The organism is Algoriphagus mannitolivorans DSM 15301 (assembly GCF_000429425.1).
Lineage (GTDB): Bacteria > Bacteroidota > Bacteroidia > Cytophagales > Cyclobacteriaceae > Algoriphagus > Algoriphagus mannitolivorans.
Genome location: NZ_AUBV01000001.1, coordinates 57,672 through 288,357 on the forward strand (window position 1 = coordinate 57,672; position 230,686 = coordinate 288,357).

182 protein-coding genes and 2 tRNA genes (2 of these 184 only partly in view) are annotated in these 230,686 nt (G+C 42.1%); 98 read left to right on the forward strand and 86 right to left on the reverse strand.

Translation table 11 applies throughout. The annotated features are described in order from the left end of the window. From G458_RS0100260 to G458_RS0100270, 3 genes are all read left to right on the forward strand, one after another. A protein-coding gene (locus G458_RS0100260) for an SDR family oxidoreductase (RefSeq protein WP_026950121.1) crosses the window boundary here: on the forward strand, nucleotides 1-111 show its 3' portion. It extends 675 nt beyond the left edge of the window; 111 of the gene's 786 nt are visible here — the last part of the coding sequence; its start codon lies off the left edge, out of view; it ends in the stop codon at nucleotides 109-111. A 12-nt stretch (nucleotides 112-123) separates the two neighbouring features. After that, nucleotides 124-1,380, forward strand: coding sequence for a competence/damage-inducible protein A (locus tag G458_RS0100265; RefSeq protein ID WP_026950122.1), 1,257 nt, complete (start codon nucleotides 124-126; stop codon nucleotides 1,378-1,380). A gap of 87 nt (nucleotides 1,381-1,467) precedes the next feature. Beyond that, the gene (locus tag G458_RS0100270) at nucleotides 1,468-2,769 is read left to right on the forward strand and encodes a dihydrolipoamide acetyltransferase family protein (protein ID WP_026950123.1); all 1,302 of its coding nucleotides are present in this window, start codon (nucleotides 1,468-1,470) and stop codon (nucleotides 2,767-2,769) included. Nucleotides 2,770-2,796: 27 nt separating this feature from the next. Here G458_RS0100270 and G458_RS19945 read toward each other — a convergent pair whose 3' ends face one another. The 5 genes from G458_RS19945 to G458_RS0100295 all read right to left on the reverse strand — a co-directional run bounded on the left by G458_RS19945 (nucleotide 2,797) and on the right by G458_RS0100295 (nucleotide 10,779). After that, nucleotides 2,797-5,655 (reverse strand): PAS domain-containing hybrid sensor histidine kinase/response regulator, encoded by a 2,859-nt coding sequence (locus G458_RS19945; RefSeq protein ID WP_051286926.1) that lies wholly within the window; start codon nucleotides 5,653-5,655, stop codon nucleotides 2,797-2,799. Then, the gene (locus G458_RS19950; protein WP_051286928.1) at nucleotides 5,655-6,659 is read right to left on the reverse strand and encodes a PDC sensor domain-containing protein; all 1,005 of its coding nucleotides are present in this window, start codon (nucleotides 6,657-6,659) and stop codon (nucleotides 5,655-5,657) included. Before G458_RS19950 ends, G458_RS19945 begins: the two co-directional genes overlap by 1 nt. A 24-nt stretch (nucleotides 6,660-6,683) precedes the next feature. After that, nucleotides 6,684-6,923, reverse strand: a complete 240-nt coding sequence (locus tag G458_RS0100285) for a hypothetical protein (protein WP_026950124.1) — start codon at nucleotides 6,921-6,923, stop codon at nucleotides 6,684-6,686. Beyond that, nucleotides 6,920-7,339, reverse strand: coding sequence for an OsmC family protein (locus G458_RS0100290; RefSeq protein WP_035467505.1), 420 nt, complete (start codon nucleotides 7,337-7,339; stop codon nucleotides 6,920-6,922). The genes G458_RS0100285 and G458_RS0100290 overlap by 4 nt, the downstream gene beginning before the upstream one ends. Nucleotides 7,340-7,401: 62 nt before the next feature. After that, complete coding sequence (locus tag G458_RS0100295) at nucleotides 7,402-10,779, reverse strand: methylmalonyl-CoA mutase family protein (protein WP_026950126.1); 3,378 nt, start codon at nucleotides 10,777-10,779, stop codon at nucleotides 7,402-7,404. A gap of 290 nt (nucleotides 10,780-11,069) precedes the next feature. Here G458_RS0100295 and G458_RS0100300 point away from each other — a divergent pair, with 290 nt between their 5' ends. Beyond that, nucleotides 11,070-12,413, forward strand: coding sequence for a sugar porter family MFS transporter (locus G458_RS0100300; RefSeq protein ID WP_026950127.1), 1,344 nt, complete (start codon nucleotides 11,070-11,072; stop codon nucleotides 12,411-12,413). After that, nucleotides 12,406-13,284 (forward strand): carbohydrate kinase family protein, encoded by an 879-nt coding sequence (locus tag G458_RS0100305; protein WP_026950128.1) that lies wholly within the window; start codon nucleotides 12,406-12,408, stop codon nucleotides 13,282-13,284. Before G458_RS0100300 ends, G458_RS0100305 begins: the two co-directional genes overlap by 8 nt. 3 nt (nucleotides 13,285-13,287) lie before the next feature. On the opposite strand, the gene sixA is transcribed toward G458_RS0100305, so the two are convergent. Next, complete coding sequence (sixA, locus tag G458_RS0100310) at nucleotides 13,288-13,755, reverse strand: phosphohistidine phosphatase SixA (RefSeq protein ID WP_035467506.1); 468 nt, start codon at nucleotides 13,753-13,755, stop codon at nucleotides 13,288-13,290. A gap of 155 nt (nucleotides 13,756-13,910) precedes the next feature. On the opposite strand from sixA, the gene topA reads away from it, so the two are divergent. The 6 genes from topA (at nucleotide 13,911) to G458_RS0100345 (ending at nucleotide 21,933) form a co-directional block, all read left to right on the forward strand. Then, nucleotides 13,911-16,238, forward strand: coding sequence for a type I DNA topoisomerase (topA, locus tag G458_RS0100315; protein WP_026950130.1), 2,328 nt, complete (start codon nucleotides 13,911-13,913; stop codon nucleotides 16,236-16,238). 169 nt (nucleotides 16,239-16,407) lie between these two features. After that, nucleotides 16,408-17,106: an SIR2 family NAD-dependent protein deacylase gene (locus G458_RS0100320; protein WP_026950131.1), complete on the forward strand. Its 699-nt coding sequence runs from the start codon at nucleotides 16,408-16,410 to the stop codon at nucleotides 17,104-17,106. Between the two features lie 147 nt (nucleotides 17,107-17,253). Then, nucleotides 17,254-18,363 (forward strand): serine hydrolase domain-containing protein, encoded by a 1,110-nt coding sequence (locus G458_RS0100330; protein ID WP_026950132.1) that lies wholly within the window; start codon nucleotides 17,254-17,256, stop codon nucleotides 18,361-18,363. Next, nucleotides 18,363-19,697, forward strand: coding sequence for a YfcC family protein (locus G458_RS0100335; RefSeq protein WP_026950133.1), 1,335 nt, complete (start codon nucleotides 18,363-18,365; stop codon nucleotides 19,695-19,697). Before G458_RS0100330 ends, G458_RS0100335 begins: the two co-directional genes overlap by 1 nt. 23 nt (nucleotides 19,698-19,720) lie before the next feature. Next, a complete protein-coding gene (gene mgrA / locus G458_RS0100340) occupies nucleotides 19,721-20,740 on the forward strand; it encodes an L-glyceraldehyde 3-phosphate reductase (protein WP_026950134.1) in 1,020 nt (339 codons plus the stop codon). Continuing rightward, nucleotides 20,740-21,933, forward strand: a complete 1,194-nt coding sequence (locus G458_RS0100345; protein WP_026950135.1) for an MFS transporter — start codon at nucleotides 20,740-20,742, stop codon at nucleotides 21,931-21,933. The genes mgrA and G458_RS0100345 overlap by 1 nt, the downstream gene beginning before the upstream one ends. Nucleotides 21,934-21,952: 19 nt before the next feature. Here G458_RS0100345 and G458_RS0100350 read toward each other — a convergent pair whose 3' ends face one another. Beyond that, nucleotides 21,953-22,744: a hypothetical protein gene (locus tag G458_RS0100350; RefSeq protein ID WP_026950136.1), complete on the reverse strand. Its 792-nt coding sequence runs from the start codon at nucleotides 22,742-22,744 to the stop codon at nucleotides 21,953-21,955. A gap of 195 nt (nucleotides 22,745-22,939) precedes the next feature. Between G458_RS0100350 and G458_RS0100355 the strand changes: the two genes are divergently transcribed. From G458_RS0100355 to G458_RS0100385, 5 genes are all read left to right on the forward strand, one after another. Next, nucleotides 22,940-24,067: a pyridoxal phosphate-dependent aminotransferase gene (locus G458_RS0100355; RefSeq protein ID WP_245579206.1), complete on the forward strand. Its 1,128-nt coding sequence runs from the start codon at nucleotides 22,940-22,942 to the stop codon at nucleotides 24,065-24,067. Further along, nucleotides 24,067-24,615 (forward strand): GNAT family N-acetyltransferase, encoded by a 549-nt coding sequence (locus tag G458_RS0100360; RefSeq protein WP_026950138.1) that lies wholly within the window; start codon nucleotides 24,067-24,069, stop codon nucleotides 24,613-24,615. The genes G458_RS0100355 and G458_RS0100360 overlap by 1 nt, the downstream gene beginning before the upstream one ends. A 110-nt stretch (nucleotides 24,616-24,725) precedes the next feature. Then, nucleotides 24,726-25,106 carry a methylglyoxal synthase gene (locus G458_RS0100365; protein ID WP_026950139.1) on the forward strand — a complete coding sequence of 127 codons (381 nt, stop codon included), beginning with the start codon at nucleotides 24,726-24,728 and terminating at the stop codon, nucleotides 25,104-25,106. Continuing rightward, the gene (gene pfkA / locus G458_RS0100370; RefSeq protein ID WP_026950140.1) at nucleotides 25,096-26,082 is read left to right on the forward strand and encodes a 6-phosphofructokinase; all 987 of its coding nucleotides are present in this window, start codon (nucleotides 25,096-25,098) and stop codon (nucleotides 26,080-26,082) included. The genes G458_RS0100365 and pfkA (G458_RS0100370) overlap by 11 nt, the downstream gene beginning before the upstream one ends. Nucleotides 26,083-26,453: 371 nt before the next feature. Beyond that, on the forward strand, nucleotides 26,454-27,071 hold the full coding sequence (locus G458_RS0100385) for a hypothetical protein (protein WP_157359639.1): 618 nt from the start codon (nucleotides 26,454-26,456) through the stop codon (nucleotides 27,069-27,071). A gap of 35 nt (nucleotides 27,072-27,106) precedes the next feature. Here the strand turns inward: G458_RS0100385 and G458_RS0100390 are convergent, their stop codons facing one another. From G458_RS0100390 to G458_RS19955, 3 genes are all read right to left on the reverse strand, one after another. Further along, on the reverse strand, nucleotides 27,107-28,654 hold the full coding sequence (locus G458_RS0100390) for an alpha-amylase family glycosyl hydrolase (RefSeq protein ID WP_026950142.1): 1,548 nt from the start codon (nucleotides 28,652-28,654) through the stop codon (nucleotides 27,107-27,109). Nucleotides 28,655-28,717: 63 nt separating this feature from the next. Beyond that, the gene (fbaA, locus tag G458_RS0100395) at nucleotides 28,718-29,779 is read right to left on the reverse strand and encodes a class II fructose-bisphosphate aldolase (RefSeq protein WP_026950143.1); all 1,062 of its coding nucleotides are present in this window, start codon (nucleotides 29,777-29,779) and stop codon (nucleotides 28,718-28,720) included. Between the two features lie 18 nt (nucleotides 29,780-29,797). Beyond that, nucleotides 29,798-32,590: an alpha-amylase family glycosyl hydrolase gene (locus G458_RS19955; RefSeq protein ID WP_084438791.1), complete on the reverse strand. Its 2,793-nt coding sequence runs from the start codon at nucleotides 32,588-32,590 to the stop codon at nucleotides 29,798-29,800. Nucleotides 32,591-32,926: 336 nt separating this feature from the next. Between G458_RS19955 and G458_RS0100405 the strand changes: the two genes are divergently transcribed. The 4 genes from G458_RS0100405 (at nucleotide 32,927) to G458_RS0100420 (ending at nucleotide 38,878) form a co-directional block, all read left to right on the forward strand. After that, complete coding sequence (locus G458_RS0100405; RefSeq protein WP_026950144.1) at nucleotides 32,927-33,958, forward strand: LacI family DNA-binding transcriptional regulator; 1,032 nt, start codon at nucleotides 32,927-32,929, stop codon at nucleotides 33,956-33,958. Between the two features lie 194 nt (nucleotides 33,959-34,152). Next, nucleotides 34,153-36,591, forward strand: a complete 2,439-nt coding sequence (locus G458_RS0100410) for a glycoside hydrolase family 31 protein (RefSeq protein ID WP_051286930.1) — start codon at nucleotides 34,153-34,155, stop codon at nucleotides 36,589-36,591. Nucleotides 36,592-36,608: 17 nt separating this feature from the next. After that, nucleotides 36,609-37,934 (forward strand): MFS transporter, encoded by a 1,326-nt coding sequence (locus G458_RS0100415; protein ID WP_026950146.1) that lies wholly within the window; start codon nucleotides 36,609-36,611, stop codon nucleotides 37,932-37,934. A gap of 71 nt (nucleotides 37,935-38,005) precedes the next feature. Beyond that, nucleotides 38,006-38,878 carry a type 2 periplasmic-binding domain-containing protein gene (locus G458_RS0100420; RefSeq protein WP_026950147.1) on the forward strand — a complete coding sequence of 291 codons (873 nt, stop codon included), beginning with the start codon at nucleotides 38,006-38,008 and terminating at the stop codon, nucleotides 38,876-38,878. Here the strand turns inward: G458_RS0100420 and G458_RS0100425 are convergent. The 5 genes from G458_RS0100425 to dnaG all read right to left on the reverse strand — a co-directional run bounded on the left by G458_RS0100425 (nucleotide 38,870) and on the right by dnaG (nucleotide 45,627). Beyond that, nucleotides 38,870-40,708: a tetratricopeptide repeat-containing sensor histidine kinase gene (locus tag G458_RS0100425; RefSeq protein ID WP_211234609.1), complete on the reverse strand. Its 1,839-nt coding sequence runs from the start codon at nucleotides 40,706-40,708 to the stop codon at nucleotides 38,870-38,872. The two genes, G458_RS0100420 and G458_RS0100425, sit on opposite strands and share 9 nt — an antisense overlap. Nucleotides 40,709-40,888: 180 nt before the next feature. Further along, entirely contained in the window at nucleotides 40,889-41,668 is a 780-nt protein-coding gene (surE, locus tag G458_RS0100430) for a 5'/3'-nucleotidase SurE (protein WP_026950149.1), read from the reverse strand. Further along, nucleotides 41,669-42,304 carry a hypothetical protein gene (locus G458_RS0100435; RefSeq protein ID WP_026950150.1) on the reverse strand — a complete coding sequence of 212 codons (636 nt, stop codon included), beginning with the start codon at nucleotides 42,302-42,304 and terminating at the stop codon, nucleotides 41,669-41,671. A gap of 91 nt (nucleotides 42,305-42,395) precedes the next feature. After that, nucleotides 42,396-43,607: a bifunctional 3,4-dihydroxy-2-butanone-4-phosphate synthase/GTP cyclohydrolase II gene (locus tag G458_RS0100440; protein ID WP_026950151.1), complete on the reverse strand. Its 1,212-nt coding sequence runs from the start codon at nucleotides 43,605-43,607 to the stop codon at nucleotides 42,396-42,398. 82 nt (nucleotides 43,608-43,689) lie between these two features. Beyond that, on the reverse strand, nucleotides 43,690-45,627 hold the full coding sequence (gene dnaG, locus G458_RS0100445) for a DNA primase (RefSeq protein ID WP_026950152.1): 1,938 nt from the start codon (nucleotides 45,625-45,627) through the stop codon (nucleotides 43,690-43,692). Nucleotides 45,628-45,781: 154 nt separating this feature from the next. Here dnaG and G458_RS0100450 point away from each other — a divergent pair, with 154 nt between their 5' ends. The 6 genes from G458_RS0100450 (at nucleotide 45,782) to G458_RS0100475 (ending at nucleotide 53,225) form a co-directional block, all read left to right on the forward strand. Then, a complete protein-coding gene (locus tag G458_RS0100450; protein WP_026950153.1) occupies nucleotides 45,782-46,876 on the forward strand; it encodes an Mrp/NBP35 family ATP-binding protein in 1,095 nt (364 codons plus the stop codon). 8 nt (nucleotides 46,877-46,884) lie between these two features. Beyond that, nucleotides 46,885-47,133: a NifU family protein gene (locus G458_RS0100455; protein ID WP_026950154.1), complete on the forward strand. Its 249-nt coding sequence runs from the start codon at nucleotides 46,885-46,887 to the stop codon at nucleotides 47,131-47,133. 15 nt (nucleotides 47,134-47,148) lie between these two features. Further along, entirely contained in the window at nucleotides 47,149-50,211 is a 3,063-nt protein-coding gene (locus tag G458_RS0100460) for a T9SS-dependent choice-of-anchor J family protein (protein WP_026950155.1), read from the forward strand. A gap of 120 nt (nucleotides 50,212-50,331) precedes the next feature. Further along, the gene (locus G458_RS0100465) at nucleotides 50,332-51,087 is read left to right on the forward strand and encodes a PASTA domain-containing protein (protein WP_026950156.1); all 756 of its coding nucleotides are present in this window, start codon (nucleotides 50,332-50,334) and stop codon (nucleotides 51,085-51,087) included. Between the two features lie 4 nt (nucleotides 51,088-51,091). Next, nucleotides 51,092-52,927: a T9SS type A sorting domain-containing protein gene (locus tag G458_RS0100470; RefSeq protein ID WP_026950157.1), complete on the forward strand. Its 1,836-nt coding sequence runs from the start codon at nucleotides 51,092-51,094 to the stop codon at nucleotides 52,925-52,927. 1 nt (nucleotide 52,928) lies between these two features. After that, nucleotides 52,929-53,225: a rhodanese-like domain-containing protein gene (locus G458_RS0100475; protein WP_026950158.1), complete on the forward strand. Its 297-nt coding sequence runs from the start codon at nucleotides 52,929-52,931 to the stop codon at nucleotides 53,223-53,225. A 308-nt stretch (nucleotides 53,226-53,533) separates the two neighbouring features. Here the strand turns inward: G458_RS0100475 and G458_RS0100485 are convergent. After that, nucleotides 53,534-53,607 (reverse strand) — tRNA-Ile (locus G458_RS0100485). Between the two features lie 157 nt (nucleotides 53,608-53,764). Here G458_RS0100485 and G458_RS0100490 point away from each other — a divergent pair. Together G458_RS0100490 and G458_RS0100495 are read left to right on the forward strand one after the other, a co-directional pair. Further along, nucleotides 53,765-54,394, forward strand: coding sequence for an HAD family hydrolase (locus G458_RS0100490; protein ID WP_026950159.1), 630 nt, complete (start codon nucleotides 53,765-53,767; stop codon nucleotides 54,392-54,394). Next, on the forward strand, nucleotides 54,387-55,496 hold the full coding sequence (locus G458_RS0100495) for a site-2 protease family protein (RefSeq protein ID WP_026950160.1): 1,110 nt from the start codon (nucleotides 54,387-54,389) through the stop codon (nucleotides 55,494-55,496). The genes G458_RS0100490 and G458_RS0100495 overlap by 8 nt, the downstream gene beginning before the upstream one ends. 404 nt (nucleotides 55,497-55,900) lie before the next feature. Here the strand turns inward: G458_RS0100495 and ltrA are convergent, their stop codons facing one another. Then, nucleotides 55,901-57,181: a group II intron reverse transcriptase/maturase gene (gene ltrA, locus G458_RS0100500; protein WP_026950161.1), complete on the reverse strand. Its 1,281-nt coding sequence runs from the start codon at nucleotides 57,179-57,181 to the stop codon at nucleotides 55,901-55,903. Between the two features lie 767 nt (nucleotides 57,182-57,948). Between ltrA and G458_RS0100515 the strand changes: the two genes are divergently transcribed. Beyond that, nucleotides 57,949-58,266: an antibiotic biosynthesis monooxygenase family protein gene (locus tag G458_RS0100515; protein ID WP_026950162.1), complete on the forward strand. Its 318-nt coding sequence runs from the start codon at nucleotides 57,949-57,951 to the stop codon at nucleotides 58,264-58,266. Nucleotides 58,267-58,276: 10 nt separating this feature from the next. Here the strand turns inward: G458_RS0100515 and G458_RS0100520 are convergent, their stop codons facing one another. From G458_RS0100520 to G458_RS0100530, 3 genes are read right to left on the reverse strand one after another with little or no spacing between them, the layout of a single operon-like run. After that, a complete protein-coding gene (locus tag G458_RS0100520; protein ID WP_026950163.1) occupies nucleotides 58,277-58,795 on the reverse strand; it encodes an acyl-CoA thioesterase in 519 nt (172 codons plus the stop codon). Beyond that, nucleotides 58,795-59,427 carry a bifunctional nicotinamidase/pyrazinamidase gene (gene pncA, locus G458_RS0100525; protein WP_026950164.1) on the reverse strand — a complete coding sequence of 211 codons (633 nt, stop codon included), beginning with the start codon at nucleotides 59,425-59,427 and terminating at the stop codon, nucleotides 58,795-58,797. Before pncA ends, G458_RS0100520 begins: the two co-directional genes overlap by 1 nt. Beyond that, a complete protein-coding gene (locus G458_RS0100530) occupies nucleotides 59,408-60,901 on the reverse strand; it encodes a nicotinate phosphoribosyltransferase (protein ID WP_026950165.1) in 1,494 nt (497 codons plus the stop codon). The genes pncA and G458_RS0100530 overlap by 20 nt, the downstream gene beginning before the upstream one ends. Before the next feature lie 281 nt (nucleotides 60,902-61,182). Between G458_RS0100530 and G458_RS0100535 the strand changes: the two genes are divergently transcribed. Further along, on the forward strand, nucleotides 61,183-61,923 hold the full coding sequence (locus tag G458_RS0100535; RefSeq protein WP_026950166.1) for a hypothetical protein: 741 nt from the start codon (nucleotides 61,183-61,185) through the stop codon (nucleotides 61,921-61,923). A 59-nt stretch (nucleotides 61,924-61,982) separates the two neighbouring features. On the opposite strand, the gene G458_RS0100540 is transcribed toward G458_RS0100535, so the two are convergent. Next, nucleotides 61,983-62,789, reverse strand: a complete 807-nt coding sequence (locus tag G458_RS0100540) for a DMT family transporter (RefSeq protein WP_026950167.1) — start codon at nucleotides 62,787-62,789, stop codon at nucleotides 61,983-61,985. Between the two features lie 147 nt (nucleotides 62,790-62,936). Between G458_RS0100540 and G458_RS0100545 the strand changes: the two genes are divergently transcribed. Further along, nucleotides 62,937-63,383, forward strand: coding sequence for a peroxiredoxin (locus tag G458_RS0100545; RefSeq protein WP_026950168.1), 447 nt, complete (start codon nucleotides 62,937-62,939; stop codon nucleotides 63,381-63,383). On the opposite strand, the gene G458_RS0100550 is transcribed toward G458_RS0100545, so the two are convergent. Then, nucleotides 63,384-64,040: an ABC transporter ATP-binding protein gene (locus G458_RS0100550; RefSeq protein ID WP_026950169.1), complete on the reverse strand. Its 657-nt coding sequence runs from the start codon at nucleotides 64,038-64,040 to the stop codon at nucleotides 63,384-63,386. A 231-nt stretch (nucleotides 64,041-64,271) separates the two neighbouring features. Between G458_RS0100550 and sucC the strand changes: the two genes are divergently transcribed. Both sucC and G458_RS0100565 read left to right on the forward strand, forming a co-directional pair. Then, nucleotides 64,272-65,489 (forward strand): ADP-forming succinate--CoA ligase subunit beta, encoded by a 1,218-nt coding sequence (gene sucC, locus G458_RS0100560; protein ID WP_026950170.1) that lies wholly within the window; start codon nucleotides 64,272-64,274, stop codon nucleotides 65,487-65,489. A 9-nt stretch (nucleotides 65,490-65,498) separates the two neighbouring features. Further along, nucleotides 65,499-65,572 (forward strand) — tRNA-Arg (locus G458_RS0100565). A gap of 156 nt (nucleotides 65,573-65,728) precedes the next feature. Here G458_RS0100565 and G458_RS22065 read toward each other — a convergent pair. The 4 genes from G458_RS22065 to G458_RS0100590 all read right to left on the reverse strand — a co-directional run bounded on the left by G458_RS22065 (nucleotide 65,729) and on the right by G458_RS0100590 (nucleotide 70,087). After that, nucleotides 65,729-66,034: a type II toxin-antitoxin system RelE/ParE family toxin gene (locus G458_RS22065; RefSeq protein WP_035467508.1), complete on the reverse strand. Its 306-nt coding sequence runs from the start codon at nucleotides 66,032-66,034 to the stop codon at nucleotides 65,729-65,731. Next, a complete protein-coding gene (locus G458_RS0100575) occupies nucleotides 66,031-66,258 on the reverse strand; it encodes a hypothetical protein (RefSeq protein WP_026950171.1) in 228 nt (75 codons plus the stop codon). The genes G458_RS22065 and G458_RS0100575 overlap by 4 nt, the downstream gene beginning before the upstream one ends. Before the next feature lie 715 nt (nucleotides 66,259-66,973). Next, a complete protein-coding gene (locus G458_RS0100585) occupies nucleotides 66,974-69,136 on the reverse strand; it encodes an acylase (protein WP_026950173.1) in 2,163 nt (720 codons plus the stop codon). 63 nt (nucleotides 69,137-69,199) lie between these two features. Next, entirely contained in the window at nucleotides 69,200-70,087 is an 888-nt protein-coding gene (locus tag G458_RS0100590) for an aldo/keto reductase (RefSeq protein WP_026950174.1), read from the reverse strand. A 144-nt stretch (nucleotides 70,088-70,231) separates the two neighbouring features. On the opposite strand from G458_RS0100590, the gene pfkA (G458_RS0100595) reads away from it, so the two are divergent. Both pfkA (G458_RS0100595) and G458_RS0100600 read left to right on the forward strand, forming a co-directional pair. After that, a complete protein-coding gene (pfkA, locus tag G458_RS0100595; protein WP_026950175.1) occupies nucleotides 70,232-71,206 on the forward strand; it encodes a 6-phosphofructokinase in 975 nt (324 codons plus the stop codon). A 2-nt stretch (nucleotides 71,207-71,208) separates the two neighbouring features. Beyond that, nucleotides 71,209-71,544: a hypothetical protein gene (locus tag G458_RS0100600; protein ID WP_026950176.1), complete on the forward strand. Its 336-nt coding sequence runs from the start codon at nucleotides 71,209-71,211 to the stop codon at nucleotides 71,542-71,544. Here the strand turns inward: G458_RS0100600 and miaA are convergent. After that, nucleotides 71,532-72,440, reverse strand: a complete 909-nt coding sequence (gene miaA / locus G458_RS0100605) for a tRNA (adenosine(37)-N6)-dimethylallyltransferase MiaA (RefSeq protein ID WP_084438803.1) — start codon at nucleotides 72,438-72,440, stop codon at nucleotides 71,532-71,534. The two genes, G458_RS0100600 and miaA, sit on opposite strands and share 13 nt — an antisense overlap. Nucleotides 72,441-72,483: 43 nt before the next feature. On the opposite strand from miaA, the gene G458_RS19965 reads away from it, so the two are divergent. From G458_RS19965 to G458_RS0100630, 5 genes are read left to right on the forward strand one after another with little or no spacing between them, the layout of a single operon-like run. Beyond that, a complete protein-coding gene (locus G458_RS19965) occupies nucleotides 72,484-73,227 on the forward strand; it encodes a response regulator (RefSeq protein ID WP_035467510.1) in 744 nt (247 codons plus the stop codon). Continuing rightward, a complete protein-coding gene (locus G458_RS0100615) occupies nucleotides 73,221-73,598 on the forward strand; it encodes a response regulator (RefSeq protein ID WP_157359641.1) in 378 nt (125 codons plus the stop codon). The genes G458_RS19965 and G458_RS0100615 overlap by 7 nt, the downstream gene beginning before the upstream one ends. A 3-nt stretch (nucleotides 73,599-73,601) precedes the next feature. Further along, nucleotides 73,602-73,880, forward strand: a complete 279-nt coding sequence (locus G458_RS0100620; protein ID WP_026950179.1) for a hypothetical protein — start codon at nucleotides 73,602-73,604, stop codon at nucleotides 73,878-73,880. Then, nucleotides 73,877-74,641, forward strand: a complete 765-nt coding sequence (locus G458_RS0100625; protein ID WP_026950180.1) for an MBL fold metallo-hydrolase — start codon at nucleotides 73,877-73,879, stop codon at nucleotides 74,639-74,641. The genes G458_RS0100620 and G458_RS0100625 overlap by 4 nt, the downstream gene beginning before the upstream one ends. Further along, nucleotides 74,641-76,215, forward strand: coding sequence for an NFACT RNA binding domain-containing protein (locus tag G458_RS0100630; RefSeq protein WP_026950181.1), 1,575 nt, complete (start codon nucleotides 74,641-74,643; stop codon nucleotides 76,213-76,215). Before G458_RS0100625 ends, G458_RS0100630 begins: the two co-directional genes overlap by 1 nt. A gap of 9 nt (nucleotides 76,216-76,224) precedes the next feature. On the opposite strand, the gene G458_RS19970 is transcribed toward G458_RS0100630, so the two are convergent. From G458_RS19970 to G458_RS0100650, 4 genes are all read right to left on the reverse strand, one after another. Continuing rightward, nucleotides 76,225-76,950 (reverse strand): LytR/AlgR family response regulator transcription factor, encoded by a 726-nt coding sequence (locus tag G458_RS19970; RefSeq protein WP_051286932.1) that lies wholly within the window; start codon nucleotides 76,948-76,950, stop codon nucleotides 76,225-76,227. Between the two features lie 161 nt (nucleotides 76,951-77,111). Continuing rightward, nucleotides 77,112-78,974, reverse strand: a complete 1,863-nt coding sequence (locus tag G458_RS19975) for a fasciclin domain-containing protein (protein ID WP_084438792.1) — start codon at nucleotides 78,972-78,974, stop codon at nucleotides 77,112-77,114. A 124-nt stretch (nucleotides 78,975-79,098) separates the two neighbouring features. After that, a complete protein-coding gene (gene pyk, locus G458_RS0100645) occupies nucleotides 79,099-80,529 on the reverse strand; it encodes a pyruvate kinase (RefSeq protein ID WP_026950182.1) in 1,431 nt (476 codons plus the stop codon). Nucleotides 80,530-80,537: 8 nt separating this feature from the next. Then, the gene (locus tag G458_RS0100650; RefSeq protein WP_026950183.1) at nucleotides 80,538-80,966 is read right to left on the reverse strand and encodes an IPExxxVDY family protein; all 429 of its coding nucleotides are present in this window, start codon (nucleotides 80,964-80,966) and stop codon (nucleotides 80,538-80,540) included. A 152-nt stretch (nucleotides 80,967-81,118) separates the two neighbouring features. Between G458_RS0100650 and G458_RS0100655 the strand changes: the two genes are divergently transcribed. From G458_RS0100655 to G458_RS0100675, 5 genes are read left to right on the forward strand one after another with little or no spacing between them, the layout of a single operon-like run. Next, the gene (locus G458_RS0100655) at nucleotides 81,119-81,355 is read left to right on the forward strand and encodes an acyl carrier protein (protein ID WP_026950184.1); all 237 of its coding nucleotides are present in this window, start codon (nucleotides 81,119-81,121) and stop codon (nucleotides 81,353-81,355) included. Nucleotides 81,356-81,375: 20 nt separating this feature from the next. Then, the gene (gene fabF / locus G458_RS0100660; RefSeq protein ID WP_026950185.1) at nucleotides 81,376-82,629 is read left to right on the forward strand and encodes a beta-ketoacyl-ACP synthase II; all 1,254 of its coding nucleotides are present in this window, start codon (nucleotides 81,376-81,378) and stop codon (nucleotides 82,627-82,629) included. 2 nt (nucleotides 82,630-82,631) lie between these two features. Further along, nucleotides 82,632-83,372 (forward strand): ribonuclease III, encoded by a 741-nt coding sequence (gene rnc / locus G458_RS0100665; protein ID WP_026950186.1) that lies wholly within the window; start codon nucleotides 82,632-82,634, stop codon nucleotides 83,370-83,372. A gap of 5 nt (nucleotides 83,373-83,377) precedes the next feature. Beyond that, entirely contained in the window at nucleotides 83,378-85,216 is a 1,839-nt protein-coding gene (gene nadE, locus G458_RS0100670; RefSeq protein WP_026950187.1) for an NAD(+) synthase, read from the forward strand. A gap of 10 nt (nucleotides 85,217-85,226) precedes the next feature. Next, nucleotides 85,227-86,330 (forward strand): prolipoprotein diacylglyceryl transferase, encoded by a 1,104-nt coding sequence (locus G458_RS0100675; protein ID WP_026950188.1) that lies wholly within the window; start codon nucleotides 85,227-85,229, stop codon nucleotides 86,328-86,330. On the opposite strand, the gene yidD is transcribed toward G458_RS0100675, so the two are convergent. Further along, nucleotides 86,327-86,551 (reverse strand): membrane protein insertion efficiency factor YidD, encoded by a 225-nt coding sequence (yidD, locus tag G458_RS0100680; RefSeq protein WP_035467598.1) that lies wholly within the window; start codon nucleotides 86,549-86,551, stop codon nucleotides 86,327-86,329. The two genes, G458_RS0100675 and yidD, sit on opposite strands and share 4 nt — an antisense overlap. A 63-nt stretch (nucleotides 86,552-86,614) precedes the next feature. On the opposite strand from yidD, the gene G458_RS0100685 reads away from it, so the two are divergent. From G458_RS0100685 to G458_RS0100700, 4 genes are all read left to right on the forward strand, one after another. After that, nucleotides 86,615-88,060: a POTRA domain-containing protein gene (locus tag G458_RS0100685; RefSeq protein ID WP_322786234.1), complete on the forward strand. Its 1,446-nt coding sequence runs from the start codon at nucleotides 86,615-86,617 to the stop codon at nucleotides 88,058-88,060. Between the two features lie 60 nt (nucleotides 88,061-88,120). Continuing rightward, nucleotides 88,121-88,942, forward strand: a complete 822-nt coding sequence (locus tag G458_RS0100690) for a PorV/PorQ family protein (protein WP_026950191.1) — start codon at nucleotides 88,121-88,123, stop codon at nucleotides 88,940-88,942. Beyond that, nucleotides 88,939-91,029: a ComEA family DNA-binding protein gene (locus tag G458_RS0100695; protein ID WP_026950192.1), complete on the forward strand. Its 2,091-nt coding sequence runs from the start codon at nucleotides 88,939-88,941 to the stop codon at nucleotides 91,027-91,029. Before G458_RS0100690 ends, G458_RS0100695 begins: the two co-directional genes overlap by 4 nt. Before the next feature lie 68 nt (nucleotides 91,030-91,097). After that, a complete protein-coding gene (locus tag G458_RS0100700; protein ID WP_026950193.1) occupies nucleotides 91,098-93,515 on the forward strand; it encodes a zinc-dependent metalloprotease in 2,418 nt (805 codons plus the stop codon). Nucleotides 93,516-93,552: 37 nt separating this feature from the next. Here G458_RS0100700 and G458_RS0100705 read toward each other — a convergent pair whose 3' ends face one another. Both G458_RS0100705 and G458_RS0100710 read right to left on the reverse strand, forming a co-directional pair. Next, nucleotides 93,553-94,086: a hypothetical protein gene (locus G458_RS0100705; protein WP_026950194.1), complete on the reverse strand. Its 534-nt coding sequence runs from the start codon at nucleotides 94,084-94,086 to the stop codon at nucleotides 93,553-93,555. Beyond that, a complete protein-coding gene (locus G458_RS0100710) occupies nucleotides 94,083-94,763 on the reverse strand; it encodes a hypothetical protein (RefSeq protein WP_026950195.1) in 681 nt (226 codons plus the stop codon). The genes G458_RS0100705 and G458_RS0100710 overlap by 4 nt, the downstream gene beginning before the upstream one ends. Nucleotides 94,764-94,915: 152 nt before the next feature. Here G458_RS0100710 and G458_RS19980 point away from each other — a divergent pair, with 152 nt between their 5' ends. Genes G458_RS19980 through G458_RS0100735 form a run of 4 tightly spaced genes read left to right on the forward strand, consistent with a single transcriptional unit; the run spans nucleotide 94,916 to nucleotide 100,404 of the window. Further along, nucleotides 94,916-96,277, forward strand: a complete 1,362-nt coding sequence (locus G458_RS19980; RefSeq protein WP_035467605.1) for a tetratricopeptide repeat-containing protein — start codon at nucleotides 94,916-94,918, stop codon at nucleotides 96,275-96,277. A gap of 27 nt (nucleotides 96,278-96,304) precedes the next feature. Next, the gene (locus tag G458_RS0100725) at nucleotides 96,305-98,341 is read left to right on the forward strand and encodes a M3 family metallopeptidase (protein ID WP_026950196.1); all 2,037 of its coding nucleotides are present in this window, start codon (nucleotides 96,305-96,307) and stop codon (nucleotides 98,339-98,341) included. A gap of 49 nt (nucleotides 98,342-98,390) precedes the next feature. Next, nucleotides 98,391-99,485 (forward strand): AI-2E family transporter, encoded by a 1,095-nt coding sequence (locus tag G458_RS0100730; RefSeq protein WP_026950197.1) that lies wholly within the window; start codon nucleotides 98,391-98,393, stop codon nucleotides 99,483-99,485. After that, a complete protein-coding gene (locus tag G458_RS0100735) occupies nucleotides 99,469-100,404 on the forward strand; it encodes a tetratricopeptide repeat protein (RefSeq protein ID WP_026950198.1) in 936 nt (311 codons plus the stop codon). Before G458_RS0100730 ends, G458_RS0100735 begins: the two co-directional genes overlap by 17 nt. On the opposite strand, the gene G458_RS0100740 is transcribed toward G458_RS0100735, so the two are convergent. The 4 genes from G458_RS0100740 to G458_RS0100755 form a co-directional block, all read right to left on the reverse strand. Further along, the gene (locus G458_RS0100740; protein WP_026950199.1) at nucleotides 100,392-103,328 is read right to left on the reverse strand and encodes an ATP-binding protein; all 2,937 of its coding nucleotides are present in this window, start codon (nucleotides 103,326-103,328) and stop codon (nucleotides 100,392-100,394) included. The genes G458_RS0100735 and G458_RS0100740 overlap by 13 nt on opposite strands. Nucleotides 103,329-103,455: 127 nt before the next feature. Then, nucleotides 103,456-104,496, reverse strand: coding sequence for a porin (locus tag G458_RS0100745; RefSeq protein WP_245579208.1), 1,041 nt, complete (start codon nucleotides 104,494-104,496; stop codon nucleotides 103,456-103,458). Nucleotides 104,497-104,735: 239 nt separating this feature from the next. Continuing rightward, nucleotides 104,736-106,997, reverse strand: coding sequence for an aconitate hydratase (locus G458_RS0100750; protein WP_026950201.1), 2,262 nt, complete (start codon nucleotides 106,995-106,997; stop codon nucleotides 104,736-104,738). Between the two features lie 139 nt (nucleotides 106,998-107,136). Next, complete coding sequence (locus G458_RS0100755) at nucleotides 107,137-108,501, reverse strand: TIGR00366 family protein (RefSeq protein ID WP_026950202.1); 1,365 nt, start codon at nucleotides 108,499-108,501, stop codon at nucleotides 107,137-107,139. A 52-nt stretch (nucleotides 108,502-108,553) separates the two neighbouring features. On the opposite strand from G458_RS0100755, the gene G458_RS0100760 reads away from it, so the two are divergent. Further along, entirely contained in the window at nucleotides 108,554-110,302 is a 1,749-nt protein-coding gene (locus G458_RS0100760) for a sensor histidine kinase (RefSeq protein WP_169719242.1), read from the forward strand. Here the strand turns inward: G458_RS0100760 and G458_RS0100765 are convergent. Continuing rightward, entirely contained in the window at nucleotides 110,299-111,327 is a 1,029-nt protein-coding gene (locus tag G458_RS0100765) for an acyl-CoA reductase (RefSeq protein WP_245579209.1), read from the reverse strand. The genes G458_RS0100760 and G458_RS0100765 overlap by 4 nt on opposite strands. A gap of 122 nt (nucleotides 111,328-111,449) precedes the next feature. On the opposite strand from G458_RS0100765, the gene G458_RS0100770 reads away from it, so the two are divergent. From G458_RS0100770 to cas6, 5 genes are all read left to right on the forward strand, one after another. Continuing rightward, the gene (locus G458_RS0100770; RefSeq protein ID WP_026950205.1) at nucleotides 111,450-111,797 is read left to right on the forward strand and encodes a 4Fe-4S binding protein; all 348 of its coding nucleotides are present in this window, start codon (nucleotides 111,450-111,452) and stop codon (nucleotides 111,795-111,797) included. Nucleotides 111,798-111,978: 181 nt separating this feature from the next. Further along, nucleotides 111,979-112,308, forward strand: coding sequence for a DUF3276 family protein (locus G458_RS0100775; RefSeq protein ID WP_026950206.1), 330 nt, complete (start codon nucleotides 111,979-111,981; stop codon nucleotides 112,306-112,308). 69 nt (nucleotides 112,309-112,377) lie between these two features. Further along, entirely contained in the window at nucleotides 112,378-113,472 is a 1,095-nt protein-coding gene (locus G458_RS0100780; protein WP_026950207.1) for an AI-2E family transporter, read from the forward strand. Further along, the gene (gene ychF / locus G458_RS0100785) at nucleotides 113,472-114,569 is read left to right on the forward strand and encodes a redox-regulated ATPase YchF (RefSeq protein WP_026950208.1); all 1,098 of its coding nucleotides are present in this window, start codon (nucleotides 113,472-113,474) and stop codon (nucleotides 114,567-114,569) included. Before G458_RS0100780 ends, ychF begins: the two co-directional genes overlap by 1 nt. Nucleotides 114,570-114,668: 99 nt before the next feature. Further along, the gene (cas6, locus tag G458_RS0100790; RefSeq protein ID WP_026950209.1) at nucleotides 114,669-115,559 is read left to right on the forward strand and encodes a CRISPR-associated endoribonuclease Cas6; all 891 of its coding nucleotides are present in this window, start codon (nucleotides 114,669-114,671) and stop codon (nucleotides 115,557-115,559) included. A gap of 33 nt (nucleotides 115,560-115,592) precedes the next feature. Here the strand turns inward: cas6 and G458_RS0100795 are convergent, their stop codons facing one another. Next, nucleotides 115,593-116,861, reverse strand: a complete 1,269-nt coding sequence (locus tag G458_RS0100795; protein ID WP_026950210.1) for a type IX secretion system plug protein — start codon at nucleotides 116,859-116,861, stop codon at nucleotides 115,593-115,595. A gap of 35 nt (nucleotides 116,862-116,896) precedes the next feature. Further along, nucleotides 116,897-118,822, reverse strand: coding sequence for a ribosomal protection-like ABC-F family protein (abc-f, locus tag G458_RS0100800; RefSeq protein WP_026950211.1), 1,926 nt, complete (start codon nucleotides 118,820-118,822; stop codon nucleotides 116,897-116,899). A gap of 90 nt (nucleotides 118,823-118,912) precedes the next feature. Here abc-f and G458_RS0100805 point away from each other — a divergent pair, with 90 nt between their 5' ends. Beyond that, nucleotides 118,913-120,100: a PQQ-dependent sugar dehydrogenase gene (locus tag G458_RS0100805; RefSeq protein ID WP_026950212.1), complete on the forward strand. Its 1,188-nt coding sequence runs from the start codon at nucleotides 118,913-118,915 to the stop codon at nucleotides 120,098-120,100. A 25-nt stretch (nucleotides 120,101-120,125) separates the two neighbouring features. Here the strand turns inward: G458_RS0100805 and G458_RS0100810 are convergent, their stop codons facing one another. The 4 genes from G458_RS0100810 to G458_RS0100825 all read right to left on the reverse strand — a co-directional run bounded on the left by G458_RS0100810 (nucleotide 120,126) and on the right by G458_RS0100825 (nucleotide 124,582). After that, entirely contained in the window at nucleotides 120,126-121,445 is a 1,320-nt protein-coding gene (locus tag G458_RS0100810; RefSeq protein WP_026950213.1) for an ABC1 kinase family protein, read from the reverse strand. Nucleotides 121,446-121,448: 3 nt separating this feature from the next. Continuing rightward, nucleotides 121,449-122,114, reverse strand: a complete 666-nt coding sequence (locus G458_RS0100815; RefSeq protein ID WP_026950214.1) for a TetR/AcrR family transcriptional regulator — start codon at nucleotides 122,112-122,114, stop codon at nucleotides 121,449-121,451. A 110-nt stretch (nucleotides 122,115-122,224) separates the two neighbouring features. Then, the gene (gene hslV, locus G458_RS0100820; protein ID WP_026950215.1) at nucleotides 122,225-122,767 is read right to left on the reverse strand and encodes an ATP-dependent protease subunit HslV; all 543 of its coding nucleotides are present in this window, start codon (nucleotides 122,765-122,767) and stop codon (nucleotides 122,225-122,227) included. 168 nt (nucleotides 122,768-122,935) lie between these two features. Then, nucleotides 122,936-124,582, reverse strand: coding sequence for a pyruvate dehydrogenase complex dihydrolipoamide acetyltransferase (locus G458_RS0100825; protein ID WP_026950216.1), 1,647 nt, complete (start codon nucleotides 124,580-124,582; stop codon nucleotides 122,936-122,938). Nucleotides 124,583-124,694: 112 nt separating this feature from the next. Here G458_RS0100825 and G458_RS0100830 point away from each other — a divergent pair, with 112 nt between their 5' ends. The 10 genes from G458_RS0100830 to G458_RS19990 all read left to right on the forward strand — a co-directional run bounded on the left by G458_RS0100830 (nucleotide 124,695) and on the right by G458_RS19990 (nucleotide 137,576). After that, nucleotides 124,695-125,654 (forward strand): YheT family hydrolase, encoded by a 960-nt coding sequence (locus tag G458_RS0100830; RefSeq protein WP_026950217.1) that lies wholly within the window; start codon nucleotides 124,695-124,697, stop codon nucleotides 125,652-125,654. A 29-nt stretch (nucleotides 125,655-125,683) separates the two neighbouring features. Next, nucleotides 125,684-126,382 carry an SOS response-associated peptidase gene (locus G458_RS0100835; protein WP_026950218.1) on the forward strand — a complete coding sequence of 233 codons (699 nt, stop codon included), beginning with the start codon at nucleotides 125,684-125,686 and terminating at the stop codon, nucleotides 126,380-126,382. Nucleotides 126,383-126,474: 92 nt separating this feature from the next. Further along, nucleotides 126,475-127,473: a 3-oxoacyl-ACP synthase III family protein gene (locus tag G458_RS0100840; RefSeq protein ID WP_026950219.1), complete on the forward strand. Its 999-nt coding sequence runs from the start codon at nucleotides 126,475-126,477 to the stop codon at nucleotides 127,471-127,473. 91 nt (nucleotides 127,474-127,564) lie between these two features. Further along, nucleotides 127,565-128,035: a hypothetical protein gene (locus tag G458_RS0100845; RefSeq protein ID WP_157359645.1), complete on the forward strand. Its 471-nt coding sequence runs from the start codon at nucleotides 127,565-127,567 to the stop codon at nucleotides 128,033-128,035. Nucleotides 128,036-128,152: 117 nt separating this feature from the next. Beyond that, complete coding sequence (locus G458_RS0100850) at nucleotides 128,153-129,700, forward strand: toxin-antitoxin system YwqK family antitoxin (RefSeq protein WP_026950221.1); 1,548 nt, start codon at nucleotides 128,153-128,155, stop codon at nucleotides 129,698-129,700. Nucleotides 129,701-129,757: 57 nt separating this feature from the next. Then, nucleotides 129,758-129,922 carry a Lacal_2735 family protein gene (locus G458_RS21735; RefSeq protein ID WP_035467519.1) on the forward strand — a complete coding sequence of 55 codons (165 nt, stop codon included), beginning with the start codon at nucleotides 129,758-129,760 and terminating at the stop codon, nucleotides 129,920-129,922. 376 nt (nucleotides 129,923-130,298) lie between these two features. Continuing rightward, the gene (locus G458_RS0100860) at nucleotides 130,299-131,537 is read left to right on the forward strand and encodes an ROK family transcriptional regulator (protein WP_026950222.1); all 1,239 of its coding nucleotides are present in this window, start codon (nucleotides 130,299-130,301) and stop codon (nucleotides 131,535-131,537) included. A 29-nt stretch (nucleotides 131,538-131,566) separates the two neighbouring features. Next, nucleotides 131,567-134,845 carry a VCBS repeat-containing protein gene (locus G458_RS0100865; RefSeq protein ID WP_026950223.1) on the forward strand — a complete coding sequence of 1,093 codons (3,279 nt, stop codon included), beginning with the start codon at nucleotides 131,567-131,569 and terminating at the stop codon, nucleotides 134,843-134,845. Further along, nucleotides 134,842-136,158 (forward strand): vanadium-dependent haloperoxidase, encoded by a 1,317-nt coding sequence (locus G458_RS0100870; RefSeq protein WP_026950224.1) that lies wholly within the window; start codon nucleotides 134,842-134,844, stop codon nucleotides 136,156-136,158. Before G458_RS0100865 ends, G458_RS0100870 begins: the two co-directional genes overlap by 4 nt. Nucleotides 136,159-136,160: 2 nt before the next feature. Beyond that, nucleotides 136,161-137,576, forward strand: coding sequence for a sulfatase family protein (locus tag G458_RS19990; protein WP_035467524.1), 1,416 nt, complete (start codon nucleotides 136,161-136,163; stop codon nucleotides 137,574-137,576). Here G458_RS19990 and G458_RS0100880 read toward each other — a convergent pair. From G458_RS0100880 to G458_RS0100900, 5 genes are all read right to left on the reverse strand, one after another. Next, nucleotides 137,573-139,423 (reverse strand): FAD-dependent oxidoreductase, encoded by a 1,851-nt coding sequence (locus G458_RS0100880; protein ID WP_026950225.1) that lies wholly within the window; start codon nucleotides 139,421-139,423, stop codon nucleotides 137,573-137,575. The genes G458_RS19990 and G458_RS0100880 overlap by 4 nt on opposite strands. A 32-nt stretch (nucleotides 139,424-139,455) precedes the next feature. Then, a complete protein-coding gene (locus G458_RS19995; protein WP_084438794.1) occupies nucleotides 139,456-140,631 on the reverse strand; it encodes a glycoside hydrolase family 18 protein in 1,176 nt (391 codons plus the stop codon). 94 nt (nucleotides 140,632-140,725) lie between these two features. Continuing rightward, nucleotides 140,726-142,297 carry a SusD/RagB family nutrient-binding outer membrane lipoprotein gene (locus tag G458_RS0100890; RefSeq protein ID WP_084438795.1) on the reverse strand — a complete coding sequence of 524 codons (1,572 nt, stop codon included), beginning with the start codon at nucleotides 142,295-142,297 and terminating at the stop codon, nucleotides 140,726-140,728. 30 nt (nucleotides 142,298-142,327) lie between these two features. Then, nucleotides 142,328-145,453, reverse strand: coding sequence for a SusC/RagA family TonB-linked outer membrane protein (locus G458_RS0100895; RefSeq protein ID WP_026950227.1), 3,126 nt, complete (start codon nucleotides 145,451-145,453; stop codon nucleotides 142,328-142,330). Between the two features lie 543 nt (nucleotides 145,454-145,996). Further along, complete coding sequence (locus G458_RS0100900) at nucleotides 145,997-148,159, reverse strand: glutamine synthetase III family protein (RefSeq protein ID WP_026950228.1); 2,163 nt, start codon at nucleotides 148,157-148,159, stop codon at nucleotides 145,997-145,999. Nucleotides 148,160-148,392: 233 nt separating this feature from the next. On the opposite strand from G458_RS0100900, the gene mtaB reads away from it, so the two are divergent. From mtaB to G458_RS0100970, 9 genes are all read left to right on the forward strand, one after another. Continuing rightward, complete coding sequence (gene mtaB, locus G458_RS0100910; protein ID WP_026950229.1) at nucleotides 148,393-149,712, forward strand: tRNA (N(6)-L-threonylcarbamoyladenosine(37)-C(2))-methylthiotransferase MtaB; 1,320 nt, start codon at nucleotides 148,393-148,395, stop codon at nucleotides 149,710-149,712. Between the two features lie 95 nt (nucleotides 149,713-149,807). After that, nucleotides 149,808-151,820, forward strand: a complete 2,013-nt coding sequence (locus G458_RS0100915) for an alpha amylase C-terminal domain-containing protein (protein WP_026950230.1) — start codon at nucleotides 149,808-149,810, stop codon at nucleotides 151,818-151,820. A 112-nt stretch (nucleotides 151,821-151,932) separates the two neighbouring features. Continuing rightward, complete coding sequence (locus G458_RS0100920; RefSeq protein ID WP_026950231.1) at nucleotides 151,933-152,748, forward strand: hypothetical protein; 816 nt, start codon at nucleotides 151,933-151,935, stop codon at nucleotides 152,746-152,748. Between the two features lie 143 nt (nucleotides 152,749-152,891). After that, entirely contained in the window at nucleotides 152,892-154,610 is a 1,719-nt protein-coding gene (locus G458_RS0100925) for a purine-cytosine permease family protein (protein WP_026950232.1), read from the forward strand. Between the two features lie 17 nt (nucleotides 154,611-154,627). Continuing rightward, complete coding sequence (locus tag G458_RS0100930; protein ID WP_026950233.1) at nucleotides 154,628-156,097, forward strand: mannitol dehydrogenase family protein; 1,470 nt, start codon at nucleotides 154,628-154,630, stop codon at nucleotides 156,095-156,097. A 440-nt stretch (nucleotides 156,098-156,537) separates the two neighbouring features. Further along, nucleotides 156,538-157,047, forward strand: coding sequence for a lactoylglutathione lyase family protein (locus G458_RS0100940; RefSeq protein ID WP_026950235.1), 510 nt, complete (start codon nucleotides 156,538-156,540; stop codon nucleotides 157,045-157,047). Nucleotides 157,048-157,423: 376 nt separating this feature from the next. Then, nucleotides 157,424-157,804 carry a nuclear transport factor 2 family protein gene (locus G458_RS0100955; protein WP_026950236.1) on the forward strand — a complete coding sequence of 127 codons (381 nt, stop codon included), beginning with the start codon at nucleotides 157,424-157,426 and terminating at the stop codon, nucleotides 157,802-157,804. Nucleotides 157,805-157,960: 156 nt separating this feature from the next. Beyond that, nucleotides 157,961-158,848 carry an ATP-grasp domain-containing protein gene (locus tag G458_RS0100965; protein WP_026950237.1) on the forward strand — a complete coding sequence of 296 codons (888 nt, stop codon included), beginning with the start codon at nucleotides 157,961-157,963 and terminating at the stop codon, nucleotides 158,846-158,848. A 3-nt stretch (nucleotides 158,849-158,851) separates the two neighbouring features. Beyond that, nucleotides 158,852-159,208: a bleomycin resistance protein gene (locus G458_RS0100970; RefSeq protein ID WP_026950238.1), complete on the forward strand. Its 357-nt coding sequence runs from the start codon at nucleotides 158,852-158,854 to the stop codon at nucleotides 159,206-159,208. Here G458_RS0100970 and G458_RS0100975 read toward each other — a convergent pair whose 3' ends face one another. From G458_RS0100975 to G458_RS0101005, 7 genes are all read right to left on the reverse strand, one after another. Next, nucleotides 159,209-160,273: a PA0069 family radical SAM protein gene (locus G458_RS0100975; protein ID WP_026950239.1), complete on the reverse strand. Its 1,065-nt coding sequence runs from the start codon at nucleotides 160,271-160,273 to the stop codon at nucleotides 159,209-159,211. A gap of 296 nt (nucleotides 160,274-160,569) precedes the next feature. Further along, nucleotides 160,570-161,628: an acyl-CoA dehydrogenase family protein gene (locus G458_RS0100980; RefSeq protein WP_026950240.1), complete on the reverse strand. Its 1,059-nt coding sequence runs from the start codon at nucleotides 161,626-161,628 to the stop codon at nucleotides 160,570-160,572. Then, a complete protein-coding gene (gene pnuC / locus G458_RS0100985) occupies nucleotides 161,615-162,238 on the reverse strand; it encodes a nicotinamide riboside transporter PnuC (RefSeq protein ID WP_026950241.1) in 624 nt (207 codons plus the stop codon). The genes G458_RS0100980 and pnuC overlap by 14 nt, the downstream gene beginning before the upstream one ends. Nucleotides 162,239-162,427: 189 nt before the next feature. Beyond that, complete coding sequence (locus G458_RS0100990) at nucleotides 162,428-163,720, reverse strand: prolyl oligopeptidase family serine peptidase (protein WP_026950242.1); 1,293 nt, start codon at nucleotides 163,718-163,720, stop codon at nucleotides 162,428-162,430. Between the two features lie 117 nt (nucleotides 163,721-163,837). Then, a complete protein-coding gene (locus tag G458_RS0100995) occupies nucleotides 163,838-165,529 on the reverse strand; it encodes a GMC oxidoreductase (protein WP_026950243.1) in 1,692 nt (563 codons plus the stop codon). Nucleotides 165,530-165,580: 51 nt separating this feature from the next. Continuing rightward, nucleotides 165,581-165,949 carry a hypothetical protein gene (locus tag G458_RS0101000; protein ID WP_211234610.1) on the reverse strand — a complete coding sequence of 123 codons (369 nt, stop codon included), beginning with the start codon at nucleotides 165,947-165,949 and terminating at the stop codon, nucleotides 165,581-165,583. Between the two features lie 26 nt (nucleotides 165,950-165,975). After that, a complete protein-coding gene (locus tag G458_RS0101005) occupies nucleotides 165,976-166,572 on the reverse strand; it encodes a uracil-DNA glycosylase family protein (protein ID WP_026950245.1) in 597 nt (198 codons plus the stop codon). A 25-nt stretch (nucleotides 166,573-166,597) separates the two neighbouring features. Between G458_RS0101005 and G458_RS0101010 the strand changes: the two genes are divergently transcribed. The 3 genes from G458_RS0101010 (at nucleotide 166,598) to G458_RS0101025 (ending at nucleotide 169,084) form a co-directional block, all read left to right on the forward strand. Beyond that, nucleotides 166,598-167,284, forward strand: coding sequence for a DUF2490 domain-containing protein (locus tag G458_RS0101010; RefSeq protein WP_026950246.1), 687 nt, complete (start codon nucleotides 166,598-166,600; stop codon nucleotides 167,282-167,284). Between the two features lie 156 nt (nucleotides 167,285-167,440). Further along, nucleotides 167,441-168,028 carry a DUF4136 domain-containing protein gene (locus tag G458_RS0101015; RefSeq protein ID WP_026950247.1) on the forward strand — a complete coding sequence of 196 codons (588 nt, stop codon included), beginning with the start codon at nucleotides 167,441-167,443 and terminating at the stop codon, nucleotides 168,026-168,028. A gap of 210 nt (nucleotides 168,029-168,238) precedes the next feature. Beyond that, nucleotides 168,239-169,084, forward strand: coding sequence for an OmpA/MotB family protein (locus tag G458_RS0101025; protein ID WP_026950248.1), 846 nt, complete (start codon nucleotides 168,239-168,241; stop codon nucleotides 169,082-169,084). An 85-nt stretch (nucleotides 169,085-169,169) separates the two neighbouring features. Here G458_RS0101025 and G458_RS0101030 read toward each other — a convergent pair whose 3' ends face one another. From G458_RS0101030 to G458_RS0101055, 6 genes are all read right to left on the reverse strand, one after another. Continuing rightward, complete coding sequence (locus tag G458_RS0101030) at nucleotides 169,170-170,507, reverse strand: TolC family protein (RefSeq protein WP_026950249.1); 1,338 nt, start codon at nucleotides 170,505-170,507, stop codon at nucleotides 169,170-169,172. Beyond that, a complete protein-coding gene (locus G458_RS0101035; protein WP_026950250.1) occupies nucleotides 170,494-171,168 on the reverse strand; it encodes an ABC transporter ATP-binding protein in 675 nt (224 codons plus the stop codon). Before G458_RS0101035 ends, G458_RS0101030 begins: the two co-directional genes overlap by 14 nt. Nucleotides 171,169-171,183: 15 nt before the next feature. Then, complete coding sequence (locus G458_RS0101040) at nucleotides 171,184-173,583, reverse strand: ABC transporter permease (RefSeq protein WP_026950251.1); 2,400 nt, start codon at nucleotides 173,581-173,583, stop codon at nucleotides 171,184-171,186. Nucleotides 173,584-173,897: 314 nt separating this feature from the next. Beyond that, nucleotides 173,898-175,247, reverse strand: coding sequence for a Gfo/Idh/MocA family protein (locus tag G458_RS0101045; RefSeq protein WP_026950252.1), 1,350 nt, complete (start codon nucleotides 175,245-175,247; stop codon nucleotides 173,898-173,900). A 22-nt stretch (nucleotides 175,248-175,269) separates the two neighbouring features. Next, nucleotides 175,270-175,935 (reverse strand): 3-keto-disaccharide hydrolase, encoded by a 666-nt coding sequence (locus G458_RS0101050; RefSeq protein WP_026950253.1) that lies wholly within the window; start codon nucleotides 175,933-175,935, stop codon nucleotides 175,270-175,272. Nucleotides 175,936-176,236: 301 nt separating this feature from the next. Next, a complete protein-coding gene (locus G458_RS0101055; protein ID WP_026950254.1) occupies nucleotides 176,237-178,648 on the reverse strand; it encodes an ABC transporter permease in 2,412 nt (803 codons plus the stop codon). A 385-nt stretch (nucleotides 178,649-179,033) separates the two neighbouring features. Between G458_RS0101055 and G458_RS0101065 the strand changes: the two genes are divergently transcribed. Then, nucleotides 179,034-179,837 (forward strand): DUF481 domain-containing protein, encoded by an 804-nt coding sequence (locus tag G458_RS0101065; protein ID WP_026950255.1) that lies wholly within the window; start codon nucleotides 179,034-179,036, stop codon nucleotides 179,835-179,837. Nucleotides 179,838-179,883: 46 nt separating this feature from the next. Here the strand turns inward: G458_RS0101065 and G458_RS0101070 are convergent, their stop codons facing one another. Further along, a complete protein-coding gene (locus tag G458_RS0101070) occupies nucleotides 179,884-182,328 on the reverse strand; it encodes an ABC transporter permease (protein WP_026950256.1) in 2,445 nt (814 codons plus the stop codon). Nucleotides 182,329-182,350: 22 nt separating this feature from the next. Continuing rightward, a complete protein-coding gene (locus G458_RS0101075) occupies nucleotides 182,351-183,295 on the reverse strand; it encodes a DUF4097 family beta strand repeat-containing protein (RefSeq protein WP_026950257.1) in 945 nt (314 codons plus the stop codon). A 336-nt stretch (nucleotides 183,296-183,631) separates the two neighbouring features. Between G458_RS0101075 and G458_RS0101080 the strand changes: the two genes are divergently transcribed. The 6 genes from G458_RS0101080 to G458_RS0101115 all read left to right on the forward strand — a co-directional run bounded on the left by G458_RS0101080 (nucleotide 183,632) and on the right by G458_RS0101115 (nucleotide 195,347). Further along, the gene (locus G458_RS0101080) at nucleotides 183,632-185,512 is read left to right on the forward strand and encodes a 7TM diverse intracellular signaling domain-containing protein (RefSeq protein ID WP_084438796.1); all 1,881 of its coding nucleotides are present in this window, start codon (nucleotides 183,632-183,634) and stop codon (nucleotides 185,510-185,512) included. Between the two features lie 304 nt (nucleotides 185,513-185,816). Further along, nucleotides 185,817-188,912 (forward strand): SusC/RagA family TonB-linked outer membrane protein, encoded by a 3,096-nt coding sequence (locus G458_RS0101090; RefSeq protein WP_245579210.1) that lies wholly within the window; start codon nucleotides 185,817-185,819, stop codon nucleotides 188,910-188,912. A gap of 21 nt (nucleotides 188,913-188,933) precedes the next feature. Next, nucleotides 188,934-190,466: a RagB/SusD family nutrient uptake outer membrane protein gene (locus G458_RS0101095; protein ID WP_026950260.1), complete on the forward strand. Its 1,533-nt coding sequence runs from the start codon at nucleotides 188,934-188,936 to the stop codon at nucleotides 190,464-190,466. A 113-nt stretch (nucleotides 190,467-190,579) separates the two neighbouring features. Further along, nucleotides 190,580-191,674, forward strand: coding sequence for a LamG-like jellyroll fold domain-containing protein (locus G458_RS0101105; protein ID WP_026950261.1), 1,095 nt, complete (start codon nucleotides 190,580-190,582; stop codon nucleotides 191,672-191,674). An 85-nt stretch (nucleotides 191,675-191,759) separates the two neighbouring features. Beyond that, nucleotides 191,760-193,715 (forward strand): glucoamylase family protein, encoded by a 1,956-nt coding sequence (locus tag G458_RS0101110; protein WP_026950262.1) that lies wholly within the window; start codon nucleotides 191,760-191,762, stop codon nucleotides 193,713-193,715. Nucleotides 193,716-193,757: 42 nt separating this feature from the next. After that, the gene (locus G458_RS0101115; protein WP_026950263.1) at nucleotides 193,758-195,347 is read left to right on the forward strand and encodes a glucoamylase family protein; all 1,590 of its coding nucleotides are present in this window, start codon (nucleotides 193,758-193,760) and stop codon (nucleotides 195,345-195,347) included. 164 nt (nucleotides 195,348-195,511) lie between these two features. Here G458_RS0101115 and G458_RS0101120 read toward each other — a convergent pair whose 3' ends face one another. Next, on the reverse strand, nucleotides 195,512-197,965 hold the full coding sequence (locus G458_RS0101120; protein WP_026950264.1) for an ABC transporter permease: 2,454 nt from the start codon (nucleotides 197,963-197,965) through the stop codon (nucleotides 195,512-195,514). Between the two features lie 330 nt (nucleotides 197,966-198,295). Here G458_RS0101120 and G458_RS0101125 point away from each other — a divergent pair, with 330 nt between their 5' ends. Continuing rightward, on the forward strand, nucleotides 198,296-199,282 hold the full coding sequence (locus G458_RS0101125) for a bestrophin family protein (protein ID WP_026950265.1): 987 nt from the start codon (nucleotides 198,296-198,298) through the stop codon (nucleotides 199,280-199,282). A 256-nt stretch (nucleotides 199,283-199,538) separates the two neighbouring features. On the opposite strand, the gene G458_RS0101130 is transcribed toward G458_RS0101125, so the two are convergent. The 7 genes from G458_RS0101130 to G458_RS0101160 all read right to left on the reverse strand — a co-directional run bounded on the left by G458_RS0101130 (nucleotide 199,539) and on the right by G458_RS0101160 (nucleotide 210,654). Beyond that, on the reverse strand, nucleotides 199,539-201,965 hold the full coding sequence (locus G458_RS0101130) for an ABC transporter permease (protein ID WP_026950266.1): 2,427 nt from the start codon (nucleotides 201,963-201,965) through the stop codon (nucleotides 199,539-199,541). A 95-nt stretch (nucleotides 201,966-202,060) separates the two neighbouring features. After that, the gene (locus G458_RS21265) at nucleotides 202,061-202,753 is read right to left on the reverse strand and encodes a head GIN domain-containing protein (RefSeq protein ID WP_169719243.1); all 693 of its coding nucleotides are present in this window, start codon (nucleotides 202,751-202,753) and stop codon (nucleotides 202,061-202,063) included. A 177-nt stretch (nucleotides 202,754-202,930) separates the two neighbouring features. Further along, complete coding sequence (locus G458_RS0101140; protein WP_026950267.1) at nucleotides 202,931-205,354, reverse strand: ABC transporter permease; 2,424 nt, start codon at nucleotides 205,352-205,354, stop codon at nucleotides 202,931-202,933. Between the two features lie 196 nt (nucleotides 205,355-205,550). Then, entirely contained in the window at nucleotides 205,551-207,920 is a 2,370-nt protein-coding gene (locus G458_RS0101145) for an ABC transporter permease (protein ID WP_026950268.1), read from the reverse strand. Nucleotides 207,921-208,056: 136 nt separating this feature from the next. Continuing rightward, complete coding sequence (locus G458_RS0101150) at nucleotides 208,057-208,755, reverse strand: ABC transporter ATP-binding protein (protein WP_026950269.1); 699 nt, start codon at nucleotides 208,753-208,755, stop codon at nucleotides 208,057-208,059. A 181-nt stretch (nucleotides 208,756-208,936) separates the two neighbouring features. Beyond that, nucleotides 208,937-209,290: a four helix bundle protein gene (locus G458_RS0101155; protein WP_026950270.1), complete on the reverse strand. Its 354-nt coding sequence runs from the start codon at nucleotides 209,288-209,290 to the stop codon at nucleotides 208,937-208,939. A 113-nt stretch (nucleotides 209,291-209,403) separates the two neighbouring features. Continuing rightward, nucleotides 209,404-210,654, reverse strand: coding sequence for an efflux RND transporter periplasmic adaptor subunit (locus tag G458_RS0101160; protein WP_026950271.1), 1,251 nt, complete (start codon nucleotides 210,652-210,654; stop codon nucleotides 209,404-209,406). Between the two features lie 307 nt (nucleotides 210,655-210,961). On the opposite strand from G458_RS0101160, the gene G458_RS0101165 reads away from it, so the two are divergent. The 4 genes from G458_RS0101165 (at nucleotide 210,962) to G458_RS0101180 (ending at nucleotide 215,123) form a co-directional block, all read left to right on the forward strand. Then, nucleotides 210,962-212,350, forward strand: coding sequence for a sigma-54-dependent transcriptional regulator (locus tag G458_RS0101165; protein WP_026950272.1), 1,389 nt, complete (start codon nucleotides 210,962-210,964; stop codon nucleotides 212,348-212,350). Then, nucleotides 212,340-213,692, forward strand: a complete 1,353-nt coding sequence (locus tag G458_RS0101170) for a sensor histidine kinase (protein WP_026950273.1) — start codon at nucleotides 212,340-212,342, stop codon at nucleotides 213,690-213,692. The genes G458_RS0101165 and G458_RS0101170 overlap by 11 nt, the downstream gene beginning before the upstream one ends. A 185-nt stretch (nucleotides 213,693-213,877) precedes the next feature. Further along, nucleotides 213,878-214,393: a hypothetical protein gene (locus G458_RS0101175; RefSeq protein WP_026950274.1), complete on the forward strand. Its 516-nt coding sequence runs from the start codon at nucleotides 213,878-213,880 to the stop codon at nucleotides 214,391-214,393. 88 nt (nucleotides 214,394-214,481) lie between these two features. Next, nucleotides 214,482-215,123, forward strand: coding sequence for a hypothetical protein (locus G458_RS0101180; RefSeq protein WP_157359647.1), 642 nt, complete (start codon nucleotides 214,482-214,484; stop codon nucleotides 215,121-215,123). An 18-nt stretch (nucleotides 215,124-215,141) separates the two neighbouring features. On the opposite strand, the gene G458_RS0101185 is transcribed toward G458_RS0101180, so the two are convergent. Together G458_RS0101185 and G458_RS0101190 are read right to left on the reverse strand one after the other, a co-directional pair. After that, nucleotides 215,142-215,609, reverse strand: a complete 468-nt coding sequence (locus G458_RS0101185; RefSeq protein WP_211234611.1) for a hypothetical protein — start codon at nucleotides 215,607-215,609, stop codon at nucleotides 215,142-215,144. A 94-nt stretch (nucleotides 215,610-215,703) separates the two neighbouring features. Continuing rightward, nucleotides 215,704-216,303, reverse strand: coding sequence for an outer membrane beta-barrel protein (locus tag G458_RS0101190; RefSeq protein ID WP_026950277.1), 600 nt, complete (start codon nucleotides 216,301-216,303; stop codon nucleotides 215,704-215,706). 212 nt (nucleotides 216,304-216,515) lie between these two features. Here G458_RS0101190 and msrA point away from each other — a divergent pair, with 212 nt between their 5' ends. Beyond that, nucleotides 216,516-217,595 (forward strand): peptide-methionine (S)-S-oxide reductase MsrA, encoded by a 1,080-nt coding sequence (gene msrA / locus G458_RS0101195; RefSeq protein ID WP_026950278.1) that lies wholly within the window; start codon nucleotides 216,516-216,518, stop codon nucleotides 217,593-217,595. A 35-nt stretch (nucleotides 217,596-217,630) separates the two neighbouring features. Here msrA and G458_RS0101200 read toward each other — a convergent pair whose 3' ends face one another. After that, nucleotides 217,631-218,236, reverse strand: a complete 606-nt coding sequence (locus G458_RS0101200) for an alpha-ketoglutarate-dependent dioxygenase AlkB family protein (protein WP_026950279.1) — start codon at nucleotides 218,234-218,236, stop codon at nucleotides 217,631-217,633. Nucleotides 218,237-218,323: 87 nt separating this feature from the next. On the opposite strand from G458_RS0101200, the gene G458_RS0101205 reads away from it, so the two are divergent. Beyond that, nucleotides 218,324-218,731, forward strand: a complete 408-nt coding sequence (locus G458_RS0101205; protein WP_026950280.1) for a hypothetical protein — start codon at nucleotides 218,324-218,326, stop codon at nucleotides 218,729-218,731. Here G458_RS0101205 and G458_RS0101210 read toward each other — a convergent pair whose 3' ends face one another. Next, nucleotides 218,732-219,154 (reverse strand): Dabb family protein, encoded by a 423-nt coding sequence (locus G458_RS0101210; protein ID WP_026950281.1) that lies wholly within the window; start codon nucleotides 219,152-219,154, stop codon nucleotides 218,732-218,734. A 107-nt stretch (nucleotides 219,155-219,261) separates the two neighbouring features. Here G458_RS0101210 and G458_RS0101215 point away from each other — a divergent pair, with 107 nt between their 5' ends. Continuing rightward, nucleotides 219,262-220,260 carry a 2-hydroxyacid dehydrogenase gene (locus tag G458_RS0101215; RefSeq protein ID WP_026950282.1) on the forward strand — a complete coding sequence of 333 codons (999 nt, stop codon included), beginning with the start codon at nucleotides 219,262-219,264 and terminating at the stop codon, nucleotides 220,258-220,260. Nucleotides 220,261-220,263: 3 nt separating this feature from the next. Here G458_RS0101215 and G458_RS0101220 read toward each other — a convergent pair whose 3' ends face one another. From G458_RS0101220 to trxA, 9 genes are all read right to left on the reverse strand, one after another. Beyond that, on the reverse strand, nucleotides 220,264-221,619 hold the full coding sequence (locus tag G458_RS0101220) for a hypothetical protein (protein ID WP_051286940.1): 1,356 nt from the start codon (nucleotides 221,617-221,619) through the stop codon (nucleotides 220,264-220,266). Next, on the reverse strand, nucleotides 221,616-222,677 hold the full coding sequence (locus tag G458_RS0101225) for a c-type cytochrome (RefSeq protein WP_026950284.1): 1,062 nt from the start codon (nucleotides 222,675-222,677) through the stop codon (nucleotides 221,616-221,618). Before G458_RS0101225 ends, G458_RS0101220 begins: the two co-directional genes overlap by 4 nt. A gap of 69 nt (nucleotides 222,678-222,746) precedes the next feature. Further along, nucleotides 222,747-223,475: an acyl-[acyl-carrier-protein] thioesterase gene (locus G458_RS0101230; RefSeq protein ID WP_026950285.1), complete on the reverse strand. Its 729-nt coding sequence runs from the start codon at nucleotides 223,473-223,475 to the stop codon at nucleotides 222,747-222,749. Continuing rightward, a complete protein-coding gene (locus tag G458_RS0101235; RefSeq protein WP_026950286.1) occupies nucleotides 223,472-224,644 on the reverse strand; it encodes an MFS transporter in 1,173 nt (390 codons plus the stop codon). Before G458_RS0101235 ends, G458_RS0101230 begins: the two co-directional genes overlap by 4 nt. Before the next feature lie 253 nt (nucleotides 224,645-224,897). Next, the gene (locus G458_RS0101240) at nucleotides 224,898-225,392 is read right to left on the reverse strand and encodes a DUF6691 family protein (protein WP_026950287.1); all 495 of its coding nucleotides are present in this window, start codon (nucleotides 225,390-225,392) and stop codon (nucleotides 224,898-224,900) included. 12 nt (nucleotides 225,393-225,404) lie between these two features. Beyond that, nucleotides 225,405-225,986 (reverse strand): YeeE/YedE family protein, encoded by a 582-nt coding sequence (locus tag G458_RS0101245; RefSeq protein ID WP_026950288.1) that lies wholly within the window; start codon nucleotides 225,984-225,986, stop codon nucleotides 225,405-225,407. A 22-nt stretch (nucleotides 225,987-226,008) separates the two neighbouring features. Next, the gene (locus tag G458_RS0101250; protein WP_157359649.1) at nucleotides 226,009-227,421 is read right to left on the reverse strand and encodes a hypothetical protein; all 1,413 of its coding nucleotides are present in this window, start codon (nucleotides 227,419-227,421) and stop codon (nucleotides 226,009-226,011) included. Nucleotides 227,422-227,529: 108 nt separating this feature from the next. Further along, entirely contained in the window at nucleotides 227,530-228,951 is a 1,422-nt protein-coding gene (locus G458_RS0101255; RefSeq protein WP_026950290.1) for an MBL fold metallo-hydrolase, read from the reverse strand. A gap of 88 nt (nucleotides 228,952-229,039) precedes the next feature. Continuing rightward, nucleotides 229,040-229,360 carry a thioredoxin gene (trxA, locus tag G458_RS0101260; RefSeq protein WP_026950291.1) on the reverse strand — a complete coding sequence of 107 codons (321 nt, stop codon included), beginning with the start codon at nucleotides 229,358-229,360 and terminating at the stop codon, nucleotides 229,040-229,042. Nucleotides 229,361-229,527: 167 nt separating this feature from the next. Between trxA and G458_RS0101265 the strand changes: the two genes are divergently transcribed. Continuing rightward, nucleotides 229,528-230,686: the beginning of a glycosyltransferase family 117 protein gene (locus tag G458_RS0101265; RefSeq protein ID WP_026950292.1), read on the forward strand. 1,829 nt of this gene lie beyond the right edge of the window; the window shows 1,159 of its 2,988 coding nt (coding positions 1-1,159); its start codon is at nucleotides 229,528-229,530; its stop codon lies beyond the right edge, outside the window.

Here is a 230,686-nt window from a genome sequence, read left to right on the forward strand (position 1 = left end):
AAGAAAAAAGAGGAAGTCTATATCGGAGGAAAAGAAACCCTAGCTGTTTACCTAAAGCGCTTTCTCCCCGGAGTTTTTTCAAAACTTATTCAAAAAGCAAAAGTCAGATAATTACATCCCAACATGCCCTTACTAAAAGCCGAAATCATCGCGATCGGAGATGAACTTCTCTACGGACAAATCATGGACACCAATTCTCATTGGATCAGTCAACAGCTAGATTTGATGGGGGTAAAAGTGGCCCACAGAACCACGATCGGAGACAATCGGGAAGATATTCTGGAGGCATTTGCTACAGCTGAAAAAAGAGCCAAAATCATCCTAATCACCGGCGGTCTGGGACCTACGCAAGATGACCTTACCAAACCCTTACTCGCGGAATATTTTGGCTGTGAGGTGATAGAATTCCCTGAAGCGGTAAAAGCTGTTTCTGCCTATTTCACAAGAAGAGGTAGAGAAATGACCCCTTTGAACATTCTTCAAGGACATCTACCAGCTTGCTGCACTTATGTCCCAAACGAAGTCGGAACTGCTCCTGGGATGTGGTTTGAGCGAAATGGCACCTATTGGATGTCCATGCCTGGCGTACCGCATGAAATGAAAAAACTGATGCAGGATTTTGTACTCCCTAAGCTACCTGAGATTTTTGACCTGCCTGTGATTTACCACAAAGTCATCAAAACCGTAGGTATTGGCGAAAGCTGGCTTGCTGACCTGATAAGAGATTGGGAGAATGCTTTGCCTGATCACATCCGTCTGGCCTATTTGCCTTCATTGGGACATGTGAAATTGCGTTTGACGGCCTTTGGCACAGACAAAGAATCCCTTCAAGGGGAAGTTCAATCGCAAATAAACCAAGTCATGCCCCTGATAGACAAATATGTATATGGATATGATGAGGAAACCCTGGAAACAGCCATTGGCAAACTTTTGAAGAACGCCCAGAAAACTTTAGCTTTAGCTGAAAGTTGCAGCGGTGGATATGTCTCCCATATGATTACCTCAGTTCCCGGCAGCTCTAATTATCTTCGAGGGGCTGTGATCCCATATCACAATCAATTCAAGGAAGAAATCCTGGGCGTGAGGCCCGAAACCTTGAAATCCTTTGGAGCGGTGAGTGAGCAATGTGTGAGGGAGATGTCGCAAGGGGTAATGAAACTCTTTGGTTCAGACTACGGGATTGCTACCAGTGGCATAGCTGGACCAGACGGGGGCACGGAGGCCAAACCAGTGGGTACCGTTTGGATTGCCTGTGCCGGAAAGGGTTTTGTGGAGACAAAAAAGCTTCAACTCACCCAAGACAGAATGTTAAATATTCAACTAACTGCCGTTTCTGTGTTGAATTTGTTAAGAATTTGCATCAATAAGCAGAACGAATAAAATTTTATCTAGCGAGTTTGGGTAGATGTCTAATAAAATTTAATTTTAAATCTCGGAAATAAACCCAATTAAATTACTTAAAGTACTATGGCAAGTGTAGAAATGCTGATGCCCAAAATGGGCGAAAGTATCATAGAGGGAACCATCCTTACCTGGCTTAAAAAAGTGGGAGACTCCATCGACCAAGATGAATCTGTCTTAGAAGTGGCCACAGACAAGGTGGACACGGAGGTACCTGCTACCCATGCAGGCGTACTGAAAAAAATCCTTGCAAAGGAAGGTGATGTCGTGGCAGTGGGTGCTCCCATTGCGATCATTGAAACCTCAGCCGAAAATGGAGTTCAAAGTTCCTCAAAGGAAGAAAAAGCACCTGAATCACCGAAAGAAGAATTAGCAGCTATTGCTCCTGCACATACCAAAGAAATCCTGGACCAACCCAGCGCCCAAGAGGAATCTCTGGCTGAAGATGGAAGATTCTATTCCCCTTTGGTCAAAAGCATAGCCAAAGAAGAAGGAATTCCAGGTTCTGAATTATCCCAAATCCCCGGTTCGGGGAAAGAGGGCAGAGTCACCAAGCAGGACATGATGGATTATCTTAAAACAAGAGGATCCAAAGCTCAGCCAAGCCCTACCCCATCGGTTTCTATAGCAGAGCCGAAGGTACAGGTAAGCATTTCTGCCTCAGACGAAATCATGGAAATGGACCGCATGCGCAAGATGATTGCTCAAAGAATGGTCGATTCCAAGAGAATTTCTCCACATGTGACCTCATTTGTGGAGGCTGACATGACCAACATTGTACTGTGGAGAGAAAGAAATAAAGAGGCCTACAAAGCCAAATATGGAGAGTCCATCACCTTTACTCCGTTTTTCATTGATGCAATTGCCAAAGCAATCCGGGACTTTCCGATGATCAACATTTCTGTAGATGGAGATAAAATCATCAAAAAGAAAGATATCAACATTGGCATGGCTGTGGCCTTACCTTCCGGAAACCTCATTGTTCCAGTGATCAAAAACGCAGATCAACTGAATCTGGTAGGTGTATCCAAAAAAGTGAATGATCTCGCCAATAGAGCGCGAAACAATAAACTGACCGCTGATGATCTGGCCGGGGGTACTTACACCGTTTCAAACGTTGGATCTTTTGGAAACGTGATGGGAACTCCTATCATTATGCAACCACAAGTAGCCATCATGGCTGTGGGAGCAATCGTCAAAAAGCCAGCTGTGGTAGAAACTCCAACTGGAGATGTGATCGCCGTCAGACACAAAATGTTCCTATCTCACTCCTACGATCATAGAGTAGTAGATGGTTCCTTAGGAGGAATGTTTGTCCGAAAAGTGGCAGATTACCTTGAGTCATTCGATCTCAATACTGCATTCTAAGAGAAAGGCTCCAAATGGAGCCTTTTTTTATGCCTTTCTATCCCGGGTCTTTCGGAAGTAGTATTCCAGCTTATCCGCCAAGGCAGCCAATCGAATGGGCTTAGTCAAGTAATCGTTCATCCCTGCTTTAAGGGCAGAATTTTGATCTTCTTCAAAGACATTTGCCGAAAGCCCTATGATAATCAGCTCGTCACGATTGCCCAATTCCCTGATTTTCCGGGTTGTCTCAAGGCCATTCATCACTGGCATTTGGACATCCATAAGAACTACATCAAATTCATTCTCTTTCACCTTCTCCAGTGCCTCCAAACCATTTACAGCAATTTCAAACTGAAAACCTAATTGCTCAAACATCAATGTCATCAATTGCCGATTAAGCTCATTGTCTTCGGCCAGAAGGATTTTCAGCGGAAATTCGGCTCCCATCTCCTTCACATCTTTCCAAGAGAGAGGCACATGTTCTTGGGTTTCCTCTTGGGCTTCCACACGCCTCACCAATACCGTAAAACTGAACTCAGAGCCTTTTCCCAACTCACTTTCAATTCTCAACTCCCCTCCCATTAATTCGATGATTTTTTTAGCGATAGCCAAGCCCAATCCCGTTCCCTGAAAGTTTCTGGAATTTGAGCTGTCCACCTGATAAAAGGGCTTGGTGAGGTTTTGAATATTTTCGGGTGAAATCCCAATTCCGGTATCTTTGACTGAATAAGACAGGAACAAAAGATGAGAATCCAGTTCATCTAAATCCATTCTCACCTCCACAGAACCCTTTTCAGGAGTAAACTTCAAAGAATTACTTATCAGGTTGAGAAGGACCTGGTTGATTTTATCCTTATCCCCCTCCAGAAAAATCTGGGTATCCTGCTGATGGTGAATTATTAAATTGATTTTTTTCTTTTTGGCAAGTCCAGATAAGATTTCACCTTGAGCTTTTAGCTCTTTGACAGGATCAAAAATTCTGGCATTAATTTCCAGTTCTCCGGATTCAATTTTGGAATAGTCCAAAATATCCCGGATAATCGAAAGCAAAGAGTTTCCAGAGTTTTTGATAATCTCCACATACTGTTTTTGGATTTTATCAAGCTTCGTGCTCTCCAAAAGATCAATAATTCCCAACAATCCATTCATGGGAGTTCGGATCTCGTGGCTCATATTTGCCAAAAATTCAGACTTGGACTTGTTGGCTCTTTCAGCGGCATCTCTTGCCTCTATCAGTCCTTTTTCCCATATTTTTTGTCCAGTGATATCTTTTGAAATTGATACCATCTGGCTTTCATCCAATGGGAAAAATCTCATTTCAAAATGACTTTCTGTACCTAAAGGATTGAGCCAAAAAACATTTACCCCTTGAATAGAGCCAGTTTCCCGGGATTTTCTAAAAGCTTGGACGACATCTTCTGCCTGACCGTGAGGCACAAATTCTTCCAACTTTTTTCCTAAGGTTGAACTCGCCGCTTTTAGGAGAACCTCCTTATCCTGTACATGAAAATCCAAAACTCTCCCTTCATTATCATAGATAAAGATGTTGTCAGGGATATTTTGGATCAATGTCCTTAATCGATTTTCACTATGTATTATTTCTTCTCGGTCATGGTATTGTTTGGTGATATCGGTACAAAGACCCAGTCCACCCTCAAAGACCCCAGATTCACCATAAATTAGCTTCGAGAATATTTTCAGTCGAAGTTTTTGACCTGAAGGTTTGACGAAGTCATATTCAAAATCCAAATATTCCTTTTTGTCTTGAAGCGATTCAATCACCAAGGATTTGATTTTTAATATATCCGGATGAGAACTTTCTTTTTTAAAAGCTTGAATAAACTCTTCCTTAGAATGTCCAAGCACTTCTTCCACCTCATCGCTGACTCGGGTCATTTCTCCCTTTGAATCGTGAAAAAACACAAATCCTCTAAGTTCACCCATCAAGAGATTTTGCTGTTCAAAAAGTGTAGAAATCTCTTCCAAGTTCTCTTTTTGGATTTTCTCAGAATCCAGGTTGTTTTTCAAAGAAATTGTGAAAAAGACAGCTGTACCAATCAGCAAAAGTCCGATCACCAAGAATAGATACAAGAAGGTAGAAAAAACTCCCGAAGCAAGGCTCTGGGTAGGTACCACGAATACTAAGGCCGTTGGTTCTTGAGAAGGTGAAAAATTGAAGGGATACTGGACCAAAATCCCCGATTCTTCTTCTCTAAGTTCATTTTCCCATGAAATTTCATGAAGGCCTTTCAAGCCCATCGCTACCTCCTCTTGGACAGGCAAAAGCTGCTTTTCGGTTATTTTTATAGAATTTCCACTGGAACTTCTGCTTAGAGATATTAATCCCCCTTTGGCTAAAAGGAACTTCTCCCCGCCTTGATCCAAATAAAAGTTGGATACATATTCCCGACAGAATTCCGCCAAATCCAATCGATACAATATTTTAAAAGATCCAGTCTGAAGAGAAATAAAATTGAAATTCGGATCCATGTCAGGGATTCCTTGATCAGCTTTTTGTCTGATGAAATCATTCCGTTCCGTCAGAGAAAAAACTATTGTCGAATCTCCTAAACCAACCCAAACCTTATCAATCATTTTTGGAAATGCATTGAAAATCCTTCGGGTAAAACTGGTAAGCTCCCCATTTAGATCTTCCCCATCTTGTTTGGAATCTACCAGGTATTTCAAAAGGGAATTAGACTCTATCGTGAATCTCTCGACTTCGCCTTCAAGTCCCCTAGCCGCCAAGGCAGTTTGCTGAGTTAAAAAATCCTTCCGAGAGTCTATCTGCGTTTGAGAAATTGCATTAAAAAAGCCAATCCCAAGGATTACCACCAGGATCACCAAGACAGTTCCTACTAGAGTTATCCTCCAAAAATTATTTCTGAAAAATAGGTTTTTGAACATTATTTCGAAGGAATGATTTGAAACAATATCCAATCAATGCCTTTTACAGGTCTGCAAATGGCCTTATTTAAATTTTTCTCCTCTTCAAAATAGAATTCATCTTTTTTATTCAGCAAAAACTCCTGTGCCATTCTTCTTACCTCCCGACTTTTGCTATTAAAGAGATTAAAATCTGAAACCCTAAAAAACTCAGACTTCACGGTTTCCTGATAAACATGATTTTTCAAGGGAGGCATACTCAGCATCTCAATTGCTTTTGATTTTCCCGCGATAATATCTCCCTTGGTGTTTGCCAGAATGTATTCACCCTGATGAGTATCAAAATAATTATTGATGATATCATCTACGGTAAAATCAGCACCCAAAACTGCAAATAATTCATTTCCTCGGTAGATAGGATGAACCAAGGACAATATCCATCCTCTTCCGGCGGGATCTACATAAGTATCTTTGATCCAGACTATCCCCTTGGATGGGTTGTTAACTTCATTGGCAGCGTAGAAAAAATTAAACTCCCGAACATCGATGTTTGGATCTACGATGTTTTGGTGATCGTAGGCGGGATACACCCTACTTACTTGCTTCGAGGAATTGGAGTAGACCTGAGAGATCAATGCATTAGATTTCAAAAATCCCGCAAACATTTCATCCAAAAAATTGGTCACGGCCACTTCTTCCATAGCCATTTCCCAATTTGGAGTAGTATTCAGGATGATCACCGAACTTAATGAGGAATCCTGATTAGGCAGATTAGTGGAAAATGCCCCCTGAAATTGGTATTTCGAAAAATCAGCATTCGACTTTAGGGAATCCCAGTTTTGAATCTGATCTTGATAGAGATGGGCGAGTGAATCTAAGCGGTCGCCTAATATTTGGCCCTCATTTTCCAATTTTGAGACAAGACTTTCCAAAGTCGAAAATTCCTTGTCCCGCTTTTCCTTTTCAGAATCGCAGGAAAAAATTACCGTCAAAAACAAAAAAGCTATATACCTGAGTCTATTCATATATGGGAAAGCAGTTTAGGGAAATTATAAATTTTCCAACTGCCTTCGAAATGAATTTCCCATTTCTTCAAATCTGTTTTTTACTTTTTCAAAAAAATCACCTGATAGAAACACCTCCAAATCCTCTTCCTCCAATATATCCATTTCATTTAACTTGAAAGTTTGCTCCATAGGCCCTAGCTCAAACTTAAGGATGTATTTATTGTTCCAGGAGAAAATACTTACGCGTATTTCCTCCCGGACCAGTTCTTTCACCACTCTCATTCCGGTCTTTTGACTTCGGTGGTGTAGGTAATATTCGATTTCAAAGAGGAGGCAACGGAACAATATTTATCCACGGATAGCGCCACCACTTTTGCAAATTCCTCATCAGTGGCGTCAGACGAAACCAGAATAAACTTGAGTTCGATATCCGTGTAGAAAGCTGGAACACCCTCATTTCTGATTCCTTCTACTTCCACATAAAAATCCACGATCTCTTTTCGCTTCTTTTTCATCATCAACACTGCATCCACAGAAGCACAGCCTCCGAGCGCAGAAAGCAGCAAATCCATCGGAGATTGCGCATGCTTATGCTCAGGATCATACATGTCAATATTGACCAAGTTTCCTTGGGGATTTCTGGATTCATACTCCAAATCCGCCTTCATGCGGACGGTGACATTGCGCTTATTCGCCATTTGATTTAAGATTTTTGATTTCAGATTTCTGACTTCTTTCTTCCGTCTTTTGTCTTCTGTCTTTACATATTCCTTCTATACTGCCCTCCTACCTCATACAAAGCCCGTGTAATTTGTCCCAGAGAACAATATTTAGCGGCCTCCATCAACTGAGCAAAGACATTTTCATTATGCACGGCTGCCTTTTTCAAAGACATCAGTAGATCGTGTTCCAAACCAGCATAAGCTTGGTGTAAGTTCCTTAAAGTTTGGATTTGACTTTCTTTTTCCTCAAGGGTGGCTCTAATAACCTCTCCCGGAATGATCGTTGGAGAACCATCGGAAGAAAGGAAGGTGTTCACTCCAATGATTGGATATTCACCGGTATGCTTGAGCATTTCGTAGTGCAAGCTTTCCTCCTGAATCTTTCCGCGCTGATACATGGTCTCCATTGCCCCTAAAACTCCGCCTCTTTCTGTGATACGGTCAAATTCAGCATACACCGCCTCCTCAACCAAATCCGTCAGTTCCTCTATGATAAAGGATCCCTGTAGCGGATTTTCATTTTTAGCCAATCCCAATTCCTTATTGATGATCAACTGGATAGCCATAGCTCTTCGGACCGAAGCTTCGGTAGGAGTTGTGATCGCTTCGTCATAGGCATTGGTATGGAGGGAGTTGCAGTTGTCATAGATCGCGTACAGAGCCTGTAGTGTGGTACGGATATCGTTGAAGTCGATTTCCTGAGCATGAAGTGATCTTCCAGAAGTCTGAATATGATACTTCAGCATCTGAGAACGTTCGTTTGCACCATATTTAAGCTTCATAGCTTTGGCCCAAATTCTTCTCGCTACCCGACCGATCACCGCATACTCTGGATCAATACCGTTGGAAAAGAAGAAAGAAAGGTTTGGTGCAAATTCATTAACATCCATTCCTCGGGACACATAATATTCTACGTAAGTAAAGCCGTTGGAAAGTGTCAAAGCCAGTTGTGTAATCGGATTGGCGCCGGCTTCTGCGATATGATATCCAGATATGGAAACAGAATAGAAATTCCGAACCTTGTTTTGGATAAAATACTGTTGCACATCTCCCATTAGTCTCAAAGAAAACTCCGTTGAGAAAATACAAGTGTTCTGGGCCTGGTCCTCTTTCAAAATATCAGCCTGGACAGTGCCTCTCACTTTAGAGATAGTGTCAGCCTTGATATTTTCATATACTTCTTTAGGCAATACCTGGTCTCCCGTCACCCCCAAAAGCATCAAGCCCAAGCCATCATTTCCTTCAGGAATAGCTCCGTTATATATTGGTCTTGGCAAGCCCTTTTCGGAGTAAATGGCTTCGATTTTTTGATTGACTTCTTCTTCCAAGCCATTCGCTTTGATATAAACTTCGCATTGCTGATCGATGGCTGCATTCATAAAAAATGCAGTCATGGTGGCGGCAGGACCATTAATGGTCATAGAAACCGAAGTCATGGGATCCACCAGGTTAAACCCTGAATACAGCTTCTTGGCGTCATCCAAGCAACAAACATTCACACCAGAGTTTCCGATTTTCCCATAAATGTCAGGTCGGTAGTCCGGATCTTCTCCATAAAGAGTTACCGAATCAAAAGCAGTGGAAAGCCTTTTGGCCGGCATTGCCTTGGACACATAATGAAAACGCTTATTGGTACGTTCAGGACTTCCTTCTCCTGCAAACATCCGCGTAGGATCTTCCCCTTCTCTTTTGAAAGGAAAAACACCAGCCGTGTAAGGAAACTGCCCCGGGACATTTTCTCTCAAACCCCATTTGAGGAGTTCTCCCCAGGCTTCATATTTAGGAAGGGAAACCTTAGGAATTCGGGTATTCGCTAGAGAACTGCTATAGGTTTTTACCTTCAACTCCTTGTCTCTTACTTTAAATACATAGAAATCATCCGAATATCTGCCTACTTCTTCAGGCCATTCTTCAAGCCATTTTTTGTTTTTGGGATCTAGATTTAGCTCCACCTGCACATAGACCTCCTGAAGCTCTTTCAGCAAACGATCCTTATCCGCCACAGAAGTGGATTGGATCGCTTCCATAGATTTTTTGATCGAATAGAGTTGCTGTGCAATCTCCTTCTGCTCTTCCACCCAAGCATCATATTTTCGGTTTGTCTCCGTGATCTCACTAAGATATCGGGTACGTGCTGGAGGGATAATGTAAATCTTTTCCGAAACACCCGCAGTAAGTTCAAAAGAGCTTTCCCATCCCCCAAATTTCTCATTGACCTTTCCGATAATCGCTCGGTAAAGCTGATTCATGCCGGGATCATTAAACTGGGAAGCAATGGTTCCAAAAACAGGAATATCTTCATCCGGAGTATCCCAAAGGTTATGGTTACGCTTGAATTGCTTTTTTACATCTCTGATCGCATCCAAGGCTCCTCTTTTGTCAAACTTGTTTAGCGCGATGACATCGGCAAAATCAAGCATGTCGATTTTTTCCAATTGGGAGGCTGCACCGTATTCAGGCGTCATCACATAAAGAGAAAGATCCGAATGCTCGATAATCTCCGTATCCGATTGCCCAATTCCTGAAGTTTCCAAAATCACCAAATCAAACCCAGCAGCTTTGACGGTGTCAACGGCATCTTGGACATATTTAGAAAGGGCAAGATTAGACTGCCTCGTGGCCAGACTACGCATAAAGACCCTTGGATGATGAATAGAATTCATCCGGATTCGATCGCCAAGCAAAGCTCCTCCGGTTTTTCTTTTGGAAGGGTCTACTGAAATAATAGCAAGACTCTTATCCTCAAAGTCCATTAAAAATCTTCTGACTAATTCATCGACTAGGGATGACTTACCTGCTCCTCCCGTTCCGGTGATCCCCAATACTGGTGTGTTTATTTCAGCACTGGATTTTCTGACCTTTTCAAGGAGATCGGAGGATTTTTCGGGGAAATTTTCAAAAGCGGAAATAGCCCTTGCCACATCACCTTTGCGTTGGTTTTCGAGGGAAAAATCTTTGGGAAAACTATCTCCAACCGGGAAATCGCACTTTTGAACCAGATCATTGATCATTCCTTGTAATCCCAAAGCACGTCCATCGTCAGGAGAATAAATTCTGGTGATTCCATATCCATGAAGCTCTTCAATCTCTTCTGGAAGGATAGTTCCTCCACCTCCACCGAAAATACGGATATGGCTGGCACCTTTTTCCTGAAGTAAGTCAAACATATACTTGAAGAACTCCACATGTCCCCCTTGGTAAGAAGTAATGGCAATGGCCTGAACATCCTCCTGAATAGCACAATCCACAATTTCCTGAACGGATCGATTGTGTCCTAAATGAATCACTTCGCAACCTGTACTCTGGATGATACGGCGCATGATATTGATCGCAGCATCGTGCCCGTCAAACAAAGAAGCTGCCGTGACAATTCGAATGTGGTTTTTGGGTTTGTAAATCTCAATCGGAGAACTCATGCCTTTGGGTTTAATTTTCTGAAATAGCCTATTTCCGGCTCAAAACAAGTATTTTTTGTGCTTGCGAATATAAGAAAAATACCCGGTCGAGAGTCTAGATCTCATCCCTTTACGAAATTTTATTTGGTTATTAATCAATAATTTTACAATTCATTTAAACCATAAACAGTTACTTCTGAATTCTTCCAATTTCCAAAATTTTCGACTAGAAATCATGGAATTACCACATGGGGATTTTGAATTGCCGGCCTTCTCTTTAGTTTAGCGATTCAATAGACCTTTAATCCCCTATGAATTCAAAGAACTACGCATTTTTTGTTTCGATCACGGCCGCTTTAGGCGGTTTTCTCTTTGGCTTTGATACAGCTGTAATTTCTGGCGCAGAACGGGCCATTCAGGAAGTTTGGGCCTTGAGTGACTGGATTCATGGATTAGCTATTGCTTCTGCATTATACGGAACGGTCATCGGTGCCTTATTCGGAGGAATTCCAGCTGATAAATTCGGCCGAAAAAAGAGCTTGCTCTGGATCGGTTTGTTTTACTTCATCTCAGCCGTGGGTTCTGGAATGGCCTGGGATGTCACTTCCTTTACTTTTTTCAGATTTATAGGAGGACTTGGGGTAGGCGCTTCTTCGGTAGTAGCCCCCATGTACATCTCAGAAATCGCTCCTGCCAAAAACAGGGGTCTCTTAGTAGCACTTTATCAATTCAACATTGTATTTGGAATTGTAGTTGCCTACATATTCAATTACTTAATTGGCACAGCCGATTTTGCCGAGGATTGGAGATGGATGCTAGGCGTAGAGGGAATCCCAGCATTGATTTACAGTGTGATGATTTTCAGCATTCCTGAAAGTCCAAGATGGCTTATTGCAAAATTCAATGACCAGGTTGGTGCTAGGACAATTCTGACAAAAACTGACCCAGATGGGGTAGATGAAGCCATTCGATTGGCTATAGAAGAAGAAAAAAGCATGAAGCAGAAATCCGGATTTGGGGTTTTGTTTCAAAAAAGGTTTTTCTCTAGCACCCTTCTTGCCGTAATGATCGCATTCTTCAATCAAGTCTCCGGGATCAATGCCATTATCTATTTTGCTCCAAGGGTATTTGAAATGGCAGGGATTTCTACAGAAAATGCCTTGATCTCAACGATAGGAATCGGATTGGTTAATTTGTTTGCGACTTTCTTCGGTCTCTACCTTATTGACCGCTTAGGCCGGAAAAAGCTGATGTACATCGGTTCTGTTGGCTATATCATATCCCTTGGCTTGATGGCCTATAACTTCCTTGGACCTGGAATACCTACTTTTTGGCTTCCGATTTTCGTTTTTGGGTTTATTGCTTCTCATGCGGTAGGCCAAGGATCGGTAATTTGGGTGTTCATTTCTGAAATGTTTCCGAATGAACTTCGGGCTTATGGACAATCTTTGGGATCGTTTACCCACTGGATTTTAGCCGCACTTATTGCCAATGTTTTTCCTTTTTTCGCAAACAATTTTGGTCCGGGATATATCTTTGCCTTCTTCTGCCTGATGATGGTCTGGCAGCTGCTCTGGGTGAAATTTAGAATGCCAGAGACCAAAGGAAGATCCTTGGAAGAAATTCAAAAAGACTTGCAAAAAAACCATGCGTGATCACGTCGTTACTTTCGGAGAAATGCTTTGGGATTGCTTACCTACCGGCGCTGTACCGGGTGGAGCTCCTATGAATGTAGCTTTACATCTTCACCAATTGGGATTGAATGGCCGCTTGATATCTGCGGTCGGAAATGACCCGGATGGAAAAAAACTCCTGGATTTTCTCAATGAATTTGGGCTCCCTTTGGACTTCGTTCAAGTGCATGAGGATCATGAAACCTCCAAGGTATTGGTGGACAACACCGATCCGGAAAACATCAAATACAACATCCTCTCCCCAGTGGCATGGGACTTTATTCATTGGTCTGAAAAATTGGACAAAGCTGTGGAGGATGCGGATGCATTTGTCTTTGGGACACTTGGGGTAAGAAGTCCTGAGAGTATGAAAACCCTTCTCAAGCTATTGCACCATCCCACCCTTAGGATTTTTGATGCGAATTTACGTCCACCTTATTATGATTTCGAAGTAATTGAAACTCTCCTTGGGTTTACGGATATTCTGAAAATCAACGAGGACGAACTTGAAATTTTCGCAGACTATTTCAAGACAGAGCCAACCATTGAAGGATTATGTTTCTTTTTGGATCAACATTTCCCGATGGAAATCATTTGTATCACCCGAGGATCCAAAGGGGCCGTCATTTATCAAAAAGGAAAAATACTGGAGCATCCCGGCTACAAAGTTAAATTTCAGGACTCTATCGGGGCAGGAGATGCCTTTTTGAGCGGTTTTATTAAAACTTACTTGGAGGAAAAATCTCCAGAGGAAATATTAGACTTCGCTTGTAAACTGGGTGGGTTTGTAGCAACTCATCAAGGCGGTGCTCCCAAATATTCTGAAGAGGATGTATGGAGAGAAATCCAATAAAAATCAACGCAAGATTTCCTTCAGAGAAGCCGAATTGTGACCCACCAGGTACCAATGCGGCAATTGCATTTCCAAAATCCCCATCATCCCAGGTTGCAGTCCTACATAATTCTCATCTGTCAAATGTGCCAATAGAAGGCTGATGGTGGGATTATGTCCTATCAAAAGACAGGTATTGACTTCATCTGGAGTTTTTTCCAACATCTGAATCAGGGATTCTATGTTGGCGGTGTAGATTTCTTTTTCAAACACCTCCTCCTGAACGGGAACAAATTTTTTTATTATTTCTGCCGTCTCCTGAGTTCTTGTGGCAGAGGAACAATACATCAAATCCACGGCTAAGCCTCTTTCTTTCAGCGTCTCTCCAAGTCTTTCCAGACTTACTTTTCCCTTGTGAGTCAAAGGTCTCTGAAAATCAACACCATCCGAAAATCCAGCCTCTCCGTGTCGTAATAAAATTAACTGTTTCATATTCCTTGTCGATATAACGTAAGAATTACACTAATTTGGTTCAAAAATCCATCCAAGATTAAAAGTTACGGATATCCTGAATTTGGAGGAGAAAACAATGCCCTCTATTTTTAGCTTCTCAAATACGGCTAGCAATGCCGTTAATTTTGTTTTTTATGTCAAAAAATCTAGTAATCGTCGAATCCCCTGCCAAAGCCAAAACCATTGAAGGTTACCTGGGTAAAGATTTCAAGGTGGTCTCCAGCTATGGTCACGTCAGGGATCTCCCTAAAGGCGATAAAGCTATAGATGTCAAAAACCGCTTCAAACCTACCTACGAGGTCACAGCTGATAAAAAAGAAGTCATCAAATCTCTTAAAAGCCTTGCCAAAGACGCCGAAATGGTCTACTTAGCAAGTGACGATGACCGTGAAGGGGAAGCCATTTCTTGGCATTTGAAGGAGGTTTTGAATTTGGAAGATGACCGAACCAGAAGGATTGTATTTCGGGAAATCACCAAAAATGCCATCAATAAAGCCATCGAAAACCCAAGAGGAATTGACTATGACCTAGTCAATGCTCAGCAGGCTCGGAGGATTTTGGATCGATTGGTCGGATTTGAACTCTCCCCTATCCTTTGGAAAAAAATCAAAACAGGATTGTCCGCAGGCCGTGTTCAGTCGGTGGCAGTACGTCTGATTGTCGAAAGGGAAAGGGAAATTGAGGCTTTCAACACCAAGTCCAGCTACAGAATTACCGCACAGTTTGTGGTGGAAGGAAAAACCTTCCAAGCCGAACTTCCCAAAAAGTTCGAGACCAAAGCTGAGGCAGAAGAATTTCTAAAAAGCTGTCTGGAAGCGGATTTTTCAGTGGCAAATCTGGAGAAAAAACCGGCAAAAAAATCTCCTGCACCTCCATTCACTACCTCCACGCTTCAACAAGAGGCTTCCCGAAAATTATATTTCTCGGTTGCGCAAACCATGTCTGTGGCACAGAAACTCTATGAGGCAGGTAAAATCACCTACATGCGTACCGACAGCACCAACCTTTCGCAGGATGCTTTAGGCGCAGCAAAAAACGCAATCGAATCTAGCTTTGGTACCTCGTACCACAAGTCCAGACAATATTCCACGAAAAACGAAAGTGCACAAGAAGCTCACGAAGCCATCCGGCCTACTGACTTTTCTGCGAGCCAGATTTCCGGAGACAGAAATGAACAAAGACTCTATGAGTTGATCTGGAAAAGAGCCATTGCTTCTCAAATGGCGGATGCTGAATTGGAAAGAACCACCATCACCATTGGTATCTCCAATTCTCCGCTGAATCTGGTAGCAAATGGTGAGATCATCAAATTTGATGGTTTTTTGAAGGTTTATCTAGAAGATACCGACGACGAGCCGGAAGAAGATGAAGAGGGCGGTAAGTCACTGTTGCCTCCTTTGGCAATCGGTCAAGAACTGACATTAAAAGAAATGAAAGGCCGGGAATCCTTCACGAGACCTGCCCCAAGATATACAGAAGCCTCTTTGGTGAAGAAATTGGAAGAGCTTGGGATCGGAAGACCTTCTACCTATGCCCCGACCATTTCAACTATTCAAAAGCGGGACTATGTCATCAAAGAATCCAGAGATGGCACACCAAGAAATTATGTGGAAATGCTCATTTCCGCAGGAAAATTCAAAGAAGCTACCCAAACCGAAAATACCGGAGCAGAGAAGAATAAACTCTTCCCAACCAATATTGCCATGGTGGTGAATGATTTTCTAGTGGAGCATTTTCCCAACGTGATTGATTTCCACTTTACTGCCAAAGTAGAGAAGGAATTTGACGAAATCGCCTCCGGAGAGCAAGACTGGCAGGACATGATTGACAGCTTCTATGGCAATTTCCACCAGAGTGTGGAAGAAACCGAGCAGGTTTCCCGACAAGACATCAATTCCAGTAGATTGATCGGTCAGCATCCGGAAAACGGTAAGAACGTATATGCCCGCCTTGGAAGATTTGGGCCTTTGGTTCAAATCGGTGAAAACGAAGACGAGGACAAGCAATTTGCCAGCTTGAAAAAGGGACAGTTTATTGAGAACATCACCATGGATGATGCCTTGGAGCTGTTTAAATTGCCTAGAGAAGTGGGATATTTTGAAGACAAAAAAATGACCGCCGCGATTGGTCGTTTTGGTCCTTATATCCGTCATGACAATGCCTTCTTTTCACTGAAGAAAGAACAGGATCCCCTTTCGATCACTGAGGAAGAGGGTATCGAATTGATCAAAGCCAAGCGAGAAGCTGATGCGAACAAGCACATCAAGTCTTTTGATGAAAATCCTGAAATTCAGGTATTGAATGGCAGATGGGGACCATACATCAAGTTTGGAAAAAACAACTATAAAATTCCTAAAGGCAAAGAAGCCGAAAATCTCACTTACGCGGAAACTATAGAAATCATAGAGTCTCAACCTGAGGCGGGTAAGAAAAAAGGTCGATTTGCTTCCAAAAAGAAATAATCAAAGAATAGAAAATTCTAAGATTGGATCGATAGAAAAAGATTAGGTTCAAGCATCCGGGCTTGAACCTTTTTTATTTTTTAGCCTATTTTGAAAATAATTGACCCTGCAGTGGAGCATTATATTTCTCCCATTTTGAATCAAAATCTTTAAATTTTCAATTGCCAAGATGCCTCAAAAAAAGCTGATCGTCCTGTCTGGAGCCGGAGTTTCGGCAGAAAGCGGAATAAGTACTTTTCGCGATAGTAACGGTTTGTGGGAAAACCATGACGTCATGGAAGTCGCTACTCCTGAAGGTTGGCGAAAAAATCGAAGGTTGGTGCTGGATTTCTACAATCAAAGACGAAAACAAGCTTTGGAATGCCAACCTAATGATGCCCACAAACTTTTGGCAGATCTTGAGAGGTACATGGAAGTTCAGATTATCACCCAAAATGTAGATGACCTCCACGAACGCGCCGGATCCTCCAGAGTACTCCATTTGCATGGGGAACTTCGCAAGGCCCAAAGTAGCCTGGATCCTAAGTTGATTTACAATCTGGATCATTGGGAAATCCGAGAAGGCGACAAATGCGCAAAAGGAAGTCAACTCCGCCCCTTTATCGTTTGGTTTGGAGAGCAGGTACCCATGATGGTTCCGGCCATGGAACTGGTTCAGCAGGCAGATTTCCTATTGGTTTTAGGCACGTCCTTGCAGGTCTATCCCGCTGCAGGCTTGATTGATTTTGCACCAAAGGCTTCCAAAAAATTCCTGATCGATCCCAATCCTCCGAGCAATTCTCTTTCCAAAGATTTTCAAATCATTCCCAAATCAGCAACTGAAGGAATGCAAATATTTTCCCAACTCCTTCTTAAAGAGTTGATCTAAAGGGGAGAACTGTCAAATAAACTCCCAGAATTCGGGATTTTATCCTAGATTAAAGTTTTGATTTTAAAGGCAAACTTTTGGTTTTCCTGACAATAACCCCAAATCCAATCTAAAACCCAGCTACCCGCAGAGTTGCATTTGATGCCGATGAACCAAAAAATCAAATATTTAATCTATGGACTGGTGTTTTGGTTCCTGCTTTTTTTGATTTGGGAATGGTCTGTGAGTTATCCTAAAGTCCGATGGTCTCCAGTTCCCTTTCCTACTTCCGCTGAAGAAAAAATAGATTCCACGCTTACCCAAAGCCTTTCAGAATTTCTTATTCCCGGGATGGCTGTTGGAGTGGTTCAGGAGGGAAAAATAACCTATCTCAAAGCCATTGGATATCGAAATTTGGAGACTAAGGACACTTTCGAGCTTCAATCCACCATTCCGGTGGCTTCGGTTTCCAAGATTTTCACCTCCCTTTGCGCAGCAAATTATTTTCTAAATACCGACATATCCCTTTCCAGCTCCATACAAGAGGTTCTTCCCGGAAATACTGACATTCCTGAGTTTCTGTCCACGATTACTTTGGAACAGCTTCTCAGGCATCAATCCGGGTTGGAAGATCCCGGTTTTTTCAATCGCCTTTTCCAAAAAAAATCAAAACGGTCCCTTGAAAAGATCTACCAAAAAATCCATGCTCCCAATTCCAACCATGAGGGGGAACATTATGCTGACATAAATTTTGATCTATTAGGTTTTATCCTTCAGACTCATTCTCAAACCCCCTTTGACTCCTTGGCCAAAGAACATATTCTAAAAAAGTCAGGGATGCCATCCTCCTATTTTCTGAAAAAGTGGCCTGAGCCAGAAAATCCCATGATTGGCCATGGAAAAACCTTTTTTTGGAAAAGGATTGAACCCAAAATCATGGAATTGGAGCGACTCCCCTCTCCTTCGAGCGGATTACTGACCACACCTGAGGATCTTTCCATGGCATTGATTCACCTTAGCCGTGGAAATTTGAGTGACCTAAACCCTGCGCTAACCTGGCTAAAAGGAGATCAAGATACTCCCGCCGGATTTCAAAAATTCACCCTAAAAGGAATGGAGTTTTTGGGGCATTTTGGAGCTCAGGCAGGCTATAGTTCTTTATTTGCATTTTCTAAAAAAGATAATTCAGGTTTCTTTATCCTGACCAACGCCCGAGATTTCTCAGACCATCGAATAAAAATAGCCAGTACTATTCTTGAAATTCTTGATTCGAACTAATGAAACTATCCTTCCCTCACCCTTTGGTAATCCTAATAGGCTTCATTGTATTAGCCGCAATCGCCACCTACTTTATTCCATCTGGTCGTTTTGAGCGAGTTTTGGACGAACAAACAGGCCGGGAAGTAGTCGTTCCGGGAAGCTTTCATTCCATTGAGGACATCAACCCAAGTTTGGGTGAAATTTTGGTTGCAATTCCTGAAGGTGTGATAAATGGGGCTGAAATCCTCACGCTTATCCTTTTTATCGGAGGAGCATTTTTTGTAGTCGAAAAAACAGGTGCGCTTCAAGCAGGTATTGAAGCCCTGATTTACAGGTTTCGAAATTCCCGTTTTATCCTTTTCTATTTATTGGGAATTGTCTTTTCCATTGGAGGTGCCTCTATTTCGATGCAAGAGGAAATTATCCCTATGGTACCGATTCTGGTGATTTTGGCCAGAAAACTAAACTATGACCTCCGATCCATTATCGCAATCACCTTAGGATCCTCATTAATTGGGGCAGCCTTTTCCCCGATCAATCCCTTTGTAGGCTTATTGGCGCAAAAGATCGGAGAAGTAGAACCCTTTTCAGGGGCTCTATTTCGAGCCATGTTCTTCATCATCACTCTGTTTTCCTGGATCACCTATCACATGTATTCAGGAAGAAAATTGGCAATTGAACAGGCTGAATTAGAGATAAAACCAAATCCAATCTCCCTTCGGAATATGCTTATCCTTTTGATCTCTTTCGGGGGAATTGGAGTGATGGCCTATGGAATTACTGTTTGGGATTGGGAATTCAACCAAATGTCCGCCTTCTTTTTTGTGGTAGGGATGGTTTGTGGAATGATAGGAGGATTAGGGCTCAATGGAACCTCAAGGACATTTGTGCAAGGGTTCGGAGAAATGATTTTTGCCGGAATTATCGTTGGTCTGGCGCGGAGCATTTATTTGGTATTGGAAAAAGGAGCAGCTATAGACCCAATTATTCAGGGACTATTTGCCCCATTAGAGGATCTACCAAATTTCTTAGCTGTGGTGGGCATGTATTTTAGCCAGGCTTTGATCCATATTCCTGTACCAAGTACTTCTGGTCAGGCGGCATTGACCATTCCCATGGCTGCTCCATTGACAGACCTATTGGGAATCAGCAGACAGGTAGCTGTGCTGACTTATCAATACCCGGCTGCATTGATGGATGTCATTACTCCAACAAATGGGGGAATGATGGCCATTATCGCAGCTGGAGGAATAAGCTTTAAAGATTGGATAGCCTACATTTGGAAAAGTTGGGTTTTTGTAGCCATTTTCGGGCTTCTTATTTCCATTCTCGGAATCTTCTGGTTTGGCTAAACCCTTAATAATCTCTTAAACCTATGCGAATCAACGATCACAATCCCCTTCCCCCATTTATTGCAGCTTCTGACCGGTACGACACCATGAAATACCGCTTTTGTGGAAATTCCGGCCTACAGCTCCCCGAGATTAGTTTGGGACTTTGGCACAATTTCGGACACAATGCGGATTTAACCTTAGGTAGAAAAATCCTGAGAAGGGCTTTTGACCTTGGAATTTGTCATTTTGATTTAGCAAATAACTATGGACCTCCTTTTGGATCCGCTGAAGAAAATTTCGGCAGAATCCTCCAAAAGGATTTTCTTCCTTACCGAGATGAATTGCTAATTTCTTCCAAAGCCGGCTGGGACATGTGGCCCGGACCGTATGGGAATTTTGGCTCGAAAAAATACCTTATCGCAAGCTGTGACCAAAGCCTCAAGCGAATGGAAATTGACTATGTAGACATCTTCTACCATCACCGGCCGGATCCCAATACGCCTTTGGAAGAAACCATGGGAGCTTTGGCACAGCTTCATCGGCAAGGAAAGGCACTGTATGTTGGAATCTCCCAATATTCTGCAGAGGATACACTCAAAGCCCATTCGATTCTGAAGGATCTTGGAGTTCCACTTCTTATTCACCAGCCTCGCTATAGCATGTTGGATCGATGGGTAGAAAATGGATTAATGGATGTACTGGGAGAAAAAGGAATCGGAAGCATCGCTTTTTCACCTTTGGAACAGGGACTATTGACGGATAAATATCTGAAAGGGATCCCGGCAGATTCACGGGCTGCTAAAGACGGCAGGTATTTGAAGCCTGAGCAGATCGCACCTGAAAAATTGGCCATGATCAGTCAGCTAAATGAAATCGCAAACAAAAGAGGGCAGTCTTTAGCCCAAATGGCTATTGCTTGGCTTTTGAAGGATCCAAGAATCACCTCGGTGTTAATTGGCGTTTCTAAACCTGAGCAATTGGATGACAATGTAGAGGCTGTGAAAAATTCTAACTTCAGCCCAGAAGAGCAAGCTCAAATCAAAGCTATTATTTCTGCCTGATGCCGCAAGCCATCTCCCCGAGTAGTGCCCTTAGATTGATCGTTATTGCTCAATTTTTGGGCACTTCTCTTTGGTTTGCCGGAAATGCAGCTGCCCCGGAATGGGAGATCCTCCTTAACAAGGAAGGTATTACTCCTATGATAACCTCAGTGGTTCAGCTGGGATTTATTACCGGAACGCTACTTTATGCATTAGGCTCTATCCCAGATCGATATTCACCTTCTAAGGTTTTTTTAATCAGTGCAATTTTGGCCTCCTTCAGCAATATCTGTATTGTAATCCTCCCCTTGTCCTACCCTACTATTTTGATTTTCAGATTTTTGGTTGGATTCTTTCTGGCAGGAATTTACCCAGTCGGAATGAAGATCGCAGCTGATTATTTTGAAAAAGGGCTTGGCTCAGCCTTAGGCTATTTGGTCGGGGCTTTGGTTTTGGGAACAGCCTTACCCTTTTTATTAAAAGCTCTAGAGGTAAGCTTTTCATGGAAATACATCCTTGTTTCCACTTCAGCACTGGCGATTATCGGAGGTTTTTTGATTGGGATTAGGGTTCCTAATGGACCTTTTCGAAAAATAAACCCAAAACTCGACTTTGGATTATTCCCAAAATTCAGCCGCAACAATCAGCTTAAAGGTGCTGCCTCCGGATATTTTGGACATATGTGGGAGTTATATACGTTTTGGGCATTTCTTCCCGGTATTATTTTCTACCTAAACAACCAAAGTATTTCCTCCTCCCGGCAATCGTTATGGACATTTCTGATTATCGGAGCGGGTGGTCTTTCTTGTGCCATTGGGGGTATTATCGCGACGAAAACAAGCAGTCAAAAAGTAGCCATGGCTAGCTTGATAGGCTCAGGAATTTGTGGCTTGCTTTTTTTGACGGGAATTGAGTTTCCCAAAACTCTGATTTTCCCATTTCTCTTGATTTGGGGAATTATGGTCACCGCAGATTCTCCTCAATTTTCAACGCTGGTAGCTCAGAGTGTTCAACCTGAAAACCGCGGAACAGCCTTGACTTTGGTCAATTGCCTCGGGTTTGGATTGACCATTTTCAGTATCCAATTCACTCAATTCCTCAGCAAATTCCTCGATCCTTATCTTTATTTTGGTTTACTTTCGATTGGGCCGGTTGTAGGTGTTTTTCTTTTTAGATTTTTCAGAAATAAAAAAGCCCCTGACGGGGCCTTGTAGAGAAAGTCAAACCGGACTGTCATCTAACTACATTTTCTAATGTGGCAAGGTAAATCCATTTCTGATCCCTTGAGTTTAATCCTGCATTAACTGCGGCCCTTTGTTCCGCTGTCTGATTTAAATCCTCATAAGCTTGAGCATTAAAGAACTGCATATAATCCTTAAAAAGGTTTACCGTCAAATGAGTGCTTCCGGCTTCTGATCCTTGAGGCAATGCAGCCCTCAAGAATGACCAATGCCCCATCAAACCCTTATCAATTCTGCTTTGGTGAATCGGCTTAAACACTTCAATTTCAGCCTTTTCATATTCACCATATTTGCCCTCCACAGCCTTCATCAAATCAAAAGAAGCCAATACACCCGGTTTAAACTGAAAATTGTCCTCTGTGGCCGCTACTACTTTCATATATAATCTCATGGGAAGTTCGCGCATACTTAAGGATTGCTTAAATAAAGATCTCACCTGGACATCCGAAAGATGGGGATAGGCGATTTTGGTGTATTGGACAATGGCTTCATCGTCCAATCCATTCATCATTTTGACGGGATCATTGAAATAGGTGATCATGATGTACTGGAAGTTTCCTCCATCTGCTCCATTTTGGAGGGACCAAAAATCCCAGCCATTTATTTGTTTATCATTTAACGCTTGTCGGTAAACCTTTTCCAATAAATCTTTGAATTCGATGTAATCAAAAAGTTGATCCTTTTCTACTTTAATAAAATCGAATACCATGTATTGAGTTTGCTGGGCTTGAAGAATGCCTGACCACAGCAACCCGGCAACCAAGAGCAATAATAGCTTTTTCATATGATAAAGGGTTTAGGGTTATTTGTGTTACAGATAATTTAAAAATATATTTTGAATTAAAAGGATTTTCAGAATAAAAATTTCTATTTCATCCTTTTTGATTCAAAAACAGAATGCAAACAAAGTTTAAGGAAAAATGAAATTTTATTAACACTCTTGGCAATTGCTTAGTATTTTACCAATCAAAACGATAGTATGATGAAAGGAATATCAAGAAGAGAATGGCTGAAATCAGCTTCATTGGGAAGTGGTATGGCGTTTTTGGGCGCCAATGGCTTAGCTACTTCCCTCACTGCGGAAGAAATCCGAAAGTTTAACCCACGCCCATTGGCTGGTCCAATCCGATTGGGATCCAATGAAAATCCCTATGGTCCATCCGAGAAAATGCGTCAGGCCATGATTGCTGCTTTTGATGATGGGTGCCGTTACCCTTGGTCTTATAATTCGGCCTTGGTAAAAATGGTTGCTGAAAAAGAAGGAGTTCCTGAAGACCATATTGTCTTGGTGGCAGGATCTACTGAGGGACTCAAGGTAGCTGGAATTACCTTTGGAAAAGGTGGAGAAATAATCACCTGCGCACCGACATTTCTATCCATGATGGAATATGCCGAACTGTGGGGTACAGAAATCAATTGGGTTCCATTGACCAAAGATTTGGATTTTGATCTGGATGAAATCGAAAAACGGGTATCGCATGAGACGCGTTTGGTCTTCCTTTGCAATCCTAACAATCCAACCGGGAAATTATTGCCTGCTGATCGGGTCATGGACTTTTGCGAAACAGTAAGCAAACGTGCGGTGGTCTTCAGTGACGAGGCATATTACGATTACATCACTCAGCCTAATTACCCTTCCATGGTGGAACTGGTCAAAAAAGGGCATGATGTGGTGGTGTCCAGAACTTTTTCCAAGGTTTATGGATTGGCGGGCATCCGAATGGGCTACCTGATTGCTAAGCCAGAGCTTGCGAAAAAACTTCAGGAAAGAGTCGTCGCTAACACAAATATCATGGCCATAGAAGCGAGCAAAGCCGCTTTGAAGGACAATGAGTTTTACCAGTTTTCAATCAAAAAGGCTGAAGAAGCAAAAGCACTGCTTACTAAGACCTTAGACGACCTCAAGCTTCCCTACTTGGATTCTCACGCTAATTTTATCTTTTTTCATTCCGGAAAAGACATCCTAGAGCTCAATAAAACCATGGCTCAAAAAGGATTTATCATTGGAAGGCCATTCCCTCCTCTAAATGACTGGTGTAGGGTTTCGACCGGAACCATTGAAGAAGTGAACCTTTATAATCAGGCAATCCGAGAGGTCCTAGGTTAATGGTTGCAAGAGATTTAATTCTAAAAAATGAAAAAGTCCTGCTGAGGCCACTTACCCGGCAGGACTTTTCCATGCTTCAGGAACTAACTACAGATCCCAAGCTTTGGATTTATTTCACCCAAGATCTGAGTAAGCCCGAAGAATTTGAAGAATGGGCAGCGGGACACTTTTTGGGAGAAAGATTGCAGTTTGTGGTGATCGACCAAAGCTCAGGCAAAGTAGCCGGTTCCACGGCATTTGGAAGTTTTTCTGCTAGGGACCGAAGACTTGAAATAGGTTGGACTTGGATTGGTAAAGAATTTCAAGGCTCCGGAATAAACGGGCAAATGAAAAAAGTGATGCTCGACTACTGTTTTGAAACACTGAAATTGAAGCGCGTGGAGATTAAGACGGACGTATTAAATTTACCAGCCAGAAAGGCCTTATTGAAAATCGGAGCAGTAGAAGAAGGGATTCTCCGCAGTCATACTCAAATGACCCATGGAAGGCGAAGAGACACAATCTATTATAGTTTTCTTGAAGGAGAATGGCCCAAACCCTTCAAATAGTTTAGTATTATCATTTAGAAAAGGACTGAACAGGATACTTCACTGTTCCTTAAATACTATTGGAAAAGATATTTTCCCTAAATTTGACGCGTACCTATTAACACCTATTTATGAAAATCGCTTTAATCGCCCATGATGGCAAAAAGGCCGACATGGTTCATTTTTTAGGCGGATTTCGCGAAGCCCTTCAGCGAGCTGATGTTGAACTGGTTGCTACTGGCACTACGGGTTCCCACATCGAAAAATCAGGATTTGAAGTTCAAAGGTTGCTTTCCGGCCCACTGGGAGGAGATGCTCAGATTGCCGCAATGGCAGCTGAAAAACAATTATCCGCAGTTATTTTCTTCAGAGATCCTTTAGACAAACACCCACACGAACCTGACGTTCAGATGCTCATGAGAATATGTGATGTCCACAATATTCCCTTGGCTACCAACCCAGCATCTGCAGAACTCATGTTCAAAGCCTTAACACAAACCTATGGAACCTAAGAATATCAAAAAAATCGGTGTGCTCACTTCAGGTGGGGATGCCCCCGGCATGAATGCAGCAATCCGTGCTGCCGTGAGAGCGGGTTTTTATTACGGACTGGAAATGTATGGGATCTACCGAGGCTACGAGGGTATGATCCAAAACGACATCAAAAAGCTTGACTCCAAAAACATCACGCATGTGTTGGAACGAGGAGGTACTTTCTTGAAATCTGCAAGAAGTGATGAGTTCAGAACGGCAGAGGGAAGAAAGAAAGCTTATGAAAACCTCAAATCCCACGGAATCGATGCTTTGGTAGTGATCGGTGGTGATGGATCCTTGACGGGAGCTCACCTATTCTATCAAGAATATGGAATTCCCGCAGTGGGACTTCCCGGCACGATCGACAATGACCTATCGGGAACAGACTCCACGATTGGATTTGATACTGCCTGCAACACCGCTATTGAAGCCATTGATAAAATCCGAGACACTGCCACCTCGCACGACCGATTGTTTTTCGTAGAGGTGATGGGACGTGACGCTGGATTTATAGCCATCAATGCCGGAATTGGAAGTGCTTCTGCTGCGATTTTGATTCCAGAAAGAAAAACCCAAATCGAGACTTTGGTCGAAAAACTGAAGTCCCGTTCAAAAGCGAAAAAGACTTCCAACATTGTGATAGTTGCTGAAGGCGGAAAAAGTGGTTCAGCTCAAGAAATTGCAGACAAAGTCAAGAAACACCTTCCCTACTACGACATCAAAGTCACTATCCTTGGCCATTTGCAGCGAGGAGGGGCGCCGACATCCTTTGACCGCCTACTTGCTTCCAAACTTGGAGTAGCGGCCGTAGAAGGCCTTATGCAGGGCAAATACGATGTGATGGCAGGCTTGATCAACAACAAAGTAGTCTATACCCCAATAGTTAAAGCCATTGTAGGTGACAAAGAAGTTGACGACGAGGATTTAAGAGTGGCCAACATCCTATCCACTTAAGTCCAAAGCCAGTTCTTTTTCTTTTGAACTGGCTTTTTTGTTACTTCTAAATCCAAAAGTCAGGAGTTTCATTTTTTGATATTCTCCAAAATATTCTCAAAGAAGAATTCATTTTGAGTTTTTTGCGCTTTTCATTAGCCAATGAGAATTCAGATCTCAAATTTTCTCAATAATACCAGAGCCTCTTTGTTTTATTACTTCCGGGCACCAAAGATATTTTTCTAGAATTACCGAGAATTCAAGTGGCCGAAGGCGATTTTGAATTTCATTTTTCCATGAATTTTTAACCAAACCCGTGCGGTGTCAGCACGAAAAACTCTGACAAATTCATCATGAAAAATCAAAACTTATTCCCAAAACTAAGGATTTTAATGATCCTTTTTTTCCTTCCGGTCTTGAAAGGAAATGCGCAATTTGGTAACTCTTTTCTCAGTGGAGAGGCTATTGGAAAAGGGGCTTGGGAATTTTCCGGGCTTTACTCCTCCTTGAGCATAGGGAGCGATGGAGAAAGCGAAGGTATTTTCAACAATTATGGGCTGCTGCTCGGAGCCGGAATCTCAGAAAAAACAGAAATCAGAATCCGATACGACAGATTCAGTTCTAAAGAAGGCGGAGATTTTGGCTTCAACACAATTTATCTGGGTCCAAAATTCTCCACCGAATCCGGAAGATTTGCACTCTATTTTCCAGTTGGAGTCAATTTCGGAGATGAGTTTGATTCTTGGATGATGGAGCCTTCCTTCATTTTCAGTTTCCCTTTGGGAAAAAACTTGCAGATAAATGCTACTCCGAGCTTTTTAATTCCACTCGAGGAAGAAACAGGTCCAGAAGATGGCCTGTTAAAACTGAATCTAGGCTTAGGAATCACCGCTCCCGGAAATTGGATTTTCCGGCCTGAAGCATCTCTTCAGTATTCTGTTCAGGAAATTGGGGATGGCCATTTTCTAGCGTTAGGAATTGGTGTTTCTAAAAGGCTGGGGACTCAGTAAAGAAAAGGGCCGGTTAATAAAACCGGCCCTTTTCTTTACTTTTCGAAGACTCTTGTGGCATTTCCACTAAGCTTCAAAGTCCCAGAGACATTCAATCCATCTCCAAGTCCAAATATCACTTTTTCAAAACCTTCTGGAATTTGAACTTCTACCTCGGCTTTGCCCACATTATGAATGACGAAAATTTCCTGATTCCCACTTTTTCTCAAGTAAGCCATGATAGATTTGGGGTATTCAGTTTTGGGTAATTCCAATGTGCCGATAGCTAAGGCAGGAAAGGAATTTCGAAGCTTGATCAAAGACTTATAATGATTGAAATAACTTTTAGGATCATTTTTTTGTAGTGCCAAAGGAGTCACTGTTTTATCAGTACTGTATTTGGCGTCTATCCAGGTAGGTCTTCCTGTATCTTTTTCCTTTACATCCCATAGAAACGGTTCGCGAATATTCTCATCTGGTTTGAGTCCTAGCATTCCGATTTCCTCTCCATAATACAAATACGGAGCGCCCGGCATAGTCAATAGTACCGCAATGGCCTGTTTGTACTTATCAGGATCAGAGCCAAGTTCATTGAGCAAACGGGGCTGGTCATGGTTAGAAGAGATGGTCGCGTCAATGAAATTTGGTGTAATTCCTTGGTAAAAATCGATTATGTCTTTTTGCTTCTTGGCTAAAAGCATTCCGTCTTCGGTGTTCATGGTTTCCAACAAGGTGTAATGGAAATCAAAATTGAACAGCGCAGGCAAACCCGGGAGATAAGGAGCAACAATTTCCTTTTTGTCATACACCTCTCCCACCAAATAAATATCGGGCTTGATGGCTTCCATTTTGGCCCGAAACTCCTTCCAAAATGCATGATTATCCAATGGTCGGTCATCAGGAAAAATATGCTTCGCAGCATCCAGACGGAACCCATCTACCCCGACTTCTTCCAGCCAAAACCTACCTATTTCATAAATTTCTTCTCTGACTTTTGGATTGTCAAAATTCAGATCCGGCATTCCACCCCAGAAAAAGCCATAGTAATAATCCTCTCCCTGACCCGGATCATGCCATTGGCGGATATTATCTGAATCCAAGGTGATAGTCTTTTTATTCAAAAAATCAGCAATGGTGTCTTTTTGAGCCCATACATAATAATCCCGATAAGGATTATCTCTGCCAGATTTGGACTCTTGAAACCAAGGATGCTCGGTAGAAGTGTGATTGATGATCATATCAATCACAATTTTAATATCACGTTTATGAGCCTCTGCAATCAGATTTTTGAATTCCTCCATCGTCCCATAATCAGGATGTACCGCTTTATAATCCGTCACATCATACTTATGATAAGTCGGTGAAGGCATGATTGGCATAAACCAAATTGCATTTGCGCCTAACTCCTTTACGTGGTCTAGCTTTTGGATGACTCCATTAAAGTCACCAATACCGTCCCCATTGGAGTCTTGAAAAGATTGGACAAAAATTTCATAGGTGACCCCGGCTTGAGGCCAATAATTCTTCACTTCAGGCTCTTTTTTAGAGCAAGCGGATAAAATAGCAAGTGACAAAACGGAGCTTAGGAGTAGGTTAATTTTCATAGGTTATCTGTAAAAGAAAAAGTCACCCATTAAGTGACTTTTTCAAAGAGTTAATATTTTCTATTAATTTCTGTTTACTGCATTCAGCATATCAAAAGCCAACTCAAGACGCTTCACAAAGCTTTCTTCACCTTTTCTCAACCAAGCTCTTGGATCGTAATATTTCTTGTTTGGAGAATCAGGACCTTCTGGATTACCCAATTGTCCTTGAAGATAGGCCTCATTCTTTTTGTAATAATTCAGGATACCTTCCCAAGTTGCCCACTGCATATCGGTGTCAATATTCATTTTGATTGAACCGTAGCTGTTAGCTTCGCGGATTTCCTCCACAGAGGATCCAGAACCACCGTGGAATACGAAGTTCAAAGGCTTACCGGTAGTACCGAACTTCTCATTGATGTATTCTTGGGAGTTTTTGAGAATGATTGGCTTCAAACTCACGTTACCTGGCTTATATACCCCGTGAACATTCCCAAAGGCCGCAGCAATGGTGAAGAGATCACCGATTTTTTTCAAATGCTCATAAGCATAAGCTACTTCCTCAGGCTGAGTGTAAAGCTTGGAAGAATCCACATCCGTGTTATCCACACCGTCTTCTTCTCCACCTGTTACCCCAAGTTCGATCTCAATTGCCATTTCAAGCTTGGACATTTGTTCGAAGTATTTCGCGGAAATTTCAACGTTTTCATTCAAAGGTTCTTCCGAAAGATCCAACATGTGAGAGCTGAACAATGGCTTTTTGTGTGTGGCATAGTATGCCTTACCTGCTTCCAAAAGACCATCGATCCAAGGCAATAGCTTCAAGGCTGCGTGGTCGGTGTGCAAGATTACCGGCACACCATAAGCTTCTGCCATCTGATGAACGTGATGAGCACCTGATATACCACCTGCAATGCTTGCTTGTTGTTTATCGTTAGGTAGACTTTTCCCGGCAAAAAACTGCGCTCCTCCGTTGGAGAACTGAATGATTACAGGAGAATTTACTTTTTTGGCAGTTTCTAAAACAGCATTGACAGAGTTAGTTCCGATTACGTTTACCGCAGGAAATGCAAATTCATTTTCTTTGGCGTATGCGTAAAGGTCTCTCAATTCGTTGCCGTACTTTACTCCAGGCTTAAATTTCATAGTATGAGATAGGTTAGATTAATTTTTAATAAAGCGTTGGTGCAGTACCCGCTTGGTATCAAACGCCTCAAAGATATAAATCCCACGAGTAATTTCACCTAGATAAAGGTCTAAATTCTGGTTTCCGGCTTGGCTTTCACCTTCCAAAACCACCCTCCCGGACATATCAATCACCCGGTAATTGATCTGTTCCATTTCATTAGGCAACTCAATAGTCAAGGTTCCCTCAGCGGGTATAGGATACATCTTTAAGCCTTCCAAGGAAATGGATTCAGGAATACCGGTGATGTAATCGGTTTGCAAAATACCAGGTCCGGGTTTTGGAAGTGGCTTATCTGTAAAGAGATAAAATTCATTGGGTCGAAATCCAAACGACCTTTGAGTTGAACTCAAGTTTAGTTCTTCCCCGGTGAAATAATTGTACCATTTCCCGGCTTTTGGAAACTGTACCTGAAGGGAGCCTTTGCTCTCCAAGTCGAAGTTGCCGAACAAAAACACCTCCATCTCAGCATGATTCAAATGGATGGTTTTGAAAGTTGAGGTCAAATTAATGGACGCGTTGGCAGGATTGGAAAAGACAGGATAGTTTGACTTAAGCTTGATCATTTCCTGATAAAGCTTGAAAAGCCTGACTCTTTCAGGATTATTCAAATAATCCCAACGGGTAGGCTTCACTGCCAACCGATCGTTGTTCAGCTCCAGATCGTATCCAAACTCCCCGAATTGCCACAGCATTTTAGGACCAGGAATAGCAAAATAAAAAGCAGTCATGATTTGCTGTCGATTGACGGCATTTTCCAAATCCTTTAGGTTTACAGGAGAAGTCAACCCAAAATTCAGAGTTTCCCACATGACCCTTTCTTCGTCGTGGGATTCCTGATAGGCGATCAGATGATTTTTTATCCAGCCTCTGTTTTTGAAATATGCACCCTGCATGTTGTCGTTGTTGCCTTTGGCCAAGTTTCGCGAAGTACCGTTCATATTTCCCCAAAACATCAGACCATAATCCGCCAACTCTTTTTCTTCTGAATTTTCGGACAGATGCTCCAAAATCACATAGGCCTCAGGATGCTTGGCTTTGATTCGATCATAGATATGCTTCCAGATTTTGATTCTTGAGGCATCGTACTGGGACCATTGACCTACATTATTTCCACTGTTGACTTGAGTAAATCCCTTGGAAAGGTCAAATCGAATCCCGTCAATTTTGTATTCGCTAAGCCAGTAAGAATTCACCGAATCCACAAAAGCCTTGGTATAAGCACTCTCATGGTTAAAATCATAGCCCACATTAAAGGGGTGCTTGGCTTCTCGGTTGAACCAAGGATTATCCAAAGTTGGTGCACCATAATCCCCGTCGTTATACAGCCTAACCATAGGATTTTGGCCAAAAGCATGGTTTAGTACCAAGTCCAAAATGACCATAATCCCCTTTCCATGAGCTTCATCAATGAGGGTTTTTAAGTCATTTTTGGTACCGTAATACTTATCCGGGGCAAAGAAAAAAGAAGGATTATATCCCCAAGAGAGATTTCCCTCAAACTCCCCTACTGGCATCAATTCGATAGCATTTACTCCCAAATCCTTCAAATAATCCAGACGCTCCAATACTGCCTTGTAAGTTCTTCGATCATCAAAGTCCCGGACCAATAATTCATATACCACCAGCTCCTCTGGTTTGGGGCGGGTATAGGTTAAGTTTTTCCATAAAAATGGATCCTGATCTGTTTGGAGATATGATGCCTGAAAGTTGGTTTTTCCTGAAGGATAAGGCTTTAAACCTGGATAACGGCCTTGGTTGATGATCTCCTGATCATTGAAAGGATCAGAAGTTTTATCGGTATAGGGATCACCGATTCGAATCTCCCCATCTACAAGGTATTGAAAAATATACTCTTGCTTTGGAAGAAGCCCTTCGATATTCAACCAGAAAATTTCTCCATCAGGAGTAACTTTCATCTGATATTCTGGCAAAATCTTCCAATCATTAAAATCCCCGATTACATGCACAATGTTCTTTTTGGGGGCTTGCAGAGCCAATACTGCCTCTGTGGAAGAAAGGTAATTGATTCCAAGTCTCACTCCGGCCGGCAATGGGGCTTTTTCGGAGGGCGTGAAAACGGTTAGGTTGACTGTTTTAGAATTAGTATCAGCCCCCTTTTGAGCTTTTGCCGTCATCTGAAATGTCCCCGCAGATGAAGCTAAAAATGAGTAGGTGATTTCCTTGGCATTTGCCTTTTCAGCCACCTTATTCCCATTGAGTTCCAATGTCAAATCTGCAAGCTCGGATGACTCTGCCTTGAATTCAAATGTGTCGCCGACCTGTAAAGAAAGCGCATTGGATTGCGGTTGAGTAAAAACCACCTGAAAGCCCTGGGACAAATCCACAAAAAAGTCTGAGTTGGAAGTAGTTTTCCCCTCCTTGGTACCATCCGCATTTCTGAAAACCAAGCCAAGCCGATAAATGGTCAATCCACTTGGATTAGGGAAAAAGGTATTTGGAGTGAGGTCGAAGGTATAGAGGTTAGTCTGACCCTGAACTTTGGTCATTTTGGCGGCAGGATTGGTGGTTCCCCATTGGAAAGGAACAATCGACCAAGTGGTAGAAGCTGGACCTGCGGTGACGGCACCGATGTGAATATAAACGTCACAATTGCAATCTTTCAGACCTGAGGTACCTTTAGAAGCATCATAAATTATTCTTACTTGCTGAGAGGCAAGTGGAATGGCCGGCTCCGTAGTGACCTGAGCCCATGAAAAGATGGTAGTTAAAAAGAGAAGAATGAAAAGGTGAAATCGGAACTTTTTCAAGGGAAACTCGGAGATTTTGGGTTATTCGAATAATTATATTCGCTATTGGATTTATAAAACCTAAAAAGCTTGAAAAACCAAGTTCAAGGCAGGTTTTAACCTTTTGCTGATAAGAACTTAATAGATTGATCTTTCTTTTTCAATCATTTAACCCACATTACCTGAATTTAATTTATGCAGACGATTGCGGTATCGTTTTCTTTCAGTAACATTTTTTTGAAACAATAGGTGGGAATTCGAATTTATAAGTGAAATTGGGGTTTTACGGTTTTATCTGTCTGCATAAAACTGTAATGACGATTCATTAAAATAAATTCTTGGAATAATTAAACTTTTATGAAGCTTGATCAAGCTACAATTAAAGATTTGGCTAGGGAACTGAACGTATCTTCTTCCACTATTTCCAGAGCCCTGAAGGATTATCCGGGGATCAGTGATGAGACAAAAAGGAAAGTCAGAGAGATGGCGGAAAAAATGAACTACCGCCCCAATGCCCTTGCCCGATCTTTGAGAAAAAGTCAATCCTTCACGATTGGAGTAATCATTCCGGAAGTAGTTCACTTCTTTTTCTCCACTGTAATCAGTGGAATTGAAGAAGTAGCCTTCTCCAAAGGTTACAATGTTATTTTGACCCAAACCAATGAAAAGGTTTCCAGAGAAAAAACAAGTATTGACACCATGCTGGCCAATCAAATTGATGGTCTATTGGTAAGTTATTCCAAAGAGACCGAGGATTTTGAGCATTTTTCCAGACTCCTGGAAAAGAATTTCCCAATCGTGTTTTTTGACCGAGTACCCAAATTGGAAAATACGCTCAATGTCACCGTAGATGATTATCAAGGTGCATATGCTGCCACTCAACATCTCATTCAACAGGGTTATCGGAAGATTTATCATCTGGCTGGCCCTAAATATCTTTCGATTTCTACAGAACGAGCAAGGGGATACTTGGCCGCTTTGGAGGACTACGGAATTCAGCATCAACCCAGCTGGATTATAGAAAGCCCCCGAGGTAATGAAAATGAGGCAAAAGATATCACTACAGAGGTTCTAAAAAGGGCAGTTCCAAAGCCAGATGCATTTTTTGCTCACAATGATATGGCAGCTGTCGGTGCGATGATGGCTTGCCGAGAACTAGGCTTAAAAGTCCCCGACCAAATTGGAATTGTAGGGTTTAGCGATTGGCAATTCTGTACCATGTTGGAACCAAGCTTATCTTCTGTGGCCCAACCCGGATTCCAAATGGGAGTCAGAGCGACAGAATTGCTATTGGATATGATTGATAAAAAAGGAAATATCGAAGGACCCAAAAACTCCATTGTGTTGGAAACTGAACTTTTGATTCGAAAATCCTCTCAAAAACCCTAAAATAGACAAAAAACCAATCTTTTTTCATCACTTTGGTGCAAACGTTTGAATAGGGCAAATTTTTAAAATTTGCCCTATTTATTTGTTAAAAACCTGCTTTTCACTGCTAAAAAGGGCTTTTTGGAGGGTTTTAAACCTAGTATTAGATTTCTAATTTAGCAGAAGACCTACCCGTTAAACCCTCAGGATTGCCCATGAGTCACGATATTAAGAGCCGAGCCATTTCAAAAAATTCGAATCATAATCAAACTTTCGGAAAAGTGCTTTCCTGGAAGTACGAAAATCAAGTTCTGGAAGGAAACAGCGAAATCGGAAAATTCCGATTATCCTTCTTTGAGAATGGCATTGTCAGAGTGCAGGCTTCCCGATTTGATGAATTTGAAAGCAATCCTTATTCTGTAATTGCCCAGCCGGAATCCTGTCAGGTTGACTTCTTGGAATCTGGAGGATTTTTAGAGCTCAAAACCCCTGGACTGAAGGTTATTGTTAATCTCGATAATTTCAGTTTAAGCTTTTTTGACCAGGATGATCATCTTCTGAATTCGGATGATCCACTTTCCATTTCATGGATAGGTTCAGAAGTGACCAACTACAAAAAAGTCCAAAAGGGGGAAAAATTTATAGGACTAGGAGAAAAAACAGGAAATCTCAATCGAGTAGGGCAGGCCTATACTAACTGGAACACAGATTACTTTGCATACGGTGTCGGAGACGATCCTCTATACCTCAGCATACCTTTTTATTTGGGGATACATGACGCGGGTTCTTACGGTATTTTCTTAGACAACACTCATAAAACTGTATTCAATTTCGGCGCCTCCACCAACAGATTCATTTATTTCTCAGCCGAAGACGGGGACATGGAGTATTATTTTGTCCACTACCCTACCCCTGCTGCGATAATTGAAGCATATACTCGCTTGACTGGACGGATGCAGATGCCCCCAAAATGGGCCCTTGGATTCCAGCAATGCCGCTATTCTTACTATCCTGACTCTGAAGTATATGCCGTAGCCCAAGGATTCCGAGATAAAAAGATGCCTGCAGATGTAATCTATCTGGACATCCATCATATGGAAGCTTATAAGGTTTTCACTTTTGATGGAGAAAAATTCACCGATCCAAAAGCCATGATTTCCAGACTAAAGGAAAAAGGATTTCGGGTGGTGGTTATCATGGATCCCGGTATCAAGACAGAAAAAGGTTATCTCCCTTACACGGAGGGACTTGACAAGGACTTATTTATCAAATATCCAGACGGAGAAGTTTACGAAGCTCAAGTTTGGCCAGGCTGGTGTGCATTCCCGGATTTTACCAAAGAAGCAACACGGACTTGGTGGGCAGAGAAAATGGCATTCTACACGGAAGCTGGAGTAGATGGATTTTGGACAGACATGAATGAGCCTGCCTCTTGGGGTCAATTCACTCCCAATTTGATAGAATTTGAATACGAAGGTGAAAAGGCTTCTCACCGAAAGGCGAGAAACATTTATGGAATGCAAATGGCCAGAAGTGCCCAGGAAGGTGCTGCATTTCAAAATCCGAATTCCAGACCTTTTGTCTTGACAAGATCCGGCTTTGCAGGAATTCAGCGCTATGCGGCTGCATGGACTGGAGATAATGTCGCCTCAGAAGAACATATGCTGGCTGGGGTTCGCCTTGTGAATAGTTTAGGACTTAGCGGAGTGTCTTTTGCAGGTTATGATGTAGGAGGATTTGCAGGAGAGGCTTCCAAAGGCTTGTTTGCCCGCTGGATGAGTATTGCAGCTTTTGCTCCTTTTTACCGTGCTCACTCCATGATCAATACCAAAGATTCTGAACCTTGGGCTTTTGGGGAAGAAACTGAGGAAATCAGCAGAAACTACATGAAGCTGAGGTACAAATTATTGCCTACCCTTTACAGCTCTTTTTATTCAAGCACACAAACAGGTCTTCCTCTAGCAGAAAGTCTGGCGATTCAATATGCTCAAGACCAAAATATTTATCAATCCGCCTTCCAGAATCAATACCTGTTTTGTAGTAGTTTCTTGGTGGCCCCAATAGAAAGTTTTCGGGAAATCTGTAAAGTGTATCTCCCTAAGGGAGATTGGTATTACCTCTACTCGGACCAAAAGCATGCGGGACAGGCAACTATTTATCAAGATTGTCCCCTCAATTACCTTCCGGTGTTTGTTAAAGCTGGACAGATTTTCACCATGCAGTCTGAGGTGGAATTCACGGGAGCCAAACATGATGGGATATTGAGAATTCATGTGTACAAGGGAAGCGAAGGGTCTGAATTTCTTCATTATGAGGATGCCGGAGATGGCTTTGAGTATTTAAACGACGGCTATTTCAAAAGAAAAATCACCTATTCTCCAGAAACTAAATCCATTCGCCTGACTCAGGCAGAAGGGAACTATCCTACTGACTTTTCCAGTCTGAGAATATATTTCCATGGTTTCGAAAATTCTTCTGTCCAAATTTCAGATAACACCCTGGAGCTGAAAAAAGAAAATTACGCCTTCCTTGGCAAGCTGACTGAATTCGACCCATTACCTGAGCATAATCACCCTTACTTCGAGATCAAAAATCTCTCTTTCTTAGAAATACCAAACCGTCTAGAGTATTTTGAAATCACTGGACTTTACTAAAATAACCCTCACCCAAAATGATCGAAATCAAAAAGAAGCTTAGTTTCTGGCAGATCTGGAATATGAGCTTTGGCTTTCTAGGCATCCAATTTGGATTTGCCCTTCAAGGTGGGTTCATGTCGAGAATCTTCCAAACTCTAGGAGCCGATAAAGACGCTATCCCATTTCTGTGGATCGCCGCTCCCCTGACAGGACTCTTAGTACAGCCTATTGTGGGTTATTTAAGTGACAGGACTTGGCATCCCAAATTCGGGAGAAGAAAGCCGTTTTTCTTTTTCGGGGCAGTTTTCAGCACCATCGCTTTATTTCTTGCGCCATACTCTTCTGCTTTGTGGATGGCTGCTGGAGCTCTTTGGATTTTGGATGCATCCATCAACATTTCCATGGAGCCATTCCGGGCACTAGTTGCAGACAAACTTCCCAATTCCCAGCGTTCCTATGGCTTTGTAGTTCAAACCTTGATCATCGGTGTCGGAACCTGGATCGCCTCCAATTTACCTTGGATGATGACTCAAATTGGAGTGGCAAATACTGCTCCAGAAGGAGTAGTTCCGGATTCTGTGAAATATGCTTTTGGGATTGGAGCATTTGTCCTGTTTACCTCCATATTGATTACCATCCTTACTACAGATGAATATCCGCCAGAGGATCTGGAGGAGTTTGAGCGGGATAAAGCAGAGAAAAAAGGATTTTTCCATGGTTTTAAAGAAATCATGGAAAATATTTCCACCATGCCAGTGGTTATGCGGCAACTTGGACTTGTACAATTTTTCTCTTGGTTTGCCTTCTTCACCATGTGGAGCTTTGCCACTCCGGCGATTACCGAACACGTTTTTGGAGCAACTGACACTAGTTCCGCCGCCTACAATGATGCAGCTGACAGTGTAGGAAACTATCTTGGTACTTATGGTCTAATTTCCATGGTATATGCACTGATTTTATCCTTTGTAGCCTCAAGGATCAAAATCAACCGTAAACTGCTCCATCTCCTAAGCTTGATTGCGGGCGGAATTGGGTTTATATCCATTTATTACATCACGGCCCCTTGGATGCTTCACCTGTGCTTTGCTTTGGTTGGAATTGCTTGGGCCAGCATTCTATCTATGCCTTATGCCATGCTTTCCAGTTCTGTTAACACTAAGAAAATGGGCGTTTATATGGGGATATTCAATATGTTTATTGTGATTCCCCAGATAGTGGCCGCGCTGGGAGGTGTAAATTTTCTTTACAAACTTTTGTTTGGAGATGAAGTAATCAACACCATGCTCTTGGCTGGAACGTTGTTGATTTTGGCAGGCTTATCCAACCTGTTCATCACCGATCGAAAAGCCACCCACGATTGATTTTGAACATCCTATCCTAAAGCCGGTTCATTTTAGAATCGGCTTTTTTATTTTTGAAAAAATTCTTTGATATGAAAACCTTCCGAATTGTAGGAGTCCCTGAGCATTTTAATTTTCCATTCAGGATTTTGAAAGAAAAACAACCTTTCAAGGAAGAAGGCTTACTCATTGAATGGAGGGAGGAATCCAGAGGGTCTGGCCAAATGGCCTTGGACCTCAAAAATGGAGATGCTGACATGGCTATCATGCTGACGGAAAGTTTCCTGAAAGAATTTGAATCCAATTCGGATGTGAAAATGGCAGGGTTCCATGTTAATACGCCCTTGACTTGGGGTGTTCATGTCAGCCCTACTCATCAGGCAAAGTCGGCAGAACAAATTCAAAGCAGGCATTTTTTAGTAAGTAGAATGGGCTCTGGTTCACACTTAATGGCTATGGTATTGGCAGACGCAAAAGGCTGGAAAAAAAACAGTTTAACCTTTGAGCTTGTTGGGAATCTCGATGGGGCTAAAGAAGCATTTGATTCGGGAAGTCCGGGAATGTTCCTTTGGGAAAAATATACCACAACTCCTGAGGTCAAAGCTGGCTCTATGAAGCGGATTGGCGAAATCCCAAGTCCATGGCCATGTTTTGTTTTTGTGGTCAACGAAAGATCCATTCAGGAATTTTCTCCTTGGATCAATAGAATCAGAAATCAAGTTTATGCCATTTCCAAAAGCCTCAGCATAGATGCTGAATTACCAATCCGGCTATCAGAATCCTACCACTTGAATTTGGAAGATGTAAAAGCCTGGATAAAACAAACAAAATGGACCACCGAAGGAGGAGTTTCAAAAAAGGCCTTGAAGGACATTCTTGATCAAACGATAAAGTTTGAAATCATCAAAAATAAAATCAATCCTGAAGACTTCCTTTTTATACCTAGAGAGGAAATTTTAGACTAGCAAAGGGAGTTTAACGCAGAACTTGGTTCCATGTCCGGGGTGGGAATCAATTTCAATTTTTCCTCTATTCATTTTGACAAAATCTTTAACTAGCTGAAGTCCAAGTCCAGAACCTTTTTCCTTATTAGTCCCTAGCTTTGATTTGGACAGCATATATTGTTCAGAAAGAATTTCATCTATCTGTTCCTGGCTCATTCCAATCCCCTGATCCAAAATATAGAGTTCAAGAAAATCCTTATTCTTCTCCGCATAAATTGTGATCGCATCTCCGGGATTGGAAAATTTCACAGCATTATTGATCAAATTTCTCACTACTACTTCTACTAGATCAGGATCCCCAAAAGCCAAAGTTTCACTTCTCAGTTGATTAAAAACAACCAGGTCTTTTTCTTTAATGGATGCTTGCAGTAAATCAAGAGAGTTTTTAACCACCTCAAAAAGATTAAAATTTAAGGGGTTTAGTTCGAAACCTTCCATTTGAGCCATGGACCATTTCAGGGTATTGTTTAGCGTGAAATTTACCGAGTCAATATCCTTTTTTAAATAATTCAGCAATTCAAAAAACTCTTCTTTTTCCAGCTGATCCTGAAGCATTAGATCCACGACTGATTTGATTTGACCTACCGGACCACGAAGATCATGTCCGAGTATTGAAAAAAGTTTGTTTTTGGTCTCATTGATGGATTTCAGCTGCTCGGATTGTTGCTCTAATTCTTGGTTTTGGTCGGCGATTTTCTTTTGCTGAGCGGATAGGTCTCGATTGACCTTTCTCATGTTTCGGTTCAACAGGTACATCCAGATTCCCAATGCAGCAATTAGCACAGCAGCGATCGCAAAAAATAAGGTATACCTCCTGGAAGTGGCTAAACGAAGAGATTGATTTTCATTTTGGGCTTTCAGCAATTCAAGTTCTGAACTCGCCAAATCTTCCTCAAACATGCCTTGAACCAGTGCCAGCCTGTCACGATTGCTTTTATTGACTAGGGAGTCATAGTAAAGAAGGTATTGAGACTGATTGAAGAAGGCTTTTTGAAGGTTTCCTTCTTTCTCATAAACTTGGTAAAGGTACTTATAACTACTGGAAAGCTCGTCCAGATATTGGTTTTTCAAGCAGAAATCGACAGAATATTCAAGAATTTCCTTAGCCTTATCCAGTTTATTGTCCAAAAAATAGGCATGTCCAAGTCGGTGAAGAATACCAGCCTCAAAAGACTTGACCCCCTGATTTCGGGCCATTTCCAAAGACTTTTGAAAAATCACTTGAGCAGTATCATACTGGCCTTTTGCCAAAAACACATCCCCTACCACACGATGAGCAAAAGAGGTCAGGTAAGGAGATCCAGCTTCCTTATTTAATCGAATAGATAAATTAGCATAATACAAAGCTGAATCCTGCTGACCTGATTGGCTAAAATTCAGAGCCATATTATTTAAGCTTCTGATCCTGGTGTATAAATCATCCACCTCAGTAGCAAGCAGATAGCCTTTTCTAAACTGCTCTATGGATTTAGGGTGATTTTTCTGCTCATAGTACAGGGCACCCATATTGTTCATCAGCCTCGCAGCCTGAAGCTTATCTTTTGAGTCTAAGGCAAATTCATAAGCTTTTTTAGAATACTCAAAAGATTTTTGCCAGTTGCCTTTTCGATAATAAATCCATCCAATATTCTCTAAGGCTCTGCTTCTGGCTGACAAATCATTGAAAACTGTTGCTAAAGAGTCGGCTTCAAAAGAATATTTCATGGCTAGATCCTGATCAGATTCTCTCAGGTCGGTAGCAAGTTTATTCAATGGTTCAATCCGCTCTTTTCCCTTCAGATTAATGAGCAAAGAATCCTGTCCTTCAATCTCCGAAGCCCACAGAGAACTAAGGAAACCAAAATAAAAAGGCACTAACAAGAGGGACAGTCTGGGTGACAATGCAAGAATATTATTCAATCCTATTCGCAAATTAAGGATATTCGGAAAAAAAATAAACTATTCTTTGCCGGTCAACTCCTCGGGAAATAGTTACAAATTATCCCAATCCCATTCTTTGTTGATCTGGGAGATCGCATGATAGGCTGTTAGGTCGTATTGACAAGGCACAATGGAGACATAATTGTTAGCGATTGCCCACTCATCATTGTCTTCCCCTTTGTCAAAATTCACAAAGTTTCCCGCCATCCAGAAGTACTTTCTTCCTGTAGGATCAAATCTTTCTGCAAACTCTTCCTGCCATTTTGCATCTGCCTGTCGGCAAAGCTTTATCCCTTTGATTGCTTCATTCCTTTTAGGAGGAAAATTCACATTTAAAGCCACACCTTTCGCAATTCCCCTCTCCAATACCTGACGGGCAATTTTTTCTACCCATTCCTCTACGTGGGAAAAATCGGCTTTGGAAGAAAAGTCACAAAGACTAAACCCTATGGAAGGATACCCTTCTAAAGCACCTTCAATGGCAGCGGACATAGTTCCCGAATACAGCACTGAAATAGAGGTGTTGGAACCATGATTGATTCCACTGACCACTAAGTCTGGAGTTCTATCTTTCAACACATAGTGCTTGGCAAGTTTTACGCAATCAGCCGGAGTACCACTTGATTTGTAGGCCAATACATCGTCAAAAATTTCTTCCTCATACAGCCTAAGGGTCTCCCCGATTGTAATTGCATGCCCCATACCTGATTGAGGGCTGTCTGGAGCGACGACCACCACATCCCCTAGCTTTTTCATCACTGATACAAGAACACGAATTCCTTTCGAGGTGATTCCATCGTCATTGGAGACGAGAATAAGAGGCTTTGACATTTAATTTTTTAATTCGTTGTAATAAGCTGTAATCCGAAGTAGATCTCCGCGTTTGTCGTGCTCCAGTCTGTTTTTCCTCATGAAGAGATTAATCTCATTGTCGTAGCCTGGAAGCATGGTAAACAGGTCCTTTTTCTTCAAGCTATATCTCTCAAGCCTTCCATTTTTGAAAAAATAGTAATTGAAAGCTAATCGATAACCAATGGGAGAAGGCTGTCCCCAAAATGGATTCATGGCCATAGGGCCCCAGTTGTTCATGCCTCGATTATCTGTAGCGATATACTCTCTGCAAAGGAGGGCAATGTTTTCGCCCTGAGTCAATACTTCAAAAAAGATCGGAACCTCATAATCTCCATTTAAAGCATAAGGAAGGCTGTAGAATTTTCGGATGCCTCCGTAAGTTTCATCATAAATTTCAAAATTAGAAACATTGGACGCCGTGAATGTGGTCACAGTCTCGGTTTGAAGCTGCACCACATTGTTATCTAAATCATATTTCACCAAGCCAGAAACGGTCTGGCCATCGGCAAGAAATATATTTCCCTTGTGCCAAATCTGGGAAGGAAACTGGTTTTGAGCCTGTAATCCAAAACAAGCGAATACAAGCAATAAAACAGAAAATATTACCTTATTCATGAATATCAACTTTTAAAATGATAAACGCTGCCCCTGCATTTGGGTTGTTTCAAAACCGAACAAATCCTTTAACCAAAATACAAAAACCGGATTATTTCAGGATGTTATGTCCCATTTTATCACGCTTGGTCTGAAGGTATTTTTCATTGTGAGGATTAGGTTTGATTTCAATCGGAACCTGCTCCACGATTTCAAGACCGTAACCCAGTAGGCCAACTCTTTTCTGGGGATTATTGGAGATCAATCTGATTTTGCTGATTTCCAGATCCCGAAGAATTTGTGCCCCCACTCCATAATCCCGGCTATCCATTGGAAGGCCCAAAGCCAAATTAGCCTGAACGGTATCCATCCCCTGCTCCTGTAGCTTATAAGCTTTCAGTTTATTAATCAAGCCAATTCCTCTACCTTCCTGATTCATATACAGGACGACACCTTTCCCTTCTTTTTCGACCATTTCCATGGCTGCATGAAGCTGTGGCCCACAATCGCAACGGCAAGATCCAAAGATATCCCCGGTAGCGCAGGAGGAATGGACACGGACCAAAACAGGCTCATCTTTTTCCCAAGTGCCTTTTATCAAAGCCATGTGAATTTCCTGTGTATTGGTCTGCCGGAAAGCAATCAAATCAAAATCACCCCAGTTGGTAGGCATTTCCACACCTATCTCCCGCTTGATCAGGGATTCATTTTTTAGCCTATAGGCAATCAAATCTTTGATTGAAACTAACTTCAGGTTAAATCGCTCGCTTACTTTGATCAAATCCGGAAGTCTGGCCATCGTGCCATCTTCGTTCATAATTTCCACCAAAACTCCTGCCGGAGCCAAGCCCGCAAGTCTGGCAAAATCTATAGCTGCCTCAGTGTGGCCGGACCTTCTTAAAACTCCGCCTCTTTTGGCCTTCAAGGGAAAAATATGCCCTGGCTTTCCCAATTCACTCGGATGAATGGAATCGTCAATCAAAGCTTTAATAGTTTTGGCACGGTCAGATGCTGAAATTCCCGTGGTACATCCATGACCTACAAGGTCCACCGATACAGTAAATGGAGTCTCAAAAGCAGCGGTATTGGTACCTACCATTAATTCCAATCCCAATTGATCACATCGGTCTTCAATGAGCGGAGCGCAGATCAGACCACGACCATGGGTAGCCATGAAATTGACGATTTCTGGAGTGATTTTTTCTGCTGCGCAAATAAAATCCCCTTCGTTTTCACGATCCTCATCGTCCACGACGATGATCACTTCACCGTTTTTTATGGCTTCAATGGCTTCTTCTATAGAATGAAGTTGGTAGTTTTCCACGGGTTTTCTTGTTTGATTAACTGGGACACAAAGGTAGGCTGTTTCTCCCTCAAAACTGATAAAGACCAAAGAAAGTTTGGCATTATCCAATCACTATACCCAGCTCCTTATCAATTTCGTATTGCACTTTTTTCAACTCCATGTAAATGAGCTGATATTCAAGGATCTTTTCAGGCTCCTCTCCTTTCTCTTCCCCTGATTTAATTTTATTCTTAGCCTCATCCATCATTTTCATGATCAGCCTTCTTTTGAGACGAAGGATACTTTTGTACGCAGTGGAAGCTAGATCATCAGATTCTACATGGATAAAGATTTGGTGCCTTTCATGCCAATGGTGACTGACTTCATGCCGAGGAGTGATAAGATCTATCGCTTCTTTTTGGATCTCTGGGTCTTGGTGCCTAGTGAATATATCAATGGACGGAATCTCTCCTTTTGCCAATCTGGACCGGTATTCAAAAAGGATTTTCTGATAAATTGGGGTCTTAAATTCCAGCTCTTCTGTCTCTGAAAGTAAATATTGAGATAAATACAGATCCTCATCACCGATTTTTTCCAATCCGTAATTCAACAAAAGACGGATGGTTTCCTTCTCCTGAATGCTTAATACCTCATCCAGTGAAATTGTTGGATCCTTTACCGGAATAAGTTCTTCAAGGGCTGCTTCGGCTTCCTTCTCTTCTTTGGATTTCTGAAAATGATCCCGCTGATGCTTCAGCATGGTTTTATTCAGTTCCCCCAGAAGGATTTCCTCTTCAATTTGAAGTAAGCCTGATGCTTCTTTGGTGTAGACCGACCGAACGATAGGATCCGGTATTTTTCCGATACTTTGGACTACTTCGCGGATTACCTCAGCCTTTCTGATTGGATCTTTGGCGATTTCATCTTTGTAAAGCCCAATTTTAAACCCGATAAAGTCCTTGCTGTTTTGCTCCAAATACTCCTGAAAAGCTTGACTTCCAACCTTTCTGGAATAACTGTCCGGATCTTCTCCATCCGGAAAAACCACAGCCTTAACATGAAGTCCTCCTTCCAAAAGCAAATCAATCCCCCTGAGAGAAGCTTTGATCCCTGCCGAGTCACCATCATACAATACAGTGACATGGTTGGTGAATCGCTTGATCAATTTGATTTGTCCCTCAGTAAGGGAAGTCCCCGATGAAGCCACCACATTTTCAATTCCCGATAAATGCATGGAAACCACATCGGTGTATCCTTCTACCAGGTAGCAGTTGTCTTTGTCCCGAATAGATTTTTTAGCCTGAAAAATCCCGTAGAGCACATCACTCTTGTGGTAAACCGGAGTTTCAGGAGAGTTGATGTATTTGGGCTGATTCTTATCCTTGGTCAGAATTCTCGCACCAAAAGCGATGGGCTTCCCACTGACATTGTGGATAGTGAAAGTGACGCGATTTCTAAATCTATCATAAAGCCTGCTGGGATCTCCTTCCTTTTGCAAAATCAAACCCGCTTTCAGCAAGATATCTTCCTGAAAACCATTGTTTTTTGCCGCCTTAAGTAAATTATCCCACCCATCCAGCGCATAACCTAAGTCAAACTTCTGAATTATCTGGGGAGTAAAGCCTCTCTCTTTAAAATAGCTTAAACCAATCGACCTTCCTTCCTCCGTTTCTAGGTTTTTCACAAAAAAATCCTTGGCAAAATTCAAGGCAATGAACAGGCTTTCCCGCTCATTTTGCTCTAGATTTTGCTCTGGCGTAAGCTTTTCATCCTCTTCTATCTCTATGCCATACTTGATCGCCAAATGTCGGATCGCCTCCTGAAAGCCAATTCCTTCAATATCCATAATAAACTGGATAGGATCTCCGGCCTTTCCACAACCAAAGCATTTATAGATCTGCTTGGCAGGAGAAATCGAAAATGATGGCGTTTTTTCCCCATGAAAAGGACAACATGCCCAAAGATTCTGGCCCTTCTTTTTGAGTGGGACATACTCTCCCACCACTTCTTCAATGTCGGCACGTTCTCTTACTAGGTCGGATGTATGTTTACTGATCATAGGAAAGGGGATGCAACAAAGTTAAAATCTAGACCGGATAATTGAAGTAGAATCTGAGAACTATTCAGCCCCGCGGGGAGTTTCTATCCAAAATAGAAATTGGTTTTTCTAAGAGACAATCTTAGGCTAACTTGCGAAAAATTTAATAACACCCATGCTTTTGACTTCTGAAGATATAAAAAAGACCCTTTCCAGAGTTCAGGATCCTGATCTTAAAAGAGATCTGGTCTCTTTGGGAATGATTCAATCCATCCAAATCGAAGGGAAAAAGGTAAGTTTCAAAGTGGTTCTGACCACTCCTGCCTGTCCTCTAAAGGAAGTAATCAAAAATAATTGCTTGGAGGCGTTGGAAGAAGATCACGGCAAGGAATGGGAATGGGAAATTTTCATGACTTCACAGGTAACCACTGTACGGGAAGCCACTCCTATTCTTCCTGAAGTTAAAAATATCATTGCTATTGCTTCAGGAAAAGGTGGAGTTGGAAAATCAACCACTTCCGTCAATCTTGCTGTGGCCTTGGCAAAATCCGGCGCAAAAGTGGGATTGATCGATGCTGACATTTCAGGCCCTTCTATCCCTACCATGTTTAATGTAGAAGGCGAACAGCCTGCAGTCAAAAAGGTAGGTGAAAAAAATACGATCATCCCAATCACCCAATATGGAGTAAAACTGATGTCTATCGGGTTTTTGACCCCAGCTGACAGTGCAGTCGTTTGGAGAGGACCAATGGCCAGTTCTGCTTTGAGGCAATTTATCGCTGATGTGGAATGGGGAGAGTTGGACTACTTATTGATTGATTTGCCTCCAGGGACATCCGACATCCACTTAACTATGGTGCAAACAGTACCTGTGACAGGCGCAGTGATTGTCACCACTCCTCAAAAAATTGCCTTAGCTGACGCAAACAAAGGTCTTTCCATGTTTAAGCAGCCTCAAATTAATGTACCTGTCTTAGGTGTTATTGAAAATATGGCTTATTTTACGCCAGAGGAACTCCCGGAAAATAAATACTATTTATTTGGAAAAGACGGAGGAAAAAAGCTTGCTGAAAAATATCAGGTACCGTTTTTGGGCGAAGTCCCAATCGTGCAATCCATCAGGGAAAGCGGGGACACCGGATATCCAGCAGTATTGAAAGTTGGCCCGACCCAAGATGCCTATATGAATTTGGCAGAATCTGTAGCAAGACAAATTGCCATCAGAAATGCCTCGAGTGAGAAAACAACAATTGTAGAAGTAAAAGCCTAAGAGAATACATGGAAACTGGACTAAGAGAAAAAATTGAATTTGCTCTGGATACAATCAGACCTTATCTGGAAGCTGACGGAGGTAATGTCCGGGTCGTGGAATTGACGGATGATTTTGTGTTAAAAATTGAAATGACAGGAAATTGCGGCTCATGCCCCATGTCCTCGATGACCTTAAAAGCAGGTGTCGAAGAAGCTATCAAAAGAGCTATCCCCGAAATCACCCGGGTAGAAGCTATCAATTTAACATTTGCCTGATCTTAACTTTTCTGAATGAAAACAGGCTTCCGACTCCTGAGCTTTTTGTCATTTGTACTCATTAGTACCATAATGACTCCTTTTGCCTTTAGCCAGAAAATGGAATTAAAGGCAATTGATAATTTTCAAACTTCATCCCATTCCCATACCGAAAAATGTGGCCACTCATTTCTAGAAGCCATGATGGAAAAGGAAATGGGATATTTCGGAAGCAAAACTTTCATGGAAAGCTGGTTTGAACAGAAAATCAGTGAACGCAGAAATACTCCTCAATTAAGAATACAAGAAGAAGTAAGAAAAATCCCTGTAGTTGTCCATGTGATCCACACAGGTTCTGCATTGGGAGTCGGAACAAACATTCCTGATTCTCAAATTTTTAATCAAATTCAAACACTCAACGAGGATTTCAGACGACTCAATGCCGATGCCTCAAGAACTCCTGCTGCTTTTCAGCCTGTAGCTGCAGATTCAAAAATTGAATTTGTACTCGCTAAGCAAGATCCAAATGGTCTTCCTACTACGGGAATTGTAAGAGTTCAGGGTCCGAATTTGACTTACTCTCCAAATGACGCCACCCTAATCGGTCAAACGTCCCAATGGAACCCAGAAGAATATATGAATATTTGGGTCGTTCCATTGGTTTCTCCATTTATTGGGTATGCTTCTTTCCCTATTTCCAATTTACCAGGTTTAAACTTCCCCGCTACTTCAGCAATCACCGATGGTGTTACTATTGATTATCGATTTTTTGGATCGAATGGAAGCGCTATTTCTGCTTCCAAAGGTAGAACCGCCACACATGAGGTCGGACACTACTTAGGCTTGAGACATATCTGGGGAGACGGAGGTTGTGGTGTAGATGATTTTGTAACCGATACTCCCGAACAAGATAATTCCAACACAACCTGTAACGACAACTTATCCAGATTCTCCTGTGGATCTCAGGACATGGTTCAAAATTACATGGATTATACCCCTGATGCCTGTATGAACCTGTTTACAAAAGGGCAGGTTGAAAGATTCAATGTGGTTTTAGCTAACAGCCCCCGAAGAATCACTTTAGTAAATAACAGGGCTACTCGGGAGCCTGTTTTGGAAAATAGAGATTTGGCGATTATCAAAATCATCGAGCCTTTAACCGCTATTTGCGATCTGACGGTTTCTCCAACAATTGAGATTGCCAATGCCGGCTCTCAAACCATCACTTCCGCCAGAATAGAATTCCTTAGAAACGGAGCTTTGGTAGAAAGCAAATTAGTTTCCACCAACCTTACCACGGGGCAAATCACCCGGGTAACTTTCAAAGACATCGTAGTTCCGGCAACCGGATCCAACGAGTTTACATTTACTGTCACGGAAGTAAATGGACAATCAGATCAAAATGCCGCCAATAACACGTTGACATCCCGACCTGTAATTCAAGGAGAATTGACTCTTCCTTATACCTATGACATATCCAAATTCCCGGGAGATTGGATAGTTACCAATCCAGATGGAGGATTTTCATGGGAAAGAACCAATATCACGGTTTCAGGTCAAAGTCAACAGGCAATTTATATCAGAAACTATGAGTATGAAGGCCCTGGTCAATTTGACTTTTTCTCTTCTCCTGCCATAGATCTTGCAAAATACCCAAATGCTCAATTGGTTTTTGAGGTTGCGCATGGACCATACAATCAATCCGGCTTTCAGGATGCGCTGATCGTGGCGATTTCTCAGGATTGCGGTTCCAACTTTGATATCGCAGGGGCTAAATACAATAAGTCAGGCACAAGGTTAGGCACGGCATCGGCCACATTGGACGAATTTATTCCTGTGAATTCAAGCCAGTTTAGACTTGAAGTAGTCAATCTTTCCAGATACAAAGATCTTGGAAAAATCAGGCTGTCCTTTATCAATCAGAATGCCTACGGCAATAACATTTATCTGAGAAATATCAGAATTCTTCCTGAAGAGCAATTCAAGTACGGAATGGTCATCAATCAATTGGTTGCTCCTTCACCGATCAACGATGGATCAGGTACCCAGGAAGAAGTGCAAGTAACCAATACAGGAAATCTGCCTGTCACTAGCTTCTTTTTCTCCAGGACTACAAATTCTGGGGCAACTCAGACTTTTGTGGCTTCCGGGTCTACTATCCAACCAGGAGAGCAAACCGTATTGGTATTGAATAACTCCACCGCTGCAGGTCTAAATAGACTGGCTTACCGACTCTCGGAACCGAATTTTGACCAAAATGCAGACTCCTATCCTGAGTTTACCAGATTCTTGGTTCGAAGTACGGATAGAACTGAAGTTCCTTGGAGGCAAAATTTCAATAACAGCACCTCTTTAGCGCCATGGATTTCAATTAATCCAGAATCCAATGGAACCAGTTGGTCAATTTCTCCAATTTCTTCCGCGGCAGGACCAAATAACCTGGGAAGAACCAATTCCTTGTTGAATGGGCAGAATTATTGGTTGGGGACCCCTGTTTTTGACTTAAGTGTAAGTCGCCAGGCCAGTGTCTTCTTTGATATTGCTGCAGGTACTGTCAATCCTGAAACTTCACTTAGCCTATTGGCAAGCAAAGACGGCGGTAACAATTATACCGAGATTTGGAAAGAGACAGGGACAAAGCTCTCGACGGTCACAGCTGGCGAGGCCAATCCAGGTTCAGCATCCGATTTTGTCAGAAAATACGTGAACCTGACCCAATTTGCTGGTCCAGGCTCTAAAAATGTCCGTTTGGCTTTTGTTCTCAATGCCAAAGGAGCTTCAAATAGCACCATTTATTTGGACAATCTTGAGCTATTCTTGAGAGCAAATCCAGATCCTGTCATCCCGGTGGAAGGATCAAGCGTTTTGTTTCCAAACCCCGCTTCCGATTATTTCAACATCTCATTCAATTTGCCAAGGAGGGAAAATGTGCGGATTCAGGTGATCTCTTCTACGGGAGCTGTGGTGCAGGATATTACCTATGATGGTACTTTAAACCAAACCTATACCTTCTCAAGACAAACATTCGCCCCAGGATTGTATATCATAAAAATCTCTTCAAATACACTCCAGGAGTTAAAGCGACTGATCATAAATTAATTTAAAATGAGCCGGAGTCAACACCTTCGGCTTATTTTTTGCAAAGTGTGGCTTTCTAACCAAGGATTATTTTCAACCTTCAGCGATATTCAGTTTATATTTCGGAGCTAATATTTACCAATGAGTTCTACAGTCTCTTCCTTCAAAAAAATATCATTTCACATCCTGATCGTATTGGGATTAACCGTGCTTTTAGGCTTTTTATTTTTAAAAGTCTATCTCCCATTATACACCAATCATGGAGAAACCGTCTCAGTACCTGATTTATCTGGCTACACCTTTGACGAAGCAAAAGGATTATTAGAATCTACTGGACTTCAATATGAAGTATCCATTGATTCTGGCTTTAGCACCGAATTGCCGGCTTTGGCCATATTAAAACAGATGCCAGAAGCAAGCTCCCAAGTCAAGAGCGGACGAAAAATCTACTTGACTTTGAATGCTCAAAATGCTCCTATGCTGAAGATGCCAAATCTGGTCAATACTCCATTGAAAAATGTGCAAGAAATCCTCGCCAACATGGGATTGGAAAGAGGGGACATCATTTATGTTCCGGATATCGGCATCAATGTCGTCTTAGAACAGCGTTACAGAGGAGTGAAAGTTCCCGAAGGATTTGAAGTTCCCAAAGGTGCGAGAATTGACTTAGTCGTGGGAGATGGTATGGGTAATCAGGTTCTTCAAGTTCCCAATCTAATTGGAATGGAAGAAGATGAGGCAGAATTTCTTATTTTAGGTTCGGGTCTAAGAGTGGGAAATAAAAACTACTCATCAAACGATACTATCCCGGCAGGAAGAATATTTCTTCAAACCCCTCCTGCAGGAATGGAAGTGAAAACCGGTGAACCCATCGATATCTGGATAGCAAAGAACTGATTACTTGAAAAAGGGCGGAAAACATATTTTAGGAATTCTTTTAGTGTTCCTCACAGGAATCGCTACCCCAGCGCTTGCTCAGTTCAAAGAGCTTGGGCCTTTGGAAACCCTGAAATACAAAACCAACAGTTTAGGCCCTAACCAAAAGATTCAAGCCCAAAACACACTTCCTTTTTGGGATGATTTTTCCCAAGGAATTGACACCATTAAATGGACTAACTCCGGCGCATCCTATACTGAAACCATTGGAAATAATGCCCCAAGTTTCGGAATGATCCTATTCAATGGAGTGGATTCAAACGGATACCCCTACTCTTTCCAGACTCGGGATATCGGCCAAACTGATGTATTCACTTCCAAACCTTTCAACCTGTCCCAGTTATCCTCTGGCGCTCAAAACAACCTTTATCTGAGCTTTTATTGGCAAGCAGGGGGAAAAGCAGAGGCTCCAGACAGTAGTGATGAATTTGTCTTACAAATCCTCACTCCTCAAAAAACCTGGCAAAGAGTCTGGTCCACCTCCGGAGGGTCTGGAATTGACAGAAATAACTTCAAACAGGAAATCTTCCAAATTTTGCCAGCTTGGCAACATTCTGAATTTCAATTCAGATTTCTTTCCGAAGGTCGAAGAAATGGTCCTTTTGACAGCTGGATTTTAGATTACGTCTATCTCAACACCGGACGGACTTCCACTGATTTAAACTACCGTGACAGAACTCTGACTTCACCGAACCAGGTTCTATTGGGTGATTTCGCCGCCTATCCACTAGCCCTTTTGAAGACCTCCCAAAAACAAGCTTGGACTACTGTTTCAAACGAGTTTATAAATCTGGAAAATAGATTTAGGGCAATGGAGTATTCTGTTTTAATCCAAGATTCCTTGGGCAGATTAATTAGCCCCATCAATTTAAACACTCCTTTTAACCCAGTTCCGAATGCATTAGAAAGAAGGAAATTTGAAAGTCGGGATTTTAAGGATTTTGAATTTCTGACAATCGAATCCGACCTCTATTTTAAAACATTTTTAACCACCGGTGATGGGCCCTTATTTACAGTCACCAATGGTGACACCACTCGGTTTGAATCTGTCGATTATAAAAGCAACGATACCGTTTATTCAGTATTTCCAATTCGGGATTTCTTCGCCTATGATCGTGGAATGGCTGATTATGCTGCTGGAATCAACCAAAAAGGGGGACAGCTTGCAGTTGCTTATTCCACGCCACAGTCTGTTTTTCTCAAAGGAATATCCATCAATTTCACCAATTCTTCTCAAGCAAATCAGGCAGTGGATATTTTGATTTGGAAGGATCTGGATTCTAAGCCGGTTTATAAAAAAGAAGTGATCATTTCCCCTGTAAGTGCTGGAAAGAGCTTTCAATACTTTGCTTTGGAAGAAAATATCGAGGTAAATGATACATTTTATATCGGTTTTGCACAATACACCAATGATTTTATCCACATTGGACTGGATAAGACCAATGATCAAGGAAATAAGATAAACTACAATGTCGGAGGCGGCTGGGTAGAAAACAAAGACGTGAAAGGATCCCTGATGGTCAGGCCACATATTTCGATGGAACCTCCCTTCACTGAATCAAATCTCCCAGAAACAGGATTTAGAATCTATCCCAACCCTGTGACTAGCCTGTTAACCGTAGAAGGTGATTACCAAGAGATTGCGATTTTTGATTCCTTTGGAAGACAGATTTTGTTACCAAAGGAATCCTCCGGTCAAGGGGAAATCATTAACTTTAGCGGACAAAGACCTGGAATTTATATTCTCAACTTGGTAAAAGATTCCAAAGTCAAGTCCTTTAGAATTCAAGTAAATAAGTGATATGGAAGATATAAACGTAAACGATTTAAAGTCCCGCCTCGATCAGGGAGAGAAGTTTCTTTTCTTGGACGTAAGAGAGGAATGGGAGTATGAAGAGGATAACTTAGGCGCCAAAAATATTCCATTGGGAGAACTACCCCATCGATTGGATGAATTGGAAGAGTATAAAAATCAAGAAATCGTGATTCATTGTCGCTCAGGAGCCAGAAGTGGAAACGCAAAAAAATTCCTCGAGGGCAAAGGATTCTCAAAAGTCAGAAATGTTCTCGGAGGCATCATAGCATACAGAGAAATCTAAAAAAATCCCGGATTGAATACAATCCGGGATTTTTTTTCAGATTATTGGAATTGCCCCTCCAGTGATATCAGCTTCACTTAATAGCCCGAAAGAACCAAGCCTGCTTGAATCAAATTTCAATTGGACTTTTTATCCGAGATTCGGAAAATCGGATTTTTAAATTCAAAAACATCTCTCTACTGTAATTGGAATTATTTGCCTGAACCATCTTTGCCAAATGCGCTTGGGAAGCTTTAAAAACTTTTTGGACTTATCTTTCACCAGAAATTCCTCAAAATAAAAAAGTCACCTTTAAAAAGGTGACTTTGTGGGCCCAGCTGGGCTCGAACCAGCGACCTCCTGATTATGAGTCAGAAGCTCTAACCAACTGAGCTATAGGCCCATAAATTTTATCTTTTCCAAATCCAAAAGCCTCCATTTCAGATCATGTTGAAGAAGAAAAACTCTCGACTTCAAAAATGGCCCTTGACAGACATAGGCCTTGGTTTTGGGTCTGCAATGTTACATATTTGAGTTCACTTACACAACTCAAAAAGTGCATGAGCAAGCAGATTTCAGCTGATTTTTTGATTTTCGACCTCGGCAATGTGATCATAGATATTGACTACCAAAGGTCTTTGAATCATATTAAATCATTGGTTTCGAATACCCTTCATGACCGGGTAGACTACTTCTATCTCACCGATTTCCACAAGGAATATGAAAAAGGGAAAATGGATTCCCCTGCTTTCAGAAGAAATGTCAATGAATACTTTGGCCAAAACTGGAGCGATTCCGAGGTAGATTTATTATGGAATAGCCTTTTAGGAAACATTCCTCCCTCTCGAATTGAATTAATCCAAAAACTCAAAAACAAATACCAAATCGGTATCTTAAGCAATACCAATGCAATTCATATTGATGCGGTAAATGAAATGCTACAGAAGGATTTTGGAGTGGATTCATTTCATCAACTTGTGGACCATGTTTTTTACAGCCACGAAATGGGCTTGGCAAAGCCTCAACAAGAAATCTATCAAACTATGCTAGAACAACTCAGCACCAAAGGTGATAAAGTGATCTTCTTCGATGATTTAGAGGCCAATGTTCTTGGAGCTAAATCTTGCGGGATTACAGCAATTCAGGTGACTGGTCCCGAGGTAATCTTTGACTACTTTAAGCATGTTTAGTCCCAAGGAATACCTCAGGCACTTTACCCTATTCTTTTTGACACTCATCACGACTACCTTGGCAGGAGCAGAATGGGTGTATGGAAAATCCGTCATTGGCGTGGAAGAAAGTGCCTTGACTTGGGAATATTTCTGGAAATCTACAGCATTTTCCATTCCTTTTATAGGAATTTTGTTAGTTCATGAATTGGGCCATTTCTTCACTTCTCTAGTCCATAAAGTCCGGAGCTCTCTTCCTTATTTCATCCCGGTTTGGTTGGGATTTATAGGCATTCCATCCATCGGAACATTTGGCGCCATTATCCGAATGAAGGGATTTGTCAACAGTAGAAAAAAATTCTTCGATATCGGTGTCGCAGGGCCAATCGCGGGTTTTGTGCTGGCCTTGGGGGTTTTGATCTATGGATTTACCCATTTGCCTCCGGCGGAATACATTTACGAAGTTCATCCGGAATATGCAGATCCCGATTTTGAAGGATATGGAGAGGATGTGTTGGAGTTTTCGCTGGGTGACAATCTCCTTTTTTCATTTTTGAGAGACACCTTAGCTGATCCGGAAAGAATGCCGAGTATGAAAGAAGTCATTCATTACCCCTTCTTATTTGCGGGATATTTGGCACTTTTTTTCACTGCCCTTAACCTCCTTCCTATTGGACAGCTAGATGGTGGTCACGTGATTTTTGGCCTTTTTCCAAAGCATCATTATCAGATTTCCCTGACAGCTTTTACCCTTTTCCTGAGTTATGCCGGACTTGGAATGATCAGTCCATTAATGCCTTTAGAGGATTTATTCCTAAGGATCCCCTTGTATATCGGCTTTCTTTACATCTGCTATACTCGGACGGACTTGACTTCAAGGTCAAAAATCACCCTGGCGCTTTCTATTGCCGCTGTGCAATATGTCATTGCCTTTGTCCGTCCTGAATGGGAAGGATACCAAGGCTGGTTACTATTTGCTTTCTTTATTGGAAGATTAGCGGGGGTCAAACACCCAGATGTTTCGGGATGCAGATCTTTGAGCACAGGCCGGAAAATAATCGGCTGGATAGCAATCCTGATTTTTGCCTTATGCTTCTCTCCTCGGCCCTTTCTATTTTCTTAAAAAAAAAGCCCCGACTGTAGTCGGGGCTAAGGTGAATTAACAACTTTTCCCTAATCCATAGAATTATGACCGGACTGGACTGTTTCTACGCTAGGAAAAAAACGAGTAGAAAATTGAAGGAAGACCAAACCTAAACCTTAAAGATCTAATCCTTCAAAATTATATTCTGAATACAGATTTAATTTACTCGTCTTGCATACAAATTTACGAGACAAAATTGAAATCAGTTTTATTGGGAGCCAATTTTTGATTCAAATCAATCAAATCCAGAAGCGCTTAAGGAATTTCTAAAAAGCTATTTGTCTTCCTCTGAACAAAAAATAAGAAATCAATATACCTTAGTCGAGTAGGTAAGGGGAATTTCACCCCAAACCTCTCACAGCACCGTGCGTGATAGTCTCCCATCACACGGCGCTTCCAAAGTCAGGTCTCCTGTTCTTACCAAGAGTTGGTGGTACCAGTTGCCAGTGGGCGAAGAGATTTGGCTTTCCTCGGTAGACTGTTTCCAGCCACCTGATTGCTTTCCTTTTACCCAGTCTCCGTTTCTGAGCCATCTTCCACTCTATCAGTTTCCTGTTCAGCCAAAACCATAATCCTACCGTTGTCCATTTGTGGAACTTGCAGTAATAGTTAATCCAGCCCTTTATCATGACGTTGATAGCAGACGACAGTTCTTGAATATTTCCTCTGAATTTCCTTATCGAAAATTTTCTGAGTTTATCCTTGACTGAGGTCTTAGAAGATTCACTCATACACGCAGCGGTGATCAGTTTCAGTCCGTCTTTTGTCGGACAATAGCGGGGCTTAAACGTATATCCCAGAAAGTCAAATGATGATGCCGTTTCAGGGTTCTCCCTGTTTCGGTCATTTCGGCAGTAGACAATCTTTGTCTTTGCTTCGTTCATGGACAGTCCGCATTCGTTCAACCTTTCCGCCAATCGGGTTTTCATGAATGCTGCTTGCTTGTTGCTTACGCAGTGAACAATGATGTCGTCCGAGTATCTCTCGAACTGCATTTTCGGAAAATACTTCGCCATCCACTTGTCGAAGGTGAAGTGTAGAAACATATTCGCTAGCAGTCCACTGATAACCCCTCCCTGAGGAGTACCCTTCTCTCGTCTTTCAGTCACTCCTGTTCCCTGTTTCACAACATCAGCTTTCAGCCAACGCTCGATGTACATCAAAATCCATTTTTCTTGGGTATAGTATTCTACAGCTTTCAGCAGCAGGTCGTGGGGAATGTTATCGAAGAATCCACTGATATCGACGTCCAGTACCCATCCAATTTTGCTGCATCTCCTGGTTGCTGACTGGATCGCCATATGAGCATTCCGCCCAGGTCGATATCCATAGCTGTCAGGATGAAACGTCGGTTCTACTATACGTTCCAGATAGGTTTTGACCACCTGTTGGCATACCCTGTCCGAAACTGTCGGGATCCCAAGTCCTCGGGTACCCCCTGATTTCTTGGGAATCAACACTTCCTTGATCGCTGAAGGGTGATAGCTTCCTGAGCTCATGCGGTTCCAGAGTTTGTAAACATTCCTGCTTAGTCCCTCCTCGAAGTCGCTGATGCTCTGTCCGTCTATTCCACCGCTTCCACCGCTGGACTTAACCTTTCTAAAGGCCTCCAGTACCATTACCCTGTTTACAGGATGTTCCTTTGTTTCATAATAATCAATCATCCCATTTTACAAGTTGTTGTCACTATGCAAACCGACTCTGGTTCCACCCTTCGCTCCTCTCTGCTTTCACAGAATATCGTCACTACTACGATGGAATCCGCCCCCTTTCAGCATTTCGGTATTCGCCTTACAGGTTCTCTGCTTGTACTTTCCCTTAGCACTGCTGAAAGAGTTCCCTTGTTCCGTTGAAAAGCCTGAAACGGGTTCCTGCCTCCTTTACACCGCATACTGTCCGGCCGGTAACAGCTTACTTCTGCAGAACTTTATTCCTGAGGACACATATACCCCCTCAGTTTCAGTATGAGCTATGGATATATCGATGTTTTAATATGGAGGTTCACTTTCGTTCAGCTCCCCGTTACCCACCTGACAGATGACCTCTGCCTTTTCTTTATCGCTCAATACGAGTACCTTTCGGTAAAACGCACCATAAAGTGGTTTGTGAAATCTGGCTGACAGCTTCCACGAAGGACCTTCCTTCATCTTCTCAACAGCATGCAAAGAACTTACTCCTTCGCTTCAAGGCACACATATGTATATCCGCTTTCTTACTAATAGGCCGTACACTAGGTATAAAATCCCGCTTGAAGTTCAGTTTTAGTCAGCTTCGGACTTCGGACTTCCGGCCGCAAAACCAAAGGAATTTTGGGTTGTGGTGCAATTGCGGATAAACATATACCTCAAAAAAGAATAAATCATTTTGTAATTTTCGTTGGCACAAAGCCCTTTTTCCAGCTTGGAAAGTTCATCTTAGCCTAATCGTAAAAATGATTGCTCAAACTCCAGATCCTCCCTACTATGCTGTTATTTTCACCAATATCAGAACAGATATTCAGGACCACTATACCCAGACCGCCGAAGAAATGATCCACTTAGCACAACAACAACCAGGGTATTTGGGCCATGAAAGTGTCCGGGACGGATTGGGAATTACCATCAGCTATTGGGAAAGTCTTGAAGCAATCAAAAATTGGAAAATGAATTCCGATCACCAGTTGGCCCAAAAAAACGGAAAGGAAAAATGGTACAAAGCCTATAAAACCAGAATTGCCAGAGTGGAAAGAGATTATGGATTTGAAGTATAAAAAAAGGGAATCACTTCCCTTTTTCTATTTCTGCTCTAAGCTGCTTTACCCGGTCTCGAATGTCCAAGCCAGCAATGTCCAACCCGACAGAAGTGGCTTCCAAAAACTCATTCACGGCTCCGGAGTGGTCGGTTGACTTTCCTTCGGCAAGAGTCACATACCTCATGGTTGACCATAAAACTGTCTTCAACTGGGTTTTAGAATCATCAGTCATATAATATTCCACCACAATGGTATTGTGATTATACCATAGAACTCGGCTCATAATCCGAACCCACTCACCTACCATAGCCGGCTTTACATAGCTGATGTTGTGATTATAAACTACCCAAGCAGCTTTATACACCCGGATCAAATCAATGATTTCCAATCCGTATAACTTCGGCACTTGGTCCTCACGGGCATTGAAGAAATAGTCAAAATATTTCGCATTATTCAAATGCCTCAAGGGATCGCAATCCTGAAAACGGATTACTACTCTACTCTCAGTCTCTTTTGGATAGTGCTTTTCTGGGTCAAACTGAAACATTACAAAAACTCTTTATAGGTACAAATTTGAATTCCTGATTTACGCATTTCCTCTATGGCATCTTTTCCGTCTGAAGGTGAAAGATTGACGGCGCGGGTAGCATCTTCAATTAAGAAAGTTTCAAAGCCAAGTGATTTGGCATCCAGCGCGGTGAACTTTACACAATAATCCAGGGCTAGACCACAGACAAAAACAGTATCTATTCCCTTGGCTTTCAGATAAGCATTTAAGCCTGTGTCTCCTTTTCTTGCATTATCGAAAAATCCAGAATAGGAATCCACCTCCGGGTTTTTGCCTTTCTGGAAAATGACCTCCCAGTTCGACTGGTCTAGATCCTTGTGGAATTCAGCCCCAAATGTACCCTGCACACAGTGATCTGGCCAAAGAATCTGATCCAATCCTCCCAAAACCACAAATTCTCCAGGGCTTTTCCCATCATATTGGGATGCAAAACTCCCATGATTTGCAGGGTGAAAATCCTGGGTGACAATCACGTGAGAAAACTTTTTCTGGATTGCATTGATCATTGGGATAATCTGGTCTCCGTCTTTCACTTCCAAAGCACCACCGGGAATAAAATCATTTTGCACATCCACAATGAGCAATGCGGTGCTATTCTGCTTGATGTCCATTTTCAAACTTTTTTGCCTGTAAAACCAATTCCATCCGCAAATGGTGCAGATTTTCCTCCAATCCTACCGGATATAAGTGGGGGTTGATGAGGCGCATATGAGCCTTGTCCAAAGATTCCAACTGTTGAGCAGCACGATCCCTGATCTCATGAAGATTCGGTCGGGTATAGACTTTTTCTCCTTTCTTAAAAATCGGCTTGAGCAAAACCTCCTCTTGGTAAAAAGCAGGCATCAGCCTTTTTCTTCTCGTAGCATCTGTCGGATCAATGATGACTACCCCTCTGGAATCTATTTCCTGATCTTCCAGATATATCATATCCGCAACAGCTTTCCCTTTGGAAAAATACCGCTTCACGTTATGATATCCGGGGATGTTGATTTTCAAGGATTGCTGGGAAACTTTCACCTTAGGCTCCCATGCCCCCTCTGAATTTTTGATTGCAGAAAGCTTGTAAACCGCTCCCAATGCAGGCTGATCATAGGCAGTCACCAATTTGGTTCCAACTCCCCAGACATTGATTTCTGCATCCTGCGATTTCAGGGAGGCAATGATGTGCTCATCCAAGTCGTTGCTTGCTACTATTTTCGCATCGGGAAAACCCGCCTCATCCAGCATCTGCCGGGCTTGGGTGGAGAAGTAAGCTAAGTCCCCGGAATCAATCCGGATACCGAGCATTTCCTTTCCTTTGCTCCGCAAAATCTCCCCCACTTTGATAGCATTTCTGACTCCGTTCAGGGTATCATAGGTGTCCACCAAAAAGACGCATTGATCTGGAAAAGCCTCTGCGTAGGCCTCAAAAGCTTCAAGCTCTGTCTCAAAGGACATGATCCAGCTATGGGCATGAGTACCCGCAACAGGTATCCCAAAAAGCTTCCCTGCCATGACATTACTGGTAGAAGCACAGCCTCCAATGTAGGCTGCTCGGCTTGCTGCTAATGCCCCATCGATCCCTTGGGCTCTTCGAAGTCCAAATTCCAACACAGGTTCTCCCTGTGCGGCCAAATTAATTCGGGCAGCTTTGGTAGCAATCAAGGTCTGGAAGTTGATGATATTCAAAAGCGGTGTCTCCAGCAATTGGCATTGGATCAAAGGGCCTTTGACACGAACTAATGGCGCGTTGGGAAAAACAACAGTTCCCTCTTCAACCGCATCGATATCACAGGTAAATTCCAGATTTTCCAAGTACACCAAAAAATCCTGCTCAAACACCGGACTCCCATCCTTGTTTTTCATTTCCTGGAGGTATTCAAGATCATTTTTATCAAACCTAAAATTCCGACAGAAATCAATGACATAATCCAATCCGGCAGCAAGGGTAAAACCTCCTTGAAATGGATGTTTTCTGAAAAAAAGGTTAAAAACAGCCTCTTGTTCTCCCTTACCCGATTTCCAGTAGGCATAGGCCATAGTCAGTTGATAAAAATCGGTCAATAAAACCAGACTGCTTTGGTAAAGATCTTTGGTGATTTTCATAGGGGTAAAATGACAATTTAAAGGTAAGAGGATATCCTTGCCAGACCAAAAATACAGCTATTTGTAGGTCAATTAAGATTGTAAAAAAGTATTCCAACTTCTCCCCACTTGAGAATATTTTTCCGCAAAATTTCCCCACACCATGCCCTCCAAAAATTTCAATGATTTACAATTTCATAAAAAATTAGACCTCAATTCGTTTATAATTCAGGCTTTATCAAACTTATGAAACTTTGGAGCCATTCTTGACCTTATTGAAATAAGATGTAACCATTTGAAAAATGAAAATCAACAAAAAACTACTGACCCTGGGATTGGCTGTATCCCTTTTTTCTTTGGCTTCATGCTCAGATGAAAATGAGCCTGCTCTTGGAGAAGGCGAGGTAAAAGTTGGAATGGGGATCAAATTATCCTCAGGAAGTACTGCAGGTGCCAGACTTCAAAACACTGGATTAAACATTAAAACTGGGTTTGTCCTGATCAAAAAAATAGAACTTGAAACTGCCGGTTTGGATGCTAATGGTGCAGAATTCGAAAGGGAAATAGAGATCAAATTTCCAGAGCCAAAAAGGATTGATTTTGATGCGGTAGACAGTTCGCCAGATTTTTTCTTCAATATTCCTGCAGGAAGGTATGAGGAAATCGAGCTGGAAATGGACGTAATCGATTATAAAAATCAGCCTTCTCTTCAGCTAGAGGGCACTTTCACACGTACCAATGGATCTTCAGTACCTTTCAAGTTTGAGGTTTACGGAGACGATGATGAGGATCTGGACTTCGAATTAGAAATTGAAGCAGAGGATGATGATGATTTCTTTTTCCTAGGAGAAGACAAAAATGCAATCGCCTTGATGCAAATCAATGCGCAAGGTTGGTTTAATTCCATCACCCAAAGTCAGCTTGAAAATGCCAAACTTACCAATGGTGTATTATTGATCAATCGAAATGTAAATGAGTCGATTTATGAAAAGGTTTTGGAAAAAATCGAAAGCTCTTTGGAGATCGAAATCAAAATGAAATAATTCAATCCTAAATCATAAAAAGGGTGCCTTGAGCACCCTTTTTCATATATGGACTTCTTTTAATGCTTTACCCTGAGATTTAATAATATCCCCACCAATACTAAAGCCATTCCCAGATATGCTTCAATGGGGAAGGTTTCACCAAAGAGAAAATATCCAAATCCCAGGGCATACAACACACTCATGTAGCTCAGACTAGAAACTCGGGAAAGATTTCCTGTTTGGTAGGCGACTGTCATGAAATACTGTGCGCTTTGAGTGCAAAAGCCAATCCATAGCAACATCAGCCAATCCCAACCTGTTGGAGTCACCCAATCAAAAAACATGATGACTGAAGCAATGGGCAAGGTCACCAAAGGGAAATAAAACACAATTACCAGAGGATGTTCAGAGGTCTTGAGCTTACGGATCATGTTATAAGCCAAACCGGCAGCCAGTCCGGAGGTCACTCCCATCACCGCACTGACAGGGTCAACTCGAGGGTCAAATCCCTGGATGATCAAGACTCCAGCAAAGGCCATGGCGAAATACAAAAACTGAATTGGAAGCACCCGCTCCTTGATGATAAATACACCCAATAGAGTCGTGAAAATCGGAGACAAGTATTGCATCGTCACTGCACTGGCCAAAGGAATTCTCTGAAGCGTATAGAAAAACAATATCAAGCTAATCGACCCGACCAAACCCCGGATCACCAGACTCCCCTTGTGGTTTCCAAACACATAAATCTTCTTTTTCTGAAGAAGAATAAACGTGAACACTAGGCTAAACACCGATCTAAACCACACAATCTCAATTGCAGGAATGTGAGGTATAAACTTCACCGACACATTCATCATGGCAAAAAATACGCCTGCCAGAAGCATGGATTGGACGCTGCTAATTTTCAAATTCTCGGTGTTTGGATTTTAAAAGCCCAAAGCTAAGACTCTAAAGGGAAGAACAGTAGCACAAAAGTATATTTGCAAGAAACCTTTCCGTTATCGGCTTAGTTCTACTTCAAAAAATTAAACATGGCATTATCGAAAGGCACCAAAGCGCCAAACTTTTCTCTCCCATCCACATCAGACGAAGTTTTAAAATTGGAGCAAATGAAAGGAAAGCCGCTTATTCTTTTCTTTTACCCTAAGGATTTCACCAACAAATGTACTCAGGAAGCCTGTGAATTCAGGGATCAATTTTCAGAATTCAAAAATTTAGAAATTCCTGTTTTTGGAATTAGTCGAGATGATATCCCTACCCATAAAAAGTTCAAGAAGGCCTATAAGCTCCCTTTTGACTTGCTTTCTGATGAAGACGGATCTGTTTGCAAAGCCTTTGATGCCTTGATCCCATTGATTAAAATGCCCAAAAGAGTAACCTATCTATTGGACGAAAATCTTCGGATCGTTTCTGCTTACGAGGGTCTTTTTGAAAGCAAATCACATGTGGAAGCGATGGTCCGGCTAATCCGGAAATAATCAAGCGCCTACAATTAAACCGTCTTGCATGACCACTTTCCGGTCGGCCATTTCAGCCAACTCCTGATTATGAGTCACGATTACAAATGCCTGTTGTAGTTCTTCCCGTAGCTTGAAAAAGAGTTCATGCAAGCCTTTAGCATTGGCAGAATCCAAATTACCACTGGGTTCGTCGGCAAAAACTACTGATGGATCATTGATCAATGCTCGGGCCACAGCGACCCTTTGCTGTTCCCCTCCGGAAAGTTCAGAAGGCTTATGGTCCAGACGGTGACTTACTCCCAAGATTTCAGCAAGTTCAGCAGCCCGCTTTTTAAGGATATTCTCACTCTTTCCAAAAATATAACCCGGAATCTGGATATTCTCAGCTGCAGTAAATTCAGGGAGCAGGTTATGAAACTGAAAAATAAACCCGATTTTTTCATTTCTGAATTTTGCCAGTTGGTCCCCTTTCAAACTCAGGAGATTTTTCCCCTCCATCTCCAAACTTCCGGAATCCGGCTGATCCAAGGTCCCTAAGATATGCAAGAGGGTACTTTTCCCCGCTCCGGAGGAACCCACGATGGAAACAATTTCTGACGGAAAAATTTCGAGATCTACTCCTTTTAAAACTTCTAGGCTTCCATAGGATTTATGGATCGCTTTGGCAATCAGCATAGTACTATTTTTTGAGATTTTAAAAGTAAAACAAATCCCTCAAATCCAGTAGCTAAGCCGGATTTTTACCAAAAAATGGAAAAAGTCGGTTTGATTTATCGATGGCATCGCCTTATCTTCGGGCAAAAATTTCCAGAGGATGAAATCAAGCTTGGCCTCAAAAGCCAAAGGCTGGAAAGATAACCAGCCAAGCAAGATTTCAGATGGCCTTAGAAATAAAAACACAAACTCATGAATATTCACGAATATCAGGCTAAAGAAGTATTAAAAGGTTATGGAGTTAGAATTCAGGAAGGTATTGTCGCAGACAGCCCTGAAGCAGCTCATGACGCCGCAGTAAAACTTAACGCTCAGACCGGTACTTCCTGGTATGTGATCAAAGCACAAATTCATGCAGGTGGCCGTGGAAAAGGAGAAGTAAAAGAGACTGGCTCCAGAGGGGTAGTCTTGGCGAAAAAGTTGGAGGATGTAAAAGAAAAGGCTGCTGCGATTCTTGGTGGCACCTTGGTTACTATCCAGACTGGCGCTGAAGGAAAAAAAGTAAATAAAGTTTTGGTGGCTGAGGATGTGTATTATCCAGGAGCTTCCGAACCAAAAGAATACTACATGTCCATCCTTTTGGACAGAGCTACAGGTTCCAATGTGATCATGGCTTCTACCGAAGGTGGTATGGATATCGAAGAGGTTGCTGAAAACCATCCGGAGAAAATCATCAAAGAATGGATCGATCCTAAAGTAGGTCTTCAGGGCTTCCAGGCTAGAAAAGTAGCCTTCAAACTAGGTTTGACTGGTACTGCTCACAAGGAAATGGTAAAGTTCATCTCTGCGCTTTACAATGCCTATGTAGGAACTGATTCTGCTCAGTTTGAGATCAACCCAGTGTTGAAAACTTCTGATGACAAAATATTGGCGGTTGACGCCAAAGTAAACATCGATGACAATGCGCTTTACAGACAGCCAAAATTGGCTGAATTGAGAGACTTGGCGGAAGAAGATCCATTGGAAGTAGAAGCTGGCAAATCTGGCTTGAACTATGTGAAATTGGACGGAAACGTAGGTTGTATGGTAAACGGCGCCGGTTTGGCGATGGCTACCATGGATATGATCAAGCTTTCCGGTGGTGAGCCTGCCAACTTCCTGGACGTAGGAGGAGGAGCTAATGCCACAACGGTAGAGGCTGGTTTCCGTATCATCCTTCAGGATCCAAACGTAAAAGCAATCTTGATCAACGTATTCGGTGGAATCGTAAGATGTGACAGAATTGCCAACGGAGTAGTTGAAGCTTACAAGTCTATTGGCGATATTCGCGTTCCGATTATCGTAAGACTTCAGGGAACCAATGCTGAAGAAGGTGCGAAAATCATCGACGAATCAGGATTGAAAGTATTCTCCGCAATCACCTTGAAAGAAGCAGCAGAGCGCGTGAAAGCCGCTTTGGAAGCAAAATAAAGAAAGTACGCAGCCGTAGTTCAACTGGATAGAATATCGGATTTCGGCTCCGAGGGTTGAGGGTTCGAATCCTTCCGGCTGTACTTAGAAAGCTCAGATGAAAGTCTGGGCTTTTTTTTATGCCTTCTCGTAAAGACGATTAGAAACTGGAACTGGATTTAGGCCACAAAGGCGCAAAGGCAGCAAGAAACGGAAAAGGGGTATTTGAAAAATTCGCTCTTTCTTGAAAAGGAAGAATATCAGCCTTTCATTTTTTCCGGATGTTGGCGGGTGTCGAAAAAATCAGTGATATAGACGCAATCACTCTCTACACGGTAAATAATCTTGAAATTACCTTCAATTAATCTTCTATGTCCTTTTTCAAGGTGTTCCAAATATTCTTCAATTTGGCCCAAGTGAGGATTTGTGGTTAAACTTTCAGCTTTGTCCAATAATTGATTTCTGATCTCCAAGACCTTTTCAAGAGGAACACCCTGAACCTTCCATAAAAAACTTAAGGATTCCTCGAGGCTTTTAAATGATTGATCAGTGTAAATAATTCTCATTGACTGAGCTTACTATCCAGTTTCTTTTCCAACTCTTTTCTGGAATAAACCCTACCGGCTTGGATATCTTCCTCAGCTTTCAATGCCCTAGTAGTAAGTTTCTCTTTAAGTACTGGATCCAAACTGGACTTAACAAGCAAAGTCTTGATCGCCTCTAATAGATGAAGGTCATTTTCCTTCTCAATTAGTCTCCTCAATTCCTGTTTAATCGCTGTTTCTCTCATGGTATTCTAAAGATAAGAATTTTAATATTCGATGCTTGTCCATGATTTATACCTAAAAAATTGAATTTCCGCTCCGAGGGTTGAGGGTTCGAATCCTTCCTAGTGTACAATCAGATGAAAGTCTGGGCTTTTTTTTATGCCTTCTCGTAAAGACGATTAGAAACTGGAATTTGGCTACAAAGGCTCTTAGGCAGGAATGGTAAAGGGATAAGGAAACCCAATAAAAAAATCGAGCTTAATCAGCAACTATCTGAAGGATAAGGGAAAATGAATAAAAAAAGCATTTCCTAAAAGTTGAATGGCATTTGAAAATATTCCCTCACAAAATAAACAAAGTTAACAATTCCCAATTTTTCAATCCTGAGATTTCGGTAATTAAAAACATCGAAATTATGGAAATTACTATTAGCATAAATCACCAATTATCCCTTTTAATTCTATTACTTCTACTTCTACTCAATTGGATAAAAGGAAAACCGTTCAGGAAGTTTTATAAATCACTTAGGAAATTATTCAACATTTTATTCAGCCTTCTTATTTTATTTCTTTAAGCAAATAGTCTAAATATGGGTGCAATTTCTACTTGGTTCCTTTCTAGTTCAATTGGGTGCTGATTTAATTTTTAAAACTCTCCTTCTTAAATATTCTATATTGAATTGGGTCTTTTACCCATTCTAATGGTATAATTCCTAATTATAAATTCATCATTCCCAATTCACCTCTTCCCCGGCTGATACCTCTCCTCCGCTCTTTTCTCGACATCTTCCCGATAGAAAGCAGCTTCTTTGAAGTTGATATCTGCATAGCGCTGGGCCTGATCGAAGAAATGTGGGGAATTAGTATCGGAATTTTGTCCACCGGCTAGGATGGTTTTGGCTTTGACTTTTTCTCCAAACTCGACCACGGCTACAAAGCTGTTTCCTCGGTAGCCATAGAGTCTTTTGGTTCCTTCGAAGGTTCTGGCTCCATAAGCTGCCAAAGCTCCCCAATTACCTGAGGCATAGCCTACGGGAATGTAAGGCTGGTTGTCGTCGTATTTCAGGTCGATATCTCCGCTAAGTCTTTGGAAGCGGTTGATCTCACCCCAAGGGGTCTTCCAAGTTCCGAAATCCGCATCCATCTGAGCCAAGGTCTCTTCCAAGACTTCCAGTATCTCCACCGGCTTTGGTGCAGTCGCTCCCGTAGGATTGATAAACCTGCTCAAACTTCTGAATCTCCTTTGGTAATTTTCCCCATAGAAATGTGCCAAGGACATGGGAACGGAATTCAGTCCGGTCCGATAATCCCATGAACTCAGAAGATCCACGGCTTCTTTCAGGTTTTCCTTCCCCTTTCCAGCGCTCGCAAAGGCCTGCTTCAGCTCTGGAATCAGGTATTCAAAAGCCGGCAAGTACGGATCGTGTGCCAAGGCCAAAAAGCTGTCCAGATTCAATTTTTCAACATTCTGAAGAACTTTGACGGCATGGATTCCCCGGAAATTTTCCTGATCTGGGGCCATGTAGTTAGGATAATCTTCTTCTTTTGGACTGAAAGCTCCCGACGCGGTAAAAGGAGTGGAATTACAGTTTTGAATCCATCCGTTTTCCGGATTAAGAATCAAAATACTTTCATCAACGGTATGCAAGCCCTGCCAATCGGTAGCGGGATCACTTCCATCCACCGGTCTGGAAAAGTCAAATTCAGGATTTCTTTTTGGGATAAAATTCCCGTGGAAGTACGCGATATTCCCTTCCGCATCCGCAAACACCGTGTTGTTGGAAGAGTTGGTGCGGATATTCATCATTTCCTTAAACTCCGCATAGTTGTTCAGCTTGGTTCGGGTATAGCTTTGAACCAAGGCATTGACCGGATCCCAGTTGATTTTGGTGGCTACCCAGCCATTCTCTCCTTTATGGGTAATCGGTCCATGATGAGTTCGGTAGATGGTAAAAGACTTACTTTTCAACTCCTCTCCTTCTTTGTATTTCAGGGTGATTTCCTGAGTTTTCACTTCCCGCTTTTCACCTCCATAGTTGTAAAGAATCATCCCGTCTTCTTCGATCATTTTTTCCTCAAACTCATCGATAAAATCCACAAAGGTTGAGGTATGAATCCATCCGGTTTTTTCGTTGAAACCCTGATACACAAAAAACTGCCCCCAAGTCACGGCTCCGTAGGCATTTAAGCCTTCCTCGCTGACAACGTGAACTTCCGGACGGAAATAAAAGGAAGTATGCGGATTGATCAGCAACATGGCATTTCCGGATTCAGAAAGGCTGGGCGCAATGGCAATTCCATTTGAACCTTTGGGTTCATCAAGTAGCTTTTCTAGCTCTTGTTGGGCATCATAAGAAGCCAAAGCCTTGTTTTCTTTATAGAAAGCCTTCAGCCGCTCAGTAGAGATCCGCTCAATATCCCCACCGATCGACCCTTCGAAAAAGAACATCGGCATCCATGGTTCATACTTGGCGATTACCTGTGGAGTCACTTCTGGATGGGTGTGCAGATAAAAATTAATCCCATCAGCAAAGGCTACACAGAGTTTCTTTAGCCAATCAGGGGCTTTTTCATAGGCCTGCTTGGCCTCTTCTTCCGTCATGTAAAGATTTGCCCGGACGTCGGAATAGATTGCTTCCTCCCCTTCCAATTCAGCCAATCGTCCAATCGCCCAGACATAGTTTCGCTCCACCCTTCTGAAATCATCCTCACATTGGGCATACAAAAGCCCAAATACTGCATCTGCATCAGTTTTCCCGTAGATATGCGGCACGCCAAAATCATCCCGGATGATTTCCACCTGTTCGGCCTGAGCTTCCCAGCGGGCAAGTTCAGGATTGGTTTCTTGGGTTTGACAGGAAAAAAAGGCCAAAAAAGCCGAAAGAAAGAGTATGTTTTTCATGGGGGTTATATTCCTTTTCAATTCACAAATAAGCTAAAAAGCTTCACACACCAAATAAAATTCTTACCGATGGTCTTGGTATTTATTGGGGCTAAACTTTTGCTTGAGCTGAAGAATATAATCATCCGGAATAGACTTACTTTCTTCTAAGGCTCTTAGGTTTTTCTCCAATTGCTCGGGCCTGCTAGCTCCTAGAACCATCATTCCCACAGCTTTTTCATCCAAGGAGTACTTGATCAAAACTGCTTCCGGAGAAAAGTCGGAGGAATGAATTTCATTTTTGATTTCCGCGACCTTTTCGGTGGACAGATCCAAAAAAGGACTCAATGGCTTATCCAGCAAAATCCCTTTGGTCATTCCTCCTCTGACCAAAACCCGGGTTGGTGTTTTTTCCAAGAGCGGAAAAACCTCTTCTTCGGGCCTTCGGTCTAAAGGAGAATATTGCATCATGATCGTAGCTGGAGGATTCATGGACATCACTTTGCGGATTACATTTGGCCGAATGGAAGAAATCCCAAAGGCAAGAATTTTCCCCTGGGTCTTGAGGATTTCAAAAGCTTCCAGAGTTTCTTCCCAAGGGTCCTCCAAAGTTCCTCCATGCAATTGGTACAGATCAAGGTAATCTGTTCTTAACCTTCGCAGTGAATCCTCCGCTGCTTTCAAAATATAAGCCTTCGAAGGATTCCAGGACCAAGATTTCCCATCCGGATTCAGTTGATTTCCCACTTTACTGGCAAGCTTGATTTGATCTCGGTTACCTTGAAAAAACTTTCCGAGATTTCCTTCATTCAGTCCATTTTGGTAAAGATCAGCCGTATCAAAAAACTGAATTCCAAGGTCTAAGGCTCGGGACAAGATCAATGGGGCCTTGTCATATGCTTCTGGTAAGGACATGCATCCCAACCCAATAGGCAATTCTCCAAAAGAAAATTTTAAAGGAGATGAATTCATTTCGAAAACTTTAAGTTTAAAATAGGGTTTACTTCAGCTGATTCCCAACTTCCAATTGAATGATAATTTGATTTCCCAATTTTAAATGTTCTATGGGGTATTCCTTGTATAATCTCTATTTTTGGGGCGCTTAAACCTGAAACCATGAAAAGAATTGCAGTATTTACCTCCGGTGGGGACTCTCCTGGAATGAACGCTTGTATCCGTGCGGTGGTACGAACGGGAATTTACAGAGGACTTGATGTCTACGGAATCTACCGGGGTTATGAAGGGATGATCGAGGGGGAAATTAAAAGAATGTATTCCTATTCGGTAAGCAATATTGTTCAAAGGGGAGGAACAATCCTTAAATCAGCCAGATCTCTGGAATTTAGGACTCCGGAGGGCCGAAAAAAAGCCTATGAAAACCTAAAAAGTCACGGAATTGAAGGGCTAGTGGCCATCGGTGGTGATGGTACTTTCACCGGTGCGAAGGTTTTCTTTGAAGAATATGGAATCCCAACCGTAGGCTGCCCAGGGACCATCGACAATGATATTTATGGGACAGATTATACCATTGGATTCGATACGGCAGTAAACACTGCCTTGGAGGCAATTGATAAAATCCGTGATACAGCGGCCGCACACGACCGGATTTTCTTTATTGAAGTGATGGGGCGAGATGCAGGATTCATCGCTGTGGAGTGTGGAATCGGTGGAGGAGCTGAATTTGTGATGGTTCCCGAGACCAAAACAGACTTAAAGCATGTCGTAAAATCTCTCAAAAACCTACGGAAAACCAAGACTTCCAGCATTCTGGTTGTCGCCGAAGGAGATGATCTCGGCAATGCGGAGGAAATCATGCAGCAGGTTAAAGCCCAAATCAAGGATCCGAATAAGGAATTTAAAGTGACTACCTTAGGTCATATTCAACGGGGAGGTAACCCGACTGCTTTTGACCGGGTGCTGGCAAGCCGATGCGGCATGGCTGCAGTAGAAGGATTGTTGGAAGGCAAAACAAATTGCATGGCTGGAGTAGTTAACAAGGAGGTGGTTTATACACCGTTTGGAGATTGCATTGGCATGCCTAAGCCTTTGATCCCTGACCATCTGAAATTAATTGACATTTTGAGTATTTAATTATGGGATACATTCCTCTTTTCCTTACCATCGGCGGAGCTTGTCTTTTGTTTTTCCTAACCGTGAGAAACACCATGTTGGGGAAGCTCAGTCTTCAAAAAGAACTCTTTTCCAAACTTGCTTTGGCCCATCCGGAATTAGGATTGATTCTGGGGCAGATTTCCGATCCTGATCAGATCATGAAGCAGTGGAAATCCAAAGAAGCCTCGAAGCAAATATCTTCAGAAGCACTGGAACTTATCCGGGAATTGAAAGTCAATAAATTCCAATACAATCAATTGATCAAAAAAGCTCCTTACAATTGGGTCGCCAAGATAAGCGGCCTTCAACCAATCTGAGATTCCACCCAGTGTTGAATTTCCTCGATTTGCTGGGGATGAAACCACTGGATCTCTGGATCTCTCCTAAACCAAGTCAGCTGACGTTTTGCATAGCGTCGGCTGTTTCTTTTTAATAGCCTGATGGCTTCCTCCCGGCCGTACTTACCTTCCAAAAATCCAAAAATTTCCGTGTAGCCAACGGTTTGCAAGGCATTCAAATGTCTCTTTTCGAAAAAAGACTCCGCTTCTGCAAATAAACCCAATTGGATCATTTGATCCATTCTCTGATCAATCCTCTCATAAAGCTCTTCCCGATCCCGGGTCAAACCTATTTTTATAATATTAAAAGGCCGCTCTGCTTTCTTTTTGACACGGAAGCTGCTGAATTTCTTTCCTGTCCCCCTTATGACCTCCAAGGCTCGCATCAAGCGCTGTGGGTTTTGCTGATCTACAATTTGGAAATATTCGGGATCCTCTTTTTCAACTTCCTGCTGTAACCAAGACAATCCTTTCTGCCGATATTCAAAAATGACCATCTCCCGGATTTCCGAAGAAATATCAGGCATTTCATCAAAACCCTCAGTGATGGCGTCTGCAAATAGCCCCGATCCCCCGGTCATCAATACCACATCTTTTTCTTCAAAAAGGCTTGCCATAATTTCCAAAGCATCCTTTTCAAACTTCTTCACATCGTAATTTTCCTCGATGGAGAGGGAGTTGATCAAATGGTGCCGAACCTCGGCAAGCTCCTCCGCATTTGGTTTGGCTGTACCCAGTTCCAATTCACGATAAAACTGCCTGCTGTCGCAGGAAATAATTTCGGTATTAAATTTTTTGGCTAGTTTTATACAGACTTCGGTCTTCCCTACCGCTGTAGGCCCCACTACTAAAATGAGATGTTTTTTGTTAGGCAAGTTGATTTCTGTTTGACTTCCTTCAAAAATCAATACTAAAGAAATGAAAAGCAAAAAGATCCTAATTGTCGAAGACAACGACCTGAATAGAAAGCTTTTTGAAAATCTGCTGGGAAGTCTGTACAGTTTTGAAGTTGCAAAAAATGGACTCGAAGCACTTCATAAAATCCAAGAACAACAGTTTGATTTGATTTTAATGGACATCCAAATGCCCCAAATGGACGGCATCACTGCCATGAAGAAAATCAAAGCTTTGGTCAATAACTGCTGTCCAATTCTTGCAGTCACGGCCTATGCGGAAGAAAATGAGCGGGCAGTATTTTTGGATCAGGGATTTGATGATTTGATTATCAAGCCCATCCGGCCAAGAGAATTTCTTCACACCGTGCAGTCCTATCTTCAGCCTATCTCTGAAATTGAAGAAGAAACAGAGTCCGAAATCCAAGATGTCATTCTGGATAAAAAAATCCTGGGGCAGCTTTTCAAATACAATTCAAAATTTACCATCAAGAAGGTTTTTAAGGATTTTGAAAAAGAGTGTCAAATCGTTCAGGACAAAATGCAAAAGCTGCCGGAAGGAAAAGAAGAATTGCTTGAATTAATCCATAGCCTAAAGGGAAATTCAGGAACACTGGGGGCTCAGAGAATTTTTTTGACTTCCCAAAAACTTGAAGCCTGTCTGAAATCCGAAGAAATGGAGAATTGGGCAGAATTAAAGGCAAAACTTGAATTTGAAATCAAAGAATTGAATGAATTTTTAAACCAAGAAACTATTTTCGAATCATGAGTGCTAAAAAAATTCTTATTGGAGAAGACAGCTCCATCATTATTAATTTGACAAAAAATGTCCTTGCTTTTGAAAATTATCAGATGAAAGCTGCCAGAAACGGAAAGTTGGTTTTGGAGCTCCTGGATAAAGAAGATTTTGACTTGATTCTCATGGATATAACCATGCCCGTCATGGATGGGCTGGAGTGTATTAAGCAAATCAGAAGCATGAAGGATTCCAAAAAAAGCTCACTTCCCATTATTGCAATCAGTGGAAACCTGAATAATTTGTCTCCGGAAGAGTTTCGGAAATTTGGATTTGATGACTTCATCCAAAAGCCACTAGACTACGATAAAGTATTAGCCACTGTCAAAAAACATCTCAGCTAAACCATGGCCATTAAGTACACCAAGCATTTTTTGGACAAACTGGAGAATCTGTTTGCTTCTTCGGAATATATCCTGCGCTATGAAAAAGGAAATTTCAAGTCAGGCTATTGTGTACTTAAAGACACCAAAATCGTCATCATCAACAAATATTTTCCTCTGGAAGGAAAAATCAACGTCCTCATTGACATTCTTGGTGAACTAAATTTTGACCCTAAGGATTTCAAAGACAAAGTCAATCAGGACTTCCTGACAGAAATCCGACAAACCACCTTAAAGTTTTGAAAGTCAAATTTCTAGGCACTGGCACTTCCCAAGGCGTTCCTGTAATCACCTGCGACTGTGAGGTATGCACATCGGTGGATTTTCGGGACAAGCGATTTCGTTCTTCTGTTTATGTGGAGATTGACCAAGTCTCGCTGGTCATTGACACTGGCCCGGATTTCAGGATGCAAATGCTCAGAGCTGGAGTCAAAAAACTGGATGCGATCCTATTTACCCACGAGCACAAAGATCATACAGCCGGATTGGATGATATCCGCCCTTTCAATTTTCGTCAGCAAAAGGACATGCCTATTTTCGGGCGAAAAAATGTCCTGGAGCAGATCCGTAAGGAGTTTTCATATGTGTTTAGCGCCAATAAATACCCTGGAGTTCCACAGATTGAACAGATAGAAATCGATGAAAATCCATTTCATATCAATGGCATATCGATCATTCCCATTCCAGTTTTTCATTACAAACTTCCGGTTTTGGGTTTCAGGATTGGAGATTTTTCCTACATCACCGATGCCAATCATATTCCGGAAGAGTCTTTCAAACTCTTGGAAGGCACGGAAATCCTGGTTCTAAACGCGCTTCAAAATGAGCCACACATCTCCCATTTCACTTTGGAAGAAGCCGTCGTCCAAGCCCAAAAAATAGGTGCTCATAAAACCTATTTTACGCATATCTCTCACAAGCTTGGACTTCATGAAAAAGTCTGTCAGGATCTTCCTGAGGGTATCCAACTTGCCTACGACGGACTTGAGTTAACTTTGTCCTGATGCATCTCAATTACCATTTTCTGAAATACCTCTGTCCGGAATTGGCAGAAGAATTTCGTGGAAAGACGATCCAATCCTGCTTTTCCCAAAGCAAGGATGAATTGATCCTAGAAACTTCGGATGAGACCGAAACCCTTTGGATCAGGGCGCATTTTCTCCCCCCTCATATTCATCTCAGCTTCCCTTCACAATTCCACAGAGCCAAACGAAACAGCGTCAATTTATTTGATTCCATAATCGGTGACACCATCCTGGACTGCCAAGTCTTCGAATTTGAGAGAGCATTTTACTTTTGTCTGGAGTCCGGAAAAAAATTGGTCTTCAAGCTCCATGGAAACCGAAGCAACGTTTTGCTTTACTCAGATTCTGAGGAAGTTCCCTTTTCTCTCTTCAGAAATGAAATCCGGGAAGACAAAACGCTAAATTTCAATAGCCTGCATAACCCATTAGACCTCAGCAAAGCCACATTCTCTCAAGTAGAAGGAAATGCTTCCAAATTTCTCCCTACTTTGGGAACAGTCCCTAGAAAATGGCTTAAAGACCGAGGATATCCAGAGGCTAATTTGGAAACCAAATGGGGTTTGATGGAAGAATTACTGGATATTCTGGATACACCATTGTTTTCCTTGGTGGATAAGGAGGATGACCTATACCTAAGCCTTCTCCCAGAGCAAAATCCCATAAAGACATTTTCCAGTCCTCTTCAAGCCACCAATGAGCTTTTTTACCTCGCTATTGTCAAAGGAAGCTTTGAAAAGGAGAAAAATAGTCTGATAAAGAACCTCCAAGAACAGCTAAAGCGGACAGAGAATTATCTGGAAAAATCGGGAATTAAACTAAGCGAGCTAAAAAACGCTGCACCTCCCTCCCAGTTGGCAGATGTCATCATGGCAAATCTCCATGCCTTCTCTCCGGGAAAACATGAGATGGAGCTGATGGATTTCTATTCCGGGAAGTCGGTGAAAGTAATTCTAAAACCTAACCAGAAGCCACAGGAATTAGCAGAGAATCTCTATCGCAAGTCTAAAAACCGGCAATTGGAAATAGACCAGATCGAAAAAACTCTGGCTGCCAAAGAAACCCTCAAAGAAGAGTTGATCCAAAAGATTGAGGAAATCCAGGGGATCCAGGATTTTAAAGGACTTAAATCCTATCAAAAAGCTAATCTCAAATCCGATAAACCGAGTCCAAAGGCTTCAGGTTTGCCTTTCAAAATCTTCGAGTTTCAGGGCTATACCATTTGGGTGGGAAAATCCGCCAAGGATAATGATGAGATGCTCAGAGCCTTTATCCATAAGGATGATCTATGGCTTCATGCCAGACAAGCAGCAGGATCTCATGTTGTCATCCGAACTAAGGGAATGCCAAAAGTACCCAATCAGGTGCTTGAGCGAGCTGCAGCTTTGGCGGCTTTTTATTCAAAAATGAAAAATGACAGTCTGGCCCCAGTGATTGTCACCGAAGCGAAGTTTGTAAGAAAAGTCAAAGGCTCTGCTCCGGGCTCAGTAATGGTGGATAAGGAAAAAGTACTCATGGTTCCTCCCAAGGGGCCTGATGCAGAAATTGCCAGCTGAAAATTCGGGTTATCGATCAACCCATGCTTTGAAACTATTGACCTTCTCTCTGGCAACGATAAACGAATCTTCAGTTTTGGCCTTAAGAGAGAGTAATAATCTCCCGTTCTGAAAAGGCTTCATCTCCACCAGATTATCCAAATTGACAATAATAGATCGGTTGATTCGATAAAACTTTTCCGGATCCAAAAGGTGGGTTTCTAACTCATTTAGAGTTTGATCTACCATATATTTTTGACTGGATCCTGACTCCATCAAGAAAGTGATGCCGCCTTCAGCAAAAAAGCAAGCAATTTTTTCGACTGGAATCAAGGTCAACCTGTTTCCAATTTTGGTCAAAAAACGCTTTTTGTAGGATTTCAAACCATTCAAGCGAGTTGGAAAATTTAAGGCTTGATTGACCTTTGCTAAAGCCCTTTGAAGTGATTCTTTTTGAACAGGTTTGATTAAAAAATCAAGTGCAAACAACTGGAATATTTCCGGTACGAATTGTTCCTTCTCTCCAATAAAAATTACTGGAATATTTAATTCCTCCTGCTTTAATTTTTCAAGAATTGATGACCTACCTAGTTTAAATTCAGCTATTATTAAATCTATTGAACCCAATGGGATTGAATTCAAATCATCGCATTGCTCAAGCAATGAAATATTGAGATTTTGACCCCAAAATTCTCCGAGATCTGAACTTAACATTTCCAGCAGGGTTGAATCTGCACTACATAAAAGTATGTTCATCAGTTTATTGGTCAATTCATTGAATTTGAATCCTTTGGAAACCCTACAAACTAACTCTAAACCTAGAGCCTATGTTTAAAACACGAAGACTTTTTCCACTAATTCCATAAAAAAAGGAGCATAAAATATGCTCCTTTTTAATAGTCTAATACCTCAGAGTTTTAAAGGGTTGGTAAAAGCACTCCATCTATGACATGTACTACTCCGTTTTCAATCGCCACATCGGCAACAACCACCTGGTAGGTATTGCCTGATTTATCGGTTACTGTGACATTGTTGCCAGATCGGACTACAGTAAGCATTTCCCCAGCCAATGTTGGAACTTGTTGGGAGCCTTGAGCTAGATCAAAGGAGAACGCTGCGGCCGGAACCACGTGAAAGCCCAATACTTTTGTCACAGCTGTTGCTCCCAAAGTATTGATCAATTCCTGAAGGGAGCCCAGGTTCAAATCACTCAATAGCTTTGCAAATGCTTCATTGGTCGGTGCAAAGACAGTCATTGCATTCTGACTCAAAAGAGTATTGCCCAACCCTGCCGCAGTCACCGCTTGCAGGAGAGTGGTAAGATTTGCGGAGGTAGCTGCTTCAACTACGTTAGGAAGTTTAATTGTCGGCAATAAAACTTTATCGATCACATGGACTACACCATTTTTGATAGCCACATCTGCAGTAGTTACAGAAGAAGTATTGCCCAAGGCATCACGAACTGTGACTCCTGACGCTGTTTTGGTTACCGTAAGTTGCTGACCAGCAAGAGTAGTGAAGGTGTTCGTTGCTGCTAAGTCCGAAGAAAAAGCCACGGCAGGGACCACATGGAATCCCAAAAGAGTTTGAAGATTCTTAACTCCGCCAATTTTGGCTACCAATTGATTCAAATTAGAGACCTTGTAAGCCTGTAATGCGGCAGCAAAAGCTCCATTGCTTGGTGCAAACACCGTGATAGCTTGGGCATTCAACAAGGTACTTCCAAGACCGGCGGCGGTCACTGCATCCAATAAGGTGGTCAATCCTGCTGACTGAGCGGCCTCTACCACAGTAGGAAGCATCAAATCAGGAAGCATCATACCATTCAACACATGGACTACTCCATTTGCAATTCGAATGTCTGGAGTGACCACCTGTGCTACTCTTCCGAGTTTATCTTTAACTGAAACAGTGTTACCGGATTTTTCAACAATAATAGTTTGACCGGATAGCGTGGTGAACGTATTTGTGGCATTCAGATTTGCAGAAAGGGCCACCGCGGGTACGACATGAAACCCTAGGACTTTTTCAAGGTTTGCAGGACCTCCAATTTTCAAAACCAAATCATTAAGATCCTTTGCTTTTAAGGCTGACAAAGCTGCTGCGAAAGCTTCATTGGAAGGTGCGAAAACAGTAATTTCAGGAGCACTTAAAAGTCTGTTTGGCAATCCCGGAACGGCTGTAACTGCTGTTAATAAGGTAGTCAATCCTCTTTCTGTGGCTGCTTCAACCAAGTTTGGCTTGGGCAACTCGATCGAAGGTATAAGCACTCGATCAATGACATGTACTACTCCATTTTCGATTCTTACATCCGCTTGAATTACGCGAGACACATTTCCAGCTCGATCCGCAACTGTAACAACGCCATTGTTATTAAATACTCTGAGTTGCTGTCCTGCAAGCGTGGTCAAAATATTGTCCTCAAATAGATTTCTGGAAAAGGCCACTTCTGGTACAACATGAAAACCCAAGACAGTTTGGAGATTCTGGGCCCCACCTATTTTAGTAACCAAATCATTTAAATCTGTGGCTTTAAAAGCCGTCAAAGCATTGGCAAAAGCATCATTGGATGGAGCAAAAACCGTAATTTCTTGCTGGCTTTGCAAAGAAGCTTCCAATCCGGGCACAGATCTTACTGCAGAAACTAGTGTAGTCAAACCCGCCTCATTGGCGGCCTCCATTAATGTTGGATACGGTACGGGACCCTGATAGTCCTCACTACAGGAAACTGCTGTCAATAAAAAAGATAGCAGAATAATGAGTTTTGAAAATTTTGTCATGGTAGTTTGGGAGTTTGTTTAATTTTTTAACTGAATTATTAAACATTAATCTTCTTACTCCCCCCGAAATGACAAAAAAAAGGGTCGAACTGTATAATCCGACCCTTGAATTGTAAATGGTAAACTATTCCACGACGTGGATTTTTAACATGTTTGTCTTGCCTTTTCTTTTCAATGGCATACTGGCTGTATTGATGATAAGGTCTCCAGAATTGACATGCCCATCATTTTTTAGGGTATTTTCAATATCCTCAAAAGTGGCGTCAGTGGACACATTACTGGCGTAGTAGTAGGCTCTAACTCCCCAAACCAAAGCCATTTGTGTCAATAGTTTTTCATTTCTGGTAAAGATGAAAATATTGGCATAAGGCCTATGGGATGCAATTTTAAACCCTGTAAAACCGGAAGAAGTAATTCCCACGATAGCTTTCGCATGCACGTTACGGGAAAGTCTAGCTGCCATCAGTACCAAATTGGAACTTTGGAAGTTCGGGTCATTTTCAGGGATTTTGTATAGGTTATGATAGATCTCTGCATTCTTTTCCAAATACGTAATGATGCTAGTCATAGCCTTTACTGCATGTACAGGATATTTTCCGGAGGCTGTTTCTGCAGAAAGCATCACCGCATCAGCGCCGTCCAATACAGCATTTGCAACATCATTGGTCTCTGCTCGAGTTGGTCTAGGATTCTGGATCATGCTCTCCATCATCTGAGTAGCAATAATCACCGGCTTACAGGCCAGCTTACATTTCTGGACCATTTTCTTCTGCCAAAGTGGGACAATTTCCATAGGAACTTCCACTCCCAAATCCCCTCTGGCGACCATTATGGCATCAGTAGCTTCGATGATGGCATCGATATTTTCCAAAGCCTCTGGTTTTTCGATTTTTGCCACAATCTTACAGGATTTTCCAGCATCCTGAATCCTTCTTCTTAGGTCAAGAATATCGTCGGCCGAGCGTACGAAAGACAAAGCAATCCAATCTACGTCCATGCTTAATCCAAACTCCAAATCCTCGATATCTTTCTCAGTAAGGGATGGCGCAGAGACTTTAGTGTTGGGAAGATTGATGCCTTTTCTGGATTTTAAAACACCTCCGTGAACGACTGTACAGTTGACATTCTTTCCATCAGTACTGTTTACAAGTACTTCCAGATTGCCATCGTCGATCAAAATCCTGTCTCCCGGAACGACATCTTGGGGAAGGTTTTGATAGACGGTGGAAACTAACGAGGAAGTACCAACAACCGGGTCATTGGTAATGGTGATTTGCTCTCCAGGTTTAATTTCGACTCCGTTGTTTTCGACTTCACCCACTCGGATTTTTGGACCTTGAAGATCCTGAAGAATTCCCAAGTGGCAATTGAGTTCTTTATTTACCTCACGGATGATTTTCACTACTTCTCTGTGAACATCATGACTTCCATGAGAAAAATTTAATCTGAAAACATTAGCACCTGCAAAGGCCAAGCTTTTGATCATTTCATAATTATTGGAAGCAGGGCCTATGGTAGCGAGGATCTTTGTCTTTTTAAAAGGTAGATGGCTCATCGGGTTTTTTAATAAGTTAATAGGTTTTCTTTCGATTTTAATTTGGATACGTCCAAGCGCACAGCACTCTGGATCAAAGGGTTTTTTGCAAGTTGGCTTGCAAATTCGGAAATATCGATCTCTTCAGTTTCATCCTGAACAAGAAGAAAATAATCCATATTTCTGAGTTCGGGGATCAAATATGCCAATTGCTGAGAAGAATTGAGTGATTTATTTTTCAAAAGTTGCACAAAACCGTGAGGTAAAGAAAGAAAATATTGAGAGATTTCTAAACTCGGAGAGCTTAAAAACTCGATAAAGATTTCTTCCGATCTCACCAGATTCAATCCCAAAGTTTGATTGATAGCCCAGGCCATTTTATAGTCCTTGACCGGAGACACAAGTCCCAGTAATTCAAAATCAAATGCAGGTTCTATGAATAATTTTGCCTTCTTCATTGGGGAAGAATCGAGATCAGAACAAAGTTAGGGATAAAAATTTACAGGCAAGAGCGAGTTCCTTGCTCAAAAATTTACTTGAATCTTTTCTTTGTCAATTAGGCATTAAATATATTTCTTTGCGGAGTGTTATTAACTAAACTGATCACAAAATGTCTGAAATTGCACAAAAAGTAAAGGCCATCATTGTTGACAAACTTGGCGTAGAAGAGTCTGAAGTGACTATGGAAGCTAGCTTCACCAATGATTTGGGCGCTGATTCACTTGACACGGTAGAGTTGATCATGGAATTCGAAAAAGAATTCAACATCTCTATCCCTGACGATCAGGCTGAGCAAATCGGCACTGTTGGACAGGCGATCACGTACCTTGAGGCCAACGTAAAATAATTTCCAATTAAATTCAGCACATGAATTTAAAACGAGTTGTTGTAACGGGTATAGGTGCTCTCACACCAATTGGCAACACCAAAGAAGAGTTTTGGAAAGGCTTGTCTTCTGGTGTGAGCGGCGCTGCGCCTATCACTCGGTTCGACGCTTCACTTTTCAAGACCCAATTTGCCTGCGAAGTCAAAAACTTAAACGTTGAAGACTTTATCGACAAGAAAGAGGCAAGAAAGATGGATCCTTTCACCCAATATGCGATGATCTCAGTAGATGAGGCCATGGCAGATTCGGGAATCGATTTAGATAGTATTGACAAATCCAGAGCGGGCGTGATTTGGGGTTCCGGAATTGGAGGATTAAGAACCTTCCAAGAGGAAGTTACAGAATTCGCCAAAGGCGATGGTACTCCCCGATTCAATCCATTCTTCATCCCAAAAATGATCGCTGATATCTCAGCGGGATTTATTTCAATCAAATATGGTTTTAGAGGACCAAACTTTGTCACAGTCTCTGCCTGTGCCTCTGCCACTAATGCTTTGATTGATGCTTTCAACTACATCCGTCTTGGAAAAGCTGACATCTTCATCAGTGGAGGTTCAGAAGCGGCGGTTACCGAAGCTGGAATAGGTGGATTTAATGCCATGAAGGCATTATCTCAAAGAAATGAATCTCCAGAAACAGCCTCCAGACCTTTTGACAAAGAAAGAGATGGTTTTGTTTTGGGAGAAGGTGCTGGCGCTTTGATCCTCGAGGAATACGAGCATGCTAAAGCCAGAGGCGCAAAAATCTATGCCGAACTGGTGGGAGGCGGAATGACCGCTGATGCAAATCACATCACAGCACCACATCCGGAAGGATTGGGAGCTAGTAGCGTGATGGAAATTGCCCTCCAAGACGCTGGATTAAAGCCAGAGGAAATTGATTATATCAATGTTCATGGTACTTCTACCCCATTGGGTGATGTAAGCGAAACCAAAGCTATTCTAAAAGTATTTGGGGAGCATGCTTACAAACTTAATATCAGCAGTACCAAATCAATGACAGGACATTTGTTAGGAGCAGCCGGAGCCGTAGAAGCTATTGCCTGTATCCTTGCGATTCAAAACAGTCTTGTCCCTCCTACGATCAATCATTTCACCGATGATGAATCTTTTGATCCGGGGCTCAATCTTACATTTAATAAAGCGCAGGAAAGAGATATCACCTACGCTCTGAGCAATACCTTTGGATTTGGTGGACACAATTGTTCTGTCATCTTCAAAAAATACAACGGATAAGAGTGAAAATTTTCCATAAACTAGGAATTCATACACTCTTCTTCAGCTCAAAAGACAAAAGGCTTGCCTCCTCGATCAAAATGATCATAGGACGCAAGCCTTTAAATTTATCCCTATATCGACTTGCACTCACTCCGGCAGGGCTTGGATTAGAAAGCCATCAGGGTTTTCGGATTTCTAATGAGCGGCTGGAATTTTTGGGAGATGCGATCTTGGGGGCTGTAATTGCTGAGTACCTTTTTCAAAAATTCCCTTTCCGGGATGAGGGATTTTTGACAGAAACCCGTTCCAAATTGGTAAACCGGGAGACCTTAAATTCTGTAGGCATCAAAATTGGCCTCAAAAACACCTTGGAATTAGTCATCGACAGCCGTCAATTTACCGGAAACAAATCTCTTTATGGAGATGTTTTGGAGGCATTCTTAGGCGCAGTCTATCTGGATCGGGGCTATCAGTTTTCCAAAAAGTTAATCCTTAGCCGAATCCTGATTCACATGGACCTGGAAAGCATGATCAGCACCGTTTCCAATTACAAAAGCAAAATCATTGAGTGGTCTCAAAAAGAAAGTAAATCCACCGAATACAAAGTTGTCCAAGTCAACGGCAACCAGCGCTTCAAGGAATTTGTTGTGGAATTGATCGTAGATGGAGTAGCTATCGCCAAAGGAAAAGGCTCCACCAAGAAAAAGGCCGAACAGGACGCCTCTAAAAATGCCTGTGAAGATCTCGGATTGCTTAACTAACTCCTATGGCTCCTTTGAAAATTGCCTGTGCTACTGTCAACCAAACTCCATTGGATTGGGAAGGTAACCTTTCGCATATCATTCAGGCCCTTGAGGTTGCTAAAAAAGAAAAGGCTGATATTGTCTGCTTTCCAGAGCTATCCATCACCGGATATGGCTCCGAGGATTTATTTCTAAGCTATTGGTTTCCCAAAAAAGCTCTGGCCAAACTGCTCAAATTGATTCCTCAATGTGAAGGAATCACCGCTGTTGTAGGTCTGCCTGTCCGAATACAGGAAAAGGTTTTTAATACCGTAGCCGTAATTGAAAACCAAAAACTCCTTGGTTTTGTGGCAAAGCAATACATGGCCATCGATGGAGTTCACTATGAATTCAGATGGTTCACCCCTTGGCAGGCCCATGAAAAAATCGAGATCGAGGTAGATGGACAAAAAATCCCTTTTGGAGACCTTACCTTCCATAAAAAGGGAGTTCATTATGGATTTGAAATTTGTGAAGATGCCTGGCGAGGTCCTATCCGGCCCGGGTATAGATTGAAAGACAGAAAAATTGACCTGATCTTTAATCCAAGCGCTTCGCATTTTGCAATGAATAAGACCAAAGAGCGAAAAGACCTGATTGAAACAAGTTCTAAGATCTTCAATTGCTACTATGCCTATGCCAACTTGTTGGGAAATGAAGCAGGCAGAATGATATTCGATGGGGAAATTCTTCTTGCAAAGGGGGGCAAACTTTTGGGAAGAAACCAACTGCTCTCTTTTCAGGATTTTCAGGTGCTGACATTTGACTTAGAAGATAAACTCCAAGCCCCGGCACAAATACTTTCGAAAGAATGGGAGTTCGTTCAGGCCTCGTCTTTGGGATTGTTTGATTACTTGAGAAAAAGTAAAAGCAAAGGTTTCGTCTTGTCACTTTCAGGAGGGGCTGATTCTTCCACGATCGCCGTTTTGGTTGCCGAAATGGTCAGGAGAGGGATTCAGGAATTGGGTTTGGAAAGATTTATCCAAAAGCTTGGCATTTCTTTCGAGCTACAAACCACCGATCCTGAAAAAGAATTGGTTGGAAAACTTTTGACCACGGCCTATCAAGGAACTCGAAATTCCTCAGATGACACCTTCAATTCGGCCAAAACATTGGCCGAAAGTCTAGGCGCAAAGTTTTATGCTTGGACCATAGACGAGGAAGTTCAGTCTTATACCCAAAAGATCGAGGTTGCGATTGGCCGAAAACTCACTTGGGATCAGGATGACATTACCTTGCAAAATATACAGGCAAGGAGTAGGTCTCCGATCATCTGGATGCTGGCAAACTTGAATAATGCCTTATTGCTTTCCACTTCCAATAGAAGCGAAGGCGACGTGGGCTATGCGACTATGGATGGAGATACGAGCGGAAGTATTTCCCCTATTGCTGCAGTGGACAAACATTTTATCCTGCATTGGCTCCAGTGGGCTGAAAAAAACCTTGATCGTCCTGGGCTCTCCGCAGTCAATTCCTTAACACCAACCGCCGAACTTCGCCCTATTGAGCGAACGCAAACGGATGAGAAGGATCTTATGCCCTACTCTCTGATTGTGGAAATTGAAAAGTTAGCCATTCGGGACAGGAGGTCTCCTGGCGACATTTTCCTGTTGATAAAAGAAGAAATTGAGGTAGATGATGCCCAACTAAAGGAATACATTAAAAAATTCTTCCGACTTTGGTCGAGAAATCAATGGAAAAGAGAGCGCCTTGCGCCTTCTTTTCATTTGGATGAATTTAACGTGGACCCGAAAACCTGGTACAGATTCCCGATTTTGTCAGGTGGGTATGAAGAAGAACTGAAAGAATTAGACCAGCTATAAACACAAAATTATGCTAGACACTTTCCTCTCCTATGTGGTCTGGGACCCAAATCAAGCTGTTTTCTCTGGATTTGAAAGACTAAGATGGTACAGCTTACTTTTTGCATTGGGCTTTATCATTTCCCAACAATTCATGGTTTACTTTTTTAGAAAAGAAGGCCAAAATGAGCAGTTGGTAGATAAACTGACTATTTATATGGTCTTAGCTACCATCATTGGAGCGAGATTGGGACACGTGCTTTTTTACGAGCCAGATAAATACCTGAGCAATCCAATAGAAATCCTAAAGGTTTGGGAAGGTGGATTGGCCTCCCACGGAGCAGCAATCGCGATTCTTTTTGCACTTTGGCTGTACTCCAAAAGAACTCCGGGGCAAAGTTACCTTTGGGTAGTGGACAGAATCGTTATTGTCACGGCCATGACGGGTGCCTTGATCCGATTTGGAAATCTGATGAACTCAGAAATTGGAGGAAAAGATACCGGAACTGATTATGGCTTTGTGTACGCTAGAGATGCAGAGGAGATTTTGGAGTCTTTGAAAGTACCTATTCTATCCATTGATGCTTACAAACCGGAAGATCGAGCAGCTGAATTAACTGGCAATGGAATCGTTCCGGTCAACTTTGAAATCATCGTCGAAAAAGGAAATTATACCCTAGAGACCCTGGAAGAAATCTTGGCTCAGGACATCAAATACGCGCTGACCCGATTCAACTCTTCTAAAGAATACCTCGCCGAGCCTGTAGAGACTCCACTGGACTTTAGCATACAGGAACAAAGCAATCAGTATCTGGTTACTGTAAAGACATTTGGAAGGACAAAATACCCAACACAGATCTACGAGTCGATTTCATATTTCCTCATATTCTTGATCCTTTTGGGGATTTGGGTAAAATATAAGTCTAGAATACCGGAGGGCTTACTCTTAGGTTTATTCTTGATTTCGGTCTTTGGAATGCGCTTTTTCTGGGAATATTTCAAAGCTGTTCAAGTGGACTTTGAATCAGAAATGCAGTTTAATATGGGTCAAATCCTCAGTGTCCCTCTCGTGATCATCGGAGTATTCTTGATCATCCGGGCTTGGAAAAATGGCTTAAAACCAGAAAAGAGTTAAGGGACAGGATCATGTCCATGCCCTCCCCAAGGATGGCATCGACCGATCCTTTTAAACCCAAGAAAAGATCCTTTGAGCACGCCGTGCTTTAAGATAGCCTCTTTCATGTACTGGCTGCAAGTAGGAGTAAACCGGCAGCTTGACGGAAAGAGTGGAGAAATAGTATATTGATAAACCAGTACTGGAAATATGGCTATCTTTCTTAAGTAAGTTTTGACCATCTGACGGGAAATCCCTTTTTTGTTGGGCATATCGATAACCAAAATTAGTGAAACAGAATTCCCTTGAGAAGTTTTATCACTTACATATTCTTTTTTCTGCTGGTAATGGCAGGTTCGCCTAGCCTGATTTGTCTAGGACAAGACACCAGCTATGCCCCTGTTAATCCTTCCACTCCTGAGCGGGTGAAAGTGAACAACATCTACATTATCGGCAATCAGAAAACCGAAAAAAACATCATTCTTCGGGAGCTGGATTTCACAACGGATTATTATTACGATTGGGAAACATTCTTGGGAATCATCAAGGCTGATGAACAGAAAATCTACAACCTTAGACTCTTTACCGAAGTAGAAGTGACACCACTTTTCACCGGAGATGAAGAAGTAGAAATCCTTATTTCGGTCAAAGAGCGATGGTATATTTTGCCCTCAATCATTTTTCAACTCGCAGACCGAAACTTTGCCGAGTGGTGGACCAATCAAGGCCGGGACTTATCCAGGGTGAATTATGGGATTAGGATCAATCATGCCAACGTAGGGGGAAGGAATGAAAAACTTCGATTCATGGCCCAGTTCGGGTTTACCAAGGCTTTTGACCTTCTCTATTCAAAGCCATATATCGACAAAAATCAAAAGCATGGCCTCGCTATTCAGCTGACCTATACTGATCAAAAGACCATTCCCATCGCTTCAGAATTTAATCGTCAGGTATTCTTTACCAATGAAACTGAGGACATTTTAAGGAAAAACTTATCGGGAGCCCTGCGATATACCTTCAGGAGGACTTTTTACAATTTCCATTTTGCCACCTTGGGATACAATAATACTTGGCTGAATAAGGACGTGCTGGTAGAAAACCCCAATTACCTTCAAAATGAAGGGAATAGTCTGCGCTACTTTTATCTTCAATACTCTTTCCGCCATGACCGAAGAGATAATGTTGCCTATGCCACAGATGGAGAACTATTGCAATTGACCGGAACTAAATACGGACTGTTTTCCAGCGAGGACATTAATGAAATTGAATTCAATGTGGTCGCCAACAAGTATATCCCGTTGAGCGATAAATTCCATTATGCAGGCGGACTTACAGCAGCTTGGTTTTTGAGCAATAGGCAACCCTACACCCTCGTAAGAGGCATCGGATACAACCCCAATTTTATCCGAGGATATGAACTCAATGTCATCGAAGGGCAGCAGTTGTATGTCCAAAAAAACAGCATGAGGTTTAAGTTTCTGGATGTTGCCTTTGACTTATCAAGCTATTTGCGACTGGAACAATTCAGCACTTTGCCTTTCAAGATGTACTTAAGCGCAAACTTTGATCATGGATTTGTCACAGACAGAAACAGAATCCCCGAAAATGCCAGATTGACCAACAAATACCTCTTTGGATATGGCGCTGGAATTGACGTAGTCGGATTTTACGACTCGGTTCTAAGGTTTGAATATTCATTCAACAACCAAGGGGAAGGAAATTTCTTCTTCAATTTCAAAGCACCATTTTAATTTTTGCTTGACAAAGCACTAGTGTTTTAAGTAACTTAGGTTAGATTTTTTATTTAGCCTATGAAGCCATTATTTTTTCTATGCTTCTGGGGTCTTTTGGTTTCATTTTCATTTTGCCAAACAGACCCATTCTCTCAAGCCCAAGGAGCTCGAAGCCAAGGAATGGGTAATCTCAAAGTCAATCTCAGCGATTCCTGGAGCTATTTTAATCATATCGGTGCGTTGGACCGAATGAAGGAAACTCAAATAGTATCTGGATACGATCATCGATACGGACTAAAAGAACTGGGGACATTTAGCTTGGCGTCCGGCATAAAAACAGAAGTTGGAACGGTAGGATTGGGAATTAGCCGCTTTGGAGGAGAGCTTTTCAACCAGCATTTAGTCGGAGCAGGATTTTCAAACACATTTGGAATCATGAGCTTCGGTGCAAAAATCGATTGGCTACAGACTCAAATCGAAGGCTTTGGTACCGGAAATTCATTGCTGATATCCTTGGGAGGAAAAGCAGAACTGGGTCCAAAAACCTATTTCGGAGCGAATATTTCCAACATTAACCGGGCAAAATTCAGCAAAAACACTGGACAAAGAATCCCTACTTTCATCCAAATGGGGATTTCTTATCTCCCTTCAAAATCTGTCGGAATCTATACAGAAATAGAAAAGGAGGCAGACTCTCCTGCCTTGGCCAAAATGGCTCTGGAATATCTTCCCTCCGAATGGCTGATTTTACGGACTGGAATTTCCAGCAATCCTGCACGGATAAGCTTTGGTTTTGGAGCCAAAAATAATCGGATGGGGTTTGATTATGCCTTTGGGCAAAACTCCAATCTGGGCAGCTCTCATCATTTCAGCCTGAACTTAAACCTGAAAGAACCATGAAAGCCTGCTTGGTTTGTCTTTTACTCTTTATCCAAAGCTTAGCCTTCTGTCAGAGAAAAGGAAGTCAAACCATTGATCTGGAATCTTTCATCGAGCGATTATTTCCCGTTCAGGAAGAAGACCTGGATTACGAATCCATCTACGAGCATCTTTTTCAACTCTACCAAAACCCAATCAACATCAATAAGGCAGATTTGGAAATCCTCCAGGCAACATACCTTCTTTCTCCCCAGCAACTGACCTCTTTGGCAGAATACCGAAAGCTTTTAGGTAATTTTCTTTCCATTTATGAGCTCCAAGCTATTCCGGATTGGGACTTAAAAACCATAGAAACTTTACTTCCATTCATCACTTTGGAGGATCACTCACAAAATTCAAAGCCATTTCTAAATAGAGTTTTGGAGGCCGAAAATTCCTATATAGTCTTCAGACATAAACGAACTTGGGAGACCAGAAAAGGATATACTCCCCCAGATACCAGTTCTTCCGGCAAAATAAGTTCGCGATACCTAGGAGATCCAAATGAATTTTATCTCCGGTATCGAACCCAGCAGGCAAGAGATTTTAGTATAGGTTTTACCTTGGAAAAAGATCCCGGGGAGCAATTTACCTGGGATCGGAAGACCAACAGGTACGGGTTTAACTTCCTTTCTTACCACTTCACGAAATATTACTGGAAAAAGTGGAAAACCATCACGGTAGGCGATTTCCAGGCTGGATTTGGGCAAGGATTGGTGTTTGGAGCTGGATATACCTTAGGGAAAGGCGCCGAAACAGTCCCTACAGTCAGGAGAAGCAGCTTTGGACTCCTCCCCTATACTGCCGCTTTGGAATTTGGTTTTTTTAGAGGAATAGGGATTACCAGGACATTAAATAACTGGCAATTGACCATGATTTTCTCTAAGGCTCCTCGAGATGGCAGGATTTCGACCGCTTTCGACTCTTTAGAAAACAGGCAAGATATCATTACTTCACTTTCCCAAACTGGCCTTCATCGAACCCAAAGTGAACTGGATACGAAATCTAAAATCAAAGAATTGAATTTGGGCGCCAATATTCAATACCAGTCCAAATCTTCAAAATGGCTGGGTGGAGCTAATTTTTTGGCGACCTCCTTTAGCGCGCCTTTAATCAAACCTCAAACTACCTACAACCAGTTTGAATTTTCTGGAAAAAACAATCAAGTTGGAAGTATCTACCTAAGTCGCAATTGGAGAAACTTTTTCTTTTTTGGTGAATCAGCTATTTCCAAAAGTGGAGGTACCGGAACTGTCTTAGGGCTTTTGAGCAGCTTGAGCAAAGAAGTGGATTTATCTATTCTTTGGAGAAACTACAGCAGAGATTTCCATAGTTTTTATTCCTCGGGATTTTCTGAAAATACTCGTCCGATCAATGAACAGGGACTTTACATGGGATTTCAATATCGCCCCAGCAAAATCTGGAAAATCAATCTGTATTATGATTATTTCCATTTCCCTTGGCTCAAATACAGAGTCTATTCGCCCTCGAAAGGGACTGAAGCTTTAGGCCGGATTACCTACCAACCCAGAAGGAGTTTAGTTGCTTTTGCACAAATCAGAAGAGAGGAAAAAGACCGCAACCTTTCCAGTATTTTCACCCTTACCTCTAATTATCAGGTCCATCCAATAACAAAATGGAATGGAACCTTAAGTTTGGAAAACCAGGTCGATAAAATAGTATTCCTACGATCCAGAATCCTCTGGAGCCAAGTTGAAATTTTGGATAAAAAAACGTTTGGATTTATGATTCTGCAGGATTTACAGGCCAATTTCCAAAGCTGGAGAATCTCTGGAAGAGTGGCTCTTTTTGATGCAGTCGACTATGATAACCGGCTTTACAGTTTTGAAAACAATGTGCTCTGGACTTTTTCGATTCCAAGTTTCTATGGTCGGGGTGTTCGCTATTATCTTTTGGGACAATACAGTTTCGGGGAAAAATTGACGGCATATTTTCGGATTGCCAGAACCAGCTACACCAATCGCAAAACCATTAGCTCTGGACTTCAGGAAATTTCCGGATCCAGGCAAACTGACTCTGCTTTGATGATCAGATACTGGCTGAGGTGATTTTTTCCATTAATGGTGAATAGCCCGACCTTATTTTTTGATAATTTGTAGCCAAAGCAAATTACCCTATGAAAAAAACACCACTATCCCTACTCTTTTTGATGCTTTGGGCAGTTTCTGGTTTTTCCCAAACACCAGATTTTACAAAAATGAGTAAAAAAGAAGGTTTTGTGCCTTTTTACCTAGATGAGGAAAAAGGAAAAATCTATCTCGAAATCCCATTTTTGGACAAAGAATTTCTTTATGTGAATTCTCTTACTGCAGGCGTAGGATCCAATGACATTGGTCTTGACCGTGGTCAACTTGGAGATGATCGGGTGGTTGAATTCCGAAAAACCGGAAATAAAATCCTTATGGTTCACAAGAACTACGGTTTCCGCGCCTATACCGACAATCCCTACGAAGCAAAATCCATCAAAGATGCCTTTGCCGAATCCGCTCTTTGGGGATTTGAAATTGTAAAAACTGAAGGCGACAAAATGATTGTGGACGGAACCAACTTTTTCCTCCAAGACGCCCATGGAGTAAGTGAGTCCTTGAGCAGATCTCGGCAAGGAACATATCGCGTAGATGCGAGCCGTTCCGGTCTTTATTATGAGACCACCAAAAACTTTCCGAAAAACACTGAAATAGAGGCTACCATTACTTTAACAGGCACTGGAGCCGGAGGCTATCTTCGATCTGTAACTCCCACACCGGAGGCCGTGACCGTTAGAATGAGACATTCTTTCATTGAGCTTCCTGAACTTTATGCAAAAAGAGAGTTTGACCCACGGGCTGGATATTTCGGCATCACGTATCAAGACTACACCACTCCTATCGATGAGCCATTGGTCAAAAGATTTATTGCCAGACATAGGCTAGAGAAAAAAGACCCCTCTGCTGCAGTGTCAGAGCCAGTAGAGCCGATTGTTTACTACCTAGATAGAGGAACGCCAGAACCAGTCGCTTCGGCCTTGATTGAAGGGGGAAACTGGTGGGCTCAGGCTTTTGAAGCAGCTGGGTTCAAAAACGCATTCAGAGTAGAACTGGCTCCAGAAGGCATGGACCTGATGGATATCCGATATAATGTCATTCAATGGGTGCATCGATCCACTAGAGGATGGTCTTATGGATCTAGTGTCCGAGACCCACGAACCGGTGAAATTATCAAAGGTCAAGTTTCATTGGGCTCTTTGCGAGTCCGGCAGGATTACCTGATTGCTCAGGGACTTTTGCAGCCCTTCGAAGACGGAAAACCTTTGGATCCTAGAATGATGGAAATGGCCTTGACTCGCTTGAAGCAGCTATCTGCCCATGAAATTGGTCATACCATCGGATTGGCACATAGCTATGCTACCTCGGCGGTGGGAAGATCCTCTGTGATGGACTACCCTCATCCCCTGATCACACAAGATGCAAGCGGAAACCTAGACTTTAGCCAAGCCTATGACTTGGGAATTGGAGAGTGGGATAAGTGGGCCATCAAATACGGATATGGAACTCCTGCTCCGGGACAATCTGAAAAGGACTTTTTGGAAAAAACTTTGCAGGATACCTATTCCGCAGGCCATGAATTTATCACTGATTCCGATTCCCGTAATCCAAGTGGAGTTCATCCTCGCTCACACCTTTGGGATAATGGAGCATCCGCTTCCGGAGAACTCCTGAGATTACTTCAACTGAGAGAAAATCGAATGAAAACTTTTGGCTTAAATGCCATCAGGACCGGCGAACCTCAGGCCTTGTTGGAAGAAGTATTTGTGCCACTTTACTTGATGCATCGCTACCAGCTGGAAGCTACCTCCAAACTCGTTGGAGGATTGGATTTTACTTACAAAGTGAAAGGAGACAATCAGCCCAACCAAAAATGGATACCCGCAAAAGACCAGAATGAAGCGATTGCCGCTATTTTGACTTCTATTTCTCCTTCCAAACTGGAGGTACCAAGCCATGTTTTGGCATTGATTCCACCCAGACCCTATGGCTATGGAAAAACCAGGGAAACATTTCCATCCAGAACCGGACCTGTTTTTGACCCAATAGCTCCGGCTGAAAATGTAGTGGAAACAGCTTTTGGATTCCTATTTGAATCTGGACGAGCTAATCGGGTTTATTTGCAAAATCTTCAAGACAATTCTCTACCTGGCTTTGAATCTCTTTTGAACAAGGTGAAAGATCAGGTTTTCTCCAATACACTACCTTCTGGCTTGCAAAGCGAGATTAAATTGATGACAGAAGCCAAGTATGTAGATTATTTGATTGGACTTTCCAAAAATGCAAATGCCAGCCAAACAGTAAGAGCCTTGACTCGAAAGCACCTGAGTCAGCTTGCTTCCTTGGCAGGAGGAAATTCCCCATTGCTTCAGGCGCATAGAGAATATTTGTCTCAAAAAATCAAAGCCTATCTGCAACTACCGGAAGAACTTACTCCACAATCCACCCTGAGCGTTCCGGATGGAGCACCGATAGGAATGGATGCGATGAGTTGTGATTTTGAGTATTGAAAATAGGGCCTGACAAAAACGTCAGGCCTTTTTTTGTTTACCACTTCCAAAATGCTCTTTTACTTAGATCCGGAAGTATGCTGACATAGTTATTTATATTTCCTTCCACCTTAAATGTCCTGTCTGGGAGGGATCCGGCAATCAGTCCAGTAAATGATCCTGCTAAGCCCATCATGGGAACAATGAGTATATATCCTTCGTTCGGCTCGGAAATTTCTATTGGGATTGCGACGGCAAAACCTAGGCTATTTCCAATGATTGCTCCCCATCCATATCCTTTTAGGACAGCATGGACTTTTTTTGTCCGAATGGATTGTATTTTTTCCACAGGAATTTTAAGAATTTGAGCTTTCGAATCTGGACTTTTCCATTTTTTGGATTGATCCGACTTAATCTCTACAAATGAGCTATCCACACTCCATAGCAAGCCATGAACAATTGCGGAATTGGACAAAGTTACCCAGGCTTGATAACCTTTTCTGTTGAAAGATTTTCTGGGTGTGGTTTGAGCCATTGTCGAAGCGGCTATTAGACACAAGAGGAAGGCAGAAAAAAGTAACAGCTTTTTCATGGGTTCATGGTTTGGGTGGAAGGATTCTTTGATTTTACATTTTCAGAGGAAATCCAAAATGCTTGGCTTTCTAGCTCCTTAGAAAGCGCATAGAAAGCTTCTCGAGATCCCTCAATTCTTGATTTTACTGCTTTAGAATTTCCTAAAATCGCCCCCGTTATTACACCCACAGCAGTAAAGGCAAAAGTTTTCAGCAGCACAGTTACCGCATCTTTGGGCTCATCTTCCACAATATACTGGGTGCCTGAAGGAATACAGAATACAAATATACACCCCCCTATGGTTTGGACTGGAACGGTTTTAGGTTCTGGATTTTCGGTTGCACCTAAACCTACTCCAAGTCCCATTGCCGCCCCAATCGCCCCACCGATCATCATGTTCTTTTTGATAGCTTTTCTAGGAACAGTTCTTAAATAGGCAATTTCCGAATAATGAACTTTTAAAATTGGAGGTTCATCGTACTGAATATCCTTGGAGAAATTCGAATATTCCACAAAATGAATCGAATCCTCAGCCACCTTCCAAAGTAATCCCTTTCCAAGACTCGCTCCATTGGTCAACTCAATCCAAACCAAAGAACCGTTTTTGTTAAACTGCAAAGGCTCAGTTTCGATTTGCCCATAAACAATTCCCAGAAATCCAAAGACCGATAAATAAGTAAGTAGACTCTTTTTCACGATGTTTTTCTTGAAAATTATTCGGTTCCCGGAACAAGTGTTTACTTATCAATCCTTCTTTAAAATCTCATTTTTGCAAAAAATCCTTTTTTAAACCTGTAGCTTTCAGAATATTTGTGAAACTCACTGATTTTCAACTTATTTTTTTCAAAATGACTAATTCAAACAAAAGGTGTTTCGTGGTGATGGGTTTTGGCACTAAAACCGATTACATCAATGGCCGAAAACTTGACCTCAACAAATCCTACCGATTGTTGATCAAGCCCGTTGTGGAATCCAAGGGATTGGAGTGTGTCAGGGCAGATGAAATTACCCATTCTGGATCCATTGATGTTCAAATGTACCGGGAGCTCCTCCAAGCTGACTTGGTCATTGCAGACCTTTCCACACTGAATGCCAATGCGGTTTATGAGCTGGGAGTCCGACATGCCCTTCGGCCTTATACCACTTTGGTGATTTCCGAAGATAAATTGATGTATCCCTTTGATTTGAACCATATTCTGATTCATGGGTATCAGCATCTCGGAGATGCCATAGATTATGAGGAAGTGGAAAGGTTTCGGGAAGTATTGGGAAATGTCATCCAACAAGTCTTGGATAAAAAGGAACCCGATAGTCCGGTCTATACCTACCTCAACTCCCTGATTCCTCCTAAACTACAGGCCGAAATTGAAAAGGCTGTGGAAAAATCTGACCGTACTTCTCCACCCCCGGAGGTTGGTAAAGCACTATCTCTGATCATTCAAGAGGCTGAAGACGCCATAGACACCAAGGAGTTTTCCAAAGCCAAGCATTTGTTTCAATCAGCCCTGCTCCTCTCTGGACAAAAGGACGTTTACATTATTCATCGGCTTGCTTTTACCACCTACAAGGCCGCTGAGCCAAATTTGGTAGCTTCCCTATACGAGTCACTGAAACTTCTCGAATCCATCAATTTAGCTCATACTAATGATCCCGAGACTGTCTCCTCGGCAGGTGCAGTGAAGAAAAAGCTTTACGAATGCGGTGAAGGAGCCAATCATTTAGAGGATTCTATTTTGTATTACCAAAGAAGTTACTATCTACTGAACAATCGATACAACGGAATCAACCTTGCCTTGACTCTGGTTTATCACGCTACTTCCTCTTTAGTAGACAAGGATCAGGAAAGAATCGCAGACTTGGTTTTTGCAAGACGGACTTGGCAAAGAATTCTTGTCTTATGTGAAAGAGACTGGGAATTAATCTCTGAAAAAGAAGAAAATGACCAAGAACTGATCAACAATGGAACCAAGGAAGGCCAAGAACTACAAGAATACTACAATGCCCAGAAGTATTGGATTTTAGTCAACCGGGCTGAGGCATACTTCGGGTTAGGAGATTTTGATTCTTATGATCAAAGCATACAAGAGTCTTTAACTATCAAGTTTCACCCTTGGCAATTGGAGAGCTTTACTGAACAAATTGGTAAATTGGATGCTGAATTAAAAAAAGTCGGCCATTTGCTGGAACCCAAATGGGAAAGCCCAGTTTAATTACCGAGTAAAGTACATTACAACGCTATGACTAACCCACTTTTGGCAGAATTTGCCACGCCTTTTCATACCCCTCCATTCGATCAAATCCAAACAGAACATTTTCTACCGGCCATTCAGGAGTCCATTTGTTTGGCTAAGGAAGAAATTGAAAAAATTAAAACAGAACCTCTGCCAACCTTCGAAAATACCATCGAAGCCTTGGACCGTTCTGGGAAAAAACTCGGAGTTATTTCCGCTACTTTTTTCAATCTAAATTCCGCAGAGACCAATGATGAAATTCAAAAGTTGGCGCGGGAAATTTCTCCTCTTTTGACAGAACACTCAAATGACATTCTGTTGGACCAAGAGCTTTTCCAGCGAGTGGAGCAAGTTTTTCAAAACAGCGCAAAAGAATCGCTTACTCCGGAACAATGGACACTTTTGGATAAAACCTACAAATCCTTTGTCCGAAACGGAGCCAAACTTTCTCCTGAGCAAGCCAATGAATTGCGGAAAATTGACCAAGAATTGGCACAAACCAGTCTCAAGTTTGGAGAAAATGTACTCGCCGAGACCAACAAGTTTGTCCACTTTGTAGAAAATGAATCAGACTTGGAAGGCCTTCCTGAGGGAATCAAGGAGGCAGCGGCACAGATTGCAGAAGAAAAAGGGAAGCCAGGAATGTGGGCCTTCACGCTGGACTATCCAAGCTATATCCCGGCAATGACTTATGCCAAAAACAGGGAATTGCGAAAAACCCTTTTTATGGCTTTCAACACCAAAGCTTCCAAAGGGGACGAACTGGATAACCAGGAAAACATCAAACAGATTTTGACTCTCCGACACCGAAGAGCTCAACTTTTGGGATATTCTACCCATGCAGCTTTTGTATTAGAGGAAAGAATGGCAAAAAGCCCGGAATCAGTCCTTGAGTTTTTGGAATCACTTTTGAAAAAAGCAAAGCCAAAAGCAGAGCAAGATGTCAAAGAAGTTGCAGATTTTGCAAAAAACCTGGACGGACTGGAGGATTTGAAAAAATGGGATTTTGCCTATTATTCAGAGCTTCTTAAAAAAGAAAAATATGCATTGGATGATGAGTTATTGAGACCCTATTTCCAGCTCGAAAATGTAATCGAAGGGGTGTTTTTGACCTCCGGAAAACTATATGGGATCACTTTTCAGAAAAATGAAAAAATTCCTGTGTATCATCCGGAAGTGACTGCCTATGAAGTTATGGACCGGGAAGGAAAACATCTTGCTGTCCTATATGCTGACTTCTTCCCAAGACCCGGAAAAAGAAATGGGGCTTGGATGACTTCCTACAAAGGTCAGTTTCGTGACGAATCCGGCGACAGCCGACCGCACATTTCCATCGTCTGTAATTTCACCAAGCCTACCAAAACCCGCCCAAGTCTCTTGACTTTCAATGAAGTGACAACACTTTTCCATGAATTTGGGCATGCTTTACATGGGATCTTGGCGAGAGGAACGTATGAAAGCCTTTCTGGAACCAGCGTGTATTGGGATTTTGTGGAACTTCCATCTCAGATTTTTGAAAACTGGTGTTACGAAAAAGAATGCCTGGATCTATTTGCACGCCATTATCAGACAGGAGAAAAAATTCCTGCAGACCTGATTCAGAAGATTAAGGATGCCGCCAATTTCCAACAAGGCTACCTGACTGTCCGACAAATTAGCTTTGGATTGCTGGATATGGCCTATCACGGTCAAGACCCAGTCCAGATCACGGACTTGAAGGAATTTGAAACAGAGATCATGAAAAAAACTGATCTTCTCCCCAGAACTCCGGGAACGATGATGAGTACCAGCTTTTCGCATATTTTCCAAGGCGGATATTCCTCCGGATATTACAGCTACAAGTGGGCTGAAGTCCTGGATGCAGATGCCTTTGAGTTATTTCAGGAAAAAGGAATTTTTGACTCGGAAACAGCTCAATCCTTTGAAAAAAACATCCTCTCTGCCGGGGGAACTGAGCATCCCTTAGAGCTATTCAAAAGATTCAGAGGAAGAGAACCTAAGCAGGAAGCATTACTCAAGAGGTCTGGACTTATTCCTAATTAACTGGTTTAATTGGATACATCCTGCTATTTTCAAATAGATTCCTTTAGCTATGAAGCCAACTGCCTTTATTATCCCCGCCTATCTGAAAGCCCTCACGGTGATGCTTTTCATTATCGCGCTGGTCTTTTTTTTAATCGTGGGAAAAAGTCTTTTGGTACCCCTGTTTATGGGAGGGTTTTTCGCAATTCTTTTCACTCCGCTTAGTAATTATCTCGAAAAACATAAAGTGCCAAGAACCATTTCCTGCATCATTTCCTTGTTACTGATGGGGGTGATTGTAGCAGGGCTGATCAGCTTTATCATCGGGAATGTGGTGAGCTTCACCAAGGATTTCAGTAATGTCTCCAACAGATTAATTGTCATGGCTGGGGAATTTGATGCTTGGCTTAACTCCACCTTTGGGATAAAGGAAAACCTACAGGAAAAGATAGATTCCAAGGCCATCCTCGAATACCTCAATAAGAACAGTCAAAGTATTACCTCCTTTGCGCTCAATGCGATTGGCTCATTGACAGGCTTGATTTTGATTCCCGTTTTCATGTTCTTCCTTTTGTTGTATCGGGATCACCTTACCAAAATGATGGTCATGATCTACCGGGACAAGGATCCTTCCTTGGTGAAAATGAGGATCACCAGTTTGAGAAAGTTAATTCAAAACTACATTGTGGGAGTGGGGAAAGTCATGGTGATTCTGGCTATTCTAAACATCACGGCCTACTCTATCATTGGCGTGAAACATGCCGTTTTCTTCGGTTTGATTGGCGCCATTCTCAATATAATTCCATATGTAGGGCCTTTGATTGGAGTGACCTTGCCTGTGATTTATTCTTTCCTTACGATGGACAGCATTCTGTACCCTATTCTGATTTTAGGGGTATATCAAATCATCCAAATGCTGGAGGGGAATTTTCTGACCCCAAAAATTGTCGGAGGAAATGTAAACCTAAACGCCTTCATCACATTTCTGGGCTTGCTGATTGGGGCGTCGATCTGGGGCATTGCGGGGATGATCCTCGTGATTCCCACCTTGGCTATTTTGAGGGAAATTTTCGATTTATCTGAGCACACCAAGCCTTTTGCCTTACTTTTGGGCGAAGAAAAAGATTCCAAAAAATATATTCCGGAAGATGAGAATACTGAGTAGAGTTTGCATCCTATTATTTTCCATTTGTCTTGTCTTGGCTTGCGATAGTTTGGAAGACAAAAAAGGCCGATTCCTCCTGAAAGGAAATGAAAAGATGAAGGAAAACGATCCGAAAAGTGCTATCGGATTCTATCAGGAAGCTATTGCCTTGGACTCCACGTTTGCGGATGCTTATTATAATAAAGGCTTGGCTCACTTGAGGTTCAATCAATTGGAAGAAGCTATCGGAGATTTTTCAAAAGCGATTCAAATAAATCCCGAATATTTCGAGGCAATATTTCAAAGAGGCTTAACCTATTTGGATAATGGGGAATTTTATAAGGCTCGCGAAGACGCTGAAAGGTTGAAAAACCTCGACAATAAGAATTGGAAGTCTTTTTTCCTGGCTGGTTTGACAGAAGAAAAGCTCAAAAATTATCCAGAATCCCTCAATTCTTTTGAAAAAGCGATCGCTCTTGCTCCAGACAACTCGGACTTGCTGGTAAATCAGGCCACCATTCTTTTTTATCAAAAAGAATTCAACAAAGCCAAGCAAATCCTGGATCGTGCAGAAGAACTCAACCCTGAAGAGCCAAACCTACATAACCTGAGATCCATGATTCTTTTCGAAGAAAAGGAATATTCCCAAGCACTTCAGGCGGTGGAAAAAGCTATCACCTTGGATAATCGACAGGCTTATTTCTACAACAATAAGGGACTTTATCTTTTGTTCACTGGAGAGCTGGAGGAAGGATTGCAGTTGATCAATCAAAGCATCCAAATGGATCCGAAAAACCCATATTCCTTGAGAAATAAAGGCATTTATTATGTGTTAAAAGGAGATAAAATTTCGGCCTTACAATATTTATCCGAGTTGGAGACCAAGTATCCAGAAATGGACTTGGTCAAAGAATACCTTCAAAAAGCTCAGGATTTGTGATTCTTTTCGTGAATCACTTCTTTGATTCGCTTCAATAATTCTGCTGCATCGATGGGTTTTGCCACGAATCCCTCAAATCCGCATTCTTCGATTTTCTCCATGATCTCAAGTTTGGCGGCGGCAGTAAGTGCTATTACTGGACAATCCGAAAACTTTTTGATGGCTTTGGTTGCTTCAAAACCATCCATTTCCGGCATTTGGATATCCATTAAAATACAATCATAATTTCCTTTTTTTGCTGCTTCCACAGCTTCTACTCCATTCAGTGCCCGATCAAAAGTATAGCCCCATTTTTTGATAATCTTCCCCAAAACCAAAGCATTGACGTCGTTGTCTTCGGCCATCAACAGGTGCAGGCCTTCATAAGAAGGGGCTGCTATCAAAGGACTTGGAGGTATGGTTTGTGGGACATCCCCAACCCTGTCAAATTCAAGTTCAAAGAAAAACTTACTTCCTTTACCCAATTCAGATTCAAGGGAGATTGTTCCTCCCATAAGAGCTAAAAGTTTCTTGGTAATGGATAGTCCCAGCCCGGTACCTCCATATTTTGTGCTGAAGCTTGGTCTTACCTGGTCAAAATCATTGAAGACCTTATCCTGATTTTCCGGAGCAATTCCAATACCTGTATCCTTCACCTCAAAATACACCTTGATTTTTTGAGCTTTTTGAGACACCAATTTAACGCTGACATCCACATTACCTTTAGCTGTGAATTTCAAAGCATTGGTAATCAAATTATTCAAAACTTGAGAAAGTCTGGTCTTATCTCCTTTTACCCAAGTATTGATCCCTTCGGAAAGATGAAGCTCGAGTTTATTTTGACTGTCTTTGGCATGGAAGGACAAGCCTTTCATTACCTGATCCAAAAGCTCATGTAGGTTAAGTGGATTTTTCTCTATGGTCAGCTTGCCTGCTTCGATTTTTTGAAAATCGAGCAAATCATTAATCATAATAATCAGATTATCGACAGCAAAATTGATGGTCTTGAGGGCTGTCTTTTGGGTTTCTGTCGGATTCTCCTGGAAAAGAGAATAAACCGTCCCTGATATCGCATTCAGTGGCGTTCTCAATTCATGTGAAATCATGGACAAGAAATCCGACTTGATCTGATTGGCCTTTTCAGCTGTTTTTCTAGCCTCATCCAGTTTGGATTCAAATTCTTTCTGCTTGGAGATATCCGTAAGATATCCGTACCACACCATGTCGCCATTTTCAAGGGATTGAGGCCTTGCAGCGCCTAAAACCCATCGATAAGGCTCTTTCGGATCCTCTGATTTCACTCTGAATTGACACTGCCAAGGTTCGAGTTTCCTTGCGGAAGCCACAGAACTCATAATCACCTGGGGCAAATCCTGAGGATGAACTTTGGCGATAGCCACAGAAATATCCTTAAACTCCAAAATCTCATTTTGGGAAAGTCCAAGAACCGTATTGATACCTTTTGAAAGGAAAGAGAAATTCATCTGGCCTTCCGAATTCAGCACCATTTGGTACAATCCACCAGGCACCTGCTCGGTGAGATTCATGAGGAAGTCACTGCTTTCTTCCAGTGATTTTTCCAAGGTGATTTTTTCAGAGATATTTCTGAAAGAAATTAGAATAAGCTCTCTTTCTTGAACTTCAATTTTCTTGGTTGCCACCTCTAAGGTCAGCTGATTCCCTTTTTCATTGATCAGAAGTGTTGAGAATCGGGTGACGAACTTTTCTTTGCTAGGAATTTTAACCCAATCTGTCCAACTTTCACCTTCTTCAAAAAAGACATTCAGATCTGACAGATGGATTAGATTTCGCTCCCCTTCAATTCCAAAAATCTGTAATGCTTCATGATTTTTGAAAACAACATTTCCTTCCTGGTCCACAGCAAGCATTGCCTCAGGACTTTCTTGCCAGAGTATTTTTTGAAAATCGAGCTCTTCTTGAAGTTGTTTTAAGCTGGATTTATCTCTAACTACTCCCAGAAATACCGAACTATTTTCCTTGGATTGAAATCCCGAGAGCTCAATCTCAACGCCTTTATCAAATTCAAGATTTGCAGAAATAAGCTGATCAGAGCTCGTCTTATTTTCTAGGATTTTATGAATCCGATCTTTGAGGCTTTCAAACAGGTCACTCTCTTCAATACCTCCAGTTTTGACAATCGGGAGGTCCTTCAAAGAATTCGATTCTACCTCCAATAGTCCAGAGTCTGTATAATAGCTCCAACGGGCAGCAGCAGAATATCCAGAAGAAACACTCAAAAGCTTCTCCAGCATTTTTGTATCCTGAATGGTCTGTTCCCTTTGGGTAACATCCCTCGCGATTACAAAGAATAAATCACCTTCCAAGCGAACAGAGCACTCCAAAGATTTAAATCCAAAATTCCGGGATTTAAACTTAACCGTTAGAGTCACTGTTTTTGGCTCATCTTTCAGCGATTTCCACAAGCTGTGAATTTGAGGCAATTCTTCCTCCAGAAGAAATGGGCAAAGGTTGGTATGCAATAGTTCTTCTGGAGAGTAGCCTAAAACAGCTGAAACAGATGGATTGACGTAGGTCAAGACCTCATTTTTCCCTATGGCGATCAGATCCAGGTCCGAAGAGAAAAACTTATAAGCTTCCTTTTTGGATGGCAGGCCTTGGGTCTTTACTTCTTTTCCTTTGTAAAAAAGGAAATAATTAGAGCCACTTTCCTGTGGAAGTTCTAAATGAAATGAGAAATCCTTGGGTCCGTGACTTAGGATTAACTCCTCTTTAAAAATATAGGCAGTAATGTCCAAGCCCAGTCCAACAAGACTCCTTTCTTCAAGGGACTCTCCAATTTGAGTTTCAAAGGATTCATTTCCATAAAAAATCGAATACGGATAGGTATCATCAGCAAGAAATACCATTTCCGAAGATTCGTAAATGATCTTTTTGAAAGTGCTATTGATTCCTCGATCCTGCATCAAAAACGTTATGCCTGGGTGATATTACTATTGAGTTTGGCAATCCTTGTTAATCATCGGTAAACATACAGTAATTTGTATTTCATACCAAATTTTTTTATTTATAAATACATTTTTTTGAAATCAATTAGATTCCAAATTCGACCTGGAATATCCCAAACCAAAAATTTTCTGTGTTTCTCAGCAGTGGTTTTTCATTTGCCCAAGAATATCCAAGGTTTCCCTGAATTTTTATCCTATGTCCATTCAGGTAACGTGAATACCCAATTACTGATTCATCCATGCGGTTTTCATAGCCCAGCAACTCCTTTTTCGGAAGTACTGCAGCATAACGAAGCGCTAATTCAGATTTTCTTCCTAGCATTCGGCTTAGGTGAAAATTATAGCCCTTCCCGACCCAAACAACCCGAGTTGCCCCAAAATCATTTTGAGTAAAGGGATTTGGGGAGTCCCTCTGAAAAAACTCACCCATGGCTGCCCAACCCAAATACTTAAACATGAAATCAGCAATGAGGATTTCTTGATCTCTTTTTTCATATAGATAGGCCCCGAGCTGGCCACGAGATCTCATGGCTCCCTCGTTCCAATTGTAGCTTAATCCAAAAGACAGCTTTGGACTTTCTTCCTTTTCCAAGTCACCTTCGGAATAATCTCCGTTGTTTTTGAAATTACCCAATGGCAAAAATTCAAACCTCCCCGTATAACTCAATCCATTGTCTCCCGGGGATGGGTTCCTTCCTTCCCCGGTGTTTATAGCTCCTTTGAGTTGGTAGATAGCCTTGCCTTTGGTAGGCAGAGTATAATATCCGAAGAATCCAAAATCGCGATCCAGAGTAAATACTGCATTGGCAATGGATCGATCTGAAAACTGCAAATTTCCTGAACTCACTACACGTTCACGATTCCCCGGAAGTTTGGACTGGCCGAATCCAACATAAAAGTTTTTGGTGAAGTGATAATAGACAATGGCGTCCCGAATAGGCTGAGCAAAATCACCTCCATCTAAGTCTAAATCGGATTTAGAAAATCCTAACTGAATATAATATTGGATCCTTGGGTTTAGCACATAGCCATCCAAACGCAATCTCAATCTGCGTACTCTGAAATCTGTCTGCTCAATTGACAAATCCTCCCCACTTTCGGTGCGGAAGCCAAATCGATTTTGCATTCTGAACCGAAGATTGAGCAGAAATAAAGAGTCTTGTGAAATGCTAATGCCATTTTTGACATTAATTAAAGCTCTTTCGTCACTCTCGTTTTGTGCAACACTCCAATGAGAAAAAGTGATCAAAAAGGCGAAAGCAATTGAAAAAACTTTCCAGGAGTTAGCTTGGATTATTTTCATAAAAGGGAAAAATAAAAGCCGTAACAAGATTGCCACGGCTTTTATTGGAGTTGAGTTTATAATTAAGAATTATCCTTGATCAAGTTGAGTGCGGAACCCGCCTTAAACCATCCGATCTGACCTTCATTGTAGGTGTGATTGGCTTTGATCACATCCTTGGATCCATCCTTATGGTTCAAAACGATTTCGAGAGGTTTTCCAGGAGCAAATGAAGTTAAGCCCAAGATATCAATCGAATCATCTTCCTGTACCAAATCATAATCAGATGGATTGGCAAAAGTCAAAGCCAACATTCCCTGCTTCTTCAAGTTTGTTTCGTGAATTCTGGCAAAAGATTTTACCAGAATCGCACGTACACCCAAGAATCGAGGCTCCATAGCTGCATGTTCTCTGGAAGAACCTTCTCCGTAGTTTTCATCTCCAACCACGATAGAACCGATTCCGGCAGCTTTATATGCTCTCTGAGTGGCAGGAACTTCTCCATATGCGCCAGTCAATTGGTTTTTCACGCTGTTGGTCGCATCATTATAAGCATTGACTGCGCCGATCAACATGTTGTTGGAAATGTTATCCAAGTGACCTCTGTATTTCAACCATGGTCCTGCCATAGAGATGTGGTCAGTGGTACACTTGCCTTTTGCTTTGATCAAAAGCTTCAAGCCTTTCAAGTCGGTACCTTCCCAAGCAGGAAAAGAATCCAACAATTGAAGTCGATCAGAAGTAGGGCTTACAATTACCTGAACTTTGGATCCGTCTTCAGCGGGAGCTTGATATCCAGCATCTTCTACGGCAAAACCTTTGGTAGGAAGCTCAAGACCTTTTGGCTCGTCCAATTTCACCTGCTGACCGTCTGCATTGGTCAAGGTATCTGTCAGCGGATTGAAGGTCAAATCACCTGCAATAGCCAAAGCAGTCACAATTTCAGGAGAAGCCACGAAGGCATGTGTATTTGGGTTACCATCAGCACGCTTCGCAAAATTTCTATTGAAAGAAGTGATGATGGAGTTCTTTTCTTGTTTTTCGGCACCATGACGAGCCCACTGTCCAATACAAGGACCGCAAGCGTTAGCCAAAACTACACCGCCCATTTTACCGAAGGTGTCCAAAAAGCCGTCTCTGTCCACAGTGAAACGAACTTGCTCAGAACCAGGAGTGATGGTGTATTCTGATTTCGCAGTAAGCTTTTTATCAACTGCTTGTTGTGCCAAGGAAGCAGCTCTTGAAATATCTTCGTAAGAAGAGTTTGTACAAGAACCGATCAATCCTACATCCAATTTAGCCGGCCAGCCATTTTCCTTCACTGCTGCAGCAAATTTTGAAATAGGCCATGCCAAATCAGGAGTAAATGGTCCGTTGACATGTGGCTCAAGCTCAGAAAGGTTAATTTCGATTACTTGATCAAAATATTTCTGTGGATCCGCATATACCTCAGCGTCTCCAGTCAGGTGCTCAGCAATCCCATTGGCCATTTCGGCAATGTCTGCACGTCCTGTTCCTTGTAGGTAAGCAGCAGATTTTTCATCATATCCGAAGATAGAAGTAGTAGCACCGATTTCTGCACCCATGTTACAGATAGTGCCTTTGCCAGTCGCAGAAAGTGATCTGGCACCCTCACCAAAATATTCTACGATAGCACCAGTTCCACCTTTTACAGTAAGAATACCTGCTACTTTCAAAATCACATCTTTGGCGGAAGTCCAACCTGACATCTTACCGGTAAGTTTCACCCCGATAAGTTTCGGGAATTTAAGTTCCCAAGGTAAGCCAGCCATTACATCACAGGCATCAGCCCCACCCACGCCGATTGCGATCATACCTAGACCACCGGCATTTGGAGTATGGGAGTCTGTACCGATCATCATTCCGCCCGGAAACGCATAGTTTTCCAATACTACTTGGTGAATGATACCCGCACCTGGCTTCCAGAAACCAATTCCGTATTTATTGGAGACGGAGGCCAAAAAGTCATAAACTTCTTTGTTTTTGTCCTTGGCCTTGTTTAAATCCTTTTCCGCTCCTACCTCAGCCTGAATCAAGTGATCACAGTGAACAGTGGAAGGTACAGCTACCTGGTCTCGACCAGCCTGCATGAATTGCAAAAGTGCCATTTGAGCAGTAGCATCTTGCATTGCTACTCGATCAGGCTGAAAATCCACATAGGATTTTCCTCTCTCATATGCTTGAGAAGCAGCGCCTTCTGTCAAGTGGGCATAAAGAATTTTTTCAGTCAAAGTAAGCGGACGACCCACAGCGCTTCTCGCTGCAGCGATTCTCTCGGGAATCCGGGCATACACCTCTTTGATCATCTCGATATCAAAAGCCATTGTTTGGATATTTTAAGGTGGATAAAAGGTTCAATTTTTCGTCTGCGAATATAGGGAAAAGCAGACAAAAAGATAACCTCTCGTGTATTACAATGGTTCCTGATAGACCTGAGAGGCAAGATTTTCAATCTTCCTAGAATTACAGAAAAAGCCAGATCATCAAACTCAAGAATACTATTCCAACCCCAAAAAACATCAAACAGTATGGAAGTAGCTTTCGAACCGATACACCTGAAATGGAAAGAAGTGGCAGTGCCCAAAAGGGCTGAAGTAAATTGCTGATCTGATCTCCGTAAGCAAATGCCAAGGCCATTTTGGCAAAGGAAAGCTTTAAAATCTCTGCAGTTTTCATAATCAGGGGTCCCTGAACTGCCCACTGCCCTCCTCCTGAAGGAATGAAAAAATTCACCAAGGCAGCAGAATAAAAAGTAAATAGAGGGAAAGTGCTTTCTGTTGCCCATGAGGCTGTCCAGCCAGCTAATTCAACGAGCAATCCTGAGCCTAAGATTACCCCCATTATCCCACCATAAAAGGGAAACTGAATGAAAATGTCTAAAGAACTTTTTAATCCCTCTTTGGTAGCTATCATAAAATTATTCCAGGATCGATAAAAAATCAGAGATAATCCGAAAAGTAAAAAGATCACCCAATTCAAGGAAATTGAAGACAATCCCCTATTTCCTCCAAAAACCAAATCCAGCATCAATATCACTAAAAACAAAAGGCCTAACCAGAGGGCTAATTGATCCTCCTTCCCTTGAGAAACACTGGGGAAATTTTGCATTTCATTTTCCTGATATTCTTGGGCAGATTTTTTACTGATAATAAAGGCTGTAAGACCAAAAACAAGAACCAACCCGAGGGTAACAACCAGGTTTTGGATTGAAAGAATAGTTTCTGTGACTGGAATAATCCCAATTTCATTTGCTAAACCATGCTTGGCCTCCGCTATGCTTAATAAGGAGGAAGCGGATAATCCCCCATGCCAAACCGCCATTCCTAAATACCCGCATGCTGCCAGCAATTCAGGATTTGATTTTTGCTTTTTTTCGACCAAAGCCAGATGAACAAACCTTGCTAACAAAGCCCCGGTAATCAATCCAAACCCCCAGTTTAACAGTCCTGCGAACTGCGAAACGGCAGCTACCAAAAGAACCGCTTCAGATAGGTTTCCTGGTTTGGCCGATAAATTCCTCAAGGCTTCATTGATTGGTCTGTATATGGCCAAGGCAAACCCGAAAGCAAGGACCATCATCATTTGGAGGGTAAATGCCAAAAGGCTAAAAAAACCATCTTTCCAAAAACTCAAAGAGAGAATTATAGCATTGAAAGGGTTTTGTTCGGGACCGGAAATCCTCCAAATACCCAGAAAAAGTGTAAGGAAAGTCAAAATGGACACCAGTCCGATCGGGCTGAAAATTAAAATTTGAAAATTTGAAGTCCTGCCTCGGCTCAAGTCTTTTTTAGTTTCAATTATTACGCTATAATAGTACAAATTTTCCACCCTAAAATTCCAGTTTCCTTATTTGATGGAGTTTATCAGCAATCCTTACGCAATGATCTTGCTCGTTTCCGGGCTGATAGTAGGGGTGATTTCTGCAAGCATTGGATTCCAGTTTAAGGACTCCTTGCGTTGGATAGGCTTCACGATGTTTTCCATCGCTGTTTGGGGATTTTTTTATGGGATTGAGCTTCTCCACACAGAAGTAAGAGACATGCTGTTTTGGACCAAGATCGAATATCTCGGTCTCTTATCAGCTCCAGCTTGCTGGATGATTTTTTCCATGAAATATACCAGTGTTGACTCCAATAAAGTCAGGCTCATTACAAAAGGGCTTTTGTCATTTGCCCTAATTAGCTACGGATTGGTAGCCACCAATTCATGGCATCACTTACATTACAAAAGTTACTGGTTGATTGATTCGGGCCCCATTCCATTATTGGGGATTGAAAATGGCATTTGGTATTATGTGCAAACTGCATATGCCTATATCTGCTTTTTTCTAGGCACCTTGATCCTTTGGAAAAGGTTTCGATTTGCCAATGTCCACTTTAGAATTCTAACCCGGCTTCTAATCATCGGTGGATTCTTCCCGTTATTGTTAAATCTACTCTACCAAACTTCCATTTTAAAACCTTTCAATGGCTTAGACCTTACCCCTTTCGCATTTCTATTTTCCTACTTATTCGTAGGGATTGCAATTGTGAGATTTAAGCTTTTAGATCTCAAGCCCATAGTTCGGGACAAAATCCTTGAAATGTTTTCTCAAGGAGTTTTGGTCCTTGATCCCAAAAAGAAAATTGTCGATTTCAATCCAGCAGTGAAATCCCTTTTCAGTAATTCTGAACTCGTAAGAATTGGACAAAGTGCCGAGGAACTTTTTAAAACTCGTCCGAAAATCCTGGAATTCTACGTGGAGTCCTATGATAATAAAAGCGAGTCCAAGTTGGAGCTTGATGACATTAAACCATTTTTAAAATTGGAACTCGTCCCCTTGTTGGATAAAAAAAATCAGATTTCAGGTCATCTTCTCTTGATTGAAAATATTACGCAGGAGATTGAAACAAACGAAAAACTAAAACAACAAGCGGTTGAACTTCAGCAATTGAACAACTTGAAGGACAAGTTTTTCAGTATCATTTCCCATGATCTCAAGGGACCGATTTTTGGAGTCAAAGAGCTTATTCATCTGACACAAAGCGGACTGATATCTCATGAAGAATTCTTGGAGATTCTTCCGGAGGTTTCCAGAAATATGGAGCAAGTAGCTAATCTCCTTGAAAACCTATTGGCATGGACCAGTTCACAATTGCGCGGTGAGCACATAGTCAAAAAGGAATTGGAGCTCACCACAATTTTAAGAAGTCAAAAAAACCTTCTCCAAAGAATCGCCAAAGAAAAAAATATCAGCATCGAACTTGAAAACCTTGAGGAGACTTGGGTCGAAGCTGATAAAAACATGCTGGAACTGGTTATCAGAAATCTGATTTCCAATGCGATCAAATTCTCTCCTCCCCATCAAAAGGTGGAAGTGAGCCTATCTAAAAATGAAAAAGAGGTTACTGTCTGTGTGAGAGATTTTGGAGTGGGAATTGAGGAAGAAAACTTGACCAAGCTAAACTCTGGTACCTCCTTCACCACGCGAGGCCAAAATAACGAAAGCGGCACTGGCCTTGGACTGATCCTTGCCCGAGAGTATATTTTTAAAAACGGAGGAAAATTGACAATCAACTCCAAAGTCGGGGAAGGCTCCAAGTTTTGTTTCACCTTACCCCTTGTGGAAACTCATCCAGGAGTTAACTAAACCAGACTGGATAAGAACTTCAAAGTATCCACCTTATCTGCGTAATCCCATGGGGCTGGCTTTTGGGCGGTTCCAAATGGGATGAAAGCAGGACACTCTGATCTCTTTCCTACCATTACTTGAATTTTATTTTTTTGAGATTCCAACTCCTGGATCAATTGTGGAGCATCCTCATAGTATTCGTAGTACAACACCCCAATCGGGGAGACCAGCTCTTTGCTTTCTCTGAGCAGGAGAAATCCATTATCCAAATGATCTACTCGATTGACCAAGTAAATGGACTTATTGTACTCGTAATTGTTCAGGTATTTATGATTGTCTGCTACATATTTATACTTCTCTAATATCCCCAGAAGTCTATGAAGGATCTCCTCATTTTTGACAAAGAGTTTAGATACATTTCTACAGCCTAATCCGAAATAGGAAAAAATATCAAATCCTAAATCTTCCAAATCCTGATCAGATTCAGACCCTGTGAGAATTCCGACAGATGTTCGGTTGGAGCGGATGATATTGGGATACTTTCCAAAGTAGTAATTGAAATATCTTGCGGAATTATCACTTCCTGTTGCGATATAAGCATCTTTTCCTTTGAGCATTTCTTCCAAGGAAATAAAAGGCTTCAGCCGTGGCTCAAAATCAGTAAGCTCCTGAATCAGCCAAGTAGAAAAAAATGAATCCGCAGAGCTCAGCTTAATGGAAGCCTTATGGCCTGAAATCAAAACTGAGACCAAATCATGAAATCCCACACCGGGAATATTCCCTGCCATAATGATTCCGACATTTTTCGGTTCCTTCAATTCTGGTAAAGTATAGGCACTCACCCATTTTCGAAGGTTATTTTCCTCAAGAAGAAAAGCAATTCCGTCCAAGGCCAAAAAAATGGAATCCTGCGTAAACCAATTATTTTGATGATGTGACCTTCTTGCCAGACTTTCTTTTTCTTCAGATCCTAAGCTGGAAATTCTCATTCCCAGCGCTACCAAAGCAGAAATTCTCTCCTCTAATGTCAAAATTGAATTCATAGCCCAAAGTTATTGAAAAGGCTCCTAAGGATGGAATTATTTTAAATTAATTAGTATGACAACTTTTTTTTTGTCTGTATGTTGTTCAGATTGTAATTTTGAACTCCTAAACAAATGCAACCATGGCGATAATGATTACAGACGAATGCATCAACTGCGGTGCATGCGAACCTGAATGTCCAAATACAGCAATATATGAAGGTGGAGTAGAGTGGACTTGGGGAGGTGGAACAAACCTAAAAGAAGTGACCTTGGAAGATGGCACAGTAGTCAGTGCTACCGAGAAGCAGGAACCTGTTTCAGATGAATTTTATTACATCGTCACTGCAAAATGTACAGAATGTAATGGATTCCACGAAGAACCACAGTGTGCGGCAGTATGCCCGGTGGATTGCTGTGTGGATGATCCTGATCATCCAGAGACTGAGGAGGAATTACTGGCCAAAAAAGCTTTTCTTCATGGAGAATAAAGGTGGCGAAAGCCACTTTTTTTGTTTGTACGAATTCCTAATTAACTTCTGATTTTTAGCCGATTGCAAAAAAGATTCGCCCATTAATTCAAAAAAAACAAACTTCCATTTTGAATTGTAGGTTTCTTTTCATTTATCTTAGTTGCACTTAATTCACATTTCAACCCAAAAAGAAAGCACTGTGGAAGATCATCGAGGATATGATAGAGAAGAAATATTCTCTAAAAAAGTAAAGGCTGGAAAGAGAACTTACTTTTTCGACATCAAATCAACCCGAGCCAATGATTACTATCTTACTATTACCGAAAGCAAGCGAAGAGTAAATGGAGATAGTTTCACTTACGAAAAGCACAAGATTTTCCTCTACAAGGAAGATTTCTTCAAATTTGTCAATGCACTTAACGAGGCTGTAGATCATATCAAAACTGATTTGATGCCTGATTTCGATTTTGAGCGCTATGAAAATGAAGATTCGGAAAACGAAATGAATGACGAGTTAAAATGGGAATAGGAATTTCTTCCTGACCATCTGTATTCTACTATCTTTGAGGAGGCTAAGCCTCCTTTTTCTTTTGATGATATGCAGCGGTTTTTCCTTTACCTGATTCTATTCATACTTGCCTTTTTGGTGTTCGCTTGGTATTTCTCCAACGTCACCTCCTATCTGGTTATTTCCCTGATAATCGCAGCAATCCTCAGGCCGCTGACGAATAAAATCAACGATTTCCACATTTTTGGACAGCATATTCCTCGATGGATCGCAATTCTTATTTCCTATGGAGCCATCTTATTGCTGATTTTCCTGTTTGGAATGGTCTTTTTCCCATTGATCAATGACCAGGTATCTCTTCTTTCTCAATTAGACTTAGATTCGATTTACAATCAGTTGCAGGAGCCTCTCTCGTTGCTCGAGAACTTCCTTTTTAGAAATAAACTGATGGAAAATGATCCCGGAATTCTTCTGACTGAGTTAAAGTCCTCCGTCATTGGGTTTTTCAAAGGAATTGATTTGGGAGGATTTATCAGTGGGGTCATAGGAATTACTTCTTCAATTTTTGTGGGAATGATGGCAATTGCTTTCATTACCTTTTTCCTTTTATTAGAAAATGGCCTATTGAGAAGAAACCTGCTAAACCTGATCCCAAACTCCTATTTTGAAATTTCAGTCGCCACCTTCACCAAGGTGGAAAAGCTGCTTTCCAATTATCTTTCAGGTCTCCTGATTCAAATGACTTTAATTTTCCTGATTGCAGGAATGGGGCTGGGATTACTTGGGATTGAATACGCTTTGACAATCGCGCTTTTTGCGGCCATTGCCAACTTAATCCCATACGCCGGCCCCATATTGGGAGCTACTTTTGGGATAATAGTCGGACTTTCCACGGGTACATTTGACACACAACAAGAGTACAATTACCTTTTGATCAAAATACTGGCAGTTTTTTCTGTGGTACAAATCACTGATAATGTGCTGATTCAGCCATTGGTTTTCTCCAAGTCTGTGAAAGCTCATCCCCTTGAAATATTTGTTATTATCTTTGCCGGGGCAAAAATCGCCGGAGTAGTGGGGATGATATTTGCCATTCCGGTATATACCATTTTCAGAGTGTCTGTGATGGAGTTTTACTCGGGATACAAATCGTACCGAATCTTTAAAATCAAAGCAACAAATTAATGGCTTTACAATGTGGCATTGTGGGACTTCCAAACGTAGGTAAGTCCACCTTGTTTAATGCACTATCCAGTGCCAAAGCAGAGGCAGCAAACTTCCCTTTCTGTACTATTGAGCCCAACGTCGGCGTAGTAACTGTACCTGACAACAGGCTAAAAACCCTTGAGGGATTAGTTAGTCCGCAGCGCGTTGTACCTACTATCATTGAATTTGTAGATATCGCGGGTCTGGTAAAAGGTGCCTCCAAGGGTGAAGGGCTGGGAAATAAATTCTTGGCAAATATCCGTGAAGTGGACGCCATTATTCACGTGATCCGTTGCTTTGAGGACGAAAACATCGTCCATGTAGCAGGAAGTGTGGATCCAATCTTCGACAAAGAAGTCATAGACACAGAGCTTCAGCTTAAGGATTTGGAATCGGTGGAGAAAAAAATCCAGCGAATAGAAAAAATAGCCAAGTCAGGAGATGCAAAAGCAAAGAAAGAACTAGAAACGCTTCAGCTTTTCAAATCCGGCCTTCAATCAGGATTGAATGCCCGGGCTGTGGAAGTGGATAAAGAAGATTTAGAGGCGGTTAGGGATTTACATTTATTGACTATCAAGCCGGTTCTCTATGTAGCGAACGTGGATGAAAAAAGTATCCATACCGGAAATAAATTTGTAGACCAGCTTAGAGAAAAAGTAAAAGAAGAAAATGCTGACGTAATTATTCTTTGCGCAGCTATTGAATCTCAAATAGCTGAGTTTGAAGATCCTGAAGAAAAGGAGATGTTTCTTTCAGAATACGGTTTGGAAGAAAGCGGTTTGAACAAGTTGATTTCAGGAGCTTATGCTTTGCTCAACCTAATCACCTACTTTACCGCTGGTCCTCAGGAAGTTAGAGCCTGGACTATCCGTAAAGGTTGGAAAGCGCCCCAAGCTGCAGGTGTAATCCATACTGATTTTGAGAGAGGATTTATCAAAGCTGAAGTGATAAAATTGACAGATTATCAACAATTCAAGACTGAAGCAGGATGTAGAGAAAATGGTAAAATAGCCATTGAAGGGAAAGAATATATCGTTCAGGACGGTGATATAATGCATTTTAGATTCAATGTTTGAGGTTTTTTAAATTTTATTTGTACTTTTGAGCACTGCTTATCCACCCAAAAACATAAGTATTTTATTCCAATTATTGTCTCATTTCATTTTTAAATCACCGTGAGAGTTAGACTAATATTTTCACTAAAAAACAAGGGGTCCTACCTACCCTTCCATCACCAGTATATTCTGGCTCAGTTCCTTAAAGGATTGATTGTAAAAGGAGGTCGTGAAGAGTTTTATAATTATAACTACTTCAATTTCTCAGGATTAAAAGGCCAGACTAAGGTCAGTAGAAGCGGTTTGCACTACTACTCTAGCCTTGTGACCTTGGTTCTCTCTTCCCAAAGCGAGGACTTCATGGATTACCTGTTGGAACAGGTTTTTGCTACGCCAAAAATCGAATTGGGTAATTTGATCCTTTCCCCGGAATACACCGAATTGGAAACTGAACCTGTATTGGAGACAGCCAACAAATTTGTGTGTATTTCTCCATTGGTGTTGATTACTCCGGCATTCAATGAAGAAATCGGAAAGCGATTTATTAATCCGGACAGCGATGAATTTTCCGACTTGCTCTATGAATCTACATTGACTAGAATGGAAAAATCTGGCTGGTACACTCCAGAGCAAATGGAGTCTTTCTACAAGTTTCAGGTAGTACCTGATATGACTTACGTCAACAAGTTGAAAGAACAACAGAAGAAATTCGCAAGAATCTATGCGGTGTACGACATGGATGTGAAATACGAAGTAAGAGGTTATACTTTGCCTTTTACGCTCTATGCCGCTCCAGAAGTACAAGACTTCGTTTTCAAATGTGGTCTTGGAGCCTTCACGCACAAAGGATTCGGAATGCTGGATTTGGCTAATCATCCATCTGGAAACAGAACGACGACCTACAAATTCAAAAGAGAAGGGTTTGTTCCATATAAGCCATCCGACAGGGTTCGACAAAACGTCGCACCAACCTCTGAAGAAGAGGAAGGCGGAGAGTCTGAAGAAAATTAAAAAACAAAGCCCTCAAATGAGGGCTTTGCTATTTTATAACCTCCGTCGATTGGGTTGCAAATACACATAGCCAGCTAATTGATCATATCGGCTCCCCAGATTTCTGAAATAAACGAATACCTCGTATTCATTTTCAGTCTCAAAGTGACTTCCTTCCAGAGGCTCTGTATTGATCTCGCTTCCTTCAGAATACCCGTACTGGAAATCATACCAGCCTTGCTTCAGTAAAATAGAGGTCGAATACACGTTATTTTTCGGATCGTATTTCATATCCGCCTCTTGGCTTTTTCCCCAACCGGTCAGAGATCCAATCATTTTGATTTTTCGGTTAGGATCCGCTCTCAGATAGAAAGTAGTATAGATATATTCACTTTCGACTTCTGCATCTCCTCCGGGTCGATCATTGGTAAAAACCAAATACTGTCCATTCAAATCCAGGTATTGGGAATAGGTGCCCCCGGGTCTCGGAATATCCAGATTAGACTCAGCCAAAATAATATTTTCCTCCACCTTGACTGAGGAGACATTCACACCGGTCGCTCTAATAAACCTCAAATCCACAAATCTAAATTCATTTCCTGCCCGAAAAGTACTGCTTCCATCAAAAGGCTCATACCGAATAGTTTTCGCCATTTCATTCAAGAAAGTAGGTTTGGAAAGGTATTTTGCATTGTCCCAACGCTGATTTTGCCGAATTAAAATCTTGATTTGAGTATTCGGATCCATCACCTCGGCTTTGGAATAATTGATGATCGTATTGATCTGCTGAAGAGCCCTTCTGTCTTCCGACTGTGTAGGAGGTACGACTGCTGCACCTACAGTGAACAGATCCTCATAAACCATAAACCGTTTAGTCAAAATCACATCCTTTTCATCGCGGTTACGATAGACTTTCAAGATATAATTCCCTGATTTGGTGACCCTTGGAACCTCGAATCTGTAATGGATATATGGAATTCTTGTATTTACCGAATACGCATATTCCTCAATCGTGTATTGATTAAAATTGATGGAAAAGTCATTGTCCCGAAGAGATGATTTCTGCCAGTCTGCATTACAGTGAATCAACTTTGCGGTATATAATTCCGGATCATAGGCCAAGTCATCAAAAAGCAGAACCAAAGACCTTTGGTCACTCAGGGATATTACCGGAGCATCCAACTGACTGGCAGTTTGATTTCCAAGAGGAAAAAGTCGAACCGACTGGACATCCTGAGAATAAATTCTATCCTCCAAAACCTGAGCAAAGCTCTCCCCTATTCCTAATAGTAAAAGAATTGCCGAAAGAAGTATTCTGATCATTTCTGAAGATAGATATTTTAGTCCAAACACTTTGATTAGGCGATTTTCTCTTGAAGTGTCGAGATCTGATCTACCAAGTCTTCCCACTTTCCATTTGCCTCATGTAAGCTATTTTGAATTCGTTGATAGCCCTCCTGGATTTTTGAGGCTTTTTCCTCATCTGAGTAGATATCAGGATCTCCTAGTTTCTCTTCAGTTTCTGCTTTCAAAAGCTCCAAAGACTCGATCTCCTTTTCAATTTTTGATAGTTGCTCCTCCAGCTTTTTCAGCTCTCTTTTCGCATTTTGGATTTCAGGAGTGTTTCTTGGTGTCTCGGGCTGAGCCTTTTTTGCTGGTTTTTCCTCTACAGGAGAAGTCTTTAGCTCAGCTTGTTGGCTTTTCCAAAATTCATACTCATCATAGGTTCCAGGATATTCTTTGATCTCTTGGTCCTCGATGTACCAGATTTTATTAGCCACCCCCTTAATAAAGTGTCTGTCGTGGGAAACGGTCACAAAAGTCCCCTCATACTGCTGAAGCGCCTGAATCAGGATATTGACTGATTGAAAATCAAGGTGGTTGGTAGGTTCATCCAACAAAAGGAAATTTGCCTCCGAAATCAGGGTCTTGGCTAAAGCCACTCTTGATTTTTCCCCTCCAGAAAGGACTTTGATTTTTTTGAAAACATCGTCATTGGTGAATAAAAAACAACCCAATACATTTCTCAATTCCGTTTCCGACTTGGCACTTCCTGCTTGAGCCATTTCTTGAATGATTTCATTATCCAAGGTCAAAGCTTCCAATTGGTGCTGTGCAAAAAAGGATTTGATCAAATTGTGTCCTTCTGTGCGCTCTCCCTCGATTTTTTCGGAGCCGTCAATAATTCGGAGTAGGGTCGATTTCCCTTTTCCATTGGCTCCGATCAAGGCAATTTTATCACCTCGCTCTATTCTTGCGGAAGTGTTTTTCAAAATCACCAAATCTCCATAAGCCTTGGACACATGATCCAACACGACTACATCTCTTCCCGACTTTTGGGAAAATTTAAACTTAAAGTTCACAAAAACTTCGTCGCTGACCACCTCATGCACCCGGTCAAGTCTCTCCAATGCCTTGATTCTGGATTGGACTTGGTTGGACTTGGTAGCCTTAGCTCGAAATCGTTCAATAAACCTTTCGGTTTGCTTGATCATTTGCTGCTGATTTTCATAGGCATTCTGCTGCAGCTCAGACCTTAATTTCTTTTCTTCCTTATAAAAGGAATAGTTCCCAGGATAGGTGGTTAAGGTTTGGTTGGCAACCTCCACGGTAGTATTAATACAATTGTCAAGAAACGTCTGGTCGTGAGAAACCACCACTACTGCTCCTTCATAGTTCTTGAGATAATTTTCTACCCATTGAATAGAAGGTAAGTCTAGGTGGTTGGTAGGCTCATCCAGCATCAGCAAGGATGGCTTTTCCAAAAGAAGTTTGGCAAGCATGACTCGCATTCTCCATCCTCCGGAAAATTGTCGAAGTGGCTTTTGTAAATCAGCGGTTTGAAAACCGATTCCTTCCAACACTTCCTCAGCCTTCGCTTTGATGGTATAGCCTTCATTCCGCTCAAAGCGGTCCTGAAGCATCGCAAGTTTATTGATGATTTCCTCGGAATAGTCACTTTCCATTTGCTTCAGTACTTCGTCAATTTGATCCTGCAAAGCGAGGGTCTCCTTGAAAGCTGCTAGAGCAACATTCAAAATACTTTCATCGGACTGGTAGGAAAGCAAATCCTGATTTAGAAATCCAATGGTGCAATCTTTCGCTTTTTGAACCTCACCGGTCGTGGCCTGATAATCCCCGTTAATGATCTTCAATAAGGTGGATTTCCCGGTTCCGTTTTGTCCTACCAAGCCGATTTTATCTTTTGGCTTGATGTGTAAGTTGGCATTTTCGTATAGCGGTCGCCCGCCGATGAAATAAGAAAGATTACTAATCGATAACATGCCCCAAAAATAACCAATGACCCGCTTATCCCGCTTCATTGGGAAAACAAATCCGAATGAATTAGCTTTCTTTTAGAAAAATCTAAAAACATGAATCACCTCAAACCCATAATTTTCAGTTTGTTCTTGGCTGCATTCTCTCTTACTGCCTGTGGGCAGGGTAAGTTGAGCCCCATTTCTACACCGAACAGCAACAATAAACGGAGTATTCAAAATGCCAAGGCTGAGGTAAAGCTTGACCAGCTTAAGCTTCCGCCAGGATTTAAAATCTCCGTTTGGGCAGCAGATATCCCAAATGCGAGATCCATGGCCATCTCTGATAATGGAATTGTATTTGTCGGAAACCGTCAAGAAAAAAATGTCTACGCCGTAGTCGATGAAAACGGAGACGGTAAGGCTGATGCCAAATTTATTTTAGCGGAAGGACTTCGCATGCCCAATGGAGTAGCCTACAAAAACGGAGACCTATATGTCGCAGAAGTAAATAGAATCCTACGCTTCAAAGACATCAAAAACACGCTAACCAACCCAAAATATGAAGTCATTTATGATGGATATCCCACCGATGCCCATCACGGCTGGAAATTCATTGCCTTTGGTCCGGATGGAATGCTTTATGTGCCTGTAGGAGCTCCTTGTAATATCTGCGAAAAGGAGAACCCTATTTATGCGAGCATTACCAGATTAGATGTTTCCAAACCGGGGTCCAAACCGGAAGTATATGCCCATGGCGTGAGAAATACGGTAGGGTTCGACTGGAGACCAGGCACATCCGAATTGTGGTTTACAGACAATGGCCGCGACATGATGGGGGATGATATTCCTGACTGCGAATTGAATCGTGCTACTGCCAAAGGGCAGCATTTTGGATATCCTTACTGGCATGCAGGCACGGTGAAAGATCCTGAATTCGGAGATAAGGGAAAGGCTGCCTCGGCTTATGTAGCCCCGGCTGCGAAAATGGGCCCACACAATGCTCCCTTGGGAATGAGATTTTACGAAGGTGGGATGTTTCCTACTACCTATAAAAACAGCGCAATCATTGCCAAACATGGAAGCTGGAATAGAAGCAAAAAAGCCGGCTATGAAGTCGTAGTAGCCAAAGTGGATTCCTCAGGAAAAGTAACTGGACAGGAAACTTTAATTTCTGGCTGGCTAAATGATGCCACTCAAGAAGTCTGGGGAAGACCTGTAGATGTTCAAGAATTACCTGACGGTAGTTTGTTGATTTCAGACGATATGGCCAATTGCATTTATCGGTTGACCTATTCAAAATAAAAAAGGGAGGCAATGCCTCCCTTTTTTAATTCAACCAATCTGGTTTTGTGGTAGTTACTTTTGCTTGTAGTTGGTTTAGTAAATTATACAGTCCAAAATAGGTTCGATTGATGTAAAGTCCATGTCTGGAACCTCTCGCCTGTCTTGACTTTTTGAACATTTTGTCGTTGGAAATTCTATCTCCCAGCTGGAAAATCTGTTCGAAGTAGCCATCATCTGCAAAATCAAAACTTTCCACATGAAATGGCTTCCCGAGTAAGGAAATCATTTCTCTGAACACTCCTTTGAAATACATTTTTTCTTCAGGTGTATCTCTATCTGAAATGAACTCCAATCTGTAGAAAATCTTTTCCAACTCTTCCTCTTTCATTCCCAAATCCTTTTTGATGAGAGAAAAATACCCGGTATAGAAATCTTCAGGGATTACTTTCACACAGCCGAAATCAATGATCCCCAGCTTACCATTTTTTTGAATAATAAAGTTGCCTGGATGAGGATCCGCATGTACTTGCAATAGATTATGAACTTGGTGATGATAAAAATCCCAAAGTGCTTGCCCGACTTGATTCTTCTCCTCTTGGCTAGGATTGGTTTCCATCCATTCTTTGATGTGCAATCCATCAATCCAGTCCATGGTGATGATTCGTTCCGAACTTAGTTCATCGTAATAGGTTGGGAAAACCAGATTAGGGATTTCCGAGCAAGACGTAGAAATCTCCCTAGAGCGTTCCACCTCCAAATGGTAGTCAGTTTCTTCAAGAAGTCTTTCTTCTACCTCTTCCATGTAATGATCCAACTCTTTCTCATTCATATTCAGAAGCCTGAGCGCAAATGGACGGACCAACTTCAAATCTGAACTGACTGAATTGGCAACTCCAGGATATTGGATTTTTACTGCCAATTTTTTTCCATTTAGTGAAGCCTGGTGGACTTGGCCGATTGAGGCAGCATTCACTGCTGATCTGGAAAAACTTTCAAACATTTCCTCCGGACTTTTCCCAAAATATTTTTGGAAAGTCTTTATGACCAATGGATAAGAAAGTGGCGGTGCAGAATATTGTGCCATGGTAAATTTATCCTGATACGCTCTGGGGAGCAGGTTTTTATCCATGGACATCATTTGAGCAACCTTCAATGCAGAACCTTTGAGCTCACTCAAGGAGTTATAAATATCCTTGGCGTTATTTTCATGAAGCTCCTCTTTGTTCAAAGCTGGATTGACCATTTTCTTGGCGTAATGCTTTACATAATTCCCACCCACTTTTGCACCGGTGGTGATGAACTTTGTCGCACGCTGAACTTTTGAAACAGGAATTGACTCCTGCTCACTTACTTTGCTGGCCATGATTTATTTGTTTTGGTAGAGGAACTTGGCAAAATCCAAGAATGAGTCTAGGGCACTTTTCCCCATCAGGTCAAAGGCTAGGTTTACTGCTTTTTCAATGGCGGCATCGGTTTTTTCAAACCCTGGACTATTGTCGTCAAGCCAAAACCTGAATACAAAGGCCAGTTGAAGCCAAAGTGCTTCGTCGTATTTTTCTGAGATATAGGGTCTGGAGGCAATTTCTTGTGTCTCCTTCCCTGAGGCAATTACCTCGGTAGCAAACTCTTTGAATTGAGTTTTAAATTCTTTGGTATCCTGAGTAAGAGATTTGAGTGATTTCACTTTGTCAGAATACATCAACAAGAGATAGGATCTGTTTTTCTTCAGTTCTTCAATCCAAGTAAACAAAAAGCTTAAGAACTTTTCTCGGGAGCTGTAAGACTCATACACTTCCTGTGCCTGAATGGATTGCACTGTATTGTCAAAAATTCCCATCCAAATCGCTGAGCGGATGGATTCAAAAGAAGTAAAATAGGTGTAGAATTCTTCTTCTTTCAGCTTGATGCTTTTGGCAAACTTGAAAACAGAAGCCGGCTGAGAGCCATTTTCCAATACATAGGTTAGATACCCTTCCAATATCTGTTTTCTTTGATCTTTCTTACTCGTTTTCTTGGCTGTTGCAGTCTCCATAGGAAATCAATATTTACTTCATTATTAACCTATTTGCTTCGACTTCTGTTTTCTTTAAAACAAAAAAAGCCAGAAAATATTCTGGCTTTCGTAAGTATTTGTGGTTAGGCTCAATCTCTTACCTGCTCAATGACAAGGTTGTGATTGGTATAAATGCAGACATCTGCTGCAATATGAAGGCTTTCCCTGACCATTTCCTCGGCGGTAAGCTGGGGGGCAAATTTCTTCAGGGCTCGCGCTGCAGATTGTGCAAACATGCTTCCAGAACCAATGGTCGCTATTTCCATGTCTGGCTCAATCACATCCCCTGTTCCGGATATAATTAGGATATCGTCTTTATCGGCGACGATCATCATTGCCTCCAATCGGCTAAGCATTCGGTCCATTCTCCACTCTTTAGCAAGCTCCACCGCCGCACGCTTCATATTATTCCCAAAAGAATTGAGTTTCTCTTCAAATTTTTCCAAAAGTGTAAAGGCATCTGCCGTAGATCCCGCAAAGCCGGTAACAATTTTTCCTCCTTGCAAGACTCTGATTTTTTTCACAGAACTCTTGGCAACGGTATTTCCTAGGGTGGCCTGACCGTCGGCTCCAATCACGACTTGTCCATTGTGTCGAATCGCAACGACGGTTGTTGATTTGATTTTTTCCATTTAGCTAATGTTGTTCGGTATTGGTTAGTCAGCTATTAGTTTCAGAGTTTTTCCCAAAAATAGATCGAAAATACCTTTAACTATTTTCTAATATCTAAGTAACTCCTTTTCTCAATAACCATACAAAAGCAAAAAGTCCTGAGGAATCAGGACTTTTTGGCAGGAATATTAGATTAAAATCCTGACCGGATCTTCAAGTAAGCTTTTTAGAGTCAAAAGGAATGCAGATCCTACAGCTCCGTCCACCACTCTGTGGTCACAGGACAGAGTCACTTTCATGACATTCCCAACTTTCATCTCTCCATCTTTAACAATGACGGTTTCTTTGATACCTCCGACTGCCAAAATACAGGCGTCAGGCGGGTTGATAATCGCTGTAAACTCATCAATGCCGAACATTCCCAAGTTGGAGATGGTGAAGGTATTTCCTTCCCAGTCCTTAGGTTGAAGTTCTTTATTCTTGGCTTTACCTCCAAGGGTTTTAGCCTGATTGGATATTTGAGACAAAGACAAGCTATCCGCAAATCTGATGACCGGAACCAAAAGTCCCTCTTCTACAGCCACAGCCATGCCGATGTGGATATGGTCATTGTATCGGATTTTATCACCAAGCCAGCTGGAATTAACTTTTGGATGCTGGCGCAATGCAACCGCTGCTGCTTTGATTACCATATCGTTGAATGAAATTTTCACCGGAGAAACTTCATTCATGCTTTTTCTGGCTTCAATAGCTTTGTCCATGTTGATCTCCATGGTCAAATAGAAATGAGGCGCACCAAACTTACTTTCAGCCAATCGCTTGGCGATAGTTTTTCTCATTTGAGACACCTTCTCTTCTCTGAAGCTTTCCTGACCCAAAGCCGGAACTGTCGCTCCTGAAGCTGAAGCCACTGCTGCTGCAGGTGCTACCGCCGGAACAAAATTTTCAATATCTCTTTTTACTACTCTTCCTCCTTCACCAGAACCAGATACCTGTCGGATATCCACGCCTTTTTCCTCTGCGATTTTTTTCGCCAAAGGTGAAGCTTTAACTCTTTCTCCTGAAGAGGCCGCAGGGGCAGCTGCTGGAGCAGAGGTCGCTGGAGCTGCTGAAGCTTCTTTTTTGGTTTCAGGTGCCGGAGAAGCTTCTTCTTTGGCCTCCTGCGGAGCAGGCTCGCTTCCAGAAGACTCATGAGCCTTTAACAAGGTCTGGTAATCAGCTCCTTTTTCACCAATAACAGCGATGACTCCATCCACAGCAACGCTGTTTCCAGCCTCCACGCCTATGTATAATAAAACTCCATCTTCATAGGACTCGAGCTCCATGGTAGCTTTGTCAGTCTCCACTTCTGCCAGGATCTCTCCTGCTTTCACAGAATCTCCAACCTTCTTCAACCAGGTAGAGATTGTTCCTTCTTGCATGGTATCACTCATTTTAGGCATGGTGATTACCGTTGCATTGATGTTGGAAGTATCAATTTTAGCGGCAGGAGCTGCCGGAGCTTCTGATTTTACTTCTTTACTTTCAGCCTTGGGCTCTTCAGCCTTGGGAGCAGATGCAGAGGAATCTCCATTCAGAAGATGTTGAAAATCTTCTCCTTTCTCTCCAATAATCGCAATTACTCCATTCACAGGAACAGAGTCTTTTTCTTTTACTCCTATATATAAAAGCACACCTTCTTCGTAGGATTCTAGCTCCATGGTTGCTTTGTCGGTTTCCACTTCCGCCAGGATATCTCCAGGTTTTACAGTATCACCCACTTTTTTCAACCAAGCAGCGATTACACCTTCTTCCATGGTGTCGCTCATTTTTGGCATTCTGATTATTTCGGCCATAGGTAATTTCGAGCTTGTTCGTTTATTTTAAAGTGTCCAAAAATAGGTTTTAAAACGCTTTATTCAAACTTAAATCAGCTAATTTGAAAAGCCTTTTGGGCAAAATACAGATATGCCACTATTACAAGATTCGAGTTTTAAAAGACCCAAATGGCTCTTTAACGGCCATTTAGAGACCATCTACCCCGCTTTGGCCAGAAGGGTAAATTTTCAAAGCCCAAGAAATGAACGGATTACCACACCCGATGGAGATTTTTTGGATTTGGACTGGTACTGCAACGGAAATCACAGATTAACAATCATTTCCCATGGGTTGGAAGGGAGCAGCTCGCGTCCCTATATGTTGGGGATGACCAAGAAATTTGTTCAAAATGGCTTCGACGTCCTAGCATGGAACTATCGTGGTTGCAGTGGAGAACTAAATGATAAACCCATTTTCTACCACAGCGGAGCGACCTATGATTTGGAGACGGTGGTGGATCATGCAGAAAAAAAATATGACGAAATTTTCCTCGTCGGTTTTAGTCTTGGCGGAAATCTTACTTTGAAATACTTGGGAGAGAAGAGATCCCGAAGCCCCAAAATCAAAAAAGGAGTTGCTGTATCTGTGCCTCTTGACTTGGGAAAATCCTGCGACAAGATTTCTACACGGGAAAACTTCCTCTACTCGAAGCGTTTTTTAAAGTCTCTCAAGGAAAAAGTCATTCGAAAATCCGAGAAATTTCCACAGCAAATCGATTTCCGGGCTCTAAACCACGTCAAGACGCTTCGTGATTTCGATAATTTTTTCACTGGCCCTTTACACGGTTTTAAAGATGCCGAAGAATACTATCAGGTAAATTCTTCTTTGTTTTTTCTGGAGGGCATACAAGTGCCAACCTTGGTTCTCAATGCACTCAATGACCCATTTTTGAGCCAAAGCTGCTTCCCCAAAGATCTGGCTGAAAAACTGGATCAAGTCTATTTTGAATTTCCTTCACATGGAGGTCATGTGGGCTTTTCTTCTGCCCTTTTTGAAAATACCTATTATTCTGAAGGGCGTGCAGTTGAATTTATAACCCATGATCTCTAACTTCCCCAGAAATCTAGCTTTCTCTGATCATGTGCGGAAGATATTCCCTAAGCAAAAGTAAAATCGACCTGGAAGAGAGATTTCAGGCTGAAATGTTAGCCGACTTCACTCCTCGCTATAACATCGCCCCTACTCAACTCGTCCCAGTCATCACTTCGGAAAGCCCCAAGGGATTTTCATTCTTCTACTGGGGAATTACCCCCGACTTCGGACAAAACAAGCCCGTCTCCCAAAAACTCATCAATGCCAAGGCAGAAACGGTACATGAAAAAATATCTTTTAAGAGTTCATTTGAAAAAAGGAGATGTTTGGTGCCTGCAGATGGATTTTTCGAATGGAAAAAGTTGGGGAAAAAGACTAAAATCCCTCACCGGTTCACCTTGAGAGAAGATAATCTCTTTTCATTTGCAGGAATCTGGGAAGAATATGAAGGCCTGTCTGGAGAGATTCAGCATACCTTTTTGATCTTGACTACCTCCCCCAACGAAGTAGTAAGTGAGGTTCATGACCGCATGCCGGTGATCCTATCCAAGGAGAATGAGAAAAAATGGCTGGATAAATACAGCAGCGAAGAGGACTTATTGAAAATGCTCAAGCCCTACCCTGCTGAATTGATGCTTTCATATACCGTCTCCCCGATGGTTAATTCCGTTCAAAACGATTCCCCGGGAATAATTCGGAGAACTTCCCCCATGGATCAATTCGGGAATTACACCCTATTTGGATAAGCCTTCTAACTAAAGAAGGTTTTTGTAGGATTGGCAGCTTGTAGCGATATTGCCAGTCCTTTTTTCATACCTAAAAATAAACCCAAATTCAGATGAAAAAGTCCAGAATACTTGGTGCAGGCCATTATGTCCCAGAGCGTATTGTCACCAACGAGGAGCTATCCAAAATGATGGACACCAACAATGAGTGGATCGTGGAACGAACAGGTATTCATGAAAGACGTTGGTTTACTCCAGGGGTGGACACCCTTACCAATATGTCCGCCAAAGCCTCCAGAATGGCCCTAAAACGAGCAAAGGTTGACCCTCAAGAAATAGACTTTATCGTCTTTGCAACTATCACCTCCGACTATTTTGTCCCTGGTAATGGGGTATTACTTCAGCGTGAACTGGGACTTACATCCATTGGAGCTATTGATATCAAAAATGCGTGTTCAGGATTTATTTATGCGCTTTCGGTAGCGGATCAATTTATCAAAACAGGCATGTATAAAAAGATCCTAGTCGTAGGAGCCGAAATTCAATCCTCCGGGCTGGACAAAAGCAATGAAGGTCGCTCTAGCGCAGTAATCTTTGCGGATGGTGCAGGAGCGGTGGTTCTTGGGGCTGTGGAGAATGATCAGCCTGGAATCATGAGCACCCATCTTCATTCAGAAGGTACCCATGCAGAAGAGTTATATTGTATCGGACCAAGCTCCAGCGCAGAGGTTAGAGTATCTCAGGAGTTGATCGACCGGGGAGATTTCTTTCTCAAAATGAACGGGAATGCAGTATTTAAGCATGCAATCGTTAGATTTTTGGAAGTGATTCAAGAAGCCTTAGATTACAATGGCGTAACCAAGGAAGAAGTGGATCTATTGGTTCCTCATCAGGCTAATTTAAGAATCAGCCAGTACATTCAGCAAAAGATGCAACTACCCGATGAGAAGGTATTTAATAACATCATGTATTTGGGAAACACCACCGCTGGGACTATTCCAATTGCACTTTCAGAAGCATGGGAACAAGGTAGGATCAAAGAAAATGATCTGATATGTCTGGCGGCATTTGGTTCCGGATTCACTTGGGCATCGGCGCTCTTAAGATGGTAAGATGCGTGATTCCCATTTTTCCTTAGATCTGGATCTTTGGCTTGATCAAGATCTCATCAAAAGACAAAACCGTCTAAAATCGGCCTTTTTAATGCTTTTTGAAGACTTGGGAAATTCAATATCAAATGAAGCTCTAACTCAAATCCATGCCTTTTCTAAAGGAAAAAAAATTTCCAAGGGCAATGATCTACTTGGGTTTCCGTATCAGGTATTGGATTTTGTCCGGGATTTTGATCCTGAAAAAGGCCTTGATATCAGGATCCTAAACTGGTTTGGAAATGGCCTTTTTTTGATGATCTATCATGGTGAAAAAAGTCAGCCAAATCCTAAAGAATTACTTAAAGCGGGTTTTGCCTTTTCGCTTGCAGAATCTGCATGGGATTACCCCGAGATGATTTTAAATCAGGCCTTTTCAAAAAAACTTGAAAAGTATCATCTCAAAAAAAGTAAACCCATCGTTTGGATCAAAGAACTCAAGGTTCCGGAAAAAACAGAATTAGCCTTAAATAATCTACAATTGGAGATTGGAAATCTTCTTCAAATCCTAAAACTTTCCAATTAAGAAAAAAGGGTGTAATTTAAATTTAACCGTGTGGCAGTTTCACACGTTAACTTGTAACGATTTACCTTTCCCCTATCTGGAAAGATCTATTTGCTAAAACTCCGAATTCAACAAAAAATGAGATACTTCCTTCTGGCAGTTTTTTTTCTCCTACAAACCTACCTTTTTGCTCAAACTCCGCAAGTGGTTAGACAATTCAATTCAGACTCAAGTATTGTGGGCACTGGAGTTTTGGAGGGGAGGATGAAAACAGGACTTTGGAAATTTTATGATTCAAAAACCAACAGGTTATTATTTGAAGGAACTTATAAAAATGGCCAAAAAGATGGCAATTGGACCAAATACCACCAGAACGGAAAAAGGAAAGAAACCTCAGAATACCGGGATGGTAAACTTTTTGGACCTTCGAGGCATTACGACGAAGATGGACGTTTAACCAAAGAAATGATCTACCAAGACAGTGTGCTGGTGGGAAAATATTTAGAATACTTTGGCAAAACAGGAGCTCCCGGATATGTGGATCCAAAACAGGTAAAAGTGGATGGACAATATGAAAAAGGAAGGAAAACGGGGCAATGGGTTACTTTTTACGAATTTGGAGAGGTAGCCATCAATGAGTTTTATAAGGATGGGCTTCGGGAAGGCCCTTATTTGGAGTATAGTCCTGAAGGATTCTTAATCACCGAAGCATTTGCAACAAAAGGCCAATTCAACGGAGATTTCAAAAGATATTATCTTCCAAATGTGATCTTGGAGTCAGGCCAATACAAGAATGGAGTCAAAATAGGAGATTGGAAAAGGTACTTCCCCGGGACTAAAATCCTCGAGGCGGAAGAGTTTTTTACCCAAGAAGGATTAAGAACCGGGCAATGGAAATATTATTATCAGACAGGAAGGATTGCAAGAATTGAAACCTATGAAAATAATATTGCCATAGGTACTTGGGAAGAATATTTTCCAAATAAAGCGCTATCTAAACGTAAATCATTTGATCTCGGAGTTCCTACCGGAGAATACCTTGAATACCACAGTTCAGGAGAGATTTCAGTCAAAGGGCAATATGAAAACGGCGCAAAATCCGGGCTTTGGCAAAGCTTTTATCCAGACGGACACCTTTATTCCATAGGCGAATATAAAAATGACCTGAAATCAGAAGTTTGGAAGTATTTTAATAAAATCGGCATTTTGATCGCAGAAGGTAAATACCTACTTGGTGAGGAAGATGGTCAATGGTTTTATTATTACGATGGTGGCCAGCTGAAATCTGTCGGAGTTTACAAACTAGGCAAAGAGGACGGAATTTGGGGACTGTTTTACGATAACAAGCAACTAACTCAGGAGGAATTCTGGAAAGAAGGATATCTGATGAATGTAAGTGATTATTCCAGCTTTGATGGCAAAACCACCTATAACAAGGGAACACTCAAGGATGGCAATGGAACCAGAATCACCTATTATGTCAATGGGCAAAAGGAATCCGAAGGAACCTATAAATCCGGAAAAGCGGAAGGACTTTGGATTTATTACCATGAAAATGGCCGAAAAGCCTCTGAAGGAGCTATGATAGATGGTAAAAAAGAAGGAACTTGGAGGTATTATAATACATCGGGAAGACTTGAAGACCTGGTCACCTTTAAATCCGATGAGGTAGTTCAAAACAACTAATTCCGATTTTACCTCCAAACAAAGGGAGTACACTGGAGGTTTAAAAAAATAAAACCCATGTTCAATCTATTCAAAAAGAAAAGCGAAAAAGAGAAGCTTCAGGAATTGTATTCCAAAAAATTAAAGGAAGCTTACACTCTCTCCCATACTAATAGAACCGATTCTGACCGTCTCATGGCGGAAGCAGAAGAAATCGCCAAAAAAATAGAATCCATGACCTAATTGTTTTTCAGCTACAGAAAAACAATTTTTACATATAATAATTTGGATTTTAGATAATTAGCCTTATATTTATTATTACTTTTTCATCTGGTCCGCAGACGTTTATAAACAATTCAAGTTTATTTTAAGGGTGATTGAGCTACGGACTCTAGAACACAAATTTTTAAAACCCGGGTTTGACAGCCCGGGTTTTTTTATGGGCAAAATCCAACATACTCTCCCACCAACCCAAATCCTAAATCTTTTCAAAAAGAGATTCCTAAGAAACAAGAATTTCCATTATCCAGAAAAAAGAACTCCTCATTCGTCTATTTTTTCAATTAAGTGCTTTTTTGATCCCTAAAATTTAGCTTTATTGAGGCAATTCTCAGAAGATATGAACCTGATAAATCCCAAAGAAGCCATTTCAAAAATGGACGGAGTGGTAGAAATCAAAAGCTACCTCAACAAAATCAAAATCATCAAAAACCTTTACCTCAAAGGAGCAAATACTGCCAGCGAAATCTGCAATGAAGTAGGAATTTCTTTACCTACTGTAAATAGCCTATTATCTGATCTGATGACCTCTGGAGAGGTCATCAAGCAAGGAAGAGCTGAATCCCAGGGTGGAAGAAAGCCAGATCTTTACAGATTGGCACCAGATGCCTTCTATGTGCTCTCAGTGGACTTGTCCAAGTTCAACATGCACTTGGCTTTGTATTCATGCAATCATGAAATGGCCTTTGAAAAGGAAAGTCACAAAATCACCCTGAATAACGAAAAAGAGACCTTTGACGAACTTTGTGATAAGATCGACGCCTACATTTCTCAAACTGGCATTCCTTCCGAGAAAATTATTGCCATCGGATTTTCCATGCCAGGATTGGTCGATTCTATCGGAGGAGTAAATTATACACACCTTCGTTTTGGAAAAAAGACCCTTCTGGAAAACTTAGAGTCCAGGTTTCAGAAGAAGGTTTTTTTGGAAAACGATGCAAGAGCGATGACTTTGGCGGAGTTTAAATTCGGGGCTGAAGACAAGTACAAAAATGTCCTTGGCTTGTTCATCGGCTGGGGAATTGGTCTTGGAATTATCATTGACGGAAAAATCTATCAAGGCGCATCCGGATTTGCAGGAGAGTTTTCCCATTCTCCAATCTTTGAATCCCGAGACATCACCTGTACCTGCGGCAAAAAAGGATGCCTGGAAGCAGTTGCGTCAGGAACGGCCATTGTTCGAATGGCTGAGGAAGCAATCCTTTTGGATAAAGACAGCATTCTGGCAAGAATAGTCCGTGATCATAGTGGTGAATTGGAACCTGGCCTGGTCGTAGAAGCGGCATTGGCAGGAGATCAAAGAGCTATCACCATTCTCTCCGAAGCAGGCCTTGACTTGGGAAGAGGAATCTCTATTTTAATTCAACTTCTCAATCCTGAACTCATTATTATCGGCGGTTCGGTGGCTGAAGCAAATCAATACCTGATCACTCCTATCCAACAGGCATTGAATATCTACAGCATGGCCAAGTCAAGAGAAAAGACACAACTTTCTCTCTACAAACTCGGCCAAGATGTCGGACTTTTAGGAGGTGTGGCAGTGGTCAATGAGAAGTTGTTCGAAGACGTTTTGAACTAAAAAAATGCTGAACAATCGGCATTCTTTCCATGAGTCACTTTAGTATATTAAGTATTTTCAGAATGGTTTGTCTGGTATTGGCATGGGGTATAGCCTATTCGGCTTACCCTCAAAACCAGCAATCCAAATTTGAAAAACTTAACCCGAAATCCAGTGGAATAAATTTCAAAAACCAGCTGAAGGAGGATCGGGAAAATAACATCCTCCGCTACGAATACTTCTACAACGGAGGTGGCGTGGCGGTAGGTGATTTAAACAATGATGGCTTAGAGGATATTTTTTTTACGGGAAACATGGTTCCCAATAAGCTGTACAAAAACCTCGGAAAGCTCAAATTCGAGGATATTACCAAGACGGCTGGAGTTCAAGGTAAAAGCTCCTGGACCACAGGAGTAAGTCTGGCAGATGTAAACGGAGATGGTCTATTGGATATATATGTCTGCTATTCCGGGAAGGGTCCTGTAGAAACCAGAAAAAATGAGCTCTTTATCAATCTGGGAAATTTCAAGTTTGAAGAAAAGGCATCAGCGTATGGACTGGATGATCCGTCTCATAGCACCCAAGGTCTGTTTTTCGATTTCGACCGGGATGGGGATCTGGATCTTTTCCTTCTCAACCACAATATTCAGGTCATCAATGAAATGGAATTTGATGCCGCAAGAACTGGAAAACATCCTTTTGCAGGCGATAAACTCTTTAGAAATGATGGAGGAAAATTTACCGATGTTACCGAGCAAGCGGGAATTAAAAGCTTTGCCTTGGGCTTTGGACTTTCTGTAAATTCATCCGATGTCAACCAAGATGGATGGCCGGATATTTTGGTGACCAACGATTACATCGAGCAAGATTACTTATACATCAATCAGGGAGATGGCACCTTTAAGGATGAGCTAAGCAGCTATTTTTCCCACATTTCGCATTTTTCCATGGGAGCAGACATTGCAGACCTCAATAATGATGGCTTGCAGGAAATCTTCACCCTAGACATGCTTCCTGAGGACAATGAACGCCAAAAGCTTTTATATGGCCCGGAAAATTATGAGCAATATGATTTGATGATCAGAAGAGGTTTTCATCATCAGCTGATGAGAAATATGCTTCATCTTAACCAAGGTGAAGGACAATTTTCCGAAATCGGGCAGATGGCTGGAATTTCCAATACCGATTGGAGCTGGTCGGCCTTGTTTTTTGACGGAAATAACGATGGTAAAAAAGATCTTTTCATCACCAATGGGTATTATCGGGATTACACCAACCGGGATTTTCTGAAATACAAAGGGGATTATTACTTCAAGCAGGCCATCGTAAGAGAAAAAGCTGATACACTACACTTGGTCACTTCCATGACCTCAACTCCAGTCCATAATTATTACTTCCAAAATCAAGGGAATCTTTCGTTTCAAAATCTTTCCAATTCCGCAGGCTTTGAAGAAAAAAACTTCTCCTCTGGAGCTGCTTATGCAGACTTGGACAATGATGGAGACCTAGACTTGGTTGTGAATAATCTTAACCAAACTGCTGATATTTTTGAAAACCAAAATTCGACAGGGAACTGGATAAAAATCCGACTGAAAGGCCCTATGAACAATACTTTTGGAGTGGGCACTAGCATATTGGCTTATGCAGAAGATGAAATTTATTTTTTGGAACAGCAGCCAGTGAGAGGATTTCAAAGTTCTGTCAGCCCGGTATTACATTTAGGGCTTGGGGAGATAAAAAAATTGGATAGTCTGATAATTACCTGGCCTGATCAACAGATCCAAACAATTTTCCAAACTCCTATAAATCAAACCTTAGACCTCAGCTATAATCCCAATTATTCAAATAAGACCCAACAAAATCCCCAACAGCAATTCCTGAAAAGTATTCCAGCGCCGGATTTCAACCCATCAAGTTCCACTGTAAACGACTTCAAAAGGCAGCCCTTGATGGTCACTATGCCAAGTCATTTAGGGCCTGTTTTAGCTAGTTCGGATTTGAATAAGGACGGATTTCCTGAAATTTTTATTGGAGGCAATAAAGGCACTCCTGCAAGGATTTATACTTTTAAAGAGGATGTTTGGGAGGTCTATCGGGGCTTTAGATCCGCTTCTGAATTTTCCGATGGAGTAGCAATTTTCCAGGATTTCAATGGAGATGGATTTTCTGATTTATTTCTGGGCAGCGGAGGGTATCATGATTACCTCAGCGAGGATGAATCTCTAAGGGACCGACTGTTTCTAAATGACGGTTCAGGAGTTTTGGTTCCGCAGTCCAATTTTCCGAAATATTTAATCAGTACCGGAACGGCCACTGTTATGGACCTCAACCAAGATGGATTCCCAGATCTATTCGTGGGAGGAAAAATAATACCGGGAAAATATCCAGAATCCCCTTCCTCGAAAACACTCATCAATGACGGTAAGGGAAATTTTAGTGATCAAAGCTCTGAATTTTTACCAAACGCCAAACTTGGAATGCTGACTGGTTCAGCTGCTCAGGATCTAAATGGAGACGGTGTAGAGGATTTGATTTTAGTTGGAGAATGGATGTCTCCGAAAGCCTTGATCTGGGAAAATGGTAAACTCGTGGAGAGAAGCCAAGACTATTTTCCAAGCAACCTCTCAGGATGGTGGAATACCCTTAAGCAGGCTGATTTGGATGGAGATGGAGATTTGGATTTGATCTTGGGAAACTTTGGATTAAACTCACAATTGAAGGCCAGCGATCAATATCCGCTGAATTTATATGCCAACGACTTTGATCAAAATGGCAGTATTGACCCGATCATCGAATGCTATTTGGGCGACGGGATGTATCCCTTTGCCAGCCGAGACGAACTCTTGGACCAGATGGTCAGCATGCGAAGCAAATTCACCGATTATGCCAGCTATTCGAAAGCAAAAATTAGCGATCTCTTTTCTCCAGATGAGTTGAAAAAGGCTCAAAAGCTTTCCATTCATACGTTGGAGTCTATCGTTTTGGTAAATAATGGCAAAGGATTTACGCCTAAGTCGCTCCCAAGAATTGCCCAAAGCTTTCCGGTATATGCTATTTCTGTTTTGGACATCAACCAAGATGGAATTATGGATTTGATTTTGGGAGGCAATCAATCCCTGGCAAGGATCAAAATCGGGAGAATGGATGCCAGTCAAGGACTCGTACTTCTTGGGTCCGAAACCGGAGAATTCACTCCCCTCTCTTCCAGTCAAAGCGGAATTGAAATCAAAGGAGACATCAAATCAATCCTGGAGTTTAGACAGGATGATAAGACTTTCCTGATTTTCGGAATTAATCAAAAACCCACGGCCGTCTATCAAGTGAAATGAAAAAAATTACCCTTTCCCTTCTCCTGATTTTAGGTTTGACAGGGTCAATCATCGCTCAAAAAAAAGCACTGGATTGGCCAAAAATCTACGCTGACCAGCTTTTCAAAATTACTGAAGTCATGGTCACCGACGTGGCAAGTCCTCCGGTGGCCGCACGAATTTATGCCTATACCACACTCGCCAGTTATCTGGCTATTCAACCATCCGGTACGCGGTTTACGAAACCGGATTTCCTCTCAGCCACCCCGATTCAGGCAGATAAATTTCAAGCCTCTGGTTCTGGGGTTACCAACTTTGAGTTTCCTGCGATCTATGCCATGTTACTGGTAGGAGAGAAAGTCATTCCTTCGGGTTATTTACTGAAGAAAGCTCAGGAAGACTGGATTTCATGGGGGTTGAAAAACAAAATATTTCAAAAGAAGGATCTGGCTCTTTACTTGACTTTCGCTCAAGATGTAGCCGATTTTGTTCTTGAGTATGCAAAAAAGGATGGCTACATCCAGCTTACTGCCTTGCCACGATATTCCCCAAAGGAAGGCGAAGGTTATTGGTACCCAACACCCCCAGCCTACATGGCACCAGTGGAACCGGAATGGAGAACGATGAAAACTTTCTTTCTCCGAAATCTGACAGATTTTGATCCAAAACCTATGGCTCCTTTTGATTTGGATAAAGGAAGCTCATTCCAAATCCAATTGGAAGAAGTCTATACCGTCACCCAAAACCTAACCGAAGAACAGAAGTTGATTGCCAATTTTTGGGATTGCAATCCTTTTAAAGTTGAATTCTCAGGTCATATGGCAATTGGGGTTAAAAAAATATCTCCAGGAGGGCACTGGATCGGAATTACGGGCATAGCTGCACAAAAAGCCAACCTGAATTTCGCCGAAACTGCCTATATCCATGCTTTGGTGGGATTGACCTTGCATGACGCCTTTGTTTCCTGCTGGAAAGCCAAATACGATACCGACAGAATCCGTCCTGAAACTGCCATCAACCAAAAGGTGGACCAATCGTGGAGACCCTTACTTCAAACTCCTCCTTTTCCTGAATATACCTCGGGGCATTCGGTCATCTCCACCGCCTCTGCTGTGGTTTTAACAGCCTATTTCGGAGATAATTTCTCCTTCTTGGACACCTCCGAACTCTATTTTGGACTTCCAGAAAGACCTTTCGACTCCTTTCTTCAGGCCTCTCAAGAAGCTGCCATCTCCAGACTTTATGGAGGGATTCATTACCGGGATGCCATTGAGAACGGAGTGGAGCAGGGAGATAAAATCGCCCGATATATCCTTCAGCAAACTCAATTTTAGCCATGTATCTATTCCTACATCTCCTTTTTACCATAGCGTCTGGCTTACTTTCGGTAAAGCCGAACACAGAAATTCAGAAGCCAAACATCATATTGATTTTTGCGGATGATTTGGCCTATGGAGATTTGGGAATTTATGGAGCAAAGGGATGGACTACTCCACATCTAGACCAGCTTGCGAAAGACGGCGCGAGATTCAGCCAATTTTATGTTCCTCATGCCGTTTGTACAGCCTCTAGAGCGGCATTATTGACCGGCACTTATGCCAATCGCCTAGAATTGTATGGAGCTATAGATCACAGCGCCAATCATGGTTTAAACCCGGATGAGACTACTATAGCAGAAATGCTCAAAGCCAATGGCTATCAAACCGGGATGGTGGGAAAATGGCATTTGGGTCATCATCCTGAATTTCTACCTACAAGGCAGGGATTTGACAGCTATTTCGGCCTACCCTATTCCAATGACATGTGGCCCAATCATCCTGAAGTCAAAGGATATTATCCCCCGCTTCCCCTGATTGAGGGAGAAACCACCATTGCTTATTTGGAGGATCAGCGGGAATTGACCACCTGGTACACCCAAAAGTCTTTGGAGTTTATTGAGCAGAACCATAACCAGCCATTTTTTCTATATCTAGCCCATAGCATGCCGCATGTTCCATTATATGTCTCGGATAAATTCAAAGGCAAATCAGAACAGGGGCTCTACGGAGATGTCATGATGGAAATTGACTGGTCTATCGGTGAGATCCGAAAGAAACTTGAAGCTTTGGGCCTAACAGAAAACACCTTAATTATTTTCACATCCGACAATGGCCCTTGGCTGTCCTACGGTGGCCATGCGGGACTTCAGGCTGGACTTAGAGAAGGTAAAGGAACCTCCTGGGAAGGTGGAATCAGAGTACCGACAATCTTTACTTGGCCAGGAACCATTCCTGTTCAAACTGTCCAAAACCAACCGGCAATGACTATTGATATCCTTCCGACTTTGGCGAATTTGACTGGCTCTCCCCTGCCTCACTTCCCCATTGACGGCCGTGACATTTGGCCACTAATCCAGGGAAAGTCCATGGAAGACAAACCCTATTATGCCTATTACAATAAGAATGAACTTCAGGCAGTGATTTATGGAAAATGGAAGCTGGTATTTCCTCATACCTATCGAACCATTCCATCTGGAACAGAAATGAGAAATGACGGTCTTCCAGTCAAATACACTCAAGTGAAGTTGGAAAAGGCTGAACTTTATGACCTTTCCAAAGACCCGGGAGAGACCAGAGACCTATCTTCTCAATTTCCTGAAATTATGTCAAGGATGAATGGATTTGCCGAAGTAGCCAGAAAAGATCTCGGGGATGCTCTCACGGAAAGAGAAGGAAACGGCAATCGAAAGGCGGGGAGAATAAAGAAGGATTAATAATTCCCTTTCCAATTCACCTCTTTTTCAAAGAAATTTAGGATTTCATCCAAAATAACGGATACTTCTTCCCGGTTTAACCTTTTCTTAGCTTGAAATGCTCCAGGTAAATTTTTCAATTTCCAAACCTCTTGGATTTCTTTTTCGCTCAATTCAGGTTGGATCATTTGGAGAAAGATCAAAAGTCTTTCTGGAGTCAAGTAATCTCCTGAGGCCCCCCAATAATCCTTCAGCTGAGGATACAGCGGCTTTAGCCCGGAAATCAATTCAAATTCCGTCACCAACCTTTCCGGATAAAACCAAGTTTGGTTGGCCCATAAATAAGGCACTCCCTCCCCTTTTAAGATCCCCGAAGCACCAACTTTTTGCATGGCCTTAAAATGAGGGTCTTTGGGATTCATGTCCAAAAATGGCATCAGATAGGCCCAATGATCCAGCAGCTTTTGTTGGACTGACCGGATGGATACCTGATCCAAAGGTTTGGCCTCTTTCAAAGCCACCGTTGCCAATACTCCGGCAGCTTGTCCGATTCCCAAAACCACCGGCTGAAGTCGGGTAGCCCCGTTGACGATATTGGAGACGGAAATACTTTTTTCAGCCAGGATTAGCGCCGGATGCGTTTTGGGGACCAAAGCTCCCAAAGGAATAGTATAGGAGGGCACCCTGATTTTGATAAAATCTATTGACGGTGCATCCGGATTTTTTTTGTGATGGTGATCTATGGTATAATCTCCTACAGCCACTCCAGTCCGAAACAATGGATTGGGTGCTTCGTAGGGAGAAAGTACATAAGGCAAGGTGAAATCTACCACCCCACGATATCTCCTCGATTCCCGATGGTACGGGATCATTGGCAAATCATCTGCGGTAGGATACTCATCTTCCGCTAAGCCCAAATGAGAGTAGCCAAGCTCATGCTGGATATAATAAACAAATCTTAAGGTGGTTTGCTTGGCTTTCTCAATTTCTACCTCTCTATCTTCCGGACTCAATTCCACCAAATTCACGTAATGATCATTCCCGCAATTCGGCCAATTGATCATGTATTTCCCATTCGGCAATTTCCCATAGGCCAGCATCTTGTCACAATCCAAGGTAGGGGCGTTTTCTGTGATAGGATCCGCATGAGCACAAGCGCAGGCAAATTCTGCTGGATCATAATTTTCAGGCTTGGGAATGGTTTTGTCCGTTCCTTTGCCATAATCCTGTAAAGTCGCGACAAAGGTTAGGTCTTGGATAATATCATTACCGATCTCTGGTGCAAACTCTTCGCCTATTTCATCTCTGGAATCCATGCCCAGCCTATAGGGTAGTTGTAAAGAAGCTGCTATATCTCCAAGTTCGGTAGCATCAATCAGGATTGGAGCTTTAACAGTATGATTTTTCCCGTTTTTTTGAAAAGTAACTTCCCAAATTCCTTGAGAAAAGGTTGCCTTAATCCATTTACTTTCCATAGAAAGTGTTAAATCAGGGACTTCATTGGCCATTTTTCGGAGAATTTCTTGTCCCACTTTAGGCTCGAATAAGGTATTACTCACCCATCCGGTAGACAGCTTTTCTATGCCTCCATAATGCTTTGAGAGATGCGATCGAAACTCCCCCCAAATTCCTCCTGCCAATCGGTGATTGCCATCGATGGCAGAAACTCCTGCTGAGGTCAACATTCCACCCAACCAAGGAGTCTCTTCGATGATTAACGTTTTTACTCCTTCCCGGCCCGCACTGATTCCTGCAGCGGTTCCACTCGCTCCTCCCCCGACAATAATCAGCTGGTATTCTTGTGAAAGAAGCGGATGGACAAAGAAAAATACAAGGCAAAAAATGTAAGCAAAAATTCTGGAAATCATGGTTGGGCAATTTGAGCAGATTTGAGTAGGAATTAATTCAAATTCAAAGAGACTATCTTTTCCTCATTTTTTCGTTCTGTATATACTTCATGGGGATAAAGACCCTCATACAGCGCTTTCAGCAATAGTCGGGTATTGTCTTCTGACATTTCCCAAAACATGCCTCCTTTCAGTCCTTTCTCTCGGATAAACTTTGCTTTTTTCTGGATGGATTCAGGGTCCTCATAGGTGATCCAGGTAGAATCCTCAGCTGCAAAAAGGTAAGGAGCCTGGGCTTTTTCATCCCAGAATCTCTTAAACTTAGAGGTCATACTGAGGGCATAGATCTGATGGAAAGGCAGTCCCATCTTATAAGTACCGGCTTGGAACAAGCCATTTGAAACTGGGTTTACATTTTCCCACATCCTTCCATAAAACGGAATTCCCAAGACGATTTTGTCAGCTGGCACTCCAAATTCAATATGCTCTTCCACAGTAGTGGCTGCAGATCTTCCTTTTTCTCCGTTAGGAAAAAGGTTGGCATGGTGACCGGTCTTTTGATCCCCCGCAGTATAGAAGTCATAGGCCATGATATTTATAAAATCCAGGTATTTCTGGGCTTCTGCCAGATTGTTGACTTCCAGATATTTTCTAAACCCACCTGATGCAATAGTGGTCAGGTAATGGGTATTGTTCACTTTCCCCAAGGAATCCAAAGCCTCTCGAAAGCCTTTCAGCATCAACACAAAATTCTCCCGATCCTCAGGCCGAACCGGATTATTATCTCCTTGAAGGGCGGGATATTCCCAGTCAAAATCCAACCCATCCAAACGATGTTTCAATAAATAATCAATCCCGGATTGAGTAAGTTTTTTTCTTCCTTCCTCGGTAAGCACCGCGTCTGAAAACCCCTTACTATGCGTCCATCCTCCGATGGAGACCAGAATCTTCAAATCCTTATTTCTTTCCTTAATACTATGAAGCTTGATGAAATTCAAGCTGTCTCTTTCCCGGTGCTTTTGCTCCATGGGTACAATCAAGCCCGCACTGTCAACATGTGCGAAGGCGTAATTGATGTGTGTAATCCGCTCTGCTGGAATATGTTCTTCTTTTATATTTTTCCAACCAGCCACATAGGCGACGATTACTTTTGGAGAATCATCTTGGTCTGACTTGCGGGTTGAACAGCCAAAAACGAGGATAATAAGAGAAAGAAAGAGGTACTTCATAAATATTGAGTGATTGAGTGCCTAAAGATAAAAAAGAGAGAGGCTTTGGGGAAATCCCAAAGCCTCATCCTACTATTTCATGGAATAATGGTGATTAATTTCCTCCATCCCACCACATACGGGTCGCGAAAAGGTCTCCCCCCATTCTTGCCACTGCCGCGGCATAGTTTTCAGGGTTGGAGCCGATTTCAGTTTCCCAATATCTTAATCTTCTTGGGATAAAGTTACCCTCGAATGCATTTGGATCCTTCGTTGGAGTCAAGGCTGGATAGCCTGTTCTTCTCCAGTTAGACCAAGACTCGATATCATTCAAGTAGGTAGCAGCCCAATATTCCTCACCGATCAATCTCAGTTTGTTTTCAGTGGTGGCTGTTGCAAAACCTCTCCCGGAGATATAAGTATTGATTTCGGCTTCAGTTCTTGCAAAAGATGGGTCGAATAATTCCCAAGCTTTAATCGCTCCTTTTACGCCTGCAGCAAAATGCGTATTGGCATCAGTTGATATCCAACCTCTTACGGCAGCTTCAGCTCTCATCAATTCCACCTCAGCATAAGAGATCAAGTAATACGGATCTTCCCAATCCAAGTATTTCAGATTCAACATGGAGTAGATTCTGTTACCATTTGCATTGTAAGCTGTCAATTCATCTGGAGTCAATTGTGCTCTCAAAGTGGTAGAAGTATAGCCGTTTGGCAAACCTTTCTGAGACGCGGCATCAGTCACCCACGTGCTTGGATCATCCGGATTCCCAATTCCACCAGCGACAATTGTCAATCTTGGATCGTTATTGGTTCTCATCCAGTTCAAGAAAGTAGCAGAAATTTTGCAATCTCTAGAGTACTTATTGTTACCCCAGTATCCATCATTCAGACCATTTCTGTTGATACCTTGAGGACCGGAGGCGAATTTGATGGTCGCCATGTCCTCCAAAGAGGTAAAGGCTCCATTAGTATTGGCTTCCGTGAAAACAGCCTTAGCTCTGGCTTCATCCACTTTGCTCATTCTCATCGCAATTCTCATCAATAAAGCATTGGTGAATTTCCTCCACTTGGCCAAATCACCGCCATAGATGAAATCCTGAGTACCGAACCCTTTTGCAGAAGAAGAGAACAAAGCTCTTGCTGCCAAAAGATCTTCGATCATAGCATTATAAACATCCTTTTGACTGTCATACTTTGGGAACCAGTATTCTGGCCCTTCCAATCCTTTGCCGGCCTCAGTATAGGGAATATCACCATAGATATCCGTCATTCTGTGCATGTCAAATGCTTTCAACACCATAGATGCTGCACGGAAATTCGCCATGCTCGGATCATCTTTTGTTTTTGATATCACATGCTGAAGAAGTCTTAACACACTCGTATAATGGGATTGCATATAAGCACCACTATACTGCGCATTGTAGAGGTATTTATCACCGCTAAAATATCCGGCAGTAGAAGCCGTATGCTGGATCATCGTCGCAGCATAAAGCATGGGTACACGGGTATTTTCATATTCACCAGCTATTCTCAAAGTTCCCAAAGAGAATAGATAGGCCATATCGATAGAGGTAGCAGCATTTTTGTCCACATTCAAATCCAACAGAGCACTCTCATCACAAGAGGAGAAAAGCCCGATCGAACCCGCAAGAAGGACTGTTGCTAGTTTATTTTTAAATTTCATGTTTCTCTTATTTTATGATTTGACCATTGATTAAAAAGTAGCCGACAGGTTAAATCCGAAACTTCTGTTGGTTGGCATTGCGAAGAATTCCAAACCTTGAGAATTTCCATCTACTGCATAAGCAGATTCAGGATCCACATTAGGCACATTAGACCAAAGCAAGGCCAAGTTTCTGCCCACAAAAGACAAAGTCAAAGTCTGAATTGGAGTTTTGTTCAACATGGTTCTGGAGAACGTATATCCAAAATTCAATTCTCTCAACTTCGCGAAAGAGGCATCATAGACGATATTTTCGGTAACTCGGGCGTAGGCCTGATAATACTGATCCAAAGTATAGTTAGCAGCATTGGAAGGATCCGCTCCGATAGTCCAAGTCTTGGCCTCACCGTTAGTAGTCACACCTGATACAGTCAAGCCACCTTGTCTGCCATTAAGTGTTTCTTGGTGAAGTCCGTAGAGATATCCAAAATAATTGGTACCGGAAACCATACTTCCACCTTGTCTCAAATCGACCAAAGTATATAATCTGAACCCTTTATAGCTGAAAGTATTGCTGATACCACCGGAAATTGGATGACGTCCTTCTGCCAAAGTCTCAAAACCTGCAGTAGTCACAGGGAAGCCATTCGCATCATATACCTTCTGACCATTGATCATCAAGTGCTTGTAACCTGTGATCATACCCAAAGGCTGACCGACAATGTGGCGGATAGACTCTCTCATCAATCGGCTGTTGCCCAGGTTGATAAATTCGATAGGTTCACCTGCGGCGTTGTTGCCTAAGCTCAATACTTCTGATCTGTTGTTGGCAATGTTGAAGGAAAGATCCCACTTGAATGCCTTCGCGACTGGAGTCAAGTTTAGGAGCAATTCTACCCCTTTATTTCTCAACTCACCGATGTTTACGGTAGTCGATCCAAAACCTGAGGTACTGGATATTCCGGTATTGAGGATATCGTCTTTGGTCAATCTGTTGTAATAAGCGATATCCAATCCAATTCTATTTTTCAAGAATCTGAAATCTGCACCGATTTCGTATTCAGTGGAGGTGTAAGGCTTCAGGGAAGCATTTGGAATAGATCCGTTGTTAATCTGACCCAAATTACCACCTAAGTGTCCATTACCTACAAGACCATAAGTCAGATTAAGTGCATATGGATTTGGTGCACCACCCCCTGCTTGACCCCAAGAACCTCTCACTTTTGCAAAAGTGAAGAACTCAGGTAGAACCACCATGTCAGAAATCACGGCGCTCAAACTTGCAGAAGGATAGAACAACTTGAAGTTTTCAGGAGAAAGAGTAGAAAACTGGTCTTCTCTAGCCGTAAGGTTCAAGAAAATCATGTTCTTATATCCAAGATTGGCAGAAGCAAAATAGGAGTTGATTCCAAATTCTGAGAAGCCATAGCTCACAGTTGGAGCAGCTACATTATTCACACTATGGAAGAAAGGAATAACCAAGTCGTTTCCACCACCTCTTAAGCTTTCGGCAGTTCTTCTCATACGGTTACCGCCGACGAATCCGTCCACCGCGAAATCACCAAATTCTTTGTTGAAACCGATGAATAAATCAGCATTGTCTTCTCTGATGGTTCTTTCGGTCACGTTGTAGTCACCTCTTGGCTTATAGGCTGTACCATAGGGCTCAGAGCTGTCATCCACTCTGGACTGGAAATCCAATCCTAAACGACCTCTAACATACAACCAGTCGGTGATATCGTATTGTAAGGATACATTTCCAAGAATACGGTTGGTCTCATCCTGACGGTAGAACTGATAAGCTGCCCAATATGGGTTAGTCTGGAAAGTGTTTTGCTGATATCTCAGTTCAGTGCCATCCGGATTAGCTCCTGGCTTGTTTGGATCGCCTTTCATGACATCCAAAGGAATATGACCTGGCTTCACCAACATGGAGAAGTTGGCATTACCCGGAGAGTCAGAAAGTCTAGGTCTGTTTTTCGCAAGTTGATTGGAATACTGACCGGAAACTCCTAGAGTGAATTTACCAAGCTTGCTGTTGACGTTTACGTTAGCCACTCTTCTACCAAACTCAGCATTCGGCATGATGTCGTTGTTGCTTAGATCAGAGAAAGAGAACCTGTAATTGGTAGATTCATTTCCACCATCAAATGCAATGGTATTGGTGAAAGTATAAGCGGTTTTAAAGAAATCAGACAGTCCTTCACCAGTGAAAGAATAAGGCCTTGTGACACCGTCAAACTGAACCACCTGAGATCCGTCGTATCGAGGGCCCCAGCCGTTGTTGGCATCTTCCATTGCCTCAGAAGGAGAAGTAGAAACTCGTCCGTCACGGCCTGCGCCGTAAGTTCTTTGCCAGTTGGTTTGGTCCCAAACATTGTCAAACATAATGTTAGAAGAGAAAGAAACCCCTACTCCTTTTCTGGCTTTACCGCTTTTGGTAGTAATCAAAATTACCCCATTCGCAGCTCTTGCACCATAAAGCGCAGCTGCTGCATTACCTTTTAGGACAGACATGCTTTCGATGTCATCCGGAGAAATGGAGGAAAGACCGTCACCGGCATCATTTCCACCCCACATCCCAGCGTTTCCTAGGTTGCCCGACTCGATTGGAATACCATTTACTACATAAAGAGGTTGATCATTTCCAGTCAAGGAAGATCCACCTCGGATCACTACTCGAGTAGAACCCGCTGCACCGGTGGCAGGAGGAGTTACATTCACCCCAGCTACTTTTCCGGAGAGTGCGTTACCCGCATTGATTGCCCTGGCTTCAGTAAATCGATCACCACCGATTTGGGTGACGGAATAACCTAAGGCCTTCTTGTCCTTTTCCAAACCGAAGGCAGTCACCACTACTTCCTGCAATTCGCTGGCATCTTCATCCAAAACGACATCGAGTTCAGATCGATTACCTACCGTAAATTCTTGGGAGGTAAATCCGATAAAGGAAAATACCAAAACGGACTGATCCTTTACCGAAATGGAATACTCACCATCCACATTGGTGGTGGTACCCCTTTGATTACTCTTGTCGAGGATTGTAACCCCCGGCATGGGAAGACCATCTGTCGATGCAGTGACCTTTCCCCTCAACACTCTCTGTTGGCTTTGGGCTGCGAAAGAAATTCCGAGCACCATTACCAAAGCGAAAGCACTTGTAAGAAACTTTCTCATAGCTGGCATTAAAAGGTTATTAATAAAATTGATTGGAATACCCGGAATCCCGGATGAGTTAAGGGGAAATGATTTTGTAAACAGTTCACCATATATTTTTTAATAAGAGTTCAAATCGAAAAGGATAAGCTGGATTGAAAGAAAAATCCTAAAAACCCAAATACTCCAAGAAATCATCTTGAAGTAGATGGGCTAAAGCTAGAGATTTCAAGCAATTACTCAAAAATTATCTTTAATTTTTTTTATCAACAACTGAACAAATCATTAATTTTTTTAAAAAAGTAAACTCATAGCAGCATTTATTTTCAATTTCATCTGAGGCATTACTTGATATTTACCAATCAATTCCCCCGATAAGACAAAAATAACCTCTTATCCTCCGAACCTTTTTTAAAAAATACAATCTTCACTAAGAAAAAGCCAATTATTCTTAGACACATTTAATTTTTGTGCCCAAGCTTTCATTTCCACTAGACTCCAAAACCCAAAAAAAAGCCGCCCCAACTGAATTGAGACGGCTTTCGCATTGTATTAATTTTGCTTTTATCTAATGAAAAGCATTTCTCTATACTTCACCAATGGCCAGCTTTCATCGTCAACCAAAAGCTCCAATTTATCCACGGCATATCTGATTTTATCGAAGTAGGCTTCTTTCACTTCTTTCTGATAGCCCTTAGCACGCTTCACAATATCATCTTCCTTGTTGAGTTTCTTTCTTGCCTCAGTCATGGCAGTGATGTCAGACTTCAAGGATTCAATATGCTTAGACAATTCTTTGATTGTATCTACCGCTGCGGAGTTGTCCAAACCTAGGCCTTTAAGACCATTGGCATTTTCAATTACCTTGTTTTGATAAAGGATAGCAGTAGGAATGATGTGATTCAAAGCCAAATCACCCATTACACGGCTTTCAATCTGCACCTTTTTGATAAACTCTTCCAGCATGATCTCATGTCTCGCATGAATTTCAACGCCATTGAGAACATTGTGTCTTTCAAAAAGCTCTTTGGTAGCCTTTCTGGAATACACGTCCAAAGCTTCTGGAGTAGACTTCAAGTTTGAAAGACCTCTTTTCTCAGCTTCTTTTGCCCATTCTTCAGAATATCCATCACCTTCGAATCTGATTTTCTTAGATTCTTTGATGTATTTTCTCAACACATTGACGATGGCAATTTTCTTTTCCTTGCCTGCGCTCATTTCTTTTTCGATGTCTTTTACCATCGTCTTCAAAACGTCCGCTACGATTACGTTCAAAGTAGTCATTGGACCGCCGCAGTTGGCAGAAGAACCTACCGCTCTGAATTCAAACTTATTTCCGGTAAAGGCAAAAGGAGAAGTTCTGTTTCGGTCAGTGTTGTCTAGGATGATTTCTGGGATCTTGGAGATACCCAGCTTCATATACATGTTATCACCTTTTTCGATTTTCACATTGCCGTTTTTCTCCAATTCGTCCAAAAGCTCAGTCAAGGTAGCACCCAAGAACACGGACATGATTGCCGGAGGAGCTTCGTTTGCACCCAAACGGAAGTCGTTGGAAGCAGAAGCGATACTTGCTCTTAGCAAATCAGCATTGTCATAAACCGCTTTTACAGTAGCGACCAAGAAAGTCAAAAACTGAAGGTTTTCTCTGGCAGAGTTGCTTGGCTGGAAAAGGTTTACGCCTGTATCAGTGATCAAAGACCAGTTGTTATGCTTTCCGGATCCATTTACACCGGCAAATGGCTTTTCGTGGAACAAGACCTTCAAACTGTGCTTTTCAGCAACTTTATCCATCACATCCATCAACAACTGGTTGTGATCAATGGCTTTATTGATTTCCTCATAGATAGGAGCCACCTCAAACTGACCTGGAGCCACCTCATTGTGACGGGTTGAAACCGGAATACCCAATTTGTGAGCTTCGATCTCAAAGTCCATCATGAAGTCTTTAACTCTGGTAGGGATAGATCCAAAATAGTGATCTTCCAACTGCTGTCCTCTAGCCGGAGTATGGCCATAAACAGATCTCCCGGACATCACCAAATCAGGTCTTGCTGCAAACAAAGCCTTGTCCACCACAAAATATTCCTGCTCAACACCCAGAGAAGGATTTACTTTCTTCACATTTCTGTCAAACAACTGACAAATTTCCACTGCCGCCTCGTTGATTGCCTCCATTGACTTCAGCATGGGAGTTTTATAATCCAGCGCCTCACCTGTGTAAGACACGAAGATGGTTGGGATACAAAGCGTCTTTTCGAAAATGAAAATCGGAGATGAAGGATCCCATGCTGTATATCCTCTTGCCTCAAAAGTAGATCGGATACCGCCATTTGGAAAGGAAGATGCATCTGGCTCCTGCTGTACTAGGGCAGAACCTCTGAACTTCTCCATTCCAGCATACATATCAAAGAATGAATCATGCTTCTCAGCTGTAGATCCTGTCAATGGCTGAAACCAGTGAGTGTAATGGGTCACCCCTTTGGACATCGCCCAAATTTTCACCGCAGAAGCGATCTCTTCAGCAGTAGAAGGATCGATTTTGGTGCCTTTGTCAATAGCTTCCATTACTTTTTTGTAAACGGAAGGGGCTAAAGATTGCTTCATTTGGGCTGGGCCAAACACATTGGTGCCGAAGTAATCTGAAATCTTGGAAGATGGAGGGGTTACTGTAACCCTCTGCCGAGCCTGTACCATTGTCAAGGCTTGCTGTCTTAATGTTGCCATATCTACAATCTGTGGTTTAAGAATACACCCACAAAAATAGAAAAATATGTATGCGAAATTGCAAGTCGGCTATTTTTGAGGTCATTTTTTGAAATTTTTCCACTTTTTTCAAAAAAAGCCGGTCTTTTTACATCCAAAACCTGAAAAAAAGTGTGTTTTACTCTCCAAAATTGGAAAATTGAAAAAAGAAGGGGAATACTTACCTTTGCAAAATCATCCTTCTTTCCAGAATTGTGAAAAAAGTTGCCTTCTATACCCTCGGTTGCAAGCTAAATTTCTCAGAAACGTCCACAATCAGCAGACAATTTGAAGAAAAAGGCTTTCTGAAAGTCGATTTTCAGGAAAATCCCGACATTTTCATCATCAACACCTGCTCTGTCACAGACAATGCAGACAAAAAGTGTAAAAAAATCGTCAAAGAGGCCAAAAAGATCTCCCCGGATAGCTATGTAGCCATCATCGGGTGTTATGCTCAGCTGAAGCCAACCGAAATTTCTGAAATTGAAGGAGTGGATGCGGTATTAGGTGCTGCTGAAAAATTCAGATTGCATGAACTGCTTGGAGATTTTGCCAAGGAGCAAGACGCTAAAGTATTGGCCAGTGAAATCACGGAAGCCAAATCCTTCAACAACGCCTACTCTATTAATGACAGAACCCGGACTTTTCTAAAAGTCCAAGATGGCTGTAATTACGGCTGTGCTTTTTGTACTATTCCACTTGCTAGAGGAAAAAGCCGAAGCAATACCATAGAATCAGTTTTGGCTTCAGCTAGAGAAATCGCAGCGACAGATGTCAAAGAAATCGTCCTGACTGGGGTGAATATCGGTGACTTTGGAATTGTAGAAGGAAAAAGAAACGAGCGATTTGCCGATTTGGTATTTGCTCTCGACGAAGTGGAAGGAATCGATCGATTCAGAATTTCCTCTATAGAGCCGAACTTGCTGACGAATGAGATCATTGAATTCGTCTCCACCTCCAAGCGCTTTGTCCCACATTTCCATATCCCTCTTCAGTCTGGCTCTAATACCATATTGAGAAAAATGGGCCGTCGATATCTTCGGGAGCTATACGAGGACCGAGTTTCCAAAATCAAAACCTTAATGCCCCATGCTTGTATCGGTGTGGATGTGATTGTGGGTTTTCCCGGTGAGACGGATGAACTTTTCCTCGAAACCTACAACTTCCTGAACGACCTGGATATTTCCTATCTCCACGTATTCACCTATTCCGAACGGGCAAATACCAGGGCTATAGAAATGGATGGAGTCGTTCCGATGAAAAAGCGAAACGAGAGATCCAAAATGTTGCGCATTCTTTCTGAGAAAAAGAGAAGGAAGTTTTATGAGGAAAATCTAGGCAAAACTTTCACCGTTCTTTTTGAAGAGGATGTGGAAAATGGGAAAATGAATGGCTTCACTGAAAACTACATTCGGGTAGCTGCCAAGTATGACCCCATGCTGATCAACGAATTAAAAACCGTTCACCTAGATCAAATCAATGAGGCTGGAAATGTAGAAGTTTTGGAACCGGAGATGGTTTACGAAAAACATTGATTAATAAGCCACCGATAAAGGTGGCTTTTTCAATTTCTGACTTCCAATCCATACATTTTTTCATAAATTCAAAAATTACTAATCGCTACTTTTTCGTGAGCCAAAATCAATTACCAATTCTCCAAGACGAAGCCTGGCTAGAGCCTTATGCTCCCGTCATCCAAAAGCGCTACGAACAGTTCCAATCCGCTATCAGGGCTATCAATGACTATTCTGGAAGCATTCTGGAGTTTGCCAGAATGCACGAATATTATGGAGTTCATTTTGATAAAGTAAGAAATGGATGGGTCTATCGGGAATGGGCACCCAATGCCAAGGCACTTTTCCTGATGGGAGACTTCAACTGGTGGGATAGAAATTCTCATCCTCTGCGAAAAAACCATCGGGGAGATTGGGAGATTTTTCTCCCTCTCGAGCAATACCAAAATACCTTCGTCCATGAGAGTAAAATCAAAGTTCGGGTCATTGGGGCCAATGATACAGACCTAGATCGCATCCCCGCCTATATCACCCGGGTAGTTCAGGACGAAAAAACTCATGACTTTGCCGGGCAACTTTGGTTTCCCAAAAAAGAATTCAATTGGACTGATCAAGATTTTTCCTTGAAAAAAGCCGCTGAAATGCCCCTAATCTACGAATGTCATGTGGGTATGGCTCAGGAAAAGCTCGGTGTGGGCACCTACAAAGAATTCGAGGAAAAAATCCTCCCAAGAATTAAAGCTGGGGGCTATAATGCCATCCAAATGATGGCAGTCATGGAACATCCCTATTACGGTTCCTTTGGCTATCACGTGTCCAACTTTTTCGCTCCCTCCTCTCGATTTGGAACTCCAGAGGAATTGAAGTCCCTGATCAACGCTGCTCACCAAATGGGTATCGCAGTGATCATGGATATTGTCCATTCCCATGCTGTAAAAAATGTCAACGAAGGCCTGAATGAATTTGACGGCACGGACGATCTCTATTTCCATCCCGGAGAAAGAGGCTACCATGAGGGATGGGATTCCAAGCTTTTCAATTATGGAAAATGGGAAGTCCAGCAATTCCTGCTTTCCAATATCCGATATTGGTTGGAGGAATTTCACTTCGACGGTTTCAGATTTGATGGAGCCACGTCTATGTTGTATCACCATCATGGGCATACTTCTTTTGATTCTGCAGAGAAATATTTCGACTCGGGAATAGATGAAGATGCATTGTTATATTTCCAATTGGCAAACACCCTAATTCATGGCCTAAAGCCACATGCCCTCTCCATTGCCGAGGAGGTCAGCGGAATGCCTGGGCTTTGTAGGTCGGTAGCTGATGGGGGAATCGGTTTTGATTTCAGATTGGCGATGGGGATTCCGGATTTTTGGATCAAAACCCTGAAGCACAAACTGGACGAGCAGTGGGATATGTTTGAGCTTTGGCATGAGCTGACCAATCGACCCAAGAAAGAAAAGTCCATCGCCTATGCAGAAAGCCATGATCAGGCACTGGTCGGGGATAAAAGCATTGCCTTCTGGCTGATGGACAAGGAAATGTACTTTTCCATGTCAGTGCTAGAGCAAAACCTTGTCGTAGACCGGGGAATTGCATTACACAAAATGATCCGAATGATCACCATTTCCCTGGGTGGTGAAGGCTACCTCAACTTTATCGGGAATGAATTCGGGCATCCGGAATGGGTGGACTTCCCCCGCTTGGGCAACGACTGGAGCTACCAATATGCAAGACGTCAATGGTCCTTGGTAGATACTCCACACCTTCGTTATCGGCAACTGGATGCCTGGGACAAGGCCATGCTTCAGCTGATTCAACAACACCAAATCTTAAATGCCGGCCCAGCAGTGCAGCTCTACCTTGATCCGGATAAAAAGATTCTGGCTTACCATAGGGGTAACTTGATTTTTGTATTTTCCTTCCACCCAACCGAGTCGTTTTTCGGGTACACTATTCGGGTTCCTGAATCAGGAACATACCACTTGGTACTCCAGTCGGATGAGAAGAAGTATGGAGGATTTGATCGCTTGGATCAACAAATCGCCTACCCAACGGATAAGGACCAACAAATCCATCTTTATGTACCAAATCGGGTGGTGATGGTGATGGAAAGGAAGGCGTAAAACCAGAAATTAGTGACTAGCATCCTAAATTGGAAAGCTAGTCACTATAATTAGGTAACTATAAACAAGTTGTGCGTCAGTTTAAAAGACACCTGCTAAAAATCGAAAAAAAATGATTCAGGCAAATAAAACACTAGACTTTTCAACCAAAGCTTTTTTTATGGCTATGGTAATTTTATTTATTTTAATGCAGGTAGCCTTTCACCCTTCCTATTTGCGATTTTTTCCTCAATTTCATGAATTTAGTTGGATACATCACATACATGGAGCTCTGATGGTATCTTGGGTGGCGATACTGATTATTCAACCCTATCTTATCATCAAAAACAATTTCAAGACTCATAGACTTATTGGTAAAATTTCAAATTTCACCGCACCGTTAGTGTTTATTTCTATGATATTGATTACAAAGCTAAATTATCTCAAAATGGTCGATGTAATGCCGTTTAAAGATGCAGCAGCTTGGCAGTCATTAAACATTTTTACTCCATTCAATTTTTTGATTTTCTACTCGCTTGCCAATATCTATAAAAAAGATGTCTTTAAACACAAGCGTTACATGATTGGCACAGCGTTTACAATTTTGGGAGCTATTTCTTCCAGATTATTGATTATCATTTTTGGACCGTCTCTTGAATTTAATGCCTTTTTTATCTCTGAATATTTTGGAATCAGTATAGTATTACTCCTTTTATTAAATGATGTAAGAAAGAAGGTAAGCCCTATACCCTATACTATTGTAGCAGTCGGCTTGTGTATAAACATTATTAGTATTCATGCGCGATATACAAACGAATGGCAATCAGTAGTAAGATTTATTGTAGATAATTTTTTTTTAAAAGAATTAAAACTTCTAAGAATATCTAAACCCGAAAGAATATTATTAATACCAAGAACAAAAAAACCGAACGCACAACAGCGTATATAACTTATGGCGAGGAATGTGGTAAATTCAAGCTTAGTGTTTTTAAGTATATTTGGTGCAAGCCGACAAGTAACTGCTTCGAAAACCGTCACAAGTTATATACGCAAAAACGTTGTGGTGCCTTACGTCAAAATTAAACCAAGTAAATGAAAGAAATAACAGAATTTTCTCAACTTAAAGAGATTCAAGAAGAACAGCTTCCTGTTCCAAGACATAAACTTCACGACTGGACACATTTTGCAGGGCTATATGCGGCTGAACATGTGGCAGCAACCGAGTTTGTCATAGGAGCCACCTTTGTGGCTCTAGGCGCCAAGACCATGGATATAGTCATTGGTCTGCTCATTGGAAACATATTGGCCGTATTAAGCTGGACTTTGATTACTTCTCCGATTGCGGTTGACACCCGTTTGAGCCTTTATACCTATCTCAAAAAGATTGCAGGTAAGAAAATGTCATTTCTGTACGATTGGGCCAATGTGCTCATCTTCACGGTGATTTCAGCGGCAATGGTAACAGTTTCGGCAACGGCAGTGCGATTCGCCTTTGATATTCCTGCCCAACTCAATTGGTATCCTACAAACTTCTGGTTCATATTAATTGTATTCTTGGTCGGTATGGTTGTGGTCTATGTCGCCATTTATGGTTTTAATGCCGTTTCTGATTTTTCAGGAATTTGTGCACCATGGCTATTTACTATGTTTACAAGCGGTGCATTGGTTTTGCTCCCTGCTCTTTCTATAAGTGTTTTAGAGAAACCGCTTCCTGGAAGCTGGTCTGAATTTGTGGATATTGGGAATTTATCTATATGGACAGGTATAAATAGTGATGGAGAATCTGGTATAGGATTGGTGGAAGTAATCGGTTTTGGGTGGGCTGCAAATACCATCACACATTTTGGTTTGATTGATATGGCCTTATTGCGATTCGCCAAGAAGAAATCCTATGGATTGGCAACAAGTACGGGAATGCTGTTTGGTCATTATATCGCTTGGATTGCCGCCGGAATTATGGGGGCTGGTGCTGCCGTGATCCTAGGTAAAACCATTGTGGAACTTGACCCCGGTGATGTAGCCTACTACGCATTAGGCTGGTCGGGGTTTGTGATCGTTATTGTGGCGGGATGGACAACCGCCATCACCAATCTCTATCGGGCAGGATTAGCGGCACAAGCCATATTTTCCAGTTTCTCCCGTAGAAAGACCACCATGGTAGTGGGAATTGCTATGGTTATCATAGCTTGTTTTCCATTTGTGTTCTCCCAGATACTTCCCTTGTTGACCTATGCTGGCCTATTGGTGGTTCCTGTCGGAGCTATTGTGTTTGCTGAACATCAAGTTTTTCCCAAAATCGGATATACACGTTATTGGTCAAAATATCAAGAGTACCTGAGCAGCATACCCGCTGTTGCTTCTTGGGGATTGGGTTTGGTATTTGGTTTTGGTCTAAACTTTTTAGATGTCATGTCTTTCTATTACCTGTTTATACCAACGTGGTTCTTCACTACTATTTTATATACATTTTTAGCGGGTCTTTATGGTGCCAAAAAAGCCTATCCAGAAGCAGAAGCCAAGGAAAAAGAGTTCAATGAACTGGTTGATGCATACCACGAAAAGTTGGCTGCTGAAGAACCAACCCCTCCAAAGGACAATTCTTTGTTTACAAAAGCATTAAAAGTCGTGGCGGTGACTGCTTTGGCAATTACTTTGGTATTGGCAGCAAAGGTTTTATTTGGCAGCGCTACGGAAAAGGACTATCTCGTCAACAGGGAAACCTTTTATTTCTATGGATTTGTCTGTACAGTTACCTACTTCGTTACGGCGTATTGGGCAATGAAAAGGAACAAGGTGAAAATTGGATCTTAATCTGAAGAAAAGTAGAAATGGAATTAAATCAGAAAAATCTTGACAATCTTTCAAATCGAATTTCCTGTCCTGAATATGACAGAAAATCATTAACAACAGGAATTGTCCATATCGGGGTTGGCGGTTTTCATCGTTCACATCAGGCCTACTACATTCATCGACTACTACAAAAAAATGGTGCCGATAATTGGGCAATCTGTGGTGTAGGTCTACGGGAAGGAGACCGTAACATGTACAATGTCTTAAAAGAACAGGATGGTCTTTATACCTTGGTCACCCAGCACCCCAATGGGAACATTGAAAATGAAATCATTGGTTCTATTACTGAGTTTCTTTTGGCGGTCGATGAACCTCAAGCCGTTATCGATAAATTGGCAAGTGAAACCACTAAAATTGTGTCGTTGACCATCACTGAAGGGGGATATAATTTTAATCCCTCAACAGGAAATTTTGATTTTGAAAATGCTGATATACAACATGAATTGAGAAATCCGAATGAACCTAAAACGGTTTACGGCTATCTAACCGCTGCCCTGCGCAAAAGACGAAAAGCGGGCTTGCCTCCTTTTACGATTATGTCCTGCGATAATATCCAGCACAATGGAAATGTCGCCCGCAAAATGGTACTGGATTTCGTAAAAAAACAAGATTCAAATTTAGCTAATTGGATTGAAAATGAAGTCAGCTTTCCAAATAGTATGGTTGACAGAATTACTCCTGTAACCAATAAGGAGATAATGGAATACCTAAAAGATGAATATGGCTTCAAGGATCAATGGCCTGTAGTATGTGAGCCATTCATTCAATGGGTTATCGAGGATAATTTTTCAAACGGGCGACCGCAACTTGAAAATGTAGGAGTACAGTTCGTTCCTGATGTGACGCCATATGAAAAAATGAAGATACGGTTACTTAATGCAGGGCATTCTGTATTGGGTATAACAGGGGCAGTACATGGGCACACCACCATCGATGCCTGTATGCGTGATGAAGTGTTTGCAAAATTTATGCGGGGCTTTATGGATAAGGAAGTTACACCAATTTTGGGTTCCATAGAAGGAATCGATATGGAGGAATACAAAGACAACTTGGAAATTCGTTTCGGCAATCCCAATATTAAGGATAGCGTAAGCAGAATTTGCTCAGAAAGTTCGGCCAAACTTCCAAAATTCTTAATTCCGACGTTGCTGGAAAATTTAGAAAAAGGAGGAAGTATTAAGTATGCGACTTTTCTCCTGGCTGCATGGTGTTTTTATAGCGACAAACGACTGAATAATAAAGGGGAACCTTTGGAAATTATCGACGAGCAGAGAAACGAATTACATCAAGCTGCAAAGGAAACAGAAAATAATTGGACCGCTTTCATTGAACAATCCAGAATCTTTGGAGATCTAATACATAATGAAAGATTTAAAAACGAATATACTTCGATCATTCAAATCTTATATGAGAAAAGTAATATTAGACACCTAATGAGTGTGATTTAATCGAGATAATTGTTTGAAAAAAAAAGAAATAAAAACGCATCACAACAATGGCTATTAGTACTCGTTCTCACCTAGTTGGAAATTCCGTGGGAATTTCCAACTAGGTGAGAACTTTCTAAGTTAAGTGCCAAAGCACGCCACTACGCATAGCCAAGACCATTAATTACAACTCCAAACAGTAAACCCCGCTTTATAAATTCTATATCCGATTAATTCACAAGGTCTTTTTTTGAATTCTATTTTAATTATCCTGTCAAATTCAATGGATTTGGCTCCAATCCAGGTCCCACTTGGATTTAGTGCCTGAGATTTTTTGGAAGTTCCTCCTTTTCCAAAGCTTTGGAGTGTTTTTGAACTTAAGCAAAGAATTGAGGGTTGCTGCTCCATAAAATGCCCTACCCTAGGGAAAGAATCATTCTCAAAAACTGAAAACCTAAAAAATGAAAGAAATTAAATATCCAAGGTCCTTCTCCCATATCGGAATAACAGTGCCTGATATTCATAAAGCCGTTGAATTCTATGAAAATGTGATGGGCTGGTATGTGATTATGCCTCCCTCAAGGATAAAAAAGGAGACAAACACAGCAATCGGACAGATGTGCATTGATGTTTTTGGAGAGAATTGGGAGGAATTTGAAATTTCCCATTTGTCCACCTCAGACGGAATTGGAATTGAGTTGTTTTCATTTCCACACGGCATCAAAGAGGCGCCTGAGTTTAATCCTTTTAATACCGGTCTTTTTCATTTTTGTGTCCAGGATCCTGATATAGAGAACCTTACTAGGAAAATCGTAGAAGCGGGAGGAAAGCAAAGAATGCCTATCAGAGAATATTATCCCAATGAAAAGCCTTTTAAAATGGTGTATGTTGAAGATCCGTTCGGGGTTGTCTTTGAAATATACACCCACAGCTACGAACTGACATATTCCTCTGGTGCTTATCAAAAATGAAATTCCACTTGAAAAGTGGTAAAACCTGTTCAGGAAACTAGTTCATACAAGAAAGGGATCTTCCAGAAATTCAATTCCCAGGGCAAAACCCTGGGATTTTTTTTATCCTAAACCTATTCCAAAATTGGAATAAATAAAATCTATGCCGGTGCATGCTTCCAGAATTGAAAAGCAATCCGATTGGAGTTTCACATTTTTGAGAAATCACCCTAACTAATTGATCTTTCTCTATCTTAATGGGAAAATTTCAAAATCCCTGCCTCCTATGAAAATCCAGCTGAATCCCCAATACAAATCCTTGGATCTGAGACCTTATCAAGCTTTGATCTATAGTTTCGAGTAAATTCAACTCTTTCCCATCCAAAATTCTAGGCCTATGAAACTTTTTCTATTAATGAATGGGGGACATTCTCCCAAAGGAAAACTGATCCAAGATCTGAGCATCAGTTTCGCTTCTTATGATCTAGAACGACTAGAGCCTTTTTTGGCGGAAGACATCACCTGGACCTTAATCGGTGATACTCCCATCAAGGGTAAAGCTAATTTTTTGGCAGCCTTGGGTGAAATGATGGGAAATACTGCCGCAGAATTACAGATCCATCAAATTGTGACCCATGGAAAAGAGGGCGCGGTCTATGGAGAAATGATCATGGAAAACGGAGACCGGTTTGCATTTGCCGATTTCTACGTATTTAGCAGCACTAGGTCCGATTTAGTCAAATCGATCTCCAGCTTTGTAATTCAAAAAACCAAGTAGAAATTGGATTCAGAATCGTCTGCTCGCTAGAACTAGCATTAGCTGAACCATTGAAAGCTTTCTTTTCCTTCAGATTTTGGAACTGCTGCAATTTTGGATAACAATAATTCAAAATAAGCCTTTAAATTCAATAGCGTTTATTTCCCCTACATCATTATGCCTGCATGTGCATTCTTGTCTATCGCCAATACTGAGGGATGGTTTATCGATGACGATTTGGTTCATCCTTTTCTCAAGGACTTGGGTTGGTCCGTACAAAACATCCCCTGGAACCAAGAGACAGATTGGGATAAATTTGACTTGGTGGTTATCCGCAGCCCTTGGGATTACCAAAATCATTTGGTGGATTTTCTGAGAGTGTTAGACCGGATTAACCGATCCAAAGCCATTCTTTTGAACCCCATAGAATTGGTTCATTGGAACATCAACAAAAGCTACCTTTTCGAGCTTCAAGCCAAAGGGGTGGAATTGGTGCCGACGATCAAGCCTTCTATTTTGCAACTCTCAGACATCAGAAATGCCTTCGAAAAATTCCAAACGGATGAATTGATTGTGAAGCCTCAAATCGGAGCCAATGCAGATGATACCTTTAGGCTAAGCAAAACCAGAGAAGCAGACTGGGGCAGTGTCTTGCCTTTCTTTCAAAATAAAGTAGGCATGCTTCAGCCATTTATACAAAATGTGGTAGATGAAGGGGAGTTTTCTCTGATGTTCTTTCAGGGAGAACTCAGTCATACCATCCTGAAGACAGTCAAAGTGGGGGATTTTAGAGTTCAGGAGGAGCATGGAGGAGGAGTGATTCCAATTGCTGTACCAGAACCAGCATTGCTGGCAGCCGCAGAAAAAGCTCTGGCGGCCTTACCTCGGCAGCCCTTCTATGCCCGGGTTGATCTGGTCCGAACCCCTCAAAATACTTTTGCCTTGATGGAGCTGGAATTGATTGAACCTTGCCTTTATTTTCGGTTTGATCCGGATTCTCCCAGAGTTTTTGCGAACTTATTAGACGAATTCTGGAAGAAAAGTCAAGTTTTAAACCCGATCTGATCCATGCTCCAAGCCATCCACCCCAAACTTCCTATGCGGGACAAGAAAATCACCGAAAGCTATTATGTCGGCCTGTTGGGCTTTAGATTGTTGGGAAGTGGAAATTACCCGGAATACCTCATGGTGGAGAAAGACCAGATCGAGCTCCATTTTTTTCTCTTCAAAGAGCTAGATCCCAAAGAAAACTACGGGCAGGTATATATCCGAACCGAGGACATTAAGACGCTGTATCAGGATTTTCTCCTGCGAAAAATCCCAATCCACCCCAACGGACATCTTCAGGTAAAACCATGGGGACAAATGGAGTTTTCCCTTTTGGACCCGGACAACAATCTTCTGACTTTTGGGCAAGCGATCTGATCAAAAATCCAAACTCAGATTCCCTCCTTTTCGAAAAACCTTCAAGTTATACTCAGGCATAGATTTATCCTGGAAATATTTTTTCCTCGAATGTCGGAATAGCTGTCGAATGCTCTCCGCGAGTACCCCCTCTCCTTTCATCCTTCTTCCAAATTCATTGTCTTGCACCTTTCCTCCGTGGAGTTCAGCGATTTGATGCATGACTTTTTGGAAGCGGTCCGGGAAGTTCTTCTGAAGCCAATCCGAAAAAATCTCTTCCAATTTCCCATTCAGCCTCACTACAGTCATTCCCGCCCCACTGGCTCCATGGTCTGCGGCGGCTTTGATGATTTGGGGAATCTCATGATGGTTGAGTCCAGGAATAATCGGTGCATTCATCACTGCTACCGGCACTCCTGCTTTTGCCAAAGCTTCCAAAGTCGATAAGCGCTTGGCAGCACTGGCTGTTCGGGGTTCCATTGCCCTTCTCAGATCCTCCTCCAAGGTGGTGATGGAAATATAGACCTGAACTAGATTTTGGGAAGCCAAATCCTGTAGAATGTCTAAATCCCGAAGAATCAAGCTGTTTTTGGTGATGATTCCGACGGGATGCCGATATTTTGCAAAAACCTTAAGAAGACCCCTGGTGATCTCCATTTTCTTTTCCAATGGCTGATAGCAATCGGTATTCCCGGAAAGGGAAATGGGTGTGACTTTCCAAGATTTACTTAAAAGCTTTGCCTCTAACAACCTCGGGGCATCCGGTTTAGCCATCAGCTTGGTTTCAAAGTCAATTCCCGCAGAATACCCATAATATTCATGGGAATTGCGTGAATAGCAATAGATGCAGCCATGTTCACATCCTTGATAGGGATTGAGAGAAAAACTAAGTCCAATATCAGGGCTGGTAATCGGATTGACAATAGACTTGGGATGCTCTATACGCACTTCGGTCTTGGGAGAAAGCAAAAGCGGTTCGTCGATTCCTTCCACATGCTCAGCTACGATTCGATGCGCCAAAAAGCGATTCCCAGACTGAATCTGTGCTCCTCTTCCCTTGAAATATTCTTCTTCTCTGTCAATCATTTTATCAAAACCAAGCTCCTCATTTTACCAAAGTTTTGGCAAATCAAAATGGGAATGACTGAAAATGTCAGATAGAAAGATGATTTACGAATTACGAGGGGATGGATAGGTTTTAGGGCATTCTAATACTTTAAGACCTAAAAGAGGAAGAACTATGAGGCACGATTTTCTCGAAGAAGAGAAAGAATTGGTGGTCAAGTAATAACATTCTAGATTATTCAAAAACCCTCAAAAATCGAAATTTTTCAATTTTTCAATTTTTCAATTTTTCAATTTTCCAATTTTCAAATCCTTAACTAAAAAGGAAACACCAACAGCGCATGCTGGCTGACCGTATTGAAGTCCCTCCATACTCTATTGAGCTCGGTATGGGTTTTGGCTGCTTCCAAACCAGAAAACGGATACATTTTTGCATTCCACTCACGGCATAGAAAAGTCAGTTTTCGGCTGATTTTACTGACTGACTTCAAAGTTTTTTTGGAGATTTTTCCTTCTTGCTGCAATTCATTCCAGGATTCTGATATCTTGACATAAAAATCTTCCTTGCCTTTTTCCAACTTGGAATGGGCCTTTTTCTCCTGCTTCTTGAAATATTTCAAATGCTTGGAATCGTAGTTCCTTGACTCATTTCTTCTCCAGAAAGCTTCTGAAATCAGTTCCTGCAAGTGCTCAGAAATCCCCAAAATATTCACCGCCAAGGTAGCTTCAGCAAATTGTAAGAATGGATATTGAAAAATAGGATTGGAAATTGTGGTCTTTTCAGGCAATATCTCAAAACTTCTGTTCAAAGGAACCCGGATGTTCTCTGCCTTAAAAGCGTGGCTTCCAGTAGCCACCATTCCCATGTAGCTCCACCCATCCAGAATTTCCACTTCTTCTCTTTTGAGAATAAAGGCTTTGACCATGGGCTGTCCACCTTTTCCCAAGACTGGAGATCCATTTTTTAAAATCTCACAATTAGCCGTCAAATGGGTAGCGTGCAAAGCTCCTGAAGCATAAGTCCAATGACCGGAAATATGATACTCCTCTCCTATTTCATTTGCCTTTCCTCCCACAAATCCACTTCCCGCCAAGCAAACCCTAGGATCGGAAAAAACTTCTTTGGCCAAACTTTGATCTAAAAATCCCACAAACCAAGCAGCTCCCGCGCATAAGGTCACGGTCCAACCTAGACTCCCATCCACTTTGGCCAACTTTTCCTCCACCTGTAAGGCCTCGGGGAAATTCAGCCCTAAACCTCCTAGATTCCGGGGAACGAACAGCTTGAACCATTTTTCTTTGTAAATAACCTCCAACCATTCCTCGGGTAATTGGCCTAGGTTTTCTGCTTTTGAAGCAAATTCAGGATTCAACATATATGACTTGGGTTTCGATTTCTTTTTTCCAGTCTAAATAGCCCAAAACAGCCACTACAAAAAGGAATATTGTCAGTAATGCAAACATGAACAAACCTTTGTAAAAAAGGAGGGGAATGGCCACCAGATTAGAGAGATTGAGCCAAAGCCAGTTTTCCAATTTCCTTTTGGCTAATAGCCACATGCCAGCCCAAGCGGTAGAAGATACAAAGGCATCCAAAAATGGCACATCAGAATCTGTAAACAGAACCAGAAAGGCATATAAAATCCCCCATCCCAGCAATGCAATGGTCCAAGTGATTGTTTGCTCTTTTGAATTGCTTTTACTGATCACTGCGGCACCGGAAGCAGTCCTTGAATTCCAATTGGCCCATCCGTATATGCTCATCACCAGATAATACACATGCAGAAGGGTTTCGGCATAAAGCTTGGATTGGATTAAAAGAAATCCACCGCACAGAATACTGATTATCCCTGTAGGATAAAGCCAGATGTTGTTTCTCTTTGCCAATAGCACTTCAGATACTCCAAAGCCAACGGCCGTCCACTCCAAAAAGGAGGTTCGATGGACTTGCTCGAGGAGCAAATCCCAAAAGGTGTTAAAGTCCATTTGAATAACTTTTGGTCATTATTCAAATAAGGGAGGAATGATGGATCGATCCCTACGCCGGCATTATCCGGATCAGGTGCTCAGTACCAAGGTACTGATGGGTATAATCTCAGCCCGATTTGATGGGGCACCCCTTAATTGATGGCATGAATTTAAAACAAAAGGCCAGGAATCACCCGGCCTTAAGCATTATTTTTTCTTTTTCTGAGCGGCCATCCACTCCATAATGGTGACGGGTCTTCCCCCAAGCATTACTGGTTTTCCATCCAAGTCATGCCGCGCGACATTCGCATGAGAATACACCCAAGACCAATGCCCATTGTATTGGAAATCTTTCCCTCCATATAATCCAGTAACATCGTGAACATTGTCAAAGTAGGAAAAATAGACATTCTTGGCTCCTGCTTTTCTCAGCCGATCAAAAAGAGGAACAACGGTTTCGTCGGGCTTGGTGGTCATATCATCCTTTGCATGTACAAACCAAATCGGTACATTCTTGATTTTTTGGACCATTTGGTCGGTGACAAATTCATTGTTGAAAGCCAAAGCACTGATGTAGCCGGCAGCAAAGTATTCCGGATGCTCGAAGATTAATTTGAGGGAAATGTAACCACCATTAGAGCAGCCTCCCACATAAATTCTGTTGGTATCCACACCGGGGTTTTTAGCCACAAAATCCTGGATCAAAGCAAAAACCGCTTCATGGTAGATATCATCCACTTGCCCTCTAGTCATACCCTCTCCAGAATCCATCCAAAATGTTGGGGTTTGGGGAGCCAAGACATAGGCCCCACCAAAAAGCACCTGGATTTCTGGAGCTGCATAATTATATGCTTTGTTTCCCAAAAGGGCAATGCTGGGATCGGTCCCTCCTTCTCCACCACCGTGAAGCCAAATGATCAAAGGAGCTTTTGCAGATCCTGTTTTGGGGGCAAAAGCCCCATAGGTAAGGCTGATGTTTTGATGGGTAAATTTTCCATTGAGGTCAAAATCCTTTAAATCCTTCTGCAAAATTCCATTGGACTGATTCCAGATTTGACCGGATTTGGCATGAAGGACGGTCACCTGATAGTCAATCCAGACATTTGAGGCTCGATTTCCCATCCTAAGGTATTGCATGGAAGACATGACCGGATTGTTTGGACTCACGGCCAACATCAAGGTTAAATACTTCCCATCAGCTTGTCTGTTGCCCTCCACATCGGAAGGATACTGGGTTACGACCGTTCTCTTTCCATGTCGGGCTGCTTCGGGAATTTCTCCCAAAGAAGAGGATCTGGATACGAATATTTCGAAATCAGCAGGTGAAAGATTGGCAATCGGCTGATCCATACTCAGAACCAGTCTACTGACAGCAGGACCCCAGTCGAAGCCTTCTACGATCAATTTGTAGCTCCCTGGATTGGGAAGAGCACTGGCGTGGAGGCCAAAACTTAATCCTAGCAAAAGGAAAAGTAATGGCAGGAATATTTTTTTACGCATAGGTTTATTGGGTTTGAAAGATTTGAACAGGAAATTCTGCAAAAGTTGACAAAGACCCAATAAAAATTACTCGAAAGGCAAGAAGTTGGGAAGTAAAATCCCAGCTACCAACCTCCCCTACTTGATAGTCCCTTTCTTCAACTCCTTCACTGCATAATCTACTGCACGAGCAGTTAATGCCATATAAGTTAAAGAAGGGTTTTGAACACCTGCAGAGGTCATACTTGCCCCATCTGTGACAAAAACATTTGGCGCAAGATGCATTTGATTGAAACCATTGAGCAGAGATGTTTTTGGGTCTTTTCCCATTCTGACGCCTCCCATTTCATGGATATCCAATCCGGGAGCCTGTCGGCTATCCGAAGTATAGATATCCTTGCAACCCGCTGATTCAATCATTTTCCTCCCTTCTTCAAAAAAATCCTGAAGCATTTTCTCATCATTCTCATCGTAATCCACACGAATAGAAAGCAAAGGAATTCCCCAAGCATCTTTTTGATCCAAGCTTAGACTTACTTGGTTGGTTTCTTTGGGAATAGTTTCCCCCTGCATCATCATCCATACCTGCCAAGGACCCGGTTGGGAATTGACTCGTTTGAATTCCTCACCAAATGGAGCATTCGGTGAATTACCCCAGCTGGACCTGCTTGCATTGAAAAAAGGCATATAACCTCCCTGAAAGTCCATCTCCTGATGGGTAACATTTCGAAAGTTGGGCATCATCATGCTGGTAGGCCTTCTGCCATAATCCCTCTTATCCAAAGGCCCATCGATCTTCCCACCCAAACTACCTCTGTAATTGTGGAAGAGAATATATTTTCCCAAAAGACCGGAATCATTGCCCATTCCATTCGGGAAACGGCTTGAGGTAGAATTCAGCAAAATCAAATTGGTATTCAAACAAGCTGCATTGAGGAAGATAACTTTGGCAAAATATTCTGTTACTTCATGGGTCAGTCGATCGATTACCCGAACACCTGTGGCCTTTCCTTTTTGTTCATCCCAAATAATCGAATGAACCACAGAATCTGGTCTGAGAGTTAAGTTTCCAGTTTTAGCTGCAAAAGGAAGTGTTGCGCTATTCGAGCTGAAATACCCACCGAACGGGCAACCACGATAGCATTGATTTCTCGCCATGCATTGACCTCTTCCTTGCTGGAGGTGAACTTCATTGGGTTGGGTGAGGTGCGCACATCTCCCTTGAATCGGATTACGCTCAGGATAAGCGTCTTTAATCCTTTTTTTCAATTCTTTTTCCATGCAATTGAGCTCCCAGGCAGGCAAAAATTCTCCATCTGGCAAGGTCTCCAGGCCTTCTTTGCTTCCGCTAATTCCCACAAATCGCTCCACGTAACTGTACCAGGGAGCTAAATCCGAATACGTAATTGGCCACTCGATTCCATATCCATCCCGGGAAGGCCTTTCAAATTCAAACCGGCTCCATCGTTGGGTTTGTCGAGCCCATATCAAAGATTTTCCACCTACCTGATACCCTCTGATCCAGTCAAACGGCTTCTCTTGCACATAGGGGTGATCTGAATCTTTTACAAAAAAATGCTGGGTATCTTCCTTGTAGGCATAGCATCGATTGACGATAGGATCAGCCACTTTTTGGTCTAGGGGAATTCTGTTTCGATGCGGCATATCCCAAGGAGCAGCCGTCATGGTTGGATAGTCTTTGAGATGTTCCACTTGCCTCCCACGCTCCAAAACGAGGGTTTTTAGCCCTTTTTCACAAAATTCCTTGGCAGCCCAGCCTCCGGAAATTCCAGAACCTACCACTATAGCATCGAAATGATTTGAATTCATTAGGGAAAAATAAAGGAAAAGCCCGATACTTTTTTAATTTTTTTATAAAAGCTATCCTTGGTTTCCTTTGACTTTCACCACCAAAATCCAGTCATTTTCCAATTCCAAATACCCAAAATCATAGCAAAAGTGATAGAGATTCCCTTTTTTGTTTTGATAGATATGAGTGAAATAGGTAAAACTAAACCCCTCCTGAATGAGCCTGTTTCGAGAAATTTTTCCCATATCTTCTCCTGAAGGAATTTTGGATTCCAGAATATTCCGGTTTTTTCTCAGTACGTAATTGATGTTCCGGATTAGATTGTTGTGGGTGGCATTTTGATGATTATTGTAAGTATTTCGACAATAGTCATCACAAAATTTTTTGTCGATTCTCCCGTGCAGTTCCTTGCTGCATTGGAGACAAAATTTCTTCTCCATTTCCATTTCAAAAAGTTTAGGGGAATTTAAGAAATTAGTCTGAAAATATTAATTCTCAATTCCGAAAGAATTTCTTTTTCAAACCAAGGATTTCTGCGCATCCACATTCTATTTCTCGGCGAAGGATGGACCAAAGGAAAAAAATCCGGCTGGTATTCCTTGAATGATTGGACAGTTTCCGTAAGGTTCTTTTTTCTCTTATTGCCCAAATAATAGGCCTGCGCAAAAGAACCAATCAAAAGGATTAGCCGGACTTCCGGCATCATTTCCCTCAGTATTTGATGCCATTGCGGGGCACATTCTTTCCTTGGAGGCAGATCTCCTCCTTTTCCCCTGCCTGGATAGCAAAAGCCCATGGGCATAATCCCAAAAATCTCAGGATTATAAAAAGTCTCGCGGTCCACTTGAAGCCAGCGTCGAAGTTCATCCCCGCTGGGATCATTCCAAGGAATTCCCGAATGATGAACTTTGGTCCCGGGGGCTTGGCCAATGATCAGGATTTTGCTTTTAGAATCAATGGAGAAAACCGGCCTAGGACCGAGAGGAAGGCTTTTTTCACAAAGGGTACAAGCTCGAATTGCCTCGAGAGTCGCTTGATGTCCTGATGGAAATTCCTTAGCCATTTTAATTTATTGGATATATTTCGGGATGAAAAAAACGCTTATCCTTCTCTTAAGCTTCTTTATCGGCAGTTTTTCTTTTGCCCAACAAAATGAACAATTAGGTTCCTGGTACATGTATTTTGGAAATTTCAGATTCAAAGACAGCCCTTGGGCCATTCATGGAGAAGCTCAACATCGAAATTACAATATCCTTGGAGACTTGGATCAATTGCTGCTTCGTACCGGACTGCAATACAATTTGAAATCCGGACAGGCTAGCTTTTTGGCTGGGTATGCCAGTATCACTTCAGGAGCATTGGGTGAATCCAAGGAAACTTTCCATGAAAGCCGGATTTATCAAGAAGCAATCGTAAGGCAAAAACTTGGCAAGGTAGGGCTGATGCATCGCTATAGGTTTGAGCAACGATGGATTGAAAACCAGGATTTACGCACGCGATTCCGATATGCCGTTTTTGTCAATGTCCCACTCAATTCCAAAGATCTGGCAGAGAAAGGCTCCTTGTATTTTCAGGTTTATGATGAGCTTTTCATCAATGGACAGAGGACTGCCCGTGTAACCCAGATATTTGACAGAAATCGATTATATGCAGGTTTAGGCTATCGAGTAGCCAAAGGACTTGCTTTCCAGCTAGGCTTTATGGAGCAGACAACAGCTAATTTTTCCAATTCTCAGCTCCAGTTTTCCTGTTTCCATCAACTATATGGCAAATGATAGTTTTGCCGAATTGATTTGAAATCAAATTTTATTTCTTTAAATTTTCTTACACACTGATAAATAACTACTTGAGAAAACAAAAGCACTATCCGATAGTTTACAGTGAGGCTTATCCCCTGCTTGATTTCAATCAACCATTAACCAAGTTCAATTATGAAAAGGCTAACTATCCCCCTGTTTGTCGTAGTGCTGGCATTGGCAACTTCCTGTTTTTCGTCTAAAGATTTCATCACAGAATACGATTACAACTATACGGGTTCTTTCAAAAAGTATAAGACTTTTGCTTTCGTAGAATCCACAGAAATGGACACGACCATTTTGACCCCTGTGCTGAATGCGACTATAGGAGCAAGATTAGGTTCTCAGGGATTCCGTGAACAGGAATCTAAACCTGACATGCTGGTGAGCTATAAAATATTTACTGACTCGGTAAGATACCGAGGCTACGTCCAGCCAGAATTTGACTATTGGCTTAACAGAACCGGGATGACCTACCGAAATGCAGAAGGGGAAATTGAACGGGAACAGGAAAAAGATGAAACCTACAATTCCGTGAAATATGCCAAAAACAACGGGATGTTGGTGATTTATGTGATCGACAGCAAAAAGGGGAATACCATCTGGCAAGGATATACTGCTGCTAAATTTGATTTTGAATCGCCAAACTTTGCTTCAGACATTACCAGAGCAGCTTACCGGGTAATGAATGAATTTAAAATTGTGAATAAAATGATGGAGTGAGGAATTTGTCCTCATTTTTTCTAAAATAATCCCCACATTCCTACGAGGTGGGGATTTCTTTTTTTCAAACAAAATAGATTCTAGAACACTTTTTTATGGCTCTAAATTAAAATAGAAAGCATTTTTCACTTTTTCCTGCTCATTATACCATCGGATATTTTTTTGGTAAACCATTTGAAAATTGATGGAAAACCAACAAAAAAATCTACCATGAAAAATTCACTGATTGTAGCTGGAATTATCAGCTTTAGCCTGATGGCTTCCTGTGTTTCCAAGAAAAAATACACAGCCCTCGAAAGCAACCTTTTCAAAACTCAGGCACAGTTGGCCTCTACCAACCAAGAGAAGGCCGAACTTGAGGAAAAAATGGCCATCATCGAAGCCCGAGTGGCAGAATACAATGCAAGGATCAATTCCCTTCGGGAAGTGAACGATCAGTTGGCCGACGCCAATAGCTCCATGCTCTCTATCGAAGGTGCGGCTGTCATGTCCAAAAACTCCAGAAAGAAAATGATCGAAACCCTGAACAAGGTGGATGCATCCAAGCTTGCTGAGGCCAAGACCTTGGAGGATTCAGTAAACTTGGCCATCGAATACAACATCAAACAAAACATCACTGCCGATTCTGAGGGAAATGAGGATGACATTCAAATCGATATTGACAAAACTGTAGTCATGATCAGTGTATCCGACAGGCTACTCTTTAATACGGGTAGCTACAGATTAAATTCCAAGGCAAATCCCCTTTTAGCAAAACTGGCTGAAGTAATCAATGCTGAACCTAGCCTTCAGGTAATGATCGAGGGACATACTGACCCCAGAACAATCTCTAACGCGGTACTTCAGGACAACTGGGACCTTTCAGTCAAGCGTGCTACTTCAATCGTGAGAGAACTTCAGTTGAAATATGGTGTGGCTCCTGAAAAAATGATCGCTGCGGGAAGATCCAGCTATATGCCATTGGTAGAAAATGACTCCAAAGAAAACATGGCATTGAATAGAAGAACGAGAATCGTTTTGATTCCGGATTTGGACATGTTCTTTGCTATGCTGTAAGAAAAATCCCTTACAGATTATTTAACCACCACAAAAAAAGCGGGTCAAGAGGCCCGCTTTTGCTATTTGATGTAAATTGGAAAAATCAATATTCCAAGGTTCCTAGAGCATATTTCATCAATATATCCTGAAAATATAGGGTATAGATCGCCTGAGCTTGATCAGCCTGAGACCTGACCAATTGCTGGTTGGCAGTAGCCAAGTCCACAAATGTGGAAAGCCCTAGTCTGAACCTTTCCTGAACTGCCGAATAAGCTTCTCTCGAGGCCAAAACCTGTACTCGGGTATTGATCTCTTTCCTCATCGCGGCCTGGTAATTTTGGTGGGCGAGCTTCACATCCTGATATACTTTTCGGTCCATGCTTTTTTCCCTCAAGGCCTGATTTTGATATTGGGCCTTCGCTCGACTCACATCCAATCTGCTTTGAAAATTACTGAAAATCGGAATGGCCAAACTGAAACCAAGGGTGTTCTGAGGATAAATTTTAAACAATTGCTCTCTTAATGACCTATCGTCTAAGGAGGTGAAAAAGGTCCCATAATTGTAAAAAGCATTCACTCTTGGGAACAACATCGCCTTGAACGCCTGCATGTCTTTTTTGTAGGAGTCTTTCAGAAGTGTTTGCTGAAGCTTATCATCCCGATTGGCGACTGCGATTTCATACAGATCTGCCACTCCAGCGCCTTCAAATTCACGACTGCCGTTTTCTGGATCCACCGATTCCAGTTCTGGAACTACTCCGGGATCCAATTGCAAATATTCAGTCAAAGACCAGAGATCATTTTCCAACGCAATCTCCGCATCTACTTTCACCGATTCTACCCGGGCTACTTCCGACTGCTGATTGTATTGATCTGAATAAGTTCTTAATCCTGCTTGCACAAACCCTTCGATTTGTCTCAAAATCTCCTTTTGATTTTCCAAGTTTTCATTGGCGATTCGCAAAAGCTCCTGATCCAGCAGTACTTGGAGATACAATCTTGCCACGTCGAAAGTGATTTGTTGCTTGGCTCGCTCCAGTCCCTTTTCCCCCGCTTCCAAAGCAAGTTTGGCTGATTGAGTATCCAAAACCCGGCGCCCTGAATTAAACACCGGCATGTTCACATTCAAGTTGCCGCTGACGATATCATTGGTCACATTGGTGACGACAATCTCTCCTTCTATCTGCTGAAACTGCTGCCCAGATTGTCTTGCCAGATTGGAAGTAATCCCCACCGAAGGAAGGTGAGAAAACATCGCAACCTGTCTCTCTTTTTGCGTGACTTCCAGATTGTTTTTCTGGATTTGATATTCCAGGTTTTTCCCCAAAGCTAAATCCACTGCTTGACGGAAATTCAACCTCAGTGTATCCTGAGCCGTCAAACTTGTACTCAAGGCCAAGCTTGACACTACTGCCAAGACTTTTAACTTATAGTTTTTCATCTGTCTCTATTCTTCCGTCCACTAAATTGATTAATCGCGTGCCGTAATCGGCATTCTCACGAGCATGGGTAGCCTGGATGATGGTGGTGCCTTCCTGATGCAACTCTTTGAAAACTTCCATGATTTCCTTGGCTTGGGCCGAGTGCAGGTTGCCTGTGGGTTCATCCGCAAGCAAAACTCTCGGTCTCCCAGCGATGGCTCGAGCTATCCCGACCAGCTGCTGCTGTCCCCCCGAAAGCTGAGCTGGGAAGAGGTCTTTTTTGGCGACCATGTTAAACCGATCCAAAAGCTCTGCAATGATGCTTTTTCGCTCGGATGAAGATACTTTTCTGTATAGCAAGGGAGTCTCAATATTCTCATACACCGTCAACTCATCAATGAGGTGATAGGCTTGGAAAATGTATCCAAATTCGCTTTTGTGAAGATTAGAGCGGTCTTTCTCCCTCATTTGGCGGATGCTTTGGGATCCAAAAACATAGTCCCCGGAGTAATCTTCATCCAATAAACCCAGGATATTGAGCAGGGTGGATTTTCCGGCACCGGAAGGACCCATCAGAGTCAAAAATTCACCCTCTTGGATCCTCAGGTTGATTCCCTTAAGGATAAAAATCCTCTGAAATCTAGACTCTATGAATTTGTCAATATTTTGAAGTTCAATCATGATTGTGCGTAAATACTATTCAGTTTTTAAAGTTCGAGAAGGGTTTAGCCGATATACTTTCCAGCCCCGATATCCAATGGTGGCGATTGCGAGTACAAGTACCACGGAAATGGAAATCACATAAGGAGTCAATCCTAAAGAGGTTTTATTGGCAAAGCTTTGAAGCCAGATATCCGAAAACCAGATTCCAAAGCCAATCGCCAAAACTCCGGAAATCGCCAAAAGCATAAGAAAATCCTTGGCCAAAACCCAAAAGACATTTCCTTCGGTAGCGCCCAAAACCTTTCGGATACTTATTTCACGGGTTCTTCGGAGGGCTACATAAGAAACTAAGCCCAATAAGCCCATCAAAGCGACCAATACTGAAATGCCTGAGAAGATCCCGAATACCAATCCTACATTTTGCTCAGACCTATACATCTGTTCGTAAGCTTGATCTACAAATTGAAATGTAAATGGTCGGTCAGGATAAATCTCTTTCCAGGAATTTTCCAACGAGGCAAGAATAGGATTTAAATCTCCATCCGAAAGCTTGACCAATAGCGTATTGGTGTTTTCCTGATCCAGAAAAATTGCCAAAGGTCCCACCTCATGGTGTAGGGAATTGAAATAGAAGTTTTTGACCACTCCTTGAATCACAGATAAGTTTCCTCCAAAATTCACTCTCCTACCAATCGCTTCCTCTGGAGACCAAGCTAGTTCCTTTAAGGCCGCTTCGTTAAGAATTATCGGCATATCCAAAGAGTCCTGATAGGCTTTGGCTCTTGATAAATCATTTTCCTTAAACCCTTTCCCTGAAATCAGTTCAATGCCTAGAGCAGATAAAGCATCCTTGTCCACAGAATAGCCCGTGATGGCAAACTCCTTTTGAGCATCTCCGCCCGGAAACACACTGTAAGAAGCCTTGATATGAATTGGCAGGGAAGACGCTAAGCCGGAAGATTTTGCAGCTCCAGAACGGGTAAATTCCTGCTTTAGGCTTTCGACTGATTTCCTCATCGAGTAATGATAGTTCAAGGCGATTACCCGATCTTTTTCATAGCCTAAATTCACTTTTTGCATGTATTGCAACTGCTGATTAACCACTAGCGTAGCGATCAACAATCCCATGGAGATAAAAAATTGAAACACCACCAAAGTCTTTCTCAGCCATGCACCTCCGCCAAATTTGACCTGATTTGCCAAAGCTTTGATCGGCTCCATCCCACTCAAAATGACCGAAGGATAAAATCCGGCTAAAACCCCAACTCCAAGAACGAGAACCAAAATCAGACCCATCCCCAAAGGGGTAAAAATCAAGTCCATCTCAAGAGGTATTCCCAAGATTTTATTCAACTCAGGAAGCAATAATCCCAAGACCAAAAGACTTAAGACTGCCGCACTGCCGGTAAGCAGCAATGACTCTGAAATAAACTGCCCAAAAAGCTGGGCTCTTCCTGCCCCTAGGCTTTTTCGAAGCCCCACTTCTTTGTTTCTTTCGGTGGACTCCGCCGTTGCCAAATTCACATAATTGATAATTCCGATGGCCAAGAGCAAGAGCGCCACCAGCCCAAAAATGTACAAATACTTGATGTCCGTCCCGGGCTTTATCGCCCCTAAAGACTGGTCTCCAAGGTGAATTTTAGTCACTGGCTGAAGGAAAAATGAAAAGCTAAATCCATATTCCTGAAACTCTGCGCCCAGATACTTTTCCACCAACTGGTCAAGCTTTGCTTCCATCGCCTTGGGATCTGAATCGGCTCTGAGTTTTACATAGGTATAATAATTACTTGGGCTCCAAGCCGGATTCTTCCCATGCCGATGAGTTTTGAAAGAGGCCAAAAAATCAAAATCCAGGTGAGAATTGGAGGGAAAATCCTGAATAACCCCTTGGACTTGGTATTCTTCTCCGTCAACTTTCACGCTTTTTCCTTCGGCATTTTGAGAATTGCCAAAAAGTCTGTTTGCAGTAGATTCAGTTAAAACCAATTGAAAAGGCTCGGTAAAAAACTTCTCCTTCTGACCTGTCAATACCTCAAAATCAAACACCTCCAAAAATCGCTCGTCAACAAATGCAAACTTTTTTTCCTCCTGGCTGCCTTTTCCCAAATCCACCAATACCGAGGAGAAAATGCTTAAATCAAAAACCAGAGTTCCAGTCTCTGCTTCGGGAATTTCATCCAAAACAGTAGGTATCAAAGAAGAGGGGGTATTGCTGGCCAATTGGCTCTCTCCCCCAAACTTAAACTCCTGATTAAACCGGTAAATCCGCTCATGATCCGTGTACATCCGGTCATAGCTCCACTCATGGTAGATGTAAAGGGAAATTGCAATAAAACTGACCAAGGAAATTACAAGCCCTAAAAGGTTGATTCCTGTGTACAATTTTCTTTTCTGAAGGTTTCGAAAGGAGATTTTAAAATAGTTTTTCCACATGGCTAGGGTGCTTGAAAGTTGGACACTTGAAAAGTTGAACAGATTTTAGTCATGAATTCATGATAGTTTTTTAGCATGCCAAGATGCCATAACCATTACCCCACTTTTATGCCATAAAAAAAGCCCCTGAATTCAATCCAGAGGCATTTTTTAGAAATTTTACTGTCTGAAGTCTCGAACATTTTTGTTCGCTGGCGGACGAATCTGTCATCAGTTTGCAGGGATCAGTGAGCAGCTTTTAGTGTTCACTTAGTAAACTCATATGAACCTTATCTTTAATCTAACCTCCTGTATTTGAATCTAGGATCTCATGCTTAAAACTTCCGATACTTCCCGTCCAGAAACTGGTTGGCCTCGTCTTCTTCAAATCTAGCTTTTTCACTATCCCAATGAAGGGTGCGATTTGGGAATCTTCCGGCAATTACTCCCAGAAGGATGGTTTCGGTCAATCTTGCGGCATAGCTAAAAGGTGCACTGCATTCATCCTTCCCTAAGCAGGCATCTACAAATTGATGGTAGTGTTTTTTACTTTCCGAATCGTAGTCTTTTACCGGCTTTCCGAGATTAAACTTCTCGATATCCATCTCCTGATACTTGCCATCCACTATCAAGCGTGGAAGCTGCTGGAAATGTGGCAAAAGCAATCGACCTTTCTCTCCCATAAACATGGCTCCTTGATCAGGGAGCTTTTCTCCATTAGGCAAAAGCAAATCCTCATGAGCAGCCGGAGCTCCCAAGCCATCATACCAAACCCATTTTAAAGAATCAGCGGTATAAGGCGTTGCAGGAAATTCATAGGTTACCACGTTTTGTTCTGGAAAACCAAATCCGGTAGGCTGACGACATTCGTTTTTGATTGTTCTAGGCACATCGAGCTGCAAAGCATTGTAGGGAGTATCAAAAATATGAACCCCCATATCTCCTAAGGTTCCACATCCAAAATCCAAAACCTTTCTCCAATTGCCAGGATGGTATTCCCCTTCTTTAAAAGGTCTTTCAGGAGCTGTTCCCAACCAAAGATTCCAGTCCAAAGTTGGAGGCACCGGATCACTTCCTGCTGGAGTGGGTTTATCCGTTCCCCAATTTTTAGGGGACCAAGCTCGAACGGTGTGAACCTTTCCGATGATGCCGGATTGGATCAAGAGTGTCGCCAATTTGTAGTCATAGAAAGAGTGCACTTGGATTCCCATCTGAGTCACCAGATTTTTCTTAGCCGCTAGCTTCTTCATCGCTCGGGCTTCTGACACATGGTGAGTAAGAGGCTTTTGACAATACACAGGTTTGTTCATCTTCATGGCCATAATGGACGCCGGGGCATGGGTATGATCGGGAGTTGAGACGATTACCGCATCGATTTCATTTTTCATGTCCTTCAGCATTTCCCGGTAATCGGCATAGCCTTTGGCATTCGGGTGTAAAGCCTTGGCACCTTCCAGAGCTTTGCTATCTACATCACAAAGGGCTACCACATCTACCAGCTCATGGGAAGCAATGGCATCCAAATCCGCCATCCCCATAGAGCCAAGTCCAATGTGGGCAGTTCTTAATCTCCCGTTTTCCTTGGCAAGTGCCAAAAGTGAGGGGGCAAGGGAAAGGCCCATTACTCCGAGACTGCTTTTCTTCAGGAAGTCCCTTCTATCTAAAACTTGGATTTTCTTCGTCATTTTAAAAGGTTTATGCTATAGGTTAATTCAATTCTTTGATTCTGATATTTTTGAAATGGACTACATCTCCGTGGCCCAAAAAGCCAATGTGCCCGGATGATCTTTGCAGTCCGGGATGCTCTCTTCCATCTAGCGTCCCGTTTTTACTCGCCTTAAGATAGTCCCCTTCCAAGATGGTTTCCCCATTGAGAATTATCTTGATTTTTGGATGCTCGACAATTACTTCTTGGGAATTCCACTCTCCGACCGGTTTCAAAAAACCTCTTTTTGCTGGAATTACTCCATATACTGATCCGTGGTATTGGTATTCCTTGAGCTCTTTATATTTCTCTGCTGTATTGTCCAAAATCTGAAGTTCCTTTCCCACATAAGCGGCGTCTCCTTCCATTGGGGCATGAATCCCAAGACCATTATTGGCTCCCGGGGTCAATTGAAATTCAAAGCGAAGGATAAAATTTCCATATTCCTTTTCCGTGAAAAGATTACCCCCACCACCGCCCTGGGGGTCGATGATAATCATACCGCCCTCAGCCCTATAGGAAGTTTTATTTCCCACCCAACCATCCAGATTTTCTCCATTAAAAAGAGCTACAAAGCCTTTTTCTACCTTTTGCTGTGCAAAGGATGCAGAGTAAAAAATCAACATTAAAATCAGGAAGATGAGGAAGGGTTTTTCGGGCTTTTGCATGATCTATTTCAGACAGATTTGAAATAAAGATCTGTAAGTTAATCGACCAAGTTGATTTAATTGCAAAAAGACTTACTAAAAAAAATTAATAATATTAAAAACTTACTGAAAAATTTAGATAAAGATTAGGTTTCAAACAAGGGACTTCTTCGGAGTATGGAATATTTGCCTCGAGACAATTAAACCAAACCAAGAATCATGGAGCGGATAACCTGCGGGCTGGCATTCTTGGTTTGAGAATACTTTTAGCGATTATCCCTTTCTGGATAAATTCTCTTCAAAAAAGAAGGTGGCATTAATCTTACTCATCTTTGAGCACCTTGGAGGGGTTGGTTTGGACGGCGATATAAGAATGAAGCCCTACAATCATCAGGCAAAGAACCATAACCCCTAAACCTGCTGCTCCATACAATCCAAAGGGCATATCTATTCGGTAGGTAAAATCATTTAACCAATCCTTAAGAAAATAATAGGCCGGGAAAACTGCGATAGCAAAGGAGATGACAATAAGTATCACATAGTCTCTCGAGATAAGTCCTAAAATCTGCCCCATTGTGGCGCCAAGCACCTTTCTAATACTAATCTCTTTAGTTCTCTGGGCAATAGTAAAGGATGAAAGTCCAAATAAGCCCATGGCGGAAATCAAAATTGCCAGAATACTTGCCCCACTTAAAACATTTTTGATACGGGTATCCTCCTCATAGAATCTATTGATCTCCTCATCAAGGAAGCTGAATTCAGCATTTTCATGAGGATAGACTTGTTTATAAATAGCTTCCAATTCCGATTTTGCCTCGGACAGGTTTCTTCCTGCCTGTAGCTTCACACTAATCGTCTGAAAAAACTTTGGATTATAAGTGATAATAAGCGGCTTAATTTCTTCTCTCAATGACCTAGAATGAAAATTCCCCACTACTCCAACGATCTTTTTTTCCTCTCTTCCAAATCTGACTGTTCGATTGATAGCCTCTTCTGGGATAGGCACCCCCATCTCCTTTAGGTAATTTTCATTGATCAGGATTTCATCCATTTTATTTGATCCCGGCTTCCCTGCAAGTAATGGTATACCATTTACTCCTATGAAAGCCGAGTCCACATTCATTACTTGTTGGTAAATTTCCTTCTCGGTGGTATCTACAGCCACTCTTGAATCGGAAGTCCATAGACTGGTAGAAGAAACCAAGCTTCCGCTTAAACTTGTACCAAGGACGTTTGATTGCTGATTGATTAACTCCTGGAGGCGAAGCATTTTATCCGGGTCTGACATAAATGGCAGAGATGAATAAAGTACCTCCTCTTTCTCAAATCCCAAAGGTTGGCTAGTCACATACTTGATTTGAGCCTGAAGGACCAAAACCAAAATGATGAAAGCAATGGACGAGGAAAACTGAAGCACCGTAAGGTTTTTACGAAGAAATACCCCTATTGAGAATTTACCAGTTTTAGTTTTTTCTCCTTTTAGTGCCCGCGCTGGCTGATAACCTGATAAAATCAGGGCTGGATAAATCCCAGAAATCAAGGTTAGAACCAAAGGAAACAGTAGGTAAAAGCCAAAATTCACTTTAGTAAAATACTCTAATTCAAATCCTTTAGGTAAATAGGTGCCGAAAATATTGATCAGCAAACCAGTCAATCCCAATCCAACCAACATGGAAAAACCTACCAAAAGGTACGTCTCGGTTAAGAATTGGAAAATCAGCTGGCCTTTCCTTCCACCCAAAGTTTTTCGGATTCCTACTTCTTTGCCCCTGCTCATGGCATGGGCGGTTTCTAAATTGATAAAATTCAAAGTAGCCAAGGCTAGAATGATCAAGCCGATATAAATCATCCCATATAAGAAAACTTTGGACACAGAAGTCATGTCATAGTTTTCTCCAAAATGGATGTCTCTAAGTGGTTCGGCCGTGAAACTGGTCGTCGCATCTTCATCTTTATCGTAGTGCTTTTCTGCAACTTTCGCCAAAGCAACCTCTAGACTCTCCTCCATCTCTGGCTTTATTGTTTTGACAAAAAGCTGGGAACTTGAATTCACATTTCCCCAGCTGTGTAAGCCAAACCATTCCTTTTCCTCCTCGGATTGGATGGTGCTGTAAGAGATAAACTCATTAAAAATAAAGTCGGTGTTTTCAGTAAAATTGGCTACTACACCAGTGATTTTTGCCAAGATGGTGTCTGACTCTATAAAAGCCATTTCTTTCCCCAAAACGTCAATAGGCTCAAAATCGGGAAAGTATTTTTTTAAGCTAGTCTCCGAAATCACAACCGAGTTTGGCTCCAAAAGGGCAGTTGAGGAATTGCCAGCTAACCATTCCCTAGGAAAAATCTGAAAAAAGCCTTGATCTGCATAAGTGACTGTATTTTCTCTTCCGAAGGATCGATTGGATTCAGGGTCGGCAATCAAAGTTTGATACCCTGTGTAAAGACGACCTTTGTCTTGAATCCCCGGCACCTCAAGGTCAATGACTTCACCCAATGGCCCGGGGGTTCCGAGACTTGGAAATGCTCTTCCTCCACCCCAATCGGTCAGCGTGTTGATTCTATAAATCTGATCCGAATCTGGATGAAAAGTATCAAAACTATAGGCATGCCTGACCACATTAAAAATCAAAAAGCAGATGGAAATCCCCAAAGAAAGTCCTAGTACATGAATCCCGGTCCGGACTTTATTGCGAAGAATATTCCTCCAGGCGATTTTTAGGTAGTTTTTAAGCATGGTCTTTAAGTTTTGGCTTTTAGACTTTAGTTACCAATCTCAGGGATGAATCTCCAAAATAGAGTATTCACTCAAGAGTCCGGATATTTTTTGTCAGTTGAAATCCAAATTGATACCAGTTTCAACCTTCTCTCAGAGGCTCAAATCCAACTTTTGATTCCATAGCCCACAAAAAGCACGGACATTTTTGTTCGATGACGGGCATTTTCCCTTACACCTTTTTGAAAAACATATTACCCAAAAGCCTATAAAACAGCGGGGACAATCGCTCAGAAAAAATTTCCTACGGATTGCAACCCAATTGTATGACAAATCCCAAACATTAGTTAATGTTAAGAGCTATTCGACAAAGAATTTAAGCAAAGAAGACTCTTATTCCCATCTCATGAAATCACCCCTACGCTGCATCTTAATACTCGGACTGGCTCTATTTGGCCAAAATGTACAAGCTCAGATTCTCCACACCGAGAACTTCACTGTAATTCTGGATACCACCAAAACAGTACAGGGAAGCATCGTCCCGGACATGAAGTTTAAAAACCTGAAAGAGGACCTTTTTGAGTTTGAAAATACCGCGGACTTATCAGTACGATTTAAAAAAAGTGCACTCACTTTTGCCAATAAAATAGAGCTCTCCAAATTCGGAAAAGAGACTCTCCTCAGCGGTGGGTATGTCTATGCGGAATATCGGAAAATCACAGATTCAAAACTGGTCGTAGAACTTTACAATCAGATTCACTGGAAAGAGGCCAGAGGGATGGAATGGAAATACGCAGGCGGAGTGAATATGAGATTCAGAATGGCGGTGAAAGAAAACTTCGGGCTGTATCTCGGTGTCGGCCCTTTCTTTGAAAATGAAAAATGGAATTACGGAGGCGTTCCGGAGGGAAGAGAAATACCGGATGTGCTAGCCACAGTGCAAAATCAAAACGTAAAGTTGGGTTCCTATGCCAGCCTAAAGTACGCTCCATTTGAAAAAATATTTTTGGATTTCAGCCTGTACCATCAGGCTCGATTTGACGAACTTTTTTCTGCTCCTCGCTTGGCTAGCAGTTCCCGCATTACCTACAAATTCACGAGAGTTTTGGGGCTTTCTTTCTTGTATCAAAACATCTATGATCCCAATCCGGTAGTGCCTATCGACAAACTATTCAACAGCTTCTCCTTAAATCTGACCATTTCATTTTAAAGCTATATTCCCCGATCCTTCTTTGACCAAAAGGGTCGGGGATATTTTATTCATCTTTCAGGGTTTTTACTGGGTTGACTTGGGTAGCCCGGTAGGATTGTGCATAGACGATCATCAGGGTAAAACCAATCCCACTAACTCCCAGCAAAGCGAAACTTATCCAAGACGGCCAGCCTTTTACTGCAAATTGGTCCAACCAGCCTTGCATGAGGTAAATACTGAGCGGTAAAGCAATGGCCACTCCGATCAAGGTCGTGATAATGAATTCTTTTCCAAAAAGCCAAGAAATACTCCAACTGGAAGCTCCCAATACTTTCCGGATACCGATTTCTTTGGTCCTTCCGGAAATAGAAAGAGCCACCATCGCAAATAGACCCATAGTCGCAATCAAAATGGCTATTGAGGCTGCTATGAAAACCATTTTACCCAATCTCTCCTCTGCCTGGTATTGCTCCTCCACCGTTTCGTCAAGGAAAGAAATCTTCAAAGGCATCCCGGCAAACATTTTATTCCACTCCGTTTCAATCACTCCTCTGAGCTGCTGGATATCACCGACTGAGGATCTTATCAAAAGCTTGGGATTGGTACTAGAGTTAATCATCAAATTGGTAATGCCACTGAAAACCGCCATGGGAGACTTGGCAATCATCACCGGCTCAATGGGCTGATACAAGGAGGCATGGTGAAAATCTTTAACTACTCCGACTATCTGATGAGGCTCAAAATCAGTTCTGGGGAGCAGCTCTCCAGTCGGGTCTTCCCAGTTGAAAGCTTTTGCAAAAGCCTCATTGATCAATAAGGCACTGCTATCAGCCCCGACTAAAGGACTTAATTCCCTACCTTCCACAAGCTCCATCCCCAGAGTTTTCATATAATCCCCGGAGACGAAATTCACTTTGAAGGAGAACATAGTCCCATCTTCGAGAGGAAAAGCTACCTGCCAAAAAGCATCATCCCCATAGGTTGCCACAGTAAGTGCAGTTGAGGCTATTTCAGTCCGGGAGGAAAGGGTTTGCCGGAATGTCTCCGCCGTCCTGAAACTTTCCTTCAGGGAGGTCACAAAGCTTGTGGAAGGATAATCCGGCATATCCACAATGACCACTTGATCTTGAACAAAGCCCAAATCATAGTTCCGGATTTCGCTCATTTGATTAACCATGATCAGGGTGGAAGCGATCAGAAGAAAAGAGATAAAAAACTGGAAGGCAACCAGGCCTTTTCGAAGTCCTTGCTTTCCAAAATGAATAGAAAGATTCCCTTTCAGCACTTTGATGGGTCGCAAACCTGAAAGAAAAAATGCCGGATAAGCCCCAGCCATCGTCGAAATCAAAAGGATCAATCCTGTCAAAATCCCAAATTGAACAGGGCCATAAAGGATATCCAATTCTTTTTGAAATAGCTCATTAAAAGTGGGAAGGAGTAGTTCGGCTAAAATCAACCCTAAAATGGAAGCCATTAGCGTGGTCAAAAAGGCTTCCATCAAAAACTGATTGATCAACTGGCTAAAACTAGCTCCCATGGTTTTCCGAACTCCGACCTCCTTGGCCCTTGTGGTAGCCCTTCCGATGGCCATGGTGGTGAAATTGATACAGGCAATGAGCAAAACCAAAGAAGCAATCCCTGACAAAATCCACAAAAGTGATTTTTTGGTAGTTTCAATTCCTCCATTTCCTGCTCCTTCCGAAAAGTGAATCCCCTCAACCGGAGTCAGTCTAAAATACAGCCCACCTTCTTCATAATCCTCTCCCAAAGACTTTTTCATAAAAGCTTCCATGCTTTGATGGATAGATTCTACCTGTTCGGGAGAATAAAGCTTTACCAAGTTAAAACCCCAGACATTGTACCAGGAAGCCAAACTTTCCTTATCCGAAAAGAAATCCATGTTTTCAATAGGCATGAGAATCTCAAAAGGAATGGAATTGTTTGCGGGAAGATTTTTTAGCACTCCAGTCACCTGATAATCCATAAAGTCCTCCCCCATTTTGAGTTGGATGGATTGGCCAATCGGATTTTCGTCCCCAAAATAGCGAGCAGCTACATCCTCGGTAACTACGATACTAAACTTGTCCTGAAGCTGAGTAGAGATATCTCCTTTGACCAATGGAAAAGTCAGGATTTTCAAAAAATCAGGATTCACCAGTCGGATCCTTTGATTTTGGGTGCTTTCATCTGGCAAGATCGCCTGCACATCCGCACCAGTCACTCCGGAGATGGCTTCGATCTGAGGAAACTCTTCGCGAAATGCAGCTTCTACTATCACTGGTGAAGAATACGTTTCCCGAATTACTCCATCAATCCGTTCGAAGGATTTGACTCTATAAATCCTATCCAAATCCTGATGGAATGAATCAAAACTCATTTCAAACTGAACGAAGAAAAAAATCAGAATACTCACTCCGAGACCTAAACTCAAGCCAATCAGATTGATGCCTGTATGAAGCTTGTGTTTGAAAAGATTACGAACGGCAATTTTGAAATAATTCTTAAGCATGATAAAAGGGTGTTTTTAGAAATTAATCTGCGTTTCCGATCCGAATAGATCCTCCGGAAGATTGCATCTGAATGGTGGGGCCTCCTCCGTTGACTTTGCCGGAAACCAGGTTTTTGGCTGTTGTACCCTGAAAATTACTGAGTTGCGAACTGATCCCCCCGCCCTTCAACTCTACATTGAATCGGGCATTGGAAGAAACGGATACCTGGATGCTTCCTCCGCTGGACTGGAAGTTCATCTCCCGATTGACCTGAGGCAAATTAGCTCGGATCGACCCTCCACTGGTATGCGCATCAATACTTCCAGAGACATCATTCAAAGTAATTCCTCCGCCGGATGACTTTGCAATCAGATTCCCTCTCAAATCTTCTACTTTGACAGATCCTCCGCTTGTCTGAACATGCGCATCTCCTTCAAACCCCATCAGGTTAAAACTCCCGCCTGAAGATTTGGAATTCAGATTTCCCCAGCTGTTTTTGACAGAAATTGAACCACCACTTGAGCCTATTTCATGTGTGCCCCGAACTTCCTGAAGATAAACTGATCCCCCACTGGTCCGAATATCAGTATTTAGATCCTTGGGGGCTATTACCTCAAAAGAAAGACTCGGGTTGCTTTTCCAATTCCATCCGCTGGAAGACTTTTGCTTGGCAAGGATCGAAACCGTGTTCCCGCTTTGAGAAACAGTGATTTCAATCTTTTCCAAAAACTCCTGAGCTTCTGAATCGGATTGACTCAGGTACTTTCCATCTTTTTTCAAAAAATACCGCACCTGTAGCTTGTTCCCAGCAGCACTTTGGACAGAAACAGAAGCACCATGAACCTCCACTTTTAAAGAGGGGGTGCCACTGAGATTAAAATCTTTGGATGCTATGGGCTTTTTGTCGGATTGGCTATAGGCCTCTGGTAGACCTAGGTATAAAAAGGCCACAAAAAACAGAAAAGCGAAAGTTGGATTGGTTTTCATGATGATTTTTTGACAGATATTCCCCAGAATGATGCCATCGCAAAAACCCCAAATTCAATCCATTTTGGACTGTTTTGGGGTTCTTTATTATAAATACTCGGACAACTTTGTTCGCATGCGGTCAATTCCCTGTTAGAATTATGATTAAGAAAAAGGTATGTAATGGATTTTGTTCCAAACAAGTTTTCATAGATTTTGAGGAAATAAAAAAACAAGAATAGGTGAAAAGGGGAAAACCATGACCTAATTATATATCTGTCTTTTTAATTTTTCGTTTATAAGTTTCTCATTCTTTGGTACCTTTGCTATCTGCTAAACCAACAAACCCAAGTAACAATGAGCTGGAAAATCTTTTCCAATGCATTTTTATTGTTTTTTTCAATTTCATCGCTTTCAATTGCACAGCGAATCTCGGGTTCCTCAACCTTTCAGATTTTAGACAATATTGAAGAAAGGATTTTTGCCATTGATCAGCTGGAGTTCTACGAGGACTCCAGTAACACCCTTGATTTTCAAGATATTATTCAAGCTGGATTTCAGGATAATTTTCGCATCAATCCAGATTTTGACAAAAGGCGCTTTGATATAAGTCATACTTATTGGGTCAAACTTTCCATAGAAAATGACCCCAATAGCACCAAAAAATGGTTGCTTGAATTTTACGATCAAAGTATTGATTCGCTCACGGCCTTTTTACCCACTCCACAGGGAAATTATCAACAAATAAACTTAGGAGATGCCCTTCCATTTGGCTCAAGGGAATTCATTCACAAAAATTTCGAGTTGGGAATTGCCAACGATAAAGTGGGCATTTCCAATTATTATTTCAAAATAAGGTCTTCTCAAAAAGCCGACATACGCATCGCAGTTCGGTCGGTGAATCGCTTCGTTCATTATGCTTTGAGTGAATATTTTGCCTATGGGATATTCTATGGCATGATTGTCATTATTGCTCTTTATAATCTGCTGATCTATTCAGCCATCCGAGAGATTAAGTATCTCTTTTATACTTTCTATCTTGTCAGTGTTGGGATTTATGCAATGTGCGTCGACGGTATTGCCTTTCAATACCTCTGGCCAAATCATCCGCAATTAAACCAGTTTGCCAATGGGATTTTCAGCTATTCCATCGTCTTATGGGCCATCCTTTTTTCTATCAAATTTCTTAATACCAAAAACCGGTCCTTCACCATTCATAGAATCTTGCAGATCATATTAGGGCTTAAAACAACCTTATTCCTTGGTGGCTTTTTGGTAGATCAAAAGCTTTTCGAAATTAGATTCTACGATGTAATCCCCTTCTTTTTCATTTTTGTAGCCAGTATTCATATTTGGACCAAGGGATACAAAGTGGCTAGATTCTTTGTGGTGGCCTATGGGGTACTTTTTATAGGGGTAGCCATTAAAGCCCTAGTCAATGCCGCAATCATCCCACATCAAACCCTTCTTTACTACAGTCTTCATATCGCTTTCCTTTTGGAAATTCTCCTGTTGACATTTGCTTTGGCAGACCGGGTAAAAATCCTCAAGGATAACCGTGATCGGGCTTTACGAAGAACTATCCGACAAATCGAAACTAATGCTGAGTTAAAAGACAAAGTCAATAAAGAGCTTGAACAAAAGGTAAAGGAAAGAACCAAAGAATTAGAACAAAAAAACCTCCTTTTGGAAGAGTATGCGCGACAAGTGAGCGAAAGAGACGAAGAAATCAAGCGAATAAACTCCTTGCTTGACAGAGACAATTACACACTAAAAAGCCGAATTCGAGAATCCTTTCAGGCTAGATTGAGCAACAAACTCTTGACTTTTGAGGAGTTTCAAAAAATTTTCCCGGATCAATCCGCATGTATGCGCTATTTAGAGGAAGCAAAATGGGGACGAGGTTTTGAATGCCGTCAATGTGGGAATACAAAATATTCAAAAGGCCCAAAGCTCTTCACTAAGAGATGCAGTCGCTGTGGCCACATTGACTCGGTGACTGCCGGGACTATATTTCACGGAGTTAAATTCCCTTTGGAAAAAGCCTTTTACATTGCCTACAATTCCATTTCCAAAAATGAAAAACTGACATTGGAGCAAATGGCAAGTTTGCTGGATTTGAGAAAAAATACCGTGTGGGCTTTCCGTAAAAAAGTAATTACCAGCCTAAAATATCAAGACCTATCCCAACCCAACTGGGACGATTTATTGGCTCTTCAAGAGTTTCCCTCCAATTAAAACCCTCAGCCAGAAAACAATTGAGACGGCTGTTTACACTATTTCTGGACCTTTAGAATTCCTATTAGTATCCAACAGGGACAAATTATCCTTAAAACCATTCTTGGTGGATAAATGCGGCCATTTTTTGAAAACAAATCGGGAAATTCTATATAAAAACAAGCTGTAAAGCTCTGTTTTTATCTCATAAAGGTCTTTGAAAAATCGTGCTTCTTTGTTCGCTTTTTTAGATTTCGAGCTTAGTTATCGGAAACGCCGAAAACTACAGAAAAACTATTTAGTCAAAACCCAAAACCCCTTTCTTATGAAGTTGCCTTTACGCTCGAGTATTAAGGCATGGAAGATAGAGATCAGTTCTCTGTCCCGCTTTTCCATGATGACGACACTGCTGTTTTTGGCCGTTTCATTTGCGGCTTTTGCCCAATCCGTTCAAGTCAGCGGAAAAATCCTTGATTCGACCGGCTTTGGTCTACCAGGAGTTACAGTCCTAGAAAAAGGTACCACCACTGGCACCGTCACCGATGTGAACGGTAACTACAACATCAATGTCAGTTCGTCAAGAGCTATTTTGGTTTACTCCTTTGTAGGGTATGAACTCCAGGAAGTCTTAGTCGGAAATCAAACCACCATTAACCTCACCTTAAAGGAATCCATTGGGGCCTTGGACGAAGTTTTGGTAATTGGTTATGGTACCCAAAAAGAAAAAGAACTGACTTCTGCCATTACCACGCTAAGGACAGAAGACATCATCAAAACCCCTGCTCCAAACGCCATGCAATCCCTTCAGGGTAGAGTAGCAGGTGTTCAGATCGTCAGCAATGGAGCCCCGGGAGCTTCTCCAACCGTTAGGGTTCGTGGGGTAGGATCTTTTGAAGGCAATGCCGCTCCTCTTTATGTGGTGGATGGAATGTTCTTCGACAACATTGATTTCTTAAACCCAAATGACATCGAAAACATCTCGGTTCTGAAGGATGCTTCTGCTGCTGCTATCTATGGTGTTCGTGCCTCTAATGGTGTCATTTTGGTCACCACCAAATCTGGAGGATTTGATCAGCGTCCGGAGGTTATTTACGATGGCTATTTTGGGATGCAAAACCCTCAAAATGTGCTGAAAATGGCAAACTCTCAGCAATTCTCCCAGTACATCCGTGAGACTGGTTCCGCTGCAGACATCGCTTTTTTGGAAAACTCCATCCAACGATATGGCAGAAGCCGAATTGACCCGAGCATCCCCAATGTCAACACAGACTGGTATGCGGAGATCATGAGCCCAGCTTCCATCCAGAACCACAACCTTTCCTTTAATGGTGGGTCTTCCAAAACCAGATATTCAATCGGCGGAAGCTACTTCTCTCAGGATGGTTTGCAGGATGAAATTAGAAACGAATACAAAAGAATGAACCTCCGCGCCAAATTGGACACAGAGGTAAAAGATTGGTTGACTGTTGGGGGTAATTTCAACTTCGCGGTAGCCCGTCAATATGTAGGTGAGGACGCAGCTTGGTTCAGAGCCTATTTTGCGGTTCCTATCATCCCCGTTTACGATGAGCTGAATACCCCAGCAAATCCTATAAAACTTTCCAATGCGCAGCAAGTTGGATACCGAGGAAGCCAAAACCCATTTTATCCCCTTCTCTATTCGGACAACCGAAATAATGTGGCCAAAGTGACCGGAAATATCTATGGTGACCTCAATATTATTCCGGACCGTTTGGACTTCCGGACTTCTTACAATTACAGCTTGGCCTTGGTCAATTCCCGAAATGTCAACTTTGCCTACAATGATGGGGTGACAGAATCCCAATCTTCTTTAAGAAGGCTGAATCAGGCCAGTTTCAACCAAATCGTCGATAACTATTTCACCTACAAAAACATCTGGGGAAATCACATGTTGACTGTGACGGCCGGACAATCCTTCCGAAGTGAATACTCAGAGGTTCTTTTTGCCCGTGGTATCGGATTGAGCCCAAATCCAACTTGGGATAACGAAGAGTTCTGGTACCTGTCCAATTCCCAAAATTTTGATCTAGACGGAATTGGTGATGCGAATGGAAATACCATCAATTCTCAGCTCAATTACCTCTCTTTCTTTGGAAGAGTGGCTTACAATTTTGACGAAAAATATCTCTTGTATGGCACTTACCGAAGAGATGGCAACAACAAGTTCCAGCAAAAATGGGGTGATTTCTTCACCATCGGTGCCGGTTGGGTTGTGACCGAGGAAGAGTTCTTCGGACTAGACGCAATCAACTTCTTAAAGCTGAGAGCTTCATGGGGTCAACTTGGAAATGACGGAATCCGTCCATCCATCGGTTCTCCTACTCTACAGGAAACCACCACCGCACTTGGAGACATCCGATTCATCGGCAGAAGACTTAACCCTACTTATGATTTGATCGACCGTTGGGAAACCACCGTGGAGAAAAACTTCGGGCTTAATTCTAAGCTTCTTGAAAACCGCCTTTCCATCGATGCAGATTATTTCATTCGTGACACCAAAAACTTGGCAGTAAGCATTATTCCTCCAGTTTTCCGGTCTACTGAAAGAAGAAGTGTCGGTGCGATCAGAAACCAAGGTTTTGAATTGAATCTTACGTGGTCAGACAAAATCGGAAACGACTTCTCTTACTTTATCGGAGGAAATTTTGCTACGCTAAAAAACACGGTCCAAAGCCTTGGAGGTCCTACAAGTCTGGATGCAGGTTCTGCTGAGTTTAGACAGAGATCCATCATCGGACAGCCTTATCAAGCATTTTTTGGGTATGAAACCTTGGGTGTTTTCCAGAACGAAGCCATGATTCAAAACAGTGGTTATACTCAAGAATTTATTGCGGAGAAAAATTTGGTACCTGGAGACTTAATCTTTAAAGACCAAAATGGAGACGGAGTCATCAACGACTTGGACAGAGTTGTTTTAGGTTCTTTCCTTCCTAAGTTGACTTATGGAGCAAACCTAGGATTCTCTTGGAGAGATTTGGAATTCTCCACCTTGATTCAGGGACAGAATGGCCATAAAATCCTCAATAGAAAGCGTGGAGAAATCATTTTCACCAATGACACCAATATAGACGCTGACTTGGCCACCAATCTTTGGAGAGGTGAAGGCACTTCCAACAAGTATCCTTCAGCCGTTGGTTTGAGAAAAGGTTGGAACCAAAGCTTTAGCGACTATTTCGTAGAAGATGGTTCCTATTTCCGGATCCAAAACGTGCAAGTTGCTTACACTTTCCGAAACATGTTTGATGGAAAAATGCCAGCTACTCGCCTGACTTTCACAGCAGAGCGACCTTTGACCATATTCAACTACAATGGTTTCAACCCTGAAGTTGCAAATGGAATTGACCGGCAGACTTATCCAATCCCGGCAGTTTACACCTTAGGCCTCAATGTCAAGTTTTAATCCCAAAACAACCGAGAACTCATGAAAATTTTCAATAAACTATCAATTCTGGCTTTGTCATCGGCATTTATCCTTCCGATGGCTTGTACCGGACTGTTGGATGACCCCTTGGAAAACGTCCAAAGAGTCGAAGAGACTGATTATACCAAGAGTGAAAACATGATGCTTCTGGTCTATGGAGCCTATGCACAGCTCAATGACCTGCAATGGGAGACCTTTCCTACCATTGCCTTGAGAGGAGATGATGTCAATCCTGCGGGCGATCAACAACCTTTGATCCAAACAGATTTGTTTAACTACGATCGAAATTTCTGGCTTTATAACTCTACCTGGCTAAATCTCTATTCTGATATTATCTATTGGCATGGAGCAATGGAGGAATTGAAGAAATACCAGGATGCCGGAGCAAGCGCAACCTTGACCAATCAATATATCGCGGAAATAAAAGTGATGCGGGCATTTGAACTTATTCAGCTTGCTAGACTTTGGAGTGATATACTGATTCCCACTTCTTCTCAACCTAGGGACTTGTACAATGTGGAACTCTCCAAATTTGAGGATGTGATGAAACACATTTCAGCACAAATGGATGAGGCAATTCCTAATCTTGCAACGGTACGACCAAATCAGAGAACGGATATACCTGGTGGAATTACCCGATACACTGCTTTAGCGGTGAAGGCAATGGCAAATCTTGAAATAAAAAATTATCAGGCTGTTGCTAATGCTACCGGAGAAATTATCTCAAATGGCAACTTCTCTCTTTTGGATGACTACTATCAATTGTTCAAAATTCCCGGAAAACTAAGCAGCGAAAGTTTGATGGAATTGCAGTATTCAGACTATGGTACTGCCACAGGAACAGCCAACAGATACTTGTGGGATTTCTTTGGACCTGCCAGCTGGACTCCTGCAGTATCGGGTGCTGGGGGAGGTTGGGGCTTCTGGGAGCCTTCCGCCACTTACGTGAAATTCATGTTGAAGCGAGGTGAGCGTGAAAGATTGGAGGCAACCGTCCTATTTACTCCAGATGGTATTGCACAGATCAAATCTGACCCTGAGTTTTCGACTCTTCCGAGCTGGGTGACAAATGTTTCCAAAGACGGTGACATTTTCAACAACCACCCGAGATACAAATTCCTTAGCGGTAAATTCTACCTTCCTTCCAAGCAACTGACTCCAGGAAGATTCACTTATGGAGAAAATAAAAACTTCTCTGTAATCCGATACTCTGAGGTTCTTTTGATGCACGCAGAGGCATTGACGAGCGGAGCAACCAGCAACGTGATGAGTGCCACCGAAGCGGTGAATACCGTAAGAAACCGAGTAGGAATGGCACCACTTTCAACCGTAACATTGGATACTGTTTTGGATGAAAAGTTTGCTGAATTTGCTACTGAGTGGGGAATTCGATTCTTTGACTTGGTACGCCATGGAAAAACAGCTCCGCTAAGCTACGAGGGCCGTACTTACACAGATTCAGACCGGTTCTTGCCATATCCATTGGAGCAGCAAGATATTCTCCCACAATTGAAGGCTGCTTCAAGACCTTAATCCTTATTCATTCAAGCCCAAAAGCCATGAAATCTCGCCATAGAAAGGACCTTTCTCCAAGCCTTGAGAATCCCCCAAGCGAGATTTCATCTGACCTCTAAAATTTTAAAAAGATGAAATACAACTCATATTTTCTTCTTGCATGTTTAGCCATGCTAAACTTTGCTTGTAAGGACGGTTATATCGACGAGATTAGCCCGGTAGCTCCCGGAGCAGACGTCAATGCCCCGGAAGTCAACGTAATTTTCCCTGCGGAAGGCACCAAAATCAGAGTCACAGAAAATATAACCTCCATCAATATCCGGTTTGAGGTAAAAGACGACATTGAAATCGGTAACATTAAGGTATTGTTGGACGGAAAAGAAATCGGATCCTATTCTGAATTTAAAGATTATCGACGTGCATTGGTTACCCATCCTTATTCCCAATTGGGCAATGGAACTCACGTGCTAAATGTGACGGCAACAGATCTTTCCGGTAAAACCACTGAGCAAACAATCAATTTTGAAAAGTCTGCGCCATATCAGCCAAAATATGATGGAGAAGTCTTCTATGCCCCTTTTGACGGAGAAAACCTTGAACTCATCACCTTGAAAGAAGCTACTTTAGTGGGATCCCCTGGATTCACCCTAAGCAGGATAGCTGGCACTAATGCTTATGCCGGCGCGACAGGAGCCTATCTTACTTTCCCTACGGCAGGTTTGCTTCATAAGGAATTCAGTGCAGCCTTTTGGTATAAAATTAATCCTTCCCCAGACCGTGCTGGTATATTGGTAATCGGTCCTCCGGATACAGCCAATCCGAATTCCCAAAACAACCGAACTTCTGGATTCAGGTTGTTTAGAGAAGGCTCCGCCACTAGACAAACTTTCAAACTCAATGTTGGTAATGGTGCAGCCGATTCTTGGTTTGACGGCGGAAATGCCGCTTCCATAAACCCTACTACCAATACTGATTGGATTCATATTGCTTTCACCATATCGGACAAAGAAGCTGCTGTCTATATCGATGGTCAATTAGTATCGAAAGGATCATTTTTAGGAGTAGATTGGAAGGATTGCGACATTCTTTCCATAATGTCTGGCGCGCCAAGATTTGCAGGTTGGAACCACCTTTCCGATCGAAGTTTTATGGATGAGTTGAGAATTTTCAACAAAGCTTTGACTCAGGAACAGATCCAAAATATCATTGCTGACGAAAAACCATAATTATCAATTCAGCCGGAGTTGTCTATTTTGATACCTTTTCAGGGGAATTCAAAGCTGACAATTTCGGCTTTTGACTATTTATATAATGAAGTCAACACTATTTTTCTTGGGGATTCTTCTCTTCCTGACTGCCTGTGAGGAAGAGGAAAAACCTGCCTTTTTGCTATTGGAAGCAACGATAGGAAGTCTGGAAGTTCCCCTGGATGGAACCAACCTTGACCAAGTACCTCTTGACAGAATTATCAGCCTTCGATTTTCAGAAAACATCGATCCTGCAAGTCTCTCAAACTCCATAAAACTTACCGCAGGAGGCAATACTCTTCCAATTAATCTCAATTTGGCCTCTGCACAGACTATCGCAGTTCAGGCCATTGGTGGACTCCAAAGTGGGCAAACCCATCAATTGGAAATTCTAAACTCTTTGAAATCCGCTAATAAAACTAGTTTCTTGGGTAAGACTCTTTCTTTTTCCACCCAAAAAGGAGCCCTTTCCGTTGAATCAGTGACTTTTTCGGGAGGAGAAACCCTTCCCAATGGAAGAATACAAAACGTCAATTTGAATTTTGAAGCACAATTTCGATTCAATTTTCCCTTAAACCCCAACAACATTCAATCTTCAATTCAGCTCACAGGAGCAGAAACATCAGCATTGACTTTTGAGCTTGGAGAAGATCCTAGAACACTAAAAATCCGCTCATCTTCTCCGCTTAAGGATCTTTCCAAATATCGAATTACTTTGACTCAAGCCTTGACTGGAGCCAATGGGGAAACTTTTTCAGACTGGAATCGGGAATTTTATACCTCGGCTGCCCCAAACCCTAAATTCCCACTCATTTCAGAAGAAGCCCTTTTGACAAAAGTCCAAGAGCATACCTTCCGCTATTTTTGGGACTTTGGCCATCCGATTAGTGGCATGGCTAGAGAGCGGAACACCTCTTTAAACACCGTCACCACCGGCGGCAGTGGATTTGGCTTGATGGCCATGATTGTCGGGGTGGAGAGGGGATTCATCTCCCGTGCGCAAGCGTTAGAGCGATGGTCTAAAATTATTTCTTTCTTGAAGAATGCAGATCGATTCCACGGCGTTTGGCCGCATTGGCTTAATGGAGAAACTGGGAAAACCATTCCCTTCAGCGCCAAAGACAATGGAGGAGATTTGGTAGAAACAGCCTTTTTGATTCAAGGACTTTTAACAGTTCAGGCCTATTTGGATCCTCAAGTTCCTACTGAAAAAAGCCTAATTGATCAAATAACCATCCTTTGGGAAGAAGTAGAATGGGACTGGTACACCAAAAACAACAGTGGAGTTCTTTATTGGCATTGGTCTCCTAACTTTGGTTGGGAGATGAATTTGCCTATTCGCGGATACAATGAATCCCTGATTGTGTATGTACTGGCTACCAGCTCCCCCACCCATCAGACCTCGAAATCCACCTATGAACAAGGTTGGGCAATAAATGGAGCCATCAAAAACGGAAAAAGCTTTTACGGAAAAACACTTCCTCTGGGAATAGATTTCGGAGGGCCTCTGTTTTTTTCCCACTATTCCTTTCTGGGGCTTGATCCCCGAAAGCTCCAAGACCAATACGCAAACTATTGGGAGCAAAACGTCAAACATTCTCAAATCAACCAAGCGCATGCGATTGCCAACCCCAAAAGCTTCGTGGGGTATTCAGCCGAAAATTGGGGGTTTACCGCCAGTGACAATCACATTGGCTACAACGCACACTCCCCCACGGATGATCTTGGTGTAATTACCCCAACAGCAGCACTTTCTTCCTTCCCTTATACTCCAGAGGAATCGATGAAGGCTCTCCAATTCTTCTATTATGCCTTAGGTGACCGAACTTGGGGAGAATACGGATTTTACGATGCTTTCAATATCACCGAAAGCTGGTATGCCAAGTCTTATCTTGCCATTGATCAAGGGCCTATCATTGTGATGTTAGAAAACCACCGTAGTGGTCTTCTTTGGAACCTATTTATGAAAAACCACACCATCCTGAATGGCCTGGAGAAACTAGGCTTTTCCTATAAATAGTATCAATCTTTAGTTAATACCCCACCTTAATCCCTTCCAATCATGAATGGAATTCGAAAAAATTTACTTTACCCTAGTTTTCTCTTGCTGCTCAGCATCTTATGGGCTTGCTCACCATCGGGCAACCAGGAATCAATCTCGATTCTGGCTTTTGGCTATGATAGACATGTAGAACTCCAATGGCCTAAGCTGGAGGGAGTTAATTCGTACGAAATCTGGGTCAACACTGGAAACAACAACTTCGCAAAAAGAGCCACTGTAACTGACACTGTCTACCTTGATTTTGTCAATGACCTAGGTAAAAACCTCACGCTGGAATATAAAGTAGTTGGAATTAATACAGAAGGAAGTACTGAAGAATTGGGAACTGTTCAGACTACGACTAGAGACTTCAGCGATGAAGAGCTTTTAGACATGGTTCAATTTTACACATTCCGGTACTTCTATCAGGGTTCCGAACCTAATTCGGGAATGGCACCGGAACGGATTCATATTGATGGAGATTATCCTCAAAATGATCAGCGGGTCGTAACCACTGGAGGCACAGGCTTTGGAATTTTTGGGCTATTGGCTGGAATAGAAAGAGGATGGATTACCCGCCAAGAAGGAGCAGACCACTTTGAAAAAATGGTCAATTTCCTAGAAAAAGCTGATAGATTCCATGGCGTATGGCCTCATTGGCTGGAAGGAGACACCGGAAAAGTAAAACCTTTCAGCCCTAACGACAATGGAGGGGACTTGGTAGAATCTGCCTTTTTGATGCAAGGTTTACTAGCTGTACGGGAATATTATAAAAATGGAAGTGAGCAAGAAAAAATGATCGCTACGAAAATCGATCAGCTTTGGAAAGAGATGGAATGGAATTGGTATACGCAAGGAAAAGACGCCCTCTACTGGCACTGGTCCCCGGACAAAGAATGGAAGATGAACTTTGCTTTGGAGGGATATAACGAGTGTTTGATTACATACATTTTGGCTGCGGCCTCTCCTACCCATACTATTTCTCCGGAGGCTTATCACAAAGGATGGGCAAGAAGTGGCGGAATCAATACCGATGTGGAAGCTTTTGGATATTCACTAAAGCTCAAGCACAATGGATCTGAAGCTATGGGCGGACCACTTTTCTGGGCCCATTATTCTTACTTAGGTCTAAATCCCAAAGGGCTAAAAGATCGCTATGCGGATTATTGGGAAGAAAACCGCAACCACACCCTAATTAATCGCGCTTGGTGCGTCGAAAACAAAGAAGGCCACAAAGGGTACGGAGAGGATCTTTGGGGTTTGACTGCTAGCTATTCTATTAATGGTTATTCAGCTCATCGACCGGGAGAGGATCTTGGAGTAATCTCCCCTACTGCAGCCTTATCTTCTATGCCTTATACTCCGGAAGAAAGCATGAAAGTGCTTAAAAACCTCTATTACAATTATGGAGAAAAGGTATTTGGTAGGTATGGTTTTTATGACGCCATGAGTCCAGAGGCAAATTATTACCCTAAAAGGTACTTGGCCATTGACCAAGGCCCGATCGTAGGCATGATGGAAAATCACCGAAGCGGAATGGGCTGGAACCTCTTCATGGGCGCTCCAGAAATCCAAGCTGGATTAGACAAGCTGGGATTTGATAGAAAATAAAAAATGCTAATCCTTCAATTTAAAGGCTGAACCTAATCTTTACCCCTCCATTCTAATTTCGGAGGATAGAGGGAAGGTTCAGCCTTCTTATTTTAGATCCCCTGCTAATCAAACACTCTTTTTTCAATCAAAAATCCTCAGAAATACATCTCCATAGAATGAACCTACTCGCTTTTCAACAGCTTGGTCGGATTGACCCAGGCAGCCTTGATCGTCTCCATACTCACAATGGCAATCGAAAAACAAAGCCCAAATCCCATGGCTAAAAGGAATATTCCAAGGCCAAGAGGAGTCTTGACTGCAAAATCCTGAAGCCAAAGGTTCATTAGATAATAGCTCACCGGAATGGAGGTTAATACTCCAATCAAAGTGATTTTGAGAAATTGCCTATTGAATTGAAGAGAGATTTCACCGGTAGTAGCCCCCATCACTCTTCGAATTCCTATTTCTTTCAGTCTGCTGGAAATTGCCAGAGAGGCCATGGCAAAAAGTCCCATCCCGGCTATAATAATAGCAACTATTGCTGCCAGGGTAACCAAGCTTCGGAGGCTATTAGCCTGGACATAGTCCCGGGCAATCTGATCTTCCACAAAGCTGTAATCGAAGGGATCGGAACCGTAAAGATTTTTCCAAACCCCTTTTATCTTCTCCAGAAAAGCCTGTTTATCGGCTGCCAGAACCTTGATATACACTTTAGTGATCATCTGTTCTTCCATCATCAAAGTCCCGAGACCAGGAAAAAAATGCTCCGGGTTCATCACCATCACCGCCGGCTCAATCGGTCTAAACAGACTTTCAAAATGAAAATCCTTTAGTACCCCGATAGATCTGTTTTCCCCAAATGGCCTGTCACTTTCCAGACTTTTTCCGAAAGCCTCCTCCCAGCCAAGATGGGCTTTCATTTTTTCATTCATTAAAAATGCATTGGTGGCATCCGAGGGATTTGCCGCGGAAAAATTCCTGCCTTCGACCAAGTTCAATTCGAAAAAATCCACAAAATCCTCATCCACGACATTCATCCTAAAGTTGACTCCTTCTTCTTCTCCGGGTGGGCGATAGCCCACTGAAAACCAAGTGCTATTACCATACATGGCCGTAGCCATGGTAACACCGTTTACCTCCGGGAGCTTTCTCAATTCATTTTTAAAGGCTTTTCCATAATCGAAACTCTTGGTAATCTGATCTTGCAATCCATTGGCAGCGGGAGGTGGCACCAACACTTGAATGATATCCTCTTTGGCAGCACCCAAATCATATTTCTCCACTGTTCTCATTTGTCTAACCATCACCAAGGTACAGGTGATCAAAAGCATGGATATAAAAAACTGTAAGGCCAACATGCTCATTCGAAGTCCTTGCTTCCCGAATTTCAAAGAAAGAGCTGATTTGAGAACTTGAGCTGGCTGAAAGGATGATAAAAACAAAGCCGGGTACGCACCTGCCAATCCGGCAATAAAAATTCCAAGCCCAAAGAATATTACAACTTGCTCTAAACTGAAACTAATGCTCAGATTAGTCTGCATTAGGGAATTGAACATGGGCAGAAGCAACTCAGCAAGGAGCAACCCAAGCCCAAGGGAACCTGCCGTCAAAATGATGGATTCGGCCATAAATTGACCAAACAACTGTCCAGCCCCTGCACCCATGGTTTTTCTCACTCCTACTTCCCTGGCTCGCCCAGCAGAAGTACCTATCGCCATCGTGGTAAAATTGATGCAGGCAATCAAGATGATCAGGAGGGCAATTCCAGCCAAAATCCACAGGATCTTGGGATTGACCACACTGGCAATCCCTGCTGGAATCTCAGTGTTAAGGTGAACATCCTCCAAAGGCTGAAGCGAAAACCCATAATTTTCGGCCTCTTGGGCATTTTGAAAATTCCTTCGGACATAATCTTTGGTTTCTTTTTCAAAATCCTCAAGCTTCATCTCACTTTTGAGCTTGGCATATCCATCTCCAAAGGACATATACCAATGGGTTCTCATCCGTTCCGGGAATAGGATTTCCAAATTCGCATCATGCATGAGGATTTCATAGCCCAGGCTGGAGTTTGCCGGAGGATTTTCAATAATACCAATGACCTCATAGCTCAATAGCTCATCTGTCAGTCGGATTTGAAGTTCCTGACCGATTGGATTTTCATCTCCAAAAAACTTGGAGGCAATAGCTTCAGAAAGGACAACTCCACCTTTTTGTTCAGCTGAAGCAGGGAAAACCCCACTGAGCATTTTAAATCCAAACATTTCAAAAAAATCAGAGCTCACCAAGGCGATTGGCTGATTAAATCCATCACTGCCTTCTCTTTTGACAAGGTAGTTATTGGTGACAAATGGGGTGTAATCTACCCGATCGGCCATATTTTGATCTATCACAGAGCTGAGAACCAAAGGCAAAGACGGGAATTTAAACTCCCCCTGATCTCCATTTTGAACCCTCAACACTCTGTAAAGTGACGCGGGTTCTTGATGAAAAGAGTCAAAACTGAGATGAAACTGCACATAAAAAAAGAGCAAAATTGTGACCGCCACTCCCACCGTCAAACCTATCAGGTTAATCAGGGTATAGGACTTATGCTTGAGCAAATTGCGAAAGCCGACTTTTAAATAGTTGATCCACATAAGGAAAATGAGAATTGGTTAAGGGAATTCTAGGAATCTACTTTCAAAATCACCCAGTATTGTGCCATGTCAAAAAGGCTTCAAATCGCTCAAAATCAGGGTTTGACTGACATATCAATATTAAATTCGCGAACAAATTTGTCCGCCCTCGGGCAAATCTTTCAAAATCAATTTTAACCTTCTCTTTAGAAAAAAGTATGAAGCAGTCATTTTCCACAAAATGCCTGGATTAGCCTTTAAATACCTTGTGATTTTCAGCTTACACAAGGTGATATGCTAGGACTTCCAGTCATTTGGATTATATTAAAAGTGCTTTAAAACAGAATTATCATGTACGTTAACAGGCACTATCATATCTGGAGTACTGTCAGGTGGTCTAAAATCCAGCTTAGAAATGCTTTTTTATACTCGGCAGTAATCATCATTATCTATGAAATCACCAAGATCCCTTTTTCTCTTCCTTGGCAACCTATTTCTGTAATCGGTATTGCAGTTTCATTTTACCTGGGATTTAAAAACAACAGCTCCTACGATAGAACTTGGGAAGCTCGAAAAATCTGGGGTTCGATCGTCAATAACAGCCGAACTTTTGCCACAGGGGTATTATCCCTTCCGAATGAAGCGGTGGATTACGAAACCAAGCGCAAACTCATAAGGAGGCATCTAGCCTGGGTTTTGGCCTTGAAGCATGCCATGAGAAAGGGGAAATCCTGGGAGCACAATGGTCCAGTTGAAAAATTAGTATTCACCCCGCATTTCCGGGAAGAGTGTATAAAAGGAGTGCTTCCTGAAATTGAGAAGTACCTAGACCATTCAGAATTAGAAGAATTGAAAAAATTCTCGAATTATCCCAGCCAACTTCTTAAAACCCAAAGTATGGATTTTAAATCCTTACAAGAAGCTGGTGGCCTAGGAGAATACAAACGTGTTTGGTTCCAGGAATTGATCGCTAAACTCTACGATGACCAAGGCATGAGTGAACGGATCAAAAACTTCCCCTTACCTCGACAATACGCCTCTACTGGGCTTTTTATCAATTACATTTTCTGTGCTTTGATTCCGTTTGGTATGCTTGACATTTTTGAGCAAAACACAGAACTCCACTATTATCTGACCATTCCTTTTTCGGGAATTATCATTTGGATTTTCTTCTTGGTGGACCGGATCGGGGATTATTCCGAAAATCCCTTCGAAGCGGCTTACAATGACGTGCCGATATCTTCTATTTCAAGGGTCATCGAAATTGATCTTTTAGAAATGCTGGGAGAAAAAGAAATTCCTAAGCCCTACCCTGTGGAAAATGGGTTTTTGATGTAGGGTCGGAGTTTTGAGTTTTGAATTACGATTTACGATTTACAACCAAAACGAGGAGATCCAAGCCTTTTTCCAGCTCTATCGTGATATGAAACCCTTTCTATTTACGAGTGACGATTTACGGGCTCAACGAAGCGATTTATGCCGTCTTACAACTCCATCGGGTTGAGCAGAATTACTATTTAACAAATAACTATTTAGTATTTAGTATTTACAAAATTACAGGCAGACTACTTTTTTACAGCCTACACCCTGCAATCTATTCATTCTTAATACTCTTCACCGGATTGGCCCAAGCAGCTCGGAGAGTTTGCGAGATCACAGTAGCGGCTGCAATGGCACCTGCAATCAATCCTGCCCAAAGAAAGACGGTCCAATGCACCCCGATTTTATAGGCGAAATCTTGAAGCCAAGCACTCATCCCATACCATGATATCGGAATCGCGATTAAAAATCCTATGCCTACCAGTTTGAGAAAGTCTTTTCCCAAAAGCATTAAAATATTACCGGTCTCAGCGCCCATCACTTTTCGGATCCCTATTTCCCGGGTTCGCTGCTCTGTTGCAAATGTGACTAAACCCAATAGTCCCAAAATGGAAATCAACACAGCCAAGGCGGAAAAGAAGGTGAAAATAGTTTTCACCCTATTTTCCGATTCGTATTGGCGATTGAAGCCTTCATCCACAAAGTTGGGTTCAAATGGAAAATCAGGTCTCATCTGTGCCCATTCCTCCTGTAAATAAGACAATACTTGCTCCCGTTGATCTGATTTGATTTTCAGACTGATTTGGTTTTTTCGGTCATGGGCCACCAAAAATACGATTGGTACAATGGGCTGATGAAGGCTTTCAAAGTGGAAGTCCTTCATGACTCCGGTGACAAACCCCCTTCTCCCTCCATAGTGAAATTGCTTTCCAATGGCCTCCTCAGGATTAGCCCAGCCGATTTCCCGGATGGCGGTTTCATTTAATAGAAAAGCCTCTGTGGAGTCGCTTGCAAGATTAAAGTTGAAAGTTCGACCGGCCACGATCGGAATACCATAGGTATCCAAGAAGTTATGAGCGACATGAATATCTGCGATCCGAATATTCAGTTGGGACATTTCACCATTGACCTCAGCAGTGGCTCCTTGGGAGTCCAAAAGCCTACCAGATGGCACCCTGCTTGAAATACTTACCGACTCGATTCCAGGGTGATTTTCGAGACGGTCTTTTATCATAAGGTAGTTTTCCCGCATCGCTTCATTGGAAGGCAATACCACCATATCTTCTTTTTCAAATCCCAGGTCCTTATTGACCATAAAGTTCAATTGACCAATCACGACCAATACAGCCACGATCAGGACTACTGAGATTGCAAACTGCCCTACGACCAAAAATGAGCGAAAACTCTCATGGGCTTTCCCAGCCTTAAAAGCTCCTTTGAGAACTTTCGCAGGAGTAAAACCAGATAAGAATAATGCTGGATAACTACCCGAAATCAAGCCTACAAAAATCATAATTCCGAAAATCCCCAATAGAAGTTCGGGCTTTTGGAAAAGGCTTAAGCTCAAAGGTCTCTCGGCAAAGTCTGCGAAAATGGGGAGAAAAAACACCACCAATACCAAAGCCAAAATCATGGAAAGAATGGTCATTACAAAAGATTCTCCCAAAAACTGGCGGATCAATAAACTTCGATCTGCTCCCATGACTTTTCTAAGCCCCACCTCCATGGAGCGAAGGGAAGATCTTGCCGTGGAAAGGTTCATGAAGTTGATACAAGCAATCAACAAGATGAAAAAGGCTACGGCCAGATAAATGTACACGTAATCAATATTTCCGTTGGGCTCTATTTCAGAATCCAAATTGGAATAAAGGTGAATATCCTTTATGGGCCACAAAATCAGCTGGGTACCTTTGGACATCGGAATTCCGGCCTGATTCTCTCCCATATGCCGGTCAATCAAAGCCGGCAGCTTGGCTTCAAATTCCTTGTAATCCAAGCCTTCCCGGAGCTTGATATACGTTGAAAAATTATTGGATCCATAGTTGGACATGAAGGCTTCCAGGCCTCCGTAAAACTGAACTACCGGTACCATGGAAGCTAAAAAATCGACCTGAAAGTGAGAATTTTCAGGCATATCCTCAATTACACCTCTCACCTGAAAAGTCATTTCCTGTCCATTCAGCAAGACCAATAGCTCATTTCCCACAGCTGGAGAATTTCCGAAGTATTTTTTTGCAGTGCTTTCCGAAAGAACCAATCCATCTGCTTGGTTTAAAGCACTTTTACCCTCTCCCTCTAAAACTTTCCATCCAAAAACATCAAAAGTCTCCTGATCAGCAAAGAAAAAGCGGTCCTCCTCAAAGGCGTTTCCACCAGATTTGATCAAAGGGTCAAAATTGAAAAGCCGTGCTGAGACCTCTACATCTTCTGGAAAATCAGACTGAATCAATGGCCCAAAAGGAGGAGCCGTATGTCCCAAATGAAGGCTGACCTCACCATCTGGATTAAACCATGCTCTTGAGACTCTATATATCCTGTCCCCATCTGGATGATAATTATCGTAGCTGAGTTCAAATTGGACATACAATAAAATGATAATACTGACTGCCATCCCGATTGCCAGCCCAACCAGATTGATCAGAACATACATCGGGTGTTTCTTGGCATTTCGGAAGACGATTTTAAAGTAGTTTTTGAACATTTTTCCTTGAAGATTTTTAATGAATGGTGTCAATAAAAAATGCCGACAAGAGGTACTTTATCGGCATTTAGTCGATCATAGAGCTGGATTTGGGCTTATTTTTGGATCACTTTGGTAGAACCGGAAATTCCGATACTTTTTTTCTCAGGATTTCCTCTGTAGTAGATATTTCCTGAACCTGAGGAACCCACGATTAGGGCATCTTTGACGCTGATAGCGGTATTACCAGAACCGGATTTTCCGATATCCACGGCATCAGCTACAAAATCCAAAGCCTCCAAATCGCCTGAACCTGACTGTCCGATATGGGCTTTATCGGCTTGTCCCCCTGCGATATAAATTTTTCCGGACCCACTCATACCTACATTCAGCTTTCCCGCATTGATTCTTTTGGTCGTGATGCTTCCTGAGCCTGAAAGGCCAATGGAAAAACTATCCGCTCCGAAATCTGACTCTAATATCATATCTCCGGAACCGCCATTTCCCACGGATTCCAATTCTCTGACAGTCACATATACCTTGAGATCTACATTCTTCCAGTTGCCTCTTTCCAGCTTGATTTTCAATCTTTCACCTTCTATTTCGGTGATGACCTTGCTAAGATCAAAACTTGAAGACTCAAGTCTCACTTCGTCTTTGGAGCCTTTTTGGATATAGACATCCCAGCTTCCGTTGTTTTCAATTTGAGTAAAATGTCCCGGAGTACGGGTTTCTGTTTTTTGTGCAAATGCAGCCACTCCTACCAAAAAAGTAAAGAGAAAAGCCGCTTGAAATTTTTGGAGGTTCATAGTTTTGGGGTTTTCAGTTGGTTTATGGGTAATCATATTTTCAGGAATTATGCCAAGGGGAAAAGATGTCTGGAAGCTTCTCAGCGCATTTTTGTAATTGTTTGATGTCCGAAGCGAACCAGTTTTGACCGTACACGGACGTTCATTTTTCGGTCTTTTCTTTTTTATCTAGAATTACTACTCGCTTTTCAAATAATCCACAGGATTGGAAGCTGCTGTTTTAAAGCTTTGAAAACTAATCGTCACCCAAGCAATTACAATAGAGATCAAGCCTGCAATCAGGATTAGCCACCATCCTATTTCTGTTCGGTAAGCAAAATTCTGAAGCCAGTATTTTTCCAAAAAGAAATAGCTCAAAGGACCTGCGAGCATAAAAGCCAATACCACCAAAAGGGTAAAGTCTTTGCTCAAGAGCGTCACTAAATTCACCATAGAAGCTCCTAAGGCTTTGCGGATACTAATCTCCTTGGATCGCTGCTCCGCGGTGTAGGCCGCCAGTCCAAACAAGCCTAAACAGGCAATGCCGATAGCCAGCACGGTAAAAATGAGAATGATATTTCCCATTTTTTCCTCTTTTTGAAATAGGAGATTAAAGTCCGAATCCAAAAAGGAATATTCAAAAGGGGCTCCATTGGCATGCATTTTCCAAATCGTCTCCAAGGCATCCAACTTATCACCTACCTGTCCGGGACTTAGGCGAACCGCGATTTCATTGAAGTCTCTTCTAGATCCCAACATCATCACCAGTGGCCTCACATGCTGTCTTAAGCTCTCATAATTGTAATCTTCCAGGACGCCGATCACTTTACGATAAGTCACTGAACCGTCCTCACTCCAAAACCCTCCTATTTCTTGGGTTCCATCCAATTCCGTCCAGCCCATTTGGGCAAAGGCTGTTTCATTGACCAAAATGGCACCCGTGTCGGAAGGAATATCTTTGGAAAAGAACCTTCCTTGAGCAAGGCTTAAACCCAGAGTTTCCAGATGATTTTCATCAACCACATTGATATTGCAAAGAATATCCTGCTGCTTGTCTTTGGTACGCATCACGGAGTTCCAGTCCACTCTGGGAGGAAGAGAATTGGAGAAACTAGCATTGGAAAATCCAGTTTGGTTCAATAGCTCCTGCTTAAAAGCGCCTTGATTTTCGCCTAAGGCGCGCACATGCAATAGCGAAAGCACATTTTCCTTATCAAAACCAAGGTTTTTCTCCTGCATGTATCCAAGCTGCTTATAGACAACCATACTACTGATGATCAAGGCAGTAGAAATAAAAAACTGAAAAACCACTAGGCTACTTCGCAATTGGGAACGCTTCATTCCAGCTCTGATTTTCCCTTTCAATACCGCTGCCGGACCAAATGAAGTCAAGTAAAAAGCTGGGTAAGATCCTGCTACCAAGCCTACCAAAATCATAAAGAACAAAAAGCCCAAGATAAACTCAGGCTGAATCAGAAATCCAAAGCCAAGGTCTTTACCGGATAGGTTATTGAATGGCTTCAGAAGAATCACAATAATTGCCAAAGCTAGCAAGCCCGCCAAGAAACTGTTCAAGATGGATTCTGATAAAAATTGGCTGATAAGGCGGCTTTTTTGTGCGCCGATAGACTTTCTAACGCCAACTTCTTTGGCACGATTTGCTGATCGGGCCGTAGATAGATTCATGAAATTGATGCAGGCAATCAGAAGAATAAACACGGCAATACCACCAAAGAGAACCAGGTATTGCTCATTGCCAGAAGCCTTGATCTCGTCATTGGTCTCTGATTTCAGATAAATATCCCGAAGAGGAATGGTTTGAATTCCGTAAGCATTTCCCTGCTCTCGAAAAGCCTGAAGAGAAATTCCCAAAAACATCTGGATTTCTTCTCCGACGTATTTTTCTACAAAGCCATTTAAAGCCTTCTGAATATCCTCAGGATTTGCTCCTTCTACCAGTTTGTAATAGGTGTAGATATTGTTACTGGTCCAGTTTTCCTGCTCAAAAAACCAGATATTCTCTCCTGAAATTACCGCATCAAAATCCAGATGAGAGTTGTCAGGCATATCTTCTGATACCCCCGTCACCTCCAAAGGAGTCTGATTAGAACCACTGAGAATGGTTTGACCGATAGGGTCTTCTTCTCCAAAGTATTTTTCTGCCACCGATTGTGACAGCACAATTTTATCCGGACCCAGCAAGGCTGTTTGCGGATTTCCCTTGATTAGTTTAAATCCAAAAAACTCGAAAAAATTCGGATCCGCTGCTAAAACCACTGGTTCAGTAAACGCTTTTTCTTCGAGCTTCAGAGGAAAGGTTCTCATCAATCCAAACCTGACCACCTCTTCTACCTGAGCAATTTCTTCAGCCATCGCAGGCCCCATAGGCGTCGCAGAGGTAGAGGAAGTGAATTCATTCCCATTCATTTTACCCAGAACATTGGCCCGATAAATCCTATGACCCTCCGGGATAAACTCATCGTAACTCAGTTCATCGAGTATGAAAAGGCAAATCAGAATGCTGGCGGACATTCCAAGGCTTAGACCAATGATATTGATCGCTGAATAAATCTTGTTTCGCTTGAGATTACGATAGGCAATCTTGAAATAGTTTTTCCACATAGTTGGCTGGTTTTGAAGTGTTTATGAAACAGGAAAAATGAGTTGGTTTAGTTTACATACTTGAGATGCAGCTGCTAGAGAAAAGGTTGCAAAGAGATGTCCAATAATAAAAAATGCCCCCCAGTGCATCTGAGAGGCATTTTCATAAAATTCATCAGGTCACAAAGTGTCCATTTTGGTCACTTTCGGACAAAGCTTATTCTGTTTTTATAGCTTGAACCGGATTGCTTCTCACGGCTCGCATAGATTGGAGGGTAACCGTGATTAAAGCAATTCCTAAAATCAAGACTCCTGCCAATGGGATAAACCACCACTCAAAATTTATTCGGTAGGCATAGCCTTCCAGCCAATCTTTCATAAACCAATAAGCCAATGCCGAGCCGATCAAAATGGAAACCATGACCACTAGAATAAATTCCCGGTTGATCACCTGCAAAATATGGATGGTAGATGCTCCCAAGACTTTTCGGATGCCTATTTCCTTGGTTTTTTGCTCGGCAACATGGGCTGAAAGTCCCAACAAACCCAAGCAGGAAATCAAAATAGTCAGCATACTGAAGTATTGGGCCAAATCCCTCAAGCGCACATCATCTTGATACATCCTTGCATAGTTTTCATCTACAAACTGGTAGGTAAAGGGGAAAACTGGGTTTAGCTCCTCAGCGACATTTTGAATGGACGCTAACGTTTCTTGCATTTCTCCTGCTTTTACCCGAATGAAGGCATTCGAGGCAAAACTAGGATCCAAAATGATAAAGGCCGGCTCCATCACTTGGTGAAAGCTTTGAAAGTGGAAATTTTCCACTACTCCAGACACTTGACGCGTCTCCCCATTGATGGTTACCATTCTGTTTTCCGGATTATTTTGGGTAATAAGCTCAAAAGCTTTTCGATTCAGAATGACCGATAGAGTGGAATCTGCTCCTTTTTCTCTAGAAAAGTCCTCCCCATCGATCAGCTTCATACCCATTGTGGACATAAAGTCATAATCCACCAAAATCCGCTCAAAAAGGGCATTGAAATCCGGGTCTTTCCCTTCCCATTCTATCCCACCGGTATTGGAATTTCTTCCCAATAAATTGTGGGTAGTCCGAGTGACCGATTCTATGTTGGGATTGTTTTCTAATTGGGTTTTGAAAATCTCGTAATTCTCAAAAAGCTCTCCTTCCAAAGGCACCAAAACCAATTGATCCTTTTCGTAACCGATATTCTGCTTAAGCGCATAATTGATCTGCTGAAATACTACCACCGTGGAAACAATCAGAGCTGTTGCCAAAATAAATTGGAAAAGCACCAATCCTTTTCGAGCCCATACCACGCCCTTACTGCCTTGCAGGTGATTTTTGAAAACTGATACAACTTTGGTTGCAGAAAGATAAAATGCAGGATAACTCCCTGAAACCAATCCAGTAAACAGGATGATGATTCCAAATTGGGCCCAAAACAAGCCCTCCCCAAGGGGCAAATCCATGGATTTCCCTGTTAAAGTATTGAAAACAGGAAGGGTCAGTTGGACCAAAAGCAAGGCAAAAATTCCAGAAAATAGAGTAATCAACACCGATTCACTGAGAAATTGGTAAATGAGTGAAGATTTGTCGGCTCCTGAGACTTTTCGAACGCCCACTTCCTTCGCACGTTTTTGCGATTTGGCAGTGGATAGATTCATGAAGTTGATACAGGCGATCAACAAAATGAATATTCCAATCATTGCAAAAAGCTTTACGGTTTTGATTCGCCCTTCTTGAGGTTTCCCGTCTTTCCATGAACCATGGAGGTATATTTCTGATTGTGGATAGGCAAAAAGCTTCACATTGCTGTTTTCATTTCGCTGGGCAATAAAATCCTCTATAGACTCAGAAAACTTATCTCCATCCGTTCTTTCCTGCAATTTCACAATGGTACTGGGCCCATTGTTTCCCCATTGTTTCAGCCATTGATTGTAAGGCTTATCAAACATCACCTGATAAGGAAGGATAAACTCAAATTTTGAATTCACCTTATTGCCCAAACTTTTCAAAACTCCCTGTACAATAAAGAGTTCTTCCCCTTCATTGCTGACCAGCTGAACGGACTCTCCGATGACATCGGTTGTGCCAAAAACCTTCTCTGCGGCTTCTTCCGTCAAGACAATGTGGGACTTATCGGTCAGTGCCAGCTCCTTATTTCCATACAAAAAAGGATACTGCATGATATGGAGGTAGTCAGCTCCAGCAAAAAAGCCGGTAAGTTTGATTCGCTTTTCACCGTTGACAAAAAGATGCTCCTCATTCCAAGAATAGGTGGCTGCTTTATCCACCTCCGAAAGATTCTCCTTCATGGCTTCTGCCAGAATTCCGGGGGTTGAGGTAGTCGTGAAAATATCGGAACCATAAGACTGATGCTCCATGATGCGATAAACTTGCTCTGATTCCGCCAAACCTTTCCCAACCTCAAACTCACTTTTGATCCACAGGCCAATCAATATTGCCGCCCAGAGGCCTAAAGCCAAACCAAATAAGTTGATAAAAAAGGTCAGCTTATGCTTTGCAAAGCCCCGAAAAGCAATTTTTAGATAGTTGGATAGCATGGAAGAAAATTAAAGTTAGAAGACGGGAGACCGAAGACCGAAGTAGTTCATGAATTAGGCCGAATTGGAAATTAATTGGATAAACCTAAGTCAGGAGAATCTCTTCCATCTCCCGTCTTCGGTCTTCCAAACTTATCTACACATGAAACTGCTCCCGGATATTTTCGGTCACTACTTTTCCATCAAATAAGTTGATCACTCTATGTGCGTAATTAGCATCATGAGGAGAGTGAGTTACCATCACAATGGTAGTTCCTTCGTTATTCAACTCCTCTAATAGGCGCATCACTTCTTCACCATTTTTGGAATCCAAGTTACCGGTAGGTTCATCGGCAAGGATCACAGAAGGCTTGGCCACAATTGCTCTTGCAATGGCCACACGCTGCTGCTGACCTCCGGAAAGTTGCTGAGGAAAGTGATTTCTCCGGTGCATGATATTCATTCGGGTCAATACTTCTTCTACCCTTTTCTTGCGCTCATCCACAGGAGTCTTCAGATAAAGCAAGGGAAGCTCCACATTTTCAAAAACGGTCAGTTCATCGATCAAATTAAAGCTCTGGAAGACAAAGCCGATGTTCCCTTTTCTCAAGGCAGATCTTTGTCTTTCGGAAAATTTGGCAACCTCCTTATCCAAAAAATAATATTCTCCGCTATCCGGATTGTCTAATAGCCCGATGATGTTTAGCAAGGTGGATTTGCCACAACCAGAAGGCCCCATGATGGCGACAAATTCGCCTTTTTTGATTTCCATTTGGATGCCATCCAAAGCGGTGGTTTCTACTTCCTCCGTGGTGTAGAGCTTCCGGAGGTTTACAGTTTTGATTACGTTTTCCATGGTTTTGAGTTTGAAGACGGGAGACCGAAGACCGAAGCCATTTTACCCATCAGTTAATTTATTTTTTTAATTACTTGTAGAATTGTTGATAAAAGCTAAAGAAGTAAGCTTCCATATTTCCAGATGTTGGTATTGAAAGTAAGGTTGCATTAAGGTGTAATAAATGATTTTAGTTGAAAGCCTAACTGATCTTGTTCTTAAAGCCAACCGTCATGTTCATTAAATCTTGAAAGTCTTTATAATTTTTATCAAACTCTTCATCTGTGATATATCCTCTTCTTTTGGCTTTATGTAAACAGGTTACCACCTCTGCTATAGATCTTATAGAATATCCTAAGAATCTATGTTGCTCTGGATTGGTCTGAATAATTGACCCTTCGGCTATATTCAGTGCAATGGAATCCACCGCTCGGTTCATTTGGCTAGTCAAATTATAAATCTCTTCCTTCGGGAATTTCTTGGTTAGCTTATGGATTTCTTCAGCCAAATCCATTGATTTTTGCCAGATAAGAAGCTTTTCAAATTTGAACCCCATGGCTTTTTGACTTTGGTTTCTCAGAAACAATTAAACCCTGTATTCGTAGTTTTAATCACTGATTTATCCAGCTGCAAACTTCCTACTTCTGTCTTCCGTCTTCCGTCTTCAACCTATTTCAACTCCAGCACCTCATTTGTCCCGAAATTTTCATACCCACTGATAATGACTTTTTCCCCCTCTACCAATCCTTCCAGAACTTCATAGAATTCAGGATTTTTTCTTCCCAAACGGATATTTCTCTTTTCTGCATTTCCTGCGGAGTTTAGGACAAATACCCAGTTGCCACCCGTATCCTTGAAGAACCCACCGGTTGGAAGCAATAGGCTGGTTTCTTTCTGTCCGAGTTCCAGACGGATTCGGACACTTTGTCCTCTTCGGATTCCTTCAGGCCTTTCTCCGGTAAATACCATATCTACCTCAAACCTTCCATTGGTGATGGTCGGATATATTTTACTGATTTCCAACTCATAATCCTGGCCACTTAAGGAGAATTTTCCTCTCAAGCCTTGGCCGATTCGGGGAAGATAAAGCTCATCTATAGGTACACGTACTTTAAATTCATCGAGTACATCAATTTGTCCATATCGCTGACCAGGATTGATCGCCTGACCGATTTCCAATTGTTCAGGAGTTGCCAATTGTCCGGCAATAGGAGCCGTAATGATCAGGTTGTCCAGAATATTTCCGACCCCGGTTAAGGAAGCTTGCATTCTGTTTTCAGAAAGCTTCAACTGGTTAAGTTGATAAGACCTGGCCAATGAATCATTCCGATAGGAAGCATAGGTGAGTTTTCTTCTTTTCAGGTTATAGTCGTATTGCTCTTTGACTTCTTCAAATTCCCGGTCTGAGACCAGCTTTTTGTCATGCAACTCTTTAAATCTTTTGTACTGCGGCTCCAAGAGGCTAATCTGATAATCAATCTCAGCCAACTGACCGAGTTGGCTCAAATCATTCTGATCCAATAGCAAACGGGTTTGGCGGACATTGTTGATCTGCTCATAGAGCATGGTCTCCCGCTGCATCACATCCAGCTGCAGATTTGAGTTGTTCAACACGAGGATGGTATCTCCTTTTCTCACCAATGCTCCGGATTCACGGACGACCTTGTTCACAACCCCACCTTCGATGGCATCCAAAAAAACAGTTCTGGCCGGCTCGATTTGGCCAGAAACCAAGATGTAGTCTGTAAACTCGCCGGTTTTTACAGTTCCAATGCTTAAGCGGTCCTTATCCACATTCATCGTGGATCTGTGATCTGCAAAACCGATTTGGTAAATAATTCCTCCTAATAAAATTGCACCGCCAACGACTGCTGCAATTTTTCTGGGAGTCCAAGTCTTCTTTTCAATTTTTCTATCCATTGTGTATTGATGCCTCTAAACGGCCTATCCCCAATGTGCCAAAGGCTGTGCCATCAAAAAAATAGCCCACAAGGCTCTCCAAGTGCATTTTCGAATAAGTTAGGTAAAGCCCACACGAACAATTTCGTCCGCCAGCGAACAAAAAGCTTCGAAGTCAGACGGGAATTGCCTAACTTATTCCTTTGAGCCAAACTTCAAAAACCGCTCAAATTCGTCCGATTCCGGTCTTTTTGGAAAATTATTTAAAGAATTTCGTTTCGGCAGACTTTTGGAACAAGGGATCAGCAGATTTTAAACGCACCTTTTTATGAATGAGCAGAGAATAGGTAAAATACTGATCATAGACGACAATGAGGATTTGCTCAAAGCCGCAAGGATTTTTCTCAAAAGACATTTTGCACAGGTAGATACCGAGTCCAACCCGGATCTACTTCCCATCTTGACCCACAATGAAAATTACGATGTAATTCTGCTGGACATGAACTTCACCAAAGATGTGAGTTCTGGCCAGGAGGGATTTTATTGGTTAGACCGGATTCTGGAACTCGACCCGTCAGCAGTTGTCGTGTTGATCACAGCCTATGGAGATGTAAATCTGGCCGTTAGGGCTATCAAAGAAGGGGCAACAGACTTTGTCTTGAAGCCTTGGGAAAATGAACGCCTTCTAGCCACCTTAAACTCTGCCTTGCAGCTTCGGCAGAAGAAACTTGAGGTCAATCTTCTGAAAGACCAAAAGCAAACGCTACAGCAGGATATAGACAACAAGTTCAAGGACATTATCGGGCAGAGTCCTTCCATGCAAAAAGTATTTGAAACGATAGAGCGGGTGGCTGCCACTGATGCAAATGTGCTGATTTTAGGAGAAAATGGTACAGGAAAGGAACTGATAGCCCGGGCAATTCATCGAAATTCCAGAAGAAGTAGGGAGGCCTTTGTTGGGGTAGATTTGGGATCTATCACCTCTACCCTTTTCGAGTCTGAACTCTTTGGTCACAAAAAAGGCTCCTTCACGGACGCCAAAGAAGACCGAGCCGGTCGATTTGAACAAGCGCATAAAGGCACTTTGTTTTTGGATGAAATCGGAAATCTTCCGCTACCCTTACAAGCAAAACTTCTGGCGGCCCTTCAAAACAGGCAAGTTACCAGGGTAGGTGCCAATAAGCCGGTGGATGTCAATATTCGGCTAATCTCAGCGACTAACCTTCCGGTTTATAACATGGTCTATGAAAACACTTTTCGACAGGATCTTTTGTACCGAATCAATACCATTGAAATCCAGCTTCCTCCCTTACGGGAACGGGTAGAAGACATCCCTCTCTTAGCCGATCACTTTATCACTTATTACTCCAAAAAGTACAACAAGGACATCCGAAAAGCCTCCGAACCCTTGCTCAAGCGGATGGCAAAATATCATTGGCCGGGAAATATTCGGGAATTGCAGCATAGCATAGAACGAGCCGTGATCATGAGCAATCACAATGTATTACAGCCAGAAGACCTTTTCTTACAAAAAATGGGGCAACCCGAAAAATCTGAAGAAAATGTAAGCTTGGAACACCTCAACATTGAAGATGTGGAGCGAATTCTAATTCGAAAAGCACTTCAAAAGCATAATGGGCATATTACCCGTGCCGCCGAAGAATTAGGATTGACTCGCTCCTCACTTTACCGAAGACTTGAGAAGTATGGTTTATAGGCGGTTTTCTTTCGGAATTACACTCAGAATTCTGGGAATTACATTGGCTATTTTTCTGGGGGTTTGGCTTTTCAGCACCCAGAATCTATTGCTCGCGCCGGCTATTCTTGGTATTGTCGTACTAATTTTAGCCGGAGAAATGATCTACTATGTCAACTCCATTAATCACAAGTTGGCCAGATTCCTAGACTCCATTCGCTTCACTGACTTTTCCTCCTCCTTTACCCATGACAGCAAAATGGGAGGCTCTTTTCGTGAAGTCAATAAGGCCTTCAACGAAGTGATGGAAGTCTTTAAACAGACCAGAGCTGAAAAGGAGGAGCAAATGCTTTTTCTCCAAGTAATCATACAGCACATCAATACCGGAATCATTTCTTTTAATTCCGAAGGGAAAATAGGGGTGATCAACAATGCCGCCAAGCAGCTTCTTCAAATCCCACAATTCAGGGATATTTCAGACTTGGGTAAGCTCTCCACAAAACTTCTCAAAGAAGTCATGGACATGAAGCCAGGACAGCGAATTTCTTTCAAGGTGAATCCTGGTCTTCACTTGATTGTTCAGTCAACATCCCTGAAAATGGGAGGCCAAAGCTGGACTTTGCTTTCTTTTCAAAATATCAATGCCGAACTCCAATCCAATGAGTTGGAAGCCTGGCAAAACCTGACCAAAGTGCTTCGTCATGAGATCATGAATTCCATCACGCCAATATCAAGTTTGGTAGAATCTCTCAGGACGATATTAGACGAAGACAGCTATGTGCAGCAGGAAGGCATGCTCATCAAAAGAGACGGGTTTCAGGACATTCAGGAAGGATTGGACACGATTGCCAACCGCAGCAAGGGCTTGGTAAACTTTGTAAATGCCTACCGGGATTACACCAATATTCCCGCGCCCAAAAAAGAATTTACACCAGTCAAATCCTTGTTTGAAAACGTGCTGGGATTGATGAAGGAAGATCTAAAGTCGAACCAAATTGAAATTCAGGTTGAAGTTCTCCCGGAGGAATTGGAAGTGCATTGCGACCCGGACCAAATCAGCATGATTCTGATCAACTTGATCAAAAACGCTTCGGAATCAATCCAAAACCAGGCGGATCGACAAATTACATTAAGAGCCATTGGACAAGGTGATCTGGGTACTCAAATCCAAGTAGAAGATCATGGCCCCGGGATTGTTTCAGAGGCTTTGGAAAGAATCTTTGTCCCATTTTACACCACTAAAAAGACTGGTTCAGGAATTGGATTGGCGATTTCAAGGCAAATCATGAACCTTCATCGAGGAAGCCTACAGGTGATTTCCATTCCGGGAGAAAGGACCGTTTTTACCTTGAATTTCCGCTAAATGGAATATTTCTTATCGCGACTTTTCTGATTCACTTTATCTCAAAAAAACACTTTTATGCTGCTTATCAAGCTGTGTATTTTTTCTATTTCCTTAGAAGAATTTCTCGCAACACACAAGATAATTCAGTGATTCTGAAGTATATTGAAGGGAAAGAATATTAAGTTTTTATCCGAAAAATATCCATGAAAAACCCAAATAACCAAGAGACCACACAAGCCGCATTTGAATTGGCGGGAATGATTTATGGCATTTCCTTAGACGGAGTCGTCAACCGAAATGAGTTTGAAGCTTTGAAAAACTGGTGTAACCAGAATGAATGCCTTTGTGAAAATCCATCTTTTCAGGAACTGTTCGAAAAAATTAGTCCCATAATCCGGGATGGCAGTATCAATCACGAAGAGCTGGACGAGATAAATTCAATTTTGAAATCTTTCTTGGGAGACTTTGAAGAAGAACAAACCCATCATCCTAACCTCTACTTTTTGAACGGTATTTTTGAAGGAATCCTTGCCAGCGGTGATGTAAACACGTATGAGATTTATCGCCTGAACCAATGGATGGAAAAAAACAAACATCTGGAAAATGAGAGTCCTTTTGATGAGCTTCTACCCTTAATTAAGTCTGCATTGGCAGACCAAAAAGTGGACGATCAAGAAGCAGCGGTATTGAAAACATTTTTCCAAACTCACATCCGTTAGCATTCTCATGAAATTGAGGCCACTCCTATTTTTTGGGCTAATGCTATTAATGGCTACAAAATCATTAGGGCAAGAAAGAAGGGAATTTATGCAGCTGGGAATACAAGGAAATTTGGCTTTTCCGATTGGGGAATTCAGAAACACCGTCAATAATTCTTTTGGAGGCACTGGATTTGGTTCGGGATTCCATTTTCTCCTAAATCCAAAAAAAGGATTGTACTCTCCTGTTTATCTGGGAGTTGATTTTAACTACCTCAACTTTGGAAATGAAAAAATCCCGGAAAGCAAGTTTTACCCTCCGCTCAAGACCACCTTCAATTTCTTAACCTTGGGCCCCATGTTCAGAGTTTTCTTAAAAGAAAAAGAAGCTGGCCTAATTCCATTTATTGATGGCATGTTTGGAATGAAAATCATGAATACCAAAACAAGAGTGGATAATTCTTTCCTGGCAACCATCATAGACCAAGAAGTAAAAGGGACGATTTTAGGAACGAACTATGAGGGTTTTGTCTCAGGAATTGGGGTAGGTTTTTTCTCCAAAAAACAAAAAAAAGAAGCTGATGATCTTGCAGCTTCTTTTTTCTTCAAACTCATGATTCAACATGGAGATAAAACCAAATATATCAAAAGAAACAGCATTGAAATCAATTCCGATGGTGACATTTTGTATCAAAATGCCCGCTCTCCTATTTCCTTAATCAATTTGCAGTTTGGGATTTTGGTCTGGTGAATCCCCGTAATTTGAGTTCTAATTCTTTATAAAAGTCAAATAATCCACACTGCCATCCCCTCCGCTCACATCTGTCAATTCAATTTTGGTAGATGTATGGGTCAAAATATCCCAATCATCATTCAGGTCTTCAAACTCGTTGGTTAGATTGAAGAAAATGTTGAAATCCAGATCATCCTGACTGTCATCATTTCCCTGACTATTGTTTTTTCCGCTGCTGTTGGTGATGGACCATGTCCCAATGTATTCCAGACTTCCTTTTTTTGCTGACAAAACACCGGAAGAGTTAAACACAAATACGAATCCCGCAAAGTCCGAGGTCTCATCTTTGCCAGAGTCGATAAACTTAGAAATCACCCACTGACCGGAAGCCATCTGAGTTTTGATTTGCTGAATTTCCTCAGAACTCGGATCTGGATTTTCTTGACATCCTCCTAGGAAAGCCACTGCGAGTAGCACTAGGAGATACTTTAGTTGATTAATCATATAACTATTGGTTTTCATCTAACTACCTAACGATTAGTCATTGAAAACCATTCATTTACAAAAGATGATATTCGTCAGGAAATTGAAAAGCTCGTTATTTTTGCCGACCGGGAATTTTAAAAGAAAGTCCCAAAATGAGCTGTTGAGTTTTGAAATCTTCTTTTCCCAAAACATTCTCAAAACTGTACTTCCTCTCATTCAGCTCCCGCTCAAATCGTAAATCCAAACCCACTGGGCCTAAGTTGACTCCAAGACCGAGTTGAAAGCCTAATCCAAATGGCTCGGATGGCTCAAAGTTGCCAGGCACTGAAAATTTCTCCTCTAGAGTATAATGTAATGAAGGGCCTATTTGGAAGCCGATGATTTTGAAAAAGTTCATTTTTACCAGTATTGGCAAATCAATTTTTTGATATTCCACCTTACCCAATGACGATTCAAATGCAGTATTGGTGAAAATCAATTCCGGACGCAAAGCTATATCATAGCTTACCAATTGGTAGAAAACACCAACATGGTATCCCGTATTTTCTCCGGGTTTGGAAAATATCTCCCCTGCATCCCTGAAATATTTTCCACTGGTATTGTAATTCAGGCCTCCTTTTATTCCGAAACCACTACCCTGCTGAGCCAGTAGCGTAAAAGGACTAAGAGCACCAAACATTAGTAGGACAAATAATAGAATCTTGTTTTTCATATCATTAGCATTTGAAATAGAGGAATCACAACCTTTAACATCCAATACCTTGGTAAACTCGTAAGTTTAGGAAAGCAAGCGGACTTAAATCAAAAACCTGTTGGAAACAGATTTTGAGTTTCGCGTGTTACACTCAAAAAACTGACCAAAAAATCATTGGTCCTTCTCAATAGTATTCATCCATGTTGAAATCAAACAAATTTCATTTTCCCATGATCATCTCGCTAATCGCCTTTTTGATGGCATGCAGCTCTCCTTCTACCGATAAGGTAAAAGAGGCGGAGCTCAATCCAGAACCAGAAACGCCCGTTGTTTATTCCTCCAAAACCCAGTTAGCCACCTTTGCTGGAGGTTGCTTTTGGTGCGTAGAAGCACCTTTTGAAGGTTTGGACGGCGTGATTTCCGTAGTCTCAGGATATGCTGGAGGAAAAGAAAAAAATCCGACTTATGGTGAAGTATCTTCAGGAAAAACTTCGCATCGAGAGTCCGTACAGATCACCTTTGACCCGGAAGTGATCAGCTATTCAGAATTGGTGGACATTTTCTGGCAAACTTTTGACCCGACTGATGTAGGGGGATCCTTCTATGATAGAGGCAGCCAGTATGAATCCGCGATATTCTTTCATGATGCGGAGCAAAAGAAAGTGGCAGAGGAATCCAAATCCCGACTGGATAAAAGCAAGCGGTTTGATAAACCGGTTGCGACGCCAATCATCAAATACACGAATTTCTACCCTGCTGAAGAGTATCATCAGGATTATTACAAGAAAAATCCCAAAGATTATTACGCCTATAGAACTGGATCGGGAAGAGATGAATTCATCAAAAAACACTGGCCGGAACTAAGTGAAAAAAAATACACAGCTCCTTCTAAAGCGGAGTTGAAAAAAAATCTCACTCCGCTTCAGTATGAAGTCACCATGGAGGATGAAACAGAGTATGCCTTTCAAAATGAGTACAATGGCAACAAAGAAGATGGAATTTATGTCTGCATCGTCTCTGGAGCACCTCTGTTTAGCAGCAAAGACAAATATGAAAGCGGATCTGGATGGCCTAGTTTTGTGAAGCCCATTGATGCCCGAGCAATTGACAAACCCATTGACAAAACGCTGGGAATGGAGCGAGTGGAAGTCCGCAGTAAGTTTGGCAATAGCCATTTAGGACATGTCTTCTACGATGGTCCGGCTCCTACCAATCTCCGGTATTGCATGAATTCCGCCGCTATGAAATTCATTCCCAAATCGGAAATGCAAGCGGCCGGGTATGGTGAATACCTATGGTTAGTAGACTAAAAAGACACTGAAAAGGCTGCAATTGCAGCCTTTTTTTATTTCAAATGCCGGAAAGTCAAATTGATTCTCGGTGTGGCGACCTTCTTTGTTTTTGGCACCTGGTGCTCCCAAACCTGCTGACTTTGACCTTTCATGATCAAAAGACTTCCATGTTGAAGTAGCAAGTCGATTTTATCCTTTTTAGTCTGGTAATTTCTCAGCTGGAATACTCTCGGAGCACCCAAGGTCAAGGACGCAATGCAAGGCTCTGGACCTAAAATCGGTTCATTATCCCTATGCCAGCCCATACTGTCTTGACCGTCCCGGTAAAGGTTACAGAGAACGTGGGTAAAGGTTTCTTGAGAATTAGCTTCAATTTTCTCTTTTATTTCAAAAAGGGATTCCGTCCAGAGTTCGGGTGTCATGGAGATGCCAGAATAGCCATATTCTTGGTTGGGATTACCATACAGGGCCGTCAGTCTGGGCTGCATGATCATTTTTCCGAAAATCCGTATTGGCTCCTGTCTCCAGGAAAGCGTTTCTTCCAAGTCCAAGAACAAACCATCAGCTTTCTCCCTGCTGAAAAAATCCGGATAGTAATACACCTCCCCACCGTAAGGAAGTAAGTTTTTAGAGTTAAAATTTTCTTTAAACAAGTCCATACCTTCAAAAGAGAACAATTTTTCAAATACAATTCCCAGATTGATACAAAGGGTTTCTATATTTAGTTAAGCTTATAACCAAATCTTATGAAAAAGTTTCTTTGGACTTCCAGTCTAATTCTAATCTTGGTACTCGGAATATTCCTTTGGTGGAAGTTTTTTTTCGTCTTTGGGGAGGGAGTGAAAGCAGGAAGCTTGAATTATTTCGTGAAAAAAGGAATAATCTTTAAAACCTGGGAAGGAAGAATGGTCCAAGAAGGATTCCAAAGTCCAACATCCGGAGCTCTTCAAAGCAATGAGTTTCGATTTAGCGTTACAGACCCTAAAGTAGCCGAAATCCTGGAGCGAAATTCAGGAAAACACCTTGAACTTCGCTACCAAGAATTCAATGGAATGTTACCTTGGAGAGGGACGAGCGTTTTTGTGGTCACGGAAGTTCTAAATGTAGAAGAAACTCCAGGAACCGAGAGAAAGAATATCCCAGTGGACCGCTAATTACTTCTTAGTCCAATAATCCACCACGGTCACTTTATCCAAAATTGGCCCCAGCTTTTCTCCAAAGGCCTTGTGATCCGGATGAGGCAAATAAGCATCTCGATCCGCATCAGAATGAAAGGTCAAGGTGAAGGCATGCGTAAGCCCTTGATTAAGCCCTTCAGGACTGGAGTTGATGCCCCACTCAAAGCCTTTAATTTCTGGAATTTGAGTTTTTAAAGCTTTGAATGCTTCAACGATCTCCTGAATCTGTTCTGGAGTAGCGGATTCCTTGAATCCAAAAAGGACAACGTGTCGGAGGACTGAATCTTGAATTGGCACTTCTTTGATGAGGGTTTCGGTTAGTACTTCAGTTTCGGTGGTTTCTTTTGGAACACAGGCAATTGCAAAAAGAATGGGCAGAAAATAAAAGACTTTCTTCATATAGCATAGGATTGATTGTGAAGCCTAAACATAACTTATAAATTGTTTTCTCTTCGCTATTTTATACAAAAGGATTTTTCAATCTGTGAATCCCAAACCTACATTTTATGAAAATCGCGTTCTTCAGCACTAAGTCTTACGATCGGGAAAGCTTTGAAAATCACGTAGTAGATTTCAAGCATGAGATAAGCTTTTTAGAAGTCAGGCTGGACTTGACTACGCTTTCCTTGGCAGAAGGTCACCAGGCAATCTGCACCTTCGTAAATGACACTATCCATGAAGATATTTTGAGGAAAATGTCTCAAATGGGCATTCGGCTAATCGCCCTCCGCTGCGCGGGATATAATCAAGTGGACCTTAAATCAGCCAGCAAGTATGGAATTACTGTGGTTCGGGTGCCTGCATATAGTCCTGAGGCTGTTGCCGAGCATGCCTTTGCCTTGATTTTGACTCTTTCGAGAAAAACCCATAAGGCCTACAATAGGGTCCGGGAAAACAACTTCTCTCTGGAAGGTCTTACTGGTGTAAATATTTTCGGAAAAACCATTGGAGTCGTCGGAACCGGCGCTATTGGAAGAGCATTTTGCCGGATAGCTAAAGGATTTGGATGCAAAGTTCTAGCCTATGATGTCATTGAAAATGAAGAAATGAAACAGCTAGGAGTAGAATATTTGCCCTTGCCGGAAGTCCTTTCTCAAAGTAACATCATTTCGCTCCACTGTCCTCTCACTCCCGAAACCAAACACTTGATCAACCGGGAAACTCTCTCTTTGATGCAAACCGGTGTGGCTTTGATAAATACCAGCAGAGGGGCATTGATTGACACCAAGGAGGTAATAAAAGCCTTAAAATCAAGAAAAATAGGCTTTTTAGGCATCGATGTCTATGAACAGGAAGAGCATATTTTCTTTCAAAATCTATCTGAGGAAATTCTCCTGGACGAAGAAATCGCCCGCTTGATGACTTTTCCAAATGTCCTGATCACCGGACATCAGGCCTTTTTGACGAAAGAAGCTCTTGCTCAAATAGCCTCCACCACCTTAAGAAACCTACAGGAATTCGAAGAACGTAAACCCCTGACCAATGAGGTCAAATTCAAAGCCTGAGGATCAGTTCCACCTCCAGTTTAAAATCCCATTGAAGTGAAGCATCCCGACCTTATTGTAAATTTGATTAGGGCTAAGCTCGATTGACTTCAAAGGTTCTTTATTCACCATTATAAAATGGAAATCGAGATTTTTTAGATTTTTGGGTTGGTACTTGAGTCCCAAATTGACTTGGCGGTAACTCGGAAAATTATACTTGTTTGCGGCGGCATCTTGCGTGTCGGGAAGCCAATGAATTCCCAAATGGGCATAAATCTGAACCGGAACCTCTTCAAACTTATATTCCCCGAATCCTACCAAAGCTGTCACGGCTTCAAAGCCTTCATTCCTTTCCCTTGGAATGAAAGTGTACCACGCATCTTTCCCCCATTCTCTGGGACTTAGCCATCGGCCACTTCCGAAAACCTGGGTCAAATTCAGATGAGTTATCCAACGAGAATTCCTCCATCCAATACGTCCGGACAAAGCAATATTTTTATCCTTAGGATTTTTGTATCGGAAAGAAAAATCCTCATTCCCTCCATTTCCGATTCCATGCTGAAATCCTCCCTGAAGTCCTAGATTGACGGTTTGTTTTTCACCCGGAAAATTTGATTCGATCCCAAGCCAATAAGTTGAAAAAAGGTTTTGAGCGAAGGTGTTGGAAAAATGAAGCTTACTTCTAGCTCCAATTTTTCGGTCAATTTCAAAAATCCCCAGCCAATTACTTGCCGTATTTCCATAATAAGCAGCAGCCTTACCCTCTTCCGATCTTCCTTGAGGAAAAATCCCGACGGTTTCCCCTACTCCCAACCACTGGCTACTGCCCCTTATGCTCATTCTGCCAATACCATAGCCTGAAAATTTCCATAGCTTATCCGGGGCATACCATGCATGCACTCCCTCCACCACCGTTGGAGAAAGCCTACCATCCTGAGCATTTACCCAATCAGAATTGATCCCCATTCGACCCACTTTTACTCCGAAACTTTCCTGGGAATACGCTAAGGAAAACGTCTCCAGCTTACCGAAAAACCTGTCTTTTGGATTGAGAATATCGAATAAGCCCAGTTCATAGCGATTGCCTTGGCCTGATACTGGATCTACCATCCACAATTCCGAACTGACTCCATTGGTGAAGGCTCGGTAACCAACATGGAAGCTCCAATTTTCGAGGATACTCACTTTGGCTCCCATATTCAGAGACATACCCAATGCATAGTCATCTTTGAAGTCACTTCCGGGATAGGCAGTACTCATCCAAAAAGTCCTAAAATGCACATCAGGCTGGACAAATATATTTTTCTCCTGTTCTTGAGGCTTTGCAATTCCGAAAGCCAAAAAAAACAGGAAAAGACCAAATGCTAATCTCTTGTTCACTTGGATTTGGCTTTTGCCTCTTGGATAGGTTTGAATGGACCAAACTTGTGTTGCTCCTCAGAAAACTCATCTGAAAAAGGTCCAAATGGATGATCCATCGGCTTTTTGGAAATATCTGGCCAATCCTTAGAAAGATCCTTGGAAGGTCTTTCCAAGCTGTTCACATAGGCGGCCACATCCCAAGACTCTTCATCCGATAAAAGAGGACTTTCAAATGTCGCCCCCAAGGGCATGTTTGCTTTGACATAACCCGCAAACCTGGAAAGCCTAAAAAGCCCGGCTCCATGGTTATAGCTGTTTTTGCCCCATAGAGGTGGGTAAATATACCCTGTACCATCCGGCTTGGGCATGCCCTGACCGTCAGTTTGATGGCAAACGGCACATTGACTGTCATAGACTAATTTTCCTTTGGCTGGGTCTGCAGCTCTGTCGAGAAGAGGTACTTCATAGAGTCCAGCTCCTTTGGGACTTTCTCCTTTTGGAACATCTTTACCAAGCCAGGTAATATAGGCGACCATGGCTTTCATTTCTCTGGATTCTATCGGCAAAACTTGTCCATTTAGACTTCTTTCAAAGCAATCATTTATCCGCTTTGGGATATCCTCAGATTGACCTGATCTGGCTCGAACTTTTGGATATGTGGCAGCTACAGCGCTGTAGTTATTTCCCAAAGGGACAGTACCAGCCTGCAGGTGACAATTTTGGCAATTCATTCCGTTAGACATCGCCTTAACCTTCCCGTTTGGTCCAAGGTATTCGGAGGTGTTGGCGATAAGTTCACGGCCATACTTGATTTCGTCAGCATTGGGCTCTGCGTCCATGCTAGACACCTCTGGCGCCTTCCACATTCCTTCAGGATCTACCAAAGCCTTGGTAATTGGGAGTTCAGCAATTGCCTGGGGAACTTGAGGTTCGTCTTGACTTAAACTTGGAAGCTGCACTCCTGATTGAGACAAAAACAAAACCCCACCTACAATCCCAACCAAAACCACTGCAAGTCCTAGCAGGGCGACCAAAAGAGTAATTAATTTGACGAAAGGCTGCATCATCTGATTCATAGTCTATTAGCAATGTACAAAAGTGCAAGAAAAATAGGGTCAATTGCTGTGACTAGAATCACAGGATATTCAAAGTTTCAAGGCCTGAACTTTAGCAAGAAAGACAGGTTTGGTATTGCTTTCTCCTAAAACAAAAATCTCCTCCTCGAGCTTCGAAACAGAAAGCACAATCCTGTCTCCGGCGTGGCACTCGGATAAGTAATTGATTGATATCTCCTGGGCTTTTAGACCAAATTCACTCAGTGAATTTTCCACCCAACGGATGTAACTGGTATTGTTGACATGATGGTATAGATCCAAGTCAGAATGCTGTACTTTAATTTCCTCTTCGCCAATCAAGTTACCCATGAAAGAAAGTTTCTCTGGTTGCCAGCTAGGTTTCTTGGTGGGATCAAACAATTCAGGCGGTAAAACAGACTCGGGTTTTTGGATCCGTTTGGTCTGAGTATGCAATAAAAGCCATGAAGACATTGCTCTGGCTAAAACTTTTTCATGCTGATCCCAAACCAAAAACTCCCGAAATGCGAAGAGTTTCTCGGCTCCTCTTCCCCCGGTGAAAATCCTTATTTTATCCCCCCAACGCGGGAATTTAGAAACCTTGATTTCAAATCTCGAAAGCACCCACATCTGCTGATTATCCAGAAGGTTTCTCCCAAAATCCCCTGAATCTGCATGCCTCCAGGCAATCTCCTGGAGAAGATCGGCCAAGGAGCACATCCGTATTTCCCCATCTGGATGCACCTGAAATGAGCCTACTTCAAATTCACGGGTAAATTGAAAATCCTCGGGGAGTGTCATGCTGCGGCTTTTTTGGGAAATTTAGGAGGAATCAGGAATACTTGCTTGCGAATGCTGGAAAGAATCAAAATTCCCAATCCGCAAAAAGCAACCAAGGCAAACGAAACCTTCAAGCTGAATAATTCAGCAACAAAACCAATCAAAGGCGGGCCTAAAAGGAATCCAAAGAAAGAAATCGTAGAGACCAAAGCCAAAGCAACACTTGGAGAATAAAGCTTGGACCTGCCCGCAATCCCATAAGAAAGCGGAATGATGGAAGCTACCCCCAATCCAACCAGTAGAAATCCTAATGTCGCTGACCAAAGCGCCGGCACAAAAACAGAAAGGAGCAATCCTATAAATATCAAAAAGCCACTTATTTGAATCACGGCCACTTTGGTATATCTGGCAGCAAGTTTATCCGTAAAGAATCTACCGGAGGCCATCGCTCCCATAAATGCCACATAACCCAAGGCCACTAGACCAGGTTCGGCCAAGACTACCTTTTTGAAATAAACTCCACTCCAGTCAAACATACAGCCCTCGCTCATCATCCCTAGAAAAGCGATCAAACTAACTCTCAACAGCAGAGCATCAGGTTTTTTCAAGACCATTCCCCCACTCTCGGTACTTTTTTCTTCCTTCAGGATTAGGCTTTGGGCCAGAAAAATAATGAGCAAAGAAATCGCCATGACCACTCCAAAGTGCTGGGCTGGACTCAACCCCAGGAAAATCATCCCTGCTCCTAATCCAGCACCGGTAAATCCCGCCAAGCTCCAAAGCCCGTGAAAAGATGCCAGAATACTTTTCCCCATTTGGTCTTCTAAATTCAAACCTTGAGTATTCAGGGATATATTCATGATGTTACCCAGCATTCCATAGGCGACCAGGATCGGGATCAGCATCAAGGTAGAAGTGCTTAATCCTATCAATGGCAGAGAAAGTGCATAAGCTATCCCACCAGTCAGGATCACAACACGACTACCAAATTTATGGACGGCCCAACCTGCAATCGGCAATCCTATAACAGATCCAAGGGGCAAAAAAAGAAGCATTGTACCTAGCTGTCCTTCGGAGAGATCAAATTTGGATTGGATATCGGGAATCCTAGAAGCCCAGCTGGCAAAACATAATCCGACGAAAAAAAACATCGAACCAACAGCCACGCGGCGTTTGGAAAGGTAATTCATGGTAGGTAAGGTAGGTTTAATCGCTTGGCAAAGATAGCCAAATAGGCTGGGAATCTGGGAAAGATTCGTAATTCGGGAAAACTATTGGAGTACTAAGCTAGTTTTGCAAAAAAGGAAAAATCATGGAATTCGTTATCGTAGGGTCAATTGTGCTCACCGCCATTCTTCTAATAAGATTTATCATCAAGAAGGTATTCAATTAAAAAAAGCCACATTCGGGAGAATGCGGCTTCAATTTTTTGATCGTTCAAATCTAGTTAGGGAGTTTATCGGAGAATCTCCCATAAACCCAAGTCCCCGCCAAGGCAGAGATCAAGGTTACCAAAACAACGGTGTAGCCGCTACCAATCTGAGCGAATAATGGTCCCGGACATGCTCCGGTGATTGCCCATCCCAAGCCAAATATAAAGCCACCAATGATCTGTCCTTTTCTGAAGACTTTATCAGGAATAATGATTTCCTCTCCGTGAATGGTTCGGATATTAAGTCTCTTGATTAGCTGAATGGAGATAATTCCAGTCACCACTGCCGAACCGATCACCCCGTACATATGGAAGGATTGTAGTCTGAACATTTCCTGAATCCTAAACCAGGAAATAATCTCTGCCTTCACGAAAACTATCCCGAAAATTACTCCCAGGACTAAATATTTCAATAACTCCAGTCCCTTGTCATGATCTTCCCTCAAATTGGGGGCAACGCAATGAGGATCCTGAATTTGTTCTTTTTTATCTTTTACCTGTGTCATTTTTTCAATCTTTTAGAATCCTACCAGTTTCATTAAAGGCTCCATCAACACGTGTGTCATCAGAAAACCACCCACCATAAAGAAGATGGTCGCCACTAAAGAAGGCCATTGCAGAGAACTGATGCCCATAATTGCATGTCCTGAAGTACAACCTCCCGCGTATCGGGTTCCAAATCCAACCATGAATCCTCCCAAAACAAAGAACAGCAGACCTTTTGCCGTAAATACTGCCTCCCAGGTAAAAATATCTGAAGGCAGCAAATGAGTAAAATCTGTGATTCCCAAACTTGCCAAATCGGCTTGAGTGGCTTCAGAGATCACAATGGTATCCGGATTTGCAAGGAAAAAAGTGGCGATAAAGCCCCCAATACCTACTCCCAGAACAAACAGAAGATTCCAGATCTCTTTTCTCCAGTTATAGGAGAAAAACGGTATACCTGCCGGCACGCAAGCAGCACAGATGTGTCTTAGGGAAGAAGAAATCCCGAAAGTCTTGTTTCCTAAAATCAAGAGTGCCGGGACAGTCAGTCCGATCATTGGCCCTGCGACATACCAAGGCCAAGGCTGTTTAATCCATTCGATAAGTTGTTCCATTTATAAATTGTATTGCTTTTGTTTAAAATCTGTAATCTAAAATTAAATTTAAGTTAGCCATATTCACCCGATTGATCACATATTCTTTAGGCACTTCGGGACCTGTATTTTCACCCTTGTAAGCCAGCAAAAATTGAAGATCCAATCCTTTGAAAAACCCTCCAAACCTATAATCAATCAATCCTGTAAAGTGAAAATAATCGGGTAATCCATATTTATTCAACACCGTATTTTCCAAATCAGGAGTATAAACATGCCCAGCTCCTAAGGCTAGTTTGAGATGCTCATGGACCGTCTTTTCATACATTAAATTGACTCCATGGACTCCTCCCAAGCCTTCATACCTTTCTCTTTGCATACTGACAAAGAATTGCTCTCTCCCCCATTCTCTTGGAAATAGAAACCTTCCCTGATCAGATATCCCGAGGTAGTTCAACGTAAACTGATTACTTCCCCAAAGAATTCCAGACCTAAGACCAATCCCAAAGGTTTTTTCCCCAGGAAGGGTGTAGGCCTTTTCTGGATCGGGGTTTCCACCATCTCCGAGTGCAGTTTGGTAAAAGCCCTGAATTCCTAGAATGGCTTTGGTTTCATTTTTCAATGCAATCATTTTAACCCCTTCAACAAAGCTGGTAGCTAAAATTCCTTCTGCCAGATAGGACCATAATTTCAGACTGAAATCTGACTCTTTGTATTCTACTCCAAATACCCCGATTCCTTTTGAATTCAGATGATGGGTGTAGGTTTCAGTAGATCCTGATGGATTTCTCCCTGTAGAATAAAACCCAACCGACTCCTCGACTGGAACCCATTCCAAAGAGCCTCTTGATATCAAGTGAGTGAACCAAGAGCCCGTGATTGTCCATTTTTCAGGATGAAATCGAGCAGAAATCCCGCTGAACAAATTAGGCCTTAACCGATTGTCTGAGGCATTCAACAAGGGACTTTCGAAATGTTGCCTTCCAAATTCTGCAGAGAATTTCTCATGTTCATAAGAAATGAAAAACTCCTCCAGACGGTCCATATCTCGGGAGTTTTCAGGATGATGAACATCATACAAGGTCAACTCATATCGATTGGAAAGCCCGGTCACAGGATCTTTGAGAGTGATGTTATTCTCAAAATGCCTGAAAACGAAGAATCCGCTGAATCCAATTCCGATCCCTTTCCATCGAGGACTAAAATAACCCAATCCTGCCCCTGTCCCCCATGTGGAGTAGTCCAGGAGACCGGGTTCGTTTTCGGTCATCATGAAATAGGATCGAAGATGAAATTCAAATTTTCCAGAATTCAAGATAGTTCCGAACATCTTTTTGCTCGAGCTAGTGTCAGAAGAAGTCAACTCGTGGTGTTGTGCCTGAGCACTATTTATCCCCCACAAAGCCAATAAAGCCCCCAACACATACCTTATCGGTAAGCGTACAAAGTTCTTCATGTTTGTTCTATAGTCTGGTGACTTTGATCACATCGGCCAAGCTTAAACTAAAAATGGCAGGTCAATTGACCTGCCATTTAGAAAGCGACTTTTCGTCTTTTGGGGAAATTAAAGCAATGTGGTAGGACAAACGTAATCAGAAACTTTGAACTTTCCAGATTCCTTGATTGCCTTAAAACCACCGGCTACATCGACAAGATTATCATATCCTCTTGCTCTCAGGATGGAGTTGAAAACCATAGATCTATATCCTCCTGCACAGTGCACGTAATAGGTTTTGTCTTTGTCCACTTTCAGCATGCTGTCATTGATATAGTCCAAAGGAGCATTTTCTGCATCGACAACGTGCTCAGAAAGGAATTCAGAATTCTTTCTCACATCCAGAATATGGATAGATGGATCACCTTCCTGAATTTTAGCCAATTCTTCAACAGTAATAGAGGTAATAGAATCCACTTCGTTCCCTGAATTTTTCCAAGCATCAAACCCTCCCTTGAGGAACCCAATGGAATAATCATATCCCACACGTGCCAATCGCGTGATCACTTCCTCCTCTCTACCTTCTTCCGCTACGATCAAAATTTCCTGCTTCAGGTCAGGAATCATTGCTCCCACCCATACTGCGAAACTTCCGTCGATGCCGATATTGATGGAATTTGGAATGAATCCTTTGGCAAAGGATTGGGCATCTCTGGTATCCAAAATCAAAGCGCCAGTCTCATTGGCAGCGGCTTCAAATTCTTCCGGAGTCAGTGGTCTCACTCCTCTTTCCAATACCTCATCAATACTGTCATATCCTTCAATATTCATCATGACATTTTGTGGGAAATAGGCCGGAGGAGGTGTCAAGCCCGTCAAAACTTCCTTCACAAACTCCTCTTTGGTCATCGGTTGAAGCGCATAGTTGGTCTTCTTTTGATTTCCCAAGGTGTCTGAAGTTTCCTTACTCATATTCTTACCGCAGGCAGAACCCGCACCGTGAGCTGGATAAACAATCAAATCATCCGACAATGGCATCAACTTATTTCTCAATGAGTCATAAAGATGACCAGCCAATTTTTCTTGGGTCAAATCTTTAACCACTTTTTGAGCTAAGTCAGGTCGTCCTACATCTCCGATAAACAAGGTGTCACCAGTGAAAATCGCCTCTTCCGTACCTTCCTCATTGATCAATAGGTAGCAAACCGATTCCATAGTATGCCCTGGGGTATGAAGTACCCGGATAGTGGCATCTCCAACTTTAAATTCCTGATTATCCTCAGCAATGATGGCATCAAAGCCCATTTTCATTCCGGTAGGTCCATAAACGATTTTCGCTCCGGTTTTGGCGGCCAAATCCTTATGGCCTGAAACGAAGTCTGCATGGAAGTGAGTCTCAAATACGTATTTGATTTTTGCGTTTCTTCGTTCTGCTTTTTCGATGTACGGCTGAACCTCTCTCAATGGGTCAATGACTGCTGCTTCACCAGCTGACTCGATGTAGTAAGCACCTTGGGCCAAACATCCGGTATAGATTTGCTCTATTTTCATATAACTGTGTTTTTTTATTTTCTATTAATTATTGTCACAAAACTATTTTGAAAGCCTAAATCTCTAAATGACTTTTGTCACATCGAGATCAGGCATTTGCCATCAAATTTGAGTTGATTACCTGTACCAATTGATGTGCGGGTACGACTCCAGATTGTCTCCAGACGATTTTTCCTTTTTGGAAAAGAATCAAAGTCGGCACTCCCCTCACCTGAAATTTACTCGCTGCAAGAGGATTACGATCTACATCCACTTTAATGATTTTCACTTTATCTCCAAGTTGTTTGGAAGTGTCTTCCAGAATAGGCTGCATCATTTTGCAGGGACCGCACCAAACTGCAAAAAAATCCACCAATACCGGAGTTTCCCCATCAATCAATTCTTGAAATGTTTTTGGTTGTGTGCTCATGGTTCAATTCGTTTGAATGATACAAATTTAGCAACGGCCTGTCCGGATAAACAGTAATATTTGTCACATCTGCAATTGGGTAAACCTAAGTGATGTTTAAAAAGTGCTAAAAACCCCGCACTTGGGATAAATTTTTATATTTTCGTCCCTCTAAATTTACCGATTGAATGCCCAATTATAAGCAAATCAACAACCTCACTGGCTGGGTCATTTTTGCAGTAGCTACCCTAGTCTATATTCTCACCGTAGAACAGACCGCCAGCTTTTGGGATCCAGGAGAATTTATCGCTGTTTCATACAAGCTTCAGGTACCGCACCCTCCAGGAGCACCTTTTTTCCTCTTGGTGTACCGGATGTTTGGCTTTTTTGCCTTCGGAGATGGATTGCAGGTAGCCTATTGGATGAATGTAGGAAGTGCTCTTTTCTCAGGGTTCACGATTCTATTCCTGTTTTGGTCGATTACCCTGGTAGGAAAAAGATTATTCGCGATTCCTGAAGGCTATGAATCCAAAGGTCAAACCATCGCTCTGATGGGTGCTGGGATCGTCGGCTCCTTGATTTACACTTTCTCAGACAGCTTTTGGTTTTCGGCAGTAGAAGCAGAAGTGTATGCGATGTCGTCCTTTTTCACGGCAATTGTGATCTGGGCATTCTTGAAATGGGATGTGATTAAAGACCCGAAAGAGGAAAACAAATGGATGATTTTCATCGCCTATCTGGTTGGTCTTTCCATCGGGGTCCACTTGCTCAACTTGGTAACTCTACCGGCTTTGGCACTGATATACTACTTCAAAAAGTATCCAAATCCGAGCTTCAAAGGAGCTATCTACGCCATGTTTTTAGGTGGAGTAGCCTTGATCATCATTAACAACCTCATTATTCCAGGACTTCCCAGTGTGGCGGGATCCATGGAAATTTTCTTCGTGAATAGCCTCGGACTTCCATTCGGATCAGGAATCGTAATCTTTATGATCCTATTCTTGGGAGCCTTGATTTTTGGAATTCGGTATTCTCTTAAGAAAGAAAAAGTTCTTTTGAACACCATTTTACTTTCCCTGACTTTTATCCTGATCGGGTATACCAGCTATGCCTTGATCATTATCCGGTCCAATCAAGACCCGATAATCAATGAAAACGCTCCGAAAGACATCATTAGCTATGTTTTCTACCTGAAGCGCGAGCAATATGGGTACAGACCATTGCTCCATGGGCAATACTTTACCGCACAATTAGTAGATCAGGAGGAAGGTGCTCCAGTGTACATGAAGGGTAAAGACAAGTATGAGATTGTCGACTACCAACTGAAAAACACTTACGATCCTTCAA

What these genes read in the sequence shown, in the direction of transcription:
- G458_RS0100265 (WP_026950122.1), top strand. Translation starts at nt 124, where the DNA reads ATGCCCTTACTAAAAGCCGAAATCATCGCGATCGGAGATGAACTTCTC.
- G458_RS0100270 (WP_026950123.1), top strand. Translation starts at nt 1,468, where the DNA reads ATGGCAAGTGTAGAAATGCTGATGCCCAAAATGGGCGAAAGTATCATA.
- G458_RS19945 (WP_051286926.1), bottom strand. Translation starts at nt 5,655, where the DNA reads ATGTTCAAAAACCTATTTTTCAGAAATAATTTTTGGAGGATAACTCTA.
- G458_RS19950 (WP_051286928.1), bottom strand. Translation starts at nt 6,659, where the DNA reads ATGAATAGACTCAGGTATATAGCTTTTTTGTTTTTGACGGTAATTTTT.
- G458_RS0100285 (WP_026950124.1), bottom strand. Translation starts at nt 6,923, where the DNA reads ATGAGAGTGGTGAAAGAACTGGTCCGGGAGGAAATACGCGTAAGTATT.
- G458_RS0100290 (WP_035467505.1), bottom strand. Translation starts at nt 7,339, where the DNA reads ATGGCGAATAAGCGCAATGTCACCGTCCGCATGAAGGCGGATTTGGAG.
- G458_RS0100295 (WP_026950126.1), bottom strand. Translation starts at nt 10,779, where the DNA reads ATGAGTTCTCCGATTGAGATTTACAAACCCAAAAACCACATTCGAATT.
- G458_RS0100300 (WP_026950127.1), top strand. Translation starts at nt 11,070, where the DNA reads ATGAATTCAAAGAACTACGCATTTTTTGTTTCGATCACGGCCGCTTTA.
- G458_RS0100305 (WP_026950128.1), top strand. Translation starts at nt 12,406, where the DNA reads ATGCGTGATCACGTCGTTACTTTCGGAGAAATGCTTTGGGATTGCTTA.
- sixA (WP_035467506.1), bottom strand. Translation starts at nt 13,755, where the DNA reads ATGAAACAGTTAATTTTATTACGACACGGAGAGGCTGGATTTTCGGAT.
- topA (WP_026950130.1), top strand. Translation starts at nt 13,911, where the DNA reads ATGTCAAAAAATCTAGTAATCGTCGAATCCCCTGCCAAAGCCAAAACC.
- G458_RS0100320 (WP_026950131.1), top strand. Translation starts at nt 16,408, where the DNA reads ATGCCTCAAAAAAAGCTGATCGTCCTGTCTGGAGCCGGAGTTTCGGCA.
- G458_RS0100330 (WP_026950132.1), top strand. Translation starts at nt 17,254, where the DNA reads ATGAACCAAAAAATCAAATATTTAATCTATGGACTGGTGTTTTGGTTC.
- G458_RS0100335 (WP_026950133.1), top strand. Translation starts at nt 18,363, where the DNA reads ATGAAACTATCCTTCCCTCACCCTTTGGTAATCCTAATAGGCTTCATT.
- mgrA (WP_026950134.1), top strand. Translation starts at nt 19,721, where the DNA reads ATGCGAATCAACGATCACAATCCCCTTCCCCCATTTATTGCAGCTTCT.
- G458_RS0100345 (WP_026950135.1), top strand. Translation starts at nt 20,740, where the DNA reads ATGCCGCAAGCCATCTCCCCGAGTAGTGCCCTTAGATTGATCGTTATT.
- G458_RS0100350 (WP_026950136.1), bottom strand. Translation starts at nt 22,744, where the DNA reads ATGAAAAAGCTATTATTGCTCTTGGTTGCCGGGTTGCTGTGGTCAGGC.
- G458_RS0100355 (WP_245579206.1), top strand. Translation starts at nt 22,940, where the DNA reads ATGATGAAAGGAATATCAAGAAGAGAATGGCTGAAATCAGCTTCATTG.
- G458_RS0100360 (WP_026950138.1), top strand. Translation starts at nt 24,067, where the DNA reads ATGGTTGCAAGAGATTTAATTCTAAAAAATGAAAAAGTCCTGCTGAGG.
- G458_RS0100365 (WP_026950139.1), top strand. Translation starts at nt 24,726, where the DNA reads ATGAAAATCGCTTTAATCGCCCATGATGGCAAAAAGGCCGACATGGTT.
- pfkA (WP_026950140.1), top strand. Translation starts at nt 25,096, where the DNA reads ATGGAACCTAAGAATATCAAAAAAATCGGTGTGCTCACTTCAGGTGGG.
- G458_RS0100385 (WP_157359639.1), top strand. Translation starts at nt 26,454, where the DNA reads ATGATCCTTTTTTTCCTTCCGGTCTTGAAAGGAAATGCGCAATTTGGT.
- G458_RS0100390 (WP_026950142.1), bottom strand. Translation starts at nt 28,654, where the DNA reads ATGAAAATTAACCTACTCCTAAGCTCCGTTTTGTCACTTGCTATTTTA.
- fbaA (WP_026950143.1), bottom strand. Translation starts at nt 29,779, where the DNA reads ATGAAATTTAAGCCTGGAGTAAAGTACGGCAACGAATTGAGAGACCTT.
- G458_RS0100405 (WP_026950144.1), top strand. Translation starts at nt 32,927, where the DNA reads ATGAAGCTTGATCAAGCTACAATTAAAGATTTGGCTAGGGAACTGAAC.
- G458_RS0100410 (WP_051286930.1), top strand. Translation starts at nt 34,153, where the DNA reads ATGAGTCACGATATTAAGAGCCGAGCCATTTCAAAAAATTCGAATCAT.
- G458_RS0100415 (WP_026950146.1), top strand. Translation starts at nt 36,609, where the DNA reads ATGATCGAAATCAAAAAGAAGCTTAGTTTCTGGCAGATCTGGAATATG.
- G458_RS0100420 (WP_026950147.1), top strand. Translation starts at nt 38,006, where the DNA reads ATGAAAACCTTCCGAATTGTAGGAGTCCCTGAGCATTTTAATTTTCCA.
- surE (WP_026950149.1), bottom strand. Translation starts at nt 41,668, where the DNA reads ATGTCAAAGCCTCTTATTCTCGTCTCCAATGACGATGGAATCACCTCG.
- G458_RS0100435 (WP_026950150.1), bottom strand. Translation starts at nt 42,304, where the DNA reads ATGAATAAGGTAATATTTTCTGTTTTATTGCTTGTATTCGCTTGTTTT.
- dnaG (WP_026950152.1), bottom strand. Translation starts at nt 45,627, where the DNA reads ATGATCAGTAAACATACATCCGACCTAGTAAGAGAACGTGCCGACATT.
- G458_RS0100450 (WP_026950153.1), top strand. Translation starts at nt 45,782, where the DNA reads ATGCTTTTGACTTCTGAAGATATAAAAAAGACCCTTTCCAGAGTTCAG.
- G458_RS0100455 (WP_026950154.1), top strand. Translation starts at nt 46,885, where the DNA reads ATGGAAACTGGACTAAGAGAAAAAATTGAATTTGCTCTGGATACAATC.
- G458_RS0100460 (WP_026950155.1), top strand. Translation starts at nt 47,149, where the DNA reads ATGAAAACAGGCTTCCGACTCCTGAGCTTTTTGTCATTTGTACTCATT.
- G458_RS0100465 (WP_026950156.1), top strand. Translation starts at nt 50,332, where the DNA reads ATGAGTTCTACAGTCTCTTCCTTCAAAAAAATATCATTTCACATCCTG.
- G458_RS0100475 (WP_026950158.1), top strand. Translation starts at nt 52,929, where the DNA reads ATGGAAGATATAAACGTAAACGATTTAAAGTCCCGCCTCGATCAGGGA.
- G458_RS0100490 (WP_026950159.1), top strand. Translation starts at nt 53,765, where the DNA reads ATGAGCAAGCAGATTTCAGCTGATTTTTTGATTTTCGACCTCGGCAAT.
- G458_RS0100495 (WP_026950160.1), top strand. Translation starts at nt 54,387, where the DNA reads ATGTTTAGTCCCAAGGAATACCTCAGGCACTTTACCCTATTCTTTTTG.
- ltrA (WP_026950161.1), bottom strand. Translation starts at nt 57,181, where the DNA reads ATGATTGATTATTATGAAACAAAGGAACATCCTGTAAACAGGGTAATG.
- G458_RS0100515 (WP_026950162.1), top strand. Translation starts at nt 57,949, where the DNA reads ATGATTGCTCAAACTCCAGATCCTCCCTACTATGCTGTTATTTTCACC.
- G458_RS0100520 (WP_026950163.1), bottom strand. Translation starts at nt 58,795, where the DNA reads ATGTTTCAGTTTGACCCAGAAAAGCACTATCCAAAAGAGACTGAGAGT.
- pncA (WP_026950164.1), bottom strand. Translation starts at nt 59,427, where the DNA reads ATGGACATCAAGCAGAATAGCACCGCATTGCTCATTGTGGATGTGCAA.
- G458_RS0100530 (WP_026950165.1), bottom strand. Translation starts at nt 60,901, where the DNA reads ATGAAAATCACCAAAGATCTTTACCAAAGCAGTCTGGTTTTATTGACC.
- G458_RS0100535 (WP_026950166.1), top strand. Translation starts at nt 61,183, where the DNA reads ATGAAAATCAACAAAAAACTACTGACCCTGGGATTGGCTGTATCCCTT.
- G458_RS0100540 (WP_026950167.1), bottom strand. Translation starts at nt 62,789, where the DNA reads ATGCTTCTGGCAGGCGTATTTTTTGCCATGATGAATGTGTCGGTGAAG.
- G458_RS0100545 (WP_026950168.1), top strand. Translation starts at nt 62,937, where the DNA reads ATGGCATTATCGAAAGGCACCAAAGCGCCAAACTTTTCTCTCCCATCC.
- G458_RS0100550 (WP_026950169.1), bottom strand. Translation starts at nt 64,040, where the DNA reads ATGCTGATTGCCAAAGCGATCCATAAATCCTATGGAAGCCTAGAAGTT.
- sucC (WP_026950170.1), top strand. Translation starts at nt 64,272, where the DNA reads ATGAATATTCACGAATATCAGGCTAAAGAAGTATTAAAAGGTTATGGA.
- G458_RS22065 (WP_035467508.1), bottom strand. Translation starts at nt 66,034, where the DNA reads ATGAGAATTATTTACACTGATCAATCATTTAAAAGCCTCGAGGAATCC.
- G458_RS0100575 (WP_026950171.1), bottom strand. Translation starts at nt 66,258, where the DNA reads ATGAGAGAAACAGCGATTAAACAGGAATTGAGGAGACTAATTGAGAAG.
- G458_RS0100585 (WP_026950173.1), bottom strand. Translation starts at nt 69,136, where the DNA reads ATGAAAAACATACTCTTTCTTTCGGCTTTTTTGGCCTTTTTTTCCTGT.
- G458_RS0100590 (WP_026950174.1), bottom strand. Translation starts at nt 70,087, where the DNA reads ATGAATTCATCTCCTTTAAAATTTTCTTTTGGAGAATTGCCTATTGGG.
- pfkA (WP_026950175.1), top strand. Translation starts at nt 70,232, where the DNA reads ATGAAAAGAATTGCAGTATTTACCTCCGGTGGGGACTCTCCTGGAATG.
- G458_RS0100600 (WP_026950176.1), top strand. Translation starts at nt 71,209, where the DNA reads ATGGGATACATTCCTCTTTTCCTTACCATCGGCGGAGCTTGTCTTTTG.
- G458_RS19965 (WP_035467510.1), top strand. Translation starts at nt 72,484, where the DNA reads ATGAAAAGCAAAAAGATCCTAATTGTCGAAGACAACGACCTGAATAGA.
- G458_RS0100620 (WP_026950179.1), top strand. Translation starts at nt 73,602, where the DNA reads ATGGCCATTAAGTACACCAAGCATTTTTTGGACAAACTGGAGAATCTG.
- G458_RS0100630 (WP_026950181.1), top strand. Translation starts at nt 74,641, where the DNA reads ATGCATCTCAATTACCATTTTCTGAAATACCTCTGTCCGGAATTGGCA.
- G458_RS19970 (WP_051286932.1), bottom strand. Translation starts at nt 76,950, where the DNA reads ATGAACATACTTTTATGTAGTGCAGATTCAACCCTGCTGGAAATGTTA.
- G458_RS19975 (WP_084438792.1), bottom strand. Translation starts at nt 78,974, where the DNA reads ATGACAAAATTTTCAAAACTCATTATTCTGCTATCTTTTTTATTGACA.
- pyk (WP_026950182.1), bottom strand. Translation starts at nt 80,529, where the DNA reads ATGAGCCATCTACCTTTTAAAAAGACAAAGATCCTCGCTACCATAGGC.
- G458_RS0100650 (WP_026950183.1), bottom strand. Translation starts at nt 80,966, where the DNA reads ATGAAGAAGGCAAAATTATTCATAGAACCTGCATTTGATTTTGAATTA.
- G458_RS0100655 (WP_026950184.1), top strand. Translation starts at nt 81,119, where the DNA reads ATGTCTGAAATTGCACAAAAAGTAAAGGCCATCATTGTTGACAAACTT.
- fabF (WP_026950185.1), top strand. Translation starts at nt 81,376, where the DNA reads ATGAATTTAAAACGAGTTGTTGTAACGGGTATAGGTGCTCTCACACCA.
- nadE (WP_026950187.1), top strand. Translation starts at nt 83,378, where the DNA reads ATGGCTCCTTTGAAAATTGCCTGTGCTACTGTCAACCAAACTCCATTG.
- G458_RS0100675 (WP_026950188.1), top strand. Translation starts at nt 85,227, where the DNA reads ATGCTAGACACTTTCCTCTCCTATGTGGTCTGGGACCCAAATCAAGCT.
- yidD (WP_035467598.1), bottom strand. Translation starts at nt 86,551, where the DNA reads ATGGTCAAAACTTACTTAAGAAAGATAGCCATATTTCCAGTACTGGTT.
- G458_RS0100690 (WP_026950191.1), top strand. Translation starts at nt 88,121, where the DNA reads ATGAAGCCATTATTTTTTCTATGCTTCTGGGGTCTTTTGGTTTCATTT.
- G458_RS0100695 (WP_026950192.1), top strand. Translation starts at nt 88,939, where the DNA reads ATGAAAGCCTGCTTGGTTTGTCTTTTACTCTTTATCCAAAGCTTAGCC.
- G458_RS0100700 (WP_026950193.1), top strand. Translation starts at nt 91,098, where the DNA reads ATGAAAAAAACACCACTATCCCTACTCTTTTTGATGCTTTGGGCAGTT.
- G458_RS0100705 (WP_026950194.1), bottom strand. Translation starts at nt 94,086, where the DNA reads ATGAAAAAGCTGTTACTTTTTTCTGCCTTCCTCTTGTGTCTAATAGCC.
- G458_RS19980 (WP_035467605.1), top strand. Translation starts at nt 94,916, where the DNA reads ATGACTAATTCAAACAAAAGGTGTTTCGTGGTGATGGGTTTTGGCACT.
- G458_RS0100725 (WP_026950196.1), top strand. Translation starts at nt 96,305, where the DNA reads ATGACTAACCCACTTTTGGCAGAATTTGCCACGCCTTTTCATACCCCT.
- G458_RS0100730 (WP_026950197.1), top strand. Translation starts at nt 98,391, where the DNA reads ATGAAGCCAACTGCCTTTATTATCCCCGCCTATCTGAAAGCCCTCACG.
- G458_RS0100735 (WP_026950198.1), top strand. Translation starts at nt 99,469, where the DNA reads ATGAGAATACTGAGTAGAGTTTGCATCCTATTATTTTCCATTTGTCTT.
- G458_RS0100740 (WP_026950199.1), bottom strand. Translation starts at nt 103,328, where the DNA reads ATGCAGGATCGAGGAATCAATAGCACTTTCAAAAAGATCATTTACGAA.
- G458_RS0100745 (WP_245579208.1), bottom strand. Translation starts at nt 104,496, where the DNA reads ATGCAAAATCGATTTGGCTTCCGCACCGAAAGTGGGGAGGATTTGTCA.
- G458_RS0100750 (WP_026950201.1), bottom strand. Translation starts at nt 106,997, where the DNA reads ATGGCTTTTGATATCGAGATGATCAAAGAGGTGTATGCCCGGATTCCC.
- G458_RS0100760 (WP_169719242.1), top strand. Translation starts at nt 108,554, where the DNA reads ATGATCTTGCTCGTTTCCGGGCTGATAGTAGGGGTGATTTCTGCAAGC.
- G458_RS0100765 (WP_245579209.1), bottom strand. Translation starts at nt 111,327, where the DNA reads ATGAATTCAATTTTGACATTAGAGGAGAGAATTTCTGCTTTGGTAGCG.
- G458_RS0100770 (WP_026950205.1), top strand. Translation starts at nt 111,450, where the DNA reads ATGGCGATAATGATTACAGACGAATGCATCAACTGCGGTGCATGCGAA.
- G458_RS0100780 (WP_026950207.1), top strand. Translation starts at nt 112,378, where the DNA reads ATGCAGCGGTTTTTCCTTTACCTGATTCTATTCATACTTGCCTTTTTG.
- ychF (WP_026950208.1), top strand. Translation starts at nt 113,472, where the DNA reads ATGGCTTTACAATGTGGCATTGTGGGACTTCCAAACGTAGGTAAGTCC.
- G458_RS0100795 (WP_026950210.1), bottom strand. Translation starts at nt 116,861, where the DNA reads ATGATCAGAATACTTCTTTCGGCAATTCTTTTACTATTAGGAATAGGG.
- abc-f (WP_026950211.1), bottom strand. Translation starts at nt 118,822, where the DNA reads ATGTTATCGATTAGTAATCTTTCTTATTTCATCGGCGGGCGACCGCTA.
- G458_RS0100805 (WP_026950212.1), top strand. Translation starts at nt 118,913, where the DNA reads ATGAATCACCTCAAACCCATAATTTTCAGTTTGTTCTTGGCTGCATTC.
- G458_RS0100810 (WP_026950213.1), bottom strand. Translation starts at nt 121,445, where the DNA reads ATGGCCAGCAAAGTAAGTGAGCAGGAGTCAATTCCTGTTTCAAAAGTT.
- G458_RS0100815 (WP_026950214.1), bottom strand. Translation starts at nt 122,114, where the DNA reads ATGGAGACTGCAACAGCCAAGAAAACGAGTAAGAAAGATCAAAGAAAA.
- hslV (WP_026950215.1), bottom strand. Translation starts at nt 122,767, where the DNA reads ATGGAAAAAATCAAATCAACAACCGTCGTTGCGATTCGACACAATGGA.
- G458_RS0100825 (WP_026950216.1), bottom strand. Translation starts at nt 124,582, where the DNA reads ATGGCCGAAATAATCAGAATGCCAAAAATGAGCGACACCATGGAAGAA.
- G458_RS0100830 (WP_026950217.1), top strand. Translation starts at nt 124,695, where the DNA reads ATGCCACTATTACAAGATTCGAGTTTTAAAAGACCCAAATGGCTCTTT.
- G458_RS0100835 (WP_026950218.1), top strand. Translation starts at nt 125,684, where the DNA reads ATGTGCGGAAGATATTCCCTAAGCAAAAGTAAAATCGACCTGGAAGAG.
- G458_RS0100840 (WP_026950219.1), top strand. Translation starts at nt 126,475, where the DNA reads ATGAAAAAGTCCAGAATACTTGGTGCAGGCCATTATGTCCCAGAGCGT.
- G458_RS0100845 (WP_157359645.1), top strand. Translation starts at nt 127,565, where the DNA reads ATGCTTTTTGAAGACTTGGGAAATTCAATATCAAATGAAGCTCTAACT.
- G458_RS0100850 (WP_026950221.1), top strand. Translation starts at nt 128,153, where the DNA reads ATGAGATACTTCCTTCTGGCAGTTTTTTTTCTCCTACAAACCTACCTT.
- G458_RS21735 (WP_035467519.1), top strand. Translation starts at nt 129,758, where the DNA reads ATGTTCAATCTATTCAAAAAGAAAAGCGAAAAAGAGAAGCTTCAGGAA.
- G458_RS0100860 (WP_026950222.1), top strand. Translation starts at nt 130,299, where the DNA reads ATGAACCTGATAAATCCCAAAGAAGCCATTTCAAAAATGGACGGAGTG.
- G458_RS0100865 (WP_026950223.1), top strand. Translation starts at nt 131,567, where the DNA reads ATGAGTCACTTTAGTATATTAAGTATTTTCAGAATGGTTTGTCTGGTA.
- G458_RS0100870 (WP_026950224.1), top strand. Translation starts at nt 134,842, where the DNA reads ATGAAAAAAATTACCCTTTCCCTTCTCCTGATTTTAGGTTTGACAGGG.
- G458_RS19990 (WP_035467524.1), top strand. Translation starts at nt 136,161, where the DNA reads ATGTATCTATTCCTACATCTCCTTTTTACCATAGCGTCTGGCTTACTT.
- G458_RS0100880 (WP_026950225.1), bottom strand. Translation starts at nt 139,423, where the DNA reads ATGATTTCCAGAATTTTTGCTTACATTTTTTGCCTTGTATTTTTCTTT.
- G458_RS19995 (WP_084438794.1), bottom strand. Translation starts at nt 140,631, where the DNA reads ATGAAGTACCTCTTTCTTTCTCTTATTATCCTCGTTTTTGGCTGTTCA.
- G458_RS0100890 (WP_084438795.1), bottom strand. Translation starts at nt 142,297, where the DNA reads ATGAAATTTAAAAATAAACTAGCAACAGTCCTTCTTGCGGGTTCGATC.
- G458_RS0100895 (WP_026950227.1), bottom strand. Translation starts at nt 145,453, where the DNA reads ATGAGAAAGTTTCTTACAAGTGCTTTCGCTTTGGTAATGGTGCTCGGA.
- G458_RS0100900 (WP_026950228.1), bottom strand. Translation starts at nt 148,159, where the DNA reads ATGGCAACATTAAGACAGCAAGCCTTGACAATGGTACAGGCTCGGCAG.
- G458_RS0100920 (WP_026950231.1), top strand. Translation starts at nt 151,933, where the DNA reads ATGATTCAGGCAAATAAAACACTAGACTTTTCAACCAAAGCTTTTTTT.
- G458_RS0100925 (WP_026950232.1), top strand. Translation starts at nt 152,892, where the DNA reads ATGAAAGAAATAACAGAATTTTCTCAACTTAAAGAGATTCAAGAAGAA.
- G458_RS0100930 (WP_026950233.1), top strand. Translation starts at nt 154,628, where the DNA reads ATGGAATTAAATCAGAAAAATCTTGACAATCTTTCAAATCGAATTTCC.
- G458_RS0100940 (WP_026950235.1), top strand. Translation starts at nt 156,538, where the DNA reads ATGAAAGAAATTAAATATCCAAGGTCCTTCTCCCATATCGGAATAACA.
- G458_RS0100955 (WP_026950236.1), top strand. Translation starts at nt 157,424, where the DNA reads ATGAAACTTTTTCTATTAATGAATGGGGGACATTCTCCCAAAGGAAAA.
- G458_RS0100965 (WP_026950237.1), top strand. Translation starts at nt 157,961, where the DNA reads ATGCCTGCATGTGCATTCTTGTCTATCGCCAATACTGAGGGATGGTTT.
- G458_RS0100970 (WP_026950238.1), top strand. Translation starts at nt 158,852, where the DNA reads ATGCTCCAAGCCATCCACCCCAAACTTCCTATGCGGGACAAGAAAATC.
- G458_RS0100975 (WP_026950239.1), bottom strand. Translation starts at nt 160,273, where the DNA reads ATGATTGACAGAGAAGAAGAATATTTCAAGGGAAGAGGAGCACAGATT.
- G458_RS0100980 (WP_026950240.1), bottom strand. Translation starts at nt 161,628, where the DNA reads ATGTTGAATCCTGAATTTGCTTCAAAAGCAGAAAACCTAGGCCAATTA.
- pnuC (WP_026950241.1), bottom strand. Translation starts at nt 162,238, where the DNA reads ATGGACTTTAACACCTTTTGGGATTTGCTCCTCGAGCAAGTCCATCGA.
- G458_RS0100990 (WP_026950242.1), bottom strand. Translation starts at nt 163,720, where the DNA reads ATGCGTAAAAAAATATTCCTGCCATTACTTTTCCTTTTGCTAGGATTA.
- G458_RS0100995 (WP_026950243.1), bottom strand. Translation starts at nt 165,529, where the DNA reads ATGAATTCAAATCATTTCGATGCTATAGTGGTAGGTTCTGGAATTTCC.
- G458_RS0101000 (WP_211234610.1), bottom strand. Translation starts at nt 165,949, where the DNA reads ATGGAGAAGAAATTTTGTCTCCAATGCAGCAAGGAACTGCACGGGAGA.
- G458_RS0101005 (WP_026950245.1), bottom strand. Translation starts at nt 166,572, where the DNA reads ATGGCTAAGGAATTTCCATCAGGACATCAAGCGACTCTCGAGGCAATT.
- G458_RS0101010 (WP_026950246.1), top strand. Translation starts at nt 166,598, where the DNA reads ATGAAAAAAACGCTTATCCTTCTCTTAAGCTTCTTTATCGGCAGTTTT.
- G458_RS0101015 (WP_026950247.1), top strand. Translation starts at nt 167,441, where the DNA reads ATGAAAAGGCTAACTATCCCCCTGTTTGTCGTAGTGCTGGCATTGGCA.
- G458_RS0101025 (WP_026950248.1), top strand. Translation starts at nt 168,239, where the DNA reads ATGAAAAATTCACTGATTGTAGCTGGAATTATCAGCTTTAGCCTGATG.
- G458_RS0101030 (WP_026950249.1), bottom strand. Translation starts at nt 170,507, where the DNA reads ATGAAAAACTATAAGTTAAAAGTCTTGGCAGTAGTGTCAAGCTTGGCC.
- G458_RS0101035 (WP_026950250.1), bottom strand. Translation starts at nt 171,168, where the DNA reads ATGATTGAACTTCAAAATATTGACAAATTCATAGAGTCTAGATTTCAG.
- G458_RS0101040 (WP_026950251.1), bottom strand. Translation starts at nt 173,583, where the DNA reads ATGTGGAAAAACTATTTTAAAATCTCCTTTCGAAACCTTCAGAAAAGA.
- G458_RS0101045 (WP_026950252.1), bottom strand. Translation starts at nt 175,247, where the DNA reads ATGACGAAGAAAATCCAAGTTTTAGATAGAAGGGACTTCCTGAAGAAA.
- G458_RS0101050 (WP_026950253.1), bottom strand. Translation starts at nt 175,935, where the DNA reads ATGCAAAAGCCCGAAAAACCCTTCCTCATCTTCCTGATTTTAATGTTG.
- G458_RS0101055 (WP_026950254.1), bottom strand. Translation starts at nt 178,648, where the DNA reads ATGCTTAAAAACTACCTAAAAATCGCCTGGAGGAATATTCTTCGCAAT.
- G458_RS0101065 (WP_026950255.1), top strand. Translation starts at nt 179,034, where the DNA reads ATGAAATCACCCCTACGCTGCATCTTAATACTCGGACTGGCTCTATTT.
- G458_RS0101070 (WP_026950256.1), bottom strand. Translation starts at nt 182,328, where the DNA reads ATGCTTAAGAATTATTTCAAAATTGCCGTTCGTAATCTTTTCAAACAC.
- G458_RS0101075 (WP_026950257.1), bottom strand. Translation starts at nt 183,295, where the DNA reads ATGAAAACCAATCCAACTTTCGCTTTTCTGTTTTTTGTGGCCTTTTTA.
- G458_RS0101080 (WP_084438796.1), top strand. Translation starts at nt 183,632, where the DNA reads ATGAGCTGGAAAATCTTTTCCAATGCATTTTTATTGTTTTTTTCAATT.
- G458_RS0101090 (WP_245579210.1), top strand. Translation starts at nt 185,817, where the DNA reads ATGAAGTTGCCTTTACGCTCGAGTATTAAGGCATGGAAGATAGAGATC.
- G458_RS0101095 (WP_026950260.1), top strand. Translation starts at nt 188,934, where the DNA reads ATGAAAATTTTCAATAAACTATCAATTCTGGCTTTGTCATCGGCATTT.
- G458_RS0101105 (WP_026950261.1), top strand. Translation starts at nt 190,580, where the DNA reads ATGAAATACAACTCATATTTTCTTCTTGCATGTTTAGCCATGCTAAAC.
- G458_RS0101110 (WP_026950262.1), top strand. Translation starts at nt 191,760, where the DNA reads ATGAAGTCAACACTATTTTTCTTGGGGATTCTTCTCTTCCTGACTGCC.
- G458_RS0101115 (WP_026950263.1), top strand. Translation starts at nt 193,758, where the DNA reads ATGAATGGAATTCGAAAAAATTTACTTTACCCTAGTTTTCTCTTGCTG.
- G458_RS0101120 (WP_026950264.1), bottom strand. Translation starts at nt 197,965, where the DNA reads ATGTGGATCAACTATTTAAAAGTCGGCTTTCGCAATTTGCTCAAGCAT.
- G458_RS0101125 (WP_026950265.1), top strand. Translation starts at nt 198,296, where the DNA reads ATGTACGTTAACAGGCACTATCATATCTGGAGTACTGTCAGGTGGTCT.
- G458_RS0101130 (WP_026950266.1), bottom strand. Translation starts at nt 201,965, where the DNA reads ATGTTCAAAAACTACTTTAAAATCGTCTTCCGAAATGCCAAGAAACAC.
- G458_RS21265 (WP_169719243.1), bottom strand. Translation starts at nt 202,753, where the DNA reads ATGAACCTCCAAAAATTTCAAGCGGCTTTTCTCTTTACTTTTTTGGTA.
- G458_RS0101140 (WP_026950267.1), bottom strand. Translation starts at nt 205,354, where the DNA reads ATGTGGAAAAACTATTTCAAGATTGCCTATCGTAATCTCAAGCGAAAC.
- G458_RS0101145 (WP_026950268.1), bottom strand. Translation starts at nt 207,920, where the DNA reads ATGCTATCCAACTATCTAAAAATTGCTTTTCGGGGCTTTGCAAAGCAT.
- G458_RS0101150 (WP_026950269.1), bottom strand. Translation starts at nt 208,755, where the DNA reads ATGGAAAACGTAATCAAAACTGTAAACCTCCGGAAGCTCTACACCACG.
- G458_RS0101155 (WP_026950270.1), bottom strand. Translation starts at nt 209,290, where the DNA reads ATGGGGTTCAAATTTGAAAAGCTTCTTATCTGGCAAAAATCAATGGAT.
- G458_RS0101160 (WP_026950271.1), bottom strand. Translation starts at nt 210,654, where the DNA reads ATGGATAGAAAAATTGAAAAGAAGACTTGGACTCCCAGAAAAATTGCA.
- G458_RS0101165 (WP_026950272.1), top strand. Translation starts at nt 210,962, where the DNA reads ATGAATGAGCAGAGAATAGGTAAAATACTGATCATAGACGACAATGAG.
- G458_RS0101170 (WP_026950273.1), top strand. Translation starts at nt 212,340, where the DNA reads ATGGTTTATAGGCGGTTTTCTTTCGGAATTACACTCAGAATTCTGGGA.
- G458_RS0101175 (WP_026950274.1), top strand. Translation starts at nt 213,878, where the DNA reads ATGAAAAACCCAAATAACCAAGAGACCACACAAGCCGCATTTGAATTG.
- G458_RS0101180 (WP_157359647.1), top strand. Translation starts at nt 214,482, where the DNA reads ATGCAGCTGGGAATACAAGGAAATTTGGCTTTTCCGATTGGGGAATTC.
- G458_RS0101185 (WP_211234611.1), bottom strand. Translation starts at nt 215,609, where the DNA reads ATGATTAATCAACTAAAGTATCTCCTAGTGCTACTCGCAGTGGCTTTC.
- G458_RS0101190 (WP_026950277.1), bottom strand. Translation starts at nt 216,303, where the DNA reads ATGAAAAACAAGATTCTATTATTTGTCCTACTAATGTTTGGTGCTCTT.
- msrA (WP_026950278.1), top strand. Translation starts at nt 216,516, where the DNA reads ATGATCATCTCGCTAATCGCCTTTTTGATGGCATGCAGCTCTCCTTCT.
- G458_RS0101200 (WP_026950279.1), bottom strand. Translation starts at nt 218,236, where the DNA reads ATGGACTTGTTTAAAGAAAATTTTAACTCTAAAAACTTACTTCCTTAC.
- G458_RS0101205 (WP_026950280.1), top strand. Translation starts at nt 218,324, where the DNA reads ATGAAAAAGTTTCTTTGGACTTCCAGTCTAATTCTAATCTTGGTACTC.
- G458_RS0101210 (WP_026950281.1), bottom strand. Translation starts at nt 219,154, where the DNA reads ATGAAGAAAGTCTTTTATTTTCTGCCCATTCTTTTTGCAATTGCCTGT.
- G458_RS0101215 (WP_026950282.1), top strand. Translation starts at nt 219,262, where the DNA reads ATGAAAATCGCGTTCTTCAGCACTAAGTCTTACGATCGGGAAAGCTTT.
- G458_RS0101225 (WP_026950284.1), bottom strand. Translation starts at nt 222,677, where the DNA reads ATGAATCAGATGATGCAGCCTTTCGTCAAATTAATTACTCTTTTGGTC.
- G458_RS0101230 (WP_026950285.1), bottom strand. Translation starts at nt 223,475, where the DNA reads ATGACACTCCCCGAGGATTTTCAATTTACCCGTGAATTTGAAGTAGGC.
- G458_RS0101235 (WP_026950286.1), bottom strand. Translation starts at nt 224,644, where the DNA reads ATGAATTACCTTTCCAAACGCCGCGTGGCTGTTGGTTCGATGTTTTTT.
- G458_RS0101240 (WP_026950287.1), bottom strand. Translation starts at nt 225,392, where the DNA reads ATGACACAGGTAAAAGATAAAAAAGAACAAATTCAGGATCCTCATTGC.
- G458_RS0101245 (WP_026950288.1), bottom strand. Translation starts at nt 225,986, where the DNA reads ATGGAACAACTTATCGAATGGATTAAACAGCCTTGGCCTTGGTATGTC.
- G458_RS0101250 (WP_157359649.1), bottom strand. Translation starts at nt 227,421, where the DNA reads ATGAAGAACTTTGTACGCTTACCGATAAGGTATGTGTTGGGGGCTTTA.
- G458_RS0101255 (WP_026950290.1), bottom strand. Translation starts at nt 228,951, where the DNA reads ATGAAAATAGAGCAAATCTATACCGGATGTTTGGCCCAAGGTGCTTAC.
- trxA (WP_026950291.1), bottom strand. Translation starts at nt 229,360, where the DNA reads ATGAGCACACAACCAAAAACATTTCAAGAATTGATTGATGGGGAAACT.